The 166,320-nt window shown below is 28.0% G+C and carries 157 protein-coding genes, 8 tRNA genes, 2 pseudogenes, 2 riboswitches and 1 other annotated feature; of the genes and pseudogenes, 13 read left to right on the forward strand and 154 right to left on the reverse strand.

The features are described 5' to 3' along the window. From ACYUET_RS12405 to ACYUET_RS12460, 12 genes are all read right to left on the reverse strand, one after another. Positions 1–57: transfer RNA gene (locus ACYUET_RS12405), tRNA-Gln, on the reverse strand. Positions 58–70: 13 nt separating this feature from the next. After that, positions 71–146 (reverse strand) — tRNA-His (locus ACYUET_RS12410). A 5-nt stretch (positions 147–151) separates the two neighbouring features. Continuing rightward, positions 152–228 (reverse strand) — tRNA-Arg (locus ACYUET_RS12415). 21 nt (positions 229–249) lie between these two features. Then, positions 250–323 (reverse strand) — tRNA-Gly (locus ACYUET_RS12420). 17 nt (positions 324–340) lie between these two features. Then, positions 341–416 (reverse strand) — tRNA-Pro (locus ACYUET_RS12425). Positions 417–419: 3 nt separating this feature from the next. Beyond that, positions 420–496 (reverse strand) — tRNA-Arg (locus ACYUET_RS12430). Positions 497–805: 309 nt separating this feature from the next. After that, positions 806–879: transfer RNA gene (locus tag ACYUET_RS12435), tRNA-Gly, on the reverse strand. 16 nt (positions 880–895) lie between these two features. Next, a tRNA-Pro gene (locus ACYUET_RS12440) sits at positions 896–971 on the reverse strand. A 161-nt stretch (positions 972–1,132) separates the two neighbouring features. Beyond that, positions 1,133–1,615 carry a metallophosphoesterase gene (locus ACYUET_RS12445; RefSeq protein WP_460280061.1) on the reverse strand — a complete coding sequence of 161 codons (483 nt, stop codon included), beginning with the start codon at positions 1,613–1,615 and terminating at the stop codon, positions 1,133–1,135. A 14-nt stretch (positions 1,616–1,629) separates the two neighbouring features. Continuing rightward, on the reverse strand, positions 1,630–2,244 hold the full coding sequence (locus tag ACYUET_RS12450; RefSeq protein ID WP_460280063.1) for an XTP/dITP diphosphatase: 615 nt from the start codon (positions 2,242–2,244) through the stop codon (positions 1,630–1,632). Then, positions 2,244–2,996 (reverse strand): ribonuclease PH, encoded by a 753-nt coding sequence (rph, locus tag ACYUET_RS12455; RefSeq protein WP_460280065.1) that lies wholly within the window; start codon positions 2,994–2,996, stop codon positions 2,244–2,246. Before rph ends, ACYUET_RS12450 begins: the two co-directional genes overlap by 1 nt. A 235-nt stretch (positions 2,997–3,231) precedes the next feature. Next, a complete protein-coding gene (locus ACYUET_RS12460) occupies positions 3,232–4,221 on the reverse strand; it encodes an AIR synthase family protein (protein WP_460280067.1) in 990 nt (329 codons plus the stop codon). 94 nt (positions 4,222–4,315) lie between these two features. Between ACYUET_RS12460 and ACYUET_RS12465 the strand changes: the two genes are divergently transcribed. Next, complete coding sequence (locus ACYUET_RS12465) at positions 4,316–5,953, forward strand: hypothetical protein (protein WP_460280069.1); 1,638 nt, start codon at positions 4,316–4,318, stop codon at positions 5,951–5,953. 80 nt (positions 5,954–6,033) lie between these two features. On the opposite strand, the gene ACYUET_RS12470 is transcribed toward ACYUET_RS12465, so the two are convergent. Then, entirely contained in the window at positions 6,034–7,533 is a 1,500-nt protein-coding gene (locus ACYUET_RS12470; RefSeq protein WP_460280071.1) for an ABC transporter substrate-binding protein, read from the reverse strand. 333 nt (positions 7,534–7,866) lie between these two features. On the opposite strand from ACYUET_RS12470, the gene ACYUET_RS12475 reads away from it, so the two are divergent. Continuing rightward, positions 7,867–8,157 carry a hypothetical protein gene (locus ACYUET_RS12475; protein ID WP_460280073.1) on the forward strand — a complete coding sequence of 97 codons (291 nt, stop codon included), beginning with the start codon at positions 7,867–7,869 and terminating at the stop codon, positions 8,155–8,157. A 144-nt stretch (positions 8,158–8,301) separates the two neighbouring features. On the opposite strand, the gene ACYUET_RS12480 is transcribed toward ACYUET_RS12475, so the two are convergent. The 50 genes and pseudogenes from ACYUET_RS12480 to ACYUET_RS12725 form a co-directional block, all read right to left on the reverse strand. Then, complete coding sequence (locus tag ACYUET_RS12480; protein ID WP_460280075.1) at positions 8,302–8,574, reverse strand: hypothetical protein; 273 nt, start codon at positions 8,572–8,574, stop codon at positions 8,302–8,304. Continuing rightward, positions 8,574–10,580, reverse strand: a complete 2,007-nt coding sequence (ligA, locus tag ACYUET_RS12485; protein WP_460280330.1) for an NAD-dependent DNA ligase LigA — start codon at positions 10,578–10,580, stop codon at positions 8,574–8,576. Before ligA ends, ACYUET_RS12480 begins: the two co-directional genes overlap by 1 nt. Positions 10,581–10,790: 210 nt before the next feature. Next, positions 10,791–13,040 carry a DNA helicase PcrA gene (pcrA, locus tag ACYUET_RS12490; protein ID WP_460280077.1) on the reverse strand — a complete coding sequence of 750 codons (2,250 nt, stop codon included), beginning with the start codon at positions 13,038–13,040 and terminating at the stop codon, positions 10,791–10,793. A 656-nt stretch (positions 13,041–13,696) separates the two neighbouring features. Further along, entirely contained in the window at positions 13,697–14,413 is a 717-nt protein-coding gene (locus tag ACYUET_RS12495; protein WP_460280079.1) for a pseudouridine synthase, read from the reverse strand. A gap of 255 nt (positions 14,414–14,668) precedes the next feature. Then, a complete protein-coding gene (locus ACYUET_RS12500; RefSeq protein WP_460280081.1) occupies positions 14,669–15,382 on the reverse strand; it encodes a lytic transglycosylase domain-containing protein in 714 nt (237 codons plus the stop codon). Between the two features lie 81 nt (positions 15,383–15,463). After that, positions 15,464–17,491, reverse strand: coding sequence for a triple tyrosine motif-containing protein (locus tag ACYUET_RS12505; protein WP_460280083.1), 2,028 nt, complete (start codon positions 17,489–17,491; stop codon positions 15,464–15,466). 154 nt (positions 17,492–17,645) lie between these two features. Then, positions 17,646–18,092, reverse strand: a complete 447-nt coding sequence (locus ACYUET_RS12510) for a YaiI/YqxD family protein (RefSeq protein WP_460280085.1) — start codon at positions 18,090–18,092, stop codon at positions 17,646–17,648. 2 nt (positions 18,093–18,094) lie between these two features. Beyond that, entirely contained in the window at positions 18,095–19,444 is a 1,350-nt protein-coding gene (locus ACYUET_RS12515; protein WP_460280087.1) for a glucose-6-phosphate isomerase, read from the reverse strand. Between the two features lie 202 nt (positions 19,445–19,646). After that, complete coding sequence (fsa, locus tag ACYUET_RS12520) at positions 19,647–20,315, reverse strand: fructose-6-phosphate aldolase (protein WP_460280089.1); 669 nt, start codon at positions 20,313–20,315, stop codon at positions 19,647–19,649. Positions 20,316–20,482: 167 nt separating this feature from the next. Then, a complete protein-coding gene (locus tag ACYUET_RS12525; protein WP_460280091.1) occupies positions 20,483–21,304 on the reverse strand; it encodes an SDR family oxidoreductase in 822 nt (273 codons plus the stop codon). 30 nt (positions 21,305–21,334) lie between these two features. Next, positions 21,335–21,502, reverse strand: coding sequence for a hypothetical protein (locus ACYUET_RS12530; protein ID WP_460280092.1), 168 nt, complete (start codon positions 21,500–21,502; stop codon positions 21,335–21,337). A gap of 82 nt (positions 21,503–21,584) precedes the next feature. Beyond that, a complete protein-coding gene (locus tag ACYUET_RS12535; protein WP_219779896.1) occupies positions 21,585–21,950 on the reverse strand; it encodes a PTS glucitol/sorbitol transporter subunit IIA in 366 nt (121 codons plus the stop codon). Between the two features lie 37 nt (positions 21,951–21,987). Further along, positions 21,988–22,971 (reverse strand): annotated as a pseudogene (gene srlE, locus ACYUET_RS12540) (PTS glucitol/sorbitol transporter subunit IIB). Positions 22,972–23,024: 53 nt separating this feature from the next. After that, the gene (gene srlA / locus ACYUET_RS12545; RefSeq protein WP_460280094.1) at positions 23,025–23,585 is read right to left on the reverse strand and encodes a PTS glucitol/sorbitol transporter subunit IIC; all 561 of its coding nucleotides are present in this window, start codon (positions 23,583–23,585) and stop codon (positions 23,025–23,027) included. A gap of 46 nt (positions 23,586–23,631) precedes the next feature. Next, complete coding sequence (locus tag ACYUET_RS12550; RefSeq protein WP_460280096.1) at positions 23,632–24,048, reverse strand: transcriptional regulator GutM; 417 nt, start codon at positions 24,046–24,048, stop codon at positions 23,632–23,634. 3 nt (positions 24,049–24,051) lie between these two features. Further along, on the reverse strand, positions 24,052–26,016 hold the full coding sequence (locus tag ACYUET_RS12555) for a BglG family transcription antiterminator (protein WP_460280098.1): 1,965 nt from the start codon (positions 26,014–26,016) through the stop codon (positions 24,052–24,054). Positions 26,017–26,659: 643 nt separating this feature from the next. After that, positions 26,660–27,205, reverse strand: coding sequence for a Yae1 family protein (locus tag ACYUET_RS12560; protein ID WP_460280100.1), 546 nt, complete (start codon positions 27,203–27,205; stop codon positions 26,660–26,662). 216 nt (positions 27,206–27,421) lie between these two features. Further along, positions 27,422–28,963: a glutamine-hydrolyzing GMP synthase gene (guaA, locus tag ACYUET_RS12565; RefSeq protein ID WP_460280102.1), complete on the reverse strand. Its 1,542-nt coding sequence runs from the start codon at positions 28,961–28,963 to the stop codon at positions 27,422–27,424. 62 nt (positions 28,964–29,025) lie between these two features. After that, complete coding sequence (gene guaB / locus ACYUET_RS12570) at positions 29,026–30,480, reverse strand: IMP dehydrogenase (RefSeq protein ID WP_460280104.1); 1,455 nt, start codon at positions 30,478–30,480, stop codon at positions 29,026–29,028. Positions 30,481–30,619: 139 nt separating this feature from the next. Then, positions 30,620–30,717: riboswitch (purine riboswitch) on the reverse strand. 141 nt (positions 30,718–30,858) lie between these two features. Beyond that, complete coding sequence (locus tag ACYUET_RS12575) at positions 30,859–31,272, reverse strand: type II secretion system protein (protein ID WP_460280106.1); 414 nt, start codon at positions 31,270–31,272, stop codon at positions 30,859–30,861. 297 nt (positions 31,273–31,569) lie between these two features. Then, positions 31,570–33,195, reverse strand: coding sequence for a chaperonin GroEL (gene groL, locus ACYUET_RS12580; RefSeq protein ID WP_460280108.1), 1,626 nt, complete (start codon positions 33,193–33,195; stop codon positions 31,570–31,572). Between the two features lie 13 nt (positions 33,196–33,208). Further along, positions 33,209–33,493, reverse strand: a complete 285-nt coding sequence (gene groES, locus ACYUET_RS12585; protein WP_219779875.1) for a co-chaperone GroES — start codon at positions 33,491–33,493, stop codon at positions 33,209–33,211. Positions 33,494–33,894: 401 nt separating this feature from the next. Further along, the gene (locus ACYUET_RS12590; RefSeq protein ID WP_460280110.1) at positions 33,895–34,935 is read right to left on the reverse strand and encodes an ABC transporter substrate-binding protein; all 1,041 of its coding nucleotides are present in this window, start codon (positions 34,933–34,935) and stop codon (positions 33,895–33,897) included. 27 nt (positions 34,936–34,962) lie between these two features. Then, complete coding sequence (locus tag ACYUET_RS12595) at positions 34,963–35,802, reverse strand: DUF3919 family protein (RefSeq protein WP_460280332.1); 840 nt, start codon at positions 35,800–35,802, stop codon at positions 34,963–34,965. Between the two features lie 168 nt (positions 35,803–35,970). After that, positions 35,971–37,380 carry a sensor histidine kinase gene (locus ACYUET_RS12600; RefSeq protein ID WP_460280112.1) on the reverse strand — a complete coding sequence of 470 codons (1,410 nt, stop codon included), beginning with the start codon at positions 37,378–37,380 and terminating at the stop codon, positions 35,971–35,973. 4 nt (positions 37,381–37,384) lie between these two features. After that, positions 37,385–38,080 (reverse strand): response regulator transcription factor, encoded by a 696-nt coding sequence (locus ACYUET_RS12605; protein WP_460280114.1) that lies wholly within the window; start codon positions 38,078–38,080, stop codon positions 37,385–37,387. A 158-nt stretch (positions 38,081–38,238) separates the two neighbouring features. Then, complete coding sequence (locus ACYUET_RS12610) at positions 38,239–39,723, reverse strand: 4Fe-4S dicluster domain-containing protein (protein WP_460280116.1); 1,485 nt, start codon at positions 39,721–39,723, stop codon at positions 38,239–38,241. A gap of 240 nt (positions 39,724–39,963) precedes the next feature. Continuing rightward, complete coding sequence (locus tag ACYUET_RS12615) at positions 39,964–40,866, reverse strand: DNA-3-methyladenine glycosylase family protein (RefSeq protein ID WP_460280118.1); 903 nt, start codon at positions 40,864–40,866, stop codon at positions 39,964–39,966. A 1-nt stretch (position 40,867) separates the two neighbouring features. Continuing rightward, entirely contained in the window at positions 40,868–41,275 is a 408-nt protein-coding gene (locus ACYUET_RS12620) for a C-GCAxxG-C-C family (seleno)protein (protein ID WP_460280120.1), read from the reverse strand. A gap of 267 nt (positions 41,276–41,542) precedes the next feature. After that, positions 41,543–42,709: an NADPH-dependent butanol dehydrogenase gene (locus ACYUET_RS12625; protein ID WP_460280122.1), complete on the reverse strand. Its 1,167-nt coding sequence runs from the start codon at positions 42,707–42,709 to the stop codon at positions 41,543–41,545. A 263-nt stretch (positions 42,710–42,972) separates the two neighbouring features. Continuing rightward, entirely contained in the window at positions 42,973–43,821 is an 849-nt protein-coding gene (locus ACYUET_RS12630; protein ID WP_219779859.1) for a 3-hydroxybutyryl-CoA dehydrogenase, read from the reverse strand. Positions 43,822–43,919: 98 nt separating this feature from the next. Beyond that, the gene (locus ACYUET_RS12635; RefSeq protein ID WP_460280124.1) at positions 43,920–44,927 is read right to left on the reverse strand and encodes an electron transfer flavoprotein subunit alpha/FixB family protein; all 1,008 of its coding nucleotides are present in this window, start codon (positions 44,925–44,927) and stop codon (positions 43,920–43,922) included. Between the two features lie 22 nt (positions 44,928–44,949). Continuing rightward, a complete protein-coding gene (locus ACYUET_RS12640) occupies positions 44,950–45,732 on the reverse strand; it encodes an electron transfer flavoprotein subunit beta/FixA family protein (RefSeq protein ID WP_460280126.1) in 783 nt (260 codons plus the stop codon). A 14-nt stretch (positions 45,733–45,746) separates the two neighbouring features. Then, positions 45,747–46,886 (reverse strand): acyl-CoA dehydrogenase, encoded by a 1,140-nt coding sequence (locus ACYUET_RS12645; RefSeq protein WP_460280128.1) that lies wholly within the window; start codon positions 46,884–46,886, stop codon positions 45,747–45,749. Positions 46,887–46,967: 81 nt separating this feature from the next. After that, positions 46,968–47,750, reverse strand: a complete 783-nt coding sequence (locus tag ACYUET_RS12650) for a short-chain-enoyl-CoA hydratase (RefSeq protein WP_460280129.1) — start codon at positions 47,748–47,750, stop codon at positions 46,968–46,970. A 384-nt stretch (positions 47,751–48,134) separates the two neighbouring features. After that, positions 48,135–48,764 (reverse strand): redox-sensing transcriptional repressor Rex, encoded by a 630-nt coding sequence (locus ACYUET_RS12655; RefSeq protein ID WP_460280131.1) that lies wholly within the window; start codon positions 48,762–48,764, stop codon positions 48,135–48,137. Between the two features lie 137 nt (positions 48,765–48,901). Beyond that, complete coding sequence (locus ACYUET_RS12660; protein ID WP_460280133.1) at positions 48,902–49,468, reverse strand: manganese efflux pump MntP; 567 nt, start codon at positions 49,466–49,468, stop codon at positions 48,902–48,904. A 206-nt stretch (positions 49,469–49,674) separates the two neighbouring features. Beyond that, on the reverse strand, positions 49,675–51,867 hold the full coding sequence (locus ACYUET_RS12665) for a heavy metal translocating P-type ATPase (RefSeq protein WP_460280135.1): 2,193 nt from the start codon (positions 51,865–51,867) through the stop codon (positions 49,675–49,677). Between the two features lie 13 nt (positions 51,868–51,880). Next, complete coding sequence (locus tag ACYUET_RS12670; protein WP_460280137.1) at positions 51,881–52,246, reverse strand: ArsR/SmtB family transcription factor; 366 nt, start codon at positions 52,244–52,246, stop codon at positions 51,881–51,883. Between the two features lie 187 nt (positions 52,247–52,433). Beyond that, the gene (locus tag ACYUET_RS12675) at positions 52,434–53,015 is read right to left on the reverse strand and encodes a zinc dependent phospholipase C family protein (protein WP_460280333.1); all 582 of its coding nucleotides are present in this window, start codon (positions 53,013–53,015) and stop codon (positions 52,434–52,436) included. Positions 53,016–53,376: 361 nt separating this feature from the next. Next, positions 53,377–54,444: a mannose-1-phosphate guanylyltransferase gene (locus ACYUET_RS12680; protein WP_460280139.1), complete on the reverse strand. Its 1,068-nt coding sequence runs from the start codon at positions 54,442–54,444 to the stop codon at positions 53,377–53,379. A gap of 146 nt (positions 54,445–54,590) precedes the next feature. Further along, positions 54,591–55,790: an SEC-C metal-binding domain-containing protein gene (locus ACYUET_RS12685; RefSeq protein WP_460280141.1), complete on the reverse strand. Its 1,200-nt coding sequence runs from the start codon at positions 55,788–55,790 to the stop codon at positions 54,591–54,593. Between the two features lie 182 nt (positions 55,791–55,972). After that, positions 55,973–56,812, reverse strand: a complete 840-nt coding sequence (locus ACYUET_RS12690) for a patatin-like phospholipase family protein (RefSeq protein WP_460280143.1) — start codon at positions 56,810–56,812, stop codon at positions 55,973–55,975. Between the two features lie 460 nt (positions 56,813–57,272). After that, complete coding sequence (locus ACYUET_RS12695; RefSeq protein WP_460280145.1) at positions 57,273–58,811, reverse strand: L-lactate permease; 1,539 nt, start codon at positions 58,809–58,811, stop codon at positions 57,273–57,275. A gap of 413 nt (positions 58,812–59,224) precedes the next feature. After that, positions 59,225–60,628, reverse strand: a complete 1,404-nt coding sequence (locus tag ACYUET_RS12700; RefSeq protein WP_460280147.1) for an FAD-binding oxidoreductase — start codon at positions 60,626–60,628, stop codon at positions 59,225–59,227. A 4-nt stretch (positions 60,629–60,632) separates the two neighbouring features. Continuing rightward, positions 60,633–61,823 (reverse strand): electron transfer flavoprotein subunit alpha/FixB family protein, encoded by a 1,191-nt coding sequence (locus tag ACYUET_RS12705; RefSeq protein WP_460280149.1) that lies wholly within the window; start codon positions 61,821–61,823, stop codon positions 60,633–60,635. A 118-nt stretch (positions 61,824–61,941) separates the two neighbouring features. Then, positions 61,942–62,730, reverse strand: coding sequence for an electron transfer flavoprotein subunit beta/FixA family protein (locus ACYUET_RS12710; protein ID WP_460280151.1), 789 nt, complete (start codon positions 62,728–62,730; stop codon positions 61,942–61,944). Between the two features lie 25 nt (positions 62,731–62,755). Next, complete coding sequence (locus ACYUET_RS12715) at positions 62,756–63,022, reverse strand: L-lactate permease (protein WP_460280335.1); 267 nt, start codon at positions 63,020–63,022, stop codon at positions 62,756–62,758. Next, positions 63,003–63,326: pseudogene (locus tag ACYUET_RS12720) on the reverse strand (L-lactate permease); the annotation flags it as partial. The gene ACYUET_RS12715 and the pseudogene ACYUET_RS12720, both read right to left, overlap by 20 nt. A gap of 326 nt (positions 63,327–63,652) precedes the next feature. After that, complete coding sequence (locus tag ACYUET_RS12725) at positions 63,653–64,345, reverse strand: FadR/GntR family transcriptional regulator (RefSeq protein ID WP_460280153.1); 693 nt, start codon at positions 64,343–64,345, stop codon at positions 63,653–63,655. 615 nt (positions 64,346–64,960) lie between these two features. Between ACYUET_RS12725 and ACYUET_RS12730 the strand changes: the two genes are divergently transcribed. Together ACYUET_RS12730 and hydE are read left to right on the forward strand one after the other, a co-directional pair. Further along, complete coding sequence (locus ACYUET_RS12730; protein ID WP_460280155.1) at positions 64,961–67,630, forward strand: cation-translocating P-type ATPase; 2,670 nt, start codon at positions 64,961–64,963, stop codon at positions 67,628–67,630. Between the two features lie 339 nt (positions 67,631–67,969). After that, entirely contained in the window at positions 67,970–69,022 is a 1,053-nt protein-coding gene (gene hydE / locus ACYUET_RS12735; protein ID WP_460280157.1) for a [FeFe] hydrogenase H-cluster radical SAM maturase HydE, read from the forward strand. A gap of 51 nt (positions 69,023–69,073) precedes the next feature. Here hydE and ACYUET_RS12740 read toward each other — a convergent pair whose 3' ends face one another. Beyond that, on the reverse strand, positions 69,074–69,919 hold the full coding sequence (locus ACYUET_RS12740; protein WP_460280159.1) for a YitT family protein: 846 nt from the start codon (positions 69,917–69,919) through the stop codon (positions 69,074–69,076). 218 nt (positions 69,920–70,137) lie between these two features. Then, the gene (locus ACYUET_RS12745) at positions 70,138–70,881 is read right to left on the reverse strand and encodes a DUF3298 and DUF4163 domain-containing protein (protein ID WP_460280161.1); all 744 of its coding nucleotides are present in this window, start codon (positions 70,879–70,881) and stop codon (positions 70,138–70,140) included. A 404-nt stretch (positions 70,882–71,285) separates the two neighbouring features. On the opposite strand from ACYUET_RS12745, the gene ACYUET_RS12750 reads away from it, so the two are divergent. Next, positions 71,286–72,212 (forward strand): polysaccharide deacetylase family protein, encoded by a 927-nt coding sequence (locus ACYUET_RS12750; RefSeq protein WP_460280163.1) that lies wholly within the window; start codon positions 71,286–71,288, stop codon positions 72,210–72,212. Positions 72,213–72,329: 117 nt separating this feature from the next. Here ACYUET_RS12750 and ACYUET_RS12755 read toward each other — a convergent pair whose 3' ends face one another. Continuing rightward, positions 72,330–73,334 carry an anti-sigma factor domain-containing protein gene (locus ACYUET_RS12755; protein ID WP_460280165.1) on the reverse strand — a complete coding sequence of 335 codons (1,005 nt, stop codon included), beginning with the start codon at positions 73,332–73,334 and terminating at the stop codon, positions 72,330–72,332. A gap of 597 nt (positions 73,335–73,931) precedes the next feature. Between ACYUET_RS12755 and ispF the strand changes: the two genes are divergently transcribed. Next, positions 73,932–74,405, forward strand: a complete 474-nt coding sequence (ispF, locus tag ACYUET_RS12760) for a 2-C-methyl-D-erythritol 2,4-cyclodiphosphate synthase (RefSeq protein WP_460280167.1) — start codon at positions 73,932–73,934, stop codon at positions 74,403–74,405. A 107-nt stretch (positions 74,406–74,512) separates the two neighbouring features. Here ispF and ACYUET_RS12765 read toward each other — a convergent pair whose 3' ends face one another. The 3 genes from ACYUET_RS12765 to ACYUET_RS12775 form a co-directional block, all read right to left on the reverse strand. Beyond that, positions 74,513–75,109 carry a hypothetical protein gene (locus ACYUET_RS12765; protein ID WP_460280336.1) on the reverse strand — a complete coding sequence of 199 codons (597 nt, stop codon included), beginning with the start codon at positions 75,107–75,109 and terminating at the stop codon, positions 74,513–74,515. A gap of 329 nt (positions 75,110–75,438) precedes the next feature. Beyond that, positions 75,439–76,767 (reverse strand): phosphoglycerate transporter protein PgtP, encoded by a 1,329-nt coding sequence (gene pgtP / locus ACYUET_RS12770; protein ID WP_460280169.1) that lies wholly within the window; start codon positions 76,765–76,767, stop codon positions 75,439–75,441. A 36-nt stretch (positions 76,768–76,803) separates the two neighbouring features. Continuing rightward, positions 76,804–77,364: a glycerol-3-phosphate responsive antiterminator gene (locus ACYUET_RS12775; RefSeq protein WP_460280171.1), complete on the reverse strand. Its 561-nt coding sequence runs from the start codon at positions 77,362–77,364 to the stop codon at positions 76,804–76,806. Between the two features lie 310 nt (positions 77,365–77,674). On the opposite strand from ACYUET_RS12775, the gene ACYUET_RS12780 reads away from it, so the two are divergent. Both ACYUET_RS12780 and thrS read left to right on the forward strand, forming a co-directional pair. Further along, positions 77,675–78,085, forward strand: coding sequence for an HNH endonuclease signature motif containing protein (locus ACYUET_RS12780; protein ID WP_460280173.1), 411 nt, complete (start codon positions 77,675–77,677; stop codon positions 78,083–78,085). Positions 78,086–78,208: 123 nt separating this feature from the next. Beyond that, positions 78,209–78,421 (forward strand) — a binding site (T-box leader). Positions 78,422–78,489: 68 nt separating this feature from the next. After that, positions 78,490–80,421, forward strand: coding sequence for a threonine--tRNA ligase (gene thrS / locus ACYUET_RS12785; RefSeq protein WP_460280175.1), 1,932 nt, complete (start codon positions 78,490–78,492; stop codon positions 80,419–80,421). A 292-nt stretch (positions 80,422–80,713) separates the two neighbouring features. Here the strand turns inward: thrS and ACYUET_RS12790 are convergent, their stop codons facing one another. Together ACYUET_RS12790 and ACYUET_RS12795 are read right to left on the reverse strand one after the other, a co-directional pair. Beyond that, the gene (locus ACYUET_RS12790) at positions 80,714–81,979 is read right to left on the reverse strand and encodes an O-acetylhomoserine aminocarboxypropyltransferase/cysteine synthase family protein (protein WP_460280177.1); all 1,266 of its coding nucleotides are present in this window, start codon (positions 81,977–81,979) and stop codon (positions 80,714–80,716) included. Positions 81,980–82,081: 102 nt separating this feature from the next. Beyond that, a riboswitch (SAM riboswitch) is annotated at positions 82,082–82,190 on the reverse strand. Positions 82,191–82,323: 133 nt separating this feature from the next. Then, positions 82,324–82,905 (reverse strand): 5-formyltetrahydrofolate cyclo-ligase, encoded by a 582-nt coding sequence (locus tag ACYUET_RS12795; protein WP_460280178.1) that lies wholly within the window; start codon positions 82,903–82,905, stop codon positions 82,324–82,326. A 453-nt stretch (positions 82,906–83,358) separates the two neighbouring features. On the opposite strand from ACYUET_RS12795, the gene ACYUET_RS12800 reads away from it, so the two are divergent. Next, positions 83,359–83,919: a beta-class carbonic anhydrase gene (locus tag ACYUET_RS12800; RefSeq protein WP_460280180.1), complete on the forward strand. Its 561-nt coding sequence runs from the start codon at positions 83,359–83,361 to the stop codon at positions 83,917–83,919. A gap of 233 nt (positions 83,920–84,152) precedes the next feature. Here the strand turns inward: ACYUET_RS12800 and ACYUET_RS12805 are convergent, their stop codons facing one another. The 30 genes from ACYUET_RS12805 to cdaA form a co-directional block, all read right to left on the reverse strand. After that, positions 84,153–84,569, reverse strand: coding sequence for a hypothetical protein (locus ACYUET_RS12805; protein WP_460280182.1), 417 nt, complete (start codon positions 84,567–84,569; stop codon positions 84,153–84,155). 115 nt (positions 84,570–84,684) lie between these two features. Continuing rightward, positions 84,685–85,446, reverse strand: coding sequence for a formate/nitrite transporter family protein (locus ACYUET_RS12810; protein ID WP_460280184.1), 762 nt, complete (start codon positions 85,444–85,446; stop codon positions 84,685–84,687). Positions 85,447–86,147: 701 nt separating this feature from the next. Next, positions 86,148–87,086 (reverse strand): AEC family transporter, encoded by a 939-nt coding sequence (locus tag ACYUET_RS12815; protein WP_460280186.1) that lies wholly within the window; start codon positions 87,084–87,086, stop codon positions 86,148–86,150. A gap of 553 nt (positions 87,087–87,639) precedes the next feature. Then, positions 87,640–89,163, reverse strand: a complete 1,524-nt coding sequence (locus ACYUET_RS12820; protein ID WP_460280188.1) for a phosphohexomutase domain-containing protein — start codon at positions 89,161–89,163, stop codon at positions 87,640–87,642. Between the two features lie 346 nt (positions 89,164–89,509). Further along, positions 89,510–91,336 carry a glutamine--fructose-6-phosphate transaminase (isomerizing) gene (glmS, locus tag ACYUET_RS12825; RefSeq protein WP_460280189.1) on the reverse strand — a complete coding sequence of 609 codons (1,827 nt, stop codon included), beginning with the start codon at positions 91,334–91,336 and terminating at the stop codon, positions 89,510–89,512. Positions 91,337–92,066: 730 nt separating this feature from the next. Then, positions 92,067–93,302 carry a transglutaminase domain-containing protein gene (locus ACYUET_RS12830; RefSeq protein WP_460280190.1) on the reverse strand — a complete coding sequence of 412 codons (1,236 nt, stop codon included), beginning with the start codon at positions 93,300–93,302 and terminating at the stop codon, positions 92,067–92,069. Positions 93,303–93,508: 206 nt separating this feature from the next. Continuing rightward, complete coding sequence (locus tag ACYUET_RS12835; protein ID WP_460280192.1) at positions 93,509–94,300, reverse strand: endonuclease/exonuclease/phosphatase family protein; 792 nt, start codon at positions 94,298–94,300, stop codon at positions 93,509–93,511. Positions 94,301–94,304: 4 nt separating this feature from the next. Then, positions 94,305–95,963 (reverse strand): PTS transporter subunit IIBC, encoded by a 1,659-nt coding sequence (locus tag ACYUET_RS12840; RefSeq protein WP_460280194.1) that lies wholly within the window; start codon positions 95,961–95,963, stop codon positions 94,305–94,307. Between the two features lie 237 nt (positions 95,964–96,200). Next, positions 96,201–97,874 (reverse strand): glycoside hydrolase family 13 protein, encoded by a 1,674-nt coding sequence (locus tag ACYUET_RS12845; protein ID WP_460280196.1) that lies wholly within the window; start codon positions 97,872–97,874, stop codon positions 96,201–96,203. 316 nt (positions 97,875–98,190) lie between these two features. Then, on the reverse strand, positions 98,191–99,192 hold the full coding sequence (locus tag ACYUET_RS12850) for a LacI family DNA-binding transcriptional regulator (protein ID WP_460280198.1): 1,002 nt from the start codon (positions 99,190–99,192) through the stop codon (positions 98,191–98,193). Then, complete coding sequence (locus tag ACYUET_RS12855) at positions 99,189–99,461, reverse strand: GIY-YIG nuclease family protein (protein ID WP_460280200.1); 273 nt, start codon at positions 99,459–99,461, stop codon at positions 99,189–99,191. The genes ACYUET_RS12850 and ACYUET_RS12855 overlap by 4 nt, the downstream gene beginning before the upstream one ends. 550 nt (positions 99,462–100,011) lie before the next feature. Then, positions 100,012–101,016, reverse strand: a complete 1,005-nt coding sequence (gene ilvC / locus ACYUET_RS12860) for a ketol-acid reductoisomerase (protein ID WP_460280202.1) — start codon at positions 101,014–101,016, stop codon at positions 100,012–100,014. Between the two features lie 12 nt (positions 101,017–101,028). Beyond that, a complete protein-coding gene (gene ilvB / locus ACYUET_RS12865; RefSeq protein WP_460280204.1) occupies positions 101,029–102,708 on the reverse strand; it encodes a biosynthetic-type acetolactate synthase large subunit in 1,680 nt (559 codons plus the stop codon). Positions 102,709–102,992: 284 nt separating this feature from the next. Next, positions 102,993–104,651 (reverse strand): dihydroxy-acid dehydratase, encoded by a 1,659-nt coding sequence (gene ilvD, locus ACYUET_RS12870; protein ID WP_460280206.1) that lies wholly within the window; start codon positions 104,649–104,651, stop codon positions 102,993–102,995. A 6-nt stretch (positions 104,652–104,657) separates the two neighbouring features. Beyond that, entirely contained in the window at positions 104,658–105,740 is a 1,083-nt protein-coding gene (leuB, locus tag ACYUET_RS12875; protein WP_460280208.1) for a 3-isopropylmalate dehydrogenase, read from the reverse strand. Positions 105,741–105,824: 84 nt separating this feature from the next. Then, complete coding sequence (gene leuD, locus ACYUET_RS12880; protein ID WP_460280210.1) at positions 105,825–106,313, reverse strand: 3-isopropylmalate dehydratase small subunit; 489 nt, start codon at positions 106,311–106,313, stop codon at positions 105,825–105,827. An 11-nt stretch (positions 106,314–106,324) separates the two neighbouring features. After that, positions 106,325–107,584: a 3-isopropylmalate dehydratase large subunit gene (gene leuC / locus ACYUET_RS12885; protein ID WP_460280212.1), complete on the reverse strand. Its 1,260-nt coding sequence runs from the start codon at positions 107,582–107,584 to the stop codon at positions 106,325–106,327. 421 nt (positions 107,585–108,005) lie between these two features. After that, positions 108,006–108,515: an acetolactate synthase small subunit gene (ilvN, locus tag ACYUET_RS12890; protein ID WP_460280214.1), complete on the reverse strand. Its 510-nt coding sequence runs from the start codon at positions 108,513–108,515 to the stop codon at positions 108,006–108,008. 531 nt (positions 108,516–109,046) lie between these two features. Next, complete coding sequence (locus ACYUET_RS12895; protein WP_460280216.1) at positions 109,047–109,460, reverse strand: hypothetical protein; 414 nt, start codon at positions 109,458–109,460, stop codon at positions 109,047–109,049. A gap of 229 nt (positions 109,461–109,689) precedes the next feature. Continuing rightward, positions 109,690–111,033, reverse strand: a complete 1,344-nt coding sequence (gene glmM, locus ACYUET_RS12900) for a phosphoglucosamine mutase (protein WP_460280218.1) — start codon at positions 111,031–111,033, stop codon at positions 109,690–109,692. 233 nt (positions 111,034–111,266) lie between these two features. Then, the gene (locus ACYUET_RS12905) at positions 111,267–111,563 is read right to left on the reverse strand and encodes a YerC/YecD family TrpR-related protein (RefSeq protein ID WP_460280220.1); all 297 of its coding nucleotides are present in this window, start codon (positions 111,561–111,563) and stop codon (positions 111,267–111,269) included. Positions 111,564–111,643: 80 nt separating this feature from the next. Next, positions 111,644–112,477 carry an AIM24 family protein gene (locus tag ACYUET_RS12910; RefSeq protein WP_460280222.1) on the reverse strand — a complete coding sequence of 278 codons (834 nt, stop codon included), beginning with the start codon at positions 112,475–112,477 and terminating at the stop codon, positions 111,644–111,646. Between the two features lie 457 nt (positions 112,478–112,934). Further along, the gene (folK, locus tag ACYUET_RS12915; RefSeq protein WP_460280224.1) at positions 112,935–113,756 is read right to left on the reverse strand and encodes a 2-amino-4-hydroxy-6-hydroxymethyldihydropteridine diphosphokinase; all 822 of its coding nucleotides are present in this window, start codon (positions 113,754–113,756) and stop codon (positions 112,935–112,937) included. 12 nt (positions 113,757–113,768) lie between these two features. Beyond that, positions 113,769–114,578 (reverse strand): dihydropteroate synthase, encoded by an 810-nt coding sequence (gene folP / locus ACYUET_RS12920; protein ID WP_460280226.1) that lies wholly within the window; start codon positions 114,576–114,578, stop codon positions 113,769–113,771. A gap of 14 nt (positions 114,579–114,592) precedes the next feature. Further along, entirely contained in the window at positions 114,593–115,066 is a 474-nt protein-coding gene (locus ACYUET_RS12925; protein ID WP_460280228.1) for an HD domain-containing protein, read from the reverse strand. 613 nt (positions 115,067–115,679) lie between these two features. Next, complete coding sequence (buk, locus tag ACYUET_RS12930; RefSeq protein ID WP_460280230.1) at positions 115,680–116,747, reverse strand: butyrate kinase; 1,068 nt, start codon at positions 116,745–116,747, stop codon at positions 115,680–115,682. 31 nt (positions 116,748–116,778) lie between these two features. Next, positions 116,779–117,684 (reverse strand): phosphate butyryltransferase, encoded by a 906-nt coding sequence (gene ptb / locus ACYUET_RS12935; RefSeq protein WP_460280233.1) that lies wholly within the window; start codon positions 117,682–117,684, stop codon positions 116,779–116,781. 156 nt (positions 117,685–117,840) lie between these two features. Then, the gene (locus ACYUET_RS12940) at positions 117,841–119,433 is read right to left on the reverse strand and encodes an NAD(P)/FAD-dependent oxidoreductase (protein WP_460280235.1); all 1,593 of its coding nucleotides are present in this window, start codon (positions 119,431–119,433) and stop codon (positions 117,841–117,843) included. A gap of 110 nt (positions 119,434–119,543) precedes the next feature. Beyond that, a complete protein-coding gene (locus ACYUET_RS12945) occupies positions 119,544–120,779 on the reverse strand; it encodes a CdaR family protein (RefSeq protein ID WP_460280237.1) in 1,236 nt (411 codons plus the stop codon). Further along, the gene (gene cdaA, locus ACYUET_RS12950) at positions 120,749–121,603 is read right to left on the reverse strand and encodes a diadenylate cyclase CdaA (RefSeq protein WP_460280239.1); all 855 of its coding nucleotides are present in this window, start codon (positions 121,601–121,603) and stop codon (positions 120,749–120,751) included. Before cdaA ends, ACYUET_RS12945 begins: the two co-directional genes overlap by 31 nt. A 179-nt stretch (positions 121,604–121,782) precedes the next feature. On the opposite strand from cdaA, the gene ACYUET_RS12955 reads away from it, so the two are divergent. After that, complete coding sequence (locus ACYUET_RS12955) at positions 121,783–122,760, forward strand: hypothetical protein (protein ID WP_460280241.1); 978 nt, start codon at positions 121,783–121,785, stop codon at positions 122,758–122,760. Positions 122,761–122,829: 69 nt separating this feature from the next. After that, positions 122,830–123,441, forward strand: coding sequence for a cell wall hydrolase (locus tag ACYUET_RS12960; protein WP_460280243.1), 612 nt, complete (start codon positions 122,830–122,832; stop codon positions 123,439–123,441). A gap of 138 nt (positions 123,442–123,579) precedes the next feature. On the opposite strand, the gene iadA is transcribed toward ACYUET_RS12960, so the two are convergent. The 9 genes from iadA to ACYUET_RS13005 form a co-directional block, all read right to left on the reverse strand. Next, positions 123,580–124,755 (reverse strand): beta-aspartyl-peptidase, encoded by a 1,176-nt coding sequence (iadA, locus tag ACYUET_RS12965; protein ID WP_460280245.1) that lies wholly within the window; start codon positions 124,753–124,755, stop codon positions 123,580–123,582. A gap of 112 nt (positions 124,756–124,867) precedes the next feature. Next, a complete protein-coding gene (locus ACYUET_RS12970; RefSeq protein ID WP_460280247.1) occupies positions 124,868–126,121 on the reverse strand; it encodes a tetratricopeptide repeat protein in 1,254 nt (417 codons plus the stop codon). A gap of 142 nt (positions 126,122–126,263) precedes the next feature. Then, a complete protein-coding gene (locus ACYUET_RS12975; RefSeq protein ID WP_460280248.1) occupies positions 126,264–126,788 on the reverse strand; it encodes a chromate transporter in 525 nt (174 codons plus the stop codon). A gap of 6 nt (positions 126,789–126,794) precedes the next feature. Beyond that, positions 126,795–127,328 (reverse strand): chromate transporter, encoded by a 534-nt coding sequence (locus tag ACYUET_RS12980; RefSeq protein ID WP_460280250.1) that lies wholly within the window; start codon positions 127,326–127,328, stop codon positions 126,795–126,797. A 210-nt stretch (positions 127,329–127,538) separates the two neighbouring features. Beyond that, positions 127,539–129,158 carry a phosphoenolpyruvate--protein phosphotransferase gene (gene ptsP, locus ACYUET_RS12985; protein ID WP_460280252.1) on the reverse strand — a complete coding sequence of 540 codons (1,620 nt, stop codon included), beginning with the start codon at positions 129,156–129,158 and terminating at the stop codon, positions 127,539–127,541. A gap of 180 nt (positions 129,159–129,338) precedes the next feature. Continuing rightward, positions 129,339–130,373, reverse strand: coding sequence for a ribonucleotide-diphosphate reductase subunit beta (locus ACYUET_RS12990; RefSeq protein ID WP_460280254.1), 1,035 nt, complete (start codon positions 130,371–130,373; stop codon positions 129,339–129,341). Between the two features lie 204 nt (positions 130,374–130,577). Continuing rightward, positions 130,578–132,809, reverse strand: a complete 2,232-nt coding sequence (locus ACYUET_RS12995; RefSeq protein ID WP_460280255.1) for a ribonucleoside-diphosphate reductase subunit alpha — start codon at positions 132,807–132,809, stop codon at positions 130,578–130,580. A 210-nt stretch (positions 132,810–133,019) separates the two neighbouring features. Further along, positions 133,020–134,873: a sensor histidine kinase gene (locus tag ACYUET_RS13000; RefSeq protein ID WP_460280258.1), complete on the reverse strand. Its 1,854-nt coding sequence runs from the start codon at positions 134,871–134,873 to the stop codon at positions 133,020–133,022. Positions 134,874–135,162: 289 nt separating this feature from the next. Next, complete coding sequence (locus ACYUET_RS13005) at positions 135,163–137,226, reverse strand: methyl-accepting chemotaxis protein (RefSeq protein ID WP_460280262.1); 2,064 nt, start codon at positions 137,224–137,226, stop codon at positions 135,163–135,165. A 174-nt stretch (positions 137,227–137,400) separates the two neighbouring features. Between ACYUET_RS13005 and ACYUET_RS13010 the strand changes: the two genes are divergently transcribed. Beyond that, positions 137,401–138,330, forward strand: a complete 930-nt coding sequence (locus ACYUET_RS13010; protein ID WP_460280264.1) for an SGNH/GDSL hydrolase family protein — start codon at positions 137,401–137,403, stop codon at positions 138,328–138,330. Positions 138,331–138,418: 88 nt separating this feature from the next. Here the strand turns inward: ACYUET_RS13010 and ACYUET_RS13015 are convergent, their stop codons facing one another. Then, positions 138,419–139,108: a response regulator transcription factor gene (locus ACYUET_RS13015; RefSeq protein ID WP_460280266.1), complete on the reverse strand. Its 690-nt coding sequence runs from the start codon at positions 139,106–139,108 to the stop codon at positions 138,419–138,421. An 82-nt stretch (positions 139,109–139,190) separates the two neighbouring features. Continuing rightward, on the reverse strand, positions 139,191–139,898 hold the full coding sequence (locus ACYUET_RS13020; protein ID WP_460280268.1) for a tetratricopeptide repeat protein: 708 nt from the start codon (positions 139,896–139,898) through the stop codon (positions 139,191–139,193). Between the two features lie 330 nt (positions 139,899–140,228). On the opposite strand from ACYUET_RS13020, the gene ACYUET_RS13025 reads away from it, so the two are divergent. After that, positions 140,229–141,086 (forward strand): YitT family protein, encoded by an 858-nt coding sequence (locus tag ACYUET_RS13025; protein WP_460280270.1) that lies wholly within the window; start codon positions 140,229–140,231, stop codon positions 141,084–141,086. 293 nt (positions 141,087–141,379) lie between these two features. On the opposite strand, the gene ACYUET_RS13030 is transcribed toward ACYUET_RS13025, so the two are convergent. The 42 genes from ACYUET_RS13030 to tuf form a co-directional block, all read right to left on the reverse strand. Next, positions 141,380–141,937, reverse strand: coding sequence for a Fe-S-containing hydro-lyase (locus tag ACYUET_RS13030; protein WP_460280272.1), 558 nt, complete (start codon positions 141,935–141,937; stop codon positions 141,380–141,382). Between the two features lie 14 nt (positions 141,938–141,951). After that, positions 141,952–142,794 carry a fumarate hydratase gene (locus ACYUET_RS13035; protein ID WP_460280274.1) on the reverse strand — a complete coding sequence of 281 codons (843 nt, stop codon included), beginning with the start codon at positions 142,792–142,794 and terminating at the stop codon, positions 141,952–141,954. Positions 142,795–143,289: 495 nt separating this feature from the next. After that, positions 143,290–143,952: an N-acetylmuramoyl-L-alanine amidase CwlD gene (gene cwlD / locus ACYUET_RS13040; RefSeq protein WP_460280276.1), complete on the reverse strand. Its 663-nt coding sequence runs from the start codon at positions 143,950–143,952 to the stop codon at positions 143,290–143,292. 336 nt (positions 143,953–144,288) lie between these two features. Then, positions 144,289–144,681: a 30S ribosomal protein S9 gene (rpsI, locus tag ACYUET_RS13045; protein WP_460280278.1), complete on the reverse strand. Its 393-nt coding sequence runs from the start codon at positions 144,679–144,681 to the stop codon at positions 144,289–144,291. A gap of 27 nt (positions 144,682–144,708) precedes the next feature. After that, positions 144,709–145,143, reverse strand: a complete 435-nt coding sequence (gene rplM, locus ACYUET_RS13050; protein ID WP_219779707.1) for a 50S ribosomal protein L13 — start codon at positions 145,141–145,143, stop codon at positions 144,709–144,711. A 158-nt stretch (positions 145,144–145,301) separates the two neighbouring features. Then, the gene (gene truA, locus ACYUET_RS13055; RefSeq protein WP_460280281.1) at positions 145,302–146,036 is read right to left on the reverse strand and encodes a tRNA pseudouridine(38-40) synthase TruA; all 735 of its coding nucleotides are present in this window, start codon (positions 146,034–146,036) and stop codon (positions 145,302–145,304) included. A 14-nt stretch (positions 146,037–146,050) separates the two neighbouring features. Beyond that, on the reverse strand, positions 146,051–146,854 hold the full coding sequence (locus tag ACYUET_RS13060) for an energy-coupling factor transporter transmembrane component T family protein (protein ID WP_460280283.1): 804 nt from the start codon (positions 146,852–146,854) through the stop codon (positions 146,051–146,053). Positions 146,855–147,070: 216 nt separating this feature from the next. Beyond that, complete coding sequence (locus ACYUET_RS13065; RefSeq protein WP_460280285.1) at positions 147,071–147,925, reverse strand: energy-coupling factor transporter ATPase; 855 nt, start codon at positions 147,923–147,925, stop codon at positions 147,071–147,073. Beyond that, complete coding sequence (locus tag ACYUET_RS13070; RefSeq protein WP_460280287.1) at positions 147,910–148,761, reverse strand: energy-coupling factor transporter ATPase; 852 nt, start codon at positions 148,759–148,761, stop codon at positions 147,910–147,912. Before ACYUET_RS13070 ends, ACYUET_RS13065 begins: the two co-directional genes overlap by 16 nt. A gap of 234 nt (positions 148,762–148,995) precedes the next feature. Next, a complete protein-coding gene (rplQ, locus tag ACYUET_RS13075; protein ID WP_460280289.1) occupies positions 148,996–149,337 on the reverse strand; it encodes a 50S ribosomal protein L17 in 342 nt (113 codons plus the stop codon). Positions 149,338–149,349: 12 nt separating this feature from the next. After that, complete coding sequence (locus tag ACYUET_RS13080) at positions 149,350–150,297, reverse strand: DNA-directed RNA polymerase subunit alpha (RefSeq protein WP_460280290.1); 948 nt, start codon at positions 150,295–150,297, stop codon at positions 149,350–149,352. A gap of 102 nt (positions 150,298–150,399) precedes the next feature. Beyond that, entirely contained in the window at positions 150,400–151,020 is a 621-nt protein-coding gene (gene rpsD, locus ACYUET_RS13085) for a 30S ribosomal protein S4 (RefSeq protein ID WP_460280292.1), read from the reverse strand. 27 nt (positions 151,021–151,047) lie between these two features. Beyond that, positions 151,048–151,443 carry a 30S ribosomal protein S11 gene (rpsK, locus tag ACYUET_RS13090; protein WP_169105922.1) on the reverse strand — a complete coding sequence of 132 codons (396 nt, stop codon included), beginning with the start codon at positions 151,441–151,443 and terminating at the stop codon, positions 151,048–151,050. Between the two features lie 19 nt (positions 151,444–151,462). Beyond that, complete coding sequence (gene rpsM / locus ACYUET_RS13095) at positions 151,463–151,831, reverse strand: 30S ribosomal protein S13 (protein ID WP_090090837.1); 369 nt, start codon at positions 151,829–151,831, stop codon at positions 151,463–151,465. A gap of 208 nt (positions 151,832–152,039) precedes the next feature. Then, on the reverse strand, positions 152,040–152,153 hold the full coding sequence (rpmJ, locus tag ACYUET_RS13100; RefSeq protein WP_039312872.1) for a 50S ribosomal protein L36: 114 nt from the start codon (positions 152,151–152,153) through the stop codon (positions 152,040–152,042). A gap of 54 nt (positions 152,154–152,207) precedes the next feature. After that, the gene (gene infA / locus ACYUET_RS13105) at positions 152,208–152,426 is read right to left on the reverse strand and encodes a translation initiation factor IF-1 (protein WP_002582630.1); all 219 of its coding nucleotides are present in this window, start codon (positions 152,424–152,426) and stop codon (positions 152,208–152,210) included. 7 nt (positions 152,427–152,433) lie between these two features. Next, positions 152,434–152,715: a hypothetical protein gene (locus ACYUET_RS13110; RefSeq protein ID WP_460280296.1), complete on the reverse strand. Its 282-nt coding sequence runs from the start codon at positions 152,713–152,715 to the stop codon at positions 152,434–152,436. An 88-nt stretch (positions 152,716–152,803) separates the two neighbouring features. Then, positions 152,804–153,553, reverse strand: coding sequence for a type I methionyl aminopeptidase (map, locus tag ACYUET_RS13115; protein ID WP_460280298.1), 750 nt, complete (start codon positions 153,551–153,553; stop codon positions 152,804–152,806). 3 nt (positions 153,554–153,556) lie between these two features. Beyond that, on the reverse strand, positions 153,557–154,204 hold the full coding sequence (locus ACYUET_RS13120) for an adenylate kinase (protein WP_460280299.1): 648 nt from the start codon (positions 154,202–154,204) through the stop codon (positions 153,557–153,559). Between the two features lie 24 nt (positions 154,205–154,228). Continuing rightward, positions 154,229–155,509 carry a preprotein translocase subunit SecY gene (gene secY / locus ACYUET_RS13125; protein WP_460280300.1) on the reverse strand — a complete coding sequence of 427 codons (1,281 nt, stop codon included), beginning with the start codon at positions 155,507–155,509 and terminating at the stop codon, positions 154,229–154,231. 2 nt (positions 155,510–155,511) lie between these two features. After that, on the reverse strand, positions 155,512–155,952 hold the full coding sequence (rplO, locus tag ACYUET_RS13130) for a 50S ribosomal protein L15 (protein ID WP_460280302.1): 441 nt from the start codon (positions 155,950–155,952) through the stop codon (positions 155,512–155,514). A gap of 21 nt (positions 155,953–155,973) precedes the next feature. Continuing rightward, positions 155,974–156,153, reverse strand: a complete 180-nt coding sequence (gene rpmD / locus ACYUET_RS13135) for a 50S ribosomal protein L30 (RefSeq protein ID WP_460280304.1) — start codon at positions 156,151–156,153, stop codon at positions 155,974–155,976. A gap of 11 nt (positions 156,154–156,164) precedes the next feature. After that, positions 156,165–156,662, reverse strand: a complete 498-nt coding sequence (rpsE, locus tag ACYUET_RS13140; protein WP_460280306.1) for a 30S ribosomal protein S5 — start codon at positions 156,660–156,662, stop codon at positions 156,165–156,167. 19 nt (positions 156,663–156,681) lie between these two features. Next, on the reverse strand, positions 156,682–157,041 hold the full coding sequence (gene rplR, locus ACYUET_RS13145) for a 50S ribosomal protein L18 (RefSeq protein ID WP_219779674.1): 360 nt from the start codon (positions 157,039–157,041) through the stop codon (positions 156,682–156,684). An 18-nt stretch (positions 157,042–157,059) separates the two neighbouring features. Further along, positions 157,060–157,602, reverse strand: coding sequence for a 50S ribosomal protein L6 (gene rplF / locus ACYUET_RS13150; RefSeq protein WP_460280308.1), 543 nt, complete (start codon positions 157,600–157,602; stop codon positions 157,060–157,062). A 77-nt stretch (positions 157,603–157,679) separates the two neighbouring features. Continuing rightward, positions 157,680–158,078 (reverse strand): 30S ribosomal protein S8, encoded by a 399-nt coding sequence (rpsH, locus tag ACYUET_RS13155; protein WP_460280310.1) that lies wholly within the window; start codon positions 158,076–158,078, stop codon positions 157,680–157,682. Between the two features lie 32 nt (positions 158,079–158,110). After that, positions 158,111–158,296: a type Z 30S ribosomal protein S14 gene (locus tag ACYUET_RS13160; RefSeq protein ID WP_219779667.1), complete on the reverse strand. Its 186-nt coding sequence runs from the start codon at positions 158,294–158,296 to the stop codon at positions 158,111–158,113. A gap of 16 nt (positions 158,297–158,312) precedes the next feature. After that, positions 158,313–158,852: a 50S ribosomal protein L5 gene (gene rplE / locus ACYUET_RS13165; protein WP_219779665.1), complete on the reverse strand. Its 540-nt coding sequence runs from the start codon at positions 158,850–158,852 to the stop codon at positions 158,313–158,315. A gap of 22 nt (positions 158,853–158,874) precedes the next feature. After that, positions 158,875–159,189, reverse strand: a complete 315-nt coding sequence (gene rplX, locus ACYUET_RS13170; RefSeq protein ID WP_460280312.1) for a 50S ribosomal protein L24 — start codon at positions 159,187–159,189, stop codon at positions 158,875–158,877. Positions 159,190–159,204: 15 nt separating this feature from the next. Beyond that, positions 159,205–159,573: a 50S ribosomal protein L14 gene (gene rplN / locus ACYUET_RS13175; protein WP_090090813.1), complete on the reverse strand. Its 369-nt coding sequence runs from the start codon at positions 159,571–159,573 to the stop codon at positions 159,205–159,207. A 28-nt stretch (positions 159,574–159,601) separates the two neighbouring features. After that, positions 159,602–159,856: a 30S ribosomal protein S17 gene (gene rpsQ, locus ACYUET_RS13180; protein WP_460280314.1), complete on the reverse strand. Its 255-nt coding sequence runs from the start codon at positions 159,854–159,856 to the stop codon at positions 159,602–159,604. 22 nt (positions 159,857–159,878) lie between these two features. Then, the gene (rpmC, locus tag ACYUET_RS13185; protein WP_460280315.1) at positions 159,879–160,091 is read right to left on the reverse strand and encodes a 50S ribosomal protein L29; all 213 of its coding nucleotides are present in this window, start codon (positions 160,089–160,091) and stop codon (positions 159,879–159,881) included. Beyond that, on the reverse strand, positions 160,091–160,525 hold the full coding sequence (gene rplP, locus ACYUET_RS13190; protein WP_219779657.1) for a 50S ribosomal protein L16: 435 nt from the start codon (positions 160,523–160,525) through the stop codon (positions 160,091–160,093). Before rplP ends, rpmC begins: the two co-directional genes overlap by 1 nt. Before the next feature lie 17 nt (positions 160,526–160,542). After that, positions 160,543–161,208 carry a 30S ribosomal protein S3 gene (rpsC, locus tag ACYUET_RS13195; protein WP_460280316.1) on the reverse strand — a complete coding sequence of 222 codons (666 nt, stop codon included), beginning with the start codon at positions 161,206–161,208 and terminating at the stop codon, positions 160,543–160,545. A gap of 21 nt (positions 161,209–161,229) precedes the next feature. Next, positions 161,230–161,565, reverse strand: coding sequence for a 50S ribosomal protein L22 (gene rplV, locus ACYUET_RS13200; protein WP_460280318.1), 336 nt, complete (start codon positions 161,563–161,565; stop codon positions 161,230–161,232). A gap of 20 nt (positions 161,566–161,585) precedes the next feature. Beyond that, entirely contained in the window at positions 161,586–161,864 is a 279-nt protein-coding gene (gene rpsS / locus ACYUET_RS13205; RefSeq protein WP_460280320.1) for a 30S ribosomal protein S19, read from the reverse strand. Positions 161,865–161,930: 66 nt separating this feature from the next. Further along, positions 161,931–162,764 carry a 50S ribosomal protein L2 gene (gene rplB / locus ACYUET_RS13210; RefSeq protein ID WP_460280322.1) on the reverse strand — a complete coding sequence of 278 codons (834 nt, stop codon included), beginning with the start codon at positions 162,762–162,764 and terminating at the stop codon, positions 161,931–161,933. Between the two features lie 60 nt (positions 162,765–162,824). After that, positions 162,825–163,121 (reverse strand): 50S ribosomal protein L23, encoded by a 297-nt coding sequence (rplW, locus tag ACYUET_RS13215; protein WP_219779648.1) that lies wholly within the window; start codon positions 163,119–163,121, stop codon positions 162,825–162,827. Then, entirely contained in the window at positions 163,121–163,741 is a 621-nt protein-coding gene (rplD, locus tag ACYUET_RS13220; protein WP_460280324.1) for a 50S ribosomal protein L4, read from the reverse strand. Before rplD ends, rplW begins: the two co-directional genes overlap by 1 nt. A 25-nt stretch (positions 163,742–163,766) precedes the next feature. After that, on the reverse strand, positions 163,767–164,396 hold the full coding sequence (gene rplC / locus ACYUET_RS13225) for a 50S ribosomal protein L3 (RefSeq protein ID WP_460280326.1): 630 nt from the start codon (positions 164,394–164,396) through the stop codon (positions 163,767–163,769). A gap of 73 nt (positions 164,397–164,469) precedes the next feature. After that, positions 164,470–164,778, reverse strand: a complete 309-nt coding sequence (rpsJ, locus tag ACYUET_RS13230; RefSeq protein WP_002582605.1) for a 30S ribosomal protein S10 — start codon at positions 164,776–164,778, stop codon at positions 164,470–164,472. Between the two features lie 486 nt (positions 164,779–165,264). Then, the coding region (tuf, locus tag ACYUET_RS13235; protein WP_460280329.1) for an elongation factor Tu at positions 165,265–166,320 on the reverse strand (1,056 nt) is incomplete at its 5' end.

The following is a 166,320-nucleotide window of genomic DNA, read 5'->3' on the forward strand; positions in this document are numbered from 1 at the left end:
GGCAGGATTCGAACCTACGCATAATGGAGTCAAAGTCCATTGCCTTACCGCTTGGCGACATCCCAAAACATGGGGTGAACGATGGGATTCGAACCCACGACAACCAGTGCCACAAACTGGCGCTCTACCAACTGAACTACGTCCACCATAATGGTGCGTCTTAAGGGATTCGAACCCCTGGCCCACGCCTTAGAAGGGCGTTGCTCTATCCAGCTGAGCTAAAGACGCATTTTAACACCTTAGTGTTAATGGAGCGGGTGATGAGAATCGAACTCACGTAACTAGCTTGGAAGGCTAGGGCTCTACCATTGAGCTACACCCGCATATTATTAAGTTTTAGTGGTCGGGGTGACAGGGATTGAACCTGCGGCCTCATGGTCCCAAACCACGCGCGCTCCCATCTGCGCCACACCCCGATATGGTGCGTCTTAAGGGATTCGAACCCCTGGCCCACGCCTTAGAAGGGCGTTGCTCTATCCAGCTGAGCTAAAGACGCATATTTTTTTTGTTTTCAGAACGTTTTTTATTGTAAACCATTCTGTATTTTTTGTCAAGCTTTCATTTGAAAGTTTATTTGAAGTAAATCTTTTTCCACTTTCAAAACATCTTCTAGAACATCAATTATTTTAATCTGTTCTCTCAAATATGTCAAGCTTTAGGACGTTTATTATTTTAAACGCTTTTTGACTTCTTGTCAATTCTTAGTGCGTCTATCATTTTAAACACTCCTTAATATCTTGTCAAGCTTTAAGATGTTTATTATTTTAAACAATCTTCAATTCCTTGTCAAGCTTTAATCTTACAATGGAGCGGGTGATGAGAATCGAACTCACGTAACTAGCTTGGAAGGCTAGGGCTCTACCATTGAGCTACACCCGCATATTTATAAGACTATTGGTCGGGGTGACAGGGATTGAACCTGCGGCCTCATGGTCCCAAACCACGCGCGCTCCCATCTGCGCCACACCCCGAAGTCATTGTTATTTCATCTCCCGACGACAATGACTATTCTACAATATCCAAATTAATTCGTCAATACCTTTTTTAAAATTATTTTACTTTATTTTATATAATAAATTCTATATAGTAATTTAATCTACTTTTTACCTTTGAATTATCTTCTATTATTTAATTAATCAAATGTAAATTCTTTAAGATAAATACTAGGTTCTTCATTCTTATTTATTTCAATAAATCCAATATACTTACCTGGATTTCTAGGTAATGATATACTTCCAGGATTCATAAAAAATATGTTATCGTATTTTTCTATCATAGATACATGTGTATGACCAAAAAGAGCTATATCTGCGCCTACCTCTTTTGATCTATAATAAATCTTATTTAAACCATATTTTACTCCATATAGATCTCCATGCGTAAAAAATACTTTTCTATCCTCGACCTCTATAACTCTTTCCTTAGGATACTTGTTAGAGTAATCACAATTTCCTCTAACAATATATACCTCCCCCATAAATTCATTAGCTAATTCTTCTGCATCGTCAACATTATCACCTAAATGTATTAATATATCAGCATTTTTAATATATTCTTTAGCTCTTTGAATATATTTGTCCATCCTATGTGTATCACTTAATACTGCAATTAACATAATCTTATCTCCTACTATTTTATTAGTTTTACTATTAAATCCTTTAACTTTGTAAGTGCTTTCCCTCTATGACTTATTGAATTTTTTTCATCTGAATTAAGTTCAGCAAAACTTTTATTTAAAGGTTGATAGAAAAATAAAGGATCATATCCAAAGCCGCCATTTCCATGTATATTATTTAGAATGTATCCTTTTACCTCACCAGTAATAGAATAATATCTTCCTTCTTCATCAAATAACGCTATTTGGCAAATAAATTTGGCTCCTCTTTCTTTATCTGATACACCTTTTAAATTTTCTAATAATTTTTTATTATTAGCTTCATCATTTCCATGCTCACCTGAATATCTTGCAGAATATATACCAGGTTCTCCATTTAAATAGTCTACACATAATCCAGAATCATCTGCTAATACAATAAAGTCTTTTTCTCCTCTTTCTCTTAAAGCTTCATATATTTCTTTTGCCTTTTTTTTAGCATTCTCTTCAAATGTCTTTCCATCTTCTATTACATCTATATTTATCTTTTCTTCACTTAAAGATTTTATTTCTACATCTATATCATTAAGTATTTCTTTTATTTCTTTTACTTTCTTAACATTATTACTTGCTAAAATAATCTTTTTCATTAATTGTTGTTTCCTCCTGTCCCTATCCAAAGCGAATCCATTTTCAGTGAATCTTTTTGTACTTGAATCATTTGCTTTATTCCTTTTTCCCCTAAATCCAATAATTCATTTAATTCAGCTCTACTGTATGGACTCTCTTCTCCTGTTCCTTGTACTTCCACAAAGGTTCCTTCATCAGTCATTATAATATTCATATCAACTTTAGCTTTTGAATCTTCAACATAACACAGATCTAAAACTTTTTGATTATCTACTATTCCTACACTAGTTGCTGCAACAAAACTTCTAATAGGATACACTTTAAACGGTTTAATTTTATGCAATTTATTAACTGCATCCACTAAAGCTATAAATGCGCCTGAAATAGAAGTTGTTCTAGTTCCTCCATCAGCTTGAATAACATCACAATCTATCCATAATGTTTTTTCTCCTAATGCCTTTAAATCTACAACTGATCTTAATGCTCTCCCAATCAATCGTTGAATTTCCATAGTTCTTCCATCTGTTTTTAACCTAGAAATATCTCTTATTTTTCTAGTTTCCGTTGATCTTGGTAACATATTGTATTCTGCTGTAATCCACCCTGATCCTGTCCCTTTTATAAATGGTGGTACTCTATCCTCTATAGAAACATTGCATAAAACTTTTGTATCTCCAACTTCTATATATACTGATCCTTCAGCATATTTAGTATAATTTCTTGTTACTCGTACATGCCTTATTTGATCATTTCTTCGTCCATCACATCTCAATTAAATCACGCTCCATCTTAATTTAAGGTATATTAAAAAAATAGTAGACCCTTATGTTTACATATTGTGGACCATATTCTATTGATAAATTCATCTATTAATTTAGTATTAACTATTTTTTCTTCTTACTTATATAACACATCTTTAATCTATTATTTTCTTTACCTATACCTAATACTTGATATTATTATATATTCATTTTACTTTGTCTAACAAATAATATAATAACTTATTTTCAACTGTTTTTTTTGATTAAATTGTATATTTCATCTCTTTTAGGCGCTTCTATAACTATCTCTTCATTAGAGTCTACTAATATATTACCGCTATTACATATTTTCCCAATAATAGTTGCCTTAATGCCATTTTCTTTAAGTATTTTAACAAGCTTTGCTCCCTGTTTAGTAGTAATCAACATACTTCCAGAAGAAATCAATCTCAAAGGGTCCATTTTAAATAAACTTGATAATTTCTTAGTTATATCCAATATAGGTATTTTATCATTATATATTTTAAAACCTTTACCTGAAGCCATTGCTACTTCAAATAAAGCTCCAATTAAGCCCCCTTCGGTAACATCATGCATAGAATTCACACCAAATTTCCCAGCTATTTTACCTTCTTTTAAAACACTTAATTTATTTATCAATGCTTTACCTAAAATCACTTCTTCCTCAGATAATTCTCTTTTAATAATTTCTTCATAATCATTAATTAAAATATATGTTCCTTCTATTCCTATATCTTTAGTAACAATTATATCATCTCCCTCTTCAGCGCCTGCTGTTTTAACAGCTTTTCCTTTTAAAGTTTTCCCTATCACAGTTACAGATATAACCATCTTATTAACTGCAGATGTAACTTCTGTATGACCACCTATTATCTCTATTCCTATTTTAGAGGCTTCTTGATCTATTTCATACATTACTTTATTTATTTCATCCAAAGTTGATGATATTGGTGCTAAGACTGTAACCATTATTCCTATCGGTTCTCCACCTGAAGAAGCAATATCATTACAATTTATATGTACAGCTAGTTTTCCTATGTCTTTGTTTGCTCCTGTTATTGGATCTGTTGAAAAAATAGCTTCGTACTCTCCAAAATCTATAATTGAACAATCTTCCCCAACATCATTTCTTACTTTTACTTCTTCTCTTTTAATTGTCTTATTATCTAATATTATTTTTCTTAAATCTTCAAAGTTTAACTTTCCTTCTTCCATAAAAAAATTCTCCTTTTATTTAGATTTTATGCACTATTTTTAACTTACACTCATATTAATTAATAATATGAAAATTTTAAGAGAGGTGAATACATTGAGATATATAGGACCATTTTTTAGGATGAATAGTCTTTCTCAAAAAGAAATTAGCAGTCAACTTTTTTATTTATCAAAAGAATCAGTAAAGACGATTGTGCTAAATTCAAAATGTGGTCTACTAATGCCTGTTAAGATTTCTAAAAAATCTTCTTCTACAAATGATATTAGCATATTAAATAATTTTTCTCCACTAACATGTATATACCGAAAATCATCGCCCATGTTTATACACAGTAAAACCTCACATGGCTTTGATGAATCAACATTTAAGAAAGAAATAACTCCATCAACTAATGCTTTAATGACATTATGTATATTAGAATTAAGTAATTATTATTCTAATTATTGTAAAGATAATCGGAATGTTGTTTCTTTTGAAAAAGCATATAAATACATTGCAAAAGAACAACTTAAATTTTATTCTAAAAATTTAAGAAATACTGAAGGACTTTTTGTTAATAAAAAAAATATCTCCGATTCTAATTCTAAAGGTTTTAACTTAATAGATAAAGATGCTAAGTTTAAATTTTCAGATCAAGCTTTTATGATGGATGCATATTACCTATACTATTTCTACAATAAATCTGACCCTATTGGTGAAGACTACAAAAACTTTGCTAATGAAATTTTAGATATGTTTAAAAATTATAAGGAATCACTTTATGAATTATCATTTAGTGAAAACTTAAACGTACTTTTAGCTTTAAATGTATTCTATAAATATTCAAATGACAATGTTGCTAAAGATCTTATACTTGATTTAAGTGATTTTCTTATAAATAGATTTATGATGAAAGATTATTTTGTAAACTCTCTAGAAGACTGTAGTTTATTCGCTATATGTTTAATGGAATCTTATAAACATACAAATATTATTTCTTTTAAAGAAATGAGTAAAGAAATTACCAATAAATTAATAACTCTATATGATAAGGATAAAAATATATTTGTGAAATTAAATGATAAAAAGGATATTAAATATTCTTCTTTAGAAATTAATTTTTATATTTTATCATTACTACTGTATTCTCAGGAAGAAAATAGAAATTCAGAGTTTAAACCTATTATCTCCGGTATATATAGAAAGTTCTATATAAATGGTAATTTATTAACAAGTTGGCCTGAAGCACCAACCCTTGATGAAGTAGAACGTTATAGAAAACTAAGTTTACGTTCTAAAGATATGTTAGAAGAATCTTATTTTAGAATGCCTGATTTACCAACTCCTGAAAGCACTGGTTTAGCTCCTATATTTGTAAAAAACTTAAGTTATTCTAAAAAAAAGGATAGTTTTTCTTCTCCAAAAATATCTTTTGATTCAAATAAAAATATGTTTTCATTCTTTACTATGATTTATTTTCTTAAAGATAGCGTAATAAATGAAATGGGATTTATAGAACAGGAGAATTTAAGGGATAATTCATTTGAACATGATGAAGATACAGTTTCTAGTTCTACAAATAATACAAAAGAAATTTTATCTGTATCTGAACTCTCTAATATAGAGGAAACTTCTAAAAATGAAAATCAACCTTTAACTGAAGATAACAATTCTAATATTAAGGTTAATGGTAATATCGATCTCAAGATTGAATCAAATTCTAAAGAAAAATCTCATAATAAGAAAAGTTAATTATAGTTAATAAAATTTTTTATCAGCTTATTAACGGATATTTTTACATCCGTTAATAAGTTAAATTAATTAATATAATTTTATTTAATGGAACTAAAATCTATATTTCCATTACCATCAAATTTAATAGTAGATACATTCTTAGAAAACGCAATATTTTGATTATAAAATACCAGAGGAAGTATTCTATAACTTTCAAATAACTTGTTTTCTATATTATCATATATATTTTTTTCATCTTTAGATTGTAAATTTATAATTTTTTCTTTTTCTAAATCACTTAAATAACTTTCAAAATTCTTATAGAATTCTTTTTTATTTAAAACATTAGCATTGTTTTCCATTAAAATCATATCATATCTATTCTTTAATTCTTGATCTTCAAAATCCTCTTCTTTTACTAAACTATATTTTAATACTATACTTGTATTTTCTTTAAACCAACTTGAAATACATCTGCATAATTCTCTATTATCATTATTATCTTTACATAATAATGTTAAGACTTCTGGTGGGCTCCACTCTTCCTCTTTATTGCTTATAACTTTTCTTGATTGAAGTTTAGTTAAATCTTGTTTATCTTCTCTAAAATAACTTCCTTCTGCCAATTCAAATTCTTTAGTATTAGAAGTTTTATAATTTTCTAAAGCATTAGATATATTTTTATAAATAAATTTTCTTCCTTGTAATGGAATAGTATCATTTTTACTATTAATATATAAATATACACCATTATTCTTAGGAATTGTTATTAGCTTACCTTCTGAACTTAATTTATTTAATTCACTTTCTGGCGGATCTAATACAATATCTCTTTGACCAATTTCGAATGAGGCCATTGATAATTCTACACTATTATCTTTTATTATTTTAATATTTTTTAAAGAGTTATCACTATTATAATTACTCCTTTCAAATTCTATCTCATTGTCATTAAAAGATGATATAACATAATCACCACTATATATTAATTTATTATAGTTATTTTTCATATCTCCCCACATAATTAAATACTTTCTTAATTTATATTGAGGTTTAGTTAACTCGTCTAAAAAATTATCATTTTTTTTATTCAATCTCATAATAACCTTATCATCAGTTGCTGTAATAGCCACCCCTTTTTCAAATGTTGTTTTTCCTTCTTTAAATTCTTTTGCTCCATAAACATCTAACAAGGCTTCTATATTTTTTTCATCTTCTATCTTTAATAGCTCCTTAAAAAATACAACAACGTCCTCTGGAGTTATTTTGTTTCCATCACTCCAATAAATATCGTCTTTAATTTTAAATTCATATTCAATATCATTTTCTCTTTTATTTACCTCATTTGATAAACAAGGTATTATTTTATTGTCTATATCCTTAGAAACTAAGCCTTTACTTGCAGCACAGACAATGTCTTGATCTCTCTTAGATAGTTCTGTAACATTCTTTAAATCAGTTGTAATATTATTAACTCCATAACTCAAGCAATTCTCCATATCACTATTTAATGTTCCTGTTCTATCTATTTCTATAAAACCTAATAAAAAAGCAAGTATTATAAAAGTTAAAGATATAGGTAATAAATATTTTTTCAACTTAATTGCCCTCCAGTATTATTAGACTATTTATATATGTTCTAATTAATTTAATACATTTATAATCTTTTATATAAAAATCATATAAAAGATTATAAAAGGTTAACAATATTCACGTAGAATCATATATATCACAAATTTCTATATAAATTCCTCACCATAATATGAACAAAACTTATTGGAACTTATATATTTAATTATTAACCTTATAATATTTTTATAATCACTAATATAACCTTATATATCAGTAAATACATAAAATAACAAATTTATTTAGATTAATATACTTATTGTGATATAATGTAACTATATTTTTATGGAGGGTTTTTTTATATGGAATTTTTAACAGGTACATTTTTCATAGTTGGAATACTATTTATGTGTGTTTTTATGTTTATAGGAATATGGCTATTTGTAGTTGCTTTAAAAGCTCATAGTCAATTACGTTATCACAACTACATATTAGAAAAAATATGTGAAAAACTTTCAAATTTATCTAATATAACGCCTGGAGGCGAATTTAAAAATACTAATTATGATTCTATTAAGGATGATATTCCTGGAATTAATGAAAATAACTCTTACAATATATCTAATTTTGATAAAGCAGAAAAATTTAATTAAAAAATTATTAATTCTACTTTAAAGATATTGCTTTATTCTAATGGATGTACTAAATTAGAATAACAAAAATATCCCTATTATGATTTAAATCATAATAGGGATATTTTATTTTTTTATCTATTTTTAACTTCCTTATTTACTAGATTATTTTACTAAGTTAACTATAAAAAATATCAAAGAGACTGATATTGCAAAACTAAATACAGAATATATTATTCTTTTTCTACCTGTTTCATTAAGTATAAATCTAAGAGTTAAAACTGCCATTGTTATACAAATACCTATTTGTACTGGTAAATAAGAATTAAAAATTTGACCGAAATAATGAAATTGATAACTTGTTGAAAAAGTACATATTATTAAAATGCTAGATATAAATCCACATATCAATGTTAGCCAATTCACTAATATCTTCATCAGTTTTCACTCCCTAGCATCTTTTCAAATTCATCTTCTGAAAGAACTGTTATACCTAATTCTTGAGCTTTAGTTAATTTCGATCCAGCTGCTTCTCCTGCAATTACATAATCAGTTTTCTTACTAACACTACCAGAAACTTTTGCTCCTAATTGTTCAAGTTTCTCTTTAATTCCACTTCTAGAATAATTTTTCAAAGATCCTGTTGCAACAACTGTCTTTCCTTGGAAAATATTTTCTACCGTCTTAATTTCATCAAAAATAGGATTTACTCCTAAACTTAATAGTTCATCAATAGTTTGCAGTACTTTTTCTTCCTTGAAAAATCCAATTACATCTTGTGCAACTATATCACCAACATCCTGAACTGAAACAAGTTCTTCAAATGTAGCATTTTTTAAACCATCTATAGATTTAAACTTGTTTACTATGTCTTTTGCGGTTTTTACTCCAACATTAGGTATTCCTAAAGCATATATAAATGCATATAATTTACAATTTTTACTCTCTTCAACTGCATTGATTAAATTTTCAGCTTTCTTCTCTCCAAACTTATCTAAATTAATAAGTTCTTCTTTATTTAATTTGTACAGGTCTGAGATAGATTTAATATTTAATCTTTCAAATAACTGTTCTGCTGTTTTTTCTGAAAATCCGGCTATATTCATCGCATCTCTTGAAGCATAATGAACTATACTTTTAACTAATTGTGGTTTACAAGAAAGTGTATTGTCACAAAAATAATGTGCTCCATCTAAAACAACATGACTTCCACAAGCTGGACAAAGAGTTGGTGGAAGTATTTCTATTGAATTTTCTAATGTTTCTTCCACTGTACCCATTATTTCAGGAATTACATCATTAGATCTACGAACAAATACATCAGCACCTATTCTAACACCTTTTCTTTTAATATCATCCATATTATTTAATGTCGCTCTTTTAACTGTTACTCCTGCTAATTCTACAGGTTCTAAAATTGCTGTTGGTCCTATTCTACCGCTTCTTCCAACATTCCATTCAACATCTAAAAGTTTTGTTGTTGCTTCTTGTGCTTCAAATTTATATGCAATTGCCCATTTAGGGAATTTAACAGTGTATCCTATAAGTTCTCTAGTTCTTATATCATCTATAGCTATAACCAATCCATCTATATCATAATTTAAATCAAATCTTATATTTTTTATATATTCTATTTCTTTCTTTATGTCATCTATAGATGTACATACTTTAATATATTCATCAACTGGTAAACCTTTTTTCTTTATAAATTCCATCATTTCTAAATATGTTTTAAATTGAGTACCTTCTTTATATCCTACATCATAAAAAAATGCAGATAAATTTCTTCTTGCTGTTTCTTTAACATTAAGATTTCTTAAAGCTCCTGCTGCACCATTTCTTAAATTCTTTAATGGTATATCAGATTCCTCATTATACTTCTTAAATGCCTCCTGAGTCATAACAGCTTCCCCATGTACTTCAAAAACATTATCTGATTCTTGAATCTTTAATGGTATGGATTTTATTGTTTTTACCTGTGCCGTTACATTCTCTCCAATCTCTCCAGTCCCTCTAGTTGCTCCTACTTCAAGAGTACCTTCCTTATTATAAGTTAAGTTAACTGTTAAGCCATCAAACTTCTTAGTAACAATGTATTTTAAGTCTGGAAGATCTTCACCTTTACTTCTCATTTCATTAATAAATTTTACATTTCTATTGTGCCACTCGATTATCTCTTCTAAACTTTGTGCTTTATCTAAACTCCAAAGTTTTGCTTTATGAGTATATTTACTAAATCCATCTAAAACAACATCACCAATTCTTAATGTAGGTGAGTAAGGAAGTATATATTCTGTTTCTTTTTCTAATTCTTGAAGTTCATAGTATTCTTTATCATAATCCTTATCACTAACAGAAGGATTATCAAGCACATAGTATTCATATGAATACTTATTTAATTTTTCAACAAGTTCAATTATTCTTTCTCTCTTTTTATCCACTATTCTCACCAGCTCCTCAGTTAAGACATTAAAAATAATAATTTAATTATTAATAATAGGCTACGTTTTAAAATAATTTTGATATTGTATATAATGGCGAACTAGCATTATAAAAGTACCTTCTCATGTTTATAAGCTTTATATTATAATTTCAATATTTACTTAAAGCATAGCACACTTATAAATAAAATTAATTATGTTTAGTTTATTTGACTATATCATCTTAAGTTTTGCAAATGATAGCATTAAATTCTTAACACCTTGTTTATCAAATGCAATAGTTAACTTTTTATCACTTCCTGCATTTTGAACACTTACAATTGTTCCTACTCCAAACTTATCATGTTCTACTTTTCTTCCAAGTGTAACTTCATTACTAGTCATGTATTCAGCATTGTCATTTATTTTTATATTAACTTCTGATACTTTATTAAAAGTTTTATTTTTATTAATAATATTATTTCTTAAACTATGTGGATTCATATAAGAATTATTATTAACTACATTTTGCTTATTATTTGATGATATTTTATTCCCACTTACATATTCCTTTAATTCAGATTTTATCTCATTTATAAAATCTGATTGTGCATATGCAACTGTTCTACCAAATACTCTTCTAACTTCTGCTGAAGTCATAAATAATGTTTCTTTTGCTCTAGTTATTCCAACATAACAAAGTCTTCTTGACTCTTCCATCTCAGATTCTTTCTCAAATGACATATTTCCTGGGAAAATACCATTTTCCATCCCAACCATAAATACTACTGGAAACTCAAGACCTTTAGCACTATGTACAGTCATTAATACTATAGAATCTTCTTCGTCTTCTATCTTATCAGTATCTTGAACTAAAGAAACCTTTTCTAGGTACGCAGATAATGATTTATCTTCACTATTTTTTTCAAAGTCAACTGCATCTGATACTAATTCTTTTAAATTTTCAATTCTACTTTTATCTTCAATTTCTTTAGAATTCTCTAATTGTTTCATATATTCAGTATCTTTTAATATAGATTGAATTAATACAGATACTGGTACTGTCTCACTAAGTATCATTAAGTTTTCCATTATATTTGTAAAACTCTCAATATTGCTCGCATTCCTTGGAGTTAATGTTGGAATAGTTCTAGCTTCCATTAAAGCATCCCACATATTTAGTTCATAATTATTAGCAAATTCTTGAACTTTTAATACAGTTGCATCTCCAATACTTCTCTTTGGTACGTTTATTATTCTTTTGATACTTACATCATCTTGAGGATTAACTAATACTTTTAAATAAGCTAAAATATCTTTTATTTCTTTTCTATCATAGAATTTTGTTCCACCAATTATTTTATATGGAATAGATTTTCTTCTTAAACTTTCCTCAAATATACGTGATTGAGCATTTGTTCTATATAATATAGCAAAATCTTTAAATTGTTTTTCCTCTTTAGATTTTATATCTAAAATCTGCTTTCCAACAAAATCTCCCTCATCACTATCTGAATATGCTCTATAAACCTTTATCTTACCACCAGCATCTTGTTCCGTTCTTAATACTTTACTTTTTCTATTTGCATTGTTCACAATCACTACATTTGCAGCATTTAAAATATTGCCTTTTGATCTATAATTTTGTTCTAATTTAATTACTTTAGTTGCTGGATAATCTTTTTCAAAATCTAATATATTTTGAATGTCTGCACCTCTCCATTGATATATGCATTGATCATCATCTCCTACAACACAAATATTTTTATATTTACTTGCAAGTAATTTAACTAATTCATATTGAGCACCATTAGTATCCTGATATTCATCTACCATAATATATTTAAATTTATTTTGATAAAAATCTAATACTCCTGGATTAGATTTAAATAATTCAACAGTTTTAAAAATTAAATCATCAAAATCAAGAGCATTATTTTCTTTAAGTCTTTTTTGATACATTTCATATACATCAGCAATCTTTTTTTCTCTAAAATTAGATTCGTTTTCTCTCATAAAACTACTAGCACTTTGTAATGAATCTTTTGCTCTTCCTATTTTAGATAATATTTCTTGATCCGTTATATCTTTATCATTAATATTTAAATTCTTCATACAATCTTTTACTAATACTTTTTGATCTGAAGTATCATATATAGTAAAGTTACTATTATAGCCTATTTTATCAATTTCTCTTCTTAAAATCCTTACACAAGTTGAGTGGAAAGTCGATATCCACATATTTTCAGCTCTATCTCCAATTAAAGATTTTACTCTATCTTTCATTTCTTTAGCCGCTTTATTAGTAAATGTAATAGCCAATATATTATAAGGGGGGATATCTAAGTTTTCTATCATATGAGCCATTCTGTATGTTAATACTCTTGTTTTTCCTGAGCCCGCTCCTGCTAATATTAATAATTGGCCATCTATTGTTGTTGCACCTTCATACTGTTCTTTATTAAGCAATGATTTTAACTCCATTTAGTTAACCTGCTCCTTTCTTAAGGTATATTAAAAAAATAATAGACTAGTTTATTTGTATATTGGATTTCTATTATTTCCTTTCATGCACCTAATCTTTAAATATTATAACATAGTAAACACATTATTTATTAAAATATAAAGCTATGTTTTAAAACAGTTTTTATACTTTAATAATATAAATCTTATCACAGAGACATTCACTTAAAACATAACAAAATATATAATTTATAATATACATAATTATATTATAAATTATTATTGCCTTTTTAAGTTTATAAAAAACAAACATAAAAATAATGAATGAATTAAATCACCTTTAAGCGTAAAATGATTCAATTCATTCATTATTTCAATTTCTACATTTTGTTTACTTTTTTTACATTTTTAGTGTTATATATTAACAATTATTATAAATTTAAACCTAAGTAAACTTTTTCATTTTTATGCAATAAAAAAACGCAACCCTTGGGGCTAGGTTGCGCTTTAGCAATAAGCAATAAGCAATAAATAAAAAGGGGGCTATATAATTCCTTTTATTTATCCTTGCACAATTATTATAGAATACTCCAATCTAAAATGCAAGTAATTTTACGAAAATTATTTACTTTGGAATATAAAATGAATTATTTTATTGCAAAAACTTTTAATGTTCGTTAATAACTCTGTAAAATTGATAATTCCTCTTCTGTTAATTCCCTATATTCGCCTTCTTCTAATTCTTCATCTAAAGATAATCCGCCAAACTCCTCTCTTTTTAAATATATAACCTTTTTATCTAAAGCTTCAAACATTCTTTTTACTTGATGATATTTCCCTTCTTGAATGGTTATTCTTACTTCTGAGGCATTTTCTGAATTAGATAAAATGTCTAATTTTGCTTCTAAACATTTATAACCATCATCTAAAATTATTCCGTCTTTAAATGCTAACACATCTTCTTCTGTTACATTTTTATTTATCTTTGCATAATAAACTTTATCAACATGCCACTTAGGTGATATTAATCTATGGTTTAATTCCCCATCATTTGTTAATAATAATAATCCTACTGTATCTTTATCTAACCTACCTACTGGAAAAGGATCAAACACTTGATGATCTACTTCTAACAAGTCAATTACAGTTTCATCTCTTGAATCATGGGTTGCTGATATTACCCCTGACGGTTTATTCATCATTAAATATATGTACTTACGATATAATATTTCCTCACCATTTATTTTTATGTTTATATTTTCTGGATCAACATTTATTCCATTATCCTTCACAATAACTCCATCAACTTCAATTAATCCTTTTTTAACTAATGCTTTAACTTCTTTTCTACTACCATAACCTAAATTCGAAATTATCTTATCTAATCTTTCCACATCTTCACCTCTATAACTAATTTTAGCTTCTTTATTATATTCTAAAAAAAACTTATTTTAAATAAAAAATCCACTTCATGAACTATAAGTCTTACTATTCTCATAAAGTTATTCACAAATTTAACTGCGTTATAAATTCCTAAAGAATAAAAAAATACCTTAAGTATAATGTAACACAAAAGTAAAGAGGTATAAAATATTTATATCTAAAAATATTTTATACCCCTTAAATTTATAATTGTCAAAATTTAATAGTTATATACCATTTCTATAGTATGACATCACTTTTGGTACATAATTTTGAGTTTCTTGTGGCATTTTATATAATTGCTCAGATGATGTAACTCCTCTTTTTTGCATTGTCCCTGGTCCCGCATTATAAGCCATTAATGCCATTTCTACATTTCCATTATACTGATCTATATATCCTTTTAATTGTTTTACTCCACCTTGTATATTTTGTTCAACATTAAATGGATCATCTACCCCATCCTCTTTACAATTTTCTGGCATCAATTGCATTAGTCCCATAGCACCAGCACCTGATTGTACTGAAGGATTAAAATCTGATTCTTGTTTAATTATTCCTAAAATCAAATTAGAGTCTACTCCATATTTCTTTGAGGCACTATTCACAGCAGAATATATTCTTTTCATTGTTTCATCATTAGTTTGTGATGCTAAGTTTGATATAGATGTATTATTATAAACTGCAGAACTTAAATTTGGATTTAATACCATCTTCATATAATCTAATCTTTGTCCTGGCGTAGTTTCTGTGTTTTGTATAGCCTGTACTGCTTGTAATTTTTCATTCTTTGATGATTGATTTGAATTCTCCATTAAAGCTTGCATAACTAACGCAAACTGCATATCATCAGAACTACTTTTCCCTTCAGATAAACTATTATTCATTGCTAAAGTCATTAATTGATCTTGTGATATTGAACCTAAATTATTTAAATCCATAATGTTCCTCCATTTTTTTATCCTATATATAAATGTTTTTATTTCATTATCTTATTAATTTTCGAATTAATTTATAAAATCTTAATCACGTACTTTAAGCATTACTTCATCATAATCTTCATAGTTAACTTTTTTATAATAACTTTTTGTTAAAACTAACACTTTGTATTTTCCTTTTACAAATGGGATAAAGCTATAATAATTTTTCTTGCTGTATGATTGAACCTTTTTCCAGTTTCCTTGTTCCATTAAATAAAACTCATAACAAACATCTTTTCCTCCTGAACTTTTAACCTCAAATGTTACCTCTTCATTTATCTTAGGTTTAGCTTTATTTATCAATACTTTAGTATTTATAATAGGAGGTGCTTCATTTATATATAAGTTTAATTCTTTCTTCGAATCATATTCTTCTGTGCATTTTATATTTTTAGCATAAACTTCTATAGTATATTTACCTGCTATTTTAGGAGTAAATCTTAATTTTTTATTCTTTAAAAATTCTGTTTCCTCTATTTTATGCCCATTAATTTTAGTTACATATTTAACTAAAACACTTCTTGTATTTTGTATTATAGATTCAAATTCTATATTATCTCCTACAACATAATTTTTCTTACAAGGTAAAATTATATAATCTATTTCTCCTGGCATATATTCTCTTGCCTTTAAATATATAAAAGTATGTGCATCATATTCTTTATCTGAATATCTATCTTTAACATTAACTTCTATTTCATAATCTCCCTTTTCTTCTGGAATAAAATTAACCCAATTAGCCTTACCATATTCTACACTTTCTACTTTTTTCTTATCTTTATATACTACAAAGGAATAATTAAGTCTTGTACCACCCTCTGCATTTACCATTATATTAACAGTTTGTCCTATTATCACAGTCTTTTCTTTATCAACAACAACATCAAGTATTTTAACTGGCTTATTTCCTCTTTCCTCAATTTCAAAATTAATCTTTTCAGTACATTCATATTCACCTTTAAAAGATTCATCTTTAACAAAAACTGCTACTTCATATCTACCTGATTCATTAGCCTTCCAAACATACTCATTATTTCTAATTAATCCACTATCGTGTTCATGTGGACCTTTAACTTTATATCTATATAATAATTTTTTTCCACCATCAGCCTCTACCTTAAATGTAATATTAGTTCCAACTACTTGAGGTGAACTTAAGTCTGCTGAAAATCCTTTAATTTTTATATCCCTATATGGTTTAACTTTATATAATATTAATGCTCTATCATCATATTCTTTATCAGAAAATATATCTTTTACATAAGATAATAGTCTATAATCTCCAGGCTCACTCTCTTTATAACTAACACTACAATTTGTAGAATAATCTTGTATACAAGTTGCCTTACTATCTTTGGATATTTTATAAAATTTATATAAAATAGTTCTATCACTTGGATATTTTGTTTCTATAGTAAAATTCAACTCTTTTTCTACAAGCAACTCTTTATTTTCACATTTAAAATTTGTTATCTCTAATCTTTCTATATCACTAACATTTACTCTTACAGTGGTATAATCGTCAAAATTCAAATCTGAATCTACCCTTTTGCATTCAATTAAAAACTCTTTTTCTCCAGAATTATTTGCAGTATATAGTAACGTATTATCAGTTGTATAATCAATAATAGGATCCCAACCTTGATATCCTTTAACATAAAACCGATAAAGAATATCATCTCTATTTGACTTTACTTTTATTAAACATTTCTCTCCAACTACTACTTCACTTCTATCAATTAATACATCTTCTATAAGTTTTATTGGATTTTTATTACTTATTAAATAATTTTCCTTAGCTAGATAATCAAAAGACTTTCTCCCATTCTTCTCCCTTGCTTGTACCATAATTGTATATTCTCCTTCACTATTTGGTTTCCAACGACACTTATTATTTTCAGAAAAATCTTGTATCGTAGTCCATATGCCATTTGAACCAATAATAAACTTATATTCTATGTCAGAAGATTTTTCATCTATTTTACTTAATATACTTATTTCCGTACCTTTATTTTGTGGCTTTTCTTTATCAAAGCTAATCTCTACATCCTTTAACTGAAGTTCTTGCATATAATCAAAACCTCCCTTTTATACACCCTCTAATTACATTATACATTTATTCCATTTTTTGTAAATAACTTCAGTTAATTTTTATTTAAATTATATCATAATTATATAATCTATCTCATATAATAGATAAAAAAAAATAGAGGTATTTATTCCCCTATAAAATATTAACAACCAATTCTATTAAATATTTTAAATTTTTTTCTAATCTTAAATTATCCTCTTGAGTTCTTTTTTTAGGATTTGAAGTTTTACCTCCACCTCTCCTAATTTTTTGTGATAAATGTCTTTCTTCTAATAATCTATCTATATTTTTTTCATCATATATAAAACCTTTAGGATTTATTACCTTAGCTTTTTTAGATAAACATATAGCTGCCACTCCATAATCTTGAGATACAACTATATCTCCAGTTTTCGTTTCATTAATTACATACATATCAACACTTTGAAATCCACTATCCACAATTTTAACTTCTGAATAATTACTTTGTATAAAATGATTAATATCACAATAAATTATTACTGGTATTTCTTTAATTTTAGCTACTTTTTCAATAATAGAGATGCCTGGACAGGCATCTCCATCAATTATAATTTTCATTATTAAAGTCTCTTCTCTAATTCATCTTTCATATCTTCATATCCTGGTTTTCCAAGAAGAGCAAACATATTTTTCTTATATGCTTCTACTCCTGGTTGATCAAATGGATTTATTCCTAATAAGTAACCACTTACTCCACAAGCTTTTTCAAAGAAATATACCATATGACCAAAATAGTAAGGTGAAAGTTCTGGTACATTTACTACCATATTAGGTACGCCACCATCATTATGAGCTAATAAAGTTCCTTGGAATGCTTTATTATTTACAAAATCCATAGTTTTTCCTGATAAGAAGTTCAATCCATCTAAATCGCCTTCGCTAAATTCTATAGTAACTTCTTTTTTAGCTTTTTCTACATTAACAACTGTTTCAAAAAGGTTTCTTCTACCATCTTGAATATATTGTCCCATAGAGTGAAGGTCAGTACTAAAATCAACAGCTGCTGGGAATAGTCCTTTATTGTCTTTGCCTTCTGATTCTCCATATAATTGTTTCCACCATTCATTGAAATAGTGAAGTGATGGTTCATAATTAACTAATACTTCAATTGCTTTACCTTTATTATATAAGATATTTCTTGTAGCTGCATATTTATAACAATCATTTTCCTTAAGTGAAGGATTTGAATATGCTTCTCTTGCATCAGCAGCTCCTTGCATCATTTCATCTATGTTTATTCCTGCAGCAGCTATTGGTAATAATCCTACAGGTGTTAATACTGTAAATCTTCCACCTACATCATCAGGAATTACAAATGTTTCATATCCTTCTGCATCAGCTAAGCTCTTTAATGCACCTCTTGCTTTGTCTGTTGTTGCATATATTCTCTTTCTTGCTTCATCTACTCCGTATTTCTTTTCTAAGTAAGATTTAAATATTCTAAATGCAATAGCTGGTTCTGTAGTAGTACCTGATTTTGAAATTACATTTACACTGACATCTTTTCCTTCTATAGCTTCTAATAATTCAGCCATATAAGTTGAACTTATATTATTACCTGCATAGAATATTTGTGGTGTCTTTCTCTTATTTCCATCTAAAATATTATGGAAATTACTTGTTAGCATTTCTATTGCTGCTCTAGCTCCAAGATAAGATCCACCAATTCCTATAACTATTAAAACATCTGAATCAGATTGTATTTTTTGTGCTGCCTTTTTAATTCTAGCAAATTCTTCTTTATCATAATTCACTGGAAGGTCTATCCAACCTAAAAAGTCATTTCCTTGACCTGTCTTACTATGAAGTCTATTATGTGAATCTTTTACCATTCCTTCCATGTAATCTAGTTCATAGTCTTTTACAAATGCTTGTGTTTTACTTAAATCTAATGTTAATCCTTTTTTCACAACCATACCTCCATATATTAATTACGTAAATTTCACTTTACAATTATATCACACTTTTATTAAACATTTCTTAAACATTTATGATATTATTGAAAGTTTGGAATTTCATACTAAAAAATACTAATTCCTAATTATAAAGTGTATAAATCCTATAAAATCTCCCTTTTTAATAATAACTTAAATTATTACTTAATTTAAGTTATTATAATACAGTAGTTTTATTATATGCATTTTCCCAATCATTAATAAATTGTTTTACGCTTAAGTCTGTTAATGGATGTTCTATAAGTTTATTCATTATATCACTTCCTACTGTGACTGATTGACATCCCCTTAAAGAAACTTCATTAACTTGTTGAACATTTTTAAAAGAAGCTGCTAAAACTTTAGTTCTTAAATTGTTTAATTCTAATAATTCAACAATCTCTCCAACTACTTCTACTCCATTACCACCAATATTATCAATTCTATTAACATAAGGCGCGACAAAATTTGCACCTGCCTTTGATGCTATTAAAGCTTGTTGAGCTGTAAAAATTGCAGTTGCTGTTATTTTAACTCCATCTTTACTAAGTATTTTTATAGCTTTTATACCTTCTGGAGTTACAGGTATTTTAATATATATATTTCCTCCTATCTCATTTACTATGTATTTTGCCTCATTAATAATTTCTTCTGCTGTTACTGCCAATACTTGTGCATGTAACATGCTTTCTTTACCTATTATTTTTCTTATATCTTTTAATCTTTTAATAAAATCTTCTTTTTCTTTACTTATTATTGATGGATTTGTTGTAACACCTTCCATAGGATAATATTCATAAGCTCTTTTTATTTCTTGTAAATTTGCAGTATCTAATATATATATCATTTTTTCCTCACACTCCTATTTATATTCTTAAAATTAATTTATATAATATTAAAAGTCCCTAGTAATATTAGGAACTTTTAATATTATATATTTATATTATAGGTTATTTAAAAGTTAGTTAAGGTTAAAATTTTATACTTTATTTCTATTTATAATCTTGATTTAAATTAGCCTCTAGTCTTTCCTCCAGCTATATTATAAGTCACCCCATGAATATAACCAGCTCTTTCTGATCCTAAGTAACAAACCAAATCAGCTACTTCTGATAATTTTCCTGATCTTCCCAATGGAGTAGTTGATGTTTTACTATATCCCGCTCTTAAATCATCAACTGTAATTCCTCTAGTGTAAGCTAAAGCAGTTTCATATTCTATAGTTCTTAGACCTGTAGCTTCTAATATTCCTGGTGCTACTCCAACAACTCTAACTCCTTGCTTTCCTAATTCTTTTGACCAAGATCTTGTAAATGAGTTTACTGCATTCTTAGTTGCTGCATAAATACTTTGACCTTCTGATCCTTCTAATCCACTTTCTGAAGACATATTTACTATTACTCCAGAACCTGCTTTTACCATTTCTCTAGCAACTGCTTGTGCACAGAAAAATACACCTTTTATATTAACATTTACTATTTTATCAAAAATAGCTTCATCTAATTCATATTTACCATTTTCTTCTTTTGGATCTACTAATAATCTAGGTATATTTATACCAGCATTATTTACTAAAATATCTATTTTACCAAATGCTTCTTTAGTTTTTGAAATCATTTCTTTAACGTTATCATAATTAGTTACATCTGTTTTTACATATAGCATTTTTCCACTTGTTTCGTTTATATCTAGTTCCGGCGCATTTGGGTTCATATCACATACAACAACATTTGAACCATTATTTAAAAATTCTTGTACTACTGCCTTTCCTATTCCTGATGCTCCACCTGTAACTATTACTGTTTTTCCTTCTAAGTTTAACCATGACTTTGTCATTTTTTATCCCTCCATTAATAAATTAATCTATTAATTTATATGAACATCGTTACTCTCATCTAATGAACAAATAGGTCTGATTACTTTTACTATTTTTCCGATACCAAGTACTTTAATAATCAAACCTATTTTTAAATTCAAAGAACAATTAATTCCATAAATTATTTTAATTATTTTTTCATATAAGCTTGAAAACACTTTATACTTATATTCCTAAATTGACTAATTATACAAAAAGTCTTATAATCTTCTTAAATATTATTTTTTAAACTATTTAAAATTAATTTCTTATTATTTTTAGAATTGTACCAACGGCAATTGGTGCAATTTCTTTTTTTTCTAAGTATAAAGTACCTGCTACTTTAGCTTCTTCTTCTCCTAGAAAATTATATGTTATATGTCCTAATTCTTTTAAATTCTTGTTTACTAATTCTCCTACTGCTTTTATTTCATAAGTAGTATCGTCTATATAAAGTATGTCATTAGGCTTTATATCCTCTAATAAATTATTTTCATTATGAATAAAGCAATAATCAATTAACTCTTGAGGAGCATTATTTTTAAAAGTTATGAACATATTAGCTGCAAAAAACTCTTCAGCTTTTTCACCAATCTTTTCTATTCTAGTGCTATAAATCGTCTTCATAAAATTGTTCCCTTCTAATTGATTTAATTAATATAATTTAGCTATATAATCCAAAACTTACAAGCCAAGCTACTACAACTGTTGGGGCTCCTGTTAAAAATCTTGAGTATAAAACTGATGGAACTCCTACTTGTACTGTTTCTGGTTCTGCTTCTGCTAATCCTAAACCAACTGGTATAAAATCAGCTGCTGCTTGTGCATTTATAGCAAATAATGCTGGTAATGCTAAATGTGGTGGTATAGTTCCTTTTCCAATTTCAGTTCCTATTAAAACACCAACTATTTGTGCTATAACAGCGCCAGGTCCTAAGAATGGTGAAAGTAATGGGAATGAACATATAAGTGATAATACAACTAATCCGCCTACATTTCCGATTAATGGTGTAAGTAAATTAGCAATAAAGCTACCAATTCCTGATTCATTAATAATACCTATTAATACTGCAACGAAAGCCATGAATGGTAATATTGTATGAATTACTGTATCAATAGTATCTCTTCCTGCTTGGAATAATGTACTACTAACATTTCCTATTGCTATACCTATCTTTCCAACTAGGCCCCCAGTTTGTTGACTAATCTTTTTACTAGTATCGTAACTCATTAAGTCTTCCTCCTTTGAATAATATTTTTTTATTTTAAGCTAAATTTATCCTATTACTTCTACATTTTCTGGTTTTACTGCTGAAACATAGATATCTTCTTTTATAAACATTGCTAAAGGACCACTTTTACCTGTTCTCATAATATTAACTGTTGGTATTTTCTTTTGAGGATAAATTCCACATCTTAATGTTCCTCCACAGTTTATTATTACACAAGCAATTTCATCATCTTTAACTCCAGTTGTAAATCCATCTATTAATTCACATCCTGTTAATTCTGCTATTCTTACTGCTGTTTCTGGTTGAGCTCCTCCAGTAATATATACTACTTTATTTTTCTTTTCTGTAGGTTCTATTACTAATGGGCCACCCCATCCACCTGATCCTTTATTAATCTTAACTTTTTTGTATCCCATAACTGTCAACTCCTTAATTATTTAAATTTTAATTTATATTATTTGTTATTTAATTATCCTAATTTCACTTCAGTACTTAATTTAACACCTTGTTGTTTTTCTACATATGAAGTTGTGAAATCTGTTATCCAGCCTCTAAAGAAATTTGTTACTATACCTACTAATAAATATCTAACTGCTAAATCTGTAGTTGATAAACCTAATGTAGTAATACCTGATGCTATTCCTAAGAATACGAATAATTCACCTGGGTTAATATGTGGAAATAATCCATTCATTGTGTGGCAAGAAAAACTTGCTGCTGCATAATAACTTGGTTTATATTTTTCAGGCATAAACTTACCTAGTGATAATGTCATTGGATTCGCAAATACGAATGTTCCTATAACTGGTAGTAATAAATATCTACTTATTGGATTTGAAGAACATTTTTTTGCTAATTTTTCTATTTTTTCATCTCCAATAAATTTTATGATTGCATTCATAGTAACTAGTAATGCAACTAGTAGTGGTATAATGCCTGTTACGAAACCCATAAATTGGTTTCCACCGGCTCTAAATAAATTCATAAATGAGTCTGCACCTTTAGCTAAAAAATCTAACATTTGTGTCATAAAAAACCCTCCTCATTATATATTATACTTTTGTATATTGTATTTTTTAAACAACCACTTTTAAGTCTTCTTCTTTTGTACTACCCTCCTCTAGTTTAAACTTTTTGTAATTCTTAACGGCATCTAAAATTGCTTTTTTAAGTGGTTTGTTAAATCCATTTAAATCGTTTTCTTGAATCTTATCAATGTACATATTTTCTAACCCTTTAAAACGTTTAACTCTTGCTGCTACGGTTACCCCTTGCATTTTTCTAGATTCTAAAATTAATCCATCATTTTGAATTCTTATCAGCACTACCGTGCCCGAGTTAATCATTCCTTTTTTTCTTCCTATAGCTACCTTTCCTAATTTTCTTAACTCTATATAATTTTTATTAAAATCTTTGATTTGTAATAATCCAAAGATAAAATTAAGTATCCAAACAGTAATTCCTATAGTTATTAAAAATACAACTGAATTCATAATTTATCTCCTTCCTAGAATTTCTTTAAATTCTTTATAACATTTAGTTTTTATTAATTTTTGGACTATTTTTTTATTACTTGATAAATCTATAATTTCTTGATAAGTTTTAACTATCATATCTTGGCTATTTTGACTTTCTGATGGTATTACCATTAATATTATTAGGCCAACCTCTTTACCATCTACTACAAGTACTTTATCTAGTACTCCATATGCAACTATTACATTATTTACTTTTTCATCAACTGCATGAGGTAATGCTATGTATCCACCAAATGCTGTTCCAGCCTTTTTTTCTCTTTCTATAACTCTTTCTTTAAACTCAGCTGATACAATATTTGATTTTATCAAACTATCTAACATTTTTTCTAAATTACTCATAAAATTATTTTCTTTTAAATAAAGTACTAACTTTTTATCTAACATTCCATTTAAAATATCTTGTTTTGTATCATTTATTTGTTCATTAGTCTTGTTTAAAAATATTTGGCTTTCTATTTCTCCTTTTAATTGACTTTCATCAAAAATAGAAGTGATTTTTATTATTGGCACATTTGTATTTATATTTAAATCTACAAGTGTAAATATCATGTCATATTTATTAGCTATGTTTTCTGTAAAATCTAAATCTGAAAAGGATTTGAATTTTATTTCTTCTCCTAATATTTTCTTTAGTTTTATACTTAACAATTGTGCTGTTCCTAAGCCTGTTCCACAAATTATTGCTGCATTTTTTATTTTAATAGAAGATTTACTTGCTCTTTCAACATAAGTTCCAAAATGTAATGCTAAATATCCAATTTCGTCTTCTTCAACTTGAACCTCATATTTCTCTTCTATTACTGTTGCAGCTATTTTAGCAACTTCATAAGGTAATTTGTATTTTTCTTTTATTTCTTTTAACATAGGATTTTTATATTTGATATTTAATACAAGTCTATTTAATGCATAATATAAATGATATTCTAAACTCTGTATTAACTGTTCATCTTCTTCTAAGCTTAAACCAGTAAATTCAAAAACTTTTTTAAAAATTTGTTTTCTTAGTGAAGTTATATTTTCTCCTATTGTTAAATTTCTTAATACTTCATGATAGAGAGGTGCATTTCTTCCAAGTAATGGCATTACTATAAATATTACTTCTAAATCATCAATTTTAACATTACGTGATTCTTCAATTAATTTTTTTATAGTTTTTCCAATTAAATACTCTTCAGATTCCTTAATTATTTTATACTGTGACTGTAGTGAAGTTATTTTTTTATTATTATTTAGTCTTAACAACATTACTGCTATATACCTAATTAAATTATTTATTAAAGCTTCAGTAACACCAAATCTATTTTCTTTTAAATTTGTTACAATTTGTTCTTGAAGTTTAATAATATCTTTTTTAGTAAGAATATTGTTGTTTTCTAATAATATTATTGCATCATCATATGTTTTACATATGTGTTCAAGTATAATTAATCTTAAATTGATTTCATCTCCTTCAATTTTTATTCCTGAATTTGTTTTTCTCTTTAAAACTAATCCATACTCTTCTAAATTTTGATCAACTTTTTTTAAATCTTTAACCAAAGTTGTTCTTCCTACATTCATTTCTTCTGCTAAATCGTCTATTGTCACAATCTCATCAAGACCTACTAACCTATTGATTAAATAATCAACTCTTTCTTCTGGGTTATTTAATTGAGAAAACTTTTGTTTTTGTCTTCTATTTAATTCTAATATCTGTTGAAATTTTTCTTGATTTTTTATATTTAGCTTATACTCTGAATTATTGTTCTTTACTATTTCTACAATTTCTTTAGGTATCTCTTCTTGTAGTTGTTTTAAGTAATTTCTAATACTTCTAGTACTAACTCCTAATTCATCTGAAAAATCTTCTAAGACAACCCCCTTATTATCGGTTAACATTTCAAGTATAATGAATAACTTTCTTTCTAATGATTTTGTAACCATTTTCAATCCCTCATTCCATCTTACAATTATATAATAATACACTAACTTAAATTATTTAATGTTTACTTTTTCATCACGTATTGAAAAAATGTATACTAATTGATTAAAAACTTTAATTCTAAACTAATATATATCTATAAATGTATTCTCAAACGTAGTAAATGTACCTATTTACTATTAATCATAACATATTTATACATATTTTTTCAATTTTTTATATATAGAACTATATTTTCTGAATATTTTTTATTTTTATTTTATTTTTTTGAAAACATTTACTTAGAAGTATTATATTATAAAAATAACGAAAAGAATGATGTATTGATATTATTATTCAAAAACAGTTTTTCCAAATCAAAATATAGTTATACATATTAAATTTTCTATCTATGTACTATTCCTATAATATCCTTCTTTTAAATTATATTATAGGAATATAATATATCATCTATAAATTATTAAACTAATACTACTTTTAAAAATAACAGATACATAATTTGCTTATCTTGTCTTAATATAAAGAAACAATTTTAGGTTATTACCTTTAATAGCTAAAAATAAAAAGAGACTTTTTTGAACAAGTTTAAACTTATTCAAAAAAGTCATTCCTATAAATCAACTATTAAATTGGCTTACAAATTTCCTAACAGCATGGATGTTTTTTATTTATACATGCCAAAAATTCTCTTCTTGCTTTTTCATAACCAGCTTGGCATCCTTCTTGGAATCCCTTTGCTCGTCCATCTTTAAATCCTCTTTCATAGCCATCTTTAAGACCTTTTTGGTATCCTTTTTTACATCCGTCTTTAAATCCTTCTTCATAGCCTTTTTGTTTTCCATCTTTAAAGCCTTCTGTATAACCCTTTTGTTCTCCGTCTTTGAATCCTTCTTTATATCCTTTTTCGCATCCGTCTTTAAAACCTTTCTTATATCCTTTTTGACAGCCATCTCTAAAGCCTTCTTTATATCCTTTTTGACAGCCATCTTTAAAGCCTTTCTTATAGCATTTTTTGCATTCTTCATCACAGTTAGGTTTTTCTTCTTCTTCACACTCGAATTCTTCATAATTACAGAATTCATTAAAATCACAATCTAGTTCATCTTCATCAAATAGATGTTCATCAAATTCACAAGCCATATTTACTTTTTCTGGGTGTTTATTCTCATTATAATAACAATAATTGTTCATCTCTTTAACTCCTTTTGTAAAAATATTATAATATATAATATGCAAAAACTGATTTATGTGTTATTATTTTATATTTTTTAAATATATCATTTAACTTTTTAAGATAAATGTTTCAAAATCAACATTTTTTAATATCATAAATAAAAAAGTAGTTATACTTTTACTTAATCAAATAAGCAAAATATAACTACTTTTTATTTTCTTATATTTTATCTACTATTCAAATTCAATAGTAGCTGGTGGTTTTCCTGTGCAATCATACATTACACGATTTACACCTTTTACTTCATTTATAATTCTAGTTGTTACTTTTCCAAGTACTTCCCATGGAAGATCTGCACTTTCAGCTGTCATGAAATCACTTGTTGTTACAGCACGAAGTGCAACTGCATAATCATATGTTCTTTCATCTCCCATAACACCTACTGAACGCATATTAGTAAGAGCTGCAAAATATTGACCAATTTCTTTATCAATTCCTGCCTTTGCAATTTCTTCTCTATATATTGCATCTGCCTCTTGAACTATTTTAACTTTTTCAGCTGTTACTTCTCCAATAATACGTATTCCAAGACCTGGACCTGGGAAAGGTTGTCTGAACACTAGTTTTTCAGGTATTCCAAGTTCTAAACCAGCTTTACGCACTTCATCTTTAAATAATAATCTAAGAGGTTCTATTATTTCTTTAAAATCAACATAATCAGGAAGTCCTCCAACGTTATGGTGAGATTTTATAACTGCTGACTTTCCAAGACCACTTTCAATTACATCTGGATAAATAGTTCCTTGTACAAGATAATCTACAGTTCCTATTTTTTTAGCTTCTTCTTCGAATACTCTTATAAATTCTTCTCCAATAATTTTTCTCTTTTGTTCAGGTTCTTCTACTCCAGCTAATTTTTCATAAAATCTTTCTTGTGCATTTACACGAATAAAGTTTAAATCATATTGACCATTAGGCCCAAATACTGCTTCAACTTCATCACCTTCATTTTTACGAAGTAAACCATGATCTACAAATACACAAGTTAATTGCTTTCCAACAGCTTTTGAAAGTAATACAGCTGCTACTGATGAATCAACTCCACCTGATAATGCACATAATACTTTACCATTTCCAACTTTTTCACGGATTTCTTCAATTGTCTTTTCAACAAATGAATCCATTTTCCAATCTCCAGTACATCCACAAATATTATAAACAAAATTTGAAAGCATTTTTGTACCTTCTTGTGTATGCATAACTTCTGGATGGAATTGAACTGCATATAAATTTTTACTTTCGCATTCCATAGCTGCAACAGGACAAACAGGAGTATTACCTATTACTTTAAATCCTTCTGGTGCTTTTTCTATGTAATCAGTATGACTCATCCAACAGATTGTTGAAGGTGATACGCCTTCAAAAAGCTTAGATTCTACTTTTACATCAACTTTTGTTTTTCCATATTCACTTACGGGTGCAGTTGCTACTTTACCTCCAAGCATATGAGACATAAGTTGAGAACCATAACATATACCTAAAATAGGTACTCCTATTTCAAACATAGCTTTATCACATAAAGGAGAATCTTCACCATATACACTGTTTGGTCCACCTGTAAAAATGATTCCCTTTGGATTCATTTCTTTTATTTTATCAACACTTAAATTATATGGATGAACTTCACAATATACATTACATTCTCTTACTCTTCTTGCAATTAACTGATTATATTGCCCACCAAAATCTATAACTAAAACTAACTCTTTCTTCATTATTTCCTCCTGAAACTGTTTTTTACAAACTAATTATTATTATCTATTATTTTATAAACTAATTATTGTCCCACACTATAATTTGGAGCTTCTTTAGTTATATTTATATCATGTGGATGACTTTCTCTAAATCCTGCTGAAGTTTGAACAACAAATCTAGCTGTTTCATATAAAGTGTCTAAATCTTTAGAACCTAAATATCCCATTCCAGATCTTATTCCACCTAATAATTGGAATATTGTATCTGAAACATATCCTTTATATGCTACTCTTCCTTCAACACCTTCTGGTACTAATTTTTTATTTCCATCTTGGAAATATCTATCTTTAGATCCACATGCCATTGCAGCTAAAGAGCCCATTCCTCTGTATACTTTATAGCTTCTTCCTTGGTATATTTCCATTTCACCAGGTGCTTCTTCACAACCTGCAAATAATGACCCCATCATCGCTGCTGCTGCTCCTGCTGCTAAAGCTTTTACTATATCTCCTGAATATTTTAATCCACCATCTGCTATTACTGGAACTCCATATTTTTTACCTGCTTCTGCGCAATCCATAACTGCTGTTAATTGTGGAACTCCAACTCCTGCAACAACTCTTGTAGTACAAATTGATCCTGGTCCTATACCAACTTTAACACAATCTGCTCCTGCTTTTATTAAATCTTCTGTTGCTTCTGCTGTTGCTACATTTCCTGCTATTATTTGAAGGTCTGGATGCTTTGATTTTATTTTTGAAACAGCATCTAAAACTCCTCTTGAATGTCCGTGTGCTGTATCAACTGTAATCACATCAACTTTAGCTTTTACTAAGGCATCAACTCTATCCATCATATCTCCTGTAATACCTACAGTAGCTCCACATAATAATCTGCCACTTTCATCTTTTGCAGCATTAGGGAATTGCTTAGCTTTTTCAATATCTTTAATTGTTATTAATCCTTTTAAGTTTCCTTCACTATCAACCAAAGGTAATTTTTCTATCTTATGTTTTTTTAGTATTTCTTTAGCTTCATCAATTGAAGTATTTTCTGGCGCTGTGATTAAGTTTTCTTTTGTCATTACTTCTAATATTTTTTTACTAAAATCTGTTTCAAAGGTTACATCTCTATTAGTAAGTATTCCTACTAATTTTCCATTTTCAGTTATAGGTACTCCTGATATTCTATATTGTGCCATTAGATTTTCTGCTTCTTGAAGTGTATTATCTTTTGATAAAAATATAGGATCTGTAATAATTCCATTTTCTTGTCTTTTAACTTTATCAACTTCTTTTGCTTGTTGTTCAATTGACATGTTCTTATGAATAATTCCAATTCCACCTTCTCTTGCCATAGCAATAGCCATTTTAGATTCGGTTACTGTATCCATAGCAGCACTCATTAAAGGTATGTTTAATGTTATCTTTTTAGTTAATTTAGTTCTTAAACTTACCTCTCTAGGTAATATTTCAGATTTATTTGGTACTAGTAATACATCATCAAATGTATATGCAGTTTTAATTATTTTAGCCATATTATCCTCCCTAATCCTTTTCTTGCATTTTTATATTAATTTTGAAAGTTTTATTGCATTTTTTACTTAATTTTATGTACAAAAAAAACATATTAATCTTCTAAGTGAAGTTAATATGTTAATATAATATTACATTATATTATATATTAAAATCACTCATAGTCGGAAATTTAAGGTTTCCGGTAGATACTCCCTGCCATATTCAAGGTTTATATGAGCTTTTAATTTATTCTAACTTTGATTAAAATTATTATAATGTATGCTAGACCTAAAGTCAATAAATTTGAAATTAAAGTTGCAAAAATATAAACACTGATTTATTTTAAATAAATCAGTATTCTAAAATATATTATCTCTTTAATTTATATTTTTATTTAATTATTCTTCTATATTAGACACATCTAAAATTTCTGTATTTTCTTCAAAATCAAATTCTTTACCATTCAAAACTTTATAACAATCTCCAATTGTTGTCTTATCTATATTAAGATTATTGAGTGAAACATCTTTAAGATACTTTTCTATTCCCCTTTCTTTTTTAGCTTTACTAACTGTTTTATCCCTATCATATACACATTCATTTCTTAAGTCATAAGATTCAACCGCCATAACAACTTTCCTACATTGATCTATAATCTTTGTTTTTTTAGCTTCTTTTATATATCCACTTACTTTAGGTAATAATACTGTAGCTAAAATAGCTATAATACCAATTACAGCTATCAATTCAATCAATGTAAAACCTTTTTTCTTATTCCTCTTACAATATTTTTTCAAGCTTAAAATATTCATAATACCACCTACCAATAATTTTATTGTTATTTGTATTATTTCTATTTAAATATTTTATATACAATTTATTCCAATTTAAATTATCCTTTAATAATATTAATCCTATAATATAAAAATAAAAGTATGTTTTAGTTTAAGTAAATGTTGATATTTTAATATTAGAATTTGCTTTTTAGAGTCCTTAAAGTGAATTTCCCTTACCATGAGTTTTATACTACAATTTCAAAATGATTTTAAAATATAGCAAAAAAATAAAAAGTCATCATTACTGATGACTTTTTATTTTTGTATTATATTTTAATACATTCCGTCCATTCCCATTCCTGGTGCACCTGGCATTGCAGGTTCCTTTGATGGAATATCAACAACTGCTGCTTCTGTTGTTAAGAATGTAGATGATACTGATGCTGCATTTTGTAATGCTGATCTAGTTACCTTTGTTGGATCAACAATTCCTGTTTTAATCATATTTACATAAGTACCATGTAGGGCATCGTATCCTATTCCTACTTCACTATTTCTAACCTTATCTATTATTACTGAACCTTCAACTCCAGCATTAGTTGCTATTTGTCTTACTGGTTCTTCTAATGCTTTTACTATTATATTTATACCTAATTGTGTATCTTCAACATCTGATGTTAATTTTGCTACTTCATTAATTACATTAACATAAGCAGTACCTCCACCAGATACTATTCCTTCTTCAACAGCAGCTTTAGTAGCAGCTAAAGCATCTTCTATTCTAAGCTTTCTTTCTTTTAACTCAGTTTCTGTTGCTGCTCCTACTTTAATAACTGCAACCCCACCAGCAAGTTTAGCTAATCTCTCTTGTAATTTTTCTTTATCAAATTCTGAAGATGTTTCTTCTAATTGAGCTTTTATTTGGCTAACTCTATCTTTGATATCAGAAGAACTTCCTTTTCCATTAACTATTACAGTATTTTCTTTAGTTACTTTAACACTTTCTGCTTGACCTAGCATATCAAGTGTAACCTCTTTTAAATCTCTTCCTAGTTCTTCAGCTATAACAGATCCACCTGTTAATATAGCAATATCTTGTAGCATTTCTTTTCTTCTATCACCAAAACCTGGTGCTTTTACTGCAACACAAGTAAATGTTCCTCTTAACTTATTAACAACTAATGTTGCCATTGCTTCGCCTTCAATATCTTCAGCAATGATTAATAATTTTTTACCCGCTTGAACTATTTGTTCTAATATAGGTAGTATTTCTTGAATGTTTGATATTTTTTTATCAGTTATTAATATATATGGATTGTCTAATAAAGCCTCCATTTTTTCTGTATCTGTAGACATATAAGGTGATACATACCCTCTATCAAATTGCATACCCTCAACTACATCTAATTCTGTTCCCATAGATTTTGATTCTTCTATTGTAATAACGCCTTCATTTCCTACTTTCTCCATAGCATCAGCTATTAACTTACCAATTTCTTCGTCAGCAGCTGAAATTGCAGCAACTCTAGCTATATCTTCTTTTCCTTCTACAGGTCTAGAATTTTTTTTAATTTCTTCAACAGCTTTTTCTACTGCTATTTTTATACCATTTCTAATTAACATAGGATTAGCGCCTGCAGTAACATTTTTTAACCCTTCTCTAATTATAGCTTGAGCTAATAAAGTTGCTGTTGTAGTACCATCACCAGCTACATCATTAGTTTTAGTTGCAACTTCTTTAACTAATTGAGCTCCCATATTTTCATATGGATCTTCTAATTCTATTTCTCTCGCTATAGAAACACCATCATTTGTGATTAAAGGTGATCCAAATTTTTTATCTAAAACAACATTTCTTCCTTTAGGTCCTAATGTAACCTTAACTGTATCTGCTAGTTTATCTACACCTATTTGCATAGTTCTTCTTGCATCTTCTCCGAATTTTAACATTTTAGCCATTTATAACACCCTCCTATTCAACTATCGCTAATATATCTTCTTGTTTTAATATCATATATTCTTCACCGTCTACTTTTACTTCAGTACCGGCATATCTAGAATATAATACCTTGTCTCCTACTTTAACTTCCATATCTATTCTAGTTCCATCAACTACTGCTCCTGGACCCACAGCTACAACCTCTGCTTCTTGTGGTACTTCCTTAGCAGTACCTGTTAAAACTATTCCGCTTTTAGTTTTTTCTTCTGCTTCTAACTTTTTAATTACAACTCTTTCTCCAAGTGGTTTAATTCTCATAAAAAGTCCCTCCTATATATTAAAATTGTTATTTTTATTTTAAGTATTAGCACTCATTAACATCGAGTGCTAATATATTTATTATAATATCCTTTATGACCATATAATTCAAATATTTTTTCTAATATTATAAAGCTTTATTTCTTAAATATATTTAATTATATTCTCTTTTCTCTCATTTTCTTAAATTATCTCTATTTTTCTTTTTTATTTCTTTATTTATTATGTTAACTTTTTTATAGTTTTTTATATAGTATATTTTTATCTTTAAATTGCCTAATAATTATTTTTTACTTATTTTTATAGTTATATTCAATTGAAGTAATATTATCTATAATATAATAAAGATAAATAATCAATTACATAATATATATGATTATTTATCTTCATTAATTCTAAATTTACATTATTTTATTTAAATCTTTTAGTAATTCCTCTCTATCTTTTGCAGCTTTATTAAAATCATATTTGCTATTTAATTTATTTGAATCAAAAGTTTTCTTTATATTTGAATCATTAGCTTGACTAATTGTAGGTACTGCCATTGAAAAGTCATTAAGTGCATTTCCGGCTTCCTTTGTTGTACAATATTCTATAAATGCTTCTGCTTCCTTACTATTTGAACAATTTTTTAGTTTAGCTATTGGACATATTGTCCAACCTGTATCATCAGGAACAATAGATTCTATTTTAAATCCAGAATTTTTTACTATAAGTTGTTGATTTATAAAGTTAACAGTTATTAAGTATTCACCAACCCCTACCTTTTTAGCTGGGGTAAATCCACTATCAGTAAATTGTCCTACATTATTTTTTAATTTCATAAAAAAATCTAATCCCTGTTCTTTGCCCATAGTTTGTACTAAATAAGATAAAAAAGTATATCCTGTTCCTGACGTTCTAGGGTCAGGTAAAACTATTTCTCCTTTAAATCTAGGATTTGTAAGTTCTTGTATAGTTGTTGGTTTTTTCATGTCACTAAATTCTTTATTCCATCTTTCTTCATTTATACCTATTGAAAGTGCCTCAACATATAAACCTGTCCAATAGCCATCAATATCTCTATATTGAGATGGAATTCTATTAGCATCTTTAATTATATATTTCTCAAGGCAATTATTAATTTTTAGTAATTCAATAGCATCTGTTGTGCCACCTAAAAATATATCTGCTTTTCCTGCATTCTGCTCTTTAATAATTTTTTCTGCTCCTTCTTCAGTTGGAAATCTTAAAAATGAATAGTTACAGCCTGTTTTTTCTTTAAAACCATCTAATAATACTTTAGCCTCATCTTCATTAAAAGTAACATAAACAATTAAATTTTTATTTTTAAGATTTGGTAACTCCTTGTTTCTATAATATATATTATAGAAACAAATAATTGAAATAAAGATTAAAAATACAACACATAGTCCTACCTTACTGATTTTTCTCTTAAACACACTAATCCCTCCATATTATAAGACTATCTATTTAAATAACCTATCACATAAATTATTTAAATCACCTTCCATATAAAAAGAATTTACAATTTCATTTCCATAATCTCTAACAACAGCATAACCATTTTCATAAATATCAATACTAATTACATCATAACTATCTTTTTCATAGTCTAATGCATTCTCATCAATGGAGGCTGTATCTTCATTGTATATTCTAATATGATAATTTAAATTTCCCTTATCTGATATTGCTCTTTCTAATTTTGTATTATCCATTATTCTTTTTAATTCTAAAATTTTATTTTTAATTAAAATTTTATCATTACTTCCACATTTATTACTATTATTATATTTATCTACAAGTATTATTTTATTTTTATCATTTATAAGTTCTGCTAATACTGAAGGTGTACAGAAAATATCATTTATATAATTCCTTAGTCTATTTATATATGCAGATCCATAATTTCCCCCATAATAAACATCATTTATTCTCAGGTTATTACCTAAACACAGTGTACCTTTTTTACCATCTAAATATTGAATTGTTCCAGTTATCTCATCAGAAGAACTTTCCATTTGTGAATTATAAAAATTCTCATTTCTTGGCATAGAATCAACAAGATTGCAAAATTCTTTTAATGTTTCATTAGAAGTGACAGTAACTTTTCCCCATCTTTTACTATGAAAATCTATTTTTACTGGAATTGAATTAGATGCATACTGTAAAACTTGTTCTTTATCGTCTATTATAATAACTTTATTATATATTGATTTTTTAAGGTAAACTCCTATAAATATAACATTTAATATAAAGAATATGATGCATACGTTTATGATTTTGTTATTTTTAAAATTCATTATAAATGTGATTTACCCTCCTTTATAAAATACATTGTATTAATTCTAACAGTGTATTATATTAAATTCTAAATTATCATTACTATAAATTTAGATAAATTGTTTATTTTAAACAAGTTCATATTCGACTTTACAAAATATTAATTAACTTTAAAGCTTATTACTTCTTTTTTAATTAGTTATATTAAATGTTAATATAACTCTTGTCCCATTTAAACTTTCTATTTCTATATTTCCTGACTGTTTTTCCATAATTTCTTTACAAATAGATAATCCTAAACCACTACCACCATATTTTTTCTGTAAACTTTTATGGGCTGTATAAAAATTTTCAAATATATTTTTTAATTCTTCATTAGGAATGCCTTGTCCATTATCATATATATATATTTTTAAATTATCTTTATCATATTCCATACTTATAGTAATTTTAGTACATTCACTATACTTTATTGCATTATCTAATACATTAAGCATTACTTGCTCAGTTTTTTCTTTATCAATACTTATATATTTAGAATCTAAATTTATTTCTACATCTATTCCAAACTTTTTCATTCTAGGATTTAATATCATTGTTGAATTTTCAATTACAGATTTAATATCAACATTTTCTTTTTTTATTTCTAATTGATTTTTATTAAGCCTTGATAATTCTAACAATTGTTCAACAAGTTTTAATAATCTATTACTACTTTTTCTTATATATGTGATACATTGTTCTGTATCACTTTTATTTTTAACTCTCAAAAGTAAATCTGAATATCCTATAATAGCTGCTAATGGTGTTTTAAATTCATGTGTAATATTATCAAGAAATCTCTTTTGATTTTCTTTCTCCTCTTTTAATTTATCGATCATATTTTCTATATTATTAGACATTATGTTAAATGAATTAGCTAAATCTTCTATTTCATCGCCACTATTTATATTTATTTTTTTAGAAAAATCTCCATACGAAACTTTTCTTGCAATATTTTTTAATCTAAGTATTGGCATTACTATTTTATTTGAAAATGAATTACTTAGAATAGTAGAAAATAAAATTGAAATTACAGCAAATAAAGTCATACTAAACATTGTATTCATTATAATAGTATTTTCTTTATTTAAATTATATACATATCTTATACACCCAATGCTTCTATCTTCATTATAAATAGGACTTGAAAATAATATATATGATTCACCATCTAAATTTCTAACTATATAAGATTTTTTACCCATTAATGCCTTAGATACATCTTCATCATTTTTTATCTCAGGATAATCTTCCGAATCACCTACTAATGAATTATTACTATATATCTGCACTCTAACTTTACAGTTATTAGATAAATATGTAGCAATAAATGGACTCATCTCACTCAAAACCTTTTCATGATAAATATTATCTTCTTTTTGTAAATAATTCATAACAAACTTTTGACTACTATAACTCTCCTTTTTAAGAGTTTCTATAGAACTATTTATAATCTTACTATATAAAATATATATGGTAACTAAATATATGCCAATTATAGCCATTATTAAGACAGTAATATTAATAAGTAATATCTTCTTCTTTATTCCCAGTTTCATCGTATTACACCTCGAACCTATACCCTACTCCATATATAGTTTTAATTGCCTCTTCATGTCCTAATAATTTTTTTCTAATTCTTTTAATATGAATATCAACTGCTCTTGTATTTCCAGCAAAATCATATCCCCATATTTTATCTAACAATTCTTCTCTAGTAAAAACTTTATATGGGTTTTGTACCATTAAAAGTATTATTTCAAATTCTATATGAGTAAAAATAATCTCATCTAAATCAATAAAAATTCTTCTTTCAGGTACAATTATCTTTATAAAATCCTTTTCTATAATATCATTTTCTCTTTCTTTACTGGTATCATTGCCTATAAGTTTAGCTTTATTTATCCTTCTTGATATCGCTCTTATTCTTAAAATTAATTCTCTACTGTCAAAAGGCTTGGTTATATAATCATCAGCTCCCAATTGAAGTCCTAATAATTTATTATTCAATTGACTCTTTGCACTAAGAATAATTATTGGAATTTCACTGTTCATAGTTTGAATTTCATGTATAATTTCAAATCCATCTTTATCTGGAAGCATCAAATCCAATACTACTAAATCTGGAGATTCACTTTTAAAGAATTTTATAGCATCTGTTCCACATTCTGCAGTTACTACTTCATAATTTTCAAAAATCAAATTCATTTTTACTAAATTTAATATAGATTCCTCATCATCCACTAATAAAATTTTCATGTACAATCCCCCTTGTAAATATACACTATATTGTATATAATACACTGTTTTAACCAATAAATGTACTCCTTTTCACATTTTCATATATTGAATCCTATAAAAATAAAAAGAGTCCTAGGATTTTAGAACTCTTTTTATCTTAAATTTATATCAAATTATTATCTTTCTAAATTTATATCTTCATATTCCTTTATCTTTTCATTTGATAGTACAGTTTTCATTGATGCTTGATGATTAATTTTTGTAAATGTTGCTTTAGCCTTCATTACTGAAACAAATTTACCTGCTCCATTAATACAACCACCTTCACACATCATTCCTTCTATGAAGTTTCCTTGTAACTTGCCAAGTTTAGCCATAGTCATAGTTTTCTTTATTTCAGCTCCACCAGAAACTTTAACTGGTTTAAAATCTACTTCTATTTGCTTATCCTTAACATAGTTTTCTATAGCGCTAGTTAATCCTCCACTAACTCCAAATCCTCTACCAAATATTGATGCTTCATCAACTAAAATATCATCACAAGTTTCTGGATTTATATCAAATCCATCAAATAAAGCAATTAGTTCTTCAAAAGTTAATACATAATCTACTGCATCTTTTATTGAATCTATTAATGCTTCTGATTTTTTAGCAGTACAAGGTCCTATAAAGATTACTTTTGCATCTTTATCTGTTGCCTTTATATAACGTGCTGTTGCAACCATTGGTGAAACAGTCCCTGATATTCTTTCAACTTGGTCTGGCATCATTTTTTCAATATAGCTTAAGAAACCTGGACAGCATGAGTTAGTCATATATGCATCTCCATTTTCCATTCTCTCTACAAATTCATTACTTTCGTGTACAGTAACAGCGTCTGCTCCACAAGCTGCTTCTACCATATCTGTAAATCCTAATGCTTTAATTGCATTTCTAACTTGTCCATAAGTTGTTTTTGGTCCAAATTGACCTGCTATTGCTGGTGCAACTACTGCATATACCTTTTCTTTATTAGTTAATTGTTTAACAACTCTAACTAATGAACTTTTATCTTCTACAGCTCCAAATGGACATGCTGCCATACAAGCTCCACAATTAACACATTTTTCTTCTTTAATCATTGCTCTTTTATCTGAATTTATATCTAATGCACCTGTTGGACAAGATTTTTTACATGGTCTCATATCTTCTGCAATTGCATCATACGGACATGCTTTTTTACACATTCCACATTCCTTACATTTATCTGGATCAATATAAGCTCTTCCATCAACATAAGTTATAGCACCAAAGTTACAAACACTTTGACATTTATGTGCTATACAATTTCTACATGCATCTGTTACTTGGAATCTCTTTGTTGGACACATATCACAAGCTTCTTTTATAACATATAATATTTGTTTTTCTTCTTCTACATTAACTAATTCATCTGAATCTGCTCCGTTTGGAAGAAAACCCGCTGCTAATTTAGCTCTATCTAATAATATACTTCTTTCACGTTTTACACTTTCTCTATAAGAAGGTTCTTCGCCTGGAATTATTTCATACGGTATTTTTTCTAATTCTTCCTTTGTTATTTCTTTCTCTTTTGCCACTCTTACAATACTAGTTAATACATCATGTTTTAATTTTACAAGTTGATTTTCAAATTTGAACATCTACACACACTCTCCCACCAAATTTATTACTTTATACTTGTCATGATAAGGCAATTATATCATATTAATAGTACCACTATAGTTATAATCACATTATTCTAATTTTTCTGAAATTTGCTGTATGTAAATATAATTGAATTAAAAAATTTATAAAATTCATGTTGATATATGTATTAATTTGATGTATTTATTATAGATTAATAATAATATTGATATTTTTTTAACAATTAAATAATTATTCTATATTTTTATATTATTTTCCCTTGCATAATAAAATAAATATTGTTGAGCAAATCCAGATAATACTCCAAATTTATTTCTTGCAAATATTCTAATTTTATTTAATGATCCTTCTTCTGCGTTATAAAAATGTATCATTGCACGTTTTACCCATACATCTACTGGAAATGCTGATGATTTTCTCATAGAAAATAACATTATACAATCAGCTACTTTAGCTCCTACACCTTTAAATTCTTGTAACGCAATATGGCATTCATCATCACTTAAAGATTTAATATACTCTAAATCATATTTTTTAAATCCTTCTTCATTTTTTATCCCCTTATAAACATTGCTTATTGTATCTATTATATATTTGCTTCTAAAAGAGGCTCCTGTTTCTTGAATTTCTTCTAAAGTAGCATCTTTAATCTCATGTATTGTTGGGAATGCATAATATGTCTTTCCTTTATAATTAATTTCTTTTCCCCATTTAGATGCTATTTTATTTACAGTCCTTTTTATAGATGGTATATTATTTCTTGCTGAAATTATAAAGCTTATTAACATTTCAAATGGATCCTGATTTAAAACCCTAACTCCATAACCAAATTCAATACTTTGTTTTAATAAATTATCTTTTGATAATTCTGATTTAATAACTGAATAATCCCTTTTTAGATCTAAATACTCTATCCAAATACTATTAAATTCTTCTTCAGTAGTATTATAAACTATTATGTCTTCTCCATCTTCTTTAAATTCTATTACTTTACCAAAAGCAATAACTATAAAATCATTATCTTCAATTTCTTCAAATCTAAAAATTTGACCACATTCAAAGATATGTTTTAATTTAAAATTTTTAACTTGCTTTATTACTAAATAATCTTGAAAGACTTCGATATTTTTATAATCCATACTAACACCTCATATTTTTAGATATAACATTTTCAAGTACCTCTGCTGCAGTTTCTACCATTACAATGCAACCTTCATCACTTCTTCTATATTCTTTCCTTAATTCAATACAATTATTACTACCAAGCTTCTCTTTAAATACATTTATAAATTCCCTTGTTAATTCTCTTACAATAGGACTTTTATGTCCACTTATTTCAGTAAACATGATTCCGATTACTGCTATAGATCCAGATATAACACCACACACATCTCCGATTGCCATTCCCCCACCAAAAGCAGACATAGTTTTTAATGTTTCATCTGATAACTTTAAATTATATTCTTCATTTGCTGCATATATTAAGCATTCAGCGCAATTTAAATCATATTTGTCATCCCAATATTTTTTTGCCATCTCTTTTAACATGTATGTCACCAACCCAATTTTGAATTTAAATTCTTATGTTTTAATATAGTACACATTTTCATTTATGTATATCTAAAATATATTATATACCTTTATTTATCCAATATCTAGAACTCATAATATTGTTATTTTTCTATATCTCTTGTTAAAAATTTATTTTTTAATTATATAGTTTCTTTAACAAAAAAATCATCAAGGCAGTTGAAAGAATAAAAAGGTTCTAGTATCCTAAAATACTAAAACCTTTTGTTTAAAATTTACTTAAACTTAGAAATCAACTTTATTTCCATGATAAGCACATTCAAATATTTTCTTCATTTCATCTTTATTTAATTGTCTTGGATTTGATCCAGTGCAAGCATCTGCTATAGCCCTTTCAGCAATTAAATCAACTTTTGCATTAAATTCTGCTTCATCAATTCCATATTCTTTTAAAGTAGATGGTATTGATAGTTTTTTATTGAATTCTTTTATTAAGTTTGTTAATGAATCTACTAATTCATCATCTGTTTCACCAGTTAATCCAATAGATTTAGCTATTTTAGCATATCTATCTAATGCTGACTTTTTATTAAAATCAATTACATAAGGTAAATAAATAGCATTTGCGCATCCATGAGGTATATGGAATACTGCACCTGTTTTATGTGCCATACTATGAGTTATTCCTAATAATGCATTTGAAAATGCCATTCCTGCTAAACATTGAGCATAATGCATTTGTTCTCTTGCATCTTTATCTCCATCATAAGATTTAATTAAATAATCTTTAACCATTTCAATAGCTTTTAATGCTAATGGATCTGTAAATGGAGAATTTAATGTAGCTACATAAGCTTCAATAGCATGAGTCAATGCATCCATACCAGTATGAGCTGTTAACTTAGGTGGCATTGTTTCAGCTAACTCTGGATCCACTATAGCAACATCTGGAGTTATATTAAAATCAGCTAAAGGATATTTTATTTCAGTTTTGTAATCTGTAATTACTGAAAATGCTGTTACTTCTGTTGCTGTTCCACTAGTTGAAGGAATTGCTAAGAATTTTGCTTTACTTCTTAATTCCGGTATAGTAAATGGATCTTTTATATCATCAAAAGTTTTTTCTGGATGTTCATAGAATACCCACATTGCTTTTGCAGCATCTATTGGAGATCCTCCCCCCATAGCTATAACCCAATCTGGATTAAAATCTTTCATTAATTCAGCACCTTTAAATACTGTTTCTACTGATGGATCTGGTTCTACACCTTCTATTAATTTTACTTCTATACCTGCTTCTTTTAAATACTCAATGGCTTTGTCAACAAAACCAAATCTCTTCATTGAACCTCCGCCAAGTACCAACACTGCTCTTTCACCTTTAAGAGTCTTTAGTTGTTCCATTGATCCTTTTCCATAATAAATGTCTCTTGGCAATGTAAATCTCATCATAATCTCAATAACCCTCCTGAAAATAAATTTTTAATTATATATATAACTTCTATTAAAATTTATGAAATCCTTTAAATTTTACTCATTTTATAAAACGTTTTCTCAAATTCTTAATCTATAATAAAAATTGCAATTTTTATTATATCTATGATACTAATTTTTATCTGATTTTTATATATATGACAAATTATAGGATATTCTACCCAAAAATAAAAAGCTCTCAGAAAGCAATTTGCTCTGAGAACTTTTTATATCTAATAAGATTATCTTGAATAATCGTAGAATCCTTTTCCAGTCTTTCTACCTAACCAACCAGCTCTTACATATTTTCTTAATAAGCTATGAGCTCTGTATTTAGTATCTCCTGTTTCATTATATAAAACATCCATGATAGCTAGACAAACGTCTAATCCTATAAGATCTCCTAATGCTAAAGGTCCCATTGGGTGGTTAGCACCATATTTCATAGCTGTATCTATATCTTCAACTGAAGCTATACCTTCTGCTAATATTCCAATTCCTTCGTTGATCATTGGAATTAATATTCTATTTACAACGAATCCTGGAGCTTCTGCAACTTCTACTGGGTTCTTTTCGATAGCTATTGTTAATTCTTTTATAGCATCAAAAGTTTCTTGTGAAGTAGCCATTCCTCTGATAATTTCAACAAGCTTCATTACTGGAGCTGGGTTAAAGAAATGCATTCCGATAACTTTATCTGCTCTCTTTGTAGCTGAAGCAACTTCAGTTATTGATAATGAAGAAGTGTTAGATGCTAAAATAGTTTCTGGCTTACAGATTCCATCTAATTCAGCAAATATTTCTCTCTTTATTTTCATATTTTCAACAGCAGCTTCTACTACTAAATCGCAGTCAGCAGCTAATTTCATATCAGTTGTTCCAGAAATTCTTGAAAGTATTTCTTCTTTAACTTCTTCTGTCATTTTACCTTTAGCAACTTGTTTAGTTAAACCTTTGTTGATTCCTGCTATTCCTCTTTCAACAAATTCATCTTTTATATCTCTTACGATTACTTCATAACCATGTTGTGCGAATGCTTGAACTATTCCAGCACCCATTGTTCCAGCACCAAGTACAAAAACCTTTTTCATTGATAAATCCTCCTCAAAATCTTTATTTATAAGTATCCTTCATTAAAAGATAACTTTTAATGAAGGATTAAAGTCTAAAATAAGTATATTATATTTAATTATTCAGCACTTTTTACAGCTTTAGCTTGAGCTATTAATTCAGGTAAAACCTTAGTAACATCTCCAACTATAGCATAATCTGCAACTTGCATAATTGGTGCAGTTTCATCTTTATTGATAGCTATAATCATATCTGAATCTTGCATACCAGCAACGTGTTGGATAGCTCCTGAAATACCACAAGCTATATAGATTGATGGTCTTACAGTCTTACCAGTTTGACCAACTTGGTAATCTCTTTCTATCCATCCATTATCAATAGCAGCTCTTGATCCAGCTACAGATCCATCTAAAACTTCTGCTAATTCTTGTAATAATGCGAAGTTTTCTTTTGAACCTACTCCTCTACCACCAGCTACAAGTATCTTAGCTTCTGATATATCTACAACATCTTTGTGTGCTTTAATGATTTCTATAACTTTAGTTCTAACATCGCTATCAGCAAGTTTTATTTCAACTTTTTCTATTTTACAATTACTTGCATCAGTGTTGATTTTTCCAAAAACTCCTGGTCTTACTGTAGCCATTTGTGGTCTATGTTCTGGACAAGCAATTGTAGCCATTAAGTTACCACCAAATGCTGGTCTAGTAGCTAATAAAGCTCCACCTTCAACTTCAACATCTAATGATGTACAGTCTGCTGTTAATCCAGTTGATAATCTAGCTGCTACTCTTGGACCTAAATCTCTTCCAATGAAAGTAGCTCCTATAAATAATATTCCTGGTTTTCTTTCATTAGCTAAGTCACAAATAACTTTTGTGTAAGCATCAGTAGTATAGTGTTCTAAGTTTTTGTCTTCTGCAACTAAAACTTCATCTGCACCATGTTCTCCTAATGTTTTAGCTAAGTTTTCAATATTATTACCTAATAATAAAGCTGTTAACTTAACTCCTAATTTATCTGCAATCTTTCTACCTTCACCAAGTAATTCTAAAGATACTTTTTGTAATTCGCCTTCTCTTTGTTCTGCAAAGACCCAAACGCCTTTGTAATCTGCTATATTCATATTAAATTACCCTCCTATTATCTTAGATGTAGTGTTTTTCTTGTAATTTGCCTAATACATAAGTTACTGCTTCTTTAGCTGGTTTGTTTACAACTTCGCCTGCACCCTTAACTTCTTTAGTCATTGACTTCTTAACCTTTGTAGGTGAACCTTTAAGTCCTAATTCAGACTTATCTACATCTATATCATCTGCACTCATAACTTTGATTTGATCATCGCTAGTAGAGAATATATTTGCAACATGCATGTATCTTGCTTCATTTAATTCTTCTATTGCAGTTAATAGACATGGAGTTTTTATTTCAATCTTTTCAAATCCATCTTCTAATGCTCTGTTTACTAATAATGTTCCTGCTTCCTTAACTTCAACACCTTGAACGTAAGTAACTTGAGGAATATTTAAATGTTCAGCAATTTCTGGTCCAACTTGAGCAGTATCTCCATCAATCGCTTGTCTTCCAGCAAATACTAAATCATAGTCTAATTTAGCTATTACTCCAGCTAATGCTTTTGAAGTAGCTAAAGTATCAGCTCCTCCTAATGCTCTATCTGTTAATAAGATAGCTTCATCAGCACCCATACATAATGCTTCTCTTAATGTAGCCTTAGCCATTGGAAGACCCATGCTTATAACAGTTACCTTTGCACCAACAGTTTCTTTTAATTGTAATGCACCTTCTAAAGCGTGTTTATCTTCTGGATTCATAATTGATGGAACTCCATCTCTTATTAATGTACCTGTCTTTGGATCAATCTTTACGGCTGTAGTATCTGGAACTTGTTTAACACAAACTACTATATTCATTATAAAAGTCCTCCCTATCTTAAAATGCTTCCTGCGATAACCATTTTTTGAACTTCTGAAGTTCCTTCATAAATTTCAGTTATCTTAGCATCTCTCATCATTCTTTCTACTGGGTAATCCTTAGTGTAACCATATCCACCAAAGATTTGAACTGCTTTAGTTGTAACATCCATTGCAACTTCTGCAGCAAATAATTTAGCTCTTGCAGCATCTATTGAGTATGGTTCTCCATTTTGTTTTTTGCATGCAGCTTTATATACTAAATGTCTTGCAGCTTCTATCTTAACATCCATTTCAGCAATGTACCATTGTAAACCTTGTTGAGCTGATAATGGTCTTCTGAATTGTTTTCTTTCTTTCATGTAGTTAACAGCTTCTTCAAAAGCACCTTCTGCAATACCTAATGCTTGAGCAGCTATACCAATTCTTCCTCCATCAAGAGTTTTCATTGCTATACCAAATCCTTTACCTTCTTTACCAAGTAAGTTTTCTTTTGGTACTATACAATCTTCCATTACAAGTTCAGTAGTTGAAGATCCTCTTATTCCCATTTTATCTTCTAATTTACCGATTGAGAATCCTGGGAAACTCTTTTCAACGATAAATGCAGAGATTCCTTTAGTTCCTTGGCTCTTATCAGTCATAGCAAATATTATGAAAGTTTCAGCAACTCCACCATTAGTTATGAAGATTTTAGATCCGTTTAATACATAGTGATCTCCATCTAATACAGCTGTTGTTTGTTGTCCAGCAGCATCTGTTCCAGCACCTGGTTCAGTTAAACCAAAAGCACCTATTTTCTTACCTTGAGCAAGTTCAGGTAAATATTTTTCTTTTTGAGCTGGAGTACCATGTTCATTAATTACTGATGCACATAATGAAGTATGAGCTGAAACTATAACACCAGTTGTAGCACACACTTTTGATAATTCTTCAACAGTCATTATGTATGAAAGAACATCTCCACCTGCTCCTCCAACTTCTTTTGAAAATGGAATACCCATTATACCTAACTTAGCCATTTTTTCAACGTTTTCCATTGGGAATCTTTCAGTTTCATCCACTTCAGCAGCAATTGGTTTTACTTCGTTTTGTGCGAATTCTCTAACCATTTGTTGTACTAATTCTTGTTCTCTAGTTAATTGGAAATTCATTAAATTACCCTCCTTATTGATTACACTCTATTGATGATCGATTATATATAAATCTTTAATAGATTTTTAACTTAAATAATATTATTTATTTTGGAAATTCTTTTCTCTTCTTTCTAAGAATGCAGTCATTCCTTCTGTTTGATCTTCAGAAGCAAAACATTTTCCAAAATCTTCAGCTTCAATTAGGACTGCTTTATCTATAGAAACTTGCATACCTCTATTGATTGCATCTTTGCAAAGTTTAACAGCTATTGGAGCATTTGCTATTATTTTATTAGCCATAGCTTTTGCTTCATCCATTAAACTTTCTAATGAAACTACTTTATTAACTAATCCTATTCTATAAGCTTCTTCTGCTTTGATTATATCGCATGTATAAATCATTTCTTTAGCTTTTCCTAGTCCTACTATTCTAGCTAATCTTTGAGTTCCACCAAATCCAGGTGTTATTCCAAGACCTGCTTCTGGTTGACCGAATTTTGCTTTTTCTGAAGCTATTCTTATATCACAAGACATAGCTAATTCACATCCACCGCCAAGAGCAAATCCTGAGATAGCTGCGATTACTGGCTTGTCTAAATTTTCCAATCTTAAAAATACTTTATTTCCTAATTCTCCAAATTCTCTACCTTGGTTTTCATTAAGATCTTTCATTTCTGAAATATCAGCTCCAGCAACAAAAGATTTTTCTCCTGAACCAGTTAATATAACTGCGTATACATTATTATCTTTTTCTAAATCTTCTAATACAGTATCTAAATCTTTTAATGTTTCTGAATTTAATGCATTTAAAGCTTTTGGTCTATTGATTGTGACAATTGCTAAATGTCCTTCTTTTTCAAGAACCACATTTTTTAATTCCATAGTTATAGTCCTCCTTTAAATTTTAATATTTATATTTATAAATTAATAATTAACAAAAATTATAATTATTATTTATTATTTATCAAATTTATTTTTACTTATATATTAATTACATGGACTAGCATTGTTATAATATTAACAAATCTTCTTAAAAATAAAATTTTTGCACATTTATTTTAGTCTTACTAATTATTGTTATAATATTAACAATTCATTACAAAAAAAATAATCAAATATATCCAATCCAACCTTAATTTAAATTATAATACTTAACTATATTATTTGCAATAAGATATTCTGTTATTAACAGATTTTTTATAATGTTCGCATAATTCATACTAATTTTATTCTAACTATTCTTCTTATATATAATTAATTTATCAATTATTGTTGATGCAATTGATAAATTAGCGTAGATACACTTTCACTCAAATGAACATTTTCTACTTTAACATCATCAGGCACTTGTAAATCTATTGGTGCAAAATTCCAAATCCCTCTGATTCCACCTCTAACTAATTCATCTGATACTTTTTGAGCACTCTTTTTAGGTACACATATAACCCCAATATCTATAGATTGACAGCTTAAAAATTTGCCTAACTCATCAATATCTCTAATCTCAATATCTCTAATTTTCATTCCTATTAACTTAGGATTTGCATCAAAAATTGCCGTAATCATAATTCCTAATTTATCGAATCTACTATAATTCGCAATTGCTTGCCCAATATTTCCTGCTCCAATTAATACAGCATTATACTCTTTATCTAGTCCCAATATAGAATTGATTTGAGCATACAAGTCCCTAACATTGTATCCATATCCTTGTTGGCCAAAATCTCCAAAACAATTTAAATCTTGCCTTATTTGTGATGCTGTAAAACCTATTTTTTGTCCTAGTTCTTTTGAAGAAATTCGATCTACATCATTTTTCATAAGTTCATTGAGATACCTATGATATTTAGGCAATCTCTTAATTACTGCCATAGATATATTCTTATTCTTTTCCATACACTTTCTCCTTATTTAATATTATCTATTTTAATATTATATATATTTAAAAATATTTAATCTATTTTTTCACAATCTTAATAATTTATTGTATATATTCTTTTTTTCTTTTTCTTTTTTTCTTTTTTCAATGTTAACTAAAATAATTTTAAATGTTCAACCAAAATTTGAAATCCCATTAGAATTAAAATTATTCCTCCCATGATTTCTGCTTTGTCTTTAAGTAAATTTCCAACTATTTTCCCAATATATACAGCTACTAAACTAATAATAAATGTAATTATCCCTATAAAAAAAGCCGCAGTTAATATATTAACACTTAAAAAAGCAAAACTCACTCCAATTGCTAAAGCATCTATACTTGTTGCAATTGCTAATATTAAAAATCTCTTATTGGAATTTATATCAATATTTTCTTCATCTTCTTCTCCAAATAAAGATTCATAAATCATCTTTCCTCCTACAATGCTTAATAAAATAAATGCAATCCAATGATCCCATTCTTGTATATATTGGTTAAATCCGTATCCTAAACTCCACCCAATTAAAGGCATTATTGCTTGGAAACCACCAAAATATATACCGGCTTTTAATGCAGTCCGTTTTTTTTCATTTTCAGAAACTTTAAGACCTGTAGTAAGAGATATAGCAAAAGCATCCATAGCTAAACCTATTGATATAAATATAATTGTTACAATTGGCATTTACTGTCCTCCATAGTTTATCATAATATAAAAACTTAATTTTTTCTAGTTTTATCTCATATAATATATTTTTTTCTGAAATCTCAGTATACTTTTTTAAATTTTTATTGTCAATTAAATAATTTGTTTTCAAATTATTTTTAATCAAATTAAAAAAGAGCAATTTAATACTTTATATTAAATTGCCCTTTTAATAATTAAATTATTTATGCTTTTAAGGCTCTCATAGAATTTAATACAGCTATTAATGTAACACCAACATCTGCAAAAACAGCCTCCCACATATTAGCCATACCTAATGCTCCAAGAACTAATACAAAAACTTTAACAAGAAGTGAAAATATTATATTTTGCCATAGTATTGAATTGGTTTTTTGTCCTACTTTCACAGCCTGTACTAAAGATAATGGATCATCTTTCATTAAAATAACGTCAGCAGCTTCTATTGCAGCATCAGATCCTATCCCGCCCATCGCTACACCTATATCAGATCTTGCAAGTACAGGTGCATCATTAATTCCATCTCCTACAAAAATCACTTTACCATTTGATTTCTTATTTGAAATTAATTTTTCTACCTTCAAAACTTTATCTACTGGTAAAAGTTCACTTTCAAATTCATCTATACCTAAATCTTTAGAAACTGTTTCAGCTACCGTTTTATTATCTCCACTTAACATAACTATTTTTCTTATACCTAAGCTTTTTAGTTTTTTAATAGCTTCTTTTGAAGTTTCTTTTATTTGGTCTGTAATCAGTAAATTCCCTTTATATTTTCCATCAATTGAAGCATAAATAACTGTTCCTAATTTATTTTCTCTTTCACATTTAATCCCTATATCCTGCATTAACTTAAAATTTCCAAATACGACTTCTTTCCCTTTAACTATAGCTTTAACTCCATAACCTGATAATTCTTCATAATTATCTACATCATTTTTGTCAAAATTACCATTATAAGCTCTAACTATTGATTGTGCTATTGGATGATTAGAGAAACTTTCTGCTAAAGCTGCAAATTTTAATAATTCTTCCTTATTAATATCTACTGCATTAACTTCAGTAACCTCAAATATTCCCTTAGTTAAAGTTCCTGTTTTATCAAATACAACAGTATCTATATTTTTTAAAGCTTCAAGATAGTTTCCACCCTTAACTAATATTCCTTTTTTTGATGCTCCACCAATTCCTGCAAATAAGCCTAAAGGAACTGATATAACTAGAGCACATGGACAAGATATAACTAAAAATATTAATGCTCTATAAAGCCATTTTGAAAATTCTTCTCCTGAAATTATAATTGGAGGAATTATTGCTACTGATATAGCTAAAAATACAACTATAGGAGTATACTTTCTTGAAAACTTAGTAATAAATTGTTCCGTAGGTGCTTTTTTATTACTTGCATTTTCAACCATGTCCAAAATTTTAGAAATAGTAGATTCTCCAAAGTTTTTTGTAACCTTAATTTTTATCACTGAATTTAAATTAATACTTCCTGATAAAATATCATTATTTTTATATACTTCTCTAGGAATTGATTCTCCTGTTAATGCTGAAGTATCTACAAGACCTTCTCCTTCTACTATTGTTCCATCAAGAGGAACTCTTTCCCCCGGTCTAACTATTATTAAATCTCCAACTTTAACTTGTTTTGGTGATACCCTACGTTCTCCATTTTTAGTTAAAACATTAGCATACTCTGGTCTAATATTCATTAGAGATGTAATTGATTTTCTAGATTTATTTACGGCATATCCTTGTAGTAACTCTCCTATTTTATAAAATATCATAACCCCTACTGCTTCAGGATATTCACCTATAGCTAATGCACCTAATGTCGCTATACTCATTAAAAAGTTCTCATCAAAGACTTCTCCTCTTAAGATATTTTTAAAAGCAATCCTTAGTACATTTCCTCCTATTAAAACATAGCTTAAAATAAATACACTTATATTTAAATAGGTATCTTCTCTAAATATAATTGCTATAATATATAGTATAATTCCTATAATAGACATCATATTTTCTTGATTAAAAAATTTTATAAATTTATTAGTAGCTAATGATTTATCTTTTTTAAAATTTTTACTACCATCAATTTTATTTAAAGGAGCCTTATTTGCTTTAAGCTTAACATTATATCTCTTTATATTGTTACCATCTCTTCTATATTTACTAACAATAACATCTGGCTCTAATTCTTTAACTATATTTTTAACTTTATTTATAATTTTTTCTGAATCAGATTCTTTAATTGGTTGTATTGTAATTATTCCAAGTGAAAAATTCATGTTAGCTTCACTTACTTCTTCTAAATTATTTACTCTTTTTTCAATTTTGTCAGCACAATTAGCACAATTTAAACCTTTTAACAATAATTTAATGTCATTTGCCACTCTCTATCATCTCCTATTCAATAATATGTTTAAATCCTTCATCAAATATGTGTTTTATATGTTCATCATCTAATGAATAGTAAATTACCTTACCATCTCTTCTGAATTTAACTAACCTAGCAGATTTAAGTGTTCTTAATTGATGAGATATTGCTGATTGAGTCATTCCTAAAAGTGCAGCCATATCACAAACACACATTTCTGATTCAAATAAAGCACATATTATTTTAATTCTTGTAGAATCTCCGAAAACTTTAAATAATTCAGCTAAATCATATAATGTTTCTTCTTTAGGTAATAAATCCTTAACCTTCTTTACCGTTTCCTCATGTATAACATTACAATTGCACTTTTCTATTTCAATTTCATTTTTTTTCATAATTACTTCCTCCAAAAACATGTTCATATGTTTGATTGTTCATATGTTTAATTATATTATATGTATTTTAGTGCACTTTTGCAACTAAAAAAGAAGTTTATTTAAAAAATAAACTTCTTTGTTTAAATAAATAGATTGTTGCAAACTAAATGCAGCAGTCCATTCTTTTTTAGTTTTATTAAAAATTTTATACAACTCTTCCTGAAGTACTTTCATTAAAAAGTACATTATTTAAAATCATGTTTACTATACTATCACATACATAATATGAATAAGTTAAATCATTTTTATAATCTAAAGATCCTTTATATTGCTCTTGTAAATCCAAAATAAATTCTTTAACATTATCTACAGTAACATTTGAAGTTATTATACCGGTTGGTTTAAATTCTTTAGCTATCTTACCTAAATCTTTTTCATATACCATATGATTTTTAACTTGAATAGTATTTTTAAATTCCCATCTATAATAATGAGGAGCACAAAAATAATCACATAAAAAATGACATACGACTCCAATTTCTTCACTAAACTTTCCAATAGAAATTTTATAATAAATATCTCCTAAAGATAATGAAGCTAATTTTATTATCTTATCAACCATTACATCAATACTTTCATCAAAATAATGTTTCATTAACTTATATTTTGATGCACAATCTGGCTTTATATTCCCCCATATAAATCTATAATCATTAATTAAATAAACACTTTTACTATTGGCATAAGTTAAAATGTTTTGTCCAATGATTTTATGTGTATTAATCATCAACCTAATACCACATCCTCTAAATAAATTTTTTCAATACCCAATAAATTATATTAATAAATAAACCTAATAATACTATTAATTATATATGTTCTAATTAAGTTAATACATTTATAATTTTTTATTTAATTTTTATAAAACATAAATATCTACATTAATATTATCTAATTAGAATCATATATATATAATAATTTTATATTAACACTTTTACAATGGTTTTTTCTATCATTTTCTTCTATATTAATCCAATATATTAATAATAATATATTTTAATTATTATCTTGTAAAATAATTTAGAAATAAAAGCAAAAAGTATAAGTCTTAATTTCAAAACTTATACTTTTATAATTATTTTTTAATTTTACAAAAAATTAATATATTTACCTTCTTTTCCTAATTTGTTTAATAAATGTTTTATTTCTTGATCTTTATTTTTATCCATAACTAATATTACATCTCCAGCATCTACTATTACTAAATCTTTCACTCCAAAACCTATTATTAAATTCTTATCTCCAAATACAGAACAATTTTCACAATCTTCTATATAAACATTTTGAGATATACTATTATTCCTATTTTTTCCTAAGAATCTACTTAAAGCATTAAAACTCCCTATATCATCCCAGTTAAAATCACATTTTATCACATATGCTTTTCTTGTCCTTTGCATGACTCCAAAATCTATAGAGATTCCATCAATAAGACTATACTCTTGTTTTATTACTTCTTCTTCATCATCTTCTCCTACGTGTTTATATATTTCCATTAATGATTTATGCATTTTAGGCAGATATTTTTCTATTTCTCTTAGTATCACATCTGCTCTAAAAATAAACATTCCAGAATTCCATAAATAAGTGCCTTTTAATATAAAATCTTTAGCTACTTCTAAATTAGGCTTTTCTGTAAATCTAGCTATTTTATAAGTGGATATATTACCACTAGTTCTATCGCCCATTTCTATATATCCATAACCTGTTTCTGGACGCGTTGGTTCTATACCTAAAGTTACTATACATCGCCTCTTATTTGCCATATCAACTGCTTGCGATAAAGTATCAATATATTCTTTTTCCCCTTGAATATAGTGGTCAGATGGTAAAACTACCATAACTGCATCTGCATCTTGTTTTAATAATTTAACAGCTGAAAGACCTATACATGTAGCAGTCTCCTTATTTGCTGGTTCTATAAAAATATTTTCTTCATTTATTTCCCTAATTTCTTCTTTTATTTTATCTTTATAATCCTTGTTGGTTACAACATAAATATTTTCTTTATTTATTAAAGACTTTATTCTATCTACTGTATTTACTAAAAAGCTTTTTTCATTAATAACTTTTAAAAATTGTTTTGGTTGATTGGCTCTTGAGAGAGGATATAATCTACTGCCTTTACCTCCAGCTAAAATCAGCCCGTATATCACGCGTTTTCAACTCCATGTAATGATATTAATTCAATATATGTTTAAATATTAACATTTGTGAAAAAACAACTCTACTAATAAAGCTATATAAAAAATTTTTTTTAAAATTTTTTATATAGCTTTATATTTATTATTTATTTAACTTTTTATATTTTTCCACAGCACTTTTTATATTTCTTACCACTACCACATATACATGGATCATTTCTTCCTACAGATTTTTCAGATTTTACGGTATTATTTTTACCATTTATCTCATTGATAGTCGCACCTTTATATCTCCATAGTCTAATATTATTAATAAACTTATTAGTTATAACTTCTATATAATTTTTAAGATTATTATTATCTGAATTTATTAAATCTAACAAGCCTTTTATAGCCTTACTAGGTTCATTATCTTGAACATCAAATGATAAATCACTCATTATTTGTATTGTCATATCTTTATTAATTTCAAATGTATCTGTAAATTCTTTGAAAAATGTTTTTCCAAACTTAGTTGTATATAACCATTTTTCATCAATACAAGATATTAATTCTTCTTTTTTAATCATAGCATAATCTAGATCATTATTATTTTTATTTATATCTTCAACTAAATCAGACCAATTCTCTATATTATTATTTATAAAAAATGATTTTTCTTCTCTATATTCTTTATAAAAATATTGTCCTTCTTTTATTATATTTTCTATTTCAAAATCATCTATATTTTTAATGCAATATCTATTTATTAAGTCTTTTATAGATTTAGATTCTACAACACCATAAGCCTTATTCATACCTCTATAAAGCTTTAATATTTCTCCATTTAATCTTATTGTATCTTTATACTGTTGGGTATCCATTTGTGTTACTAATTTTTGAACTACTTTAGGCATTAAAAATACTGCTCTTTCATCCTTTAATGATGGGAAAATTAATCCTTGTTGCATGAAATAAGCAGTTTTCCCTAATTCATATTCGTTAATTTCATCAAAAATTTTCATTCCACCATTATTAACATAACTTTTTAAAATCTCATATCTTTCTTCTTCAAAAAAATTAAATTGTCGTTCTATTAATGGCTTATACTCTGTAAGAACTCTTTCAATAAGTTTATCTTTATTCAAAGTGGATATCTTACTCATTCCAATATTTCTAGCTACACTATATATTGAATCTTTAGATAAAGAGTTTAATTGCTCTTCTATATTAAAAGAATATACGCCTTTAGCAAACATTCTATCCATCTTACTAGCATATTTTTCAAATAAATCTTCAACCATATTTTCATATAAATCTACTGATTCATCTGTTATATTTTCATGTTGTTCTTTATTATCATAATCTGTTTTATTCAAGTAACTATTTCTCCTTTTTCCTAGGTAATTTTATCTACAAATATACATTTTATTATAAAATTTAAAATTTATCTACATAGTTAAATATATAAGTTCCAATAAAATTTGTTAATTAGTATAAATCTTAGACTGTTTTATAAATACAATCACTCACTAATATACTTAGGAACTTATATAAAATTTTATAGAAAATTAAGTATCTTTTCTTTATTCTTAATTACTTCATTATATCCATTATTATAAATTTCTTTTAACTTAACTTTATTTCTTTCAAAACGCCCTATGTTCATATCGATACTTGGGCGTATAATCAATGCTTTACCGTTATTTTCTAGCTCTTTACAAGCATCTAATTGCTTATTGTATTCTATATGCCTATTTTTTAATACATCTGCTAAGTGTGGATATTTATTTTTATATAATTTATAAGTTAATTTATTAATTTTAGATTCTTTTTTTCTATATCCTTCATTTCTTGTTAAAACTATTATATTCTTATCATTTCCATCACTTAAAGACTTATTAATTGGTATAGCATCTAAAAGTCCTCCATCTGCATAATAATTATTATTTAGTTTTACAAATGGAAATAATAGAGGAATAGAACAAGTAGCTCTTAATATTAAATTTTTTTCTTCTAAACTTTCCTTATCAAAATATTCAACCTTACCTGTAAGAATATTAAAACTTCCAGCTAAGACTTTACCATCAAATTTATTAAATGTTTTATAATCAAATGGACAATGCTTATTAGGGATTTCATCAAAAACAAAATCCATATCCATTATAGATTTACATTTTAAAAGATTTTTATATCCAACATATCTTTGATGATTTATAAATCTCTCCATAACTTCTAAATTTCGTCCTCTTTGTTTTGAAGCAAATGAATAACCATTAGTAATTCCTGCAGAAACTCCCACGATGTATTTTATATCTAATTTTATATCTATTAGTGCATCTAAAACTCCTGCTGTAAAGAGGCCTCTAAAAGCTCCACCTTCTAATACAAGTCCTGTCATATGTTATATCTCCCTTTAATTTATATACTATTAAATTTTATAAGTACTTAAATATACAAATATATCTCACTCAATTATACGTCAATTTTTATCTTTTTTCTATTTAGGCACATGAAAATAAATAACACTCCAAAAGTAGCAATGGATATTTTTCATCAAGCAAGGAGTAAAATTCATCTAAATTGCAGACTTATAAAATCATAATCTTATGTATAAAAAAATCGCTAAGCGACTGTGGAGCGTCGATTTTTTTAGCCATGCACCCTTTCCAAACGTAGTACAAGAATAATGGTGCGGCATATGATTATTTTTTATTCTTTATGTGATACTTATAATACCTATAAAAAAAAATATTCTAAAAGTTATCCTCAGATTTTAAAATATATAAATTCCTAAAGAATAAAAAAAGATTATCTCAAAACATCTTAAATTTTGAGATAATCCTTTATTATTTTATAATTCATATAAATCTATATCTCCAAAAGAACACTACTATTCCTCCTACTAATACATAAATCAAACATATTTTTACTGTTGAATTAAGAATTTTTCCTTCACTATCAACTAATCCTGTAGCTGCAGTTGCTACTGCTATACTTTGAGGTGAAATCATTTTTCCGCCAGTTGCACCTAAGATATTACTAGCAGCAAGCCAATACTGACTTATTCCTACTGACTTTGCAGCTTCAACTTGAAGTTCTCCAAATAAAATATTAGATGAAGTATCACTCCCTGTTACAAATGTTCCTAACGCACCTATAATTGGTGATATAAAAGGATAATATGCTCCTGTAGCTAAAACTAACACCTCAGCTATAGATTTAATCATCCCACTATAACCCATTATCTTAGCTAATGCTATAATGGATATTATAGTAATTGCTGGCTTATACATTTCTTTTATTGTTTCCCACAAAATTGATGTTATTTTTTTAAAATTAACACCCTGTATAAGACCACCAATATATGCTGCTATTATAATTAATGTTCCAGGATTTACAATCCAAGAAAAAGTATATGGTTTTGCATCTATACCTTTATAAATATATACTGAAGTTTTTATATTGGATAAAGGTCTGTATATGCAAGGACAAAATGGTGAGAAAATAATTATAAACAAAAATATTAAAATAAATGGACTCCAAGCTAAAATAATATTTTTAATTGATAGTTTCTCATTATTTTGTACAATTTGAATTGCATAATTATCATCTTTAGCTTCTTTATAATATTTTTTTGCAATGAATATAGTTAATCCCATTGAAATAGCTCCACCTACAACACCAGGTAACTCTCCTCCCAAATATTTAGCAACTATAATTTGTGGTAAAGCAAATCCTAATCCTGACACTAATGTTATTCCAATAATACCTTTGATAGCTTTTATATTTTTTCCAGTTAATATAATTAAAATAAACGGTATGATAATTATTAATGGTGCTAATTGAATGCTTATAATATAAGATAATTTTTGTATATCTAATGATGTTACTTTAGCTAAAGTTGTAACTGGTAAACCGATTGCTCCAAATGCTGTTGGTGTTGTATTAGCTATTAAACAAATAATAGCTGCAAATACTGGTTCAAATCCTAATCCAGCAAGTATACTTGCTGGTATTGTTACTGCCGTACCCATTCCAGATAATGATTCAAGAAATCCTCCAAACCCCCAAGCTAAAATTAATACCAATATCCTTTTATCATTAGTTACACCTGTCATAATATTCTTTATTATTTCCATACTTCCTGTATACTCTGATAAATTATATATAAAAACAGCTGCTATAATTATAAGAATTATAGGCCATAACGCTAATGCAGCTCCTTCTAATGCAGAAGTAATTGCTTCCTTCATATTCATTTTCCAAATAAAAATAGCTAGTAAAAATGTAATTAAAAGTGCTGTAGGACATGCTTTATATCCTGGTATTTTTAATTTTCCTAAAGAAATCATTATCCATAAAATAGGAATGCATGCTATTACAAAATATAAGTACATCAATTAATCCTCCGATTTAATTCCTTAATAACAGTCATTTCTTAAAATTCATTTCATATTCCCCTATATGTAACACTTTAATTTTGAGCTATATTTTAAGCGAATCTTAATATTGTAGTATAAGCTCATGGGCAGGGGCATTTACTTTAATAACTCTAAAATAAAATTAGTAAATACAATTAAATTTAGTGTACACAAAAGATTTTTTTCTTATACTAAAAAATCACTGTTAATATTTAGATTCTATACTTGAAAAACTCTTATAAGGCACATTCAAAATATCTCATTTACCTTAGCTTTTATCATTCTTTCAGTCTTCAAAAATTCTATTCTTTTCTAGATATTAAAAAAAGAGCATCTTAAAATAATTTAGAAAATTATTTTAAGATAACTCTTTTATTGTAAATTTAATTTTATTCAAATACTTTTCCAGGGTTTAATATGTTTTTAGGATCAAATGCTAACTTTATTCCCTTCATTACTGGGAATATTTCTCTTGAAAGTGATTGTTCTAAGTATGGCTTTTTAGCAAATCCAATTCCATGTTCTCCAGATACTTGTCCTTTTAATTCTTTTGATCTATCGTACATATCTTTCATAACTAATTCAAGTTTTTCTTTCCATACACTTTCATTTAAATCATCTTTTAATATATAAATATGCAAATTTCCGTCTCCTGCATGTCCAAAGCTCTTTATTCTGATATTAAATTTTTTCTCAAGTTCATGAGTAAATTTAACAAATTCACCTATTTTATTTCTAGGTACTACTACATCAACTTCATCCATTTCAGTAGTTAAAGCCTTTATAGCTTCAAGGAAACATCCTCTAGCAGACCATATTGATTCTTGTCTTTCTTCTGTATCAGATATGAATACATCTATAGCACCTGCATCTAAACATATCTTCGCAACATTTTCATAAGCTTTTTCAATCTCTTCTGTAGAGTTTCCATCAAAAGTTAATAATAAATATGCATCTGAAGACTTATCTGGAAAACTCTTACCCAAAAATTCTTCTGCTGCTAATATAGCATCTCTTTGCATAAATTCGATTGCTGTAGGTATTGATTTAGATTTAATTATTTTTGGTACAGTGTCTATAGCATTTTCAAGAGTTGGGAATGGTATAAGTAAACTTAATGCCTTTTTAGGAAGTGGTAATAATCTTAATATAGCTTTTGTTACTATACCTAATGTTCCTTCTGAGCCTACCATTAAATCTTTTAATGAATATCCTGAACTATTCTTAACCACTTTTCCACCTAATTGTACTACTTCTCCATTTGGAAGTACTACTTCAAGACCTCTAACATAGTCTCTAGTAACACCATACTTAACGGCTCTCATTCCTCCTGCATTAGTACTTATGTTTCCACCAATTGTTGCAGATTTTTCTCCTGGATCTGGTGGATAAAATAAATCAAATTCTTCAACGTATTTACCTATCTCCATAAGTAATACACCTGGTTCTAATGTAAGGGTAAGATTTTCTTCATCTAACTCTAATATTTTATTCATTCTACAAAGATCTATAACTATTCCACCTTTAATTGGAACAGCGGCTCCAACAAGTCCTGTACCAGATCCTCTTGGTGTAACTGCTATGCTATTTTCATAAGCATATTTCATTACTTTTGAAACTTCTTCTGTACTTATAGGTTGAATTACTATGTCAGGCATTTTCTTTATTCCGCCTAATTCATCATGGCTATAATCTTCGTTTATTTCATCCCCAAAGAAAACTCTTTCTTTATCATTTTCTGCAATAGATAATATATATTCATAATCTTTAACTTCAACATCTTTATAAGTCATAGCCTTATGCCTCCTTGCTCATCTTTATTTTTTCTATAATTTGTGGAACTATTTCATAAAGATTTCCTACCACACCGTAATGTGCAACCTTAAATATTGGTGCTTTTTCATCACTATTAATAGCAAAAATATAATCTGAATTATTCATACCTGCTGAAAATTGTACCGCTCCAGAAATTCCGCATGTTATTATTAATCTTGGTCTAACAGTTCTACCACTTAACCCTATTTGTTTCTTAGCATCTACCCATCCTGCTTCAATTAAAGGTCTAGTACATGCAAATTCACCGCCTAATAAATTTGCCAATTCTTTTATCATCTCTAAATCTTTTTCTGATTTAACACCTCTGCCCGCTGCAACAATTATTTCAGCATCACTTATTCCAACTTCTGTATCTTTCGCTTTAACTTCTAATACATTAATGCCAGATTTAAGCTTTTCATCTTTAATATCACATTGAATTATCTCACCACTAATATCATTTGTTCTTTCAGGAGCTGTCATTACTTTATATCTAACAGTTGCAAGTTGTGGTCTAGAATTAGGAGTAACTATTTGAGCCATTATATTTCCACCAAATGCTGGTCTAATTTGTACTAAATCTGTATTCTCTTTTATATCAAGGATTGTGCAATCTGCTGTAAGACCTGTTCTAAATCTAGCTGCAATTCTAGGTGCAAGTGATCTACCTATAGTTGTTGCCCCAACTAATATTGCTGAAGGTTTTACATTATTAATAAAATCTTCAAATGCCGCAGCATATGGTTCTATTCTAAAGTCTTTTAAGCTTTCTTTATCATATACAAATACTTTATTTACACCATAATGTAATAACTCTTCTGCTTCATCAGTTATTTTATCGCCAATAAATACACAGTAAACAGGTTGATTTATTTTTCCTGCTAATTCTCTTGCTTTACCTATCAATTCATAAGTGACTGGATGAATTTTACCATTTACATGATCAACATATACAGCAATTCCTTTCCAAAGACTCTTATCAATTTGTTTAACTTCATCCTCTACATATTCAACTGCACCCTTTGGTCCTTTTTTAACACAAAGTTTGCACATTTTGCATGCTCCATTTATTTCAACTTTTCCATTATTTATTTCAAGAGCACCAAATGGACATATTTTAATTAGCTCTTCTTGATTAGTTATTTTTTCTTGATTTACAACTAATTTTGCCATAACTTCTTCCCCCTTAAAAAAATCCTTTAACCTTTTTAAAATTATTTATAAATATCTAAGCCAAATATCTGTTATATAAACTGTTTATATTAGTAAATTACTCATTTTAAATTAAAACTTATACGAATTTTAATTCTTTTAATTTATTATTTATTTTTTCACTTAACTCATTTGAAGAACCTGTCCACATTTCTCTGTCAGTATTAACTTCTGGTGGGAATATTCTTTCAACCTGTGTAGGTGAACCATTTAAGCCATACTTCTTTTCATTTTTATCTTCAAAATTATCTAAATTTATAACTGCAATATCTTTATCCTTTGTTTCAACTTTTTTCTTATAAGATGGTAATCTTGGTTCAAATATTCCTTTATCTACAGTTATTAAACAAGGATAAGCTATCTCAACAACCTCTAAAGTTTCAGGCATATCCATTTCAACTACAATTGAGTGATCTTTTACTTCTATAATTTTTTCTACATTTGCTACATGAGGAATATTTAAATATTCAGCCATTTCTGGTCCTACTTGAGCAGTGTCTCCATCAGTTGTTTGTTTTCCACAAATTATAAGTTCAAAGTCTCCCATACTCCTTACACCTTGTGATATTGTATATGAAGTGGCTAAAACATCTGCACCACCAAATCTTCTATCGGATAATAAAGTCCCATCATCTGCTCCCATCATATAAGCTTCTTTAATTACGCTAAGAGCTTGATTAGGCCCCATACTTAATACTTTGACACTGCCACCTTTACTTTCTTTAATTCTAAGTGCTGTTTCAAGTGCATATAAATCATAAGGATTCATTTTTGAATCAATTCCATCTCTTTTTAATACTCCTGTAACTTCATCAACTTCTACTTTAGAAGTTCCTGGTACTTGTTTAATACAAACTAAAATATTCATAAAAATACCTCCTAAAAACTATATTTTAAAATCCAAATATTGGGCCACAGAAAAATACTATTAATCCTGATAACACAATGTAAAATAGACAAACTTTTAAGGTTGAATTTAATATTTTCCCCTCATTTCCAACAAGATTAGTAGCTGCAGTTGCAACTGCTATACTTTGTGGGGAAATCATCTTTCCTGCGGTAGCTCCCATTACATTACCACCTGCAATCCAATATGGATTTGCTCCTATTGCATTTGCAGCTTGTACCTGTAATTCTCCATAAAACCAAAATTCTTTTATCTGTTGTTACCCCTGTCATCATCCTTTTTATAACATCCATACTTCCTGTATGAATTGATAAGTTATAAGTGAAAACTGCTGCTATAATTACAAGTATTATTGGCCATATCGCTAATGCGAAACCTTCTAAGCTTGCAGTTAAGGTATCTGTAATATTCATTTTCCAAACGAATATTGCTAGTAATAATGTTATCAAAAAAGCAACTGGGCATGCCTTATGACCTGGTATTTTAAGTTTTCCAAGTGATATCATAAGACAGATAATAGGAATACAAGCTAGAAAAAATAACATGTACACATTTATCCCTTCATTTTGGTAATATATCATACCAATATATAATTGGTAATACCATTTATATATTCATTATAATCCTTAATTTTTCCCATGTAAATAATTGTTATTATATTAACAGAAAACATTTACATGAATTTTATAGTTATAAAGTTACAATATTATACATTATTCTGTGTTTCTTCCTCTAATTTTTAAACTTAGAATATGTTAAAAATAAATAGATTTATATATTAAAAATACCTATAAAATTATATTTTTAATTTTATAGGTATACTTCATTGATATTTTATTAACAATATTTTAGGTCTTTTATCTCAATTTTTATAATCATATCTTTAATATCCATATGCTTTCCATATTAAGTCAAAATGTTCATGCATAGCTTCAGATACTTTATCTTTATCTTTAATCTTTAATGCTTTAACTATATTTTCATGTATTGATAATAATTTTTCTCTATTATTTCCTTCATGAAGAATTTGCATTCTAGATGTTCTTATAAATTCATCCATAAGCTGAGATATAACTTCAAGTATATTAATTAATAAAACATTTCTTGATGCTTTTGCCATTACATAATGGAATTTAATATCTAATTCAAGACTTTCTTCTTCAGTTGCAGATTCATACATTCTATCTAATATAGCATTTAAATGCTCCATCTCTGTATCCTTTATATTTTCAGCTGCTAATCTTGCACATTCCAATTCTAATGTTTTTCTTAAATCATACATTTCTTCAAGGGAACTTTCTTGAAGCATAAACATAACCGAAAGAGGTTCAAAAAGTGAATTATTAAAATTAGTTCTTATATAATTACCTGCTCCTTGTCTGCTTTCTATAAGACCTATTACTTCTAAAGCTTTAATTGCCTCTCTTACAGATGTACGTGATACTGAAAGTAATTCTGCCATTTCTCTTTCTGATGGAAGTTTATCTCCTTTTTTTATTTCACCACTTTTTATTTTACTTTTTATTTGTTCTATAACTTGATCATACACCCTTGGTGTCTTAATTGATGTGAACATAATAATTAATCCCTTCTTTGAAATAATATCTTTAATTACATTATAACTAAAACTTTATATTAATTACTAGTTATTAATATAAAGTTTTAATTATTATTAATTTTTTACAAATTATTTATATTATACATATTTAACATAAATTTAATTGACAAAATTTAAAATTTAGAATATATTTGATTTAAATAAATTAATATTAAATTAAAGGGGAGTAGTTGAAATATAACATCAACATTCGCGGTTAATATTAACCTGGTGTTATAACCTTTTAGGTAACGAGACTTTTAATATAACTTTAAAAAATTTTTTAAAGTTATATTAAAAGTCTTTTTTATTCTTTAGATAAAATTATAAAAAACAAATTTTGTGGACAAATTATATTAAGATTTACTTTAGAAATATGGCTTAAATAATAAAAAGTACATTTTTTTGGCTTATTTTTTCACATATACTTTTAAACGAAATATATGTGAAAAAATTTACAAATTCAAAATCATCTTGGTTGATTTTTTATTCTTTAAGCATTTCAAATAAAAAATTGAGCAAAATATAAAATATATAATAATATTTATTATGTTTTGGTTAATTGCTAATTAATTTAAAAGGAGATTGTATTATATGAAAAAATATTTTTGTAAGAGCTGTGAAGATAGTCTAAAAGATTTCAATGTAACTTTAAATGGACTTACAGATGCTCAAGTCAAAACCCAATTAGAAAAATATGGCGAAAATATTTTAACTGAAAAAAAGAAAAAAAGTATTTATTCCGTATTTTTAGATCAGTTTAAGGATTTATTAGTAATTATTCTAATTGCAGCTGCTATTATTTCCATAGCTACTGGAAATATAGAAAGTACAATAGTTATTCTAGTAGTTATAATTATGAATGCTATTTTAGGTACTGTCCAATATGTAAAAGCCGAGCAATCCTTAAATAGTTTAAAAGCTCTTTCCTCACCTACAGCTAAAGTAATTAGAAACTCCACTAAGGTTGAGGTTGCATCTAAAGATGTAGTTCCTGGTGATATTTTGTTATTAGAAGCTGGTGATCTTGTCGTTGCAGATGGTAGAGTTTTAGAAAATTTCTCATTAAAAGTTAATGAAAGCTCTTTAACCGGTGAATCTGAAAGTGTAGATAAACACGCTGAAACTATTAATCAAGATGAAGTAGCTTTAGGTGATCAAAAAAATATGGTTTTTTCAAGTTCATTAGTTACTTATGGAAGAGCTACTGTACTTGTAACTAATACAGGAATGAATAGTGAATTAGGTAAAATTGCAACTCTAATGGAAGAAACTCAAGAGAAAAAGACTCCTCTTCAAGTTTCATTAGATGATTTTTCTAAAAAACTAGCTATAGGAGTAATAATAATTTGTGCTGTTGTATTAGGACTAAATGTTTATAGAGGAAATACTATTTTAGATTCTTTAATGTTTGCTGTTGCACTTGCTGTCGCTGCTATTCCAGAAGCTTTAAGTTCTATTGTAACTATTGTTCTTGCTATAGGAACACAAAAAATGTCTAAAGAACATGCAATAATCAAAAAACTTAGAGCTGTAGAAGGTCTTGGATGTGTTTCTGTAATTTGTTCTGATAAAACTGGTACTTTAACTCAAAATAAAATGACTGTTAAAAGTATTTTTACAGATGATAACTTAATTTCATCTGATAATATTGATTTAAATTCTTCTCTCACTAAATTCCTTATAAATAGTTCTGTATTATGTAATGATTCTACAGCTATAGATGGTAAAGAATTAGGTGATCCAACAGAAGTTGCTTTGATTAATCTTGCACATAATCATGATATTGATGAAATTTCTTATAGAAATACTTATCCTAGATTAAGTGAAATACCTTTTGACTCAGATAGAAAATTAATGAGTACACTTCATAGTATAGATAATGATTATGTTATGATTACTAAAGGTGCTATTGATGTACTATTAGAAAGAACTTCGTTAATAGAAACTTCTACTGGTATAAAAACATTTACTAATGAAGATAAGAAAAAAATAAATGAAGTAAATCATCAACTTTCTTCTAATGGATTAAGAGTATTAGCTTTTGGTTATAAAAAATTAAATGCTAAAAAAGATTTATCTTTAGATGATGAAAAAGATTTTACATTCATAGGTTTAATTTCAATGATAGATCCACCTAGAGAAGAATCTAAAGACGCTGTTGGAGATTGTATTAAAGCTTCAATAAAACCTGTAATGATTACAGGTGATCATAAAATTACTGCTTCGGCTATTGCTAAAGAAATAGGAATTTTAAGAGATGGTGATATAGCTGTTGAGGGACTTGAACTTGATAAAATGTCTGATTCACAATTACTTGAAAAATTAGAACGTATTTCAGTATACGCTAGAGTATCACCAGAACATAAAATAAGAATAGTTAAAGCATGGCAAAGTAAAGATAAAATCGTTGCTATGACTGGTGATGGAGTAAATGATGCACCTGCATTAAAACAAGCTAACATAGGTATTGCAATGGGTATAACTGGAACTGAAGTTTCTAAAGATGCTGCCTCTATGATTTTAACTGATGATAACTTTGCTACAATAGTTAAATCTATAAGTAATGGTAGAAATATTTATTCTAATATTAAAAATTCTATTAGATTTTTACTATCTGGAAATACTTCTGGAATACTTGCTGTTTTATATTCGTCTTTAATGGCCTTACCTGTACCATTTGCTGCTGTTCATTTATTATTTATAAATCTATTAACAGATAGTTTACCTGCTATTGCTATAGGTATGGAAAAATCAACAAAAGATGTTTTACATGATAAACCTAGAGATGTTAAAGAATCAATATTAACTAAAAGTTTTATTAAAAGCATATTAATTGAAGGTTTATTAATAGCTATATTTACTATGACTTCTTATCATATAGGATTATATAATGGCCCTGTTGGAACTGCAAGTACTATGGCATTTTCAACCTTATGTTTAGCAAGATTATTTCATGGATTTAATTGCCGTGGTAGAAAATCTATTTTCTCATTGGGCGTTTTTAATAATAAATTTAGTTGGATTGCATTTATAACCGGTTTAGTTCTATTAAATGCTGTTTTATTTATCCCTGGCTTACAATCTTTATTTGAAGTAACTCCACTTAGTGGATCAAATGTTTCATATATATATTTATTTGCTTTTGCTCCTACTTTGATAATACAAATATTTAAAGTTATTAGAGATATGGAAGATAAAAAAAATAATTATAACTCAACATCTACTGATGAAAATTTAAGTTCAAAAAAACATGTTGCTTAATATAAAATAATCTTTCGATTAAAATCTAATATTATTAGAAGTATCAAATTTATTTTAAGATACATGAAATAAAACAATAGTTAAAATATACGAACATATTGGTACATGATTTTTTGAATGTGCCTAAAGAGTTAATTAAGAATGTTTTCTTCTTTAACTCTTTTTTTTTATATAGTATACTTAATAAATAATTATTTAAAAGTATATGTTTTAGGCAAATGAAAGAAAATAATAACTTAAAATAAAAAATAATGCTAACTTATTATTTTTTAATATGCCTTAGTAATTAACATTATTAAATTTATAATTAAATGATTTAAATTTACTAAAGGAGGTTCTATGTATAAAATACTTGAAAAGGCTCAACTTACTCATGAGTTAGATAAAAAAGAAATATTAGATTTATTAAAAAATGATGATATAAATGAAGAATTATTCAAAGCTGCTAATACTGTACATGAAAAATATTTAGGAAATACTGTGCATCTAAGAGGCTTAATTGAATTTACGAATATTTGTAAAAGAAATTGCATGTATTGTGGTCTAAGAAAAGATAATAAGAATCTTAAAAGATATAGATTAACCAAAGAAGAAATATTAGAATTTGCAAAAAAAGCTGTATCTTATGGCTATAAAACTTTAGTTCTTCAGGGTGGAGAAGATGACTTTTTTACTAAGGAACGTATGGTAGAAATAGTTAAGGAAATTAAGAAGTTAGATGTAGCATTAACATTGAGCTTAGGCGAAAAAACTTATGAAGAATATAAAGCTTTTAAGGAAGCTGGAGCTGATAGATATCTTCTACGTATCGAAACTACAGATAAAAAACTATATGAAGATATGGATCCATTAATGAGTCATGAAGAAAGATTAAACTGCCTAAAAAATTTAGGTGAATTAGGATATGAAGTTGGAAGTGGTGTTCTAGTAGGACTTCCTAATCAAACTTTAGAATCTTTAGCTGATGATATATTATTTTTTAAAAAAATAAATGCCGATATGATTGGAATTGGTCCGTTTATACCTAATGATGATACTCCTTTAAAAGATTGTGAAGGTGGAAAGTTTACACTTGCTTTAAAAGTAATGGCTATAACTAGATTATTACTTCCTGATATAAATATTCCTGCAACTACTGCTATGGAATCTTTAAATAAAAATGGACGTTTAATTGCACTTCAAAGTGGTGCTAATGTCGTTATGCCAAATGTTACTGAAGGAGAATATAGAAAACTTTATGCTTTATATCCAGGCAAAATTTGTACTGGAGATACTCCTGCTCATTGTAGAGGATGCATCACTGGTAAAATTACATCCATAGGATTAAAAGTTTCAGATGGATATGGTTTTAGAGGAAATTTAAATAATAATTTTCATGATAAATTGATATAAAGATTTTAAAGGAATGTCTCAAAAAAGTACAAATTTGAGACATCCTTTTTATTATTCAAGAATATTTTTAAACCCTTTACCTAGCACTTCTGTTGTTTCATTTACGGTGATAAAAGCTGCTTGGTCATGCAATCTCATAAACTTTTTTAATTTAATAAATTGCGTTCTACTTAATATGGTTAAAATTATACAATGTTGTTTTTGAGTATATCCACCTTTTCCATAAAAAACAGTACATCCTCTCTCAACATCTTTTGTTATATAATTTACTACAAGTTCTTCTTGTTCTGTAAATATCATAACTTGTTTGCATAAATTAAATCCATCTATAAATTTGTCGACTAAATTTCCAGTTAAATATACACTTAATAATCCAAATAATCCTAGCTCAATACCAAATGTATACATAGCCAATAATATTACTATAGAATCTGATATCAAAAGACCTTTTCCAAAATCTATATGACAATATTTATTTAATATTTTAGCTGTTATGCTAGTTCCTCCTGTAGTTGCATTTTGAGTAAACATTATTGCCGTGCCCATTGCCAAAAGTACACTACCGAATATTGTGGCAAGAACTAAATTATTTGTTAGTGCCATAGGTTTAATGTTCTTTTCTATTGCTGATAATATTATTGATAACCCAAAGGCTGCATACATACTTTTAATTCCAAAACTACCTCCAATAAGAACAAAAGCTAAAATAAATAAAATTATATTACATACTATCATTATTATTCCTGGTTCAATCCCTAGTATATTATGTATTACTAAAGCAAGACCAGATACTCCACCACAAGCTATATTATTAGGAAAGAAGAAGAATTCAAATCCTAAAATAATAATAATTATTCCTATTGTTATTATAAAGTATTCTTTTAATATTTTTTTCATCATTCCCCTCCTCTAATAATTTTTTATTATTCTTTCTATAATATATAAGTCTCAATAAATTTTGTTCATTAATATAACTCTTAAAACATTTATGAATAATATGACTATAAGTATAGTACAGAACTTATATAAAAAGTTCATGATTATAATTAACCTCTATAATTTATTCATATAATTCACATATATAACTCATAAATTTTAAATATATAAATAAATTTTTAGTCACTAATTTTATCATAATAAATAAAATTCTTATCAAATAAACTTAATGGTATTTTAAATTCAGGTATGCCAGCTACATATGGAGCTATATCATATAATTGATAATATATAATTAAATCTTTCCCTTTTACATAAAAATTCTGATTTTCTCCAATCCCCTTAAATTCACTACCAGAATCAAAGTATTTATCTGGTTCACTTTTTATTTGTTTTGTTATTTCTTTATTGATTATATATTTGTAATCGTAATTCGAAGTAAATATATCTTTTAAATTTAATAAAACTTCTTTATTTTTATCTATAGTATAAGAAGTTCTAGTTGTCATGCCATGAGCTCCACCTAAAAATTCATAGTAATCATTATAAAAACTTAATATATTATCATTATTTTTTGTAATACTAGGTTTAGATACAATTTCATACGGAAAACTTGGCTGAACCCCTTTAATATTTTCAAAATATTCTTTTGAAACTTTTTCAGCTTCTTGAACTTTAGGAATTATATCATCACTTATTTTTTTATTTATTAAATTTATTTTATTCGAGTCTTTTCCACCTTTAAGTTCTAAAATCGTAATATCTTCTTTTAAATAACTGAAATTTTTCCCTATAGACTTTTCCACAACTTCCACTATATTTCCCTTATTTAATTCAAAACTTGTCAACATATGCTGTGGATAAATTCCTGATAAAATTAATGGAAGTAATAATGTTATTATAATATTTGAAAATAGAGACATCTGCTTCCTCCTCCTCTTTTATTCAACAATACTATTTTTATCAAATATTCACAAAATACACATGTAACTTTTTGTATATTAAATAACTTTATAACATCTTATCCACAGGCACCTGTGGATAATGTTGATAAGTGAAATTTTTTCCATTTATGAATATAATATATAAAAATTAATCTCTAGCACTCTTTTACTTTGTAAATATAAATACTACTTAACCCCCTAACAAATAATATGGTTGTTAATTTAATATAAAATTAACAACCATATTATTATGTTTGTTGATAGAAACATATTATGTTAAAATCTTTTTATACTATTTATATAATAAATAATTAAATAAATGGTATATAAAGTATATCAAAGAAAATACTAACTTAAACTCATAATTACAGGAGGATACTATATTGAAAATTTCAAATAAACTTTTCACTAAAAATACTCTTTTAATATTTATAATTTGTATTTTAATTTTAGGAAGTGGAGGATATTTAACATATAAAAAATTATCTTCTCATAATGCTTCAACTATACAAAATACAACTACTGATAATGATAATATCAGTGATTCTAATACTTCAATAAATAATGATAATAATACTCCTTCATCTGATAAGTCTGAGCAAGAAAACCAAGCACCTGAAAAAAATATTAATCTAATTAATGAAAATATAGGAGTACCTGTACTCTATTATCACTCTGTTCAGCAAACTGAGGATAATGAAGTAACTATTTCTCCACAAAAATTAAGGAATGAACTTAAATATATAAAAGATTCAGGTTATACAACAATAACAATGCATGAATTACAAGATCATTTATTAAATAATTCTCCAATTCCTGAAAAGAGCATAGTTATAACCTTTGATGATGGTTATATGAATAATTACACTAACGCTTTTCCAATATTAAAAGATTTAGGTATGAAGGCTACTATTTTTTGTATTACATTTAAATTAGATGGGCAATATTATCTTTCCGAACATGCAATAAAAGAAATGTCTAACTACGGTATAGATATTGAAAGTCATACTGCTGGTCATCCTGATCTTTCTACTATGACATATGAACAACAGTTATCGGAATTTAAGGAATCTAAAGAAACTTTAGAAGCAATAACTGGAAAACCTGTTACAACAGTTGCTTATCCTTATGGTAATTATAATGCTGATAGTATGAAAGCTGCAAAAGATGCTGGCTTCAATTTAGGATTTACAACCAAATTAGGTCTTGCTGATAGAGATGATAATCCATTTTCACTTGATAGAATTTATGTAAATTCTAATTATACAATGGATACATTTAAAAATTTATTATCAAATACAAAAAAATAAGTTTAAATAGTATGATATTAATCTATTTTAAAATACAAGAAGCAAAAAAGTGAGTTATTTTTAATAACTCACTTTTAATATACACTATGCTTTAAGTAAATGTTGCGATTATAAAATTTATTCATATAAGTTTGTACTTAATTTATGTTGATTTCCACCATTATTTATTAATATTGAAATATTATTTTCATTGGCAAACTTACTCGTTTCTTTTAATGTTCCATATTCTAGTGTTTTCCCACTTATTGTTATAAACATTTTATCCTGTTGTGGTATCATATTATTTTCAAATGCATTTTCTAAAATTTCTTTTATTGCTATATCAACATTTTTATTTAAAAGATTAGTTTCAACAATAAGTTTTTTTCCTTTATCAGTTGGAGAATATGCATAAATTACTTTGTCCAAAAAATTAGCCTCCAATTTTATTGTTGAAGTTGTATTTATAATTACAGTAGATTTAACTTTACTGTAATAATTATATAATCCTAATCCCAGAAATATTAATATAAATGCCATAATAGAAATATGTACTCTATAATGCTTTAAAGTTCTTTTTTCCTGTCCACTAGCTTCTTCTCCAACTCTTATCTCCCTATTAGTTTTTATTTTAATAAAATCTCCTGTGGACGTTAATATACATGAACTCCTTTTGAATGACTTTATTGCAATACCTCTATAAAGATTTGCTTTCTTTCTAACATTTATAGACTTAACAGCATTTTTTGTCTCCTCTATTCTAAAATAATCTTGTATACACTTATGCTCAGGATTTAAAAAAATTGTATAATATACTAATATATAATCTCTCCATTTTTTTAGAAATTCCTCTTTTATCTTAAGTTGCTTTGAAAGTTTACTTATTGGTAAATCTTTTTTCCTTTCTATTATTTCTCCCCACTCATTATCTTGAACTATATAATAAGATATATTTAAAATAATATTTTTTTGCTTCTCTGTAGGAGGATAATTTACCAAATCTTTAATTAGTATCTTATATAAAGATATTTCTTTCAAAAATAAATTAATTTGCTTATTTCTGTTTTCTTCTGCTCTATCTCCAATTAAAATCATACTTGGAATTGATGAAAAAGTATATTTACTACTATTAAACTTATTCATATTTATATAGTTCCTCCTAATTTATTCTTTTACATGAAAAATATCTATTTAAACATGCTTTTAAACTTTTTAATTAATCTTTAATATCAAAAATGTAACTTTTTCATATTATATTATTATATCATAGAAATTTATTCTATTACTAACATTGATTAACTTGATAATATCTTTAATCCAAGTTAATGAATAGTACTAAATTAAGAATAAATTTTTAATACTCTACCTAAAATTAATACTTTTTTTCTTAATATCTCCTAATTATATATATCTCTTTTTAATCATATATTACTTATAAATCAATATTTATGGAGATTATTATGCAAAAAAAAATAATATATGTAGATTTTGTAAACAAACGAAAAATAAGTTTTTTTAATTTTTTATTAAAACGCATATCATCTTATATACATCTTAAAATAAAGCTAATATCCATTCATAAAAGTTATGATATTGAAAATAATAAATATAGCAACATCAAATAAATATATGTAAAATTGATTACTATAATCTAAAATGATAAAATATAGATATATAAGTTTAAATAAAATTTATTCATTAATTAACTTATATAGAAATAACATTGAAAGGATATTGTATATGAGAATTGGACTTGGTTATGATGTGCACAAATTAGTCGAAAACAGAAAATTGATTTTAGGTGGAGTTGAAATTCCATATGAAAAAGGATTATTAGGACATTCTGATGCTGATGTATTGTTGCATGCTATAATGGATTCTTTATTAGGAGCATGTGCTTTAGGAGATATAGGTAAACATTTCCCAGATACAGATTCAAAATTCAGAGGAATTTCAAGTATCAAACTTCTAGAAGAAGTACGTAATTTAATTTCTATAAAAGATTATAATATAAATAATATAGATGCTACAATAATTGCTCAAAAACCTAAAATGAGTCCATATATAGACTCTATGAAAGAAAATATAGCAAACGCTTTAAAAATAGATATTGATAATATTAATATTAAAGCAACTACAGAAGAAGGGCTTGGATTCACTGGTAATGAACTTGGAATCTCTGCTCAAAGTATTTCATCTGTTATAAAAAAATAAACATATTTAAACATAGTCAAAATTTAAAACGTATAGCTTGATAATTTATAGTATATCGCCAGGCTATACGTTTACATTTTCACTGATAATAATTTATAATCCGATAATTAAAAAACTTCAGTTAATTTTTTTAATAAGATTCCCCTAAACTGTTCCCCTTTAATTTTGTCTTTTTCTCCATTTTTACAAATATTTTTCCATTCCTCTAAAGAAACTCCTATTTTATCCTCTATTTCTTCTTTTGTACTTGTGATTAAACTAGTTGATACAACAAAATCCCCTAATTCTTCAGGTGTTTTAAATACTCTCAAATATAAAAATCTAGTACTATCTCCACTCCAATTATTATTAAATTCTCTAATAAATTTTTTTACGTCCATTTCAATCTTACTTATTGGTACATTCCACATCTTTTTTAACTTCTCATAATCCCTTTTCATTTTTATTGCCATGTCTTTATTAATTCTTTTCAAATTTTCTCCATCTTTAATAATTGCTTCAACTGTTAAAGATGGTACATTTGTAAGTGACTTCCTATTACCATTTATCCAATAAAAAAATGCCTCTTGTAAAAATGAATATTGAAAGTATCCCAGTAAACTTTTTGCATTTGGTACATATCCCCAAACACTACTTACACCAGCAGTTTTATTGAATATAAGTGTATGGAAATAAAAACTTTTTTCTGTCGGTGGCTTTTGCATAAACATATGACCTCTTATCGTTGTGTTTTTACTTATAATATTTTCCCAAAACTTAAAAGAATTATATTTTTCTTGCATTAAAATCACCTTCCCTATTATACCCCTTAATTTTATTAATACTTTATACCTATATTATATAGTATGCTATACCTCATAAACAAATTGTTTATACTATTAAATTCTCTTATTTTTTTACTATATTTATCAATTTAGTTTATATAAGTAAAAAAAATGTACTTAATTAAAAATATTTTAATTAAGTACATTCTATATTAATAATTTATATAATATGGGATTGGTCAATTTTTATAATATCATTTATATCTTTATTATGCTGTTTTTTTAGCTGCTATATTATGAGAATTCCATGTAAATGATAAGAAGAATATTGCTAGTACAGATGAAATCATTAATAATATAAATCCTCCATCCCAGCTAAACTTATCTACAACAGCTCCCATAGCTACTTCGGCGGCTACTTGTCCGCCCATATATCCAAATAAACCTGTAAATCCTGCGGCTGTTCCTGCTGCCTTTTTAGGTACAAGGTCTAAAGCACTAACCCCTATTAACATAACTGGTCCATATATTAATGCACCAATTGATGCTAATGCACAATTTATTGCAAATGGGCTTGAACTCTTCCAATAAACAAATGTTGCAATTCCAACACCTATCATACATATAATTCCTATTGGTGCACGTCTTCCATGGAAGATATGATCACTAATCCAACCAACTATAATAGTTCCAGGGATTGCTGCATATTCAAACAAAGCAAATGCAACAGATGAATCTTTTGGATTAAAATTTCTAACTTCTTGTAAATATGTTGGAACCCAATTTATAACTCCATATCTAACTAAATAAACGAATACATTAGCAAATGCAATACACCATAATAATTTATTGTTTAATACATATTTAAATAATATTTCTTTACCTGTTAATTCAGCTTCAGCATCCTCAACTTGTTCATTAACTTCTGGATAATCATTCATATATTCTTCAATAGGTGGTAACCCAACTGATTGAGGAGTATCCTTTGCAAATATCATGTAAACTATTCCTCCAACAATTGCAATTATTGCTGGCAAATAGAATGTACCTTTCCAACTACCAAAAATAGATACACCAAGTAAAACTATAGTCGCTATAAATCCTCCTCCTACATTATGAGCAGTATTCCATATAGACATCTTAACTCCACGTTCACTATCTGAAAACCAATGTGTCATTATTCTACCACATGGTGGCCATCCCATTCCTTGGAACCAACCATTAAGCAACATTAATATAAACATAAATCCTATATTAGTAGCATTAGGTAAAAACAAATTAGTAACACCTGATAATATAAGACCTATTGCTAAGAAAAATCTCGGATTGGATCTATCTGACATATTTCCCATTACAAACTTACTTACTCCATAAGCTAGTCCAAGTGCAGAAGCAACAAAACCTACTTCTGTCTTTGTAAATCCTTGTTCAATAAAATATACTTTAGCTAATGAGAAATTACTTCTTACAAAATAATAAATAAGATAACCAACATATATACTTATAAATACCTGTATACGATATCTTTTATAGCTTGAAGCTATTTTTTCTTCAGGCATTCTCTCAATATGAGGTGCTGGTTTTAAAAAATTTAACATAAAAATCTCCTCCTAAAACGTTTACTTTAACTCCATTTACATATCCCAAATTTCTTTTTTTGTTGTAGATATACATGTTGCACCAAATTTTAATGCTGATACAACTTCTTCTTTATTCTCAATTAAACCACCTGTAATGATTGGTTTTTTAGAATTCTTTGATAGATTATTTATAACTTTAGGTAATAGTCCTGGTAAAATTTCTATTGCATCAACTCCTGATACAAAATGATTTTTAACATTTAAAAGCGACAATGTATCAAATACAAAAAATCTTTGAATAGCTATTAAATCATAAGCCTTAGCTATTTTTAATACGTGAGGTTTTGTACTAATAATTCCGTTAAATTTAGTCCTTTCTTTTATATAATTAATTACAACATCTCTATTCGAAACAAATCCATCGACTAAATCAATGTGGATTATACCCACCTTTCCCTGGTCATTTATTAAATCGCTTATCTTTTTAATGTTCATTATATCTCCAAATAATACAAATATTATTTTTACTGAAGACATTAAGGCTAAGTTTAACTCCTCTTCATTTTTTACTGAAGCTATAATTGGGTTCTTCTCTAATAACTCTAAAGCACTCATAAGCATACCCCCCGTGTATAACGTTTACTTTTTAGTTTTAAATAAAAAGTATATCTAACCTTGTATCTATAATACCAATGAATTTTTTCAAAAATTAATCTCAATTGTTTCAAAAATGTAACAATTTAATTGTTATAAAATCATACTATATAAAATAAAGAGGTATTTTAAAATAAAAAGTGTTTAAATTATAAGTAAACTAAAAATTTTTATAATAATCAATTTTTAACAAATAACCATTAATGTGTAAATTGATATTTGTGTTCAATTATTTTATAATATTATCATAAGCTTTTAAGGAGGAACGTCTTTGTATTTATGTGAAATATGTAAAAAGAAGGCCGATATACATCATATTGTACACAGAAGTGAGGGTGGCTTTGATATAAAATTAAATTATAAATATTTATGCCCATACCATCATAGAGGAAAATTAGGACCTCATCATTGCGATGAAACTGATATTAAGTACAAGCTTGAACTTCAAGAAAAGCTATTCTACCTTCTTCAAAAAGATTATTATAAGTTTAAAGATTTAGCAGATATATTAGAAATATCTAATAATCAACTTAAACGAATAGTAAGAAATTTAAAATTATATAAAGAAGGCTATAAGAAGTTAGATATAATTGTAACAATTATGGGTGGCAAATTATATTCAGATGAAATGCTTCTAAATTTAAATTTGGATAAATTAATTGATAATATAAACAAAACTTGAAATATTTATGTAATATTTTTTAAGTTAGACCCAATCCAAACTTTTACAACTTAATTAACAAATATTTTTCTATGATTTTATTGACATAAAAAAATCAAGTGATTATAATAAGAAATAGTATAAATTAACACGTTGATGAGGACAGTAAACTAAAATCTTATTTTCAGAGAGAGAATATAATGGTGGAATTATTCTTAAATAAATTTAGTTGAAAACCACCTCTGAGTGACTTTAATAAAGTCCGTTATTATCACGTTACGATAAATTTAAGTGACCTAAATTTATTTATTGTTTAGGTAATTAGAGTGGAACCACGGATATTACTTCGTCTCTATTTTTAGAGACGGAGTTTTTTTATTTTTTATAAAATTATAATATTTACATAACTGAAAGGAGTTTTTTCAATGATAAAAGTAACTTTAAAAGATGGTTCAGTTAAAGAATTTGAACCTGGATTATCTGTTTATGAAATAGCAAAATCAATTAGTGAAGGATTAGCTAGAAACGCTTGTTGTGGTATAGTTGATGGTGAAGTTTGCGATCTTAGAAAAGAAATAAATGGAGATATATCACTAAGTATTTGTACATTTGATTCTCAAGAAGGTAAAGATGCTGTAAGACATAGTATATCTCATGTTTTAGCTTATGCTGTAAAGAGATTATTCCCTGAAGCTAAATTAGCTATCGGACCTTCTATTGCAAATGGATTCTATTATGATTTTGATAAAGATGTAGCTTTTACTGCTGCTGATTTAGAAAAGATCGAATCTGAAATGCAAAAAATAATTAAGGAAAATCCGTCAATAGAAAGATTTGAACTTCCAAGAAATGAAGCTTTAGAATTAATGAAAGATGAACCTTATAAAGTAGAATTAATTAATGATCTTCCTGAAGGTGAAGTAATTTCATTCTATAAAATTGGTGAATTCACTGATTTATGTGCTGGTCCTCACATTATGGCATTAAAACCAGTTAAAGCAATAAAACTTACTAGAAGTGCTGGTGCTTACTGGAAGGGTAATGAAAAAAATAAAATGCTTAGCAGAATTTATGGTACTGCATTCTTAAAGAAATCAGAACTCGAAGAATTCTTAGAAGCTTTAGAAGAAGCTAAAAAAAGAGACCATAATAAATTAGGAAGAGAATTAGGCTTATTTACAACTGATGAAAATGTAGGTCAAGGTCTTCCTCTATTAATGCCAAAAGGAGCTAAAATAGTTCAATTACTTCAAAGATGGGTTGAAGATGAAGAAGAAAAAAGAGGATATGTATTAACTAAAACTCCTTTAATGGCTAAAAGTGATTTATACAAAATTTCTGGTCACTGGGATCACTATAAAGATGGAATGTTTGTATTAGGTGATGAAGATAAGGATGATGAAGTATTTGCTTTAAGACCAATGACTTGTCCATTCCAATACACTATATATAATGCTGAACAACACAGTTATAGAGATCTTCCAATAAGATATGGTGAAACTTCTACTCTATTCAGAAATGAATCTTCTGGAGAAATGCATGGACTTATAAGAGTTAGACAATTTACTCTAGCTGATGGACATTTAATTGTAACTCCAGAACAATTAGAAGAAGAATTCAAAGGTGTAGTTGAATTAATTCAATATATAATGAAAACATTAGGTATAGATGAAGATATAAGCTATAGATTCTCTAAATGGGATCCAAATAATACTGAAAAGTATATCAATGATCCTGAAGCTTGGAACAAAACTCAAGATACAATGAGAACTATATTAGATCATTTAAAGATTGATTATGTTGAAGCTGATGATGAAGCTGCATTCTACGGCCCAAAACTTGATTTACAATTTAGAAATGTTCATGGTAAAGAAGATACATTATTCACAGTTCAAATCGACTTTGCTCTAGCTGAAAGATTTGATATGAGTTATGTAGATAAAAACGGTGAAAAGAAACGTCCATACATCATTCATAGATCATCAATTGGTTGTTATGAAAGAACTTTAGCAATGCTTATAGAAAAATATGCTGGTGCATTCCCTACTTGGCTTTCTCCAGTTCAAGTAAAAGTGTTACCAATATCAGATAAATACAATGATTATGCTGAATCAGTTGTTAAATCATTAAGAAACAAAGGTGTTAGAATCGAAGCTGATTATAGAGCTGAAAAAATCGGTTATAAAATCAGAGAAGCTAGACTTGAAAGAACTCCTTATATCTTAGTTGTTGGAGAAAAAGAAGCTGCTAACAATGAAGTTTCTGTAAGAAGTAGAAAAAATGATGATGAAGGTGCTATCAAATTAGATGCATTTACTGAAAGATTATTATCAGAAATAGCTAATAAAGAAAGATAAAATTTACTATAAAAAAGTAGTGTATAAGAAAAAACTTATACACTACTTTTTCTATTGTTCATAATATATTTTAAACAGTGTTGATATTCTAGTATAAGGGCGAACTGGCATTGGAATTTGCTTTTTAGAACTCTTAATGAAGATTTGTACAATTAATTGCTTGTCAACAATCTTTGATTGGGAACATGCATTAATTGGACTAATCTTTATTTTTAGAGTTCTTAAAGTAAATTCCTCTGTCCATGAGCTTTATACTACAATATCAACATTTACTTAAAAGATAGCGTAAATATTAAATTTTATCTAGTGCTTGTTTAATATCTTCTAATATGTCATCAATATTTTCTAATCCTACAGATAATCTAATAAGTCCAGGAGTTATTCCTGCTGCTATTAATTGTTCATCTGTAAGTTGTCTATGAGTTGAACTTGCTGGATGAAGTACACATGTACGAATATCAGCAACATGTACTACCTTTGATGCTAATTTTAAATTATCCATAAATCTAATTGCATTTTCACGATTTCCTTTTATAGAAAATGATATTACTCCACTACATCCTTTTGGTAAATACTTTTTAGCAATATCATTATATTTGTTACCTTTAAGTGTTGGATAATTTACAAATTCAATTTGATCACATTTATTTAAAAATTCAGCTACTGACTCTGCATTTCTACAATATCTTTCCATTCTTATATGAAGAGTTTCTAACCCTAAATTTAAAAGGAAAGCTGAATTAGCAGATGGGTAAGCTCCTAAATCTCTCATTAATTGTACTCTAGCCTTTGCAATGTATGCAGATTTCCCAAATTGTTTTGTATATATTACACCATGATAAGAATCATCTGGTTCTGTAAACTCTGAGAATTTACCATTTGTCCAATCAAAATTTCCACTATCAATAATTACACCACCAACTTGAAGTGCATGTCCATCCATATACTTAGTAGTAGAATGAATTACTATATCTGCACCAAATTCTATTGGTCTACAAAGAATAGGTGTTGCAAATGTATTATCAATTATTAATGGAACATTATTTTTATGTGCTAATTTAGAAAACTTTTCAATATCAAAAATTGAAATCGCCGGATTTGCAATTGTTTCCCCAAAAACAGCTTTTGTATTTTCTTTAAACTCTTTTTGTATTTCTTCTTCACTTGCATCAGGATCAACAAACGTACACTCTATTCCAAACCTTTTAAGTGTTACTGCAAAAAGATTAATGGTTCCCCCATATATAGTAGATGCACTTATAAAATGATCTCCAGATTTAAGAATATTTAATATGCTTATTAATGAAGCTGCTTGGCCTGATGTAGTACAAAGAGCACCTACACCACCTTCTAATGATGCTATTTTTTCTTCAACAGCCCCAACTGTTGGATTAGAAATACGAGAATACATATGACCATCAGCAGTTAAATCAAATAATTTTCCTATATGTTCTGTCGAATCATATGTATAAGTTGTACTTTGATAAATTGGTAATACTCTTGGCTCTCCATTTTTAGGATAATACCCTTCATGTAAACATTTTGTTTCAATATTCATAATATATAGCCCCCTTTAAAATTTATAAAAAAATAAAAGCTATTTCTCTTTAAGATAGAGAAATAGCTTATAAAACAATATAACTTAAAAACTATAATACATCTCTTATCTTTCAGGCAAATACCTGCAGGATTTAGCACAATTCTAACTTATGATAGTTAGCTGTTGCTAGGCTTCACAGGGCCAGTCCCTCCACCATTCTTAATAACAGATTATTTTTTATATACATTAATTATACTCTAAAACTAAATATTTGCAATAAAATTTATTATAATAGACTATTTATACTTAACTTTATGTGCAAAGTATATAGAATAATTATTTATATTTCAAAATATAAATAATTATTTTTTACAATTAATATCTTCTATTTCAGTTATTATATATTCTATTGGAATATCATGAACATCTGTAGGTACTTTATTTATAACTTGGAAATCATAAGCTAGTGCGACTTTATTTAATGGCTTTGAGATTTTTTCTAAATACCTATCATAATATCCTGCACCATATCCCATTCTTCCGCCACACTTATCAAATGCAACACCTGGCATAATTATCAAATCAAATTTATTAGGATCTTCTGCTGATTTATCTTCTGCTGGTTCTAAAATTCCATATTTATCTTCAATAAGGTTTTCTAATGATAATATCTTTACTGCTTCCATTATTTTTGTTTTATAATTTGTTCTAGGTACATAAATATTTTTCTTATCCTCTAACGCTTTCATTATAATGTTTTTAGTATCAATTTCTGAGTTATAAGATACATATATAAAAATATCATTACTTTGTAAATAGAATTCACTTTGTATAAATTTATTATATATTATCTTATCAGATTTTATTTTATTATCTAAATCCATTTCATTTCGAATTTTTAATATTCTTTTTCTTAATTCTTTTTTTTCCTCTATTAAATTCACTCTATATACGCCCCTTAAAAAATAATTTCTATTTAAAATATTCAAATATATTAACTACCTATATTTTGTTATACATAAGTATATCCAAAACTTATTACTTAAACAACTAAAAAAATATAATATATATTGCAAATTTAGATGTTCAGTAGAAAATTTACAGTTATTTAATTTATTAAACATTTCTTATTGCAATATACATACCACATACGCTTAAAAAAATTTACATAAACTTTTTCTTAGGTTTATATTTAATAAAAAAAGCTTTAATTGTATAATCTATTTAATATATATCTTCTAATTAAGTTAATACACTTATAATTTTTTATTTAATTTTTATAGAAAATATATATCTGTATTAATATTATCTAATTAGAATAATATATATAATAAATTTTCTATATAATCTTTTCACTATTGGAACTTATATAGAAACTAATAAAGGTGGGGCAATAAATGAGCAAATTAGAAGAAATAATGCAATACAATAAACAATTTGTAGAGAATAAAAAATATGAAGAATTCATCACAACCAAAACACCAAAAAAGAAAATGGTTATATTATCCTGTATGGATACCAGATTAACAGAATTATTACCTAAAGCTATGAATATAAAAAATGGGGATGCAAAAATAATAAAAGATGCAGGTGCAACTGTAATGCACCCTTTTGGAAGTGTTATAAGAAGCATACTAGTTGCAATCTACGAATTTGATGCTGAAGATATTTTTGTTGTAGGACATCATTGTTGTGGTATGAGTAATTTAGATACAAAAAGTCTTGTTAAAAAAATTATAGATAGGGGTATTTCAAAAGAAACATTGTCTTTATTAAATAACTCAGGAATAAATGTTGAAAAGTGGCTTCATGGATTTGAATCTGTTGAAGATTCTATAAAAAAGAGTGTAGAAATGATAAAGAGTCATCCTTTAATTCCTAATAATATAAGAGTACATGGTTTAATTATGAGTCCTGAAACTGGTGAAATTGACATAATTGTAAATGGTGATATTTAAATTATATTTAATATAAATTTATCTACATAAAATGCATTTAAATTTAAAGCTATATTTTAACACAGTATTAATACTATAATATAAAATTAATTAATCAAAGATTCCTCTTTAATAATAACTTTAAAATAAAAAGTTAGATTATCCAAAATATTATATTTTATTAAGATAATCTAACTTTATATTATTATTTTTGTTATATCTTTTAATCTATAAAGAACTTTATTTAATATACACTAAACTTTACAATCCTCAAAAGAAATTCTTGGTTTTTTAAAAATAACATCTTTTTTTATACTATAATTCTCTTTATCTATAGTAACTCTATAAATATTAGGACAGCCTTCCTCTCTCCACTTTTTCATATAATTTATATTAGCTTCTGTCTCATTATAATAATTTTCATCATAAAAATCTGAAAACTCTAAATATGACAATATACTATTTATATCTAAAACTAATTCTTCTTTATTTATATTTTTAAATATTGGAACAAAAAACCTTAATGGTATTTCATAATTATATATACCCTTTATCTTTTTTCCTTCCATTATAGCTCTTTTAAATAATAAATTATTTTCGTCAATACTTTTAATCTTTAATTTAAAAACTATTTGTTTCTTTTTATTTTTTTCTAATTTAACTTTAATCATCTATCCACCAACTATCACAACAATAAAATTCTATAAATATATTTTATCATTCAAAATAGTCTCTGTCTAAATTTAGTACTATGTATAAATAGAATTCTTAATATTATGAACGATTTTATTCACTAACACTCATAATTTTTAATGGTAATGCTAATAATACAGCACCTCCAACAATATTCCCAAATGTTACCCAAAATAGATTTTTTACTATTAAAGCTAATGGTAAACCACCTGATGAAAAATATCCTACTGAGAAAATTCCCATATTAGCTATGCTATGTTCAAATCCTGCAATAACAAAACCAAACACACACCAAAACATCATTATAAGTTTTCCACTTTCTGATTTTAACCTTATTGTTGATAATACACCTAAACATACTATGAAGTTACATAATATTCCTCTTAAAAACATATCCATTATTGGAAGATGTAATTTTATTTCTACTATCTTTGCAACATAATCTTTAATCAAATTCATAGATGCACCACTTTTTACAAAAATGAATGATAAAATTATTGCTCCTATAAGATTTCCTAAATAACTTAATCCCCAAACCCTTAAGACCATTTTTAAAGTACATTTTTGGGTATAAAAACCCATTCCCATAACTAAATTGTTACCTGTAAAAAGTTCTCCTCCTAGAAAGACAATTAATGCTAATGCTATTGAAAATGTAGCTGCAACCATAATTTTTGAGACTTCTGGATGATTATTAATTAAAACTGCTCCAGTTGTATAGGAAAGTATTATTGCTACTACTAAATAAAAACCTGCAACAATTGCTCTAGTAAGATATTTAATCGTATTATCTTTTGATAAATTATATTTGTTTTTTGCCGAATTTGAAATAATGTCCATATCACTAATATACATCTTTTTCTCCTTTACTCATTTAAATATATTTTAAGATATACATAAGTTATATATGTTATTATTGTTTGTCCACTTTAAACATTACACTGTAATTATAAATGTAAACTATATTGTAACTCTTATTATATATAACATTATATTATCTTAAGTTTTTATTAAAAACATGGGTAAAAATAGGCAAATTATATTCTCTATTTATAATAATTAAACTTATTAAGTTAATAATTTTTTTACCTAGATGATTAAAAGTCTATGTAATTCTAATTCGATAGTATAATATAGATACTCATTTTCTATATTAATCAAATTAAAAATTATAAGTATATTCACTTAATTAGAATATATATTTAAGACGCTTTAATTAGGAATTATTTCAAATTTTGTTCTATCTATTTATATAATACCTTCTTAAATTCTAAAAATAATATTGTTAATGTTTTAACAATATTATTTTAATATAATTTATTAAATTCTTCAATCCATTAAATTATTTTTTTGTAATTTAATTATTTTTGTGCGTATTTTTTATTTATTTCGTTTTTTAAACATTTATAATAATCTTTTTAATAAAAATATGCTATATTAAACATCATATTAAATACGTATTTAAAACTATTATTGAAAACTTATATTTATTTTGGTTATTATTGTTAATATATATACAAACAACTTTTTTCATTCAATATAAATACTCCTTATTGTTAAATATATCCGAATCCCTTTATAAAAAATACCCATAAAAATATGGTTATCACTGCAAATGCAGAAGTAAATACAACAAGTTGTCCTGCTAATTCACTATCGCCATCCATTTGTTCTGCCATAGTAAATGATGATACTGCTGTTGGTGCTGCAAGCATTATCATTATAGTTGCAAGTTCTATTTTTCTAAATCCTAAAATTATAGCAATAGGTATAAATATACCTGGTATTATTACCAAACGTCCAATAATACCTATTATTAGCTGTCTTGTATATCCTTTTATTTTATTAAATTTAAATGATCCTCCCAATACAACAAGTGCTAATGGTGTTGCTACTTTTGATAGATCACTTATTGTTTTTTCTATTACATTAGGTAACTTTATTCCATTTAACATAAAAAATATACCTAGCAATGAAGAAACTATAAGTGGATTAGTTATTATACCCTTTATAGTCTCTTTAAGATTAATCTTTCCACCTCTAAAAATTTCTAAAACAATTACTGCTAAAAAATTAAACATTGGTACAATTATAGCGATAAGCAATGAAGGGACCCCTGCGTTTTCCTCACCAAATAAAGATAATGTAACTGGCAATCCAAAAAGTACAAAATTACTACGAAAAATAGCTTGTACTAATACTCCTCGTTTCCTGTTCTCTTTTTCTATTATTGGTACAATAAAGCACATACTTATGCAACTTATCAATATGGTACTTGGTGCAAAAATTACTAATTTAAGATTAAATACACCATCTAAATTAGTTTTATATACATTAAAAAATAATAATAAAGGTAAAAAAGTTTTAAAGGTAACTTTGTTCATAACCTTCAACGTATGATCATCAAATAAGTTTATTCTCCTAATAAAATATCCTAATGTAATAGTAATAAATAATGGCAACACTACATTAAGTGATAAAATAATATTTTCCATTTTTCTCTCCTAATTAATCTCTAGTATAATCTGGATTTTACAAAATTAATTGTAACATATCTTATAATTACCATTTATTATTATAAAACATTGAAAAACTATTAACTACATTTTGTCCTATATTATATATAAAATTATTTTATAACATATAAAAAAATTGCTAAGCGACTGTGGAGCGTCGATTTTTTTTAGCCATGCACCCTTTCCAAACGTAGTGCAGGAATAATTGTGTGGCCTGATTATTTTTTATTCTTTAGGTTTTATTTCTTAATCTTTAAGAAATAACATAATATAAGTTATCTACATATTTCAAAAAATATAATTTCCTAAAGAATAAAAAAATCACCATATTAAATAACTTTTATTTAATATGGTGATTCGTTGAATATACTATATTTAAAATTAATCTATATTAGGCACATTCAAAAAAATAGTAGACCAGTATGCTAGTCTATTTTGTATGATACTGCGTCAGCAAATTTAGCTAATAGCTCGCTATTAACTAAATTTACTTCCTTGTCTGACGCAAAATATACAACGCCTCTTTGATCTATTATTTTATTTCATGTGCCTTATATTTACTTAAAGTCTCTTTAATGAAGGATGAAATTTCTTCAATTCCACCATTTTTATTAGATTCTATATTAATAACCATTTTAGGTTCATGTAATGAACATCTTAAAATAAACCATCCATCACCTAAATTTTTGTTACATACGACTCTTATACCTTCTTTATTGTTTTTATCCAATTGCATATTTTCATTGCTGTCAACTACATTAGTAACTTCATTTAATATATTATTTGAAATTTCTTTGTAGTTTTGTTCTGATAAATTTATTCTTATTTCCTTTTCTTCAACTGGATGCTTTAAAGTTGATATTAAGTCTTCTATACTTTTACCCTCTGTTTTTAATTTTGCTACTTTTATCAATATTTTAGCTATTAAATAAGCTCCGTCATCTAAAAAATAATTTTCTTTCATTGCCGCATGTCCAGAGGTTTCAATTGCTATATGGCATTCTTCACCTTCATTATTTAATCTTACTGCCTCATTTATAACATTCTTATACCCTTTTTTAAATCTATGATATTTTCCACCTAAACTTTTTATAAAGTCACCTAAATGATCTGATGCTACTGAATCTGTTACTATGGTTGTTTTTTCATGTTCCTCTAATACAATAGCTGAAATTACTGCTATAAGAGAATTTCTATTAATAGCATCACCATTTTTATCTACTAAACCTGCTCTATCAACATCAGTATCAAAGATAATACCTAAGTCACAATTATTTTTAAGTACAGCATTCTTTATAGACTCCATAGCTTCTTTATTTTCTGGATTTGGAATATGATTTGGGAACATTCCATCTGGATCTATAAATTGACTTCCGTTTGTATCTGCTCCTAATACATCTAAAACTTTTTCCTTAAAGAATCCTCCTGCTCCATTTCCTGCATCAACGATAATTTTTAATCCCTTTAATGGTGTATTAAAATCCTCTTTTGAATTAACACCTTCTCTTATTTTTTGCACTAATATTTTAGAATAATCATCAATTAAAGGTTTTATTGTAGTCATTCTTCTTACTTCAATATCCCTTATAATAGTATTATCTTCTTTATCTATTTCCTCACATGCTAGGTCTAAAACTTGCTTTATATCACTTTTTTCAAGACCACCTTCTTTGGTAAAAAACTTAATTCCATTATAATAATACGGAAGATGGCTTGCTGTAATCATTATAGCTCCATCACATTTATATCCTTCCATAACTGTTGTCATAAACATAGCTGGTGTAGTACTAATATTACAATCGTATACACAAACATTATATCCAACTAGAGTTTTTATAATTGAATGCTTAAATCCACTTCCTGTTAGTCTAGAATCTATACCTACTGAAATTTTTAAATTATTTATTTTTTTTCTGTTTAAAAGCCATTTATAAAAACCTTTAGTTATAGCTTTTACTTCTTTATCAGTTAAATTTATTTCTTGAAAATCATTTTTTAATGCAATCCCTCTAATGTCAGTTCCATTTTGTAAGTTATATAAACAGTTATTGTCCATGTCTTCCTCCCCCTATTTACTAACCCTTAATATTATATTAATAGATTATCATATTTTTTCTTTAATATTACAATATAGTAATATTTTACATTTTTAAATAGTAATGATATTATACTATAAAATTATTTATTTTTATATCATTAAAATAATATTTTATAAAAATTTTATTCTTTAATATTATTTATACCTATTTTTTAAGTACATTCTGATATAGTTTATCCAAGAATTTAAATTTTTATAATTATTTTTAAAAAAAGAGCCAGACATTTTAATTAATTAAAATATCTAGCTCTCTAAACTCTCTTAGATATATTTTTTAATCTTTTAGATTAACATATACTTTTTATTATTCTACAGTAACTGATTTAGCTAAATTTCTTGGTTTGTCTATATCGCATCCCTTAGCTTTAGCTACATAATATGATAATAGTTGAAGGGCAGCAACACTTAATACTGGTGCAAACATATCCATAGTTCTTGGAATATAGATAACTTCATCTAAAACTTCTTCTAATCCCTTAGTTCCTTGATAGCAAACCCCTATTACTCTAGCTCCTCTTGCTTTAATTTCAACGATATTACTTACCATTTTTTCTTTTAAAGCTTCTTGAGTTAATAAAGCAATTACATTTGTTCCATCTTCAATTAATGCTATAGGACCATGTTTTAACTCTCCACCTGCATATGCTTCAGCATGAATATATGATATTTCTTTAAGTTTAAGTGATCCTTCTAATGCGACTGCATAATCAAGACCTCTACCTAAATAAAATACATCTTTTTCTTCATGCATTTTTTCAGCTATTGCTTTTATCTTATCTCTATCTTCTAAAACTAGTTCTACCTTTTCTGGTAAATCTAATAATTCTTCTTTTAATTTTTCTAATCTATCACTCTTTAATCTTCCTAATATTTTAGCAAATGTCATAGCCATCATATACATTCCAATTATTTGAGTTGTATAAGCCTTAGTAGATGCAACTGAAATTTCAGGACCTGCTAATGTATATAATACATGGTCAGCTTCTCTTGATACTGAACTTCCAACTACATTAGTTAATGCTATTATAGTAGCTCCAATATTCTTACTGTTTCTTAAAGCTGCTAATGTATCTGCTGTTTCACCTGATTGGCTTATTACAATAACTAAAGATTTATCTGTAACTAATGGATTTCTATATCTAAATTCAGATGCTATATCCACTTCTACTGGGATTTTTGCAAATGATTCAATTAAGTTTTTACCTACAAGTCCAGCATGATATGCAGTACCACAAGCTACTATAAATACTCTATCTGTATTTTCTAAATCTTCTTTAGTGATTTTTAAATCATCTAAAAGCATACTCTTTTCCATTGAAATTCTACCAGCCATAGTATCTCTTATAGCTCTTGGTTGTTCATGAATTTCTTTTAGCATGAAGTCTTCGAATCCACCTTTTTCAGCAGCATCTTCACTCCATGTAACATGATAAACATCTTTCTTTATTTCTTTTCCGTCTTCAGAATAAAGTTTAACCCCATCTTTTGAAAGAACGGCTATTTCATGATCTTCTAAAAGATATACATCTCTTGTATAACTTAATACTGCTGGAATATCTGATGCAATAAATGATTCATCTTTTCCTAAGCCTACAATTAAAGGACATTCTTTTCTTACTGCTATTAATTTATCTGGTTCATCTTTGCTCACAACACCTAAAGCATAACTTCCTTCAAGTCTCTTAAGTGTTTTTACAACAGCTTCAAACAAATCCCCTTTATAGTAGTAATCAATTAAATTAGGAATTACTTCTGTATCTGTTTCAGATTTAAAAGTATATCCTTCTCCCTTAAGCCATGTTCTTAATGTTAAATAATTTTCGATTATTCCATTTTGAACTACAGCAATTGTTTCCTTGCTATTTAAATGTGGATGTGAATTAGCATCTGATGGTGCTCCATGAGTTGCCCATCTTGTATGTCCTATTCCCATATTACCTTCAACAGGATTTTCCTTTATATTATCTGCTAAATTAGCTAATCTTCCCTTAAACTTTCTTACTTCAATATCTCCATTATTAACGACAGCCACTCCTGCTGAGTCATAACCTCTATATTCTAATTTTGATAATCCATTAATTAAAAATGAAGTAGCTTTTCCACTTCCTAAATATCCAACTATTCCGCACATATAAAAATCTTCCTTCCTTACTTTTATAATATTTTTTAACTTCTTTTATAATTTTGTCCTAACTTATAATAAAAAAGGGCATAATAATCCTAGGACCCAAAAATTTATAAAATTTTGAAGGTTTTAACACCAAACTGAATTTGTACTATGAATCACTTCATAGTTTTGTCAGTCGTTAACGGTAGTGCAAATACCGCGGGGCATCCGCCGAAGTTTCGATACTCCCCAACCTCGTCAACTTAAGCTACATTTTAAATTTATCATTTAATAATACTTTATAATACTATCTTTATTAGTTTATCCAATTTAAAAATTAAATAATAATTTTTCGGATAATATTATCACTTAAGTTCTGGCGCTTCTTATTTATTTTTCGTCATTTTATTTACTATAAAATCACCTCTTTTTCTATTTACTTTATACCCATGATTTATTTTATCATATAATTTGGTTTTGTCTATATTATAATATATATATTTTAGCTAAAAATTCCACATTTTTTAATAAATAAGTCGAATATAAATCTGTTAAATCCCTTCCCTCTATAAATTAAATTAGTAAAGGTACCGTATTGATTAGTTAGTATCATATAATCAATATATAAAAATCTACGCAAAAACAAAAACCATGCATCAACTAAGAAAACAAATTCCCCCTATATGCATGGTTTTCATTCATAAAAATTTATAAATATCCGTTTTGCAATATTCTCTTTTAATTTATATGTACTTTATTTTACCCAAGCCCCATTTGAATTTAATTTATATCCACTAACTATTGTATCATATGCCATTTTGCCATTTGACCAACAATAATACCAATTTCCATGATCATATATCCAGCCTGTTTTCATTCCTCCATCTTTGCCTAGATAGTACCAATCACCAGAATCATTTATCCAACCTATCTTCGCATTACCATTTCCTCCTAAATAATACCAAGTTCCAGAGTCATATATCCAACCAGTTTTCAGTTTCCCATCTTTACCTGCATAATACCAGTTTCCATAATCATATATCCAACCAGTTCGCATTTTGCCATCCGTACCTAAATAATACCAATTATTATCATTGTTAAGCCATCCTAATGCATTCACTCCAGAACCTCTCCAATAATACCAAAAGCTATCTTTTTGATACCAATATCCTCCGTTATAAATTTGTGATATACCACTTTCCTTATCATTATTATAATCAACATAACTAGTTGATGAATTATAATAACTATATGGTACTGATGGATACGCTGAATTATCCCAACTAAATCCATTATTCTTCAAAAATCCATCGCTTTCTAAAAGATATTTGTCTCTTACTACATTATCATTATTAGTTATATCTAAGTGATACCATTGTCCATTAACTTTAACTAGATTCCAAGCATGTCCAGTATTATTTAATGTTCCTATTACTATTCTAGATTGTATTCCAGCAAGGTTAAACATTTTATATGCAGTCATAGCATATCCTTGACAAATAGTTTTACCTGTTGTTAATGCAGAATATACATTATCTGATTTAAGTGTATCATCATATTTATATATTTTTACTAGATAATTATTTATTGCTACTACCTTATCAATATCACTCATATTTTTATCTATTAAATTATTTACTATTCTTTTTAATTCAGAATTTATGTATTTTTCCTGTTCAGAAGTTGTTCTATACGTTACATTAACCTGTTCTTCTGCCCCTCTAATTAAAATCCTATAATTACTAACTGATCTTTCTAAATAATCATCTTTTTTACAAGCTGCCTCAAATACATCTTTAATTTTATTACTATTATCAATGTCATTTCCATTATAATAGAGCACAAAATCAGTATCCCAATTTTCCAAATGGTTATACATGCTATTTTCTAATTCTTGAGCATTATTAACTTGTTCAGATGCAAATACATTAACACTAGCAGAACTTACTATAACTAACGAAAGTATTAAACTCTTAAAAATTTTCTGCATTATTTTTTTCCTCCTCAGTAAAAAATATATACCATTAATATGACCATTATAACATGTCCTTTCATACAATATTAGCCTATTTTATACATGTAATATATATATTCATAAGTAAAAAAATCCACACAATACTATTAATTACTTAAATAGCATTATGTGGGTTTATAAAATGTTTTATTTCAAATCATATCTTCGTTATTTAGTTAAATCTATATATTTAAATTAACTTCTACTCCGTAATGATCAGATATTACATCTTCATTTATTCCATTAAATATTACTTTAGAAGTTTTAACCTCTACTAACTTATTTGATAAAATTAAATCTAATCTAAGTTTTTCTTTATTCTCATCCCAACCATCAATCTTTCCTTTTACAGTAACACTAGAACTTACCTCTTTAGCTAAATTAAAAGTATCTATTAATCCGCTATTAAGTAAATAATCATATCCTTCACCTTTTATAAAAGCATTATTATTAAAATCTCCCATAAAAAAAGTCAACCTATTATTATCTACAGTTTTTATAAGATTTTTTACTTGATTTTCAAATGGTTCTTCATCATCATTCCACCATCCCAAATGGCATGAATAAAAATCTACCTCTTGACCATCATAATTAATTGTCATTTTAATAATTTTTCTTGCTTTCCAGTATAAGATATCTTTACTTTTTGTAATGAAGAAAGACTCTGTGTTTAAAATGTTTCTTTTAGTAAATATAGCTATACCCTCTTCATAAACATCATATCCTATATGAGAAAAATCCCAATAGAAATCATATTTGTTTTTACTATACTTATCTAATTCTTGTTTTAATATTACTGCAAAATTATCTTTTTTTAATTTTGTATCTATTTTTTCTTCACTTAATGATTGACTAACTTCTTGAAGAGCTATTACATCATAATCTTTTTCATTTATTATTTTCGCTAAATATTTTATTTTATCAAATTGATTGTCTTCCTGCCAAGAATGACAATTTAAAGTTAATAACTTCACTCTACTACACTCCTAATATATCTTGAATATTTGACTTTAATACATCTGCTTTAGGACCGTATATAGCTTGAATTCCATTATCTTTATGCACTAATCCAAGAGCTCCATTTTTCTTCCATTCATTTTGGTCAGCAACTAATTCTTTATTTTTAACGGTTACTCTTAAACGTGTCATACATGCATCAACATCAACTATGTTTTCTTTCTCTCCTAATAATGAAATAATCTTTACAGCTAGTTGATCTCCTACTGAAGTAGACTTATCTGATTTTACTGTTTCTTCTTCACCTTCTGATTCTATATAATTACCTCTACGTCCTGGAGTAGCTATTTTAAATTTCTTTATTAAGAAATTAAATGTAAAGTAATTTAATAAGAAGAACACTACTGCACTAATAGCAAAGTTAACTAAATCCATTGTTAGTCCTGCTTTAACAAACATAGGAAGACGAGTTGTAAATTCTACAAATCCAAAAGCTTGTATTCTTAAATTTATTATATCAGCTAATGCAAATCCAATACCTGTTATAACAGCATATACTCCATAAAGTATTGGAGAAACAAACATGAACATAAATTCAATTGGTTCTGTAACTCCTGTTAAAAATACTGCAAGTCCTGCTGATAAAAACATTGATTTATATTTATGCTTCTTATCATCATCAACATTTTTATACATTGCAAAGGCAACACCTATTAAAGATGCACTTGAAAGAATTACTTGTCCACATTTAAATCTTGCTGGTGTAACTGTTGCTAATAAATTATTATATGCACTTATATCTCCAGACTTCTTTAAGTTAATTAAATCTGAAATCCATGCAAACCATAACGGTTCTTGTCCTGCTATTACATGCCCTGCATTTGTTCCTGATAATACTGTATATGCTCCACCTAGTTCTGTATAATTTACTGGAATAGTAAGCATATGATGTAGTCCAAATGGTAATAGTAAACGTTCTAAACAACCATAAATAAAAGGTGATAAAATTGGTGCTGTATCCTTAGATGTTGCAAGCCATATTCCAAAAGAATTTAATCCATATTGTGCAAATGGCCAAAAAATTGAAAGTATTAAAGCTGTAACCACAGATCCTACAATAACTACAAACGGAACAAAACGTTTACCATTAAAGAATGATAGTGCATTAGGTAACTTACTGAAGTTGTAATACTTATTATATAATGTAGCTCCTAAGAAACCTGAAATAATTCCAATAAATACGCCCATATTTAATGCTGGTGCACCAAGTATAGATGTAAAGTAATCTGCTACTACTAATTTTTGTCCAAATAATGAAGTAACTGTTGCTGTTTTATCTCCAAGCATTGCTGAACTAACTCCAAAAACTGCTCCTGTTACACGATTTGTAAGTATAAATGCAATAAGTGCTGCAAATGCTCCCCCTGCACGTTCTTTAGCCCATGAACCTCCAATTGCAACTGCAAATAGAATATGTAAATTACCTATAATTCCCCATCCTAGATCCTCTACAACTCTTGCAATGGTTTGCATAAGAGACATGTCTCCAAACATCCCAATTAGTTTCCCTGTACATATCATTAATCCTGCTGCTGGCATTACTGCAACAACAACCATAAGTGCTTTTCCAAATTTTTGCCAAAAATCAAATGAAAAAAGTTTTCCTTTTTTTGCTTCCATTTTTTATTCCTCCTAATTTTATAATTGTTTAATTTTTCTTAGGCATTAACTCATATTTTTTCAATACCCTTTTACCATAATTTAAAATATATTTATTTAGGCACTAGAAAGAAAATAACAATTCAAAGATATGACGTATATTTTTTGTCAGACAAGGAAGTAATTTTAGCTTATAGCTGGCTATCAGCTAAAATTACTGACTCAGTATGGCATAAAATAGACTAGCATACTGACTTGTTATTTTTGGGATAGTGCCTTAATTTTATATAATCTTGCTTCCCACGGTTTTAATAAAATACTATTTGTATCCTCATGTTTATCTACTTTATAATTTGATAAAATTAAACCTGAGTAATTCAAAGTTTCTTTAAGATACTTAAATTCACTTTGATTATTTGAAAGATTACATATTATTATGTACTTATGACCATTAAATTCTCTTAAATATGAATAAATATTTTCATCTTCCTCTAAAATAAGTTTGTATTCACCATATGTTAAAGTTTCACTATGTTTTTTTGTATCAATTAGTTTTTTATAAAAATTTAATACTGAATTTGAATCTTTAAGTTCTGTTGATACATTAATTTCTTTATAATCAGAATTTATTCCAATCCAAGGTTTAACCTTAGAAAAACCTGCATTTTCTGTAGCATCCCACTGCATTGGCGTACGTGCATTATCCCTTGATGTTGACCAAACATGCTTCATTGCTTCTTCTTTAGAATATCCTTTTTGAATATTCTCATTATAAACATTGATGCATTTAACATCGTTATATTCAGAAATGTCACTAAATTTAACATTTCTCATACCCAACTCTTGTCCTTGGTAAATAAATGGTGTTCCTTGTTGCATAAAGTACATTAAAGCAAAAGCTTTAGCACACTCTGTTCTAAATTCTTCATCATTTCCACATGTTGATATAACTCTAGGAATATCATGGTTTTCTATAAATAGTGCATTCCAGCCTACCCCATTTAAATTGTTTTGCCATTTGGTTAATGCCTTTTTTAAAGCTTTAACAGAAAATTTTGTATCTGATTCCCATAAAGTAAGATGTTCAAATTGAAATACCATATTGAACTTTCCATCTTGTTCTCCAACCCAAAGTACTGCATCTTCAGAATCAACTCCATTAGCTTCGCCCACAGTCATTATGTCATACTTACTAAATGTATTATTGTAAAGCTCTGCTAAAAACATATGAATACCTGGAAAATTCATATGTTTATCAAATGATGAAACATATCTTTCCTTATTAGGATTTGGCATATCTTCAAAAGTTGGATCTTTCTTTATATGACTTATTGCATCAACTCTAAACCCATCAATACCTTTATTTAGCCACCAATTTATCATTCCATAAATTTCTTGTCTTACTTCAGGATTTTCCCAATTTAAATCAGGTTGTTTTTTAGTAAAGAGATGCAAATAGTATTCTTTTGTATTTTCATCACATTCCCAAGCTGAACCTTTGAATATACTTTCCCAATTGTTAGGCTCTAATCCATCTTTACCTTCTTTCCAAATATACCAATCTCTTTTTGGATTATCTTTAGATGATTTTGATTCAATAAACCATGGATGTTCATCACTAGTGTGATTAACAACTAAATCAATAATTAATTTCATATTTCTTTTATGAGTCTCTGATAATAATTCATCAAAGTCTTCCATAGTTCCGAATTCTTGCATTACATCTTTATAATCACTTATATCATAACCATTATCATCATTAGGTGATTTATACATTGGACATATCCAAATTACGTCTATTCCCAAATCTTTTAAGTAATCCAATTTAGATATTATTCCTTGAATATCACCAATTCCATCACCATTAGAATCATTAAAACTTCTTGGATAAATTTGATATCCTATTGCTTCTTTCCACCAAATTTTTTTCATTAAAAATGTTCTCCCTTCGCAATCGATTGCACGCATGTAGTCGATTTAATGCAACTTTTTCTGTATGTTAATAGTATTATATATATTTTTTGTATTAAATGTTATTTTATTGATAACTACTGTACTCAGTGTATTCTTTATATTTTAAATTATATCAACTATAGAAACCTATTACAAAACGTTTAAGGTTAATTTATAATAAAAATTATATATTTTGCTTACGTTTTCATAGTGTTTTCTCTCGTTTACATATTTTTTCGCAAACGCTTGCACAAAATTATATATAAAACCTATATTATTAATTTTACTATTAAATTTATTTTAGTGATTCCCTTTTTATTAATTTAGTATCAACTATATAATGATTTAACTCTAACTCTTTATTTTCTAATGAATCTATTAATAATTTACTAGCATAAAATCCTAATTCTGAAGCATTTATATCTACTGATGCTAAAGGAGGATCTTGAAATTCTGCTAAGTGAGTATTATTAAATCCTATTACTGATATGTTATTAATCTTAATTTCTTTAAGAGTTTTCAATACTCCAAAAGCCAAAATATCATCCTCTGCTATTATAGCTGTTGGAACTTTATTTTTTAGTAACATATCTGTTAAATTAGCACCTTCTTGTTCAGTAAATTCTTTCCCTATAATTAAATGATTTTTATTAATTTTAACACCATTAATTTCACATGCTACTTTAAATCCATTTACTCTATCCTTAGTTACATTCCATTCTTCTTTTGCTCCTATAAAAGCTATATCCTTATGGCCTTTTTTAATTAAATCATTTACCAAATCATAAGTAGCTTTAAAATTGTCATTATCCACCCATAATATACCTTCAGACTCTTCAGGTCTTCCAATAATAACAAATGGAAATCCTACTTCTTTTAAATATTTTACATTAGTATCATTAATTTTAGATCTTAATAAACAAATTCCATCCACTAAATTACTATTTATAAAATCCTTTACATGTTCTATGTCTGTGCTATCATCTTGACTGAATGCATATGATATATAATAATTCTTGCTTTGAGCATATAGACTCATCCCTCTCATAGCTTGCATAAAGAACGGATTTTTTAATAAATCTTGTGCTTCGTTTGGAAGTATTATTCCTAATATTCTTGTTTTATTATTTGCTAAGCTTCTAGCTATCGCATTAGGTTTATACTTTAATTTTTTTATAGCTTCTCTAACTTTTTCTTTAGTTTCTTGACTAATTTGTTTGCTATCAGATAGTACCCTAGATACAGTAGATGGCGAAACATTTGCCTCCTTAGCAACTTCTTTTATTGTAACCTTCATATTTCCTCTCCCATAATAAATTTATTCTCTATACTTTTTATTAAAATTTCTTTTTGTTGCCTATTTAATCTTTTTATTTCATATTCCCTTTTCATAGCATCACTTTTATTATTAAATTTTTCATAATATAAAAGTTTAACTGGCCCTCTTCCCCTTGTATATTTAGCGCCTTTTCCTGATGAATGACTTTTAATTCTTTTTTCTAAATCTACTGTCCACCCAGTATAAAATGTTCCATCAGAGCATTCTACAATATAAACATAATTCATAGATACTTCCTTAAAATATATAATTTCCAACAATTTTTCTAATTAATATAAATCTTATATACATTCATAAATACTAAACTTTAAGTAATATAATAGAAACTATATAAAAAATTTTTAATATACTAATCTTAAAAATTATTATACCATAAACTCCAATATTAGATTTATATTTTTGCTTTGAAATAATTAATCTGATAATTGTTTTCTATAAATTTAAAAATTCTGTCCTAATATTTATAACATTTTATCCACAACTTTATTAATTTTTTAATAACAATTCACAAAAACTGTGCACAAAATTGAGCATAAAAAAGGACTATGTTTTAAAATAGTGTTGCTATTATAGTATAAGTGCGAACTGGCATTGGAATTTGCTTTTTAGAACTCTTAATGAAGATTTGTACAATTAATTGCTTGTCAACAACCTTTGATTGGGAGCATGCATTAATTGGACTAAGCTTTATTTTAGAGTTCTTAAAGTAAATTCCTCTGTCCATGAGCTTTATACTATAATATCAGCATTTACTAAAAACATAGCCTAACTAAAAAATTAATCTACTTTTGCTGTATCTATCCAACTCATCATTTCTCTTAATTCTTTACCCACTTTTTCTATTGGATGTTCTGCTTCTGCTCTTCTTCTAGCATTAAAGTATGGTCTATTAGTTTGATTTTCTAATAACCAATTCTTCGCAAATGTACCATCTTGAATTTCAGTAAGAACCTTTTTCATCTCTTTTTTAGTGTCATCTGTAATTATTCTTCTACCAACTTGGTAATCCCCATATTCAGCAGTATCTGAAATTGAATATCTCATCATGCTTAATCCACCTTGATATAATAAATCAACTATTAATTTCATTTCATGCATACATTCAAAATAAGCATTTTCTGGAGCATATCCTGCCTCTACCAATGTTTCAAATCCTACTTTTATAAGTTCAGAAACTCCTCCACAAAGCACTGCTTGTTCCCCAAAAAGATCTGTTTCTGTTTCATCTTTAAATGTAGTATCTAAAACCCCAGCTCTAGCTCCACCAATTCCATTAGCATATGCTAACGCGTAATCATGTGCTTTTCCAGACGCATCTTGATATACTGCTACTAAACAAGGCACTCCTGCACCTTCTGTATATGTTCTTCTTACTAAGTGTCCAGGCCCTTTAGGTGCAACCATAAACACATCAATAAATGATGGTGGAACTATTTGTCCATAATGAATATTAAATCCATGAGCAAATACTAATGCATTCCCTTTTTCTAAATTAGGAGCAATTTGCTCATTATATATCTTTGCTTGTTTTTCATCTGGTAATAATATCATTATTATATCAGCATCCTTTGATGCATTTTCAACAGTTGAAACCTTTAGTCCTGCTGCTTCTGCCTTTTGCCATGATTTACTACCCTCATACAAACCAACAACAACATCAATACCACTTTCATGAAGATTTAATGCATGAGCATGTCCTTGACTACCATATCCTATTACAGCAATCTTCTTTCCTTTTAATAAATTTAAATCTGTGTCTTTTTCATAATACATTTTTGCCATTTGAATAACCCCCTAATTATTGTTTATATCTTCCTCGCTTATTATTTGATTAATTGGTGCACCAGGTGCAACCATAGGAAAAACTTTTTTATCACAATTTATTACATAATCTATTAAAACAGGTTCCTTAGATGATATAGCTTGATTTAAAACATGATCAAGTTCACTTTTCTCTGCTACTCTAAATCCCCTAGCTCCAAACGCCTCAGCTAACTTTACATAATCTGTTTCTCTATTAAGTGTTGTCTCTGAATACCTTCCATCATAAAATAATGTTTGCCATTGTCTAACCATTCCTAAAGAATTATTATTAAGTATTATTGTTACTATTGGTAACTTGTTTTTAACGACTGTAGCTAATTCATTACAATTCATTCCAAAGCTTCCGTCCCCAGCAATATTAAATACTCTTTTATTTGGACTACCAATTTGTGCCCCAATAGCAGCCCCAAGTCCATATCCCATTGTTCCAAGTCCACCTGAACTTAAAAAACTTCTTCTATTTCTACAATTAAAATATTGAGCTGCCCACATTTGATGTTGTCCAACTTCAGTAGTTATTATAAAATTTCCGTCATTCAAATTATTTAATTTATTAAATAAAAGTTCAGGTGTTAATTCATCACAATCACTTTCTCTAAATATCTTTTTTTCCTTAATAGATTCAATAAATTTAAGCCACTCTTTATTTTCTTTTTCATCTATAATTGGTATTAATCTATTTAATACCTCTTTTAAATCTCCAACTATATAAGAATCAACTTTCACATTTTTATTTATTTCTGCTGGATCTATATCTATATGAATTATTTTAGCATTCTTAATATGGTTTTGATTACTAATAACTCTATCACTAAATCTAGCTCCTAATGTTATTAACAAATCACATTTTGTTGCTGCTATATTTGATGCTTTTGTTCCATGCATACCTATCATGCCTGTATATAGTGAATGATCAAATGGAAAAGCTGATGTACACATTAATGAAGTTGATACAGGAGAATTTATCTTTTCTGCAAAAGCTATAAGTTCATCAGTTGCTCCTGAAGAAACAATTCCACCTCCTGCATATATAAACGGTCTCTTACTATCATTTATATATTGTATTACTTCAGTTATGGCCTCTTCATTTAAGATATTCTTATCTTTGCATCTTTCTCTCGAAATTAAACTTTTGTAGACTGTTTTATTTGCAGTTATATCTTTAGGAATATCGATCAGAACTGGCCCCGGTCTTCCTTCTTGTGCTATGCAAAAAGCATCTTTAATTATCCTTTGCAAGTCCTCTACATTTTTTACAATATAGTTATGCTTAGTAATAGGCATTGTAATACCTGCAATATCTACTTCCTGAAAGCTATCTTTTCCAAGAAGTGACTTAGATACATTTCCTGTTATTGCAACCATAGGAATTGAATCCATATATGCCGTTGCAATACCCGTTACAAGATTTGTTGCCCCTGGACCTGAAGTTGCTATGCAAACTCCAACTTTTCCTGTTGCTCTTGAGTAACCATCTGCTGCATGAGCTGCTGCTTGTTCATGGCAAGTTAGAATATGATTAATTTTATCCTTATATTTATATAATTCATCATATATATTTAAAACAGCACCTCCTGGATACCCAAAGATAGTATCTACCCCCTCATCAATTAAAGACTTAATTAATATTTCAGCCCCCGTTAATAACATTTATTTCACCCCTTTACTATAAATATTAAAATTGCTTATTACATTAATTTTTTATTTCACTATATTTTAAAACATTGTTGATATTTTAGTATAAGGGCGAACTGGCATTGGAATTTGCTTTTTAGAACTCTTAATGAAGATTTGTACAATTAATTGCTTGTCAACACTCTTTGATTGGGAACATGCATTAATTGGACTAAGCTTTATTTTAGAGTTCTTAAAGTAAATTCCCCTGTCCATGAGCTTTATACTAGAATATTAACATTCACTTAAAACATAGCTTTTTATTTTAATATAGCGCCTTCACTTGCTGAAGTTACTAACTTAGCATACCTTGCTAAATACCCTTCCTTAACTTTTGGTTCTAAAAGTTTTAAATTACTTCGTCTTTCTTTCAGAATCTCTTCACTAACATTTAATTCAAGTTTTGCATTGTTTATATCTATAGATATAATATCTCCATCTTCAACTAGTGCAATAACACCACCATCCGCGGCTTCTGGAGATACATGTCCTATTGCAGCTCCTCTTGTTGCACCACTAAATCTTCCATCAGTAATCAATGCAACTGATTTATCTAAACCCATTCCAGCTACTGCTGCTGTTGAAGAAAGCATTTCTCTCATTCCTGGTCCCCCTTTAGGACCCTCATATCTTATTACAATTACATCTCCTGGACTTATTTTTTTATTAAAAATTGATTCTATTGCATCTTCTTCACAGTTAAACACTCTTGCTGGACCTTGATGTTTTAACATTTCAGGAACTACAGCTGATTTTTTCACTACAGCACCATCTTTTGCTAGATTACCTCTAAGAATTGCAATTCCACCAGTATGACTATATGGATATTCTATAGATTTAATAACATCATTATTTTTAGCATGAATTTCTGATATATTAACTTTTTGTGTTTTTCCTGTCACTGTTATACAGTCTAAATTTAAAAGATTCTTCTTTGAAAGTTCAGACATTACAGCAGCAACTCCACCTGCTGCATATAATTCTTCAATAGCAGTATCTGATGCAGGTGATAACTTACACAAATTAGGTGTTTTTGATGATATCTCATTTATAATATCTAGATTCATTTCAACCTTAGCTTCATTAGATATTGCCGTTAAATGAAGTACACTATTTGTAGAACAGCCTAATGCCATATCAACAGTTAATGCATTTTTAATACTATTTTCATTAACTATATCCCTCGGTTTAATATCATTCTTTAATAATTCCATAACTTGCATCCCTGCTTTTTTAGCTAATCTAACCCTTTCAGAAAATACAGCAGGTATTGTCCCATTTCCTGGTAAAGCTATTCCTAATACTTCGCATAAACAGTTCATAGAATTTGCAGTAAACATTCCTGAACATGATCCACATGTTGGACATGCTTTTTCTTCTAATCTTTTTAGATATTTATCACTAATTGACCCATTCTCATAAGACCCTACAGCTTCAAACATAGTTGAAAGTGAAATTTGTTTATCATTAAATTTACCTGCAAGCATTGGACCTCCACTTATAACTATGGAAGGAATGTTTAATCTAAGTGCTGCCATCACCATACCAGGTACAATCTTATCGCAATTAGGTATAAATACTAAAGCGTCAAAAGCATGAGCCTTTACCATACATTCTGTTGAATCTGCTATGAGTTCTCTTGTAACTAAAGAATATTTCATTCCTTCATGTCCCATTGCTATACCATCACAAACCCCTATTGCTGGGAACACTAAAGGAGTTCCTCCTGACATTAAAATTCCCCTTTTAACACCTTCAACAATTTTATCTAAATTTATATGACCAGGAATAATATCATTTTGAGAAGTAACTATGCCTATTAAAGGTCTTTCTATTTCTTCATCTGTTAAGCCAGCTGCCTTTAATAATGATCTTTGTGGTGCTCTATTTGCCCCTTTTTTTATAACATCACTTTTCATATAAAGTTATTCCCCCTTTTTTAGTTTTTCACAAATCAGATTTCCTGCTTGAACTGTTCCTATTAACTTTTTACCATCCGTCATTATATCTCCAGTTCTATATCCTTCTTCTAGAATTGAAACAACAGCATTTTCAATAGCTTTAGCTTCTTTTTCTAATGAAAAGCTATGTCTAAGCATCATTGCAGCTGAAAGAATAGTTGCTAAAGGATTTGCTATTCCTTTTCCAGCTATATCAGGTGCACTTCCATGTATAGGTTCATACATTCCTAGTGTACCTTCTCCTAAAGATGCTGAAGGTAACATTCCAATAGATCCTGTAACCATACTAGCTTCATCAGATAAAATATCTCCAAATATATTAGAAGTAACTATTACATCAAATTGATTTGGATCTTTTACTATTTGCATTGCAGCATTATCTATATAAAGATGATTAACTTCTACTTCTTTATATTCATTAGCCATCTCATTAACAATACGTCTCCAAAGTCTTGAGGTTTCTAATATATTAGCTTTATCAACACTTGTAAGCTTTTTATTTCTTTTCATTGAGGTTTCAAAAGCAATTCTAACAATTCTAGTTATTTCATTTACATTGTATCTTTCTGTATCATACGCACTCTTTACTCCATCAACGATATCCAATCCTCTATCCCCAAAATAGATTCCTCCTGTTAACTCTCTAACTATACAAATATCTATTCCATTTTTAACAATTTCATCTTTAAGCGGAGATTCATTTTTTAATGGTTTATATAATACTGCCGGTCTTAAATTACAATATAAATTTAAAGCTCCTCTTAATCCTAACAATGCTTGTTCTGGTCTTATTTTAGCACTAGGATTATCCCACTTAGGTCCTCCAACTGCACCTAACAATACAGCATCACTTTTCTTACATCCTTCTAATGTCTTATTAGGAAGAGGCGTACCCTCTTCATCAATTGCACATCCCCCAGCTAATAAATACTCATAATTAAAAGTGTGTCCAAATCTTTCAGCTATTACATTTAATACTTTTACCGTTTCTGCAATCACTTCTGGTCCAATACCATCACCTGGTATTACAGCTATATTATATTTCATAGTATCCCCCCCTAATTATTTATCAACTTTATAGTATTTAAATAATATTCATATCAAATTATTTATTCCTTATTGCTTATTGTTCTATTTTTTATTGCTAATATAACCTATTAAACCATTGTTATTTATAATATTTTGCATAAATTCAGGGAATGGTTCAGCATAGTACTCCTTATTTTTAGTTAAGTTTTTAATAATTCCTGTTGAAAAATCAACTTCAAGTACATTTCCATCTTCTATGTTTTTTACAGCTTCGTCACATTCTAATATTGGCAAACCTATATTGATTGCATTCCTATAGAATATCCTTGCAAATGTTGACGCTATAACACAACTTATACCTGCTGCCTTAATAGCAATTGGTGCATGCTCTCTAGATGAACCACATCCAAAATTTTTATTAGCGACTATTATATCTCCTTCTTTTACCTTATTTATAAAATCCTTATCTATATCTTCCATACAATGTGCTGCAAGCTCTTTATGATCTGATGTATTTAAATATCTTGCTGGTATTATTACATCAGTATCTATATTATCTCCAAACTTGAATACTTTTCCTTTTATGCTCATTTTTAACCCCCCTAAACTAGTTCTGGATCAGTTATCTTACCTGTTAATGCAGATGCTGCTGCAACTGCTGGACTTGCAAGATATACCTCTGATTCAACATGTCCCATTCTTCCTACAAAGTTTCTATTAGTGGTGGATACTGCTTTTTCCCCTTTTGCTAATATCCCCATATGTCCACCTAGGCATGGACCACAAGTTGGAGTTGAAAAAACTGCTCCTGCTTCAACTAAGTCTTTAATTATACCTTCTTCTAATGCTTGCAAATATATTTTTTGAGTTCCTGGAATTACTATGCACCTAATTCCTTTCTTAACCTTTTTCCCTTTTAATATATCCCTAGCAATTCTTAAGTCTGATATTCTGCCATTTGTACAAGATCCAATTACAACTTGATCAATATATATCTCCCCAACGCTATCTATTTCTTTTGTGTTATCTGGTGAATGTGGAAACGAAATTGTTGGCCTTAACTTACTTAAGTCAATTTCAAATACTCCATCATATTCAGCATCTTCATCAGCTTCATAGCCCTTCCATTCTCTAGTAGTGTGTTCTTTTAGATATTCAATAGTTTTCTCATCTACCGGGAAAATCCCATTTTTCCCTCCAGCTTCAATAGCCATATTTGCTATAGTAAATCTATCATCCATAGTAAGATATTTTAAACCATCCCCAGTAAACTCCATGGATTTATATAAAGCTCCATCTACCCCAATCATACCTACTATATGTAAGATTATATCTTTACCACTTATCCACTTCGCGGGTTTATTCTTAAGGATAAATTTTAAAGCTGATGGTACTTTGAACCAAGCTTTCCCTGTTGCCATTCCTGCTGCCATATCAGTTGAACCAATACCAGTAGAAAATGCTCCTAATGCTCCATATGTGCATGTATGAGAATCTGCCCCAATAATAACATCACCAGCAACTGCTAAACCTTTTTCTGGTATTAAACAATGTTCTATTCCCATTTCTCCAACTTCAAAATAATTCTCTATTTCCATATCTTTAGAAAATTCTCTAATGTATTTAACTTGTTCTGCAGTCTTTATATCCTTATTAGGTGTAAAATGATCTGGGACTATTGCTATTTTACTTTTACTGAATACTTTATTTACTCCGAATTTTTTAAATTCATTCAAAGCTACTGGAGTAGTTATATCATTTCCTAATACCAAATCAAGATTTGCCTCTATTAGTTGTCCAGCTTTTACATTCTCAACTCCTGCATGTACTGCTAATATCTTTTGTGTCATTGTCATCCCCATTATTTAATCAGCCCCCTTATAAATACGTTTTTTATAATATTTTTACTATATTTTAAGTGAATGTTGATATTGTAGTACAAGGGCGAACTGGCATTGGAATTTGCTTTTTAGAACTCTTAAGTAAGAGTCAAAATTTTATATTTTGCCACTCGAACTTACTCAGCGAATGTACATGAGTCGAGTTTCATTTTAGTCTTACAATTAATTGCTTGTCATCAATCTTCGATTGGGAGCATGCATTAATTGGACTAAGCTTTATTTTAGAGTTCTTAAGTAAGAATCCAAATTTTATATTTGGTTCTTCGAACTTACTCCACGAATGTATATGAGTAGAGTTTCCTATTTCAATTCTGTCCATGAGCTTTATACTACAATATCAACACTGTTTTAAAACATAGCTAATATCTTAAATATTGGTTAATTAATAATCTTCTAGTGAATTTCTTATTGTTGAGTCTCCTCTTTGAAGTGCTGTAACCCCAGTTCTTACTATCTCTTCAATACCGTACTCTTCCATAAGTTTTATTAGTGCCGATACCTTACTTTCATCACCAGTTAATTCAATAGTTAATGTGTCTGTTGATAAATCTATTATTTTACACCTAAAAATCTTAGCTGTTTCATTTATTGCAGCTCTTTTTTCATCATTAGCTTTCACTTTAATGAGTACTAGTTCTCTGTAAACAGAATTATCAGGTATAAGATTTATAACTCTTATAACATCTTCTAACTTGTTCAACTGTTTTTTTACTTGTTCTAAAACATCATCATCACCTTTAAGTGTAATTGTCATCCTTGATATAGAAGGATTTTCAGTTCTACCAACTGTTAAACTATCGATGTTATAACCCCTTCTTGAAAATAAACCACAAACCCTACTCAATACCCCTGATGAATTTTTAACCAAAACGGATAATACATATTTCCCCATTTAAGCATCCCCCTTAAAATTTGTTAAAAAAAACCACTCTTAATGATATACATCATAAGAAGTGGGGTAAATTTCTGCTTATTAAATATCACTAGGTTCTAACAAACCCTTGCATATAACGGATGCACACCGGAATATCACTTACTCAATAACTATTTGTTATCTTTCTATGATTCTGCTCAGGAGTGATAATTATAAAGCTAAAGTATCGATTTGCACCAAACATCGATTCTCTAAAAACTTTATTGCCAAATAATTTTCTCCATCTTAGCATTTATTAATCAAGAACATATTAACTTTTGCTTTTCTAAAGTTTACTCTCATAACATTCCAAAGTCAACAATTAAAGGATATTTTTACAAATATTATATATTATTTAATGTATTCAAGTTTTATTTTGATATTTTATCAATTTAAACATGTTATTTTTAATAATATTTAATTTTTATTCTTATTATATTATCATCATTCCAGTTAATCAAGCTTTTTTTTGACATAATATTAATTAAATATGTTTTAAGATAATTATCTCTAATCTGGATCTCCATAAGCTTCTCTAACATCTATCATATCAACATCTGCTAAAACTACGTCTAAATTATAGCTATAAACATTAAAATTTATATCTTCCTTTAATAATTGGGTTATTATCTCCTCCTTATCTCTTTCAAAAACTAGTTCTTCTCTTAACTTTTCTATAAAGCTTTCAATACTATATACTTCACATCTTCCTTCTTCTACTCCTAATTGTGTACAAATATTTCTTCTTGGTTCTTCAGCACCTATTTCCGTAGGATCATTATAATCATTTTTTAATATTTCATGATCTATTTTCTTTTCATAATATACATTTATATATGCTTTTAGTAATTCTAAATCATTAAAACCTTTAGCATCTCCAGTTGGCATAACTAATAAATATTCATTAAAAGGTACTATACTCATCAAACTTTACTCTCCTCTCTGAAATAACTTTTATATCAAAATTATTTATCCCCTAGTTTTAGCTTTCCTATTCCTTAAAATAAAAAAATCCATTACTTGAACTATTAGTTTTACTATTCTCATAAAGTTATTCATAGATTTAGCTGTGTTATAAATTCCGAAAAAATAAAAAAAGCTATAGATTATAAAATTAAATAATTTTATAATCTATAGCTAAGTTAAGTGCTATTTATATTTTAGATAAAATTAAATTAGCTAAGCTGTGAGCCATTTCATCTATTTCCGCTTGATCCTCACCTTCTAGCATAACTCTTACTAAAGGTTCAGTTCCTGATGGTCTTATTAAAACTCTACCTACACCATCTAATTTATCTTCTATATCCTTAATAGCTTTTATTATTTCTTCATCTTCTAAATATATGTTTTTCTTATCATTTGGTACTGTTGCATTTACTAAAACTTGTGGTAATTCTTTCATTACAGAACATAATTCCGATAATTTTTGTCCTTTTTTCTTAACTATTGAAGCTATTTGAAGTGCTGTAACTAATCCATCACCTGTTGTATTATATTCTAAAAATATAACATGACCAGATTGTTCTCCACCTAGAACATAATTATCTTTAATCATTTCTTCTAGAACATATCTGTCTCCAACTTTAGTTTTTTCAAGCTTTATTCCTTGATTTTTACAAGCAATATCTAATCCTAAATTACTCATTACTGTTACAACTAAAGTATCATCCTTTAATTTTCCCATTTCCTTCAGGTAATTTGCACATAGCATTAATATGAAGTCTCCATTTATCAGTCTACCTTGTTCATCTACTGCTAAACATCTATCTGCATCTCCATCAAAAGCAAATCCTAAATCGCAACCTTTTTTAACTACATATTCCATAAGTTCTTCAGGATGTGTAGATCCACAATTTTGATTTATATTAGTGCCATCTGGATTATCATTAATTACAAAAACATCTGCACCTAAATCTCTGAATGCCTTTACTGCTGATTTATAAGACGCTCCATTAGCACAATCTAATGCTATTTTTAGTCCTTTTAAATTATAAGGAATAGTATTTTTAGTAAACTCTGTATAATCTTCTAATGCTGCTATTTCTACTGTTTCTTTACCTAAGTTTACTCCTGTTGGACTTGGTACTCCTTCAAAATCACTTTCAATTACTCTTTGAATTTCATCTTCTAATTCATCTGAAAGTTTATATCCTTTATCATTAAAAAATTTAATTCCATTATATTCTACTGGATTATGAGAAGCAGATATCATTACGCCTGCATCTGCACCGTATTTTCTTGTTAAATACGCAACTGCTGGTGTTGGAACCACACCTAGTATTACAGCTTCTGCTCCAACTGATAATATTCCAGCTACTAAAGCTGATTCTAACATATCTCCTGATATTCTTGTATCTTTAGCCACTAATATTTTAGGTTTATGTGCACCTTCTGTTAATACATATGCGCCTGCCCTTCCAAGGTTATAGGCTACTTGGGCTGTCAATTCTGTATTAGCAATTCCTCTAACCCCATCAGTTCCAAACATTCTATCCATCTTTTTACCTCACTTTTTTTATTATCTCATATAAATTCAATTACTATATTATTATGAAATAATAGTAAATTTGCTAAATATTTAGTTATAATGATAATTTTTTATTTTATTTCTTATAATAGTATAGTATTTTTTATTGATATTTACAACGTTTTAATACTTTTGTAATTATTTCTATATATATTATTTAAGAGAGATTAAATCTATAATACACAACAGTGGCTCCAATATTTTTATTCCTTTATTTTCTCTAATATCAATTTATATCCATCACTTCCATAGTTCAAACATCTATTAACTCTGCTTATAGTTGCCGTACTTGCACCTGTTTTTTCTGCAATATCTGTATATGTTTTTTTATTTTTAAGAAGCATTGCAACATGAAGTCTTTGTGCTAATGCTTTAACTTCATTTATCGTTGCTACATCTTCAAAAAATTTATAACATTCTTCTATATTCTCAAGTTGTAAAATCCCTTTAAAAAATAAGTCTACTTCTTCACTTTTAATCTTCGAATCAACGGAACTCATATCTTCACCTCATAATTAATTATTATCTTCTATATTATAACTTTACCTATTATTCTTTACAACTTTAATCTAAAAAAGTGCTAAACTTCTGTATTCATTTCTTTACTTGATTTAGTCATTGCGTTTAAACCCTTATTTCTTATATCCTCATATATACTTTTAGTTGGTATTAACCACACTTCTCCTGTACCTCTATATACATTAACCAATCCTTCTCCACTTGTTATTGATCCAGTAATAGATTTTGATGATTTTTCTACTGAAAAATCAATATTTCCAGTTCTTAAAATTGCAAAATTCCCATCTACCTTTAAAGTATCATCAATTAATATACATTTAAATATTTCATTTTCCGGAACCGGTATCTCTAATGCTACAATTCCATTACCATATATCCTTGTTTGATATAATCCATCATTGCCGAGCAAAGCCGAAGATATATTTCTTTGACCTGCAACACCTACCTCTACACCTTCTTCACAAGCACAAAAAAGTCCATCATCTACTATTATTTCATCATCTTCTAATTCGATTAATGCAAAATGTCCAAATGACGGTTCTAGAAATATTTCTCCTGTACCCTTATAAATACTTTTAAATACAGTCTCTCCTGTTAATTTACTTGTAAGTATTTTTTTACCTAAGCCTATAACCCCTCCTATTTTGCTTTTTATATCTATATCACCTTTCATATAACTTAAAGCTCCTGGTTCTAATTTTACCTCACTATTTTCAAGTATTATTCTTATTTGTTTTAATTTTATACCACTTTTATTCATTATATTTAATCCAAATGCAGTTTCAACATCTGTTGCACCATTTAAGGAACTATATTCTAGTATTTGAAATTTTGAGTCATTTTCCATCTCAGATAACATACTTAATTTATTAGTAAAATTTAATGAACTTCTCATAATCATACTCCTTACATCTTCAAAATATTTTTATAACTTAAACTACTTTGTATTATTTATCAATTAAAATCTCTAATTTCTTACTTTACAACCTTATATCATTACAATGTACATATTTTAAAATATATATTATCATGTTCTTTATATTTTAACTAACCTTATTAATAATTAAAATATATAAAGTTTATTTATTAATTAACTAGTACATTGGGAAATTTATGTAAAAATTTTATTATATATACACTTCTAACTAGATAGTGTTAATTAAAGATATAATTTTCTATAAAAATCATATAAAAAAATTATAAATATCTTGATTTAATTAGAATATATATAATTATTTATATACTTGTGTTACATTATATAACTCTTATCTTTTACTGGACAAATTATACATAAAATTAAAAAATCTAACATTATTAATAAATAAAATGTTAGATTTTTTTATTCACTATTACTAATTTTTCAACTTAAGTTCTTCAAATAAAGTAAAAATCCTTTTATTAAGTACAGGATGCATAAGGTATGGTGCTATTTCATTTAATGATTCTAATACAAATTCTCTTTCATGCATTCTTGGATGTGGAAGAATTATTTTTTCATTGGATGAAATTACATCATCATATATAAGTATATCTAAATCTATTGTTCTTGGGCCCCACTTTACTACCCTATTTCTCTTTAATTCTTGTTCAATTTTGAGTAATGATTCCATAAGTTCTTCCGGTTCTAGTGTTGTTTCTATTTCTATAACTGAATTTAAAAAATCTTCTTGTTCTAAATATCCCCATGGCTTTGTTATTATAAATGTTGATTGCTTTGTTATTAAAATATTTTTTTCTTTTGATATTTTATTTATCGCTTCATTTAAATTATTTTCTTTATCTCCAATATTAGATCCTAAACCTATATATACTTTGTGCCTTCTTCTTTCAATCATTATTTCAACAGTATCTAAATGCTTTTTAACTGGTGCCCAAGGTTTTTTTAAGAATACCTTAACTCCATTTATTATTTTATATTCATTAAGAATAAAATCAGCTAAATTTAAAGCTACAGTCTCTATAAGATCATAAGACTCTCTTAAAAATTCTTTTTCTATCTTTTCACATAACTCACCATAATGTACTGATTTTGTTAAATTTCTTGTTCTTCCTGCTACTTTTAAATCTAAATCAAGTTCTAAAGATAATATAAATTTTTGTCCTAGTCTTTTTTCCTCTTCAAAAACTCCGTGAAAACCAAAGAGCTCTAAATTTTTTATATACATTTTATCCAAAATTCATCCATCCTATCTTCTTACAATTGCATCAGTCATTTTTGCTGCTCTTGAGTTTTCTAATACATCATGAACCCTTACAAAATCACAAGCATCTTTCATTATTCCAATAACTGTTGTAGCTACCGTACCTTCTACCCTCTCTTCTACTGGCAAATCAAGAGTAAGTCCTATCATAGATTTTCTTGATGTACCTAATAGTATTGGATATCCTAATTCTTTAAATTTTTCTAAATTGTTCATAACTTCTATATTTTGCTCATAAGTTTTTGCAAATCCTATTCCTGGATCTAATATTATATTTTTATCTTTTACTCCAGCTTCCTTTGCTAGATTTATACTTTCCTTTAAATCATTTAATATATCTTGAATTAAATTCTTATAATCTTTATTATCTCTATTATGCATTAAGCAACAAGGCACATTATATTTTGCAGCAACTATTGCCATATCTTTATCTTTTTTAAAACCCCATACATCATTAATAAGATCTGCTCCAGCTTCTAATGCTTTTTCTGCTACCTTTGCCTTGTATGTATCTATAGATATTGGAATATTAAATTTTTCTCTTATAGCTTTTATTATTGGAATAACTCTATTTATTTCTTCATCTTCCTCTACAACTGTATGTCCTGGTCTTGTAGACTCCCCACCAATATCTATTATATCTGCACCATCTTCTATCATTTTTTTTACATGGTTTAATGCAACATCAATATTATTGAATTTTCCTCCATCTGAAAAAGAATCTGGAGTAAAATTTAATATCCCCATAATATATGTTTTTTCACCAATTTTAAACTCTTTATTTCCTATTTTCATTATGTATTAACCCCCTAATAATATATATTATTATTTCTCTTTTCTTCGCTCCAATTACACTCATTTATAGCATCACAAGTAATACACAATCTAGAAAGTTTATCTGCCTTATAAATAAGATTTGAAAATCCTTTACTTTCTTTATCTCTATGTCCTAGTATTCCAAGTTTTATAAGTTTAATTTCTTCTTCATTAAACTTATATTTTTCTAGAAAATACTTTCCAACATCCCAAGAAGCTATTTCATGAGGTGTACCGTTTTCATATTGAAATGATCTACCTATATCATGTAATATTGCAGTTGTATATATAATTTCCTTTGAAAACCCTAAATTTTTTTCTAAATTTATTTGCTCTGCAATTCTTGCTACATCTAAAAAATGTTCTAAATTATGTTTGCAGAATTGTCTAGTTATCTCATATTGTTTATTCCGTTTTAAATAATATATATATTTTTCATCATTTAAAATATTGTTTACTCTATTCATAGTTTTACCGTTACAAAAAATTTATAAAGCTTCATAATAACTATTTTTATTACTTGAATAATATTATTTATTTTCTTGTAACTTCCTCCTTTCTCTTATATTAGACCGTTATCATAATTAACAATATAATTTATATCTTCCCTCATAATCTCCTTAATAATTTTGCCATTATAAGATAAATTTATTTTTAATATATTCTATCTTTTATTCATTATATTATCTACGGTAATAAATTACATTTTTAACTTCATTATAATCTCTTAAGTGAGAGTCAAAAAGTGAGAATCCAAATTTTATATTTGGTCCTTCGAACTTTCACAGAGTGCATTTTATATTTGGTTCTTCAAACTTACTCCACGAATGTACATGAGTAGAGTTTCCTATTTCAATTCTGTCCATGAACTTTATCCGATAGCTAGCATCTGTAACTTCATAACAGCTGCACGCTCCTGGATAACAATTTCTAACTCTCAGTTGAAAGCAAGTTTCACTGAGACTAAGAACTTTATTTATACTATAATATCAACATGTACTTAAAACATAGTAAAATAAAAAGGATGTCTCAAAATGATTCTATTGAATCATTAAATGAGACACCCTTGCCTATTTTTTTCTAATATTCTTTAGCTTTCTCTTCTCCACTTAACACTCTTATAGCGCCTTGTGCTAATGCTAATAACTCATCTTCTCCTGGATAAACAGTAACAGGTGCTATCCATTCAACATTTGATTTTAAATCTGGAACTAATGTTGGTGAATATGCAATTCCGCCAGTAAGTATAATTTGGTCTACTTTACCATTTAATGCAGCTGACATTTCTCCAATACATTTTGTTATTTGATAAACAAATGCTTTATAAATTTTTTCACATTCTTTATCTCCAGCTTCCATTTTATCTATAACACCTTTAACATCGTTAGTGTTTAAATATCCAACAAATCCACCTTTTCCAACTACTTTAGTATATACTTCTGATTCATTGTATTTTCCGCTAAAGCACATTTTAATTAAATCACCTACTGGAACTGTTCCAGCTCTTTCTGGTGAAAATGGACCATCTCCATCTAATGCATTGTTAACATCTACAACTTTTCCATGTTTGTGAGCTCCAACTGAAACTCCTCCACCCATGTGAACAACTACAAGATTTAGATTTTCATATCCTTTTCCAGTTTCTTTTCCATATCTCTTAGCAACTGCTTTTTGATTTAATGCATGGAATTTACTCTTCTTTGGAAGTTCAGGAACTCCTGATAATCTAGCTACATCATCTAATTCATCAGTAACAACTGGATCTACTATAAATGATGGTATATTTAATTCATCTGCTATTGATTTAGCTATTATTCCACCAAGATTTGAAGCATGTGGTCCTTGAACACCTATCTTTAAATCTTCTACCATAGCATCATTAACAGAATAAGTTCCGCCTTCTACTGGTTTAAGCATTCCACCTCTACCAACAACTGCACTTAAAGTTTTTATATCAAAATTCTTTTCATTAAGAACTTTTAATATTACTTCTTTTCTAAATTCAAATTGACCATATATTGTATCATATCTCTTTATTTCTTCATTTGTGTGTCTTAATGTTTCTTCAAATAATTCTTTTTCATCCTCATAAACACCAATTTTTGTTGATGTTGAACCTGGATTAATAATTAATAATTTGTATGCCATTATACTTTCCCCCAAACGATATTTATTTCTATTAAGCATTTTCAGCAACTAAAGCTGCTAATGCTATAGAATGTACTTTTGTTTCAAAACTATCAGCTCTTGATGTTAATATAACTGGTGCTGATGTTCCCACTAATAAACCACCATTTTTACTCTTTGATGTGTAAGTTAAACATTTATACATTACATTACCAGTCTCAATATTAGGTAGTAATATAATATCAGCTAATCCTGCTACTGGTCCTGTTATTCCCTTATGATGTGCTGCTTCTAATGATAATGCATTATCTAAAGCTAAAGGCCCATCAACTATACATCCTTTTATTTGCCCTCTATTATTCATTGTTGTAAGTAATGAAGCATCTATTGTTGCTGGCATATCCGGATTAACAACCTCAACTGCACAAACTGGTGCAACTTTTGGAATTTCTATTCCACATGCATGAGCTACTGTTACAGCATTATTTAATATTTGAATTTTAGCTTTTAAATCTGGGTAAGTATTAAATGCTGCGTCTGTTAAAAATATTAATCTATCAATTCCTTCAACTTCAAATACTGCTACATGAGACATTACTTTTCCAGTTCTAAGACCTACTTCTTTATTAAGAACACTTCTTAAAAAAGTAGCAGTATCTACTAAACCTTTCATAACCATATCAGCTCTTCCACTTGATACTAATTGAACTGCAAATAAAGCTGCTTTTTTAGTATCTGGTTCATGGATTATTTCAAATTGTGTTAAATCCATTTTTATTTTTTCTGCTATTGTTCTTATTTTTTCTTGGTCACCAACTAAAATTGCATCAGCTATACCTTTTGCCTTAGCTTCCATTACTGCTTCTAATACTGGTTCATCTTGTGCTACTGCAACTGATAACTTTTTCTTCTTTGCTGCTTTTAATTTAGATAATAAATCATCAAAGTTTTTACTCATAGTATATGCACCTCTTTATTCTATAATAAATTCGATATATTTATATTAATTTTTAATATTATTAATCTTGTATTAATTAACTTTTTATCCTTATATTTATTGTAACAAAAAAAAAATTAAAATGCTATTTTTTAGAATATTGAGACTATTCAATTATTATCTAAATTCACTTATTATACTTTCTGCAACTTTAATTCCATCAACAGCTGATGATATTATTCCACCTGCAAATCCAGCACCTTCTCCTGTTGGATATATGCCTGAAACAGTTACACTTTTTAAACTTTTATCTCTATGTATTCTAACTGGAGCCGATGTTCTTGTTTCTATACCTGTTAATACAGCATCTTCTCTTCCATAACCACTTATTTTGTTTGAAAAATCTTTAATCCCTTCTTTCAATCCTTCAACAACATAACTAGGTAAACAATTTTTTAATTCTCTAAATTCATATCCTGGTGAATAACTTGGTTTAACTTCACCTAATTTAGTACTTGGTCTATCATTCATAAAATCCCCTAAAAGTTGTATTGGGGCTTTATAATCTCCACCACCTAAATCAAATGCTAATTTTTCATAATGTCTTTGAAATTCCATTCCTCTTAAAGGTGAATCGCCCTTAAAATCTTCTGGTGAAACTGTTACAACTAACGCTGAATTAGCATTTTCTAAATCTCTTGCATGATAACTCATTCCATTAGATACTAATCTTCCCTCTTCAGATGCTGACGCAACTACTGTTCCTCCTGGACACATACAAAAAGAATATACTCCTCTTTTTAATTTTTCACTTTGATACGTTAACCTGTATTCTGCTGATTTTAATCTTGGATGATTATGAAATTTACCATATTGGCTTATATTTATTAGTTCTTGCGGATGTTCTATTCTAACACCTATTGCAAAAGCTTTAGCTTCTATTGAAATTCCTTGGTTATATAACATTTCATATGTATCTCTCGAACTGTGTCCTATAGCTAATACTAATATTTCACATTGTATTTCTTTTCCGTTCACTATTATGCTTTTTAATATGTTATTTTCATATTTTATATCTTCTAATTTGGAATTAAAATGAACCTCCCCTCCAAGTTTTATTATCTCTTCTCTTATATTTTTAACAACATTCTTTAAAATATCAGTTCCAACATGTGGTTTATTTAAATATTTAATTTCTGATGGTGCTCCTGCTTTTATAAATTCATCTAAAATATAACCACATCTATTATCTTTAATTCTTGTTGTTAATTTTCCATCTGAAAATGTTCCTGCTCCACCTTCTCCAAATTGAACGTTTGATTCCGTGTTTAATTTTCCACTTTCCCAAAATTTATTAACTGTTTTTGATCTATTATCTACATCTTCTCCACGTTCAAATATAATAGGTTTGTATCCATTTCTAGCTAATGTTAATGCTGCAAAAATACCTGCAGGACCAAAACCAACAATAACAGGTCTATTATTAAGTTTTTTATCTCCTCTTTTAAGTTCTAATTTAATTGAATCTTTTTGAAATTTAACATCTTTATCTTTTATATTAGAAAGTATTTTTTTTTCCTTATTACATTTAATATCTACACAATAATTAAATTTTATTTCATTTTTTTTTCTTGCATCTAAACTTTCTTTTATTATATTAAATTCTTTTATATCCTCTTTAGATATCTTTAACTTTTTGCATATTTTATCTTTTAAAATATCTAATCCATCATCTATATTTAAATTTAAATTGTTTATTCTTATACTCATAAAATTATCACCTATATTCCTTCATATAATTATTTTAAGTACTTAGTTAGTATAATTATAAGTTTAAACGATTATATCATAAAACGACCACAGTTTAAACTGTGGCCATTTTATACTTTCTTTTTAATAGATACATTCACTTCATTAACTGATGCTATAGAAATATTTGGACTCTCTCCATTCAAAGTAACAGTAGGTGTGTATTTAAAAACACCTTCTTGGGATATATTAGATAAATCTACTACTACCTTAATATTATTTGAGGAATATGCATTTAAATCAGATTGAGTTCCGGAAATAGTTACATTTACATTTTCTGATTTAGATTCAAGTGTAAATTCTTTATTTAAGTTAATATATTCAACATTACATGATACTTCTTTTGTTGTAGATAAATCTTTACTTACTTTATTTACTTTAATTTTTACATTTATATTTTCTTCTTTGGGTTGTACTGTTATGCCTTGTGGTAAATTCAGCTTTACATTTACTTCTGAATCTCCAGTAATATTGCTTAAATTAATTTCTTCTGTATCAATCGAAGAAAGATCTTTTAAAACGGTATTATCTCCTGTTATATGGACTTCTTTTAAACTTGATTCCATACTAGCTATTGATAATCCATCACTTAAATTTCCTGTAGTTTTTATATTAATAGGAACCACCTTTTCATTACTAACTTTAATTGATAATTCTGCTTCATTATAATTTGATGTAATTCCTGTAACTTCTTTACCACTATCATCTAGAAATTTTATATTGTATTTTTTTTGTATATCTTTATCTATTCCTTTTAAGTCTCCCATCAGTACACCTTGATTAACTTTATTAACTGCACTCTCTGGTCCTGATATAGTTACTTTTTGAGGAGATATAGTTTGGTCCTTTTTATATATATTTTCATTAAACGAAAGACTGACTTTTGATTTTAAGGCAACTTCTTTCGATATAAACTGTTCTAAATTTATTTTTAATCCCAAAAAACCGTTATTTTTTATATTAATATTGTCAGGATAACTTATAACTTGAATAGGAACTAAATTTTCTCCACTTTTTAGTGCATATGCTCCCATATCAGCTACCAATTTAAAAGATTCTGGATTAACTTTATATAAATCACTTGAAGCACCCTCTAATCTTAAATCTACAGTAAATTTTTGATCAGGTACAATCGCTAAATTAGCATCTGAAATGCTACTTTGATTTATTAATTCTACCGGTATCCCCTTTACTTCATAAGTTCTTACTGGATTCTCTACATTTGATATATAAAGCCATAAGCCAAAAGATAAACATATACACAAAAACTTAACTACTAACGTTTGATTTTTATTCCTTTTAACCATGACTTCACCCTCTCCCCAGCACTTTTAACATTCTTTTTGCTTCTATTTTCAATTATATTTAATAGTACTTTTCTTAATTTTTCTTTATCATACCCTCTTCTTAACTTACCATTTATAGCTAACGAAACTACACCTGTTTCTTCAGATACAATAATTATTAATGAATCAGAAACCTCTGAAAGACCTATGGCAGCTCTATGCCTAGTTCCTAATTTTTTATTAATTGTATTATTACTTGTTAATGGAAGAACACATCCTGATGCTGCTATTCTACTATTTCTTATGATTGTAGCTCCATCATGTAACGGTGTGTTTACTACAAATATATTTTCTAAAAGATTAGATGTTACATTTGCATCTAATATTGTTCCTGATGCAATTAAATCTCCAAGTCCTGTTTTTTGTTCTATTACAATTAATGCACCGGTTTTAGTTTCTGCTAAATTCTCAACAGCATTTACAATCTCATTAATTACAATATCTCTAGTTTCTTTATCATCTATATAATGTATATCTTCAAAAGCTGATCTACCAATATGTTCTAAAGCTCTTCTTATTTCAGGTTGAAAAATTATGATTACAGATAATACTCCAATTGTTAATGTTTTGTTTAAAATAAAATATAACATATCTAATTTTAATAAATAACTAATAGGAATAAGAACAATAATTAATACTATTCCTTTTAATAACTGTTCAGCTCTTGTTTCTTTTATAAGCATATATCCCTTATAAAATATAAATGATACTACAAGAATATCTAATATTGACCATAAAGACATAGTACTTATATTTTTCATTATTAGTGATATAAATTCTTCCACTGCCATCACCTCGCTTATTTGTCTATATAAAATTATACACTAAACATTATCCTGTTTATATATAGAGAGAATTACTATTTTATTAAAAATTCCTTATTTTTATAATAATTTTTTACTCTACTTAATATAAGTAATATTAAGTAACTAAAATTATTCTATTAAATAATGCGGAGGGATTTATGTTTAATATACCTATAAATAAAAAATCATTAAAAATTTTAATTACAATAACTATTTCTATAATTTTTCTAATAGTATTATTCACTTTATTTTTAAAAAATAAAGACTTAAATAAACTCAATCAAGTGTCTAAAAATATAGTACATTTAAATTCTTCTTTAAAATCTAAAGAAAAAGATGGTACTTTTCATTCTTCATCAGCTTGCAAATTATTGGACTCTAATAAATCTTCATTAAATAAATCTATTGTTAATTTAAGTACTTTAAAATTAAATGATAGAAATTTAGAAACATTAAAAGATCAACTTTATGATTATTCTCAATTAAACTTAAAATTATATAATTCTAGTTTAGCCATTTTAAACAATAGGAATGCTGAAAATTTTGAAAAATTATATGAAGATTTAATAAAGAGTGAAAAAGATGTTTTACTCGCTACAGATAATCTATCAAAAAAAGGATTAGTTATTTCATTTCCTAAAGAAGCAAATATATTTTTTTCAAATATAAATAGATATGTTAACCAAGTTTATAAAAGTAATAGAGAAAAGGATATTTACGATGAACAAAAGCGTGATTTTATTTATAATATGAATCACATCCTTAATAATTTTACAAGTTTACAAGATGATTTCAGACCAGCTATATCTAAAATACGAGAGGATAATAGAGATTTATCTATATTACTTTGTGATATTAACAATAAACGTTCTTCTTTTAATGATATCAAAAATAAATCTTATTCTATTTCTATACCAATTGGTGCTGATAAATGTTATGAATCATTAGAAGAAATGCTAAATTCATTTGAATCATATATAAATTCTTTAGAAAATAATATAAAAACTGAAATTAATTTACCTTCTAATAAAAAAGAAAATGTTGAAAGCTTATATGAAGATACAGCCAATAAATATTCAACTTTTTTAGAATATCTTGATGCTTTCAAAAACTCAATATCCTCATATAAAAACTAAATTGTGCATATAAGTATCTTTTTTGGCAATAATACTATTGGATTGAATCATGCCAAAGGAGGATTTTTCATGAAAAAAACGTATAGCATTTTCATAATATTTTTAGTGCTATATCTTTCCGTTATAAATACTACTGCTTATGCACAAGTATTAGGTAAAAGTTTTTATAATAATATTCTTGTTAAGAAGACAATTAATGAAATTTATTTAAATACTATACAATATCAAATACAATTTAATAAAGAAAATGAACATACTCAAGATGAACCTATTATAGAAGTATTTAGTCATGACACTCATAAACTCTATATAACGGAAGATGATATTGAATTGATGGCTAGACTAGTCTGTGCTGAAAGTATTGGTGAACCATATGCTGGGAAAATTGCTGTAGCATCAGTTGTTTTAAACCGTGCTATAAGCCCTAAATTCCCAAATACAATAAGAGATGTAATTTTACAAAAAAATGCATTTTCTTGTGTTAAAAATGGTAATATACAAGCTACTCCAAATCAATCATGTTATGATGCAGTTTATGATGCCATAAAAGGGTCTGACCCTACAAATGAAGCATTATTCTTTTATAATCCAAGTACTGCAACATGTAGTTGGATGCGTCAAACAGAAAAACAAGATATTACTACTATAGGGCATCATACATTCTTCAAAATAAAATCTTAATTAAACTTATAAAAGTACCCTCTCAAAATATTTATTTGAGAGGGTACTTTTATATTCTTTATCTTATTATTCTATAATACTCATATTATTATACAAATGTTATTCTAAAACATAACTTATTTTAAAGATTATTAATCTCTATTGTTCAAAAGTCCCTTTAATTTTTACATTTCCATTTTCTATCATTTTATTTCCATTAGCAAATACAGTTTCTATATTTAATGTATTTTCATCTACTATAACTAAATCTGCATCTTTGCCTGCATTTATTCTACCCTTATTATTTAACTTTAATATATCTGCAACATTTGATGTTATAACCCTTATAGCATCCTCTATAGGAATCTTATGTTTTATTATACTCTCTTTAACTTCTCTATATAGAGATTCTACGGTACAAATTCCAAGTCCTATTAACTCTTTTTCCTTATTAAATTTAGGCATACTTCCATTTCCATCTGATGTAAATGTTATATTAGATATTGGTAATCCTGAATCTAAAAACTCCTTTAATCCATCTGCCGCCCTTAATTCACCATTTTCCATAAACTCTAGATCACAGCTTGTAGTTAGATCTATAAATCCACCTCTTTTTGCATATTCCAATCCCTCTTTAAATAGTTCTATATTTCTATTTATATGAGTCGGAAATAATTGAGATGATGGTATTTCTGTATTTTCTAATATTCTAAATAAATAATCTAGCCTTCTTCTACCATCTCCAACATGTATGTTTACCACTCCAGACTTACTGGATAACATACCACCAACTCTTGCTTCAGCAACTAATTCAACAAAATTTTCATATGTTGGCTGTGAACTCCTGTTATCAGATATTGCTATTTCTCCAACGCCTATAATTTCTTGAACTAGCATTATATCCTCTTTAATAAATCCTGTTAAGGTCCTAACTGGCACATCATATGACCCAGTGTAACAGTAAGCTGATATTCCTTCCTCATTTAATGATTTAACCTTAGCTATTAAAGATTTAATATCTCTACAAACTCCATCAGTTCCTATACATCCAATAACTGTAGTAACTCCATATCTAGTTAATTGTGAAAGTTGAATTTCTGGTGTCCTTGTTTTGTATCCACCTTCTCCCCCACCTCCAAGTATATGAACATGAGAATCTATAAATCCAGGAAATGCGATCTTACCACTTCCATCAATAACATTTGTATCAATAAAATCATTTGGAATATTTAATTTATCATATACTCCTTCTATCTTTCCACCAGCCAATACAATATCTCTTATCCCAATATATTCGGGAGAATATACTTTAATATTTTTAATTATTGATATCAAATTATCACATCCTAGTTATTATTTTAGAGTTCTTTAGTAAATTTTCCTGTGCATGGGTTTTATACTAAAATATAAATATTCACTCAAAATATAGATATTACTTTAGTTTTCCTTAATTATTTAGGATACTTATGATGTTTTGATTAAAATAAATAGAGTTTGGAAATTTATCTTTTAATTTATTTGCATAATATAAACTTTTTTCTTTATTAGTTTCCTTAGTTAACATTGCTACATTATATAATGCATTATCAGCATATTCACCATTAGGATATTTATTATAATATTCATCATACATTTTAATCGCTTCTTCATTATTTTTAACATTTTCTAATGTAACAGCTCTATAAAATATTATATGTTCTTTCAAATAACTCTCTTCACAATATTTATATGCCTTTTGAAATTCTATATTTGCATTTTCATAATTTTTTAAGTTAAATTCATTCATAGCTTTTTCATAAAAGTTTTCTACACCTGTAGTTTTTAATATATTAATTGCATTTCTATATGTTCCCTTATCATTATTTTCAATATCATTTTCATTTACATTGTCTAATTCCGAATAAATAGTATCTAAATCATTTTTATCTAATGCTTCTTTTAATTTATTAATATTAATAGATTTTTTCTTTGTTACATCACTTACATTCTCGTCTTTCTCTTCCTTTATAGTTTCTTCTTCATTATTATCTTTTGTATTTTCTAAAGTATTATTCGGTAATGCCTCAATTGAAGGATTATTAATTTCTTTGTTAATAGTTGAAGCTTTATAAAAAGTATATGTAATTGTGATTACTGTTAATAATATAACTAATGATATTATAGAAATCCATAATTTCCGATTTGTACCTTTATATGCTTTAACCTCTATTAGTTCTTTTCTGATTTGATTAGCTATTTTAGATTTTTTATCTAAACTAAGAGCTTTTTCCATATGATTTATACACTTAATAAAATCACCTTTTTTTTGGTAACACAATGCCAATGCTGTATTTACCTTTATAGAATTAAAATCACTTTCTAAGCATTGTTGAAATATGTTTATTGCATCATCTATATTTAAATCTTTTAACTTTTTTTCTCCTAATAAATACAATTCACTTCTACGTTTATCTTCTTGTGTATCTCTTAAATAGGTTTTAGCCATACCATCATCATTAAAATCTTTGTTTATTTTCCAAACTGTAATTGCTCCATCTAAGCTTCCTTTTTGATATAATAAAATCCCTTTTAAATTTAATATTGAAGAATTTTTCAAACTATATGATAAAGCCTCTTCACATACTTCTAATGCTTTATTTATTTCTCCCGTTTGATAATATCTTATAGCTTTATCATAAAGCCTCTTACACTTCTTATCCATCCATTTACCCCCGTTATATTAGTTTTTTCTATGTAAAATATATTTAATGCTAATCATAAGAATATTATAATAACAAAAAATGTAATAATATCTTTATTATATTAACATAGTTATATTATACAAGTACTGTAATATATATCGTCTAAAAACTCCAAAAGATAATACCTAATACTCCAGAAAAAATTATTGATATTATTGGATGTACTTTTTTAGATAAAAGCATTCCTGCTATTATAAATGTAATAACTACTGACTTTATATCAACATAAGCCTCTTTTGCTAGGTTAAAGAAAGCTTGAAGTATTAATGCAATAAGTATAGGACGCATACCAAGCAATGCTGCCTTTAAAACTTTAGAATCTTTAAATTTACTTAACGTTCTAGATACTATACTAACTAATATAAAAGATGTAGTTATAACACCAATTGTTGCAAATATACTTCCCATCACCCCTGCTACTTTAAACCCTACAAATGTCGCTGAATTTATAGCTACTGGACCTGGTGTCATCTGTGATATTCCTATAATATCTATAAAATTATTTACCGTTAACCATCCATTATTATCAATGATTTCCTTTTGAATAAAAGGTATCATTGCATATCCTCCACCAAAACTAAAAGTTCCTATTTTTAAAAAAGATAAAAATAATTTTATTAATATCATTGTCTACTACACCTTCTCTCTTAAAAAAATAATTCCGTATATAGCAGAAGCTAAAATAACAATAACTGGATGTATATCAAAAATAATTAAAGCAATAAGACCTACTAAAATCATTACTAATGTATTTAAATTTTTCTTTACTCCTTTTGATAAACTTATAACTCCAAACAATACAAGCATTGGTACTGCTGCGTTTATCCCCTTAAATGCTAAATTAACAAAATAATTATCTCTAAACTGAATAAATACACTTGCAATAATAAGTATTATGAAAAATGAAGGTAATGTTACTGCTAATACTGCAATAATTTGACCTATCATTCCACCGATTTTTTGTCCAATAAAGAGTGAACAGTTAACAGCTAATGCGCCTGGTAAACTTTGGGATACAACTAAAATATCCATGAACTCATCTTTATCTATCCATTTTTTATTTATTACAACTTCTTGCTCGATTAACGGAATCATTGCATATCCTCCACCAAACGTAAAAGCTCCTATTTTAAAAAATGCTATAAACATTTCTAATATTTTTTCCATTTATTTTCCTCCTCAATTATTTTATATCAATTATGTTAAAATAATTTTAATATTACTATTTTATCATTAAATAAATCATATTATTAACTTATAAAATTTAAAATAAATTATAACTCTACTTTTTTATATAACTTCTCCATAGGTTTAAACTTTTATAACTAATTTAAACAAAAAAAAGGTGGAGTAAACTCCACCTAAAATTCAATAATATTATTCTTGTTCTAACATAACCTTTTTAGCATTTAAGATTGATGTAGCACTCATTGAAAATTCATCTAATCCATATTCAACTAATGTTGGGATAGCTGCTTCATCTCCAGCCATTTCTCCACACATTCCTACCCATTTTCCATGTTTATGTGCACCATCTATAGTCATCTTTATTAATCTAAGTACTGCTGGATGCATTGGATTATAAAGATATGAAACTTTTTCACTCATTCTATCAGCTGCTAATGTATATTGAATTAAATCATTTGTTCCTATTGAGAAGAAATCAACATGTTTAGCTAATTCATCAGCATAAACTGCTGCTGCTGGGATTTCAACCATAATACCCCATTGAATACTTTCTGAGAAACTTTTTCCTTCAGATTTTAATTCAGCTTTACATTCTTCAACAACTTCTTTAGCTTGTTGGAATTCTTCTAATCCTGAAATCATTGGGAACATTACACAAAGATTTCCGTATATAGAAGCTCTTAATAATGCTCTTAATTGAACTTTAAAGATTTCTTTTCTATCTAAACAAAGTCTTATAGCTCTATATCCTAAGAAAGGATTCATTTCTTCTGGTAATGGTAAGTAAGGAAGTGTCTTATCTCCCCCAATATCAAGAGTTCTTATAACAACTTGCTTTCCTTCCATTTTTTCAAGAACAAATTTGTAGCTTTCAAATTGTTCTTCTTCAGTTGGAGCACTTTCTCTATCCATGTATAAGAATTCTGTTCTGAATAATCCTACACCGTCTCCACCATTTTCTAGAACACCAAGAACATCTTCTGGTTTACCAATGTTTCCACAAACTTCAATTCTTCTACCTGATTTAGTAGTTGTTTTAACATCTATTAATTTCTTTAATTCTTCTTGTTCTTTTTTAAACTTTTCTTGTTTAGCTTTATATTCTGCTAAAACATCTTCTGATGGATCTATAATTACATCTCCAGTTAATCCATCAACTATAACCATATCTCCATTTTTAACACTTGTAGTTATATCTCCAAGACCAAGTACTGCTGGAATTTCTAATGTTCTAGCCATTATAGCTGCATGTGATGTTCTTCCACCTATGTTTGTAATAAATCCTACTACTTTACTTCTATCTAATTGAGCTGTATCAGATGGTGTTAAATCATGTGCAACAACTACTGTGTTATTTTCAGTAATAGCAAATGCGTCTCCACCTTTACCTGCAAAATTAGATATTATTCTCTTAGATACATCTTTAATATCTGCAGCTCTTTCTCTCATATAATCGTTATCCATAGACTCAAATATAGCAACAAAACTATTTGTAACATTTTCTATAGCCTTTAAACCATTAAGACTATTCATTTCTATTTCACTAAGCATTGCTCCAGTAAATTCTGGGTCATCTAATAATGTAATATGAGCTTCAAAAACTGCTGCTTTCTCTGATCCCATTTCCTTTTCTGCTTTAACTTTAATAACTTCTAATTGTGACTTAGAGTCATCTAAAGCCTTTTGTAATTTTTCTTTTTCAAAAGATACATCTGAAATTTTTGCGTCTGTTATAATTATTTCTTCATTTTCATTTAAAAATACTTTTCCTATTGCATATCCTTTAGAAGCAGCAATACCTTTTTTCATTTTTAAAACTCCTCCTCGAAATTAAAATTATATCTATTTTTTTGCTAATATTACTAAAATTTAACTTAAATCCTATTCTTGATAACCTTTAACTTAAAACCTAACTTCAATTATTATAACATAAGTTTTAAAAATTTTAATATATTTTGTTGAAAAACATTCAAATTTATTTAAATTTGTTTATAAATCATCAATTAAATAAGAAGCTTTTGCATAAGCTGTAGATTTTGCTTCAAAAAAATCTGTTTTAACAGAATTAGAATTAGATACTATATCAACCCACTTTGCAGGATTTTCATTATAACCTTCAAATAAAGGTTCTAAATTTATCTCTTTTAATCTTTTATTACCTAAATACTTTATATAATCCTCAATTAGCTTCTTATTGATTCCTTGAATTTTATCTCCTATAACATAGTGTCCCCATAAAATTTCGTTTTCTACACCTATTTTCATCATTTCTTTTAATTCATTTTTTAATTCTTCTGTAAATAAATTAGGTATTTCACTTTGTAATTCTTTTATTATGTTTCTAAAAAGCCAAAGATGAGTATTTTCATCTCTATTTATATATCTAATTTCTTGAGCGGAACCAGTCATTTTTCCATTCCTTTCCAAATTGTAGAAAAACATGAATCCAGAATAGAAATATATCCCTTCTAAAATATAATTAGCCATTACAGTTTTTATTAAATTATATTCTGTAGGATTATTTATAAACTCATTATATAAATCTCCTATAAATTTATTTCTATTAAGTAGAATTTCATCATATTTCCATTGATAAAGTATTTCATTTCTTTCTTCTGGAGAACAAATACTATCAAGCATATAACTATAACTTTGAGAATGCACAGCTTCTTGGAAACTTTGAATCGTTAAACATAAATTTATTTCGCTAGCTGTAATATAATTATTTATATTACCTAAATTGGCTGTTTGTATTGAATCTAAAAATATTAAAAAAGATAATATTTTATTATATGCAGTTCTCTCTTCCTTTAATAAGTTTTTATAATCCTTTAAATCTTGAGCAAGATTAATTTCTTCCGGTATCCAAAAGTTATTCATGCTTTGTCTATACCAATCTGATGCCCATGTATATTTCATATTATTAAAATCATTTAAATTTGTTGTATTTCCGTTAATTATTTTTTTTAATCTTGGTTCTTGATCTCCAAATTCATTGAAAAGTGGTTTTTTATTTACTTGCATATATTATCTCTCCCATTTCTTTAAACTATAAAACTATTATGAAACTTGACTCACTCCGTTCTCTGTGAAAGTCCGTGTAACCAAATATAAAATTTGGACACTCACTTTTGGACTCAATCGTTTCACTTTTTATTCATCAGAAACTCGACTCGCTCCGCGCCCTGAGTAAGTTCGAGTGGCCAAATGTAAAATTTGGATTCTCACTTATCCTGAGCAGCTTTCGCATTCTGTTACTTCTAATGATTTAGATCTAACGTAATAAATTGATTTAACACCACATTTGCAAGCCGTAATATATAAATCCATTATTTGTCTCATTGTATATTCAGTAGTTATATATAAATTAAAAGATTGCCCTTGATCAATATGCCTTTGACGTATTCCATTTAACTCAACACAACATTTTTGATCTAAATTATAGGCTGAATTATAATACCAATAATTATCAGCTGAAAGATTTGGGGCTGTTTTAGGGATTATGCTCCCTTTCTTTTCTTCTAAATAAAATCTTGCCATAATAGGATCAATTCCTTCAGAAGTACCTGCAATTGTAGCAGTTGATCCATTTGGCGCTACTGCTAATAAATAGCCATTTCTCATTCCAAACCTTTTAATATCTTCTTTTAAATCATTCCATTTTTTATCTGAGTATCCCCTTAATTGAAAGTATGATCCATTCTCCCAATCTGATCCTTTAAAAAATTTATATGATCCTTTTTCTTTTGATATTTTCATACTTGCCTTTATGGCATAATAATTAATTTTTTCATAAATCTCATCTGCAAAACTTTTATGATTTTCTTGTAACCACTGTACCTTATTATTCGCTAGCATATGGTGGTATCCACTAGTTCCAAGACCAACACCTCTATATTTTTTATTTGTGATTTCAGCAAATGGTACTGAATAATAATTTAAATCTATTACATTATCCATTGCTCTAATTTGAGTTTCTATTACATATTCCATCTCTTTATCATCAATCACATTAATATTTCCAAGTACAAGTGACGATAGATTACAAACAACAAAATCTCCACTCTCTATTTTTTGTACTACACTATAGCTATCATCCTCTTTTATTATTAGATCTTCCTTTATTTTCATAGAACTCATATTTTGCATTATTTCTGTACACAAATTTGATGAATATATAATTCCATTATGTTTATTAGGATTCATTTTATTAGTTATATCTCTAAAAAAGGCAAATGGTGCTCCTGTCTCTACCGCACTTTTAATTATTAATCTAACAATATCTTTTACTTTAATAATCCTTTTCTCTATTCTTTCATCATTAACACACTCAAAATATTTATTTTCCCATTCTTCTCCATAAAAATCTTCTAAACAATAACCTTTTACATTTTTAATATTATGAGGACACATCATATACCAATCAGCATTTATATTTTCTTCAGCAAGTTTCCAAAACAAATCTGGATAACAAATACCTGGAAATACATCATGAGCTTTTTTTCTATCATCCCCATTATTAGTTCTTATTTGAAGAAATTCAGGTATATCTTTATGCCATGCATCTAGCCATATTGCTACTGACCCATTTCTAACTCCTAATTGGTCTACTGCAATAGCTGTATCATTAAACAATTTAACCCACGGTATAACCCCACCAGAAGCTCCTTTAAACCCTCTAATAGGTGCACCTAATGCTCTGATTTTTCCCATATAAATTCCCATTCCACCACCAAATTTTGATACTTCAGCAAAATTATCTAATGATTTATAAATTCCTTTTAAGCTGTCATCAACAGTATCAATAAAACAAGAACTTAATTGGTAAAATGGCTTTCTTGCATTTGACATAGTAGGTGTCGCCATAGTTGCTTTAAGCTGACTTAAAACATTATAAAATCTCTTTGCCCAATATACCCTATTACTTCTTTCTTCTGGAATCGCAAGATGCATAGCAATTCCCATGAACATTTGTTGAGGAAGTTCTAATATTTTTCTATTATAATCTTGAACTAAATACCTTTTAGCTAAAAGATCAATTCCACTATAATTAAATATAAAATCCCGTTCACTCTTTATCTCATCTTCTAGTTCTAATATATCTTCTTTTGAATAATTTTCTAATATATATTTCCCATAAAGATTTCTATCAGTAAGATCCTTAATAAAATCATAATAATTACTATATAAATTTTTATTTTTATCTATTCCTCTATTTTTTCTAATTTCATCATAAAGTTGATATATATATATTGTAGATGCTGCATATTGCCACTTAGGTTCAATACCTGTTGTCAAATCCAGAGAAACCTGAATTAAAGATTTCCTTACATCATTAATATCCATTCCATCTATTATTGTATATTCTAAAGCATTTAATAACTTTTCTTCAGTGTATGTTCCATCATTATCCTTAATACCCTGTATCGCTTTCCTGCATAATCCTTTTAAATCTAACATACGGCCTCTCTCCTACTATATATTGTGTTTATAAAATATTTTTTTTCATTTTTATACTATATATTGATTTCAGTAATTTATAGTATAATTCCAAATTCCTTAATTGTAAAACTTGAAAAATCCCTATTAATATGCAAAAAAAGTGGTTAATCTTTAATTTTCTATAAATCAACCACTTAATCAATAATTTTTATTTAATAATATTTTTTGTTATTTGCAAGGTAAGATAATATATATTTTAAACATATCTCCTTCTGTTTCTATTTTTATTTCACCACCATGAAGTTCCACAATACTTTTAGTTATTGCAAGACCTAACCCTGATCCTTCTATACTTGAATTTCTAGATTTATCTGCTCTTACAAATCTTTCAAATATTTCGTCCTCATCAAAATCCATCTCATAATTAGAAATATTTTTTACAGTAATCTCCACATGTTCATCTTTTAATTCTACATCAATATACACTCTAGTATTTTCTAAAGAATATTTTAATGCATTAATTATTATATTTTCTAAGGCTCTTGATATCATTTTTCCATCAAGCTCCATAAAAATTTCTTCTTCTTTAGTTATAACTTTAAATGATATATTCTTATGATCATATAAAAAACTATATTCTCCTATCCCTTGATGTATTAATGAAAGAATATCTATTTTTTCTTTATTTAATGTAATCTTCCCACTATTGATTTTAGACATTTCAAATAAATCTTCTATTAAAGCTTTTAATTTTAAAGATTTTTTATCTAATATTGATAAATAATCTTTTCTTTCCTCTTCTGTTATATTGCTATTTTTTAATATATCTACATAATTTATTATTGATGTTAATGGCGTCTTTAAATCATGTGAAACATTTGAAATTAGTTCTGTTTTTAATCTCTCATCCTTTACTCTCTCATCTAAAGCACTTTTATATGCATCTTTTATTAAATTAATATTATGAATTAAATCTTTTACTATAGGTGATCCTTTTGTAGTAATTGGTTCTTCTAAATTACCTTCATTTAATTTTTTTACACATTCATTTACCATAACAATATCTAATGTTTTCTTTAATCCAAATATAACTGTTAAAAGTAATCCAGCAATTATTAAAAACGTCCCCTTAAAAGGATACATCTGGAAGAACCTTACAAATACATTATTTTCATCCCCACCAGTTGCAAGGAAGTACAGATAAACAATTAATGATACTATCGATAATCCTATTGCTAGTAATAATGTTTCCCTTGTTTCCTTATATTTAAATCCATTTTTAAGCACAAATATAATATTATTAATAAGACGTGATTTAATTTTTACTTCCCCAGTATCAAATTTTAATATAATAAACATTTTTAAAATTAATGCTATATAAATAATAAATAACACTATGAAACTAGCAAATTCTTTTCTTATTTTAAAGACTTCATCTTTATATGTATCCTTAGATGTGTAATATACCTCTTCGAAATTTTTTATAGTTTCATCCAAATAATTTACACTACCACGACTTACTAAAGGATTATAATTATCTACATTATTAAATTCTATGCTTACTATTCCTTGTTCTTTAAATCTATTACTTAATAAATCATCAATTTCATTTTCCTTAACATATTTAATTGAAGAATCTAAAAAAGAATCATTAGTAAAAAGTTCTTTTGTTTGCTTATTTCTAATTATAAAAAATATATTCTTTTTTAAATTAAAATCTTTTCTATACTTTTCTGATTCACTATTAAAAGATTTCATTAATTCACTTAATCGTTCAGTATTTTCATTATTTGATGTTAACAATTCATATAATCCATCTGTTGAATTATATATTATTGATGAAAAACCTTTACTATCATCATAAAGTCTATTTAATTCATATTCATTTTCATTAAAAATAGCATCAGTTAAAGTTACATTTTTTCCACTTTTAATAAAATGTTTATAATCACCTATCAATGAAAATAATATCCCTGTTATCAGGGATAATAATATTATGTCAATTAAATATATACTTTTAAAATATTGTTTAACTTTTCTTTTAAATTTTATATTCAAACTACTTTTATTATTTGTATTCAAATACTTCAACCCCTTTCTATACATACTCTATTTTAATTATAATACAAAGTCTTGTATATATTTCATATCTCAAATAGTAACTAAAAAATAAATAAAAAGTCAACTGCTATTTATTTAGACACATTCAAAAAATAATAAACCAGTATGCTCGTCTATTTGATCTATTATTTTATTTCATGTGCCTTAACTAAATAAATGGATGTCTCAAATATATTTTTGAGACATCCATTATAATTAAAATTTCTAAGTTATTATTGTATAAAAATTGAGAACTATTTTATATTATAAATTATATTTTAAATTTACTAACTTCTTTTACTAAATTATCAACATTACCTTTTGTTTCTACTATTTGATTCATAACTTCAATAGATGAAGCACTAATTTGCGCAACTCTGTTTGCTATATCTGTAGTACCTAACGCTCCTTGTGATGATGCTTTAGATACCCATTCTATGGATTGAATAATACTTTCAATAGCCATATCAAGCTCTTGAGAAGTAGCATCAAATTCTTTTACAATATTAGCTACCAAATCTGAATCTTTACTATAACTATCAGTTACTGATAACATCATTTTATAATCTGAATTTACATCTTTAGCAACAAAATCAAGAAGTTCATTAGCACTACCTGAAAGATTACCTACAGAGTTAATTACTTTATTGGTAATACCTTGAATTTCAATAACAGTTTCTTTTGATTGTTCAGCTAGTTTCCTGATTTCATCAGCTACAACTGAAAAACCTCTACCTGCTTCTCCAGCTCTCGATGCTTCAATAGCAGCATTTAACGCAAGAAGATTTGTTTGTTCAGTGATTTGCATAATAGCTTCTGATAAAGAACTAATTTGATTGACAATTTTAGATGAATCTATAGCTTCCTCAAGTTTTGTCTTTGTATCTACTAGTATTATTTGAGTTCTTTGTTGAGAATTTGTTACACTTTCTTTTATTTTTAAAGCTCTTTCATTTATTGCTTTAGCATCATCAACTCCCTCTCTAGATTTATTTGAAATAGAAGTAACAGCTTTTTGTATGTCTTGTGAAATATATGACATCTTTTTAGCTGCTGATGAAGTCTCTTCCATACTAGCTGCTAATTCTTCAGTTGTTGCTGATATATCTTCTAAATTTGAGTTTAAAGAGACTATATTATCATTTACTGTGTCTACCTTATTTTCTATGGCCAGAGATTCAGATTTAATACTATGTATCAATCCTACCAACGCTGTTTTCATTGCATGAAGCCCTTTAAAAATAATGCCAACCTCATCACGTTTATTTAAATATTTCTCACTAATAGGTTTTGAAAAGTCTGTTTGTCCTATTTCTTCTAAATGTTTAGCAGATTCCTTAATAGGTACTGTAATTCTTCTTACACCCTTAATAATAAATAAACTTATAATAATAAGCATTGCAATAGAAAAAATTATAAATACTGCGGATATATTTCTAGCTGTTTCTTGAAGTTCACTTTGTGAAATAAAAGATGCTAATATCCAACTTGTTCCTTCTACTTTTTGAGAAAATATTTTGTATTTATCACCATTAATCTTAACTGTAGATAGATTAGAATTATCTTTTAATTTATTTTCTAAACCATCAATATTTAGATCTTTTATATTTTTAAAATTATTATCTGAGTTACTTGCATCTGCCATAATAACTCCAGTTTCATGTATAAGCATAAAGTATCCAGTCTTACCAATCTTCATCTTGTTTAGTAAGTTACTTATAGTAGATTGATCAACATCAATACCTACTACACCTATTAATTCACCATTGCTATCTTTAATAGTCCTAGCACTACTGATTATCATATTACCGGTATCGTCTACATAGGGGTCAGTCCTTATAATTTCGCCATTTGCTTGTATCGCAAGTTTATACCAATCTCTTATTCTTGGATCATACTTAGATGATATTTTCACTTCAGGCCAATTTAAGTAACCACCTTCTTTGGTTGCTAGATATACATATTTTGTTTCAGGATGTGTTTCAGCGTATTGATTAAAAACCCCATAAATTTCTTGTTCAATACCACCATTTTTAGATGGCGTCATAAGGGTTGATGCTTCTGTGTTTATATAATTTTTAATACTTGAATCGCCTTTTACTACTGTAGGTTGAGTTGCTATCATATTGATATTTTTATCCACTTGTGAATAGAAATTTTTAATAGTATCAGCTACTATATTCATTTGTTCTTTAGAATTATCAAAATAATTTTTTGTTGCCATTGAATTTACACGACTTGCCATAAGCAATACCATAATACTTAATCCAACAAAAACCATACCTACTGATAAGCTTAAGAACTTTGTCTGTATACTTTTGTATTTCTTTTTCATATGAACTTCCCCCTGAAATATTATTTTTATCCCTAAAAATTTTGGTTATTACAACAAAATTATACAATATTTTAGCATATATTTCAAATTGTGTTGAATTATACACTATTCATGTTATATTATATAATTATAGGAATAAAATTCTAAATAAAATTATTATAGGAGTGTAAAATTATGAAAAATAACTTTAAATTAATTCTAATGCTTGCTTTAAGTTTTAGTTTTATGTTTATCTTTGCTGAGACAAGCTATGCAGCAACAACTCAAGTTATTGCTTTTGGAGATAGTTATTCTGATAATGGTGAAGCTAAAAAAATTTCTGGCAAAATTACAAACGATATCAATAAACCAGAAGGTGCATATGAAAAACCTTCAGACAAATTATATTGGCAAGGAAGATATTCAAATGGAAATACAGCCGTTGAAGTATTAGCAAAAAAAATGGGAGTTCCTTTAACAAATTACGCAACAGGTGGTGCTACTACTGGTGAAAGTAATTATTCTGACTGGATGGACCATTTAGGAAATACAGGTGTATTAGGTCAAATTGATAAATTTGAGAATAGTTTAAATGGTAAACAAGCTGATTCAGAAGCACTATATTTTATTTTTGCATCAGCAAATGATTATTTTAAATTTGTAGACTACCAAATGCCTGGTAAGGTTGAAGCTGTAGCAGATGAAGCAGTTGATAATATAAAAATGAGTGTAAGAAAATTATCTAAACTTGGAGCTAAAAACTTTTTTGTAGTTAATAGTAGTGATTTAACTCTTGTACCTTATGAAAATACAATGAATAGAACAAACTTGGCAAAAACTTTTACAGAAAATGTGAATAAAAAACTTCCTGATGCATTAAAAACATTAGAGGAAGTTTCAGATGTTTCAATTACTATTTTTGATCTTCCTAAAGTAAGTAATGAAATAATACATAATTCAAAATATTACGGATTGACTGATTTAAAACATCCATGTCAACCAACTTATCCAGAAGTAAAAGTAGCTGCTTCAAATCCAGACCAATATTATTTCTGGGATGAGTGGCACTATAGCCGTGCAGTTCATCAAATAATAGGAGAAAAAATGTACGAAAAACTAAAATAATTTAAATAAAATTATTTTATAATATCTTTATATAAGAAAACATAAAAATAAGAGCCAAAAATCTATTTTAGATTTTTGGCTCTTATTTTTATTCTTTTTCAATCTTATATCCAATACCCCATACAACTTTGATATATTCAGGTTCTTTTGTATTTAATTCTATTTTTTCTCTTATTCTTCTTATATGAACAGTTACAGTATTTTCACTTTTATAAAATGGTTCTTCCCATACTTTTTCGTATATTTCTTTTATTGAAAATACTTTTCCTAAATTAGAAGCCAATAAATGCAGTATTTTATATTCTGTTGCTGTAACTTTTATTTCTTCTCCTCTTAATGTAATATTTTTTGCTATAGTGTCAATTATCAAGTCTTTAACCTTTATAATCTCTTCTCCGTCCTCAATATTTAAAGGTTTATCATATCTTCTTAATTGTGATTTTACCCTAGCAACTAACTCTAAATGATTAAATGGTTTAGTTATGTAATCATCAGCTCCCACATTAAGACCTAAAATCTTATCTGAATCTTCTCCTTTAGCTGATAACATAATTATAGGTAAATTTTCAGTTTCTCTAATTTTTAAACAGGTTCTTATTCCATCTAATTTAGGCATCATTATATCTAGAACAATTAAATGGATTTTTTCATTTTTAAGAATTTCTAAAGCCTCTAATCCATCAACTGCTTTAAATACTTTTAAATGTTCTCCTCTTAAATAAATTTCTATAGCATCTCTTATTTCCTTCTCATCATCAACAACTAACACATTAAACATAATCTATCACTCCTAATATTTTTAAAACTATTATTAACGTACCCTACGCTTATATATACTCTATAGTTAAACTCATATTAAATCACATAATTAATTCTTGGAATTCTTTATAATCTCTAACAGGATTAAAATCTGCTTCATCTCTTGCTTCTTTTTTTACTGATTCATCAATATTTATAGCTTTTTTTAAATAAGTAACAGTATTTTGAATATCACCTCTTCTTCCATAAATAGATGCTATTCCATAATAAGTCCATACATATTCTTCTACTTCTAAATTCTTATTATACCATACTAATGCTTCATCTAATTCCCCATATAACTCATAAGTCAATGCTTTATTAAACATTGCATAACCATACTGTGAATCTAATTCTAATGCTTTATTTATATCTTTCATTCCGTCTTTAAAATCTCCATTATAAGATTTTGCAATCCCTCTTATATTATACCCTTTTGCACTACTTGGGGAAAAGTCTATAAGTTCATTTGCTTTATTTATAGCTTTTTCATATTGATTAGAAAAAAATAACGTATATGCTTCATTATATAAATTTTTTTCCTGTTCCTCTTTTTTTAATATATCTTCATTATTATTTAAATTTATATCCATCTCTTTAGAGTCTTCTTTAAATTGCGCTTCTTGCTCTTGATTTCCTTTATTTAAATCAAGTTTTTCTCTCTTATTTTTAACACCCTCATAAGTTAATACTAAAATAGCTCCAATTACTAATACTAATAGTATTACTTTTTTTACTTTTATTTTTCCTGGTAGTTTCATTTTATTCACCTCTACCTTTCTTCTTATTATATCTAATAAAAATATTATCTAACATAATATTTCTTTTTTCAATTACTACTCAAAATTCTTAAGCTAATTCAAATAATCCGAAATTTGTAATATTCACACATTTTGAATCGTACTTAGTTTATAAACCCTACTAGCAATCTACTCTTAGCTGGTCATATCTCTACCTAAAACATAATCTACACTTCATCTTTAAAGTATTATTTTCTTTTATATTATTTAATATAATATAAATCCTCTTGATTTTTAATCTATAAAGTGCATTAATATTATATGATATGTAATTATATATTTTAAAGGAGTACACTATTAATGAATAAAATTCTCAAATATAAAATGACTATAATTGATACTTTAGTTATTTTTTTAGGTTGTTTTATTGCTTCATTAGGAGTAAATCTATTTTTATCACATGCTAAACTTTTAAGTGGAGGAGCTACAGGGGTCGCTCTTATTTTACAATATACTATGGGACTACCTGCTGGTATCGTAGTATTTATAATTAATATTCCACTATTATTTTTGAGCTATAAAAAACTTAATCGTGAATTTACAGCCTTAACTGCCATAGGGATGTTATCATTATCTTTATCACTAATGTTAACAAAACCATTAACAAATATTATATATGTAAATGATATTCTTCTTTACTGTATATATGGTGGGGTTTTATCTGGTATTGGATATGGATTGGTCTTTTTAAGAAATGGTTCTACTGGTGGTACTGATGTTATTACTATGCTTATAAGAAAAAAATACTCAAACTTTAACATAGGCAGTTTAGGATTTTTACTTAATTGTTTAATTATTATAGCTGGTGCAATCATTTTTGGTCTTCCTCAAGCACTATATACTCTTATATCTTTATTTACTCAAGGTGTTGTTTTAGATAGAGTATTAAAAGGGTTTAGCAGTAAAAAATTATTACTTATACTAACAAAAAAAGAACAAGAAATTATAAATTATGTAATAAAAGATTTACATAGAGGAGTAACCTCTTTAGTTGCTGAAGGTGAATATACTCATGATAGAAAAAAAATGCTTTATTGCATAGTTACCTCAAGACAAATGGTTGAGTTAAAAAATTCTGTCTATAGCATAGATCCAACTGCATTTATAACAATTGTAGATATATCAGAAGTTAAAGGAAAAGGATTTAAAAATATATAATCAAAATTTTATTATATTTGTTCTAATTAAGTTAATACAATTATTTGTTCTTTAATTTGACCAATAAAGACCATCTATTCTTAATAGTACCTAATTAGAATTATACTTATAAAAAATTTTGTATATAAACGTTCACTATTATAATAAAATTTTATATACAAAAGAGATATTTTATATATTTTAATAATAAAGAATATATGAAATATCTCTTTTTATATATTATTTAAACATATCCCCGAAAACTAAAAGAGCAAGTAATACTTTATATATTTTCTATATTATTTCCTTTCGTCTCACTTAACCGATTCTAAATATTTTAATTGTCCTATATCATAAAGATTATTTCCATTAGAGTCTATTATAACGACTAAAGGCATATCTTTAATTTCCATTCTTCTTATAGCCTCTGCTCCTAAATCTTCATATGCAATTATATCTGATTTTACTATGCTCTTAGCAATTAATGCTGCTGCACCCCCAATAGCACCAAAATATATAGCTTTATTTTTCTTAATAGATTCTATAACACTATCATTCCTTGCTCCTTTTCCAATCATCCCTTTTAAACCTAAATTTAATAATACTGGTGTATATGAATCCATCCTATAACTAGTTGTTGGACCTGCAGAACCTATAACATATCCTGGTTTTGCTGGCGAAGGGCCAACATAATATATAATTTCATCCTTTATATTAAAAGGTAATTCCTTACCCTGATTAATCAATTCAATTAATCTTTTATGTGCTGCATCTCTTGCTGAATAAATTATCCCACTTAATAAAATGCTATCTCCTGTTTTTAATTTAGATATTTTATCTTGTGTAAGCGGTGTATGTAACTTAATTTCCATGTTATTTTCTCCCCCTACAGTATAATTTGCTTATGGCGTGTTGCATGACAATTTATATTTACCGCTACTGGAAGACCAGCAATATGGGTTGGATATACTTCTATATTTATTCCTAAGGCTGTAGTTCTTCCTCCAAAACCTTGAGGACCTATTCCTAATTGATTAATTTTTTCTAATAATTCAATTTCTAATTCTCTATAATACTCATCATTGTTTCTTATATTAATTGGTCTTAATAGTGCTTTTTTAGCTAAATACGCTGCCTTATCAAAAGTTCCACCAATACCAACGCCTATTATCATTGGAGGGCATGGATTTGGACCTGCTTCTTTAACTACATTTAATATAAAATCTTTAACTCCTTCAACACCATCGGAAGGTTTCAACATTCCTATCTTACTCATATTTTCAGATCCAAATCCCTTTGGTGCAAGTGTAATTTTTATTTTATCTCCACTAACTATTTCATAATATATTACTGCTGGTGTATTATCATTTGTATTTATCCTATTTAGTGGATCTTTAACTACAGATTTTCTTAAAAATCCATCCTTATATCCTCTTCTTACTCCCTCATTAATAGCTTCTTCTAAGCTCCCTCCAATTAAATGTACATCTTGACCTATCTCTATAAATACACATGCCATTCCAGTATCTTGACACATTGGCATTTTCTCATCCTCTGCAATTTTAGAATTAATTATTATTTTATCTAAAATATCATTTGCTAAATTCCAAGGTTCATTTTTTTTACAAATTTCTAATGCATCTTTAATATCATTTCCCAAAAAATAATTTGCCTTTATAGCCAAGTCTTTAACAGCTTCTGTAATCAATTCAACATTTACTTCTCTCATCTCAACAACTCCTTAAACCCTTTACTATAAGTTTAATATATTTTTTAGTATTTACAATAATAAAAATCTCATATTTGGTTAATTTATTTACTATATATTAAACATACAAGTTTTTAAATTTATAAGGAGTCTAATATATGAGATTTATAAGTTATGATAAATTTATTAAAACTATAATATATATTCTAACTATATTCTTAATTGTTCTTATACTTTATAATATATTTCTACTATTAAATAAAAATTTACTAGGTAAGACTCCATCAAAAAATAGCATTAAGGTTAGTCCAATTTCCATAGAAAACATATATAATTTGTCTAATATTAACTAAATATATTAGATAAATATCAATTGATCTTAATTCTATAGTTTAAACTATTTTGATATAGTAGTATAAAATCCCATGACAAAGAATTTATCTTTATACTACTATATCAATATTCAGTTACAACATAGCTGAATATTAAAATTCGTATTTTATTTATCTATATTAATTAATTTTTTAAAGTTTCAACATATGCCTTTACTCCACTTAAAATCCCCTTTACAAGTTTATCTTGATGTTCTTCATTTTTTAATTTTTGTTCCTCTTCATAATTAGATAAAAAACCACATTCAATCAATACACAGGCTCCATCATATCCATCTCTTAATATCCTATATTGATTCTTTGCAGGTTTAGAAATTCTTTTATTATTATCATGTAAATTTTGCTTTATCATATCTTGTATATTTTCAGCTAAAACTTTACTTTTATCATTATTTGAGTACCATACTTGTGCTCCAAAACATTTAGCATTAGGAAACATATTTTGATGAATAGATATAAACATATCACACTTCTTATCTTTTTTCATTTCACACCTTTTGTTTAAATCATTAACCTTTTTAGTATCTAATTCTTTATCATCTTCTCTTGTTAAATAGACAGTGTAGCCTTGTTCCTCTAAAGCTTTTTTTAATTTTAAACTTATTGATAAATTTATATCTTTTTCTATAGTACCATTCTTTGATCTTGCCCCACCGTCTATACCACCATGTCCAGGATCTATTAAAATAACATGCTGTAATTTACCCTCTTCAGCTTTAACTTTTATTGGCATAGAAAAGGTTAAAAGCAATATACAAAATACTACTACAGCTCTCTTAAAATTCATTAAATTATACCTCCTTATTTACTTGAATTTTTATAACTTATTATTTGCTACATTCTCTTTCTTTATTCAAATAGATAGATATGTTATTTCTTCTATGAAATCTAAAGCTTCCTATTTCCCTCTAAAGCAGTTAACTAAAAAAACAAGCAACTATAATATAAATTATTAGCTGCTTGTTTTTATTTACTTAAAAGTTTCAATTACACTTTCAGAAATATTTGTTGAATAGTCACCTATACATTCATAGTATAACTTTATTTTACTATTATTAATTATAAATTTATGTAAAAAAAAGAGAGGAGAAATAATCTTCTCCCCCCATAAGTAAGATGCATCCTATCTCTTTGAGAATTGTGGAGCTCTTCTTGCTTTTTTAAGACCGTATTTCTTTCTTTCCTTCATTCTAGGATCTCTTGTTAAGAATCCAGCCTTCTTTAATTCTGGCTTTAAAGCTTCGTCAGCTTTAACTAAAGCTCTAGTTATACCATGTCTTATAGCTCCTGCTTGACCTGTAAATCCACCACCGTGAACATTTACTAAAACGTCAAACTTATCCTTAGTTCCAGTTAAAACTAATGGTTGGTTAACTATAACTCTTAGAGTTTCTAAACCAAAATATACTTCACTATCTCTTTTATTTATAACTACTTTACCGCTTCCTGGTACAAGTCTAACTCTTGCAACTGATTTTTTTCTTCTTCCAGTACCCATGTATTGAACTTTTGCCATTTTTTATTTCCTCCTCCCGAGATTATATTAGTACTTTAATTCTAGTACTTCTGGTTGTTGTGCTGCATGATTATGTTCAGCACCTCTGTATACTTTTAATTTCTTTAGCATTTGTCTTCCTAATACTCCTTTTGGAAGCATTCTTCTTACTGCTTCTTCAAAAGCGAATTCAGGTTTCTTAGCTAATACTTCTCTATAAGGAGTTTCCTTTAATCCACCTGGATAAAGACTATGCTTTCTTAACATTTTTTGATCTAACTTTTTACCAGTTAAAACAACCTTTTCTGCGTTAATTATTACAACAAAATCTCCACAGTCAACATTTGGTGTAAATGTTGGTTTATTTTTACCTCTTAAGATTGAAGCAACTTGACTAGCAACTCTTCCTAGTGGCTTATCAGCAGCGTCAACTACATACCATTTTCTTTGAACTTCTTGCGCTTTTGCAATGTATGATTTCATCTCTTTCCCTCCCTGAACTTACATTATGCTATACTTTAATTTTAGTATGCAATTTTATGTCAAGACCCGGGGCTAGTGGATCTTATATACATAAATATTCTAACAAACAAACTAATTATAATACACGCACACGGGCGTGTCAACAAATTTTACGATATTTAATAAAAAACTTTTTCTAATACTAAACCATTAGGTGGTACACACATTCCTGATCTTTTTCTGTTTCCTTCTTTAATTATATCTTCAATGTCTTCTATATTTATTCTTCCATTTCCAACTTTAATTAAAGTTCCAACTATTATCCTTACCATATTATATAAAAATCCATCTGCACTAACAAAAATTTTTATAATATTTTCATTTTGCTCTATGTGTATATCTGTAATAGTCCTTACTGTGGTTTTAGCAGAACTTCCTGGAGACATAAAAGCACTAAAATCATGTTTTCCTAAAAAATATTCACATGCTTTTATCATATTATTAACATTTAACTCTTCTCTCACATGATGTAAATACTGTTTTCCAAACGATAATTTTTCATATCTATTCACAATTGTATATGAATACATTTTACCTTTTGAAGAATACCTAGCATGGAAATCAGAATCAACTTCTTCTGATTTTATTATTGCAACATCATCTGGTAATTTAGTATTTAGTGCTTCTCTAAATTTTTCTCCTGGTATTTTACTATTTGTAAAAAAATTTGCTACCATAGCTTTAGCATGAACACCAGCATCTGTTCTAGAACTACCATTTGTTAGACTTTTCTCTCCAGTAATTTTTAATATAGCATTTTCTATACACCCTTGTACAGTTCTATCTTTTTTCTGCCTTTGCCAGCCACAAAAATTTGTTCCGTCAAATTCAATTACCAATTTTATATTTCTCATATGTTTCCTCTTATTTAAAAAATAAATCTAACTATAATACTCCATAATACAAGTACTAAAAATACTCCAAAAGCTATTGTATCTTTATATGTAAATCTTAATACTTTCATTCTAGTTCTACCTGAACCACCTCTATATCCTCTTGCTTCCATAGCCATGGCTAGTTCATCAGCTCTTCTAAATGAGCTTATAAACAAAGGTACTAATAATGGAATTAAACTTTTTGCTTTTTTAATTATATTTCCTGATTCAAAATCAGCACCTCTTGCTTTTTGTGCTTTCATTATTTTATCTGTTTCATCCATTAATGTAGGTATAAATCTTAACGCTATTGTCATCATCATAGCAAGTTCATGTGCCATTTCTCTACCAATAGGTCTTATTAATTTTTCTATACCATCAGTTAATTCTATTGGTGATGTAGTTAAAGTTAATAATGATGTTCCAATTATTAAAAATATTAACCTTAGTGCCATAAACCCTGCTAATTTTAGACCTTCTTGATATATTGATAAAAATCCTATTTTTAGTACTAATGTATCAGCAGTGCCTCTAATCATAAATATATTTAATATTGCAGTTAATGCAATTAATAAAAATACTGGTTTTAAGCCATTAAATATAAATCTAGGTGGTATCTTAGCTACTAATATTATTCCAACTAAGAAAGCCACAATAAAAGTATATCCTATAAACTTGTTTATTATAAATAAACATATAATAAACAATATTGATATTATTATCTTAGTTCTAGGATCTAATTTATGAATAAATGACTCTCCAGGTATATATTGTCCTATAGTAATATCTTTTAACATACTTGTTATATTGCCAAAATCATATAAAAATTTTACCTTTAATAATTCTGTTAAATTAATTTTTATACTTTATATTTTTGACAAATTCCCTCCTCTCTTACTTAAAAGTAATAATTAACATATATTTTTGCAAATTTAAATCTTCAACAAAGAAGTACGTAGTTATTTAATTTATTAAATAACTATTATTGCAATATATATATCAAAGATAATCTTCTAGTTATCTTTTAATATTTTAGTAAGTTCTTTTTTTGCTTCTTCTATTGTAAACACATTATCAGAAATTGGTAAACCTTTTTTTCTAAGCTCTCTTATTAAATAAGTTACTTGAGGTACTCCTAATCCTATTTTTTCTAATGTATCTACTTCTTTAAATACTTCAGCTGGTACTCCTTGTAAAGCTACTTTACCATGATTCATAACAACTATTCTTTGAGCTATTTTAGCTACATCTTCCATACTATGACTAACTAAAATAATTGTCATATTATAATTTTTATGTAACTTACTTATTTGTTCTAATATGTCATCCCTTCCTTTAGGATCTAATCCTGCAGTAGGTTCATCTAAAATTAAAGTAGTGGGTTTCATTGCTATAACCCCTGCTATTGCTACTCTTCTTTTTTGACCTCCGCTTAAATCAAATGGTGATTTATCCTTATACGTCTCATAATCAAGACCTACCATCTTCATAGAACTAATAACTCTCTTTTTTATTTCTTCTGCATCTAACCCTAAATTTTTAGGGCCAAAAGCTATATCCTCTGCTATTGTCTCTTCAAAAAGTTGATATTCAGGATATTGAAATACAAGTCCAACCTTTTTTCTAACATCCGTTAAATTTATCTTTTTATCCGTTATTTCTGTACCATCAACTATTATTTTTCCACTTGTAGCTTCTAATAATCCATTAAAATGTTGAATTAGTGTTGATTTTCCTGAACCTGTATGCCCAATTAAAGCTACAAATTCTCCATCTTTTATCTCCATATTTACATTATCTAAAGCTATCTTTTCAAATGGAGTTTTAGGCATATATACATGTTTTAAATTCTCTACTTTAATTGACATATCGCATTCACCATCTCATCTACATTTAATATCTCTTTAGGAATATCTATTCCTTCTTTTCTTAATTCATATGCTAATTCTGTGACTTGTGGAACATCTAATCCTATTTGCTTCATCATTTCAACTTGTGGAAAAATCTCTTTGGGTGTTCCTTCCATTTTAACTTCTCCACCATCCATAACTATAATTCGGTCTGCTTGAGCAGCTTCATCCATATAATGAGTTATTAACACTATAGTAATACCATAATTTTTATTTATATCTTTCATTGTTCTTAAAACGTCTTTTCTGCCTGATGGATCAAGCATAGCTGTTGGCTCATCAAAAATTATACATTCTGGTTGTATAGCTAATATACCTGCAATAGCAATCCTTTGTTTTTGACCACCTGATAAAAGATGTGGTGCGTGTCTTTTATACTCGCTCATTCCAACCCTATCTAAACTTTGATCAACCCTACGTCTTATTTCAGATGACTCGACTCCTAAATTTTCTGGTCCAAATGCTACATCTTCTTCTACTATAGTTGCTACTAACTGGTTATCTGGATTTTGAAATACCATTCCCGCTTTTGATCTAATTTCCCATAAATTTTCTCCATTATTTGTATCTAATCCATCTACTATAACGGTTCCACTACTTGGTATAAGTAATGCATTCATATGTTTTGCTATTGTAGATTTTCCTGAGCCGTTATGACCTAAAATCACTAAAAATTCACCTTTATTAACTTTAAAATTAACATTCTTAACAGCGTACTTTTCTTCTGTACTTCCCTCTTCATTTTTAATATACTTGAAAGATACATCAGTACACTTAATCATTTCCTGATTCATTTTTAACCTCCATAAACCTATAAGTGTTAATACATTATACAAAAGTCTTTAATTGTTATTTAAGTGTATATACATGGTTTAACTAAGTTAATTATATACTAAAATACTATAACTTCAACAAAAAATAATAGATTTTTCACCTTATTATGGTAAAAAACCTTTCTATAATATATTAATTCTTTATTTTTATATGTTAAAATGGGGACTAAGTATAAACTTAATCCCCTTTATAAATTATACTAACTCAAGTATTACTACTTCTGCTCCGTCTCCTCTTCTAGGACCTTTTTTATACATTCTTGTATATCCGCCATTTCTTTCAGCGTATTTTGGAGCCACGTTATCAAATAAATTTTTAACAACTAATTCTTCTTGTACAAAAGCTAACGCCTGTCTTCTAGCGTGAAGATCTCCTCTCTTAGCAAGAGTAATCATCTTTTCTGCAAGAGATCTAGTTTCTTTAGCTCTTGTTACAGTTGTTTCAATCTTACCGTATTTTAATAAACTTGTAACAAGATTTCTTAGCATAGCTTTTCTTTGGTCTGTAGGAAGACCTAACTTACGATAACCTGCCATGGATTTACCTCCTTACTCATCGTTTAGTTTTAAGCATAAACCTAACTCTTTAAGTTTTCTCTCAACTTCTTCTAAAGATTTTTTTCCTAGATTTCTAACTTTCATCATATCATCCATTGATTTGGTAGCAAGTTCTTGAACTGTATTGATTCCTGCTCTCTTTAAACAGTTATATGATCTAACTGATAAATCAAGTTCTTCTACAGTCATTTCTAGGACTTTTTCTTTTTTATCTTCTTCTTTTTCTATCATTATTTCAACATCGTTAGTGTTATCTGTTAACGACATGAATAATTTAAAATGTTCTATAAGAATTTTTGCTGATAAACTTATAGCTTCATCAATTCTTATAGTTCCATTAGTCCAAATTTCTAAAGTTAATTTATCATAATCAGTAATTTGACCAACTCTAGTGTTGTCAACAGTAAAATTAACTCTTTTTACTGGTGTGTAGATAGAATCAACTGCAATTGCAGAAATAGGTAATTCATCACTCTTATTTTTATTTTGAGTAACATATCCTCTTCCTTTATTAACAGTTAACTCCATATAAAGTCTTCCATCATTATCTAAAGTTGCAATATGTAAATCCTTATTAACAACTTCAACATCTCCATCAGTCTTTATATCTGCTCCAGTAACCTCACCTGGTCCTTTAGCATCAATATAAATAACTTTAGGACCTTCACCATTCATTCTTAGAGCTAATGATTTAATATTAAGAATTAATTCTGTAACATCTTCTTTAACTCCTTGAACAGTAGAAAACTCATGAAGAACTCCATCAATCTTAACAGAAGTAGTTGCTACACCAGGAAGAGATGATAACAATATTCTTCTTAAGGCATTACCTAAAGTAATTGCATATCCTCTTTCAAGTGGTTCAACAACATATTTTCCATAAGTACCGTCTTCATTGGATTCTATACATTCTATTATTGGCTTTTCGATTTCTAACATCCACAAACCCTCCTTATATTATAAATGGCAACCTTATTCTGAGGGCAACTGATTCTATATTTGCATATAATGTGATAAATTTGCCTAACAAATATAAATATATTATTTACTGTATAACTCAACAATAAGTGTTTCGTTAACAGGCACATCTATATCTTCTCTTGATGGCACTGCAACTACTTTTCCTTCATAGTTATCAACATTAGCTTCTAACCATTTTGGTAAAGTCTTAGGATTTTCTACAAAAGTCTTAAACTTTTCACTTGATCTGCTTTTTTCGCATACAGTAATTACATCATTAACTGAAACACTATATGAACAAATGTCAACTTTCTTACCATTTACTAAGAAATGTCCATGAGTAACTAATTGTCTAGCTTCATTTCTTGATGATCCATAGCCTAATCTATAAACTACGTTATCAAGTCTCATTTCTAGTAATCTAAGTAAGTTTTCACCTGTTATACCTTTCATGTGTTCAGCTTTTTCATAATATGTTCTGAATTGGCCTTCTAATACGCCATAAATTCTTCTAGCTTTTTGTTTTTCTCTTAATTGAACTCCATAGTTTGACATCTTCTTCTTGCTAGCGCCATGTTGTCCTGGTGCGTAGCTTCTTCTAACAAAAGCACATTTATCTGTGAAACATCTATCCCCTTTAAGGAATAATTTCATACCTTCTCTTCTACATAATCTACATGTAGCTCCAGTATATCTTGCCATTAAATTACACCTCCTATTACGGTTATATTAAACTCTTCTTCTCTTTGGTGGTCTACAACCATTGTGTGGAATTGGAGTAACATCTTTAATTAAAGTTACTTCTAATCCTGCTGCTTGTAAAGATCTTATAGCTGCTTCTCTTCCTGAACCAGGACCTTTAACGTAAACCTCTATACTCTTTAAGCCATGTTCCATTGCTGCTTTAGCTGCAGTTTCTGCTGCCATTTGAGCTGCAAATGGTGTACTCTTTCTTGATCCTCTAAAACCTAGTGCTCCTGCACTTGACCATGATAAAGCATTACCTGCTGCATCTGTTAAAGTAACTATTGAATTATTGAAAGTTGATTTTATGTGCGCTGCACCATGCTCAACATTCTTTCTTTCTTTTCTTCTTCTAGTCTTCTTAACTTTTTGAGCTGCCATTACCTACCTTACCTCCTTACTATTTCTTTTTATTTGCCATTGTCTTCTTAGGACCTTTTCTTGTTCTAGCATTAGTTTTAGTCTTTTGTCCTCTAACTGGAAGACCTCTTCTATGTCTAATTCCTCTATATGATCCTATTTCTACTAATCTCTTAATGTTTAAAGCAACATCTCTTCTTAAGTCACCTTCAACCATTAAGTTCTTATTTATATAAGTTCTTATTTCATTTACTTCGTCTTCTGATAAATCTTTAACTCTTGTGTCAGGATTAATTCCTGTTAAAGATAAGATTTTTTGTGAAGTTGATAGACCTATTCCATAGATATAAGTTAAACCAATTTCAACTCTTTTTTCTCTTGGTAGGTCAACACCTGATATTCTTGCCATTAAAATTTACACCTCCTGATTATTGAAATGCATAAAAGTTGATTTAAAAATTATATAATAAAATTTTAGGTCAATAGACTTACCTATTGCAGCCGCTCCTAAAATCTATTTTTTCGATTAATTAAACGACTATATAATCATATTTGACTTTTAAGAAAATGTCAATATTATTTATGCTCTTAATGTAAGTTTATTGTAAAATTGATCATTAACCTTGTTTTTGCTTGTGCTTAGGATTTTCACAGATAACCATTACTCTTCCTTTTCTTCTTATTACTTTGCACTTTTCGCAAATAGGCTTAACTGATGGTCTTACTTTCATAGCTAACCCTCCTCATATTTCTAGTGATAGATATCAAACTATTTATTATCTATCTTATTTTGCTCTCCATGTAATTCTTCCTCTAGTTAAGTCATATGGAGAAAGTTCCACAGTAACTTTATCACCAGGTAGAATTCTAATGAAGTTCATTCTTAATTTTCCTGATATATGTGCTAGAATTTTATGCCCACTTTCAAGTTCAACTTGAAACATGGCATTTGGTAAAGATTCTAGTACAGTACCTTGCATTTCTATAACATCATCTTTTGACATAAGGTAATCAACCCTCCTTAACAATGCTTCTAAGTTTTAAAAATCTCTTAATTTTTAAATCAGTACTTTTATCGCATAATTTTATAGATGATACTATCTCTTCATCTATACTTTCTAAAATACTTAAATGCTTAAGCTTTTTCTTTTTAGGCATACTAATTGTTTTTGTATTTCCATTAGATAACAATACATGATCATTATCTATCTGCCTAACAATAACATATAAATGATTAATATCTCTTCCTGCTTTTGAAAGTACTATTTTTCCAATCAAGTCATTGCTTTGCAAACTTTTCACCTCGATGATTACCTTAGTAATAAATTAACATTCAACACTTAAGTATCATGCAAATTTATAACTAAGCAACACTCTGTTTCTACTTAATAAGTGTTAATATCTCTGGTCCATCTGGCAAAATTGCAACTGTATTTTCATAGTGTGCTGATAAGCTACCATCTACTGTTACAACCGTCCAACCATTTCTTAAAGTTCTCACTTTATAAGTTCCTGCATTAACCATAGGTTCTATAGCTAACACCATTCCTTTAACTAACTTTGGACCTCTGCCTTCTATCCCGAAATTTGGCACTTCTGGGTCTTCATGAACTTTTCTTCCGATCCCATGACCTACAAAGTCTCTTACTACTGAGAAACCTGCTGCCTCAATGTAGTTTTGTATTTCGTGTGATATACTACTTAATCTATTTCCTTCTTTGGCAAATTTTATACCTTCAAAGAAACTTTCTCTTGTTACATCGATTAATTTCTGAGCTTGTTTTGTAACTTCTCCAACCGGAAAGGTTCTTGCTGCATCTCCATGGAATCCATCAATGAATGCTCCACAGTCAACACTAACTATGTCACCATCTTTTAATTCATATCCTCCTGGTATCCCATGTACTACTTGCTCATTCACAGAAATACATAGTGACGAAGGGAAACCATACAAACCTTTAAAAGAAGGTTTCGCTCCATGCTTAGTTATAAATTCTTCTGCTACCCTGTCTAATTCTGCAGTAGTTATACCAGGTTTTACTTTATCTTCTAGTAATAATAATGTTTCAGCAACTATTCTGCCTGATTTTCTCATTAAAGCAATTTCATTATCGTTTTTAATAACAATCATGTTTTATTGCTCCTCTAGCATTTTACAAATACTTTTGAAAACTTCATTTATAGCTTGTGTGCCATCTACTACTGAAAGTAAATTTTTATTTTTATAAAACTCAATTAGCGGCTGAGTTTGGTTTTCATATACATCTAGCCTTTCCTTTACAGTTTCAACTGTATCGTCTTTTCTTTGTATAACCTCACTTCCGCACAAGTCACATTTACCATCATTTGTTGGAGGATTAAACTTAATATGATAACTAGCTCCACATGATGGACATACTCTTCTACCTGTCATTCTTTCTAAAATAAAGCCGCTAGGTACTTCTATTAATAATGAAGTATCTAATTGTTCCCCTCTATTTACAAGAAATTCATTAAGAGCATTTGCTTGAGCTACAGTTCTTGGGAAACCATCTAATAAATATCCACCTAAACAATCTTCTTCTTGTAATCTGTCTTTAACCATGTTAATAGTGACTTCATCAGGAACTAATTGTCCGTTATCCATATATCTTTTAGCTTCCACTCCAAGTGGAGTATTTTCAGAAATATTTTTTCTAAAAATATCACCAGTAGATATATGTGGAATTGAATATCTATTACTAATTGACTTTGCCTGTGTTCCTTTCCCGGCTCCAGGAGGACCTAGTAATACTATCTTCACGGGCTTCATCTCCATTTATTTAATCTATTTAAGAAATCCTTTATAGTGTCGCATTGTCATTTGTGATTCCACTTGTCTATTAAAATCTAATGCAACTCCTATAACAATTAAAAGTGCTGTTCCTGAAAATGATATATTTTTAAATTCTGTATAGTTTTGAATCAAGATTGGTGTTACAGCTAATACTGCAGCTAATGCTCCACCTATCATAGATACTCTATTAAGAATTCTTTCAAAATATTCTGTTGTTGCATCTCCTGGTCTTACTCCTGGTATAAACCCTGTAGATTTATGCAAATTCTCAGACATTTCGTCAGGCTTAAATGTAATCTGAGTGTAAAACCATGTAAAGAATAATGTAAGTATTGAATACAATATTAAATACATCCAACTTTCAGAATTAAAAATACAATTTTTATTGTTTAAGACCCACATAGACCAACTTTTATTTGGCATAAAAGTTGCTATAGTCTTAGGAAAATCCATAACTGACATCGCAAATATTATTGCGATAACAGCTGATCCAATTATGCTTAATGGAATATGACTTGTTTGATTTTTCATCATCTTACTTCCACCAACAGCTTTTCCAGCATATTGAACAGGGATTCTTCTTTCTGCTAATGAGAAATAAAGTACTGTTGCTAATAATGCAACAAAAAATACTCCAAATAACGTAACTTCCACTATACTTACATTTCCTGCTTGTTTAGAAGTAGCAATTGAAGCAAGTGTCATAGGCACTCTAGATACTATATTAACAAAAATTAATATTGAAGTACCATTTCCTATTCCATTAACAGTAAGCTGATCTCCTAACCACATACAAAATGTTGAACCTACAACTAGTGAAAAAATAACTATAAGCATTTCTATAGTAGTTATCCCTGCTGTAGCACCACTGTTAGCAATAGTTGCATATATTCCAAAGGCTAATATAAATGATATTCCTAGGGCTACATAACGAGTAGCATTTTGTATTTTCTTTCTTCCATCTTCGCCCTCTTTAGAAAGTTGTTCTAATTGAGGAATAGCAACTGTTAATAGTTGCATTATGATAGATGCATTAATATACGGCATAACACCTAATGCGAATATACTAAATCTACTAAACGCTCCTCCTGAAAGTAAATCATAAAAGCCTATTAAGCCACCTGACTCAGATATCCTTTTTAGATATTCTGCATTAATTCCAGGAACAGGAATATGACTTCCCATCCTGAAAACTGCAACTAATACTAATATCCACAAGAATTTTTTCCTTAGTTCAGAAACTTTAAATGCATTACGTAAAGTTTGAAGCATTCTTAAATCACCTCAACTTTTCCTCCAGCTGCTTCGATCTTTTCTATTGCAGACTTTGAGAACTTACATCCTTTTATTGTTAAGGACTTTTCTAAATTTCCGTTTCCAAGAATCTTTACTCCGTCTAATATTTTACTGATAACTCTTCTTTCAAGTAATACTTCTGGAGTTATTTCAGTGCCATTTTCAAATATATTTAATCTATCTATGTTAATGCTAACATAGCTCTTAGCAAAAATATTTGTAAAACCTCTCTTAGGAAGTCTTCTGTATAAAGGCATTTGGCCTCCTTCGAAACCAGGTCTTACTCCACCACCTGATCTTGCGTTTTGACCTTTTTCACCTTTACCAGCATTTCTTCCTAATCCAGAACCTGTACCTCTTCCGACTCTCTTAGGCGCTTTTTTGCTACCTACTGCTGGTTTTAATTCATGAAGTTTCATATTCAGTACACCTCCTTATTATTATATTTCTTCTACCTTTAATAGGTAATCAATTTTCTTTAACATACCTTTGATTTGAGGTGTTCCCTCATGTTCTACTGTCTTGTGTATCTTTTTAAGTCCAAGAGCATTTGCAGTAGCAATATGATCTTTTTTTCTACCTATTAAGCTCTTTACTAAAGTAACTCTTAATTTAGCCATTGCAATACCTCCTAACCTAATATTTCTTCAACAGATTTTCCTCTTAATTTAGCTATATCTTCAGCTGTTCTTAAGCTTGCTAATCCGTTTATTGTTGCATTAACCATGTTCTTAGGATTGTTTGAACCTAATGACTTAGCTCTTACATCCTTTAGTCCTGCTAATTCTAATACAGATCTTGCTGGACCTCCAGCAATAACTCCTGTACCTTCTTTAGCTGGCATTATTAGAACATTTCCTGTTCCAAATCTACCATTTATTTCATGAGGAACAGTTGTACCTACTATAGCAACACTTACTAAGTTTTTCTTAGCATCTTCTATTCCTTTTTTGATTGCTTCTGGAATTTCAATAGATTTACCCATTCCAACTCCAACGTGGCCGTTCTCATCTCCAACAACAACTAAAGCGCTGAATCTGAAGTTTCTACCACCTTTAACAACCTTAGTAACTCTGTTTATATAAACAACCTTTTCTTTAAGGTCTAGTGTACTAGGATCGATTCTCATTTATTTCCCTCCTCGTATATTAGAATTTTAAGCCCGCTTCTCTAGCGCCTTCTGCTAATTCTTGAATTCTTCCGTGATATACGTATCCACCTCTGTCAAATACAACTTCAGTGATTCCTTTTTCTATAGCTTTCTTTGCTACAGCTTCTCCTACAAGTTTAGCACCTTCTTTATTTCCGCCTTTAGCAGAAAATTCTTTATCTAAACTTGAAGCAGCTACTATTGTAACAGCATTTACGTCATCAATAATTTGTGCGTATATATTCTTTTCACTTCTGAAAACTGAAAGTCTTGGTCTTTCAGAAGTACCAAAAATTTTCTTACGAACTCTAAGGTGACGTTTTTCTCTACTTGCCTTTTTGTCTACCTTTTTAAACATAAAGCTCACTCCTTCCTATTATTTCTTACCAGTTTTACCTTCTTTACGTCTGATCACTTCATTTTCGAACTTAATACCTTTACCCTTGTATGGTTCTGGTACTCTCCATTTTCTTATATCTGCTGCCGCAGCTCCAACTTTTTCTTTGTCAATTCCCTTAACAATTACTTTAGTTGCAGCTGGAGTTTCGAATGTGATTCCATCTATAGGTTCTATTTCAACTGGATGTGAATATCCAAGGTTCATTACAAGCTTTTTGCCTTGTAATTGAGCTCTGTAACCAACACCAACTAACTCTAAACTCTTTTGGTAACCTTCATTTACTCCGATTACCATATTATTAAGTAATGCTCTTGTTAAACCATGAAGTGCTCTGTGATTTTTTTGATCACTAGGTCTTGTAACAACTACTTCATTGTTTTCAATTGCTATATTTATGTCTTTATGCATAGTTTTAACTAATTCGCCTTTTGGACCTTTAACTGTAACAACGTTGTCTGGTGTTACAGTTACAGTTACGCCAGCAGGAATAGCTATTGGCAATCTACCAACTCTTGACATAAGTACACCTCCTGTATTATTTCTAAAATTGTATCTTCTATTAAACTACAATTCTGTTTATTATCAAAATTTAAATACTACCAAACGTAGCAAATGATTTCTCCACCTAATCCGTTCTTTCTAGCTTCTCTGTCAACCATTAATCCCTTTGAAGTTGAAACAACAGCAACACCTAATCCATTAAGAACCTTTGGTACTTCGTCTTTTTTACAATATACTCTTAAACCTGGTTTAGAAATTCTCTTAATACCAGTTATAACTCTTTCTTTATTAGCACCATATTTAAGACTTATTCTTAACATTGGTACTACTCCGTCGTTATATTCATTAATTTCTTTGATATAACCCTCTTGTAATAATATATTTGCAATTGCCTTCTTAACATTTGAAGAAGGTACTTCCACCACTTCGTGTCTTACAGAATTAGCATTTCTTACACGTGTTAGTAAATCTGCTATTGGATCTGTCATAACCATTTAATGTGCCTCCTTTCATTACATTATGTCTATTACCAACTTGCTTTCTTGCAACCAGGAATTTCTCCCTTATAAGCAAGTTCTCTAAAACAAATACGGCATACTCCGTATTTTCTTAGTACAGCATGTGGTCTTCCACATATTCTACATCTTGTATAAGCTCTAGTTTTGTATTTAGGAGTTTTGCTCCATTTTTCAATAATAGCTTTACGTGCCAATATGTTTCCCTCCTTATTATTGAGCGAATGGCATTCCTAGGAATCTTAATAATTCTCTAGCTTCTTCGTCTGTGTTTGCTGTTGTAACGAAGATTATATCCATTCCTCTAACTTTATCAATCTTATCATATTCTATTTCTGGGAATATTAATTGTTCTTTTATTCCTAATGAATAGTTTCCTCTACCATCAAATGCCTTAGCTGAAACTCCTCTGAAATCTCTTACTCTAGGTAATGCGATACTCATTAGTTTATCAGCGAATTCGAACATTTTAGCTTTTCTTAGAGTAACCTTACATCCTAAAGCCATATTTTCTCTTATTTTAAAGTTAGCAACTGATTTCTTTGCTCTAGTTAATATTGGTTTTTGACCAGATATTAAAGTTAAATCACTAACTGCTGATTCTAAAACTTTTTGATTTTCCTTAGCTTCTCCAACACCCATATTTATTACGATCTTTTCTAGCTTTGGAACTTCCATAATATTTTTATATCCGAACTTTTCGATCATTGCCGGAATTACTTCTTTTTGATATTTTTCTTGAAGTCTTGTCATATTGGTTACCTCCTTTCAGATTCTAGAATGTTTCTGAGCACTTCTTGCATACTCTAACTTTAGTACCATCTTCTAATATTTTGTTACTAATTCTAGTAGCATTTTTGCACTTATTACAATATAACATAACCTTTGAACTATTAATTGCAGCTTCTCTTTCAATTATAGAACTTTCAGTTTGATTTTTATTAGCTTTTTGGTGCTTTTTAACTATGTTAATTCCTTGAACAAGAACTTTTCCTGTCTTAGGTAATACTTTTAAAACTTCACCAGTTTTACCTTTATCTTTTCCAGATATAACTATAACTGTATCATTCTTTCTTACATGTACCTTCAAGTAAGACACCTCCTCTTATAGAACTTCTGGTGCTAATGATAAAATTTTATTAAATTCTTTATCTCTTAGCTCCCTAGCAACAGGTCCAAAGATACGAGTACCTCTTGGTTGTTTATCATCTTTTATGATAACTGCAGCATTTTCATCGAATTTGATGTATGAACCGTCCGCTCTTCTTAATCCTTTTACTGATCTAACTACAACTGCTTTTACAACTTCACCTTTTTTAACAACTCCGCCTGGTGTTGCACTTTTAACGCTAGCTACGATAACATCACTGATATTACCAAATTTTCTTTTTGATCCACCTAATACTCTAATGCACATAATTTCTTTTGCACCTGAATTATCTGCAACTTTAAGTAAAGTTTGTTGTTGTATCATTGAATTACCCTCCTTTCAGTTTTAAAGCCTATTTAGCTTTTTCAACTATTTCAACAAGTCTCCATCTTTTATCCTTAGATAAAGGTCTAGTTTCCATTATTGATACTCTATCGTTAATTCTTGCTTCATTATTTTCATCATGAACTTTAAACTTTGTAGTTTTGTTAACTGTTTTACCATATAGTGGATGTCTAACCTTAGTTTCAACAGCAACTACGATAGTTTTATCCATTTTATCAGAAACAACTCTACCAGTTCTTTTCTTTCTTAATCCTCTTTCCATTAGGGCTTCCCTCCTTCCAGATTTACTGCTCTAACGCCCTTAGTTCGTCTTCTCTTAAGATGGTCTTTATTTGGGCTATAGATTTTTTTACTTCTCTAATTCTCATAGGATTTTCTAATTGTCCTGTAGCTAATTGGAATCTTAAGTTAAATAATTCAGCTTTAAGATCAGTTAGCTTAATTGCTAAATCTTGAGGATTGCTTGATTTTAATTCTTTTAATTCTCTAGCCTTCATTATTTTTCACCACCCATTTCCTCAAAATCTCTTCTTGTAACAAACTTAGTTTTTACAGGAAGTTTGTGTGATGCAAGTCTCATTGCTTCTCTTGCAACTTCTTCAGCAACTCCTGATAACTCGAATACCACTCTATTAGGTTTAACAACTGCAACCCAATATTCTGGTGATCCTTTACCAGATCCCATTCTTGTTTCAGCAGGTTTTTCTGTTACTGGCTTATCTGGGAAAATCTTTATCCAAAGTTTTCCACCTCTTTTTATATATCTATTGATAGCAATTCTGGCAGCTTCAATTTGATTACTTGTAATCCATCCACAAGTTGTTGCTTGAAGACCGAAATCTCCATAAGCTAAGAAATTACCTCTTGTAGCTTTACCTTTCATTCTACCACGTTGTACCTTACGATGTTTTACTCTTTTAGGCATTAACATGATCTATTCCTCCTTTCCTATGCGTTAGCTTCTTCCTTTTCTACTTTCTTAGTTGGAAGAACTTCTCCATTATAAACCCAAACCTTAACTCCGATTTTTCCATATGTTGTATCTGCTTCAGCAAATCCATAGTTTATATCAGCTCTTAATGTTTGTAGTGGAATTGTTCCTTCATGATATTGTTCAGTTCTTGCTATTTCAGCTCCACCTAATCTACCAGAACAAGCAGTCTTAACACCTTTTATTCCGTGTTTCATACCTCTTTGTATTGTTTGCTTCATAGCTCTTCTGAATGAAATTCTCTTTTCTAATTGTGCAGCAATATTTTCTGCCATTAATTGAGCATCTGATTCAGCATTTTTAACTTCTACTATGTTGATTAATATATTCTTTCCAACAACATAACCAGTTAATTTCTTTTTTAAAGCTTCTATACCTGCTCCACCTTTACCAATAACAACACCTGGTTTAGCAGTATATATATTTAATTTAACTCTTTTAGCAGCTCTTTCGATTTCTATTTTAGAAATACCAGCTGAGAAAAGTTCTTTTTTAACGAATTTTCTTATTTTGTTATCTTCTACAAGATTATCAGCAAAGTCTTTTTTATTAGCATACCACTTTGCATCCCATCCTTTGATAACGCCTACTCTAAGACCGTGAGGATGTACTTTTTGACCCACTTAAATTTCCCTCCTTCTATATTAAGCTCTTTCTTTAACAACTACTGTTATATGACTAGTTCTTTTATTGATTCTGAATGCCTTACCGTGATCCATTGGTCTGAATCTCTTAAGTATTGGACCTTCACCAACAAAAGCTTCTGAAACATATAAGTTATCAGCGTTTAATTCTAAATTATTTTCTGCATTTGCAACAGCTGATTTTAAAACTTTTTTGATTGCCACTGCTGCTTCTCTTGGAGTATATTCTAAAATAGCAAAAGCTTCTTTAACTTGTTTTCCTCTTATTAAATCAAGAACAACTCCTACTTTCATTGGAGACATTCTAATATATTTAGCTATAGCTCTAGCTTCCATTTATGTTCCTCCTTTCCAGGCTACTTTCTTTTTGATGTTTTATCTGCTACATGACCTCTGTAAGTTCTAGTTAATACGAACTCACCTAGTTTGTGTCCAACCATATCTTCTGATAAATAAACTGGAACATGTTTTCTTCCGTCATGAACTGCGATTGTGTGACCAATCATTTGTGGAAAAACAGTTGAACTTCTTGACCAAGTTTTTACAACCTTCTTTTCTCCACTTGCATTCATTTCTTCTATTTTCTTTAAAAGTCCTTTATGAACAAAAGGTGCTTTTTTTGTTGATCTACTCACTAACATTGCCTCCCTTCATAAATCTTACTACGATAAGCTAGAAGAGAAATTACTATTCTCTTCAAACTACTTAGCGTTTCTACCCTTAATGATAAATCTATCAGAATATTTCTTATTCTTTCTAGTTTTGTATCCAAGTGCTGGTTTACCCCATGGAGTAACTGGACTTGGTCTACCAACTGGTGATTTACCTTCTCCACCACCGTGAGGGTGATCGTTAGGGTTCATAACAGATCCTCTAACTGTAGGTCTCCAACCCATATGTCTCTTTCTTCCTGCTTTACCGATATTAACGATATCGTTTGTTGCATTAGACACTGTTCCGATTGTTGCTCTACATTCAATTCTTACGTATCTCATTTCACCTGAAGGTAATCTTAAAGTTGCATAATCGCCTTCTTTAGCCATTAATTGTGCTGAGTTACCAGCCGCTCTAACTAATTGGCCACCTTTACCTTTTTGTAATTCGATATTGTGGATAACTGTACCAACTGGAATGTTCTTTAATGGAAGAGCATTACCTGGTTTGATATCTGCATCTGGTCCAGAAACTACTACATCACCAACGTTTAATCCTGCTGGTGCAATTATGTATCTCTTTTCTCCATCTGCATAAACAACAAGTGCAATATATGCTGATCTATTTGGATCATATTCTATACTTGCAACCTTTGCTGGAACTGAATCCTTATTTCTTTTAAAATCTATAATTCTGTATTTTCTCTTAACTCCGCCGCCACGGTGTCTTACAGTAATTTTACCTTGAGCATTTCTACCTGCTTTGCTTTTTAGTGCAACAAGAAGTGACTTTTCTGGTTGTTGTGAAGTTATTTCTTCAAACGTTGGCATAGTCATTTGTCTTCTTGATGGTGTAATTGGGTTAAACTTTTTAACTGCCATTACAATTCCCTCCTTCTTTTCAGCTTTTCTGGTGTTCTCACCAATAATGGCCTTAATCTACTATTGTAATCCTTCGAAGAATTCGATTCCTTTGCTTTCTTCTGTTAATGTAACAATAGCTTTCTTGTAGTCAGATCTCTTTCCTACATGTACGCCCATTCTTTTAGTTTTTCCTAAACCATTTATAGTTTTAACATCTTCAACTTTAACATCAAAAACTTCTTCCACAGCTCTCTTTATTTGAGATTTATTAGCATTTACGTGAACCATGAAAGTGTACTTTTTTTCTGCCATAGCTGCCATACTCTTTTCAGTTATAACTGGCTTTCTTATTATGTCATGGCTTGTTAATTTCATTATGCGTACACCTCCTCAATTTTTGATACAGCATCTTTAGTTATGATTAATTTTTCAAATTTTAATAAATCATATACGTTGATGTTGTTTACTGGGATAACATTAACCCCTTGGATGTTTCTTGCTGATTTGTATACAGCTTCATTTGATTCAGCAGTTACTATTAATGTTTTCTTAGCTTCAAATGCTTTTAACATTTCTATAACTTGCTTAGTTTTTGGTGCTTCAAAAGCTAATGATTCTAAAACAACCATTTGACCATCATTAACTTTACTAGTTAATGCTGATTTCATAGCAACTTTTCTCATGCTCTTTGGCACTGAAACTCTGTAATCTCTTGGTTTTGGTGCAAATACAATACCACCCTTAATCCATTGTGGTGCTCTAATAGAACCTTGTCTTGCTCTACCAGTACCTTTTTGTCTCCAAGGCTTAATTCCGCCTCCTCTGACTTCAGTTCTTGTCTTAGCTGATTGAGTTCCTTGTCTCTTATTAGCTAATAAAGCAACTACTACTTGGTGTAATGCATGTGCATTTACTTCTGTTTCAAACACGTTTGCATTTAACTCGATATCTCCAACTTGTTTTCCTTCTTGATTAAATAATCCTACTGTAGGCATTATGTTTCCTCCTTTCCTTCAGAAATTAAGCTTTAACTGCGTTTCTTATTACTACTGTACCCTTGTTAGGTCCTGGGATTCCACCCTTGATTAATAATAAGTTCTTTTCAGCTATTACTTTAACTACTTCTAAATTCATTACTGTTGTGTTAACAGATCCCATATGTCCTGGCATTCTCTTGTTTTTGAATGTTCTTGATGGGTCTGAAGAAGCTCCCATTGATCCTGGTGCTCTATGGAATTTAGAACCGTGACTCATTGGTCCTCTTTGTTGATTCCATCTTTTTATAACACCTTGGAATCCCTTACCTTTAGAAACTCCTGATACATCAATTTTTTCTCCTGCTTCAAATACATCAGCTTTTATTTCTTGGCCAACTTCGTATGCAGTTATATCTTCAAGTCTGAATTCTTTAAGAGTTCTTCTTAAAGTTGCTCCTGCTTTAGCGAAATGTCCTTTAGCTGGTTTGTTAGCTAATTTTTCTCTTATTTCATCAAAACCAACTTGTATTGCTTCATATCCATCTTTTTCAATTGTTTTCTTTTGAACAACAACACATGGACCAGCTTCTACTACAGTTACTGGAATAACTTTTCCTGCTTCATTAAAGATTTGAGTCATCCCTATTTTTCTTCCTAATATAGCTTTTTTCATGTATCTACACCTCCTAAACTAATTAGCGGACTGTTTCCAATCATAATAGTTCGTCTTTTATTTTATTTCCAGCTTATAGTTTAATTTCTATATCTACACCAGCTGGAAGATTTAATCTCATTAATGCATCAACAGTTTTAGGTGATGGATTAACTATGTCGATCAATCTCTTATGAGTTCTAATTTCAAATTGTTCTCTTGAATCTTTGTACTTATGAACTGCTCTTAATATTGTAACAACATCTTTTTCAGTTGGTAGTGGAACTGGTCCTACTACTTTAGCTCCTGATGTTTTTGCAGTTTCAACGATTTTTTCAGCTGATTGATCTAATATTGTGTGATCAAATGCTTTTAATCTGATTCTTATTTTTTGCTTTGACATTATGGTTTCCCTCCTTTTCATGTACGCTTTACTTCTAACGCACAACAGCGGCTATTCTGTAAACTGCTCCGGGTGTTTCATCACTCGCCACAGATTTATAAAATCCCTGTCGTCGGATTCTAGATCCAAACTTACTCATCAAGAATTACCCGGAAGTCCGGCAACCTCTTGACTCATCGCTGTATGCTATGCAACTTCTTCATTATACTATTCTTAATAATCTTTTTCAAGTTTTTTTTATACTTTTCTTCAAGTTTTTTATTTTACGTAATTAAAAAGTTTTTTCTCTTTTTATTTCTTTTATTATTCTAATTGCATTTAATATAAATTTCAATACTTTTATTATTTTTTTATTTATTTATTCTATTTCATTACAGTATAAATTCAATTTTTATTTTACAAAAAAATAAGGTAGAGAACAGCGCTTTTCTCTACCTTATCTTATATTCTAATTAGAATTTTTTATTTTTAAATTAAGTTAAGTTACTATTTAGCTATGCTAGTAACAACTCCTGAACCTACAGTTCTTCCACCTTCTCTGATAGCGAATCTTAATCCTTCATCCATAGCTACTGGAGTGATTAATTCAACTTTCATGTCGATGTGATCTCCTGGCAAGAATGGAGTATGTCTTCCACCTTCTTCTTTTTTAAGTACGTATACTTGACCTACGAAGTTTGTATGTGGATGTACTGAATTTGGTACAGCTAATACTTGACCTCTTTCGATATCAGTTCTTTGAACTCCTCTTAATAATGCTCCTATGTTATCTCCAGCTTGTGCTTCATCTAATAACTTTCTGAACATTTCGATTCCTGTTACTACAACTTTTTTCTTTTCTTCACTTAATCCTACGATTTCAACTTCGTCTCCTACGTGAAGTACTCCAGTTTCAACTCTTCCTGTTGCAACTGTTCCTCTACCTGTGATTGTAAATACATCTTCTACAGGCATGATRAATGGCTTATCTGTTGCTCTTTCTGGAGTTGGAATGTAGYTATCTACTGCTTCCATTAATTCTAAGATTGGAGCTATTTTAGCTTCATCTGTTGGGTTTTCTAATGCTTGTAATGCTGAACCCTTGATTACTGGAATATCRTCTCCTGGGAAGTTRTATTCGCTTAATAATTCTCTAACTTCCATTTCAACTAATTCTAATAATTCTTCATCATCTACCATATCAGCTTTGTTTAAGAATACTACGATGTAGTCAACTCCAACTCTTGATGCTAGTAGGATATGTTCTCTTGTTTGTGGCATTGGACCATCTGCTGCTGAACATACTAGGATAGCTCCATCCATTTGTGCTGCTCCTGTAATCATGTTCTTAACATAGTCAGCATGTCCTGGACAGTCAACGTGAGCATAATGTCTGTTTTCTGTTTCGTATTCAACGTGTGCAGTATTGATTGTGATTCCTCTTTCTTTTTCTTCTGGAGCCTTATCGATATCTGCATAGTTAAATGCTTCTGCGTATCCTCTGTTTGCTAAAACAGTTGTGATTGCAGCTGTTAATGTAGTCTTACCGTGGTCTACGTGACC

This window comes from Clostridium sp. CTA-5 (assembly GCF_054768135.1).

Excerpts from the sequence above, each read along its gene's own strand:
- ACYUET_RS12445 (WP_460280061.1), bottom strand. The coding sequence starts at position 1,615 with ATGTTAATTGCAGTATTAAGTGATACACATAGGATGGACAAATATATT.
- ACYUET_RS12450 (WP_460280063.1), bottom strand. The coding sequence starts at position 2,244 with ATGAAAAAGATTATTTTAGCAAGTAATAATGTTAAGAAAGTAAAAGAA.
- ACYUET_RS12460 (WP_460280067.1), bottom strand. The coding sequence starts at position 4,221 with ATGGAAGAAGGAAAGTTAAACTTTGAAGATTTAAGAAAAATAATATTA.
- ACYUET_RS12475 (WP_460280073.1), top strand. The coding sequence starts at position 7,867 with ATGGAATTTTTAACAGGTACATTTTTCATAGTTGGAATACTATTTATG.
- ACYUET_RS12480 (WP_460280075.1), bottom strand. The coding sequence starts at position 8,574 with ATGAAGATATTAGTGAATTGGCTAACATTGATATGTGGATTTATATCT.
- pcrA (WP_460280077.1), bottom strand. The coding sequence starts at position 13,040 with ATGGAGTTAAAATCATTGCTTAATAAAGAACAGTATGAAGGTGCAACA.
- ACYUET_RS12500 (WP_460280081.1), bottom strand. The coding sequence starts at position 15,382 with ATGGATTTAAATAATTTAGGTTCAATATCACAAGATCAATTAATGACT.
- ACYUET_RS12505 (WP_460280083.1), bottom strand. The coding sequence starts at position 17,491 with ATGCAAGAACTTCAGTTAAAGGATGTAGAGATTAGCTTTGATAAAGAA.
- ACYUET_RS12510 (WP_460280085.1), bottom strand. The coding sequence starts at position 18,092 with ATGAAAATTATAATTGATGGAGATGCCTGTCCAGGCATCTCTATTATT.
- fsa (WP_460280089.1), bottom strand. The coding sequence starts at position 20,315 with ATGATATATATATTAGATACTGCAAATTTACAAGAAATAAAAAGAGCT.
- ACYUET_RS12525 (WP_460280091.1), bottom strand. The coding sequence starts at position 21,304 with ATGACAAAGTCATGGTTAAACTTAGAAGGAAAAACAGTAATAGTTACA.
- ACYUET_RS12535 (WP_219779896.1), bottom strand. The coding sequence starts at position 21,950 with ATGAAGACGATTTATAGCACTAGAATAGAAAAGATTGGTGAAAAAGCT.
- srlA (WP_460280094.1), bottom strand. The coding sequence starts at position 23,585 with ATGACACAAATGTTAGATTTTTTAGCTAAAGGTGCAGACTCATTTATG.
- ACYUET_RS12550 (WP_460280096.1), bottom strand. The coding sequence starts at position 24,048 with ATGAATTCAGTTGTATTTTTAATAACTATAGGAATTACTGTTTGGATA.
- ACYUET_RS12555 (WP_460280098.1), bottom strand. The coding sequence starts at position 26,016 with ATGGTTACAAAATCATTAGAAAGAAAGTTATTCATTATACTTGAAATG.
- ACYUET_RS12560 (WP_460280100.1), bottom strand. The coding sequence starts at position 27,205 with ATGAACAATTATTGTTATTATAATGAGAATAAACACCCAGAAAAAGTA.
- guaA (WP_460280102.1), bottom strand. The coding sequence starts at position 28,963 with ATGAAGAAAGAGTTAGTTTTAGTTATAGATTTTGGTGGGCAATATAAT.
- guaB (WP_460280104.1), bottom strand. The coding sequence starts at position 30,480 with ATGGCTAAAATAATTAAAACTGCATATACATTTGATGATGTATTACTA.
- ACYUET_RS12575 (WP_460280106.1), bottom strand. The coding sequence starts at position 31,272 with ATGAATATTTTAAGCTTGAAAAAATATTGTAAGAGGAATAAGAAAAAA.
- groL (WP_460280108.1), bottom strand. The coding sequence starts at position 33,195 with ATGGCTAAAATGTTAAAATTCGGAGAAGATGCAAGAAGAACTATGCAA.
- groES (WP_219779875.1), bottom strand. The coding sequence starts at position 33,493 with ATGAGAATTAAACCACTTGGAGAAAGAGTTGTAATTAAAAAGTTAGAA.
- ACYUET_RS12600 (WP_460280112.1), bottom strand. The coding sequence starts at position 37,380 with ATGAAACTGGGAATAAAGAAGAAGATATTACTTATTAATATTACTGTC.
- ACYUET_RS12605 (WP_460280114.1), bottom strand. The coding sequence starts at position 38,080 with ATGAAAATTTTATTAGTGGATGATGAGGAATCTATATTAAATTTAGTA.
- ACYUET_RS12610 (WP_460280116.1), bottom strand. The coding sequence starts at position 39,723 with ATGTTCAAATTTGAAAATCAACTTGTAAAATTAAAACATGATGTATTA.
- ACYUET_RS12615 (WP_460280118.1), bottom strand. The coding sequence starts at position 40,866 with ATGGATTATAAAAATATCGAAGTCTTTCAAGATTATTTAGTAATAAAG.
- ACYUET_RS12620 (WP_460280120.1), bottom strand. The coding sequence starts at position 41,275 with ATGTTAAAAGAGATGGCAAAAAAATATTGGGATGACAAATATGATTTA.
- ACYUET_RS12625 (WP_460280122.1), bottom strand. The coding sequence starts at position 42,709 with ATGATGAGATTTACATTGCCAAGAGACATTTATTATGGAAAAGGATCA.
- ACYUET_RS12630 (WP_219779859.1), bottom strand. The coding sequence starts at position 43,821 with ATGAAAAAGGTTTTTGTACTTGGTGCTGGAACAATGGGTGCTGGAATA.
- ACYUET_RS12635 (WP_460280124.1), bottom strand. The coding sequence starts at position 44,927 with ATGAATATAGCAGATTACAAAGGCGTTTGGGTCTTTGCAGAACAAAGA.
- ACYUET_RS12640 (WP_460280126.1), bottom strand. The coding sequence starts at position 45,732 with ATGAATATAGTAGTTTGTGTTAAACAAGTTCCAGATACTACAGCCGTA.
- ACYUET_RS12645 (WP_460280128.1), bottom strand. The coding sequence starts at position 46,886 with ATGAATTTCCAATTAACTAGAGAACAAGAATTAGTACAACAAATGGTT.
- ACYUET_RS12650 (WP_460280129.1), bottom strand. The coding sequence starts at position 47,750 with ATGGAATTAAAAAATGTGGTTCTTGAAAAAGAAGGACATTTAGCAATT.
- ACYUET_RS12655 (WP_460280131.1), bottom strand. The coding sequence starts at position 48,764 with ATGGAAAAGAATAAGAATATATCTATGGCAGTAATTAAGAGATTGCCT.
- ACYUET_RS12660 (WP_460280133.1), bottom strand. The coding sequence starts at position 49,468 with ATGCCAATTGTAACAATTATATTTATATCAATAGGTTTAGCTATGGAT.
- ACYUET_RS12670 (WP_460280137.1), bottom strand. The coding sequence starts at position 52,246 with ATGAAAAAAAATGAAATTGAAATAGAAAAGTGCAATTGTAATGTTATA.
- ACYUET_RS12675 (WP_460280333.1), bottom strand. The coding sequence starts at position 53,015 with ATGATTAATACACATAAAATCATTGGACAAAACATTTTAACTTATGCC.
- ACYUET_RS12690 (WP_460280143.1), bottom strand. The coding sequence starts at position 56,812 with ATGACAGGACTTGTATTAGAAGGTGGAGCTTTTAGAGGCCTCTTTACA.
- ACYUET_RS12695 (WP_460280145.1), bottom strand. The coding sequence starts at position 58,811 with ATGTACTTATATTTTGTAATAGCATGCATTCCTATTTTATGGATAATG.
- ACYUET_RS12700 (WP_460280147.1), bottom strand. The coding sequence starts at position 60,628 with ATGACTTATAAAGATGTTGAAGTTAAAGATTATGAATATATATTATCT.
- ACYUET_RS12705 (WP_460280149.1), bottom strand. The coding sequence starts at position 61,823 with ATGGCAAAATTAGTTGTAAATCAAGAAAAAATAACTAATCAAGAAGAG.
- ACYUET_RS12710 (WP_460280151.1), bottom strand. The coding sequence starts at position 62,730 with ATGAATATTTTAGTTTGTATTAAACAAGTACCAGGAACTTCTAAAGTA.
- ACYUET_RS12725 (WP_460280153.1), bottom strand. The coding sequence starts at position 64,345 with ATGTTCACATCAATTAAGACACCAAGGGTGTATGATCAAGTTATAGAA.
- ACYUET_RS12730 (WP_460280155.1), top strand. The coding sequence starts at position 64,961 with ATGAAAAAATATTTTTGTAAGAGCTGTGAAGATAGTCTAAAAGATTTC.
- hydE (WP_460280157.1), top strand. The coding sequence starts at position 67,970 with ATGTATAAAATACTTGAAAAGGCTCAACTTACTCATGAGTTAGATAAA.
- ACYUET_RS12740 (WP_460280159.1), bottom strand. The coding sequence starts at position 69,919 with ATGAAAAAAATATTAAAAGAATACTTTATAATAACAATAGGAATAATT.
- ACYUET_RS12745 (WP_460280161.1), bottom strand. The coding sequence starts at position 70,881 with ATGTCTCTATTTTCAAATATTATAATAACATTATTACTTCCATTAATT.
- ACYUET_RS12755 (WP_460280165.1), bottom strand. The coding sequence starts at position 73,334 with ATGAATAAGTTTAATAGTAGTAAATATACTTTTTCATCAATTCCAAGT.
- ispF (WP_460280167.1), top strand. The coding sequence starts at position 73,932 with ATGAGAATTGGACTTGGTTATGATGTGCACAAATTAGTCGAAAACAGA.
- ACYUET_RS12765 (WP_460280336.1), bottom strand. The coding sequence starts at position 75,109 with ATGCAAAAGCCACCGACAGAAAAAAGTTTTTATTTCCATACACTTATA.
- pgtP (WP_460280169.1), bottom strand. The coding sequence starts at position 76,767 with ATGTTAAATTTTTTAAAACCAGCACCTCATATTGAGAGAATGCCTGAA.
- ACYUET_RS12775 (WP_460280171.1), bottom strand. The coding sequence starts at position 77,364 with ATGAGTGCTTTAGAGTTATTAGAGAAGAACCCAATTATAGCTTCAGTA.
- thrS (WP_460280175.1), top strand. The coding sequence starts at position 78,490 with ATGATAAAAGTAACTTTAAAAGATGGTTCAGTTAAAGAATTTGAACCT.
- ACYUET_RS12790 (WP_460280177.1), bottom strand. The coding sequence starts at position 81,979 with ATGAATATTGAAACAAAATGTTTACATGAAGGGTATTATCCTAAAAAT.
- ACYUET_RS12800 (WP_460280180.1), top strand. The coding sequence starts at position 83,359 with ATGAGCAAATTAGAAGAAATAATGCAATACAATAAACAATTTGTAGAG.
- ACYUET_RS12805 (WP_460280182.1), bottom strand. The coding sequence starts at position 84,569 with ATGATTAAAGTTAAATTAGAAAAAAATAAAAAGAAACAAATAGTTTTT.
- ACYUET_RS12810 (WP_460280184.1), bottom strand. The coding sequence starts at position 85,446 with ATGTATATTAGTGATATGGACATTATTTCAAATTCGGCAAAAAACAAA.
- ACYUET_RS12815 (WP_460280186.1), bottom strand. The coding sequence starts at position 87,086 with ATGGAAAATATTATTTTATCACTTAATGTAGTGTTGCCATTATTTATT.
- ACYUET_RS12820 (WP_460280188.1), bottom strand. The coding sequence starts at position 89,163 with ATGGACAATAACTGTTTATATAACTTACAAAATGGAACTGACATTAGA.
- glmS (WP_460280189.1), bottom strand. The coding sequence starts at position 91,336 with ATGTGCGGAATAGTTGGATATTTAGGAAGTGGAAAAGCTACTTCATTT.
- ACYUET_RS12830 (WP_460280190.1), bottom strand. The coding sequence starts at position 93,302 with ATGCAGAAAATTTTTAAGAGTTTAATACTTTCGTTAGTTATAGTAAGT.
- ACYUET_RS12840 (WP_460280194.1), bottom strand. The coding sequence starts at position 95,963 with ATGGAAGCAAAAAAAGGAAAACTTTTTTCATTTGATTTTTGGCAAAAA.
- ACYUET_RS12845 (WP_460280196.1), bottom strand. The coding sequence starts at position 97,874 with ATGAAAAAAATTTGGTGGAAAGAAGCAATAGGATATCAAATTTATCCA.
- ACYUET_RS12850 (WP_460280198.1), bottom strand. The coding sequence starts at position 99,192 with ATGAAGGTTACAATAAAAGAAGTTGCTAAGGAGGCAAATGTTTCGCCA.
- ACYUET_RS12855 (WP_460280200.1), bottom strand. The coding sequence starts at position 99,461 with ATGAATTATGTTTATATTGTAGAATGCTCTGATGGAACATTTTATACT.
- ilvC (WP_460280202.1), bottom strand. The coding sequence starts at position 101,016 with ATGGCAAAAATGTATTATGAAAAAGACACAGATTTAAATTTATTAAAA.
- ilvB (WP_460280204.1), bottom strand. The coding sequence starts at position 102,708 with ATGTTATTAACGGGGGCTGAAATATTAATTAAGTCTTTAATTGATGAG.
- ilvD (WP_460280206.1), bottom strand. The coding sequence starts at position 104,651 with ATGAAAAGTGATGTTATAAAAAAAGGGGCAAATAGAGCACCACAAAGA.
- leuB (WP_460280208.1), bottom strand. The coding sequence starts at position 105,740 with ATGAAATATAATATAGCTGTAATACCAGGTGATGGTATTGGACCAGAA.
- leuD (WP_460280210.1), bottom strand. The coding sequence starts at position 106,313 with ATGAGCATAAAAGGAAAAGTATTCAAGTTTGGAGATAATATAGATACT.
- leuC (WP_460280212.1), bottom strand. The coding sequence starts at position 107,584 with ATGGGGATGACAATGACACAAAAGATATTAGCAGTACATGCAGGAGTT.
- ilvN (WP_460280214.1), bottom strand. The coding sequence starts at position 108,515 with ATGGGGAAATATGTATTATCCGTTTTGGTTAAAAATTCATCAGGGGTA.
- ACYUET_RS12895 (WP_460280216.1), bottom strand. The coding sequence starts at position 109,460 with ATGAGTATAGTACCTTTTAATGAATATTTATTAGTTATGCCAACTGGA.
- glmM (WP_460280218.1), bottom strand. The coding sequence starts at position 111,033 with ATGGATAGAATGTTTGGAACTGATGGGGTTAGAGGAATTGCTAATACA.
- ACYUET_RS12905 (WP_460280220.1), bottom strand. The coding sequence starts at position 111,563 with ATGAGTTCCGTTGATTCGAAGATTAAAAGTGAAGAAGTAGACTTATTT.
- ACYUET_RS12910 (WP_460280222.1), bottom strand. The coding sequence starts at position 112,477 with ATGAGAAGTTCATTAAATTTTACTAATAAATTAAGTATGTTATCTGAG.
- folP (WP_460280226.1), bottom strand. The coding sequence starts at position 114,578 with ATGAAAATAGGAAATAAAGAGTTTAAAATTGGTGAAAAAACATATATT.
- ACYUET_RS12925 (WP_460280228.1), bottom strand. The coding sequence starts at position 115,066 with ATGAATAGAGTAAACAATATTTTAAATGATGAAAAATATATATATTAT.
- buk (WP_460280230.1), bottom strand. The coding sequence starts at position 116,747 with ATGGCATACAAATTATTAATTATTAATCCAGGTTCAACATCAACAAAA.
- ptb (WP_460280233.1), bottom strand. The coding sequence starts at position 117,684 with ATGAGTAAAAACTTTGATGATTTATTATCTAAATTAAAAGCAGCAAAG.
- ACYUET_RS12940 (WP_460280235.1), bottom strand. The coding sequence starts at position 119,433 with ATGAGTATAAGAATAAACAATTTAAATTTAAATATAGATGATGGATTA.
- ACYUET_RS12945 (WP_460280237.1), bottom strand. The coding sequence starts at position 120,779 with ATGGTTAAAAGGAATAAAAATCAAACGTTAGTAGTTAAGTTTTTGTGT.
- ACYUET_RS12955 (WP_460280241.1), top strand. The coding sequence starts at position 121,783 with ATGTTTAATATACCTATAAATAAAAAATCATTAAAAATTTTAATTACA.
- ACYUET_RS12960 (WP_460280243.1), top strand. The coding sequence starts at position 122,830 with ATGAAAAAAACGTATAGCATTTTCATAATATTTTTAGTGCTATATCTT.
- ACYUET_RS12970 (WP_460280247.1), bottom strand. The coding sequence starts at position 126,121 with ATGGATAAGAAGTGTAAGAGGCTTTATGATAAAGCTATAAGATATTAT.
- ACYUET_RS12975 (WP_460280248.1), bottom strand. The coding sequence starts at position 126,788 with ATGATATTAATAAAATTATTTTTATCTTTTTTAAAAATAGGAACTTTT.
- ACYUET_RS12980 (WP_460280250.1), bottom strand. The coding sequence starts at position 127,328 with ATGGAAAAAATATTAGAAATGTTTATAGCATTTTTTAAAATAGGAGCT.
- ptsP (WP_460280252.1), bottom strand. The coding sequence starts at position 129,158 with ATGAAAAAAGGTATTGCTGCTTCTAAAGGATATGCAATAGGAAAAGTA.
- ACYUET_RS12990 (WP_460280254.1), bottom strand. The coding sequence starts at position 130,373 with ATGCAAGTAAATAAAAAACCACTTTTCAATGAATTTGGAGATCAAGAA.
- ACYUET_RS12995 (WP_460280255.1), bottom strand. The coding sequence starts at position 132,809 with ATGTTAGATTTAAAAGGATTATGCAGGAAAGCGATACAGGGTATTAAG.
- ACYUET_RS13005 (WP_460280262.1), bottom strand. The coding sequence starts at position 137,226 with ATGAAAAAGAAATACAAAAGTATACAGACAAAGTTCTTAAGCTTATCA.
- ACYUET_RS13010 (WP_460280264.1), top strand. The coding sequence starts at position 137,401 with ATGAAAAATAACTTTAAATTAATTCTAATGCTTGCTTTAAGTTTTAGT.
- ACYUET_RS13015 (WP_460280266.1), bottom strand. The coding sequence starts at position 139,108 with ATGTTTAATGTGTTAGTTGTTGATGATGAGAAGGAAATAAGAGATGCT.
- ACYUET_RS13025 (WP_460280270.1), top strand. The coding sequence starts at position 140,229 with ATGAATAAAATTCTCAAATATAAAATGACTATAATTGATACTTTAGTT.
- ACYUET_RS13030 (WP_460280272.1), bottom strand. The coding sequence starts at position 141,937 with ATGGAAATTAAGTTACATACACCGCTTACACAAGATAAAATATCTAAA.
- ACYUET_RS13035 (WP_460280274.1), bottom strand. The coding sequence starts at position 142,794 with ATGAGAGAAGTAAATGTTGAATTGATTACAGAAGCTGTTAAAGACTTG.
- cwlD (WP_460280276.1), bottom strand. The coding sequence starts at position 143,952 with ATGAATTTTAAGAGAGCTGTAGTAGTATTTTGTATATTGCTTTTAACC.
- rpsI (WP_460280278.1), bottom strand. The coding sequence starts at position 144,681 with ATGGCAAAAGTTCAATACATGGGTACTGGAAGAAGAAAAAAATCAGTT.
- rplM (WP_219779707.1), bottom strand. The coding sequence starts at position 145,143 with ATGAAATCATACATTGCAAAAGCGCAAGAAGTTCAAAGAAAATGGTAT.
- truA (WP_460280281.1), bottom strand. The coding sequence starts at position 146,036 with ATGAGAAATATAAAATTGGTAATTGAATTTGACGGAACAAATTTTTGT.
- ACYUET_RS13060 (WP_460280283.1), bottom strand. The coding sequence starts at position 146,854 with ATGTTAAAAGATATTACTATAGGACAATATATACCTGGAGAGTCATTT.
- ACYUET_RS13065 (WP_460280285.1), bottom strand. The coding sequence starts at position 147,925 with ATGTCAATTAAAGTAGAGAATTTAAAACATGTATATATGCCTAAAACT.
- ACYUET_RS13070 (WP_460280287.1), bottom strand. The coding sequence starts at position 148,761 with ATGAATCAGGAAATGATTAAGTGTACTGATGTATCTTTCAAGTATATT.
- rplQ (WP_460280289.1), bottom strand. The coding sequence starts at position 149,337 with ATGGCAGGTTATCGTAAGTTAGGTCTTCCTACAGACCAAAGAAAAGCT.
- ACYUET_RS13080 (WP_460280290.1), bottom strand. The coding sequence starts at position 150,297 with ATGTTAGAAATCGAAAAGCCAATAATAGAATGTATAGAATCCAATGAA.
- rpsD (WP_460280292.1), bottom strand. The coding sequence starts at position 151,020 with ATGGCAAGATATACTGGAGCTACATGTAGATTATGTAGAAGAGAAGGT.
- rpsK (WP_169105922.1), bottom strand. The coding sequence starts at position 151,443 with ATGGCAGCTCAAAAAGTTAAGAAGACTAGAAGAAGAAAAGAAAGAAAG.
- rpsM (WP_090090837.1), bottom strand. The coding sequence starts at position 151,831 with ATGGCAAGAATATCAGGTGTTGACCTACCAAGAGAAAAAAGAGTTGAA.
- rpmJ (WP_039312872.1), bottom strand. The coding sequence starts at position 152,153 with ATGAAAGTAAGACCATCAGTTAAGCCTATTTGCGAAAAGTGCAAAGTA.
- infA (WP_002582630.1), bottom strand. The coding sequence starts at position 152,426 with ATGTCAAAAGATGATGTTATAGAAATGCAAGGTACTGTACTAGAATCT.
- map (WP_460280298.1), bottom strand. The coding sequence starts at position 153,553 with ATGATTGTTATTAAAAACGATAATGAAATTGCTTTAATGAGAAAATCA.
- secY (WP_460280300.1), bottom strand. The coding sequence starts at position 155,509 with ATGCTTCAAACTTTACGTAATGCATTTAAAGTTTCTGAACTAAGGAAA.
- rplO (WP_460280302.1), bottom strand. The coding sequence starts at position 155,952 with ATGAAACTTCATGAATTAAAACCAGCAGTAGGTAGCAAAAAAGCGCCT.
- rpmD (WP_460280304.1), bottom strand. The coding sequence starts at position 156,153 with ATGGCTAAATTAAGAGTTACTTTAGTAAAGAGCTTAATAGGTAGAAAA.
- rpsE (WP_460280306.1), bottom strand. The coding sequence starts at position 156,662 with ATGAGAATCGATCCTAGTACACTAGACCTTAAAGAAAAGGTTGTTTAT.
- rplR (WP_219779674.1), bottom strand. The coding sequence starts at position 157,041 with ATGTTTAAAAAGGTAGACAAAAAGGCAAGTAGAGAAAAACGTCACCTT.
- rplF (WP_460280308.1), bottom strand. The coding sequence starts at position 157,602 with ATGTCAAGAGTTGGTAGATTGCCAATAGCTATTCCTGCTGGCGTAACT.
- rpsH (WP_460280310.1), bottom strand. The coding sequence starts at position 158,078 with ATGGTTATGACAGATCCAATAGCAGATTTACTAACACGTGTAAGAAAT.
- rplE (WP_219779665.1), bottom strand. The coding sequence starts at position 158,852 with ATGACAAGACTTCAAGAAAAATATCAAAAAGAAGTAATTCCGGCAATG.
- rplN (WP_090090813.1), bottom strand. The coding sequence starts at position 159,573 with ATGATACAACAACAAACTTTACTTAAAGTTGCAGATAATTCAGGTGCA.
- rpsQ (WP_460280314.1), bottom strand. The coding sequence starts at position 159,856 with ATGGAAAGAGGATTAAGAAAGAAAAGAACTGGTAGAGTTGTTTCTGAT.
- rpmC (WP_460280315.1), bottom strand. The coding sequence starts at position 160,091 with ATGAAGGCTAGAGAATTAAAAGAATTAAAATCAAGCAATCCTCAAGAT.
- rplP (WP_219779657.1), bottom strand. The coding sequence starts at position 160,525 with ATGTTAATGCCTAAAAGAGTAAAACATCGTAAGGTACAACGTGGTAGA.
- rplV (WP_460280318.1), bottom strand. The coding sequence starts at position 161,565 with ATGGAAGCTAGAGCTATAGCTAAATATATTAGAATGTCTCCAATGAAA.
- rplB (WP_460280322.1), bottom strand. The coding sequence starts at position 162,764 with ATGGCAGTTAAAAAGTTTAACCCAATTACACCATCAAGAAGACAAATG.
- rplW (WP_219779648.1), bottom strand. The coding sequence starts at position 163,121 with ATGAAATTAACAAGCCATGACATAATAAGAAAGCCAGTTATAACTGAA.
- rplD (WP_460280324.1), bottom strand. The coding sequence starts at position 163,741 with ATGCCTACAGTAGGATTATTTAATCAAGAAGGAAAACAAGTTGGAGAT.
- rplC (WP_460280326.1), bottom strand. The coding sequence starts at position 164,396 with ATGAAAAAAGCTATATTAGGAAGAAAAATAGGGATGACTCAAATCTTT.
- rpsJ (WP_002582605.1), bottom strand. The coding sequence starts at position 164,778 with ATGTCAAAGCAAAAAATAAGAATCAGATTAAAAGCATTTGATCACACA.